The sequence below is a fragment of the Herbaspirillum sp. 3R11 genome (genome assembly GCF_004563925.1).
In the GTDB taxonomy this organism is placed as follows: Bacteria; Pseudomonadota; Gammaproteobacteria; order Burkholderiales; family Burkholderiaceae_D; genus Herbaspirillum.
Genome location: NZ_SPNJ01000002.1, coordinates 401,669 through 632,354, shown reverse-complemented (window position 1 = coordinate 632,354; position 230,686 = coordinate 401,669). Strand labels below are relative to the sequence as shown.

213 protein-coding genes, 1 tRNA gene and 2 pseudogenes (2 of these 216 cut by a window edge) are annotated in these 230,686 nt (G+C 58.6%); 87 read left to right on the top strand and 129 right to left on the bottom strand.

Annotated features, from left to right (window positions below; all coding sequences use genetic code 11):
* A protein-coding gene (locus E4P32_RS11135; protein WP_116434140.1) for a LysR family transcriptional regulator crosses the window boundary here: on the bottom strand, positions 1-230 show its beginning. 622 nt of this gene lie to the left of the window's left edge; 230 of the gene's 852 nt are visible here — the first part of the coding sequence; the start codon lies at positions 228-230; the stop codon falls past the left edge of the window.
* 139 nt (positions 231-369) lie between these two features.
* Here E4P32_RS11135 and E4P32_RS11130 point away from each other — a divergent pair, with 139 nt between their 5' ends.
* From E4P32_RS11130 to E4P32_RS11110, 5 genes are all read left to right on the top strand, one after another.
* On the top strand, positions 370-1,374 hold the full coding sequence (locus tag E4P32_RS11130; protein ID WP_116434141.1) for a bile acid:sodium symporter family protein: 1,005 nt from the start codon (positions 370-372) through the stop codon (positions 1,372-1,374).
* Positions 1,375-1,494: 120 nt separating this feature from the next.
* Positions 1,495-1,866: a VOC family protein gene (locus E4P32_RS11125; protein ID WP_116434142.1), complete on the top strand. Its 372-nt coding sequence runs from the start codon at positions 1,495-1,497 to the stop codon at positions 1,864-1,866.
* 110 nt (positions 1,867-1,976) lie between these two features.
* The gene (locus tag E4P32_RS11120; RefSeq protein ID WP_116434143.1) at positions 1,977-2,675 is read left to right on the top strand and encodes a YafY family protein; all 699 of its coding nucleotides are present in this window, start codon (positions 1,977-1,979) and stop codon (positions 2,673-2,675) included.
* A gap of 78 nt (positions 2,676-2,753) precedes the next feature.
* Positions 2,754-3,194 (top strand): DUF2325 domain-containing protein, encoded by a 441-nt coding sequence (locus E4P32_RS11115; RefSeq protein WP_116434144.1) that lies wholly within the window; start codon positions 2,754-2,756, stop codon positions 3,192-3,194.
* 136 nt (positions 3,195-3,330) lie between these two features.
* Entirely contained in the window at positions 3,331-3,825 is a 495-nt protein-coding gene (locus tag E4P32_RS11110; protein ID WP_116434145.1) for a hypothetical protein, read from the top strand.
* 79 nt (positions 3,826-3,904) lie between these two features.
* Here E4P32_RS11110 and E4P32_RS11105 read toward each other — a convergent pair whose 3' ends face one another.
* Positions 3,905-4,441: a carboxymuconolactone decarboxylase family protein gene (locus E4P32_RS11105; RefSeq protein WP_116434146.1), complete on the bottom strand. Its 537-nt coding sequence runs from the start codon at positions 4,439-4,441 to the stop codon at positions 3,905-3,907.
* Positions 4,442-4,626: 185 nt separating this feature from the next.
* Here E4P32_RS11105 and E4P32_RS11100 point away from each other — a divergent pair, with 185 nt between their 5' ends.
* The 5 genes from E4P32_RS11100 (at position 4,627) to E4P32_RS11080 (ending at position 15,366) form a co-directional block, all read left to right on the top strand.
* Complete coding sequence (locus E4P32_RS11100) at positions 4,627-5,565, top strand: AraC family transcriptional regulator (protein WP_116434147.1); 939 nt, start codon at positions 4,627-4,629, stop codon at positions 5,563-5,565.
* A gap of 279 nt (positions 5,566-5,844) precedes the next feature.
* Positions 5,845-6,891, top strand: coding sequence for an alpha/beta fold hydrolase (locus E4P32_RS11095; RefSeq protein WP_116434148.1), 1,047 nt, complete (start codon positions 5,845-5,847; stop codon positions 6,889-6,891).
* A gap of 123 nt (positions 6,892-7,014) precedes the next feature.
* Positions 7,015-10,074: a ShlB/FhaC/HecB family hemolysin secretion/activation protein gene (locus tag E4P32_RS11090; protein WP_116434149.1), complete on the top strand. Its 3,060-nt coding sequence runs from the start codon at positions 7,015-7,017 to the stop codon at positions 10,072-10,074.
* Positions 10,075-10,082: 8 nt separating this feature from the next.
* Complete coding sequence (locus E4P32_RS11085; RefSeq protein WP_116434150.1) at positions 10,083-13,859, top strand: filamentous hemagglutinin N-terminal domain-containing protein; 3,777 nt, start codon at positions 10,083-10,085, stop codon at positions 13,857-13,859.
* The gene (locus E4P32_RS11080) at positions 13,849-15,366 is read left to right on the top strand and encodes an argininosuccinate lyase (protein ID WP_167735776.1); all 1,518 of its coding nucleotides are present in this window, start codon (positions 13,849-13,851) and stop codon (positions 15,364-15,366) included. Before E4P32_RS11085 ends, E4P32_RS11080 begins: the two co-directional genes overlap by 11 nt.
* A gap of 94 nt (positions 15,367-15,460) precedes the next feature.
* On the opposite strand, the gene dctA is transcribed toward E4P32_RS11080, so the two are convergent.
* The gene (gene dctA / locus E4P32_RS11075) at positions 15,461-16,702 is read right to left on the bottom strand and encodes a C4-dicarboxylate transporter DctA (RefSeq protein WP_116434152.1); all 1,242 of its coding nucleotides are present in this window, start codon (positions 16,700-16,702) and stop codon (positions 15,461-15,463) included.
* A 311-nt stretch (positions 16,703-17,013) separates the two neighbouring features.
* Here dctA and E4P32_RS11065 point away from each other — a divergent pair, with 311 nt between their 5' ends.
* The gene (locus E4P32_RS11065; protein ID WP_135008737.1) at positions 17,014-17,265 is read left to right on the top strand and encodes a hypothetical protein; all 252 of its coding nucleotides are present in this window, start codon (positions 17,014-17,016) and stop codon (positions 17,263-17,265) included.
* Here the strand turns inward: E4P32_RS11065 and E4P32_RS11060 are convergent.
* Positions 17,260-17,574, bottom strand: coding sequence for a hypothetical protein (locus E4P32_RS11060; protein ID WP_116434154.1), 315 nt, complete (start codon positions 17,572-17,574; stop codon positions 17,260-17,262). The two genes, E4P32_RS11065 and E4P32_RS11060, sit on opposite strands and share 6 nt — an antisense overlap.
* On the opposite strand from E4P32_RS11060, the gene E4P32_RS11055 reads away from it, so the two are divergent.
* The gene (locus E4P32_RS11055) at positions 17,574-18,500 is read left to right on the top strand and encodes a LysR family transcriptional regulator (RefSeq protein WP_116434155.1); all 927 of its coding nucleotides are present in this window, start codon (positions 17,574-17,576) and stop codon (positions 18,498-18,500) included. The two genes, E4P32_RS11060 and E4P32_RS11055, sit on opposite strands and share 1 nt — an antisense overlap.
* A gap of 13 nt (positions 18,501-18,513) precedes the next feature.
* Here the strand turns inward: E4P32_RS11055 and E4P32_RS11050 are convergent, their stop codons facing one another.
* The 6 genes from E4P32_RS11050 to E4P32_RS11025 all read right to left on the bottom strand — a co-directional run bounded on the left by E4P32_RS11050 (position 18,514) and on the right by E4P32_RS11025 (position 26,567).
* On the bottom strand, positions 18,514-20,187 hold the full coding sequence (locus E4P32_RS11050) for a GGDEF domain-containing protein (RefSeq protein WP_116434156.1): 1,674 nt from the start codon (positions 20,185-20,187) through the stop codon (positions 18,514-18,516).
* 139 nt (positions 20,188-20,326) lie between these two features.
* Positions 20,327-21,874 carry a class I SAM-dependent methyltransferase gene (locus tag E4P32_RS11045; RefSeq protein ID WP_116434157.1) on the bottom strand — a complete coding sequence of 516 codons (1,548 nt, stop codon included), beginning with the start codon at positions 21,872-21,874 and terminating at the stop codon, positions 20,327-20,329.
* 79 nt (positions 21,875-21,953) lie between these two features.
* The gene (locus E4P32_RS11040) at positions 21,954-22,796 is read right to left on the bottom strand and encodes an isocitrate lyase/PEP mutase family protein (protein ID WP_116434158.1); all 843 of its coding nucleotides are present in this window, start codon (positions 22,794-22,796) and stop codon (positions 21,954-21,956) included.
* A gap of 72 nt (positions 22,797-22,868) precedes the next feature.
* The gene (locus E4P32_RS11035; RefSeq protein WP_116434159.1) at positions 22,869-24,194 is read right to left on the bottom strand and encodes an MFS transporter; all 1,326 of its coding nucleotides are present in this window, start codon (positions 24,192-24,194) and stop codon (positions 22,869-22,871) included.
* 375 nt (positions 24,195-24,569) lie between these two features.
* Positions 24,570-25,868: an ATP-binding protein gene (locus tag E4P32_RS11030; RefSeq protein WP_116434160.1), complete on the bottom strand. Its 1,299-nt coding sequence runs from the start codon at positions 25,866-25,868 to the stop codon at positions 24,570-24,572.
* Complete coding sequence (locus E4P32_RS11025) at positions 25,869-26,567, bottom strand: response regulator (protein WP_116434161.1); 699 nt, start codon at positions 26,565-26,567, stop codon at positions 25,869-25,871.
* A 189-nt stretch (positions 26,568-26,756) separates the two neighbouring features.
* On the opposite strand from E4P32_RS11025, the gene E4P32_RS11020 reads away from it, so the two are divergent.
* Positions 26,757-27,575, top strand: coding sequence for a MipA/OmpV family protein (locus E4P32_RS11020; RefSeq protein WP_158559719.1), 819 nt, complete (start codon positions 26,757-26,759; stop codon positions 27,573-27,575).
* Between the two features lie 96 nt (positions 27,576-27,671).
* Here E4P32_RS11020 and E4P32_RS11015 read toward each other — a convergent pair whose 3' ends face one another.
* Positions 27,672-28,826, bottom strand: a complete 1,155-nt coding sequence (locus E4P32_RS11015) for a branched-chain amino acid ABC transporter substrate-binding protein (RefSeq protein WP_158559720.1) — start codon at positions 28,824-28,826, stop codon at positions 27,672-27,674.
* A gap of 152 nt (positions 28,827-28,978) precedes the next feature.
* On the opposite strand from E4P32_RS11015, the gene E4P32_RS11010 reads away from it, so the two are divergent.
* The 8 genes from E4P32_RS11010 (at position 28,979) to E4P32_RS10975 (ending at position 36,473) form a co-directional block, all read left to right on the top strand.
* Complete coding sequence (locus E4P32_RS11010; protein WP_116434164.1) at positions 28,979-29,338, top strand: nucleotide pyrophosphohydrolase; 360 nt, start codon at positions 28,979-28,981, stop codon at positions 29,336-29,338.
* A gap of 67 nt (positions 29,339-29,405) precedes the next feature.
* The gene (locus E4P32_RS11005) at positions 29,406-30,437 is read left to right on the top strand and encodes a sel1 repeat family protein (protein ID WP_116434165.1); all 1,032 of its coding nucleotides are present in this window, start codon (positions 29,406-29,408) and stop codon (positions 30,435-30,437) included.
* An 84-nt stretch (positions 30,438-30,521) separates the two neighbouring features.
* On the top strand, positions 30,522-31,175 hold the full coding sequence (locus E4P32_RS11000; RefSeq protein WP_116434166.1) for a GntR family transcriptional regulator: 654 nt from the start codon (positions 30,522-30,524) through the stop codon (positions 31,173-31,175).
* 242 nt (positions 31,176-31,417) lie between these two features.
* Positions 31,418-32,509 carry a BMP family ABC transporter substrate-binding protein gene (locus E4P32_RS10995; protein ID WP_116434167.1) on the top strand — a complete coding sequence of 364 codons (1,092 nt, stop codon included), beginning with the start codon at positions 31,418-31,420 and terminating at the stop codon, positions 32,507-32,509.
* Positions 32,506-33,135, top strand: a complete 630-nt coding sequence (locus E4P32_RS10990; RefSeq protein ID WP_116434168.1) for a flavin reductase family protein — start codon at positions 32,506-32,508, stop codon at positions 33,133-33,135. The genes E4P32_RS10995 and E4P32_RS10990 overlap by 4 nt, the downstream gene beginning before the upstream one ends.
* A gap of 10 nt (positions 33,136-33,145) precedes the next feature.
* Positions 33,146-33,622 (top strand): nucleoside deaminase, encoded by a 477-nt coding sequence (locus E4P32_RS10985; RefSeq protein WP_233526630.1) that lies wholly within the window; start codon positions 33,146-33,148, stop codon positions 33,620-33,622.
* Between the two features lie 216 nt (positions 33,623-33,838).
* Positions 33,839-34,834, top strand: a complete 996-nt coding sequence (locus tag E4P32_RS10980; RefSeq protein ID WP_116434169.1) for a sensor domain-containing diguanylate cyclase — start codon at positions 33,839-33,841, stop codon at positions 34,832-34,834.
* A gap of 79 nt (positions 34,835-34,913) precedes the next feature.
* Positions 34,914-36,473 (top strand): GGDEF domain-containing protein, encoded by a 1,560-nt coding sequence (locus E4P32_RS10975; RefSeq protein ID WP_116434170.1) that lies wholly within the window; start codon positions 34,914-34,916, stop codon positions 36,471-36,473.
* Positions 36,474-36,572: 99 nt separating this feature from the next.
* On the opposite strand, the gene ilvD is transcribed toward E4P32_RS10975, so the two are convergent.
* Positions 36,573-38,435, bottom strand: coding sequence for a dihydroxy-acid dehydratase (gene ilvD, locus E4P32_RS10970; RefSeq protein ID WP_116434171.1), 1,863 nt, complete (start codon positions 38,433-38,435; stop codon positions 36,573-36,575).
* A 239-nt stretch (positions 38,436-38,674) separates the two neighbouring features.
* Positions 38,675-40,354 (bottom strand): methyl-accepting chemotaxis protein, encoded by a 1,680-nt coding sequence (locus tag E4P32_RS10965; RefSeq protein ID WP_233526631.1) that lies wholly within the window; start codon positions 40,352-40,354, stop codon positions 38,675-38,677.
* A 312-nt stretch (positions 40,355-40,666) separates the two neighbouring features.
* Between E4P32_RS10965 and E4P32_RS10960 the strand changes: the two genes are divergently transcribed.
* A complete protein-coding gene (locus E4P32_RS10960) occupies positions 40,667-41,260 on the top strand; it encodes an aldehyde dehydrogenase (protein ID WP_116434172.1) in 594 nt (197 codons plus the stop codon).
* 8 nt (positions 41,261-41,268) lie between these two features.
* Here the strand turns inward: E4P32_RS10960 and E4P32_RS10955 are convergent, their stop codons facing one another.
* The 4 genes from E4P32_RS10955 to E4P32_RS10940 form a co-directional block, all read right to left on the bottom strand.
* On the bottom strand, positions 41,269-42,147 hold the full coding sequence (locus E4P32_RS10955; RefSeq protein ID WP_116434173.1) for a PhzF family phenazine biosynthesis protein: 879 nt from the start codon (positions 42,145-42,147) through the stop codon (positions 41,269-41,271).
* Between the two features lie 104 nt (positions 42,148-42,251).
* On the bottom strand, positions 42,252-43,751 hold the full coding sequence (locus E4P32_RS10950; protein ID WP_116434631.1) for a M20/M25/M40 family metallo-hydrolase: 1,500 nt from the start codon (positions 43,749-43,751) through the stop codon (positions 42,252-42,254).
* Between the two features lie 196 nt (positions 43,752-43,947).
* The gene (locus tag E4P32_RS10945; RefSeq protein ID WP_116434174.1) at positions 43,948-44,160 is read right to left on the bottom strand and encodes a protamine P1 domain containing protein; all 213 of its coding nucleotides are present in this window, start codon (positions 44,158-44,160) and stop codon (positions 43,948-43,950) included.
* A gap of 132 nt (positions 44,161-44,292) precedes the next feature.
* Entirely contained in the window at positions 44,293-45,582 is a 1,290-nt protein-coding gene (locus tag E4P32_RS10940) for a homoserine O-acetyltransferase (protein WP_116434632.1), read from the bottom strand.
* A gap of 138 nt (positions 45,583-45,720) precedes the next feature.
* On the opposite strand from E4P32_RS10940, the gene E4P32_RS10935 reads away from it, so the two are divergent.
* Positions 45,721-46,575: a D-hexose-6-phosphate mutarotase gene (locus tag E4P32_RS10935; RefSeq protein ID WP_158559721.1), complete on the top strand. Its 855-nt coding sequence runs from the start codon at positions 45,721-45,723 to the stop codon at positions 46,573-46,575.
* Between the two features lie 15 nt (positions 46,576-46,590).
* Here the strand turns inward: E4P32_RS10935 and E4P32_RS10930 are convergent, their stop codons facing one another.
* Complete coding sequence (locus E4P32_RS10930; protein ID WP_158559722.1) at positions 46,591-47,721, bottom strand: branched-chain amino acid ABC transporter substrate-binding protein; 1,131 nt, start codon at positions 47,719-47,721, stop codon at positions 46,591-46,593.
* A gap of 178 nt (positions 47,722-47,899) precedes the next feature.
* On the bottom strand, positions 47,900-48,892 hold the full coding sequence (locus E4P32_RS10925; RefSeq protein WP_116434177.1) for a quinone oxidoreductase: 993 nt from the start codon (positions 48,890-48,892) through the stop codon (positions 47,900-47,902).
* 90 nt (positions 48,893-48,982) lie between these two features.
* On the opposite strand from E4P32_RS10925, the gene E4P32_RS10920 reads away from it, so the two are divergent.
* The 3 genes from E4P32_RS10920 (at position 48,983) to E4P32_RS10910 (ending at position 51,624) form a co-directional block, all read left to right on the top strand.
* A complete protein-coding gene (locus tag E4P32_RS10920) occupies positions 48,983-49,879 on the top strand; it encodes a LysR family transcriptional regulator (RefSeq protein ID WP_233526632.1) in 897 nt (298 codons plus the stop codon).
* A gap of 71 nt (positions 49,880-49,950) precedes the next feature.
* The gene (locus E4P32_RS10915; RefSeq protein WP_116434179.1) at positions 49,951-50,577 is read left to right on the top strand and encodes a trimeric intracellular cation channel family protein; all 627 of its coding nucleotides are present in this window, start codon (positions 49,951-49,953) and stop codon (positions 50,575-50,577) included.
* A 219-nt stretch (positions 50,578-50,796) separates the two neighbouring features.
* Entirely contained in the window at positions 50,797-51,624 is an 828-nt protein-coding gene (locus E4P32_RS10910; RefSeq protein ID WP_116434180.1) for a fumarylacetoacetate hydrolase family protein, read from the top strand.
* 74 nt (positions 51,625-51,698) lie between these two features.
* Here E4P32_RS10910 and E4P32_RS10905 read toward each other — a convergent pair whose 3' ends face one another.
* Positions 51,699-52,886: a GGDEF domain-containing protein gene (locus E4P32_RS10905; protein WP_158559723.1), complete on the bottom strand. Its 1,188-nt coding sequence runs from the start codon at positions 52,884-52,886 to the stop codon at positions 51,699-51,701.
* 305 nt (positions 52,887-53,191) lie between these two features.
* On the opposite strand from E4P32_RS10905, the gene E4P32_RS10900 reads away from it, so the two are divergent.
* Positions 53,192-54,580, top strand: a complete 1,389-nt coding sequence (locus E4P32_RS10900; protein WP_158559724.1) for a WG repeat-containing protein — start codon at positions 53,192-53,194, stop codon at positions 54,578-54,580.
* Between the two features lie 536 nt (positions 54,581-55,116).
* On the opposite strand, the gene E4P32_RS10895 is transcribed toward E4P32_RS10900, so the two are convergent.
* Positions 55,117-56,730, bottom strand: coding sequence for a TIGR04141 family sporadically distributed protein (locus tag E4P32_RS10895; protein WP_116434183.1), 1,614 nt, complete (start codon positions 56,728-56,730; stop codon positions 55,117-55,119).
* Positions 56,731-57,357: 627 nt separating this feature from the next.
* Between E4P32_RS10895 and E4P32_RS10890 the strand changes: the two genes are divergently transcribed.
* The 6 genes from E4P32_RS10890 (at position 57,358) to E4P32_RS10865 (ending at position 65,729) form a co-directional block, all read left to right on the top strand.
* The gene (locus E4P32_RS10890; protein WP_116434184.1) at positions 57,358-57,966 is read left to right on the top strand and encodes a hypothetical protein; all 609 of its coding nucleotides are present in this window, start codon (positions 57,358-57,360) and stop codon (positions 57,964-57,966) included.
* Between the two features lie 169 nt (positions 57,967-58,135).
* Positions 58,136-58,840 carry a hypothetical protein gene (locus E4P32_RS10885; RefSeq protein WP_135008736.1) on the top strand — a complete coding sequence of 235 codons (705 nt, stop codon included), beginning with the start codon at positions 58,136-58,138 and terminating at the stop codon, positions 58,838-58,840.
* A 90-nt stretch (positions 58,841-58,930) separates the two neighbouring features.
* Positions 58,931-59,812 (top strand): restriction endonuclease, encoded by an 882-nt coding sequence (locus tag E4P32_RS10880; RefSeq protein WP_199525623.1) that lies wholly within the window; start codon positions 58,931-58,933, stop codon positions 59,810-59,812.
* A gap of 484 nt (positions 59,813-60,296) precedes the next feature.
* A complete protein-coding gene (locus tag E4P32_RS10875) occupies positions 60,297-61,703 on the top strand; it encodes a tyrosine-type recombinase/integrase (protein WP_116434186.1) in 1,407 nt (468 codons plus the stop codon).
* Positions 61,696-65,055: a hypothetical protein gene (locus E4P32_RS10870; protein ID WP_116434187.1), complete on the top strand. Its 3,360-nt coding sequence runs from the start codon at positions 61,696-61,698 to the stop codon at positions 65,053-65,055. The genes E4P32_RS10875 and E4P32_RS10870 overlap by 8 nt, the downstream gene beginning before the upstream one ends.
* Positions 65,052-65,729 (top strand): hypothetical protein, encoded by a 678-nt coding sequence (locus E4P32_RS10865; RefSeq protein WP_116434188.1) that lies wholly within the window; start codon positions 65,052-65,054, stop codon positions 65,727-65,729. The genes E4P32_RS10870 and E4P32_RS10865 overlap by 4 nt, the downstream gene beginning before the upstream one ends.
* Before the next feature lie 150 nt (positions 65,730-65,879).
* Here the strand turns inward: E4P32_RS10865 and E4P32_RS10860 are convergent, their stop codons facing one another.
* From E4P32_RS10860 to E4P32_RS10845, 4 genes are all read right to left on the bottom strand, one after another.
* Positions 65,880-67,316, bottom strand: a complete 1,437-nt coding sequence (locus tag E4P32_RS10860) for a UvrD-helicase domain-containing protein (protein ID WP_116434189.1) — start codon at positions 67,314-67,316, stop codon at positions 65,880-65,882.
* Positions 67,309-68,058, bottom strand: a complete 750-nt coding sequence (locus tag E4P32_RS10855; RefSeq protein WP_199525624.1) for a TOPRIM nucleotidyl transferase/hydrolase domain-containing protein — start codon at positions 68,056-68,058, stop codon at positions 67,309-67,311. Before E4P32_RS10855 ends, E4P32_RS10860 begins: the two co-directional genes overlap by 8 nt.
* Positions 68,055-69,014, bottom strand: coding sequence for an AAA family ATPase (locus tag E4P32_RS10850; RefSeq protein WP_116434191.1), 960 nt, complete (start codon positions 69,012-69,014; stop codon positions 68,055-68,057). Before E4P32_RS10850 ends, E4P32_RS10855 begins: the two co-directional genes overlap by 4 nt.
* A gap of 171 nt (positions 69,015-69,185) precedes the next feature.
* Positions 69,186-69,464: a helix-turn-helix transcriptional regulator gene (locus tag E4P32_RS10845; RefSeq protein WP_116434192.1), complete on the bottom strand. Its 279-nt coding sequence runs from the start codon at positions 69,462-69,464 to the stop codon at positions 69,186-69,188.
* Positions 69,465-69,557: 93 nt separating this feature from the next.
* Between E4P32_RS10845 and E4P32_RS10840 the strand changes: the two genes are divergently transcribed.
* From E4P32_RS10840 to E4P32_RS10820, 5 genes are all read left to right on the top strand, one after another.
* Entirely contained in the window at positions 69,558-69,803 is a 246-nt protein-coding gene (locus E4P32_RS10840) for a hypothetical protein (RefSeq protein ID WP_116434193.1), read from the top strand.
* Between the two features lie 48 nt (positions 69,804-69,851).
* On the top strand, positions 69,852-70,178 hold the full coding sequence (locus E4P32_RS10835) for a hypothetical protein (RefSeq protein WP_135008735.1): 327 nt from the start codon (positions 69,852-69,854) through the stop codon (positions 70,176-70,178).
* Between the two features lie 147 nt (positions 70,179-70,325).
* A complete protein-coding gene (locus E4P32_RS10830; protein WP_135008734.1) occupies positions 70,326-70,940 on the top strand; it encodes a hypothetical protein in 615 nt (204 codons plus the stop codon).
* A gap of 107 nt (positions 70,941-71,047) precedes the next feature.
* Entirely contained in the window at positions 71,048-71,497 is a 450-nt protein-coding gene (locus E4P32_RS10825; protein ID WP_116434196.1) for a hypothetical protein, read from the top strand.
* A 64-nt stretch (positions 71,498-71,561) separates the two neighbouring features.
* Positions 71,562-71,813, top strand: coding sequence for a hypothetical protein (locus E4P32_RS10820; RefSeq protein ID WP_135008733.1), 252 nt, complete (start codon positions 71,562-71,564; stop codon positions 71,811-71,813).
* A gap of 833 nt (positions 71,814-72,646) precedes the next feature.
* Here the strand turns inward: E4P32_RS10820 and E4P32_RS10815 are convergent.
* Positions 72,647-73,132, bottom strand: a complete 486-nt coding sequence (locus tag E4P32_RS10815; protein ID WP_116434198.1) for a DUF2165 family protein — start codon at positions 73,130-73,132, stop codon at positions 72,647-72,649.
* Between the two features lie 172 nt (positions 73,133-73,304).
* Between E4P32_RS10815 and soxR the strand changes: the two genes are divergently transcribed.
* Both soxR and E4P32_RS10805 read left to right on the top strand, forming a co-directional pair.
* Complete coding sequence (soxR, locus tag E4P32_RS10810) at positions 73,305-73,769, top strand: redox-sensitive transcriptional activator SoxR (protein ID WP_116434199.1); 465 nt, start codon at positions 73,305-73,307, stop codon at positions 73,767-73,769.
* Between the two features lie 1,045 nt (positions 73,770-74,814).
* Positions 74,815-76,524, top strand: coding sequence for a methyl-accepting chemotaxis protein (locus E4P32_RS10805; protein ID WP_116434201.1), 1,710 nt, complete (start codon positions 74,815-74,817; stop codon positions 76,522-76,524).
* A gap of 204 nt (positions 76,525-76,728) precedes the next feature.
* Here the strand turns inward: E4P32_RS10805 and E4P32_RS10800 are convergent, their stop codons facing one another.
* The gene (locus E4P32_RS10800; protein ID WP_116434202.1) at positions 76,729-79,413 is read right to left on the bottom strand and encodes an autotransporter outer membrane beta-barrel domain-containing protein; all 2,685 of its coding nucleotides are present in this window, start codon (positions 79,411-79,413) and stop codon (positions 76,729-76,731) included.
* A gap of 477 nt (positions 79,414-79,890) precedes the next feature.
* Positions 79,891-80,754, bottom strand: a complete 864-nt coding sequence (locus E4P32_RS10795) for a LysR family transcriptional regulator (protein WP_348533505.1) — start codon at positions 80,752-80,754, stop codon at positions 79,891-79,893.
* 190 nt (positions 80,755-80,944) lie between these two features.
* Between E4P32_RS10795 and E4P32_RS10790 the strand changes: the two genes are divergently transcribed.
* Entirely contained in the window at positions 80,945-81,955 is a 1,011-nt protein-coding gene (locus tag E4P32_RS10790; protein ID WP_116434203.1) for an aldo/keto reductase, read from the top strand.
* Positions 81,956-83,869: 1,914 nt separating this feature from the next.
* Here the strand turns inward: E4P32_RS10790 and E4P32_RS10785 are convergent.
* The 14 genes from E4P32_RS10785 to E4P32_RS10720 all read right to left on the bottom strand — a co-directional run bounded on the left by E4P32_RS10785 (position 83,870) and on the right by E4P32_RS10720 (position 100,100).
* Positions 83,870-84,667 (bottom strand): SDR family NAD(P)-dependent oxidoreductase, encoded by a 798-nt coding sequence (locus tag E4P32_RS10785; RefSeq protein ID WP_116434204.1) that lies wholly within the window; start codon positions 84,665-84,667, stop codon positions 83,870-83,872.
* A gap of 23 nt (positions 84,668-84,690) precedes the next feature.
* Positions 84,691-85,461, bottom strand: a complete 771-nt coding sequence (locus E4P32_RS10780; RefSeq protein WP_116434205.1) for a 3-oxoacyl-ACP reductase family protein — start codon at positions 85,459-85,461, stop codon at positions 84,691-84,693.
* Between the two features lie 115 nt (positions 85,462-85,576).
* Positions 85,577-87,457 (bottom strand): TRAP transporter large permease subunit, encoded by a 1,881-nt coding sequence (locus E4P32_RS10775; protein ID WP_116434206.1) that lies wholly within the window; start codon positions 87,455-87,457, stop codon positions 85,577-85,579.
* Between the two features lie 23 nt (positions 87,458-87,480).
* Positions 87,481-88,515, bottom strand: coding sequence for a TRAP transporter substrate-binding protein (locus E4P32_RS10770; protein ID WP_116434207.1), 1,035 nt, complete (start codon positions 88,513-88,515; stop codon positions 87,481-87,483).
* A 145-nt stretch (positions 88,516-88,660) separates the two neighbouring features.
* Entirely contained in the window at positions 88,661-89,023 is a 363-nt protein-coding gene (locus tag E4P32_RS10765) for a PPC domain-containing DNA-binding protein (protein WP_116434633.1), read from the bottom strand.
* A gap of 89 nt (positions 89,024-89,112) precedes the next feature.
* Entirely contained in the window at positions 89,113-89,676 is a 564-nt protein-coding gene (locus E4P32_RS10760) for a DUF296 domain-containing protein (RefSeq protein ID WP_116434208.1), read from the bottom strand.
* Complete coding sequence (locus E4P32_RS10755; protein ID WP_255419423.1) at positions 89,673-91,322, bottom strand: acyl-CoA synthetase; 1,650 nt, start codon at positions 91,320-91,322, stop codon at positions 89,673-89,675. Before E4P32_RS10755 ends, E4P32_RS10760 begins: the two co-directional genes overlap by 4 nt.
* Positions 91,323-91,406: 84 nt before the next feature.
* Positions 91,407-92,588 (bottom strand): acetyl-CoA acetyltransferase, encoded by a 1,182-nt coding sequence (locus E4P32_RS10750; protein ID WP_116434210.1) that lies wholly within the window; start codon positions 92,586-92,588, stop codon positions 91,407-91,409.
* 205 nt (positions 92,589-92,793) lie between these two features.
* Entirely contained in the window at positions 92,794-93,678 is an 885-nt protein-coding gene (locus E4P32_RS10745; protein ID WP_116434211.1) for an alpha/beta hydrolase, read from the bottom strand.
* 121 nt (positions 93,679-93,799) lie between these two features.
* Positions 93,800-94,813, bottom strand: coding sequence for a TRAP transporter substrate-binding protein (locus tag E4P32_RS10740; protein ID WP_116434212.1), 1,014 nt, complete (start codon positions 94,811-94,813; stop codon positions 93,800-93,802).
* A gap of 24 nt (positions 94,814-94,837) precedes the next feature.
* On the bottom strand, positions 94,838-95,686 hold the full coding sequence (locus E4P32_RS10735) for an alpha/beta fold hydrolase (protein WP_116434213.1): 849 nt from the start codon (positions 95,684-95,686) through the stop codon (positions 94,838-94,840).
* 888 nt (positions 95,687-96,574) lie between these two features.
* Entirely contained in the window at positions 96,575-97,510 is a 936-nt protein-coding gene (locus E4P32_RS10730; protein ID WP_116434215.1) for a nucleoside recognition domain-containing protein, read from the bottom strand.
* A gap of 251 nt (positions 97,511-97,761) precedes the next feature.
* Positions 97,762-98,655 carry a CoA ester lyase gene (locus tag E4P32_RS10725; RefSeq protein WP_116434216.1) on the bottom strand — a complete coding sequence of 298 codons (894 nt, stop codon included), beginning with the start codon at positions 98,653-98,655 and terminating at the stop codon, positions 97,762-97,764.
* 59 nt (positions 98,656-98,714) lie between these two features.
* Positions 98,715-100,100 (bottom strand): MFS transporter, encoded by a 1,386-nt coding sequence (locus tag E4P32_RS10720; protein WP_116434217.1) that lies wholly within the window; start codon positions 100,098-100,100, stop codon positions 98,715-98,717.
* 402 nt (positions 100,101-100,502) lie between these two features.
* On the opposite strand from E4P32_RS10720, the gene E4P32_RS10715 reads away from it, so the two are divergent.
* On the top strand, positions 100,503-101,429 hold the full coding sequence (locus E4P32_RS10715) for a LysR family transcriptional regulator (RefSeq protein ID WP_116434634.1): 927 nt from the start codon (positions 100,503-100,505) through the stop codon (positions 101,427-101,429).
* 226 nt (positions 101,430-101,655) lie between these two features.
* Here the strand turns inward: E4P32_RS10715 and E4P32_RS10710 are convergent, their stop codons facing one another.
* The 6 genes from E4P32_RS10710 to E4P32_RS10685 form a co-directional block, all read right to left on the bottom strand.
* Entirely contained in the window at positions 101,656-102,399 is a 744-nt protein-coding gene (locus E4P32_RS10710; RefSeq protein ID WP_116434218.1) for an SDR family oxidoreductase, read from the bottom strand.
* Between the two features lie 256 nt (positions 102,400-102,655).
* On the bottom strand, positions 102,656-103,432 hold the full coding sequence (locus E4P32_RS10705; RefSeq protein WP_116434219.1) for an enoyl-CoA hydratase: 777 nt from the start codon (positions 103,430-103,432) through the stop codon (positions 102,656-102,658).
* Between the two features lie 8 nt (positions 103,433-103,440).
* Entirely contained in the window at positions 103,441-104,634 is a 1,194-nt protein-coding gene (locus E4P32_RS10700; protein ID WP_116434220.1) for an acetyl-CoA C-acyltransferase, read from the bottom strand.
* 59 nt (positions 104,635-104,693) lie between these two features.
* Positions 104,694-105,458: an SDR family NAD(P)-dependent oxidoreductase gene (locus E4P32_RS10695; protein ID WP_116434221.1), complete on the bottom strand. Its 765-nt coding sequence runs from the start codon at positions 105,456-105,458 to the stop codon at positions 104,694-104,696.
* Positions 105,459-105,479: 21 nt separating this feature from the next.
* The gene (locus E4P32_RS10690) at positions 105,480-106,826 is read right to left on the bottom strand and encodes an MFS transporter (protein ID WP_116434222.1); all 1,347 of its coding nucleotides are present in this window, start codon (positions 106,824-106,826) and stop codon (positions 105,480-105,482) included.
* A 26-nt stretch (positions 106,827-106,852) separates the two neighbouring features.
* Positions 106,853-107,578 (bottom strand): nitroreductase, encoded by a 726-nt coding sequence (locus E4P32_RS10685; RefSeq protein WP_116434223.1) that lies wholly within the window; start codon positions 107,576-107,578, stop codon positions 106,853-106,855.
* Between the two features lie 279 nt (positions 107,579-107,857).
* On the opposite strand from E4P32_RS10685, the gene E4P32_RS10680 reads away from it, so the two are divergent.
* Entirely contained in the window at positions 107,858-109,513 is a 1,656-nt protein-coding gene (locus E4P32_RS10680) for an acyl-CoA synthetase (RefSeq protein WP_116434224.1), read from the top strand.
* 72 nt (positions 109,514-109,585) lie between these two features.
* On the opposite strand, the gene E4P32_RS10675 is transcribed toward E4P32_RS10680, so the two are convergent.
* On the bottom strand, positions 109,586-110,206 hold the full coding sequence (locus E4P32_RS10675; RefSeq protein WP_245192087.1) for a Crp/Fnr family transcriptional regulator: 621 nt from the start codon (positions 110,204-110,206) through the stop codon (positions 109,586-109,588).
* Between the two features lie 273 nt (positions 110,207-110,479).
* Between E4P32_RS10675 and E4P32_RS10670 the strand changes: the two are divergent.
* The 8 genes and pseudogenes from E4P32_RS10670 to E4P32_RS10635 form a co-directional block, all read left to right on the top strand.
* Positions 110,480-111,275 (top strand): annotated as a pseudogene (locus E4P32_RS10670) (methyl-accepting chemotaxis protein); the annotation flags it as partial.
* A gap of 992 nt (positions 111,276-112,267) precedes the next feature.
* Positions 112,268-113,434, top strand: coding sequence for a UDP-N-acetylglucosamine 2-epimerase (non-hydrolyzing) (gene wecB / locus E4P32_RS10665; RefSeq protein ID WP_116434226.1), 1,167 nt, complete (start codon positions 112,268-112,270; stop codon positions 113,432-113,434).
* Between the two features lies 1 nt (position 113,435).
* On the top strand, positions 113,436-114,920 hold the full coding sequence (locus tag E4P32_RS10660) for a glycosyltransferase (protein WP_116434227.1): 1,485 nt from the start codon (positions 113,436-113,438) through the stop codon (positions 114,918-114,920).
* Positions 114,917-115,999 (top strand): polymer-forming cytoskeletal protein, encoded by a 1,083-nt coding sequence (locus E4P32_RS10655; protein WP_116434228.1) that lies wholly within the window; start codon positions 114,917-114,919, stop codon positions 115,997-115,999. The genes E4P32_RS10660 and E4P32_RS10655 overlap by 4 nt, the downstream gene beginning before the upstream one ends.
* Positions 115,989-117,008 carry a hypothetical protein gene (locus E4P32_RS10650; protein ID WP_199525626.1) on the top strand — a complete coding sequence of 340 codons (1,020 nt, stop codon included), beginning with the start codon at positions 115,989-115,991 and terminating at the stop codon, positions 117,006-117,008. The genes E4P32_RS10655 and E4P32_RS10650 overlap by 11 nt, the downstream gene beginning before the upstream one ends.
* Positions 117,009-117,105: 97 nt before the next feature.
* Positions 117,106-117,933, top strand: coding sequence for a YaiO family outer membrane beta-barrel protein (locus E4P32_RS10645; RefSeq protein ID WP_233526633.1), 828 nt, complete (start codon positions 117,106-117,108; stop codon positions 117,931-117,933).
* 51 nt (positions 117,934-117,984) lie between these two features.
* On the top strand, positions 117,985-118,848 hold the full coding sequence (locus E4P32_RS10640) for a hypothetical protein (RefSeq protein WP_233526634.1): 864 nt from the start codon (positions 117,985-117,987) through the stop codon (positions 118,846-118,848).
* Positions 118,849-118,899: 51 nt separating this feature from the next.
* Positions 118,900-119,280: a hypothetical protein gene (locus E4P32_RS10635; RefSeq protein ID WP_116434229.1), complete on the top strand. Its 381-nt coding sequence runs from the start codon at positions 118,900-118,902 to the stop codon at positions 119,278-119,280.
* 242 nt (positions 119,281-119,522) lie between these two features.
* Here E4P32_RS10635 and E4P32_RS10630 read toward each other — a convergent pair whose 3' ends face one another.
* On the bottom strand, positions 119,523-120,452 hold the full coding sequence (locus E4P32_RS10630; RefSeq protein ID WP_116434230.1) for a LysR family transcriptional regulator: 930 nt from the start codon (positions 120,450-120,452) through the stop codon (positions 119,523-119,525).
* 115 nt (positions 120,453-120,567) lie between these two features.
* Here E4P32_RS10630 and E4P32_RS10625 point away from each other — a divergent pair, with 115 nt between their 5' ends.
* Positions 120,568-121,311 (top strand): SDR family oxidoreductase, encoded by a 744-nt coding sequence (locus E4P32_RS10625; RefSeq protein WP_116434231.1) that lies wholly within the window; start codon positions 120,568-120,570, stop codon positions 121,309-121,311.
* A gap of 140 nt (positions 121,312-121,451) precedes the next feature.
* Entirely contained in the window at positions 121,452-121,691 is a 240-nt protein-coding gene (locus tag E4P32_RS10620) for a MetQ/NlpA family ABC transporter substrate-binding protein (protein WP_233526635.1), read from the top strand.
* Between the two features lie 51 nt (positions 121,692-121,742).
* Here the strand turns inward: E4P32_RS10620 and E4P32_RS10615 are convergent, their stop codons facing one another.
* From E4P32_RS10615 to E4P32_RS10595, 5 genes are all read right to left on the bottom strand, one after another.
* Entirely contained in the window at positions 121,743-122,552 is an 810-nt protein-coding gene (locus E4P32_RS10615) for an IclR family transcriptional regulator (protein ID WP_135008732.1), read from the bottom strand.
* Positions 122,553-122,694: 142 nt separating this feature from the next.
* Positions 122,695-123,288 (bottom strand): cysteine hydrolase, encoded by a 594-nt coding sequence (locus tag E4P32_RS10610; RefSeq protein ID WP_116434233.1) that lies wholly within the window; start codon positions 123,286-123,288, stop codon positions 122,695-122,697.
* Between the two features lie 36 nt (positions 123,289-123,324).
* Positions 123,325-124,107 carry an SDR family oxidoreductase gene (locus tag E4P32_RS10605; RefSeq protein WP_116434234.1) on the bottom strand — a complete coding sequence of 261 codons (783 nt, stop codon included), beginning with the start codon at positions 124,105-124,107 and terminating at the stop codon, positions 123,325-123,327.
* On the bottom strand, positions 124,104-125,576 hold the full coding sequence (locus E4P32_RS10600) for an FAD-dependent oxidoreductase (protein ID WP_116434235.1): 1,473 nt from the start codon (positions 125,574-125,576) through the stop codon (positions 124,104-124,106). Before E4P32_RS10600 ends, E4P32_RS10605 begins: the two co-directional genes overlap by 4 nt.
* Before the next feature lie 59 nt (positions 125,577-125,635).
* Positions 125,636-126,919 (bottom strand): MFS transporter, encoded by a 1,284-nt coding sequence (locus E4P32_RS10595; RefSeq protein ID WP_116434236.1) that lies wholly within the window; start codon positions 126,917-126,919, stop codon positions 125,636-125,638.
* Positions 126,920-127,137: 218 nt separating this feature from the next.
* Between E4P32_RS10595 and E4P32_RS10590 the strand changes: the two are divergent.
* Positions 127,138-127,374 (top strand): annotated as a pseudogene (locus E4P32_RS10590) (IS21 family transposase); the annotation flags it as partial.
* 437 nt (positions 127,375-127,811) lie between these two features.
* A complete protein-coding gene (gene trmB / locus E4P32_RS10585) occupies positions 127,812-128,531 on the top strand; it encodes a tRNA (guanosine(46)-N7)-methyltransferase TrmB (RefSeq protein WP_116434237.1) in 720 nt (239 codons plus the stop codon).
* A gap of 29 nt (positions 128,532-128,560) precedes the next feature.
* On the opposite strand, the gene E4P32_RS10580 is transcribed toward trmB, so the two are convergent.
* From E4P32_RS10580 to mdeB, 4 genes are all read right to left on the bottom strand, one after another.
* Positions 128,561-130,138 carry a methyl-accepting chemotaxis protein gene (locus E4P32_RS10580; protein ID WP_116434238.1) on the bottom strand — a complete coding sequence of 526 codons (1,578 nt, stop codon included), beginning with the start codon at positions 130,136-130,138 and terminating at the stop codon, positions 128,561-128,563.
* Positions 130,139-130,264: 126 nt separating this feature from the next.
* Positions 130,265-132,100, bottom strand: a complete 1,836-nt coding sequence (gene recQ, locus E4P32_RS10575; RefSeq protein WP_116434239.1) for a DNA helicase RecQ — start codon at positions 132,098-132,100, stop codon at positions 130,265-130,267.
* 212 nt (positions 132,101-132,312) lie between these two features.
* Positions 132,313-133,167 carry an undecaprenyl-diphosphate phosphatase gene (locus E4P32_RS10570; RefSeq protein ID WP_116434240.1) on the bottom strand — a complete coding sequence of 285 codons (855 nt, stop codon included), beginning with the start codon at positions 133,165-133,167 and terminating at the stop codon, positions 132,313-132,315.
* Positions 133,168-133,442: 275 nt separating this feature from the next.
* Positions 133,443-136,145, bottom strand: coding sequence for an alpha-ketoglutarate dehydrogenase (gene mdeB, locus E4P32_RS10565; protein WP_116434241.1), 2,703 nt, complete (start codon positions 136,143-136,145; stop codon positions 133,443-133,445).
* Positions 136,146-136,281: 136 nt separating this feature from the next.
* Between mdeB and E4P32_RS10560 the strand changes: the two genes are divergently transcribed.
* Positions 136,282-136,755, top strand: coding sequence for an Lrp/AsnC family transcriptional regulator (locus E4P32_RS10560; RefSeq protein ID WP_116434242.1), 474 nt, complete (start codon positions 136,282-136,284; stop codon positions 136,753-136,755).
* A 217-nt stretch (positions 136,756-136,972) separates the two neighbouring features.
* Here E4P32_RS10560 and E4P32_RS10555 read toward each other — a convergent pair whose 3' ends face one another.
* Entirely contained in the window at positions 136,973-138,682 is a 1,710-nt protein-coding gene (locus tag E4P32_RS10555) for a methyl-accepting chemotaxis protein (RefSeq protein ID WP_116434243.1), read from the bottom strand.
* Between the two features lie 300 nt (positions 138,683-138,982).
* Here E4P32_RS10555 and E4P32_RS10550 point away from each other — a divergent pair, with 300 nt between their 5' ends.
* Positions 138,983-140,734 carry a sensor domain-containing phosphodiesterase gene (locus E4P32_RS10550; RefSeq protein WP_116434244.1) on the top strand — a complete coding sequence of 584 codons (1,752 nt, stop codon included), beginning with the start codon at positions 138,983-138,985 and terminating at the stop codon, positions 140,732-140,734.
* Between the two features lie 24 nt (positions 140,735-140,758).
* Here the strand turns inward: E4P32_RS10550 and E4P32_RS10545 are convergent, their stop codons facing one another.
* Genes E4P32_RS10545 through E4P32_RS10530 form a run of 4 tightly spaced genes read right to left on the bottom strand, consistent with a single transcriptional unit; the run spans position 140,759 to position 145,482 of the window.
* The gene (locus E4P32_RS10545; protein ID WP_255419421.1) at positions 140,759-142,069 is read right to left on the bottom strand and encodes an FAD-dependent oxidoreductase; all 1,311 of its coding nucleotides are present in this window, start codon (positions 142,067-142,069) and stop codon (positions 140,759-140,761) included.
* 28 nt (positions 142,070-142,097) lie between these two features.
* Positions 142,098-142,823, bottom strand: a complete 726-nt coding sequence (locus E4P32_RS10540) for an ABC transporter ATP-binding protein (protein WP_116434245.1) — start codon at positions 142,821-142,823, stop codon at positions 142,098-142,100.
* Positions 142,820-143,596: an ABC transporter ATP-binding protein gene (locus E4P32_RS10535; protein WP_116434246.1), complete on the bottom strand. Its 777-nt coding sequence runs from the start codon at positions 143,594-143,596 to the stop codon at positions 142,820-142,822. The genes E4P32_RS10540 and E4P32_RS10535 overlap by 4 nt, the downstream gene beginning before the upstream one ends.
* Entirely contained in the window at positions 143,593-145,482 is a 1,890-nt protein-coding gene (locus tag E4P32_RS10530) for an ABC transporter permease (protein ID WP_116434247.1), read from the bottom strand. The genes E4P32_RS10535 and E4P32_RS10530 overlap by 4 nt, the downstream gene beginning before the upstream one ends.
* 126 nt (positions 145,483-145,608) lie before the next feature.
* On the opposite strand from E4P32_RS10530, the gene E4P32_RS10525 reads away from it, so the two are divergent.
* Positions 145,609-146,235, top strand: coding sequence for a flavin reductase family protein (locus tag E4P32_RS10525; protein ID WP_116434248.1), 627 nt, complete (start codon positions 145,609-145,611; stop codon positions 146,233-146,235).
* 111 nt (positions 146,236-146,346) lie between these two features.
* Positions 146,347-147,312, top strand: a complete 966-nt coding sequence (locus tag E4P32_RS10520; protein WP_116434249.1) for a GlxA family transcriptional regulator — start codon at positions 146,347-146,349, stop codon at positions 147,310-147,312.
* Positions 147,313-147,324: 12 nt separating this feature from the next.
* On the opposite strand, the gene E4P32_RS10515 is transcribed toward E4P32_RS10520, so the two are convergent.
* From E4P32_RS10515 to petA, 7 genes are all read right to left on the bottom strand, one after another.
* Positions 147,325-148,317, bottom strand: coding sequence for an SLAC1 anion channel family protein (locus E4P32_RS10515; RefSeq protein ID WP_116434250.1), 993 nt, complete (start codon positions 148,315-148,317; stop codon positions 147,325-147,327).
* Between the two features lie 291 nt (positions 148,318-148,608).
* A tRNA-Thr gene (locus E4P32_RS10510) sits at positions 148,609-148,684 on the bottom strand.
* Positions 148,685-148,708: 24 nt separating this feature from the next.
* Positions 148,709-149,200 carry a ClpXP protease specificity-enhancing factor gene (locus E4P32_RS10505; RefSeq protein WP_116434251.1) on the bottom strand — a complete coding sequence of 164 codons (492 nt, stop codon included), beginning with the start codon at positions 149,198-149,200 and terminating at the stop codon, positions 148,709-148,711.
* A gap of 141 nt (positions 149,201-149,341) precedes the next feature.
* A complete protein-coding gene (locus E4P32_RS10500; RefSeq protein WP_016834673.1) occupies positions 149,342-149,953 on the bottom strand; it encodes a glutathione S-transferase N-terminal domain-containing protein in 612 nt (203 codons plus the stop codon).
* A 93-nt stretch (positions 149,954-150,046) separates the two neighbouring features.
* Positions 150,047-150,811, bottom strand: a complete 765-nt coding sequence (locus E4P32_RS10495) for a cytochrome c1 (RefSeq protein ID WP_116434252.1) — start codon at positions 150,809-150,811, stop codon at positions 150,047-150,049.
* A gap of 22 nt (positions 150,812-150,833) precedes the next feature.
* Positions 150,834-152,240, bottom strand: a complete 1,407-nt coding sequence (locus E4P32_RS10490) for a cytochrome bc complex cytochrome b subunit (RefSeq protein WP_116434253.1) — start codon at positions 152,238-152,240, stop codon at positions 150,834-150,836.
* Between the two features lie 2 nt (positions 152,241-152,242).
* Complete coding sequence (gene petA / locus E4P32_RS10485; protein ID WP_116434254.1) at positions 152,243-152,851, bottom strand: ubiquinol-cytochrome c reductase iron-sulfur subunit; 609 nt, start codon at positions 152,849-152,851, stop codon at positions 152,243-152,245.
* Positions 152,852-153,120: 269 nt separating this feature from the next.
* Between petA and mscL the strand changes: the two genes are divergently transcribed.
* Positions 153,121-153,552: a large conductance mechanosensitive channel protein MscL gene (gene mscL / locus E4P32_RS10480; protein ID WP_116434255.1), complete on the top strand. Its 432-nt coding sequence runs from the start codon at positions 153,121-153,123 to the stop codon at positions 153,550-153,552.
* 74 nt (positions 153,553-153,626) lie between these two features.
* Here mscL and E4P32_RS10475 read toward each other — a convergent pair whose 3' ends face one another.
* Positions 153,627-154,397, bottom strand: coding sequence for a Nif3-like dinuclear metal center hexameric protein (locus E4P32_RS10475; RefSeq protein ID WP_116434256.1), 771 nt, complete (start codon positions 154,395-154,397; stop codon positions 153,627-153,629).
* A 25-nt stretch (positions 154,398-154,422) separates the two neighbouring features.
* Between E4P32_RS10475 and E4P32_RS10470 the strand changes: the two genes are divergently transcribed.
* Together E4P32_RS10470 and E4P32_RS10465 are read left to right on the top strand one after the other, a co-directional pair.
* Positions 154,423-155,595 (top strand): Do family serine endopeptidase, encoded by a 1,173-nt coding sequence (locus tag E4P32_RS10470; RefSeq protein WP_116434257.1) that lies wholly within the window; start codon positions 154,423-154,425, stop codon positions 155,593-155,595.
* A gap of 14 nt (positions 155,596-155,609) precedes the next feature.
* Complete coding sequence (locus tag E4P32_RS10465; RefSeq protein ID WP_016834680.1) at positions 155,610-156,296, top strand: DUF2461 domain-containing protein; 687 nt, start codon at positions 155,610-155,612, stop codon at positions 156,294-156,296.
* 70 nt (positions 156,297-156,366) lie between these two features.
* Here E4P32_RS10465 and tatC read toward each other — a convergent pair whose 3' ends face one another.
* The 24 genes from tatC to E4P32_RS10345 form a co-directional block, all read right to left on the bottom strand.
* Entirely contained in the window at positions 156,367-157,140 is a 774-nt protein-coding gene (tatC, locus tag E4P32_RS10460; RefSeq protein WP_116434258.1) for a twin-arginine translocase subunit TatC, read from the bottom strand.
* A 42-nt stretch (positions 157,141-157,182) separates the two neighbouring features.
* On the bottom strand, positions 157,183-157,683 hold the full coding sequence (gene tatB / locus E4P32_RS10455; protein WP_116434259.1) for a Sec-independent protein translocase protein TatB: 501 nt from the start codon (positions 157,681-157,683) through the stop codon (positions 157,183-157,185).
* A gap of 140 nt (positions 157,684-157,823) precedes the next feature.
* Complete coding sequence (tatA, locus tag E4P32_RS10450; RefSeq protein WP_016834683.1) at positions 157,824-158,045, bottom strand: Sec-independent protein translocase subunit TatA; 222 nt, start codon at positions 158,043-158,045, stop codon at positions 157,824-157,826.
* Positions 158,046-158,128: 83 nt separating this feature from the next.
* Complete coding sequence (locus E4P32_RS10445) at positions 158,129-158,512, bottom strand: histidine triad nucleotide-binding protein (protein ID WP_116434260.1); 384 nt, start codon at positions 158,510-158,512, stop codon at positions 158,129-158,131.
* Positions 158,513-158,594: 82 nt separating this feature from the next.
* Positions 158,595-158,939 (bottom strand): phosphoribosyl-ATP diphosphatase, encoded by a 345-nt coding sequence (locus E4P32_RS10440; protein ID WP_116434261.1) that lies wholly within the window; start codon positions 158,937-158,939, stop codon positions 158,595-158,597.
* The gene (hisI, locus tag E4P32_RS10435) at positions 158,936-159,388 is read right to left on the bottom strand and encodes a phosphoribosyl-AMP cyclohydrolase (RefSeq protein ID WP_116434262.1); all 453 of its coding nucleotides are present in this window, start codon (positions 159,386-159,388) and stop codon (positions 158,936-158,938) included. Before hisI ends, E4P32_RS10440 begins: the two co-directional genes overlap by 4 nt.
* The gene (hisF, locus tag E4P32_RS10430; protein ID WP_053195368.1) at positions 159,385-160,149 is read right to left on the bottom strand and encodes an imidazole glycerol phosphate synthase subunit HisF; all 765 of its coding nucleotides are present in this window, start codon (positions 160,147-160,149) and stop codon (positions 159,385-159,387) included. The genes hisI and hisF overlap by 4 nt, the downstream gene beginning before the upstream one ends.
* Positions 160,146-160,937, bottom strand: coding sequence for a 1-(5-phosphoribosyl)-5-[(5-phosphoribosylamino)methylideneamino]imidazole-4-carboxamide isomerase (hisA, locus tag E4P32_RS10425; protein WP_116434263.1), 792 nt, complete (start codon positions 160,935-160,937; stop codon positions 160,146-160,148). The genes hisF and hisA overlap by 4 nt, the downstream gene beginning before the upstream one ends.
* A 107-nt stretch (positions 160,938-161,044) precedes the next feature.
* Entirely contained in the window at positions 161,045-161,683 is a 639-nt protein-coding gene (gene hisH / locus E4P32_RS10420) for an imidazole glycerol phosphate synthase subunit HisH (RefSeq protein ID WP_116434264.1), read from the bottom strand.
* Between the two features lie 63 nt (positions 161,684-161,746).
* Complete coding sequence (hisB, locus tag E4P32_RS10415; RefSeq protein WP_116434265.1) at positions 161,747-162,343, bottom strand: imidazoleglycerol-phosphate dehydratase HisB; 597 nt, start codon at positions 162,341-162,343, stop codon at positions 161,747-161,749.
* A gap of 43 nt (positions 162,344-162,386) precedes the next feature.
* The gene (gene hisC / locus E4P32_RS10410; RefSeq protein WP_116434266.1) at positions 162,387-163,475 is read right to left on the bottom strand and encodes a histidinol-phosphate transaminase; all 1,089 of its coding nucleotides are present in this window, start codon (positions 163,473-163,475) and stop codon (positions 162,387-162,389) included.
* On the bottom strand, positions 163,456-164,247 hold the full coding sequence (locus tag E4P32_RS10405) for a site-specific DNA-methyltransferase (protein ID WP_116434267.1): 792 nt from the start codon (positions 164,245-164,247) through the stop codon (positions 163,456-163,458). The genes hisC and E4P32_RS10405 overlap by 20 nt, the downstream gene beginning before the upstream one ends.
* A gap of 58 nt (positions 164,248-164,305) precedes the next feature.
* Positions 164,306-165,619: a histidinol dehydrogenase gene (hisD, locus tag E4P32_RS10400; protein WP_116434268.1), complete on the bottom strand. Its 1,314-nt coding sequence runs from the start codon at positions 165,617-165,619 to the stop codon at positions 164,306-164,308.
* 65 nt (positions 165,620-165,684) lie between these two features.
* On the bottom strand, positions 165,685-166,338 hold the full coding sequence (gene hisG / locus E4P32_RS10395; RefSeq protein ID WP_116434269.1) for an ATP phosphoribosyltransferase: 654 nt from the start codon (positions 166,336-166,338) through the stop codon (positions 165,685-165,687).
* Positions 166,339-166,351: 13 nt separating this feature from the next.
* Positions 166,352-167,602, bottom strand: a complete 1,251-nt coding sequence (gene murA, locus E4P32_RS10390) for a UDP-N-acetylglucosamine 1-carboxyvinyltransferase (protein ID WP_116434270.1) — start codon at positions 167,600-167,602, stop codon at positions 166,352-166,354.
* Between the two features lie 14 nt (positions 167,603-167,616).
* A complete protein-coding gene (locus E4P32_RS10385) occupies positions 167,617-167,853 on the bottom strand; it encodes a BolA family protein (protein ID WP_029363541.1) in 237 nt (78 codons plus the stop codon).
* Between the two features lie 74 nt (positions 167,854-167,927).
* Complete coding sequence (locus E4P32_RS10380; RefSeq protein ID WP_116434271.1) at positions 167,928-168,692, bottom strand: ABC transporter permease; 765 nt, start codon at positions 168,690-168,692, stop codon at positions 167,928-167,930.
* Entirely contained in the window at positions 168,689-169,600 is a 912-nt protein-coding gene (locus tag E4P32_RS10375) for an ABC transporter ATP-binding protein (protein ID WP_116434272.1), read from the bottom strand. The genes E4P32_RS10380 and E4P32_RS10375 overlap by 4 nt, the downstream gene beginning before the upstream one ends.
* Positions 169,601-169,775: 175 nt before the next feature.
* Positions 169,776-170,060 (bottom strand): STAS domain-containing protein, encoded by a 285-nt coding sequence (locus E4P32_RS10370; RefSeq protein WP_116434273.1) that lies wholly within the window; start codon positions 170,058-170,060, stop codon positions 169,776-169,778.
* Positions 170,061-170,083: 23 nt separating this feature from the next.
* A complete protein-coding gene (locus E4P32_RS10365; protein ID WP_116434274.1) occupies positions 170,084-170,716 on the bottom strand; it encodes an ABC transporter substrate-binding protein in 633 nt (210 codons plus the stop codon).
* Positions 170,717-170,959: 243 nt separating this feature from the next.
* Positions 170,960-171,670, bottom strand: coding sequence for a VacJ family lipoprotein (locus E4P32_RS10360; protein ID WP_116434275.1), 711 nt, complete (start codon positions 171,668-171,670; stop codon positions 170,960-170,962).
* Positions 171,667-172,143, bottom strand: coding sequence for an outer membrane lipid asymmetry maintenance protein MlaD (mlaD, locus tag E4P32_RS10355; protein WP_116434276.1), 477 nt, complete (start codon positions 172,141-172,143; stop codon positions 171,667-171,669). The genes E4P32_RS10360 and mlaD overlap by 4 nt, the downstream gene beginning before the upstream one ends.
* Positions 172,144-172,248: 105 nt before the next feature.
* Positions 172,249-173,028: a lipid asymmetry maintenance ABC transporter permease subunit MlaE gene (mlaE, locus tag E4P32_RS10350; RefSeq protein WP_116434277.1), complete on the bottom strand. Its 780-nt coding sequence runs from the start codon at positions 173,026-173,028 to the stop codon at positions 172,249-172,251.
* Positions 173,025-173,828 carry an ABC transporter ATP-binding protein gene (locus E4P32_RS10345; protein ID WP_199525627.1) on the bottom strand — a complete coding sequence of 268 codons (804 nt, stop codon included), beginning with the start codon at positions 173,826-173,828 and terminating at the stop codon, positions 173,025-173,027. The genes mlaE and E4P32_RS10345 overlap by 4 nt, the downstream gene beginning before the upstream one ends.
* Before the next feature lie 290 nt (positions 173,829-174,118).
* Between E4P32_RS10345 and ychF the strand changes: the two genes are divergently transcribed.
* From ychF to E4P32_RS10330, 3 genes are all read left to right on the top strand, one after another.
* The gene (gene ychF, locus E4P32_RS10340; RefSeq protein WP_116434278.1) at positions 174,119-175,210 is read left to right on the top strand and encodes a redox-regulated ATPase YchF; all 1,092 of its coding nucleotides are present in this window, start codon (positions 174,119-174,121) and stop codon (positions 175,208-175,210) included.
* 15 nt (positions 175,211-175,225) lie between these two features.
* Entirely contained in the window at positions 175,226-176,125 is a 900-nt protein-coding gene (locus E4P32_RS10335) for an SAM-dependent methyltransferase (RefSeq protein WP_116434279.1), read from the top strand.
* A 130-nt stretch (positions 176,126-176,255) separates the two neighbouring features.
* Entirely contained in the window at positions 176,256-177,350 is a 1,095-nt protein-coding gene (locus tag E4P32_RS10330; RefSeq protein ID WP_116434280.1) for a sensor domain-containing diguanylate cyclase, read from the top strand.
* Here E4P32_RS10330 and E4P32_RS10325 read toward each other — a convergent pair.
* The 9 genes from E4P32_RS10325 to E4P32_RS10285 form a co-directional block, all read right to left on the bottom strand.
* A complete protein-coding gene (locus E4P32_RS10325) occupies positions 177,347-178,234 on the bottom strand; it encodes a DMT family transporter (RefSeq protein WP_167735705.1) in 888 nt (295 codons plus the stop codon). The two genes, E4P32_RS10330 and E4P32_RS10325, sit on opposite strands and share 4 nt — an antisense overlap.
* Before the next feature lie 78 nt (positions 178,235-178,312).
* Positions 178,313-179,929, bottom strand: coding sequence for a rhodanese-related sulfurtransferase (locus E4P32_RS10320; RefSeq protein WP_116434282.1), 1,617 nt, complete (start codon positions 179,927-179,929; stop codon positions 178,313-178,315).
* Positions 179,926-180,555 carry a cysteine dioxygenase gene (locus E4P32_RS10315; protein ID WP_116434283.1) on the bottom strand — a complete coding sequence of 210 codons (630 nt, stop codon included), beginning with the start codon at positions 180,553-180,555 and terminating at the stop codon, positions 179,926-179,928. Before E4P32_RS10315 ends, E4P32_RS10320 begins: the two co-directional genes overlap by 4 nt.
* Positions 180,556-180,740: 185 nt before the next feature.
* On the bottom strand, positions 180,741-180,998 hold the full coding sequence (locus E4P32_RS10310) for a YfhL family 4Fe-4S dicluster ferredoxin (protein WP_116434284.1): 258 nt from the start codon (positions 180,996-180,998) through the stop codon (positions 180,741-180,743).
* A gap of 72 nt (positions 180,999-181,070) precedes the next feature.
* Positions 181,071-181,559, bottom strand: coding sequence for a pantetheine-phosphate adenylyltransferase (coaD, locus tag E4P32_RS10305; RefSeq protein ID WP_029363547.1), 489 nt, complete (start codon positions 181,557-181,559; stop codon positions 181,071-181,073).
* 39 nt (positions 181,560-181,598) lie between these two features.
* Positions 181,599-182,270 (bottom strand): 16S rRNA (guanine(966)-N(2))-methyltransferase RsmD, encoded by a 672-nt coding sequence (gene rsmD, locus E4P32_RS10300; protein ID WP_116434285.1) that lies wholly within the window; start codon positions 182,268-182,270, stop codon positions 181,599-181,601.
* Between the two features lie 4 nt (positions 182,271-182,274).
* Positions 182,275-183,591, bottom strand: coding sequence for a pitrilysin family protein (locus E4P32_RS10295; protein ID WP_116434639.1), 1,317 nt, complete (start codon positions 183,589-183,591; stop codon positions 182,275-182,277).
* A 54-nt stretch (positions 183,592-183,645) separates the two neighbouring features.
* Positions 183,646-184,323, bottom strand: a complete 678-nt coding sequence (locus E4P32_RS10290; RefSeq protein WP_116434286.1) for a ParA family protein — start codon at positions 184,321-184,323, stop codon at positions 183,646-183,648.
* A 69-nt stretch (positions 184,324-184,392) separates the two neighbouring features.
* Complete coding sequence (locus E4P32_RS10285; protein WP_116434287.1) at positions 184,393-185,817, bottom strand: pitrilysin family protein; 1,425 nt, start codon at positions 185,815-185,817, stop codon at positions 184,393-184,395.
* Positions 185,818-185,990: 173 nt separating this feature from the next.
* Between E4P32_RS10285 and ftsY the strand changes: the two genes are divergently transcribed.
* The 4 genes from ftsY (at position 185,991) to rpoH (ending at position 189,942) form a co-directional block, all read left to right on the top strand.
* Positions 185,991-187,046 carry a signal recognition particle-docking protein FtsY gene (gene ftsY, locus E4P32_RS10280; protein WP_116434288.1) on the top strand — a complete coding sequence of 352 codons (1,056 nt, stop codon included), beginning with the start codon at positions 185,991-185,993 and terminating at the stop codon, positions 187,044-187,046.
* Between the two features lie 57 nt (positions 187,047-187,103).
* Positions 187,104-187,796: an ATP-binding cassette domain-containing protein gene (locus E4P32_RS10275; RefSeq protein WP_116434289.1), complete on the top strand. Its 693-nt coding sequence runs from the start codon at positions 187,104-187,106 to the stop codon at positions 187,794-187,796.
* Positions 187,793-188,716 (top strand): permease-like cell division protein FtsX, encoded by a 924-nt coding sequence (ftsX, locus tag E4P32_RS10270; RefSeq protein WP_116434290.1) that lies wholly within the window; start codon positions 187,793-187,795, stop codon positions 188,714-188,716. The genes E4P32_RS10275 and ftsX overlap by 4 nt, the downstream gene beginning before the upstream one ends.
* Before the next feature lie 335 nt (positions 188,717-189,051).
* Complete coding sequence (gene rpoH / locus E4P32_RS10265; RefSeq protein WP_116434291.1) at positions 189,052-189,942, top strand: RNA polymerase sigma factor RpoH; 891 nt, start codon at positions 189,052-189,054, stop codon at positions 189,940-189,942.
* A gap of 85 nt (positions 189,943-190,027) precedes the next feature.
* Here the strand turns inward: rpoH and E4P32_RS10260 are convergent, their stop codons facing one another.
* The 5 genes from E4P32_RS10260 to E4P32_RS10240 form a co-directional block, all read right to left on the bottom strand.
* Complete coding sequence (locus E4P32_RS10260; RefSeq protein ID WP_116434292.1) at positions 190,028-190,624, bottom strand: SCO family protein; 597 nt, start codon at positions 190,622-190,624, stop codon at positions 190,028-190,030.
* On the bottom strand, positions 190,624-191,517 hold the full coding sequence (gene cyoE, locus E4P32_RS10255) for a heme o synthase (protein ID WP_116434293.1): 894 nt from the start codon (positions 191,515-191,517) through the stop codon (positions 190,624-190,626). The genes E4P32_RS10260 and cyoE overlap by 1 nt, the downstream gene beginning before the upstream one ends.
* A 4-nt stretch (positions 191,518-191,521) precedes the next feature.
* The gene (locus E4P32_RS10250; RefSeq protein WP_116434294.1) at positions 191,522-192,628 is read right to left on the bottom strand and encodes a COX15/CtaA family protein; all 1,107 of its coding nucleotides are present in this window, start codon (positions 192,626-192,628) and stop codon (positions 191,522-191,524) included.
* Positions 192,629-192,635: 7 nt separating this feature from the next.
* Positions 192,636-193,154 (bottom strand): cytochrome C oxidase subunit I, encoded by a 519-nt coding sequence (locus tag E4P32_RS10245; protein WP_233526655.1) that lies wholly within the window; start codon positions 193,152-193,154, stop codon positions 192,636-192,638.
* A 76-nt stretch (positions 193,155-193,230) separates the two neighbouring features.
* Positions 193,231-193,962 carry an SURF1 family protein gene (locus tag E4P32_RS10240; protein ID WP_116434296.1) on the bottom strand — a complete coding sequence of 244 codons (732 nt, stop codon included), beginning with the start codon at positions 193,960-193,962 and terminating at the stop codon, positions 193,231-193,233.
* A gap of 69 nt (positions 193,963-194,031) precedes the next feature.
* On the opposite strand from E4P32_RS10240, the gene E4P32_RS10235 reads away from it, so the two are divergent.
* Positions 194,032-194,232 carry a twin transmembrane helix small protein gene (locus tag E4P32_RS10235; protein ID WP_016834729.1) on the top strand — a complete coding sequence of 67 codons (201 nt, stop codon included), beginning with the start codon at positions 194,032-194,034 and terminating at the stop codon, positions 194,230-194,232.
* 142 nt (positions 194,233-194,374) lie between these two features.
* Here E4P32_RS10235 and E4P32_RS10230 read toward each other — a convergent pair whose 3' ends face one another.
* The 8 genes from E4P32_RS10230 to E4P32_RS10200 all read right to left on the bottom strand — a co-directional run bounded on the left by E4P32_RS10230 (position 194,375) and on the right by E4P32_RS10200 (position 200,873).
* Positions 194,375-195,235 (bottom strand): cytochrome c oxidase subunit 3, encoded by an 861-nt coding sequence (locus tag E4P32_RS10230; protein WP_116434297.1) that lies wholly within the window; start codon positions 195,233-195,235, stop codon positions 194,375-194,377.
* Between the two features lie 97 nt (positions 195,236-195,332).
* Positions 195,333-195,560 (bottom strand): DUF2970 domain-containing protein, encoded by a 228-nt coding sequence (locus tag E4P32_RS10225; protein ID WP_116434298.1) that lies wholly within the window; start codon positions 195,558-195,560, stop codon positions 195,333-195,335.
* Between the two features lie 58 nt (positions 195,561-195,618).
* Positions 195,619-196,188, bottom strand: a complete 570-nt coding sequence (locus E4P32_RS10220; RefSeq protein ID WP_116434299.1) for a cytochrome c oxidase assembly protein — start codon at positions 196,186-196,188, stop codon at positions 195,619-195,621.
* A complete protein-coding gene (locus E4P32_RS24210) occupies positions 196,188-196,295 on the bottom strand; it encodes a cytochrome oxidase small assembly protein (RefSeq protein WP_016834733.1) in 108 nt (35 codons plus the stop codon). The genes E4P32_RS10220 and E4P32_RS24210 overlap by 1 nt, the downstream gene beginning before the upstream one ends.
* 34 nt (positions 196,296-196,329) lie before the next feature.
* Complete coding sequence (gene ctaD / locus E4P32_RS10215; protein WP_116434300.1) at positions 196,330-197,958, bottom strand: cytochrome c oxidase subunit I; 1,629 nt, start codon at positions 197,956-197,958, stop codon at positions 196,330-196,332.
* A gap of 64 nt (positions 197,959-198,022) precedes the next feature.
* Positions 198,023-199,195, bottom strand: coding sequence for a cytochrome c oxidase subunit II (coxB, locus tag E4P32_RS10210; RefSeq protein ID WP_116434301.1), 1,173 nt, complete (start codon positions 199,193-199,195; stop codon positions 198,023-198,025).
* A gap of 42 nt (positions 199,196-199,237) precedes the next feature.
* Complete coding sequence (locus E4P32_RS10205) at positions 199,238-199,696, bottom strand: DUF2244 domain-containing protein (protein ID WP_116434302.1); 459 nt, start codon at positions 199,694-199,696, stop codon at positions 199,238-199,240.
* Positions 199,697-199,937: 241 nt separating this feature from the next.
* Positions 199,938-200,873, bottom strand: a complete 936-nt coding sequence (locus E4P32_RS10200; protein WP_116434303.1) for a methyltransferase domain-containing protein — start codon at positions 200,871-200,873, stop codon at positions 199,938-199,940.
* A gap of 147 nt (positions 200,874-201,020) precedes the next feature.
* On the opposite strand from E4P32_RS10200, the gene E4P32_RS10195 reads away from it, so the two are divergent.
* Both E4P32_RS10195 and trmL read left to right on the top strand, forming a co-directional pair.
* Complete coding sequence (locus E4P32_RS10195; protein WP_116434304.1) at positions 201,021-201,764, top strand: ComF family protein; 744 nt, start codon at positions 201,021-201,023, stop codon at positions 201,762-201,764.
* Positions 201,765-201,790: 26 nt separating this feature from the next.
* Entirely contained in the window at positions 201,791-202,273 is a 483-nt protein-coding gene (trmL, locus tag E4P32_RS10190) for a tRNA (uridine(34)/cytosine(34)/5-carboxymethylaminomethyluridine(34)-2'-O)-methyltransferase TrmL (protein WP_116434305.1), read from the top strand.
* Between the two features lie 62 nt (positions 202,274-202,335).
* Here the strand turns inward: trmL and E4P32_RS10185 are convergent, their stop codons facing one another.
* The 4 genes from E4P32_RS10185 to E4P32_RS10170 all read right to left on the bottom strand — a co-directional run bounded on the left by E4P32_RS10185 (position 202,336) and on the right by E4P32_RS10170 (position 206,186).
* Complete coding sequence (locus E4P32_RS10185; protein ID WP_116434306.1) at positions 202,336-203,130, bottom strand: ABC transporter ATP-binding protein; 795 nt, start codon at positions 203,128-203,130, stop codon at positions 202,336-202,338.
* Between the two features lies 1 nt (position 203,131).
* The gene (locus E4P32_RS10180) at positions 203,132-204,025 is read right to left on the bottom strand and encodes an ABC transporter permease (protein WP_116434307.1); all 894 of its coding nucleotides are present in this window, start codon (positions 204,023-204,025) and stop codon (positions 203,132-203,134) included.
* Positions 204,026-204,162: 137 nt separating this feature from the next.
* Positions 204,163-205,137: an ABC transporter substrate-binding protein gene (locus E4P32_RS10175; RefSeq protein WP_116434308.1), complete on the bottom strand. Its 975-nt coding sequence runs from the start codon at positions 205,135-205,137 to the stop codon at positions 204,163-204,165.
* 71 nt (positions 205,138-205,208) lie between these two features.
* Positions 205,209-206,186 (bottom strand): ABC transporter substrate-binding protein, encoded by a 978-nt coding sequence (locus tag E4P32_RS10170; protein ID WP_116434309.1) that lies wholly within the window; start codon positions 206,184-206,186, stop codon positions 205,209-205,211.
* A 278-nt stretch (positions 206,187-206,464) separates the two neighbouring features.
* Between E4P32_RS10170 and E4P32_RS24090 the strand changes: the two genes are divergently transcribed.
* Together E4P32_RS24090 and E4P32_RS10160 are read left to right on the top strand one after the other, a co-directional pair.
* A complete protein-coding gene (locus E4P32_RS24090; protein WP_158559725.1) occupies positions 206,465-206,815 on the top strand; it encodes a DUF2946 family protein in 351 nt (116 codons plus the stop codon).
* A 52-nt stretch (positions 206,816-206,867) separates the two neighbouring features.
* Positions 206,868-207,374 (top strand): copper chaperone PCu(A)C, encoded by a 507-nt coding sequence (locus tag E4P32_RS10160; protein ID WP_116434311.1) that lies wholly within the window; start codon positions 206,868-206,870, stop codon positions 207,372-207,374.
* A gap of 87 nt (positions 207,375-207,461) precedes the next feature.
* Here the strand turns inward: E4P32_RS10160 and rfaE2 are convergent, their stop codons facing one another.
* From rfaE2 to E4P32_RS10145, 3 genes are all read right to left on the bottom strand, one after another.
* The gene (gene rfaE2 / locus E4P32_RS10155; protein WP_116434312.1) at positions 207,462-207,935 is read right to left on the bottom strand and encodes a D-glycero-beta-D-manno-heptose 1-phosphate adenylyltransferase; all 474 of its coding nucleotides are present in this window, start codon (positions 207,933-207,935) and stop codon (positions 207,462-207,464) included.
* A gap of 120 nt (positions 207,936-208,055) precedes the next feature.
* Positions 208,056-208,913 carry a ferritin-like domain-containing protein gene (locus E4P32_RS10150; RefSeq protein WP_116434313.1) on the bottom strand — a complete coding sequence of 286 codons (858 nt, stop codon included), beginning with the start codon at positions 208,911-208,913 and terminating at the stop codon, positions 208,056-208,058.
* Positions 208,914-209,053: 140 nt separating this feature from the next.
* Positions 209,054-209,782 carry a PhaM family polyhydroxyalkanoate granule multifunctional regulatory protein gene (locus E4P32_RS10145; protein ID WP_116434314.1) on the bottom strand — a complete coding sequence of 243 codons (729 nt, stop codon included), beginning with the start codon at positions 209,780-209,782 and terminating at the stop codon, positions 209,054-209,056.
* A gap of 116 nt (positions 209,783-209,898) precedes the next feature.
* Here E4P32_RS10145 and E4P32_RS10140 point away from each other — a divergent pair, with 116 nt between their 5' ends.
* The 3 genes from E4P32_RS10140 (at position 209,899) to queC (ending at position 212,713) form a co-directional block, all read left to right on the top strand.
* Positions 209,899-210,984: a DUF3108 domain-containing protein gene (locus tag E4P32_RS10140; protein ID WP_116434315.1), complete on the top strand. Its 1,086-nt coding sequence runs from the start codon at positions 209,899-209,901 to the stop codon at positions 210,982-210,984.
* Positions 210,985-211,145: 161 nt separating this feature from the next.
* On the top strand, positions 211,146-211,931 hold the full coding sequence (locus E4P32_RS10135; RefSeq protein ID WP_116434316.1) for a DUF3108 domain-containing protein: 786 nt from the start codon (positions 211,146-211,148) through the stop codon (positions 211,929-211,931).
* 53 nt (positions 211,932-211,984) lie between these two features.
* The gene (gene queC, locus E4P32_RS10130) at positions 211,985-212,713 is read left to right on the top strand and encodes a 7-cyano-7-deazaguanine synthase QueC (protein ID WP_116434317.1); all 729 of its coding nucleotides are present in this window, start codon (positions 211,985-211,987) and stop codon (positions 212,711-212,713) included.
* Positions 212,714-212,806: 93 nt separating this feature from the next.
* On the opposite strand, the gene E4P32_RS10125 is transcribed toward queC, so the two are convergent.
* Positions 212,807-215,062 carry a penicillin-binding protein 1A gene (locus tag E4P32_RS10125; RefSeq protein ID WP_233526656.1) on the bottom strand — a complete coding sequence of 752 codons (2,256 nt, stop codon included), beginning with the start codon at positions 215,060-215,062 and terminating at the stop codon, positions 212,807-212,809.
* 596 nt (positions 215,063-215,658) lie between these two features.
* On the opposite strand from E4P32_RS10125, the gene pilM reads away from it, so the two are divergent.
* From pilM to E4P32_RS10080, 9 genes are all read left to right on the top strand, one after another.
* The gene (gene pilM, locus E4P32_RS10120) at positions 215,659-216,726 is read left to right on the top strand and encodes a type IV pilus assembly protein PilM (protein WP_135008730.1); all 1,068 of its coding nucleotides are present in this window, start codon (positions 215,659-215,661) and stop codon (positions 216,724-216,726) included.
* Positions 216,723-217,304: a PilN domain-containing protein gene (locus tag E4P32_RS10115; RefSeq protein WP_158559726.1), complete on the top strand. Its 582-nt coding sequence runs from the start codon at positions 216,723-216,725 to the stop codon at positions 217,302-217,304. Before pilM ends, E4P32_RS10115 begins: the two co-directional genes overlap by 4 nt.
* Positions 217,301-217,906: a type 4a pilus biogenesis protein PilO gene (gene pilO / locus E4P32_RS10110; protein WP_116434320.1), complete on the top strand. Its 606-nt coding sequence runs from the start codon at positions 217,301-217,303 to the stop codon at positions 217,904-217,906. The genes E4P32_RS10115 and pilO overlap by 4 nt, the downstream gene beginning before the upstream one ends.
* Positions 217,903-218,454 (top strand): pilus assembly protein PilP, encoded by a 552-nt coding sequence (locus tag E4P32_RS10105; protein ID WP_116434321.1) that lies wholly within the window; start codon positions 217,903-217,905, stop codon positions 218,452-218,454. Before pilO ends, E4P32_RS10105 begins: the two co-directional genes overlap by 4 nt.
* Positions 218,451-220,538 (top strand): type IV pilus secretin PilQ, encoded by a 2,088-nt coding sequence (gene pilQ / locus E4P32_RS10100; protein WP_116434322.1) that lies wholly within the window; start codon positions 218,451-218,453, stop codon positions 220,536-220,538. Before E4P32_RS10105 ends, pilQ begins: the two co-directional genes overlap by 4 nt.
* A 161-nt stretch (positions 220,539-220,699) precedes the next feature.
* Positions 220,700-222,409, top strand: coding sequence for a bifunctional shikimate kinase/3-dehydroquinate synthase AroKB (gene aroKB, locus E4P32_RS10095; protein WP_116434323.1), 1,710 nt, complete (start codon positions 220,700-220,702; stop codon positions 222,407-222,409).
* An 81-nt stretch (positions 222,410-222,490) separates the two neighbouring features.
* Positions 222,491-223,642 (top strand): deoxyguanosinetriphosphate triphosphohydrolase, encoded by a 1,152-nt coding sequence (locus tag E4P32_RS10090; RefSeq protein ID WP_116434324.1) that lies wholly within the window; start codon positions 222,491-222,493, stop codon positions 223,640-223,642.
* 163 nt (positions 223,643-223,805) lie between these two features.
* A complete protein-coding gene (locus E4P32_RS10085; protein WP_233526636.1) occupies positions 223,806-224,957 on the top strand; it encodes an ABC transporter substrate-binding protein in 1,152 nt (383 codons plus the stop codon).
* Positions 224,958-225,221: 264 nt separating this feature from the next.
* Positions 225,222-225,950 carry a DUF5610 domain-containing protein gene (locus tag E4P32_RS10080; RefSeq protein WP_116434326.1) on the top strand — a complete coding sequence of 243 codons (729 nt, stop codon included), beginning with the start codon at positions 225,222-225,224 and terminating at the stop codon, positions 225,948-225,950.
* Between the two features lie 126 nt (positions 225,951-226,076).
* Here E4P32_RS10080 and E4P32_RS10075 read toward each other — a convergent pair whose 3' ends face one another.
* Positions 226,077-228,428, bottom strand: a complete 2,352-nt coding sequence (locus tag E4P32_RS10075) for a Tex family protein (RefSeq protein ID WP_116434327.1) — start codon at positions 228,426-228,428, stop codon at positions 226,077-226,079.
* A 215-nt stretch (positions 228,429-228,643) separates the two neighbouring features.
* Between E4P32_RS10075 and pth the strand changes: the two genes are divergently transcribed.
* Positions 228,644-229,225, top strand: a complete 582-nt coding sequence (gene pth / locus E4P32_RS10070) for an aminoacyl-tRNA hydrolase (protein WP_116434328.1) — start codon at positions 228,644-228,646, stop codon at positions 229,223-229,225.
* A 51-nt stretch (positions 229,226-229,276) separates the two neighbouring features.
* Here the strand turns inward: pth and E4P32_RS10065 are convergent, their stop codons facing one another.
* Both E4P32_RS10065 and E4P32_RS10060 read right to left on the bottom strand, forming a co-directional pair.
* Complete coding sequence (locus E4P32_RS10065) at positions 229,277-230,014, bottom strand: DsbC family protein (protein ID WP_116434329.1); 738 nt, start codon at positions 230,012-230,014, stop codon at positions 229,277-229,279.
* Positions 230,015-230,108: 94 nt separating this feature from the next.
* Positions 230,109-230,686 carry the 3' portion of an FAD-dependent oxidoreductase gene (locus E4P32_RS10060; RefSeq protein ID WP_116434330.1) on the bottom strand. Its footprint extends 685 nt past the window's final position, so only the last 578 of its 1,263 coding nucleotides appear in the window; its start codon lies off the right edge, out of view — the gene reads right to left on this strand; the stop codon is at positions 230,109-230,111.

Here is a 230,686-nt window from a genome sequence, read left to right as displayed (position 1 = left end):
GCGTGCGCTTCGAGGATCAGGCGCGCATGCACCAGCAGGCTTTCGCCGTCTGCAGTCAGCGCCAGCGAATGCGTGTCGCGCACGAATAGTCGCCGGCCACTGCCTTCCTCGAGGCGGCGAATGTGGTCGCTGACGCTCGACTGCGTCAAACCGAGCCGGCGCCCGGCCTCGCTGAAGCTGCTGGAAGCGGCCACGGTGGTGAAGGTCTTGAGCCAGACGGGATTGAACATGGGTGCTCCTGACGAAGCTGCATACCTGCTTATCGGAATATCCGATCACAGTTCGCACGATTAAAGGGGTTCCCGATGATAGAGCTTTTTCCTATCATATGGCAAAGGCTGCTTCGGTCTTTCTTTCCTATTTGCCATCATGAAACGCTACCTGCCCGATACCTTCACCTGGATGCTGCTCAGCACTGTCCTGCTCGCCACACTACTGCCCGCTACCGGCCGCTTCGAGCAGGTCATGCACCTGGCCAGCAACACCGCCATCGCGCTGCTGTTCTTCCTGCACGGCGCGCGGTTGTCGCGCGAAGCGGCGCTGTCCGGCTTCAAGCAGCCGCGCCTGCACCTGCTGACGCTGGCCTGCACCTTCGTACTGTTTCCGCTGCTCGGGCTGGCGCTGCAGGCCTTGTTCCCCGGCTTGCTGACGCCGGAACTGTGGCTGGGCGTACTGTTTGTCTGCACGCTGTCGTCGACCGTGCAATCCTCGATCGCCTTCACCTCGATTGCGCGCGGCAACGTGCCGGCGGCGATCTGCGGCGCCACCGCCTCGAACCTGCTGGGCATCGTCTTCACGCCCATCCTGGTGACGCTGCTGCTGCATCGCCACCAGGACGGCGGCGGCCTGCAACAAGTCGGCGGCATCCTGCTGCAACTGCTGCTGCCGTTCGTACTGGGCAATGTGTTGCGTCCGTGGATCGGCGACTGGGTGCTGCGCAAGAAAAGCCTGCTGGCAGTGGTCGATCGCGGCGGCATCCTGCTGGCTGTCTACGCCGCGTTCAGCGTGGCGGTGGCGCAGGGCGTATGGCATCTGTTCCCGCCGCAACAACTGGCGCTGCTGGTACTGGTCAACGCCATCCTGCTGGGCGGCGTGCTGACGCTGACCACGTTCGGCAGCCGCGCCCTGGGCTTTGCGCGCGCCGATGAAATCGTGCTGGTGTTCTGCGGCTCGAAAAAATCGCTGGCCTCGGGCATCCCGATGGCGTCGGTGCTGTTCAGCAGCAGCGGCGTAGGCATCGTGCTGCTGCCGATCATGGTGTTCCACCAGATGCAGCTGATGCTGTGCGCGATACTGGCGCGGCGCTATGCGGAACGTCAGGATGCCGATGATTTGTTGCAGGCCGCCGCCGAAGGCAAAGCGCAAACCGCCTGATTGCTTACCGCCTCCAAAGCCCGCCCCAAAGCCTACTGACAGGATGGTGTCAGTAGGGGGTCGTCATGATGTCTTCCATGCCCTCCGGCATATCTCTCAACCAAGAAAAAGGAAGACATCATGACAACGCAAATCAACTGGTTCGAAATCCCCGTCACCAACCTCTCGCGTGCGACCAAATTCTACGAAGCCGTGTTCAATGCCAAGCTGCACGTCGAAACCGATTTCGACTCGGCGCCGATGGCGATCTTCTACAACGCCGCCAAGGAAAGCTGCGGCTGCCTGACCGAAACCCAGGCCTTCAAGGCCAGCACCGACGGCGTGCTGGTCTACCTCGACGCCGGCGCGTCAATCCAGCAAGCGATCGACCGCGTCGCGCCGGCCGGCGGCAAGATCGTGCTCGACAAGCTGGAACTGCCGAAGCAGCTCGGCTACATTGCCCACTTCATCGACACCGAAGGTAATCGCGTCGCCCTGCACGCGATGCAATAAAAGAATCAACAAGCGAAAGAAGCAGATGCCCGCCACTCTCCAAAGATCGTGGTGGGCGGCGCCCGTGTCTCATGCCAGAATGGCAGCCATTTCCACCGTTGCCACAATCCATGCGCCGAGCCGACCGCCTGTTCCAGATCACCCAGTACCTGCGCGGACGCCGCCTCACCACGGCGCGCCAGCTGGCCGAATGGCTGTCGGTGTCGGAGCGCACCGTGTATCGCGACATCCGCGACCTGTCGCTGTCGGGCGTGCCGGTGCAGGGCGAGGCGGGCGTCGGCTATCGCATCAACAAGACCGGTTTCGATCTCCCTCCGCTCATGTTTTCGCCTGACGAAATCGACGCGCTGGTGATCGGTATGCGCATGGTGCAGGCCTGGGGCGGTCCGCAACTGGCCGCATCGGCGGCAGCCTCGCTGGCCAAGATCGTGCTGGCGCTGCCCAAGGACAAACGCGACTTCGTCGAAAACACCGCCTTGTTCGCGCCCAGCTTCCACATCGACCAGGCGCATGGCGAACGGCTGGAAGAAATCCGCCAGGCCATCGGCAAACGCTGCACGCTGCAACTCGATTACGTCGACGCGCGCGGGCAGGCCACGCAACGCATCATATGGCCGCTGGCGCTGTACTTCTGGGGCGGCGGCTGGTCGATCGCCGCGTGGTGCGAAACGCGCAGCGACTTCCGCTCGTTCCGGCTTGATCGCGTGCGTGCGATGACGCCGGCGCACACCTATCCGGATGAGAGCGGCAAGCGCCTGGCCGACTTCGTGCGCGCCGTGCGTAAATCGCAGTATCAGGATTCCGCATAACCAGATGCTGATTTCTTCGTTCGCATCGGCGCGGCTTCGGTTTAGTCTGCAAGTCACGACAACCAGGCCGAGGTCTCCATGCACCGCGCGACGAACAAGAACAACTCTGCTTCTACTCCCGCTTCTGCTTCTTCTGCTATTGCAGCCGCAACCGGCTTCAGCCTGGCCGACCGCTGTGTCTTGTGCGTCGGCGGACTGACCGGCGCGCGCAATCATTACCGCCACGCCATCGAGGAACGCCAAGGGAAATTCATTCACCACGACGGCGGCCGCGAAGACAGCCTGCATCGCCTGCAACCGATGCTGAACGGCGCCGACATGGTGCTGTGCGCATCGGGCAACATCAGCCACAACGCCTATCATCTGGTCAAACAGCTGTGCAAGAAAATGGGCAAGCCCTGCGTCATGGTCAAGGGCACCGGCATTGCCTCCTTCATCGACGGGCTCGGCAGCCTGAGCGGCAAGTTGTCGTCTTCGCAACGCGGCGAGACGGTGCTCAAGTCGGGCCGCCACGCCTGATCCTGCCCGCCGCCTGCCGGGCGGTTAGCAAAAAACCCAAAAGCCCCCTACAATCTGCGCAACGCATCATTACCGTTTCGATCATTCGATGGCGTCGGAGCATCACTATCGACGCCACGCGCACCAGGGAGTCTGTTTGAAAATCATCCATCGCATCGCGCTTGCCTGCGCGCTGCTGGCGCCGGGCCTTGCAGGCATGAACGGCGTCGCCAACGCCGCGCCCGCCGCGACCTTCGGCATTGAAGTCGGCAACGCGCTGCTGTGCCTCAACCAGCTCAACAGCAAATATTTCTACGACTACCTCTTCGAAGCTTTCGGCAAGCCGTACAAGAACGAAGGCGGCGCCTACTGGTTCAAGGCCGCCGGCAGCAATCTATGGGGCATGGAAGTCACCGATATCCTGGTCAACGACAGCAGCAGCCCGGCCGACTTCATCGGCGCCAACATCAATGGCACGCCGCAGGCGCTGGGCGACGCCATCAGCAAGAGCGTCGGCATCCGCTTCACACTGGATGACGCCACCAAGTATTCGCTGCGCCAGTCGCAGGCCGGCAGCGTGATCGCCTATGCCGACACCAAGGCCAAGATCTACTGCGCCAAATCCAAATACCTGGTGCCGGGCAAGCAATAACTCTTCCGCAAGTAGAATGCAAAAACGGCCTCGCTTTCATGCGAGGCCGTTTTCTTTTCTGCAGTACTGATTCATCCGATCAATCTGCTGCCGGGAAATCCACCACCGTGTCATTGACGCGGTTGAACAGATTGGTAAAGGTGATCGAGGTCACCGCCAGCAAGGTGTCGACGATCTGCGCGTCGCTGTAGCCGGCCGCCTTGACCGCTGCGACCGACGCCGCCGGCACGGTGCCGCGGGTGGTCACCAGTTCACGGACAAATACGGTCAGCGCATCCAGTTGCGCGTCGCCGGATGCTTCAGCGCGGCGCAGGCCGATCACGGCTTCGGCAGAGAAGCCGAGCTTCTTGGCCATCAGCGAGTGCGCAGCGAGACAGTAGTCGCACTCGGCCGCTTCACTGACCGCCAGCTTGATGGCTTCGACCTGCTTGCCCTTGAGCGAGCTCTTGCGCAGCGCGGCGTCCAGGTTGAGCGCGGCTTCCAGCGCGACCGGGCTGTTGGCGCCGACGTCGGCGTAGGCATTCGGCACCTTGCCGACCGCGCCCTTGATGGCGGTGAACAGTTGTGCAGCCGGACCGGTGGCGGTGGAGATGTCCTGGGTATGGAGACGGGGCATGATGCTTCCTTTCAGTAAGATTAAATGAGAGTGTGTTCACAACCGCCGCCGTTGCCGTTTCAGTTGCCGTTGCAATCGAGCGCGGTATGGAATGAAGTATAGAGAGCCGAAATGGATTTTTTAATGGCAAAATACGCCAATAAATTGACCAATCGTACCAATCACATTTTCCGGGTCTTTTCGCCATGAACGACGCCACCGATACCCTGAGCCGCCTGCTCCAGCTCTACCCTGTGCGCACTACGCTCGACATCCGCTGCCATTTCGGCGCGCCGTGGCAGCTGCCGGAACCGACGTCGGCGCCCGGCACGGTGCGCTATCACATGATCGTGTCAGGCGACGCGCTCATGGAAGCCAACGGCGAACGCGGCGTGGTGTTGCAGGCCGGCGACATCGTGGTGTTTCCGCATGGCAGTGCGCACACGTTGCATGCCGGGCGCGGCAAGGTGGTCCCGTCGCAGGTCGCCACCGGTAGCGATGACATGCTGATACGCGTGGAAAACGGCGGCGCCGGCGCGGCCACCGACATCCTGTGCGGCCAGTTCCATTTCGATCCCGCCGCTTCGGCTGCGCTGCTGCCTTCGTTGCCGGAAACACTGCTGGTGCGCACCGCCGGACGCGCCGATTTCGCCGGGTTGCAAGCGCTCATGCGAATGCTGCAGGTCGAGACAGACACCGCTCGCCCCGGCGCGCATGCGGTGGTCACGCAATTGTCCTCGGCGCTGTTTGCGCTGCTGATGCGCGCCTGGCTGGAGCAACAGGACGCGGCAGCAACGCCGGGGCTGTTCACGCTGCTGGCCTCGCCGCGCCTGCAACGTGCGCTGCACTGCATGCTGGCCGAACCGGGCCGGTCCTGGTCGCTGGACCAACTGGCTGACGCCTGCCATCTGTCGCGCACCACCTTCGCACGGCTGTTCCGCGCGGCGGCCGGCGCTACCCCGGGTGAAATCCTCACACGCACCCGCATGGCGCAGGCGGCGCAATTGCTGGCCGATCGCCAGCAGACCGTGGCCGTCGTCGCCGAAGCGGTCGGCTACCAATCCGAAGCCTCGTTCAACCGCATCTTCAAACGCCATTTCGGCATCGGCCCCGGCCAGCACAGGCGACAGGCGCGTCCGGAATAAATCCAGATTGCCACCTCCATACTTATTTAGTATCGAGATATATAAATCAAGATATTTTACATAGCCAAATACCACTCCTATAATCGGGCCACAAGAAGAACAAGCATGCTCAGGGATGGATAAAGCGCCGATCAACGGCGGCATGAGCAGGAGACCGCAACCGCGCAACGTCCGGCCACAAGGCGTGCGCCCTCAAGCCTCCCGCTCCTGCCGCAGCCAGCCACTCGTCACTCTCCCTCCCTGCCGTTCTCATCCGCACAGATGCAAGGAAAGTCGATCATGGCCGTTGCCGCAAAAATCTGGAATACCGCATTGCTGGCAGCCGCCATGTCGTCGGCGCTGTCGCCTGCGGCGCATGCAAAAAAATCCACAGAGGAAGCCGGTCCGCCGCAAGTCGTCACGCTCGGCGCCGGCGCACAGCAATACGCTTTCGCGATCTACGCCAACAATTCGCTAGCCCAGGACAACAGTTCCATCACACGCGCCGTCATCCTCGAACACGGCGTCAAACGTGACGGCGACCATTACTTTGAAACCGGCCTCGCATTCCTGCGCAAGGCCAGGCTCGATCCGGCGCAGACGCTGCTGCTCACGCCCAACTTCCTGACCGAGGGCGATGCCCTGTCCGACAACAAGATGGCCCTGTGGCGCGGCGACAACTGGATGCAGGGACAAGATTCGACGCACGGCAAGACCGGTATCAGCTCGTTCCGTGTCTTCGACGACATCGCCGCCTTCCTGAGCTCGGGACGCTTTCCGGCGCTGAAAGAAATCGTCTTCATCGGTCACTCCGCCGGCGGCCAGCTGATGCAACGCTACGCCGTGCTCAACAACAGCGATGAGAAACTGAAACAGGCCGGCATCAAGGTGCGCTACGTGATTTCCAGTCCCTCTTCCTATCTCTACTTCGACAACAACCGTCCCGGCGACAACGGCTTCGCGCCGGCCGGCGGCATCCTCTGCCCCGGTTACGACAACTACCGTTACGGTCTCGGCGAAATGATCCCTTACGGCCTCGGCGCCGACGGCAAGATCAGCGGCGAGCAACTGTTCAAACGCTACGCCGCCCGTGACGTCACCTACATGGTCGGCAGCAAGGACAACAACCCCAACCACCGCTTCCTCGACAAGGCCTGCGGCGCTCGCCTGCAAGGCGCCACGCGTGTCGAGCGGCACGACAACTACCTGCGCTACGAACAATTCCTGGCGCAGAAGTGGAAGACGCCGGTGCACCACCCCGACTTCGAAGTACCGGGCGTCGGTCATGAGGCGGCGGGACTGTTCAACTCGGATATCGCCGTGGAAAAAATCTTCCCGACCAAGTAAGGCATCAGGAAAAACGCAGCAACCAAAAAATCAGCAACAGACATGAAGCGGTGAACACGGCACAACAACAATAAAGCCGGTTCGACAAACCGCCACAAAGATAAAAATCAGGAGACAGGGAAAATGAACAAACCACGTTTTGCCGCGCAACGCCGGCAAATGCTGGCGCTACAGGTCATGACCATGCTGGCCGCCGCGCCGCTGGCAGCCATCGCACAGACGGCACCACCAAGCTCCGGCAGCATCTTCGACGCCAATCGCCAGCAACTCACGCCGACCGACCGCGAACGCCTGCAAACGCAGGAACAGCCGCGTGGCCGCGTGCAGATTGAAAAGGAAACCCAGGACGCCGACGACGCCTCCACGCCTGCGCCGACACCGGAACAGCAGGCCGTCAGCATCAAGGTGAGCGGCTTCACGCTCAGCGGCAACACCGTGATCGACGACACTCGCCTGCAAGCCGAGCTGCAGGAATTCATCGGCCAGGAGCTGGATTTCAACGGCCTGCGCCGCGCCGCCTCCAAGGTCACCAACCTGTATCGCGAACGCGGCTACATCGTCGCGCGCGCCTATCTGCCGGCGCAGGAAATCCGCGACGGCAAGATCGCCATCGCGGTGCGTGAAGGCGTGATCGGCCAGGTCAGCGCCGACACCGACAACAACGTGCGCCTGAACCAGGCGGTGCTGCAGCGCTACCTCGACGAGCTCCAGCCCGGCACGGTGATCCGCGAGAGCGAACTGGAAGGCACCCTGCTGCGCCTGTCCGATCTGGCCGGCGTCTCGGTGCGCGCAGTGCTGCGTCCATCGTCGCAAGCCGGCGCGACCGACATCGTGATCCGCGTCAGCGAGATGACCGCGATCACCTCGCGCGTCTCCATCGACAACTACGGCAACTATTACACCGGCGCCAATCGCCTCTCGGCCAACATCAATCTCAACGATGCATTGGGCCTGGGCGAAAGCTTCGGCATCAATACCCAGAACTCCTTTGAAGGCCTGCGCATTGCCGGCCTCAGTTTCGCCATGCCGATCGGCGCCAGCGGCGTATCGGTCGGCGCCAGCGTGGCCGAACTGCAATACAACGTCGGCAAGAACCTCAAGGATGCGCAGGCCAGCGGCTCAGCCAAAGTCTCCAGCTTCTTCATCAACGATGCCCTGTACCGCAGCCGCAAGGCCAACATCAACCTGTCGCTGGCGGCCGAGTTCCGTCACTTCCAGGACATCACCTCGGCCACCATGGTCAACAAGTCGGCACGCTTCTGGAGCGCCACGCTGTACGGCGACTGGCGCGACAACCTGCTCGGCGCGCAAGGCAACAACCAATGGAGCCTGCGCTACGGGCGCGGCCAGCTCGACAAGGAAACCGCCAACGACGCCGCGCTCGACGCCATCACGTCCAAAGCGGCCGGCAACTACAGCAAGAGCAATGTTTCGTTCAGCCGCCTGCAACAACTGGGCGGCGGCTATTCGCTGCTGGCCGCGGTCAATGCGCAGTTCGCCAACAAGAACCTCGACGCTTCCGAAAAAATGAGCCTGGGCGGTCCCAACGGTGTACGCGCCTATCCGGTCGGTGAAGCTGCGGGCGACGAAGGTATATTGGGCCGCATCGAGTTGCGCAAGCTGATCGGCGTGTATGGCAACTCGGTGGTCGAAGCCGCCCTGTTCGCCGATGCCGGCCGCGTCACCGTCAACAAGAACCCCTGGGACGCCAGCGAAAACCATCAGTCGCGTTCCGGCTATGGCGTCGGCGTCAACATCTACAACAAGGACCTGGTCTTCAACGCGGCAGCGGCGTATTCGCCCGGCGTCAATCCGACCACCGAGCAACGCAATGCGCGCCGCCTGTGGGTGTCGGTTTCAGGTTCCCCGCAGGCCTTCTCGGCGTTCGGTTCCGACACCACCGGCAAGGGCGAGGATTTCGAAGAACCGGAAACCGCCTTCGTCATCTACGGCTCGCTCGGCCTGGTGCCGGAATACGTGAATCGTGACGGCGCCACCCCGGCAGCGGCCGCCGACCAGAGCAAACTGGCCACGCCCAACGGCCGCAACATGCCGGGTTTCTGGCGTGTGCGCGACAACGTCTCCTACATCGGCGCACACAGCGGCATCCAGCTGTACGACCAATGGAAGTTCCTGTGGCAGCTCGAAATGGGCCTGTCGCTGAACTACACCAATCGCAGCGCAGAAGCCGTTCCGGACTGGACCCACTCGCAAGACCTGCGCAACACCGGTGTCGCTTTCAACCACCCCTCGGCAGGTACGCTGATGTACGGCCGCTGGGATACGCCGATGAAGGAGAGCACCACCTCCTTCGATCCGTTCCAGGGCCTCACCAGCGCGGCGCATTACAACATCATCGGTTCGCCCGGCTTCGTCACCAGCATCACCAAGAACTCCGGTCCGGCCGGCGACGCCATCAATTCCAACAACGACGACGCCGCCTTCAACCGTCGCCAGGACGGCCTGATCGGCTACTGGTCGCCGAAACTGTACGGCTTCCAGCTCAAGCTGGCGTACTCCAACAACAGCATGAAGGCAGCCTCGGACGTCGCCACCGGCTACCTCTACGGCGGCAGCCTGGCGTATGAGAACGGCGGCTTCTCGGCGGTGGTCGCAGCGGAACAACACATCAATTACTTCGGCATCGCCAGCCTCGGCCGCGACGCACGCGGCGTCGGCAGCAGCACGCACGTGACTGCCGGCACCTCGTCGAGCGACTTCAGTTTCCGCTACGGCGTCGCCTACGATTTCGGCAAGACCAAGATCTCGCTGATCGCCGACGACCTGTCGTATTCGGAATCCGGTGTGGTCAACACCAGCACCACCTCGACCGACACGTCCAACTATCGCCGCCGCGCCTACATGGTCGGCATCTCGCATCAGATCGGCGCGCTGGAATTGCGCGCCAGTGCAGCCAAGGCGCTGGCCGGCGACTGCAGCATGATTTCAGGAAACAACGTCAAATGCTCGACCGACGGCATGGGTGCGACCTCTCAAGCGGTCGGCTTCTCGTACAAGTACAGCAAGCAGACGCGCTTCTTCGGCCAGTACGTGATCCTGCGCAATGAAGCGCTGGCGAACTACAACTACGCCGTCTCCGGCGTGCTCGGCGCCACCGGCCTGTCGGCCGGCGTGGGCACCACCATCCGCGCCCTCGGCGTGGGCTTCAACTACACGTTCTGAGGTGCGCGATGACCAACGTTTCCCTACGCAATCGCAATAAGAAGATCCACCCGGCGCTGAAGCCGGCCTGCGTCGCCGTGCTCACCGCCTGGTGCGGTCTGACGGTGTTGCCGGCGCACGCACTCGATGCCGGCGCGCTGCCGACCAATGGCAAGATCGGCGCCGGCGACGGCAGCATCAGCCAGAGCGGCAACAACATGACGATCACGCAAATCACCGATCGCATGGCCATTGACTGGAAAACGTTCAATATCGGCAGCGGCGCAACCGTCACCTTCTCGCAGCCGACCCCCTCCTCGGTGGCGCTCAATCGCGTGGCCTCGGGCGACGCCTCGCAGATCCTCGGCAAGCTCAACGCCAACGGCCAGGTCTACCTGATCAACCCGTCCGGCATCCTGTTCGGCGCCGGCTCATCGGTCAACGTCGGCGGCCTGGTGGCGTCGACGCTGAATATTTCCGACGCCAACTTCATGGCCGGCAAGAACATCTTCGATCTGGAAGGCGCGACCGGGTCAGTCATCAATCAAGGCAACATCACTGCAGCCGACGGCGGCTACGTCGCCTTGCTCGGCGCGCAGGTGCGCAACGAAGGCAACATCATCGCGCGGCTCGGCAGCGTGGTGCTGGCGGCCGGCGAAAAAATGACGCTCGACTTCAACGGCGACGGCCTCATCAACGTCGAAGTCAACAACGCCACGCTCAACGCCAACGTGCTCAACAGCGGCTTGCTGCAGGCCGACGGCGGCGCGGTGATCATGACCGCACGCGCTACCGATGCGATGCTGTCCAATGTGGTCAACAACAACGGCGTGATCGAAGCGCGCAGCCTGCAGAACCGCAACGGCAGCATCCTGCTCGACGGTGGGGATTCCGGCGTAGTCGCCAACAGCGGTACGCTGAATGTGTCGGGCCTTAACAGCGGCGAGACCGGCGGCAGCGCCAAAGTCCTCGGCCAATACGTAGGCCTGTACGACGGCACCCGCATCGACGCATCCGGCGACGCCGGCGGCGGCACCGTGCTGGTCGGCGGCAATTATCAAGGCAGCGGCACGGAGCATCAGTCCGACGCCGTCTTCATGGGCGGCGACGCCACCATCAAGGCTGACGCCGTCAACAGCGGCAAAGGCGGCACGGTGGTGTTGTGGTCGACCGGCAGCACGCGCTTCTATGGCGACATCAGTGCGCAGGCAGGAGGCGCGACAGGACGCGGCGGCAAGGTGGAAACCTCGGGCCACGATCTTCAAGCCAGCGGCCTGGTCCACGTCGGCGCGGCGTCCGGACAGGGCGGCGACTGGCTCATCGATCCGTACAATCTCAACATCACCAGCGCCGCCAGCGTCAACATGACGTCGTCCTCGCCCTTCACTTCGAGCGGCGCGGCCAACTCCACGCTGAGTTCGGCGACGCTCAACGCCTCCTTGTCGGAAGGCGCCAACGTGGTTGTCCTCACCGCTGCCGGCAGCCCGACCAACGGCGGCGACATCAACGTGCTCGACGACGTCAAGGCGGTCGGCAATTCGTCGCTGACCTTACAGGCGCATCGCAGCATCAACATGACCAATCATGTGATCAGCAATGCCACCGGCAAGTCGCTCAACGTTTCCCTGATCGCCAACTTCGGCAATACCGGCAACGGTTCGATCGCACTGTCCGGCAGCACCATCTCCACCAACGGCGGCAACCTCACGACCAGCAGCAACACGATCAACGTTTCCGGATCGACCATCGACGCCGGCGGCGGCAACATCAACATGGTCGCCAACCAGGCCAACGTCTCCGTTGCCACCGATGCGTTCGTGGTAACCGGCGGCAGCCGCATCGTCACCAACGGCAGCGGCTCGATCGTGGTGGACGGCACCACGCTGGGCAGCGGCAACGGCACGCGTATCTTCAGCACCAACAACACCATCGCCGCCACTGGTTCCGGCAACCTGACCGTCAGCGGCAACGCCAGCTCGGGCTTCGGCGTGCTGGTCTGCTCGACTGCGGCGACGTCGTCGCAGACGCTCACCGTCGGCAGCGGCAACCTGACGGTCAAGGCCAACAGCGGCGGCTTCGCAGGCGCAAGCCGTGGCGTCTACCTGGCCGCCAGCGGCACCGGTTCGGTCACGCTCAACGCCACTGCGGGCGGCGCCATCAACGTCAACGGCAGCAGCACCGGCAGCTACGGCACGGTGCTCAACTCCACCGGCGCCAGCTCGGTGATCAGCATAGCGACCACCGGCGACATCAACATCACCGGCAATACCTCGGGCGGCACCACGCCGGCGCTGGCGCTGATCGCGTCCGGCAATGGCACCAGCTCGGCGGCCGGTTCGCAGGTCAACGTCACCAGCACCGCCGGCAACGTCACGCTGACCGGCAACAACACCGTGATCAACAATTCGAGCGGCTCGTTCAAGGCCTTGTCGATCGACGTCGGTGGTCAGTATGCGGCCGTCAACATCAAGACCACCACCGGCAACATCAGCCTCAACGGCACCAGCGCCTCGGGCCGCGGCGTCGACATCGCGCCGTCCGCGCTGAACGCCATCGTCAACGTCGGCGCCACCAGTGGCAACATCGCCATCAACGGCAACAGCACCAACAGCTTCGGCGGCTACGGCATCTTCTTCAATTCAAGCGGCAGCGCCATCGGCGTCAACGTCACCACGGTCAACGGCGACATCACGCTGCGCGGCGACTCAGTCGGTACCTCGGATGCGATCGCGCTGGGCGGCAACGGCACCGCCTCGGTCAACAACATCTCGTCGCAGGGCGGCAACATCACGCTCAACGGCAACTTCCATTCGCCCAACGTGCCCGAGCTGGATCACGGCATCGCAATCCTCGGCGTGACCAACAAGATCCAGACCACCGGATCCGGCAACGTCACGCTGATCGGCAATGCCGCCGACCAGGGCGACGGCGTCAGCTTCTACAGCAGCGGCAACGCGCTGGTGAGCGTGGAAAACGGCGCCCTGAGTGTGACCGGTTCCAGCGTCTACGGCGACGGCGTGAGCATCCTCACCGGCACCAACGCGCTGCGCGCCACCGGCAGCGGCTCGGTCACGGTGACCGGCACGTCGACCAACGCCGGCGGCATCACTATCTATCCGTCGACCAATGCCAGCAGCACAATCATCTCGACCAATACCGGCAAGCTGACGCTGGACGGCACCAGCGGCAGCGCGTCGGGCAGCGCCGGCATGACGATCCGCAGTCCGAGTTCGGGCGCGGCAGCCGGCGTGAATATCTCGTCGAACAGCGGCGCGATTGTATTGAACGGCACCGCCAAAGGCAGCGGCGACGGCATCGCCTTCGTCGGCAGCAGCACCAACGGCTTCAACACCATCAGCACCGGCGGCAGCGCCGGCATGACGCTCAACGTCAGCAGCAATGGCGCTGCCGGAATACGCTTTACCGGCGGTACCAATTCCCTGAAGGTGGTCGACGGCGTCTTGCTGGTCAACGTCAATGCACCCAACGGGGCGCCGATCGTGCAAAGCGGTGACGCCACCACCTTTGCCGCCAGCGGCAATGGCGTGGTGATCTACAACTTCGGCCGCGGCATCAGCAACCTGCTGACCAATGTCGCCACGGCGCCGACCACTGCAGCACTGCAGACCGACCAGACCGCCAACGCCTGGAACCGACCGAGCGGCAACAGCAACGTGTTCTCGCCGTTCAACGAAAGCGCGCGCCGCCTGACCATCGACGTCGCCACAGCCGGTCAGGCCGGCGAACCGACCGGCAATTCATCCTCATCCAACTCCAGCACTCAAGGTAACGACAATGCTCAATAAACCTCTCTCCCTTCGCATCGCCACACTGGCGTTGGCGGCCATGACGTTGGCCAATGCCGCCTATGCCGCACCGGCCGGCAAGAAGTCGCCGTACCACGATTACTTCTACTTCCTCGGCGAGATGAACAAGGCCTCCACGGTGATGGTGATCGAGAACAAGATCGTGCCGCCCGAGCTCGGCAAGAAGATCGTCTCGGCAGTGGACCAGGTCATCAAGAACGGCGACCTGCCCGGCGCCAAGCGTCCGTCCGATTACCTGCAATACGAACCGCTGATCCTGGCCATCGCCGGCCCCGACGGTTCGCGCATGCACTCCGGCCGCAGCCGCCAGGACATCCTGTCGACCAACCGCCGCCTGATGCAGCGCGAGCGCACGCTGGATCTGATGGAAGCGATGAACAAGTCGAAGGCGGAAGTGCTGGAGCTGGCCGAGAAGAACCTCGACACCATCGTGCCGGCCTACACCAACGGCGTGCAGGCGCAGCCGACCACGTTCGCCCACTATCTGCTGGCGTTCTCCTCGGCATTCGGCCGCGACAGCGCCCGTCTGCAGGAATCCTATGCACGCCTGAACCTGAGCCCGCTCGGCGCCGGCGCGCTGGGCACCTCAAGCTTCCCGGTCGACCGCAAGCGTCTGGCGGAACTGCTCGGCTTCGATGGTCCGATTGAAAATTCCTACGACGCCGCGCAACTCGGCGCGCTCGACCAGGGCATGGAGCTGGTGAGCCTGTGCAGCAATGCCGCGCTGACCATCGGCATCCTGATGCAGGACTTCCACACCCAATATCACCAGCCCTATCCGTGGATCATGATTCAGGAAGGCCGCCTCACCGGCACCAGCAGCATCATGCCGCAGAAACGCAACCCCTACGGCCTGAACGTGCTGCGTCTGCAGGCCAGCGACATCGTCGGCGGCGCCATGACCTTCCAGCTGGAAGCGCACAACGTCTCCCCCGGCATGCCCGACTACAAGCGCGACCAGGTGGAGAAGACACTGGAGCTGACCTCCAACGCCTTCGTCAAGCTGGCCGACCTGCTCGACAACCTGGTCATCGACAAGGCGCGCGCGTTGCAGGAAGTCGATGCCGACTATTCGACCACCACCGAGCTGGCCGACATCCTGCAACGCGACTCCGACGTGCCGTTCCGCGTCGGCCACCATTTCGCCTCCGACCTGGTGACCTACGGCCGCACCAACAAGATGAAACCGGCCGATATCCCGTTCGACGTGGTGCAGCAGATCTATACCGAAGCGGTCAAGAAATTCGACTTTGAGCGTAACCAATTCCCGCTGACGCAGGAACAGTACAAGAAGTCGCTGACGGCGCAGAACATGCTGGATTCGAGCAAGGGTCTGGGCGGCCCGCAACGCGCCGAAGTCGAGCGCATGCTCGGCGTGGAAAAGAACAAGCTGGCCAAGGATGTCGCCTGGCTCGATCAGCAGCGTAAAAAGCTGGCGGCGGCATCGGCCAGACTGGATCAGACGTTCTACAAGCTGGGTAAATAAATCAGCCAGCGAGCAGAACAGGAAAGACTTTCGAGAGAAAGAAGTGGAGTAGTAGCAGAAGTAGGTTTTCAGTCCCGGCCAGTCCGGGACTTTTTTATGCGCGCAAGGCCTGCGTCAGGCGTTCACGATCGAGCGCCTTGTCCCACGCGCAGATCACCACGCAGGCCAGACAATTGCCGATGACATTGCTCAGCGAGCGGCATTTCATCAGCCGTTCCACGCCGAGCAGCAGGACGATGCCGCCCACCGGCACGATCTGCAGCGTGCTCAGGGTCGCCGCCAGCGCGATGAAGCCGGAGCCGGTCACGCTGGTGGCGCCCTTGGACGTCAGCATGCAGATCGCCAGCAGCGACAGTTGCTGCCACAGGCTCACCTCGATGCCGCCGGCCTGCGCCAGGAACAGCGCCGCCATGGTGAGATAGATGTTGGTGCCGTTGAGGTTGAAGGTATAGCCGGTCGGCAGCACCAGCCGCACCACCGCGCGCGAGCAGCCGAGGCGTTCCATCTTTTCGGTCAGTCCGGGCAGCGCCGCCATGGATGAGGTGGTGAAAAACACCAGCAGCAGTTCTTCCTTGATGAAAGCGATCAGGCGGAAGATGTTGACGCCCGCCACGCGCGCGATCAGTCCCATCACCAGGCAGATGAAGGCAATGCTGGCGAGATAGATCGCGCCGACGAAATGCAGCAGCGGCAGCACCGACCCCACGCCGTAGCGTCCGATGGTATAGGCCATGGCGCCGAACGCGGCCAGCGGCGCGACCTTGAGGATGATGTTGATCATCCCGAACAGGATGCGCAGATTGGCTTCGATGAAATTGAGCAGGCTGCGGCCGCGCTCGCCCATGCGCGACAGCGCAACGCCGAACAGCACTGCCAGCAACAGGATCTGCAGGCTGCTGTTGCGCGTGAACGCTTCGAAGAAGCTGTTGGGAATGATGTTGAGCAGGAAGTCCGCCACGCCCGAAGTCGACAGTTTCGCCGCGTAGTGCGCGCCGTCGGCGACATGCGACAGGTCGAGATGGGAGCCGACGCCAGGTTGCAGCAGGTCGGCGGCGAGCATGCCGAAACCGAGCGAGACGAAGGTCATGATTTCAAAATAGACGATGGCCTTGCCGCCGACCTTGGCGGCATGCATCTTGTCCTGCATGCCGGCGATGCCCGACACCACCAGCGCAAACATCACCACGCCGATCAGCATGCCAATCAGGCGCACGAAGCCATCGCTGAGCGGCTTCATCTGCACCGCCAGCTGCGGATCGGCGTGGCCGAGCGCGATGCCGATGGCGATGGCGACGACCATTTGCAGGAAGGCGTTTTTGTAGAGGGGTTGCTTCATTGGTTGCCTGGCTGGTTAGGCGTCAGGCGGTCTCCGGGTTGTATTTTGTTAGTTTATTGATTGGGTGAAATTTTATACGTTTGGGGGAAGGTGCGGGGGATGGAGGGGATGAGGGGTATCCGCAATTGTGGGTTCTTGTTTTGTTCCGACTTTGATTCGTCGGTAGTTTGAATTGTTCTTTCTTCGATCGACCCTTCGCCGGGGGTAGCCCGGCAGCTACTCACTTTCTTTGTCTCGCCAAAGAAAGTAAGCAAAGAAAGGCGACCGCGGGATCCAGGTCCTTCGGACTTCCCGGTGCTGCGAAGCAAAAAATGGGAGGGGAAACAAACTCGCTGCGCTCAGACAAGTTTCCCCTCTTTTTCCATTTTTCGCATCGCATCACCGGCTGGCTCCAAGCGGAACGGCCAAACTGGCTCGCTGCGCATCGCCAGGGCGACGGAAGTGGAGCGACGGTCGAAGTTCTTCGCCATCACTCAAAAAAAAGAAAAAATGAGAATCACGATGCCGAAGGCGAGCCACCCAAGGCAATGCGAAGCGAGCCGAAAAAAGAATTCCGCTTATGAGTCGCCGTTGGTGACGTGCTCAAATCGGATAAAGAAGGGAAACTTGTCTGAGCGCAGCGAGTTTGTTTCCCTTCCCGATTTGAGTACGGCGCCAACGGGAACCCCAAAGGGGCGGCGAATCGCGGTCGCCTTTCTTTGCTTACTTTCTTTGGCGAAGCAAAGAAAGTGAGCGGCTGCCGGGCCGCCCCCGGCAACCACGGTCGTCCGAAGAACACCAAGCATCAACATCTCAGAAGAAAGTTGAAACAAAAGACCAGATGTAAAATGTATCCACATCCAGAATCCCAAACCCAAAATAGATAACAACAATGGAACTCCGCCACCTCCGCTACTTCCTCGTAGTCGCCGAAGAACAGCACTTCACCCGCGCCGCGGAACGGCTGGAGATGCAGCAACCCCCGCTGAGCCACCAGATCAGGATGCTGGAAAAGGAGCTCGGCTTCGACCTGTTCCGCCGCCACCCGAAAGGCGCCGAACTGACCGCCGGCGGCGCCGCGTTCCTGCAGGAAGCCAAAGCCATCCTGCGCAGCGTCGAACTGGCGTCCGCCAAGGCCGCACGCGCGGCGCAAGGTTTTGAAGGCACCATCGTGATCGGCTTCACCAGCTCGGCCGCCGCGCATCCGCTGATCCCCGGCATCATCCGCGCGTATCGCGACGCCTACCCCGGCGTGCACCTCGACCTGCGCGAAGGCAACGCGGCAGAGCTGACGGAAGAGATCGAACAAGGCAAGGTCAATCTCGGCTTCCTGCGCGCACCGGTCAGCCAGCCGCGCGGCATCGGCTTCCTGCAATTGCTGGACGAAGAAATGCTGCTGATCCTGCCGATGGGACATGCACTGCTGGAGAAGCAGCAGAAAGGCGACATGCCGACCGTGTCGCTGCGCGCGCTGGCCGACGAACAATTTATCCTGGTGCGGCGACACGGTGCGCCGGGCATGTATTCAAACCTGATCGAGGCGTGCGAAAACGCCGGATTCACGCCGCACATCGCCTCCGAAGTCGAACGCATGCTGACCAACATCAGCCTGGTCGCGGCAGGCGGCGGCATCTCGGTGGTGCCGGCGTCGATGAAGGATTTCCATCGCGACAGCGTGGTGTACTGCCGTATCCGCGACGCCAAGCCGGCGCTGGTGGCGCCGATCACACTGGTCAGCCGCACCGCCAGCATCTCGCCGGCGGAAAAGAATTTCCTCGACCTGGCGAAGAAGATCACGCGCCAATACAAGAAAAATTAAAAGAGATGGAAGTTCAGGACGACGCCGGCAAATCGCTGCTGCTGCGGATGCAGTCGCGGCCTTGCGCCTTGGCAAGGTAGAGCGCCTTGTCGGCGGCGCGCATGAGCTTGTCGGCAGCGTCGACATCGCGGATCGGCACGAACGCGCTGACGCCGGCGCTGATGGTGACGATGCCGGCCTCGTTGCCTTCATGCAGCAGGCCCAGCTGGCGCACCGCCATGCGGATCCGTTCGGCCACCGCCATCGCGCCGGCTTCGTCGGTGCCAGGCAGCAGGATGCCCACTTCTTCGCCGCCGTAACGCGCCATCAGATCGCCCGGACGCGCCTGCTGCGCCTTGATCACGCGACCGACCTTGCGCAGGCACTGGTCGCCGGCGAGGTGGCCGTAGATGTCGTTGTATTGTTTGAAATGATCGACGTCGATCATCACCAGCGCCAGCGAAACGCCATTACGCATGGCGCGGCTGAATTCTTCCTGCAGGCTGAGATCGAACTGGCGACGATTGGCGAGACCGGTGAGATCGTCTTCCAGCGCCAGCCGTTCCAGCGCCTTGTTCATGCTTTCCAGATTGACGCGCGCCTGGTCCAGCTCCATTTCCGTGTCCTTGCGTTCGCGCATGAGCGAATTGAAGGCGCTGCCGAGGTCGCCGATTTCATCTTCCCGATACGACAGCGGCACTTCGTCATACGTCTTGGAGGCGCGGATTTTCTGGATGTGGCCGTGCAGCCGGTGCAGAGGATCGATCAGGGCCGACATGATCAGCCAGGCCAGCCAGCCGGCCAGCGCCGCCAGCGACAGCGACACCAGCAAGGCCTTTTCCTGCATGTCGCGAATCGGCTGGAAAGCATCCTCCTGCAGATAGATCGAACCGATGATCCAGTCCGTCGTCTTCATGCGCTTGAACGAAAACATCGCCGCCTGGCCGCTTCGGTTGGTGCCTTCCATGCTGCCCTCAAAGCCGGCCAGCGCCTGTTCCGTACCGCCGCTCTTGCCGCCGGCGCTGTCGGCATGCTGCAGGATGCGCGCCTTGTCGATGTGGTCGACGATGACGCCCTTGGCGGTGATGATGTAGATGAAGCCGGTCTTGCCGACCTTGGTGCCGGTGAACTGGCCGAGAAAATTGGCTTGCTGCAGGTCGATGGCGGCAACGAACACCATCTCGATGTTGCCGCTGTCGTCGAACAGCGGCTCGGTCATCAGCACGATGGCGCGCTTGGAAATCTGGCTGCGCAGCGGCTCGGAAATCACGCCGTGCTTCAACTCCAGCGTGCGGCGCATGTATTCGCGGTCGGCCACGTTGAAACGGCCGATGGCGCTGGTATCGTTGAAGTTGGCGAGCAACTGACCGTCGGCGCCGAACACCGAGAAATTGAAGAACGCCTCGGTCAGGCTGGTGTGGCTGGCGAGGTAGACCTGCAGCAGGTGCGGGTCACGCCGCGCTTCCGGCGGCAGGCCTTGCAACAAGGCGCGCAGGGTGACGCGGCGCGTGTGGAAGCTCTCGTCCAGCGCGGTGGCAACCATCTTGATCGTGGTGTACTGCTGCACGCCGATCAGCGCCTTGATGTCGCGCTTCATGACAGTCAGCGAGACTGCCACGATCACCGCGGTCGTCACGAGGACGGCAGCGACCACGACCATGATGACCTTGGCCTTGAGCGTCCATTTGACTCGCAACAGATTGTTCAAAATGTTTTTCTTCTCGGAAATACCGATGGATTCTGTCCAGAAACCGGCTCAATGGTACCCGAGTTTGCACACGGCAATCCCCGGAAGACCTTGCAAAAAATTCATGAATTTATGGATTTCCACAAGGAAACAAACCGTATCAGATCACCTGCAAAGCCTGCAGCAAAGGCAGCCGCTCGACGAAGAAACGCTGCGCCTGCAAACTCAGTTCATCGATGTTGGCCTGCTCGTCCTCAAGCCGCACGCCGTCGCGCACGATCTTCTTGCCGCCGGCAGAGATGTGCCGCCAGACGAAGCCGACGATGGCGTCCGGCGTCTCCTGCCCTTCCAGCACCGCCAGCATGAACAGTTGCTGGATGCGGTCGGCCGGCACGCCGCCGCCGGTGACCGGGCTGGCCAGGTGTTCGATGTCGCCGTCGGCGTAGCCGTGCACTGCCTGCGCGATCAGGTGGCGGTTCAGCGCTGCGCTGCCGTCGCGGCCGTGCAGGATGTCGGAATCCGCCTGCACCGGCGCGGCATGGCCGTTGCCGATCAGCATCATGACTGTGTCGAGCACTTGCTGCAGGCCGAGGTTGCGGCTGCCGACGATGCCGGCGATCTCGCCCAGCGAATGCGGCAGGCCGTCGGCCAGCACGGCGATGACCGGGCCGTAGATATGCTGGTTCAGCGTGATCTCGGAGGACACCGTCTTGAGCGTCATCGGAATTTGGTCGGGGATGGTCAGCAAGGTCACCCGTTGTTGCGCCAGCAAGGCCTGATGGCTGGAGGCGTCCAGCGCCTGCGCGCCGCGCACCCAGTAATCGCGGCGGAATTGCTGGTTCACCATGAAGTCGCGCACGCTCTGGCGCAGGTGGCGATCATCGACGGCGTCGCAGAATTCGCGCTGCGCCGGCGTCAGGTTGGCCATGTCGAGATGGTCGCGGAAATCCGCCGAGCAGGCGAACTCCAGCCCGGCGCCGGACCAGATCGCCGCCATGTCGGCGAAGGATTCGACATGCCAGTCGCGGTTGAAATATTCATGCGCCAGGTAATGCCGGCTCTGTTTCTTGAGAATCGCGATGCGTTCCTGCATGAAGGGGTTGGCGCGCGCATAGACCGGATCGGCGGCGAACATGCGCTCGGCGAAATCAAGCGCCGCATCGATGCGTTCGGCGCTGCCCTTGCCGGCGTTGGATGGCATGTCGACATGGCGCAGCAGCAGGTCGCGCAAGGGCATGAAAGCCGCCCAGCCGGGCTGGGTGTTGTAGCTGACGTAAAGCACGCCGCCGAGCTTGAGGCGGCGTTCGACGAAGTCGCGGATGAGCGCGCGGTTGTCGGCCGAGACCCAGCTCCAGATGCCGTGCATGGCGATGAAATCGAATTGCGGCAGATCGTCGCGCGTGCAGAAGCCGGCGAAGCTGGCCTGCTCCAGCTGCGCGCCGTTGCGGGCCGCCTGCGCCAGCGTCTGCGCATGCGCGGCCTGAGCGGCGTTGAAGTCGTTGCCGTACCAGGTCACCGGCGATGCGGCGGCGTGGATGTTGATGCTCAGGCCCTGGCCGAAGCCGAGTTCGCAGGCGGTGCGCACCAGCGGGCTGTCGAGGCCGGCGGCGGCGAACGCCAGCTGCAGCCGCGCCGGATTGAGTTGCGGATAGTAGCCGTGGGTATAGCCGATGTCGGTGACGTAGCCGTCGGTCCAGTTGCCGTTCATGGGGTCTGTTTTTTTCTGATGGCGGAATTCGCAGTGTCGCAGAATCGCGGCGCTGCGTCTTTCCTTACTCTTCTTACTCTTACTGGTAGCCGGCGATGCCCAGCACGCTTTCGTACTCGGCGATCGTCACCGCGCCCGACGGTGCGCCGAAGGCGCTGCCGGTGCTGCGGATGTGCTGCGCAAAATTGCGCATCATGTGCGTGTACGCCAGCGTCGCCGAGATCGGAAAACTCAGCACGCGGAAACCCAGCGCCTCGAACTGCGACGCGGTCAGCGGCGGCGTCTTGCCATCGACGGCGTTGAACATCAGCGGCGTATCGATGGCGGCGATGGCCTGGCGCATCTCTTCTTCCGACTGCAGCATCTCCAGCAGCACCAAATCGGCGCCGGCGGCGGCGTAGGCCTGGCCGCGTGCGATGGCCTCGTCGAGGCCGAGCGGAATGCGCGCGTCGGATCGGCCGATGATCAGGAAGTCGCGGCTCTTGCGCGTAGCGACGGCGGCGCGAATCTTGTCGGCGTGTTCTTCCTTTGAAATCAGCGCCAGGCCTTTCATGGCGCCGCATTTCTTGGGCGTGACCTGGTCTTCCAGGTGGATCGCCTGGACGCCGGCGGCTTCGTAGTCGCGCACCGTGCGCACGACGTTGTTGAGGTTGCCGTAGCCGGTGTCGGCATCGGCGATCACCGGCACCTGTACGGCGGTCGCGAAGGCGCGGCCGCGCTCGACCATTTCGCTCATGCCGAGCAGGCCGATGTCGGGCGCGCCCAGCAGGCTGGCCGAGAGGCCGTTGCCGGTCATGTAGACGGCTTCGAAACCGGCCTGTTCATAGATGCGCGCACCGAGCGCGTCGTGGCAGCCGGGCGCCACCACGATGCCCGGTTGGCGCAGGCGCTGCGCCAGTGTGATCGTCACTTTCTGTGTCATGTCGTTTCCTGCAAAAAAATTGCGCCGCCAGTGACGGCGGCGCGGTGTTCATGTAATCAGACTTGCATGGTCTTATTCAGGCGCGCGGTCGTTCCTGATCTTGAGCGTCGAACACAGCACGAAGCCGATCATCGGACTGACCGCCAGCACCAGCAAAGCCATCGAAAAACTGTGCGTGGTTTCGCGGATCCAGCCTACCAGATACGGGCCGATGAAGCCGCCGATCTGCGCGAAGCCGTTGATCATGGCGATGCCGCCGGCCGCTGCGGCGCCGCTCAGGAATTGCGTTGGCAGCGTCCAGAACACGCCCAGCGTGGCCCACAAACCCATTGCGGCGATGCAGATCAGCACCAGGCCCAGCACCGGCGACGGCACCAGCGCACTGGCTGCCAGGAACACGCCGCCGAACAGGCCGGCGCAGGCGGTGTGCATCTTGCGCTCGCCGGTGCGGTCGGAACTGCGCGCCACCAGCACCAGGCCGACGGCGGCGCAGATGAACGGAATCGCCGAGACGATGCCGGTCTGGAAGTTGTTGAGGCCGCCCAGGCTCTTGACGATCTGCGGCAGCCACAGCACCACGCCGTAAATCGCCACGGCGTTGAACATGTAGATCAGCGTCAGGATCCACATGCGCTTGTCGCGGAAGATTGCGCGGAATTCATGCTGCGCGTGCACGGCGTTCTTTTCCTGTTCGGCGGCCAGGGTGGTGGTCAGCCAGTGACGCTCCTCCTGGTTGAGCCAGTTGCCTTGTTCCGGACGGTCGACCAGGTAAAAGAAGGTCACCACGCCCATGATGATGGCCGGCACGCCTTCCAGGATGAACATCCATTGCCAGCCCGCGAGACCGAACCAGCCGTGGGTCGAGCTGAGCAGGTAACCCGACAGCGGCGCGCCGACCACCGACGACAACACGGTCGCCAGCATGAAACCGGCAACGGCTTTGCCGCGCTCCTTCTTCGGGAACCAGTAAGTCAGGTACAGCAGCACGCCCGGTGCGAACCCTGCTTCGGCCAGGCCCAGCAGGAAGCGCAATGCATAGAAGCTCCACTCGCCCTGGATCGACGCCATGGCGCAGCCGACGATGCCCCAGGTGACCATGATGCGGGCGATCCAGATGCGCGGACCGACCTTGTGCAGGATCATGTTGCTGGGGATTTCAAATGCGATGTAACCGAGGAAGAAAATCCCCGCGCCGAGACCATAGACCTTGGCGCTGAGGCCGAGGTCGGCGTTCATCGTCAGCGCGGCGAAACCGACGTTGACGCGATCGAGGTAGTTGATCATGAACAGGAAGAAGCAGTACCAGACGATCTTGCGATGCAGCTTGCCGATGACGCGCTTGCCGATTTCGGTCCCGGCGTCCAGCGCGCCGGCCGATGCTACGTTGGCGTGAGCCATGTTGTCTCCTTGAATGAGGTTTGTTGTCAGAGCGGCATGTCGAGACGCCGCCTGCCCCCGCGTTGTGCTTGCGCTGGTACTTTTGCTTGCGGGGAAGCCAAATTATAGCGAGATACCGATTGGAAGGTAGAAAGGTCTGACCAATTTGAATGAAACGGACGCAGTAATGCCTTGGCCGGCACAAATTTAAACATTTAGCCCACAGATAGACATACCTGCGCAGCCGTTACCAGCCTAGAATGCCGGGCACCCACAACAAGAAAACGCCCGCCATGCCGAGCAACAAGATTCTGCTTGCCGCCACGATTGCCATGCTGATCTGGCTGGCCGCCTACCTCCGTCCGGAATTCGGCTTCTGATTCTGCGCCGGCCCGTTCAGGGCGGCAGTTGCCGCACCGGGAAACGCATGACGAACATGGCCCCGCCCAGTTCGCTGCTGCCGACACGGATGCTGCCGCCGTGGCGCGCGACGATTTTTTTCACGATCGACAAACCCAGACCGTAGCCGCCGGTGGCGCGATCGCGGCTCTGGTCGAGCCGGTAAAAAGATTCGAACACGCGCTCGCGCTCGGCCTCCGGAATGCCGGCGCCGTCATCTTCCACCACCAGCGTCCATGCATCCGGCGCCGCCAGTTCGGCGCGCACGCGGATGACCGAGCTTGCGTGTTGCGCAGCGTTGCGCACCAGGTTGGAATAAGCGCGCGCCAGGGTGCGCGCTTCAGTGACCACTGTCGTGAGTTGCGGATCGACGCTACAGCGCAATTCCAGTTTGCCCAACGCCAGCGCTTCCGTGGTGACGCCGCAGGTATCGCGCAGGAATTCCGGCAAGGCCACGGTCTCGGTGAAGACACCCTGACGGTCGTGTTCCAGCATACCCAAGGTGAGCAATTCGGCGACCAGCGCCTCGAGTTCTTCGACGTCCTTGCGCAGGCCGAGGATGCGGTTTTCGGTGGCCGTATCCTGCGCATGGTGCTGCAGGATGTCGAGGCCGAATTCGAGTCGCGACAGCGGCGTGCGCAACTCGTGCGAGACCGCATTGACCATGTCGCGCTGCGCATGGATCAGCTTGCCGATGCGGTCGGCCATGCGATCAAAGTGACTGCTCAGTTGGCGGATCGACGAGCGTCCCGACAGGCCGACGCGGGCGTCCAACCTGCCGCCGCCGAAACGCGCGGCCGCCAGGCGCAGCTTTTCCAGGTCGCGCCAGTGCGGGATCAGCCAGATGCAGACCGCAGCCAGGATGGTGCTGAAGATCAGCGCGTAGGCCACCACCTCCACCATCGGCAATTCTTCCAGCGACTGCACCCGCACCAGTCCGCCGTCGTCGAGCTTGACGTAGACCACGCAGCATTTACTGCCGGTGATTTCCCAGCCGACGCGATATTGCGCCAACTGTTCCTGCACCAGCGGCGGCAATTGCTCCAGCGTCTGTACGGGGCGGCTGTAACGCTGCGGCGCGGCTGCGCGCAACTGCGTCAGCAAGGCCTCCTGTTCGGCCTGGCCGCGCCCGGACAACAGGCGATTGAGCATGAAGCTCTCGCCGTTGAAACCGGCGCGCACGGCCTTGGCAAACTGGCCGGCGAACAGATGCGGGAAGCCATAGTTGACGACGAGGATGGAGGCGATCACGAGCGCCGCAATGACGAGGTACAGGCGCACCAGATTACGGAGCATTCAATCCTCCCATGCGATCGGACTGAACAGATAACCGCGGCCCCACACCGTCTTGATCTTGCGCGGCTCCTGGGCATCGTCGTTGAAGCGTTTGCGCAGGCGCGAGATGCTGACGTCGACGGTGCGGTCCATGCCATCGAAGTCGATGCCGCGCCAGCGCCGCAGCAACTCGTCGCGGCTGAGCACCTTGCCGGCAGCCTGCACCAGGATCACGAACAGGTTGTAGTCGGACGTCTTGAGATCGATCTCTTCGCCCTTCCAGCACACCTGGCGCGCGGCGAGGTCGATCTGCAGTTCGCCGAATTGCAGCTGGCGCACTTCGGCGACTTCGGGCTGGCCTTCATGGCGGCGCAGGATGGCGCGCAGATGCGCCAGCAGCAGACGCGGCTGCACCGGTTTGAGCATGTAGTCGTCGGCGCCGATTTCGAGGCCGGCGACCTGATCGAAAATATCGGCGCGCGCAGTCAGCATCATCACCGGCAGCGACGAATCCCTGCGCAGCTGGCGGCAGATGTCCATGCCGTCCATGCCGGGCAGCATAAGGTCGAGGATCACCACGTCAGGTTTTTCGCGTGCGATTGCGGCCAAGGCCTGATCACCGCGCAGCACCACCGCTACTTCAAAATCATAGCGGCACAGATATTCCGATATCAATTCGGCAAGACGGACATCGTCTTCGATCAACAGTATTTTTTTCATCCCTGATTGCTTTCCAATGAGCTTGGCGCTCGCTTCCCGTGCGCATGATAGCCGCGTCGCAAGACCGTGTGCGGGCGCATTACAAACAAACACATGTTGACACATGGCCGCACATTTTCCCCACCAAACTCCCACAGACCTCGCCGCCGCAGATGCCGACAATGGCGCTCATTCATCACAGGAGAAACCATGACGCATCCACATCGCCGCATCGCCATCGTAGCGAATGCAGCCGCAGCGGCCGCCCTCACAGCGGCCGTTGCCATTCCGGCATCGGCGCAGCAAACCGCCGCCGCAAACAGCGACACCAAAATCACACTGGGCCTGGGCGCGGCCTACATGCCGCGTTATGCCGGCAGCGACGAATACAAGGCCGCCGCGCTGCCCGTCATCAGCGTAGTCACACCCTGGGGCGGCTTCATCGACGCCGGCGAAGGCATCGGCTATCGCCATACTTTCGGCGACAAGTTCATCGCCTCGGCGGCGCTCGGCTACGACGCCGGCCGCAAGGATTCCAACCAGAACTTCAAACCAGGTTCCGACAAATTGAAGGGCATGGGCGAGGTCAAGGGCGCGGCGCTGCTCAACCTCAGCCTCGGCTATCGCCTCACGCAGAACCTGACGCTCAGCGCCGGTGCCTCGCAGCCGCTCAGCAACCGCGATCGCGGCCGCAACTATTACGCCAAGGTCGATGCCACGGTGATGACCATGCCCAGGGACAAACTCGCCGTGGCGGGTAGCGCACTGTTCGGCAGCGACGATTACAACCAGAGTTATTTCGGCGTCACCGCCAATCAGAGCGCAACCAGCGGCTTCAAGAAATATACGCCGGGTTCCGGGCTGTATGCGGTCAAGGCCGCCATTACCTGGACCCATCGTTTCGACGACAACTGGTCGCTGCTGGCCGCTACCGAAGCGACCCGCTACATGACGAAAGCCGGCGACAGCCCGATCGTGAAGGCGCGCACCAACTACGGCACCATGGCGGCCGTGAACTACACCTTTTGACGTGCAGGAATCCGCCGGCGGGAAGCGCGGCGCCTGAGATGCATGCGTGATCGAAACTCAGTTCAATTCAGTTCATGAAGGGGCGTGCACTACGTCCTATCTCCTGATGAGTTCGATCGGGGTCCAGGCGCCTTCCCTGATCTGATACACCGTATAGCTCGGATTGATCAGGTTGCCTTTTTCATCGAACGAGATAAGCCCGGTCACACCCGCATAGCGGATGCCGCGCAAGGCCGATTCGATTTTTTTCGGTTCCAGGGAATTGGCCTGCCGCAGCGCCTCCGCCAGCACATGGACGGCGTCATAGGATGCCGGAGTGTAGGGAGTGATACGCGATTGGAACTGGCTGGAAAAACTCTTCTGGAAAGCCTTCCAGCGCGGCAGTTTATCGAGCGGGATCCCCGGCGAAACAGCGAACACATCAATGCCGCCGAGCGCCGCCTCCTTCATCGTTCCCGGGTCGACGGTGACTTCGGCGAGCATTATCTTTTTCGGGAAACCCAGCCTGCGCAAACCGGCGAGCAGACTCTCGCTATGGTTCAAGCCGCCGGAATACAAGCGACCCGCATGGAAGATGAGATCGGGCCTGGTCTGCCTGACCATCTCCAGCGCCGGGGCATAATCGGAGGTCTTGTTGCTGATGGTGGCGCGGCCGACAATGCGGCCGGAATTTTCACGGGCATACACGCCGAACTGATCCGCCATCGCGCTACCGAACACCGTGCCGTCGTCGATGACCATGATGCGTTGCGCCCGCAAGGTTGTTATGGCATAAGCGCCGATATGACCTGACCGTATGCCGTCGTGCCCGACCATGCGGAAGGTATTCGACAAGCCTTGCTGGGTAAACTGGCTGCCGGTCGACGACGGGCTGATCTGCACGATTCCCGCATCGCTGTATATGTTGGAGACTGCGATACTGGTTGCGGTGTTCCAATGCCCGATCACGGCGACGACTTTGGAAGCGACGAAATACCGGGCAGTCAGGACGGCGATGTTGACGTCCGCTTTGTCGTCATGATCGAGCAATTTCAAGATGACTTTTTGCCCGGCGATCTGGAGAGGGCGCGCATTGATTTCGCTGATGGCGAGCAATGCCGCGTCGCGCGCACTTTGGGCCGGGCCTTCCACCAGCGGACCGGCAAAACCGATCGCTACGGTTTTGATATCGTCGCCGGCGACAACTTTGCTTGCCGGCATGCAACAGAGGACCGCTACTAACGCGCTCAGCACAAAAAACTGGGATTTCATGAAATGAATCCTCATTGCAATGCGATAAAAACCATCATAAACGAATTGAAAGAATTACAAATTTTTTCTGGAATCCGTCGCTCGCAGCAGACAATGAGGCAATCGGCGCTATAGTGTGGCGCTTGTCCAACCATCCTTGACTGAGGACGACCATGACCACGCCCTCCTCCCACCTTGTCGCCCTGCGCGACATCGTCCGCCAGTTCGCCGAAGAACGCGACTGGCAGCAATTCCACACCCCCAAGAACCTGGCCATGGCCTTGTCGGTCGAAGTGGCCGAACTGGTCGAACACTTCCAGTGGCTCAAGACCGGTGAACAGGATGAACTCGACGATGCGAGTCGCACCGGCGTGCGCCACGAACTGGCCGATTCGCTGGTCTACCTGATCCGCCTGGCCGATCGCCTCGACGTCGATCTGTACGACGCCGTGATCGAGAAGATGCAGCTCAACCGCGAGAAATATCCGGCCGACAAGGTCCGGGGGCAATCGCGCAAGTACGATCAGTATTGAAGCCTGTATCGAAGCCGAATCGTCGAGCCGGATTAGAATAGACGGCTTCGCCCCACCGGAAATCACCATGAAGCAGTCCCTCGTCCGCGCCGCCTTGCCTTGCTTGTTGGGCGGCTTGCTGTCCGTCGCCGCGTTGCCGGCGCATGCCGACATCAACGGCGCCATCAACGCCTACAGCGAACAAAAGTATGACGCCGCCTACCGCGAGTTTTCGCAACTGGCCACACAGGGCGACAACCGCGCCAAGTCCTTCCTCGCGCTGATGACCTTGCGCGGCCTCGGCACCGCACGCGACGTCAAGCAAGGCGCGAAGCTGGCGCGCGAATGCGCCGAAGGCGGCGAGCCAACCTGCGCCGCGATATACGGCGACCTCAACCTGCCGGGCAAGGGCTTGCCGGTCAACTTCCCCGAAGCGCGCGCATGGACGCGCAAGGCAATCGCCGGCGGCGACCAGCGCGCCGGCTTCGGCCTGTGGCAGGCCTATACGCTCGATCCCGACAACCAGTTCATGGTCAACGGCAAGGGCGACGACCGCAAGTACAACGACATCGCCCGTCGCAGCATCGCCGAGCGCGGCGACCAGATCGAAGCCATCGACGGCCTAGCCGGCGCCGCTGCCGCCGGCTACCTGCCGGCGCGACTGATGCTGGCGAACTTGCTGCTGGAGCAAAGCGGCGCCGGCACCACCAAGCAGATCCGCACGCTGCTCGACGGCATCCCCGACCTGTCGCCGAATTATCAGAAATACCTGGCGCTGGCGCAGCAGGTGGACACGCTGGGGCCGTCTCGTGCAGCGCCCAAACTGATCGCCGACGCCATCCCCACCGTCATGACCGCAGCCGGGCTGGCGGCGGAACGCAGCGGCACGCCCAACTCGACGCAGTGCAAGGATTTTCGCCTGATGTCGATCAAGGACGTGAGCGCCGTGGGCGACGCCATCTGGCTGCCCCTTAAGCAACCGCTGGTGGCCGGCACCTATCCGGTCCAAGGCCGCTGGACTGAAAACTGGCACGTTTACTTCTGTGGCGCCGAACGCGTCTTGCGCATGCAGTTCACCGTCGACGGCATGGGTGGCGCGTTTTACGAGGCCAAGTCCTGAGCCGGAGCCGGAGCCAATCTTGCACGATGATTCAGGCTATGATGGCGACCACTCAACCACGCACCGATACCTTACTCAGCTTCCATGAAAGCATCGCGCCCCGCCGAACCGTCTGAAACGCTCGACCAGGGCGTCTACGAAGCCATCTTCAACGGCGTCATGCACGGTCGTCTGAAGCCCGGCACGCGCCTGCAGGAAGCCAGCCTGTGCGAGCAGTTTGGCGTCAGCCGCACAGTGGTGCGCCAGGCACTGCGGCGCTTGTCGGAAGTGCAGATCGTCGACATCGTCGCCAACAAGGGCGCCGCCGTCGCCACGCCCAGCCCCAAGGAAACCCGCGACGTCTTCGCCGCGCGCCGCGCCATCGAAGGCGCCATCGTGCGCGAAGCGGCGCGCCGCATTGAACATGGCGACGTCGAGCGCCTCAAGCAGCGCCTGCGCGCCGAACACGACGCGCTGCATGAGCAGGACCACCCGCGCTGGGTGGCGCTGGCCGGCGGCTTCCATCTGGCGCTGGCGGAGTTGTCCGGCAATGCAGTGCTGCAACGCATGCTGACCGAACTGATGACGCGCTGCTCGCTGATCGTGGCCTTGTACGAAGCGCCCGGCGAAGCCAGTTGCGAACACGACGAGCATGCGCGCCTGGTGGAACTGCTGTCGCTGCGCGACGGCAACGCCGCCGCCGATGAAATGGAGCGCCATCTGCTGGCGCTGGAAGCGCGGCTGCAATTGCCGGCCTGACTCTTTCCCTTACCCATTCATTCCTTCATTCCCTTTGCTCCTTTTTGCGCGCCCGCGCTTGGTGCAAACACGTCTTTTGCACCAAAATCAACAAATGTATACAATTTAATATATACAAATAACTATATATAAATCAATTAGTTAAATACTTATAATGGCTGGCACTTAATTTGCATGTATACAATTCAAGGGCGCCCCCCCCCGCCCCGACCATTGTCCATCCATGCAAGGAGCCTTCCGCCATGAAACGTCGTCAATTTCTGCTCGCCTCGGGCGCAACCGCGCTGTCCGCCCTGTCAACCTTGTCCGCACCGGTCATGGCCGCCACCAGCGCGCCGCGCCTCAAGATCGGTTTTATTTATCCGGGCCCGGTCGCCGACATCGGCTGGTCGTTCCAGCACGATCTGGGTCGCCGTATGCTCGAGCGCGAATTCGGTGCGCGTATTGAAACCGTGTTTGTCGAACGCGTGCCGGAAAGCCCCGAAGCCGAACGCGTGATGCGCCAGCTGATCGACGACGGCTGCAAGATGATCTTCGCCACCTCGTTCGGTTTCATGAATCCGGTCATCAAGGTGGCGGCGGAATATCCCGACGTCATTTTCGAACACTGCTCCGGCTACAAGAGCGCGCGCAATGTCGGCATTTACCAGACGCGCTTCTACGAAGGCGCCTACCTGCTCGGCACCATCGCCGGCCGCATGACCAAAACCAATACGCTCGGCTACGTCGCGCCGATCCCGATTCCCGAAGTGATCCGCAACCTCGACGCCTTCGTGCTCGGGGCGCGCAGCGTCAATCCAAAAGTGACGGCCAAAGTAGTCTGGATCAACTCCTGGTACGACCCCGGCCTGGAACGCGACGCCGCGCAGACGCTGGTGGCGCAGGGCGTCGATACGCTGTACCAGAACACTGACTCGCCGGCGCCGGTGCAGGTGGCGCAAAGCCGCAAGCTGTACGCCTTCGGCCAGGACTCGGACATGACGCGTTTCGGCCCCGACGCGCACCTCACCGGCAACGTCCTGAATTGGGGCGTGTACTACGTCCACAAGGTGCGCCAGGTGCTGGAAGGAAAGTGGAAATCGGAGGATACGAAATGGGGTATGAAGGAAGGCATCGTGCAGCTGGCGCCGTTGAATCCCGCGCTGCCCAAGGACGTCGTCGCGCTGGTCGAACAACGCCGCAAGGCCATCATCGCCGGCACGCTGCAACCGTTCGCCGGCCCCATCAACAACCAGGCCGGGCAGCTGCAGGTGGCCGCCGGCAAGGCCGTGCCCGAGTCCGAGCTGTGGACCATGAAGTGGTACGTGGAAGGCATACAAGGAAAACAACCATGACGGAAATCGATTTCTCGGCGCTGGGCGTCTACCAGCGCTACAAACTGATGGCCAGCCTGATCGTGCCGCGGCCGATCGCGCTGATCACCACGCTGGGCGAAGACGGCACCATCAACGCCGCGCCGTTCAGCATGTTCAACATGCTCGGCGAGGATCCGCCGATCGTGATGGTCAGCATCAATCGCCTTCACGACGGCCGCCTCAAGGACACCGCCGCCAACATCCTGCGCACCGGCGAATTCGTGGTGCACCTGACCGACGAGGCGATGTGCGAACAGATGCATGCCTGCGGCGACGCGCTGCCGTCGAGCGTGAGCGAACTAGCGCATGCAGGCCTGCATGCGGTGCCGTCGCAAAGCGTCGCGCCGCCGCGCATCGCCGAAGCGCCGGTGGCCTTCGAATGCGTGCTGCACGAGAAGCTGGAGACCGCCAGCCGCTACATTTTCATCGGCCGGGTAAAATGGCTGGCGGCGCGCGACGGCTTGGTGGACACCGAACTGTGGCGCGTGCGTTTGCAGGACTACCACCCGGTCGGCCGTTTCGGCGCCAGTTTTTACGTCAAGACCAGCGAGCGGTTTTCGCTGGAGAAGGCGCAGGCCAGTTCCACTCCCATCGACGAAATGTAAGAACAATAAAATGAACATGACATTCAACGACAGCGACAACAAGGCCATGCGACTGGCCATCGAAGCATCAAGGGAAGCGCTGGCCGACGGCGACATGCCCTTCGGCGCGACGCTGGTATCGGCCCAGGGCGAGATCCTGCTGATCTCCGCCAACAACCAGAACAGTGCCGCCGATTGCACCGGCCACGCCGAAATGGTGCTGGTGCGCACCGCGCAAAAACAGCTGGGCCTCGGCGCCCTGCGCGGCAGCACCGTCTACGCCAGCGGCGAACCCTGCGCCATGTGCTGCGGCGCGATGTTCTGGGGCGGCGTGAAGCGTGTCGTGTATGCCGCCTCGACCGCGCAGATCGCCGAAGCATTGGGCGGCCCGCTGCTGCCGTTGCGCAGCGCCGAGGTGCTGGCCTCGGCCACGCCGGCAATGATGGTGGACGGGCCGTTGATGGGCGATGAAGCGTTTGCTGTGCTGCAGCGTTTTGTGCCGGATTGACTGCTTCATACTTTCGTTTCACGAGGAAAAATAATTTCTTATTGAAAATATTTCCGTAAAAACATGCCATCGCTACAAGTGTAAATTTCATCCGTCTCGCTTCAGAAAACGGCAAGCCTGTCGTTACCGGGAATACCTTCTGCTCAGAATGTTGCTAAACAGGCTGCGCAGAAGACCAGTTTGATTAGCCCGTTGCCATGAATCGAGTCCACGCCCATGAAGATGCCTGATATGTCGCCGCATGATTTTTATCAAGTGAACGCATCACATGCATTCGGCCTGCTCGCTTCGTCGGCGGAACTGCGCTTCGAGCGCCTGACACGTCTGGCCAAGCGGCTGTTCAACGTGCCGGTTGCCTTCGTGAGCCTGGTGGAGGCGCATCGTCCATGGCCGTTGCAAAAACACGATGACGGCCGCCATGCCTTCGCCGCCGCCGATATGCTGGTGGTGCAGGACACCGTGCTGGACCAGCGCTTCCAGGGCAATCCGCTGCGTATGGGCGAATCCCGCGTGCGCTTTTACGCCGGCTGCCCGATCCGGGTCGGCAACGGCGATCAGCTCGGTACGCTGTGCCTGATCGACGACCAGCCGCGCGCCTTCGATGACGACGACCAGGCGCTGCTGCGCGATCTGGCAAAAATGGCCGAGCAGGAATTGTTCGCCATGGAACTGGCGACCGTCGATGAACTCACCCGCATTCCCAACCGGCGCGGCTTCGAAGCCATGTCGGAGCAGGCGCTGAGCCTGTGCAAACGACTCGACAAGCCGGTCTCGCTGTTCTATTTCGACCTCGACCTGTTCAAGCAGATCAATGATCGTTTCGGCCATGCCGAAGGCGATCGCGCGCTGCAGGATTTCAGCGCGATCCTGTCACGCAGTTTCCGCCAGTCCGACATCGTCGGCCGCCTCGGTGGCGATGAGTTTGCGGCGCTGCTGCCGAACACCGGCAAGCAACAGGCCGAAGTTGCGCTGCGCTTCCTGGAAAAAGCAGTGAAGCAGCATAACCGCAGCGCCAAACGCCCCTACAAGCTGTGTTACAGCGTCGGCCACGTCGACAGCGACGCCGCCACCTCGATCGCTGAATTGATGCAACGCGCCGATGCGCGCATGTACGAAGACAAGAAGCAGCATGGCCATCACCGCAGCGGCAGCGGCGCCTTCGCCGCGCTGCTCGACATGTTGTTGCCGCTGCAGCGCAAATACCGCCACTGAGCGGATCCTCTCTCCGTTTCCCCATGCGGCCACAGCCGTTCTTGTATCATGTGCCATCTTCACTACCGGGGAGAGCTGCATGAATCTGGGCGTCACTGAGCCGCAGCCGGAACCCGGCGCGCGCAAACCCGCCGCCGTCGCCAATCTGGCGATCGCTTTCATTCTGCTGGTGTGCGCCTTGTTCATCATCGTCGACCTGGTCCAGCTCGGCGCCGCACGCCGCGAGCAACTGGCCGACAGCAGCGTCGCACTGACCAATGTGGCGCGCGCCATACGCCGCCACGCCGATGACACTTTCAAATCGGCAGACGTATCGCTGATCAGCATGGTGAAGCTGGTCGAGAATCAGGGCTACACTCCCGCGAGCCGCGAGCAGCTGGCCTCGCTGATGGGCCAGAGCGCCACCACGCTGGGCCAGATCCATGCCTATTTTGCCTGCGACGAACGCGGCCGCCTGGTGATCGATTCGACCCCGCTGTATGCGGAGCTGGACGTCTCCGAGCGCGACTATTTTCGTTATCATCGCGACCACCCCACACGCGATGCGTATGTCGGTGCGCTCATCAAGAGTAGCACCACCAACACCTGGATCATCACCGTCTCGCGTCGCGTCAACCACGCCGACGGCAGCTTCGCGGGCGTCATCATGGCGGCGCTGGACCTGGAATATTTCCGCATGTTCTACGACACCTTCGACATCGGCAAGAAGGGTGTGATCTTCCTCGGCACCAACCCGGGCACGACGCTGGTGCGACGGCCGCTGTACGAAAAATACGTCGGCCGCAGCATGGTCGACCTGCCGATCTATCGCGACCATATCGCCCAGAACACTTCCGGCCTGCTGACCATGAAATCGGCGGTGGACGGCGAAGTGCGCCTGACCGCCTACGAACATCTGCAACATTACCCGCTGTTCATTTTCGCTGCGCTGTCGCGCGATGAAGTGCTGGCCGGCTGGGTCAGCGATACCGTGATGCATGCCTGCGGCATCGGCATCCTGGTGCTGACGCTGGCCTTTCTCGGCTGGCGGCTGGTGCGCCAGATCCGCCTGCGCGCGAAGACGGAAATCTCGCTGCGCCAGGCGCGCGATTCACTCAATGAACTCAACGCCACCTTGCAACGGCTGGCGCTGGAAGACGGCTTGACCGGACTGGCCAATCGCCGCCATTTCGATCTGGCCTTGCAGGAAGAATTGAGCCGCGCCACCCGCAACGCCAGTTCGCTGGCGCTGATCCTGATCGACGTCGATCGCTTCAAGCAGTACAACGATTTGTATGGTCACGCCGCCGGGGATGAATGCCTGCGCCAGATCGGCCGGGCGGTGAAAGCGGTGCCGCGCCGCAGCGGCGATCTGGCCGCGCGTTACGGCGGCGAAGAACTGGCGGTGCTGTTGCCCGGCGCCGACGTCGCCACGGCATTGCAGATCGCCGAAGAGTTGCGCGGCAAGATCGCCGCGCTCAATATCACGCACGCCGGCAATCCGATCGGCAACGTCACCGTCAGCGCCGGCATCGACGCGCTCACGCCGGTGCGCGCCGGCGACGTGCCGGAGACGCTGATCCGGCAAGCCGACCTGGCCTTGTACCAGGCCAAGAACCAAGGACGCAACCGGGTCTGCGTCGCGCCTGAGCCCGTCTGAAAATAAAAATTGGGATTGACTGCACTGCCCGCATCCGCGCCATGAAATGTCGTGGCTGGATGCGGGTCAGTTACTCATTGCTGCTCAGTGCTGAATGGCTCAGCGCTTGAGTTGCGACAGGTCGCGCACGGCGCCGCGATCGGCGGATGTGGTCAGCGCAGCGTAGGCTTGCAAGGCCTGCGACACCACGCGTTCGCGGCCCAGCGGCTGCCATGCATCATGGCCGAGTGCTTCCATTTTGGCGCGGCGTTGCGCCAGGTCGTCGGCAGTCACGCGCAGGTTGATGGTGCGCGCCGGGATATCGATGTCGATCATGTCACCCTCTTCCACCAGACCGATGGCGCCGCCTTCGGCCGCTTCCGGCGAAGCGTGGCCGATCACCAGGCCGGACGAACCGCCCGAGAAACGACCGTCGGTGAACAGCGCGCACGCCTTGCCCAGACCCTTGGACTTGATGTACGAGGTCGGGTACAGCATTTCCTGCATGCCCGGGCCGCCCTTGGGACCTTCGTAACGAATGATGACGACGTCGCCGGCATGCACGGTGTCGCCGAGGATGGCTTCGACTGCCGCGTCCTGGCTCTCGAACACGCGCGCCTTGCCGGAGAATTTGAGGATGCTTTCATCCACGCCGGCGGTCTTCACGATGCAACCCTTTTCAGCGATGTTGCCGTACAGGACCGCCAGGCCGCCGTCCTTCGAATAGGCGTGCTCGATATCGCGGATGCAACCGGCGCTGCGGTCGAGGTCGCCGTGCTCGTAACGCTCGGCCTGCGAGAACGCGGTCTGCGACGGCACGCCGCCCGGCGCTGCGCGGAACAGCTTGTGGACGGCCGCATCGCTGCTGATGCGGATATCGTATTTTTCGATCGCTTCGCCCATGGTCTTGCTGTGCACGGTCGGCAGCGAGGTGTCGAGCAAACCGGCGCGCGCCAGTTCGCCCAGGATCGCGACGATGCCGCCGGCGCGGTGCACGTCTTCGATATGGTACTTGTCGGTCATCGGTGCGACCTTGCACAGGCACGGCACCTTGCGCGAGATGCGGTCGATGTCGGCCATGGTGAATTCGACCTGTGCTTCATGTGCGGCGGCCAGCAAGTGCAGCACGGTGTTGGTGGAGCCGCCCATCGAGACGTCCAGCGCCATGGCGTTTTCGAACGCGGCCTTGTTGGCGATGCTGCGCGGCAGGACCGAGTAGTCGTCCTGTTCGTAATGGCGCTTGGCTAGTTCGACGATCAGGCGACCGGCGCCCAGGAACAGTTCCTTGCGGTCGGCGTGGGTGGCGACGATGGTGCCGTTGCCCGGCAGCGCCAGACCCAGCGCTTCGGCCAGGCAGTTCATCGAGTTGGCGGTGAACATGCCCGAGCACGAACCGCAGGTAGGACAGGCGGAGCGTTCGATTTCAGCCACGTCGGCGTCCGACACGGTGCTGTCGCCGGCCTTGATCATGGCGTCGATCAGGTCCAGCTTGATCACCTTGCGGTCGTTGTTGACGACCTTGACCACCTTGCCGGCTTCCATCGGACCGCCGGAAACGAACACCACAGGAATGTTCAGGCGCATGGCCGCCATCAGCATGCCGGGCGTGATCTTGTCGCAGTTGGAGATGCACACCATGGCGTCGGCGCAGTGGGCGTTGACCATGTATTCGACCGAGTCGGCGATCAGGTCGCGCGACGGCAGCGAGTACAGCATGCCGCCGTGGCCCATGGCGATGCCGTCGTCGACGGCGATGGTGTTGAATTCCTTGGCGACGCCGCCGGATGCTTCGATCTCGCGCGCCACCAGCTGGCCCAGGTCCTTCAGATGCACGTGACCGGGGACGAACTGCGTGAACGAGTTGACCACCGCGACGATCGGTTTCTCGAAGTCGCCGTCCTTCATGCCGGTGGCGCGCCACAATGCGCGGGCGCCGGCCATGTTGCGGCCTTGGGTGGTGGTGCGGGAACGATAGACGGGCATGGTGGGTGTCTCCTCAGAATGCAGGGTGGAAATTAATCGGAAAGCAGATCAAGAATCGGCGGATTGACGAATCAAGTGCGCAAGAGTGCCGTGTGGGGAACAAGTTGTCCAATATATGATTCGATAGCCTGTAATTCGTATTGGATATCAAAGAATATGCCGCGGTTGCGGTCCGCGCGCCATAAAAAAGCCGCAACGGTCACAAAGACGGTTGCGGCTTTTTGCTGCGGCGGAGGCAATCAGCGAGACAGGCGCCTGACCTTGCCCGCAACGACGCCATCGTGTGCGATGGCCAGGCGGCCACCTTCCAGGCGCGGCATGTCGACGGCGTTGAGCACCCGGCCGTTGATCTCGCCCACGATCACACCGCCATGCGCCAGCTTGAACAGGCTGACCGCGCGCGTTAGCGCCTCGGCCTGTTCCTGCAGCGAGCGCGCAGCGCTGGCGGCCTGCTCGACCAATGCGGCGTTGTGCTGGGTCACTTCATCCATCTGCGTGATGGCGCCGTTGACCTGCACGATGCCGTGGCGCTGTTCCTGGCTGGCGACGCTGATTTCCTCGACGATGCCGGTCACGCGCTTGACGCTGGCGACCACCTCGCCCATGGTGCTGCCGGCCAGCTCGACCAGCTCGGTGCCGCTTTCGACCTTGTGCACGGAGTCGTCGATCAGCACCTTGATTTCCTTGGCGGCGGCGGCCGAGCGTTGCGCCAGGCTGCGCACTTCGGAGGCGACCACGGCGAAGCCGCGGCCTTGCTCGCCAGCGCGCGCCGCTTCGACGGCGGCGTTCAACGCCAGGATATTGGTCTGGAAAGCGATGCCGTCGATGACGCTGATGATGTCGAAAATCTTGCGCGACGACGCGTTGATGGAACCCATGGTCTCGACCACCTGGCCGACCACGCTGCCGCCCTTTTCGGCAACCGTCGACGCGGTCGCACCGAGTTCATTGGCCTGGTGCGCACTGTCGGCGTTGCGCTGCACGGTGGCGGTCAGCTCCTCCATGGCGGAAGCGGTTTCTTCGAGCGAGCCGGCCTGCTCTTCGGTGCGCGCCGAGAGATCGGCGTTGCCCGAGGCGATCTGACCGGAGGCGGCGGCGATGGTGTGCGCACCTTCGCGGATCTCGCCGACGATGTGGGCCAGGTTGTCGCGCATTTCCTTCATCGAGGCCAGCAGGCTGGACTGGTCGCCGTCCTTGGTGCGGATCTCGATGGCGAGGTCGCCCTTGGCGATATGGTCGGCGATCTCGGCGGCGTAGTCAGGCTCGCCGCCGAGCTGGCGCAGCAGGCCGCGCGTGATCAGCACCGCCACCGCGACGCCGATCAGCAGCGCGGCGATGGTCATGCCCGCAATCCATGCGATGGAACGATCGAACAGACGGTCCGAATTCTTGCTGGCCTCGGCCACGGCTTGCTCGGTGGTCTTGATGAGGGCGCCCATGTCCTGCACGATCTGGCGGCGCAGCGGGCTGCATTCCTTGACCAGGAATTCTCCGAACTCCTGCATCTGGCCAGCCTCGCGATACTTGCGCGGGCGATTCAGTTCTTCCGCCATCTTGAGCAGGCCGCCGCTGACCTTGTCGAAACCGGTATCGCCCTTGAACGCGGGCGTCATCGTTTTGAGTGCGGCCAGGTAGATCGCCTTTTGCTCATCGAGGATCGCCAGTTCCTTCGCAGCATCGCCGTTGTCGGTGAAGATGAACGCGTTGCGCGCCGCCAGTCCGGTCTGCGCCAGCGCTTCGCGCGCGACGTACAGCGGCTGTAATTTCTCCGCCTGGACCTGGTCGCCATACTTGACGGTGTCGAGGATAGCCTCAAGCCGCAGCAGCGAAAAAACGGCCATGGCCGACAACATGAACGCCAGCAGCCCGAATCCCAGGCCGAGGCGTACCCCTATTTTTTGTTTATGCAAAGCGCGCACGCTGATTCCCCATCGACAAACGATTTGATTGAATTTAGTTGAGTCCAAGATCGAGCACGTTCCATGCCACGCGGAAAAGCGTGTTTATTCTCAGCAACAGAATCCGGAATTTTTGAGTATGCTTGAGTTGGAGCCGAAATAGTCCGGCTTGCGCATGGCACGTTACCGGGCGGAAAGTCTTTGCCGGCGCGGCACACGCGGGCATGACGATATCACAGGCCTACGCTCGTGCTTTGATTTATCGCAGCGACGCCGTGGCAAAGCGGAGACATAATGACGGCAGGAAAGAAGAATATTCGACGAGGGGAAATCATGAAGAACAATATCATCCACCGCAGCACCACAGTACTGCTGACCTTAGTGCTGCCACTGGCCTTGCTGAGCGCCTGCGACCGTTCGGTCGACGAGAAGCTGAGCGCCCAGGCCGGCGCCGAAAAATCGCTGGAGATTTCACCGACGCTGTTCGCCACCAAATTCAACCGCAGCGTGCGCGACGTGCTGGAAGATCGCAAGGATGAGAACGCCGCGCGCATGGCGCCGCTGTATGCGATTGACGTCACGCAACTGCACAAGGGCGGTGAAAAGCACAGCTTCCAGACTCAGGTGGGACCGGCGCAAACCTCGCTGATCGGCAGCCTGGCCAAGGATGGCGACCTCAAGACCATCGGCGTCCTGCTGGCCAGCCGCACCGAAGGCGCACGCGATGAATTCTTCCTGTGTGCCGAAACGGCGGCGCGCATCCTCACCGACGGCGACAAGGCCACGCTGCCCGACCAGATCAAGCGCCTGGTCAACAACGCCATCAACAATCCCGGTCAGCGCATGACGATCGCCATCGGCCAGCGCTTATTGTCGGCGGAGATCATCAAGCAGGGATTGATGTTCGAGATCGAGCAGAGCAAATAAGAAGATTTTTATACGTCCAGCCTGATCAGGCGCGTCGCCTTAGCGGTGCCGCCTGCCATCAGCTGCGTGATGCGGCCATCGGCCACGGTCAGCTTGACCTTGATCACGCTCGGCGAGGGCGGCTGCATCAGGTAGCCCTGCTCGATGATGATTTCGCAATCCTTCACGCCGCCGTGGTCGTGCAGGTAGCACGCCAGCGGTCCGGCTGCGGTGCCGGTGGCCGACTCTTCCGGAATGCCGAAGCGCGGTGAAAACATGCGCACGCCGGCATGGCGTCCGCTCACCGTGGTCATGTCCGAGTACACGTAATAACCAATCACGTCGAGTTCATTGCTGAGCGCCTCAATCAGCGACGCGTCAGGGCGCGCGACCGAGACCGTCTGCTCATCCGGCAGGGGTACGATCAGGAAGGCGTTGCCGGTGTTCACCACGGTCGGCGCCAGGTCGGCGTGAAGCTGCCCGGGTGCGAGCCCAAGCGAAGCGGCAATACGTTCAACCAGTCCGGAGCCGGCATCAAGCGTGCGGTATTGGGGTGCTCGCTGCTCCATGAACACCATCTCGCCGGCGATCAGGATATCGAGGTTGCCGTCGATCGACTCTTTGGAAAAATTGCCTTCGCCGATGACGCCGAGCTTGTGCAGCAGCGAGAAGGTGGCGATGGTGGCGTGGCCGCAATGCGGGATTTGCCGCGTCGGCGTGAAGAATTCGAGCTTGACGGTGGCGCTCTGCGAGGACGACACGAAAGCGGTCTCGGACAAGCCGAGCTGGCGGGCGATGTGGAGTTTTTGTTCGGTAGTGAGTGCATCGGCGTCGAGAACAACGCCGGCAGGATTGCCACCGGCTGCGCCATCGATGAAGGCGTTAACGATCTGTGCGTCGACCTGCAAAATGAATCCCCCGAAGTATGTGAACCTCAGGGGATTCTAGCGCAACCACAAAATACTGCATGGCGACGATGTTCTGTTTCGCCAAATATCGGTTCCTGCGCGTGCTATTTTGCCGGGAACGGTTCGGTCAGGATGCCGGTCAGGCTTTGCACGCCGTCGATGTAGTTGCCCAGACGCATGTTTTCATTGGCGCTGTGCTGGTTGTTGTCGGCGTTCACCAGCGGCACGATCACGAACGGAATCTTCAGCGCGCCCACCATGGCGCCGGTCGGCACGGTGCCGCCCATCATGCGGATCTGCACCGGCTCCTTGCCATAGGTCTTGACGAAGGCGCTGCGCAGCCATTTGCCGATCGGCGAGGCGAGATCGGTGCGCACTGCCATGCTGGACGCCGACACGCGGGCGTAATCGAACGAGGCCAGTTTCGGATAACGCGCACGCTCATCGTCGGTGGGCTGACCATTCACGAGGTGGAAGCCCTGCTTCTCGATGTGCGCCTTGACCAGGCCGAGCAGCACTTGCGGATCGGTCTCGGGCACGGTGCGCAGATCGAGCTCGGCGATCGCTTCACCCGGCACGATGGTGCGCGCCTTGGCGCCGACGTCAGCGGCCTGCATGCCGCGCACGTTCAGCGTCGGGTATTGCATCGCCTCCTGATAGTTCTGTCCGACCTTCTCGGCCTGGGCGATGCCGAGCCGCTTGCGCAGCGCGACTTCATCGTCGGGCACCGCGCGCATGACGCGGCGCGATTCGTCGTCGAGTTTGACTGCATCGTAGTAACCGGCGACCGTCACGCGGCCGTCGTCATCCTTCATCGACGCCAGCAGGCGCGCCATGGTCTGCGCCGGGTTGGCGGCGTAGTTGCCGTAGTGGCCGCTGTGGCTATCCTGGCGCGGGCCGAACACCTTCAGCGTGGCCTGCGCCACGCCGCGATTGCCGAACACGAGCGTGGGCAGATTGCTGGCATGCATCGGGCCGTCCAGCACCACCAGCAGGTCGGCCTTGAGCAGTGCCTGGTTCTGGTCGATCACCTTGCCCAGCGAGGGCGAACCTTTTTCTTCTTCCGCATCGAGGATGATCTTGACGTTGACCGACGGCGTCACGCCGCTCGCCTTCAGCGCGTCGAAGGCGGCCAGCATCATCAGGATCGGCGCCTTGTCGTCAGCCGCTGCGCGACCGAACAAGCGCCATTCCGGATTTGGATTGGCGCCGTAGAGTTGCTCGATCGGCAGCGCTTCCCACTGACCGGCGGCGTTGCGTTGCTTGAGCGTCGGCTTCCACGGGCTTTCCTGTTGCCACTCGGACGGCGTCACTGCCTGGCCGTCAAGGTGGGCATAAAACAGCACGGTAGTGGCGCCGGCCTTGTTACCCGGCAGTTCGGCGAACAGCATCGGCTTGCCGTCGTTGGCCAGCTGGCGCGTGCGGAAACCGCGACGCTGGAACGCTTGCTCGAACCAGGCGGTGTTGCGCTGGATGTCGGCGGCGACGATGGAATCGTTGGGGATGGCAATCGCTTCGACCCATTCCTTGAACGTGCCCTTGGCGGCGGCAGCGGTTTGCGCGGCACTGACTTCAGCGGCCTGCAGCGGTGCCGAACACAGCATCGCTGCGGCGATACAGGCAGCGGACAAAGAGAACGAGAAAGAAGCGGACAGCGAACGGCGGGACAGATTTTTCACGGGATTTCCTCTTGGCAATGGATGCCACATCATACAGAAATCGCCGCTCCCGCCGCATTGAAAATAATTCACGGATGCGCATCGACTGCTATCGCTGCGCATCCTCTTTTTAAGCCGAATTTTAAGCTGATGTATCGATGATGCTGCCGATCGCCTTGAAGCCGTCCGACACTTCATCGGCCACGGTGTGCGCCGCAGACTTGACGGCGTCGACTGCGGTGTCGACGGTGTCGCTGATTTCATCGCCGACTTTCGCAACGGCGTTTTTGACAGGCGCAACGACGTTGTCGTAAATGGCGTTGCTGTAGGACGAGGTGACGGATGAAATGCTCATGGCTGACTCCCTGCAGGTTGTTGATAATTCTTCTGCGTTCAGCATAGCCATTCGCTGCGCGGACCGAAACCCGCGCAGGCGTCATTTCAGGTAAAACGATTTAAAGATTTGTAAACCCGAAGCTCGTCAGGATCAAGGCGTGTTGATGAAGCGTTCGATCATGCCGGCGGCCTTGTCGATGTTGAGCACGCCTTCCAGATGCCCGCCCGGACCTTGCAGCAAATACAAGGTGCCCCGCCCGCCGAGTTTCTTGAAACGCTGCAGCGCCTCCGACGACAGCTTGAGCGGGAACACCAGGTCGGTCGAACTCGGGATGAACAGGATCTTGGCCTTGATGCCTTTGACCTCGTCGTCGCTGAGGTGGTACAGCTGGTTCGCCTTCGACATGTAGATGATGCTGTTGCCGTCGGCCACCTTGGCGCGGGCGCGGGCGCCGGCATCCAGCGTCGCTTCGATCTTGAACTGGTTGCCCATGGCGGCGCCGGGCGGCTTGCCGGCATCAGCCGGGGCATAGCCGAACGTCGCCTGCGCCCAGTCCCAGTGGCGCGTCTGCACCGTCACCACCTTGAGCGCGGCGGCCACACCGTCATCCGGATCGCCAGTGCCGTAGTAATCGCCCTGCCGCCATTTCGGATCGAGCCGCACCGGCAGCGACCAGACGTCAAGCAGGCTGATCACGTAAGGACTGATGTCGAATCCGGGACCGATGACATGCACCACGCGCTTGACGAAATCGGGATACAGCGCCGCCCACTCCATCGCCTGGATGGAGCCGCCGGAGGCGCCCACCGCCGCCACCAGCTGGCGCACGCCGAGCTTGTCGAGCAGTTGCTTGTGCACGCGCACCGAATCGCGCATCGACACCACCGGGAAGCTCATGCCATACGGTTTGCCGGTGGCGGCGTTGATCGAGGCCGGACCGGTGGTGGTCACCATCGGATCCTTGGTGTTGATGTTGACCAGCGTGTCGGCGCTGATGACGAAATACTTGTCGGTGTCGATCGCCTTGCCGGGACCGATCAGGCTGTCCCAGTAGCCGGGCGCGGCGTCGCTGTCCTTGTATTTGCCGGCGGCGTGCGAGGTGCCCGAATAGAAGTGTGCGACGAAGATGGCGTTGTCGCCGGTGTCATTGAGCTTGCCGTAGGTTTCATAGCCGACGCGCACGTTGCGGATTTCCTGGCCGCCGACGGTGGTGTAGGACGGCAGCGTGAAAACCTGTTTGATCACCAGCGGCAACGGCGCCGCACTGTGCTGCGCCGATTGTGCCGGTTGCGCTTGCTGCTGCGACGATTGCGGTGGTTGTGACAGCGGCGGCTGCGGTTGCCGCGCCTGCAATTGCTGCGTGGAAAACGCGGTGCCGGACACGGCCGACAGTGCAGCAAAAAAAGTCCATGAGCAGAACGCGCGGCGAACAAGGGTCATGAAATCGTCTCCGGATTGTTTGATGATGCAGGCGCGGAAAATGCGGAGCAGCCACTTTACGACAAGCTCCGGCACGCCACAACCACCCATGTGTAAAAATACGGGCTTGCATTCATGCTTTCATTACGGAGACTTCCCTTGCCTATCGCCAAACTTCCCGACGTCGCCGGTCTTCTGCAACTGCACAACGCGCATGGCGACAGCACCGTCATCAGCCTGTACGGCGCCCAATTGCTGTCATGGCAAACCGCCGACGGCCGCGAGCATCTGTATTGCACACCCGAGCCTTCGCTCAAAACCGGCGCTTCCATCCGCGGCGGCGTGCCGGTCTGCTTCCCGCAATTTTCCGGACGCGGCGCCTTGCCCAAGCACGGCCTGGTGCGCAATCTGGTCTGGCAGGTCGATGGCGATGTATTGAGCGGCGCCGACCAGGACGTCGCTTATGCACGCCTGTCGCTGTCGGATTCCGACGCCACGCGCGCCTTGTGGCCGCACAGCTTCGACTTGCAGTTGCAGGTCGAGCTCGGCGCCGGCTGGGTCAGCGTCGCGCTCAACGTCACCAACACCGGCGACAGCGCCTTCGATTTCACCACCGCGCTGCACACCTACCTGGCCACGCCCGACGTGCGCAATGCCGGCGTCGCACAACTCGGCCACGCGCGCTTCACCGACACCACCGTTGGTAACGACGAGGCAATTCATGACGGCAGCGTGCTGCGCATCGCCGACGAAACCGACAACATCTATTGGGCGCCGCCGGCCGCGCTGGTGCTGCAGCAGGACGGCAAGCCGTTCCTGCAGATCGAGCAGCAAGGTTTCGCCGACAGCGTGATCTGGAATCCGGGTCCGGCCAAGGCGGCCCAGCTCGGCGACATGCCGGCGCAGGACTGGACAAGCATGCTGTGCATCGAAGCGGCGCAGATCGAGCACCCGGTGCGCCTGTCGCCGCAGGCGACGTGGCGCGGTTTGCAGCGCCTCACGCGCGCAGGTTGAGTTTGGTCCGGCGGGTTATTTTTCGAGCAGCACTTTTTCCACCGACCATTTGCCCTGCTCCAGGCGGTAGATCGTGTAAGCCGGATTGATCAGCGCGCCGTTCGCATCGAAGGAGACGATGCCGGTCAATCCGGGATAGCGGATCTCGTGCAAGGCGGTGGTGACGGCTTTCGGGTCGAGCGAGCCGGCTTTCTGGATGGCGGCGATGAGCACATTGGCCGCATCGTAGGCGAACAGGGCGTAGTGCGAAATCTCGCCCTTGAAATGCACGCGCATCTTGTCGTTGAACTCGCGCCATCCCGGCAGGCGCTCGCGCGGCGCGCCGGTTTCCAATGCCCACACATTGCGCTCGACGCCTTCGGCCAGTTGCAGGAACAGGCCGGTCGCAGTGCCGCCGGTGGCCACCAATCGTACGCTCATATCCCGCCGCAACATGCTGCGCGCCAGCAAGGCGCTTTGTGTGACGACGCCGCCGAACACGATGACGTCGGCATTGGCCTTTTGCACGTTGGTCAATGCAGGATTGAAGTCGGACGTCTTGCTGCTGATGGCCTCGCGACTGACGACATTGCCGCCTGCGCGCCTGACGCCGGAGACGAAGGAATCGGCGAAGTCTGTGCCGTAAGCGGTACCGTCTTCGATCACCGCAATCCGTGCGGCCTGCAGATTGCGTACGACGAATTCCGCCAGGCGCGCAGTGCCTATGCCGTCGTGCCCCTGGATCTGGAAAGTGGTGCGCAAGCCATCGCGCGTAAAGCGACTGCTGGTGGTGGCGATCGGGATCTGCGGGATGCCGGCAGCGCTGTAGAGCTCCGCCACGGCGATGCTGGGGCCGCTGTTCCAATGAGCGATCACGCCCACGACCTTGGAGCGGATGAAATATTGCGCGATGGGTGCAGCGAACAGGGCGTCGCCCTTGTCATCCTCCACCAGCAAGCGGAACACCAGTTGCTTGCCGCCGATGCGGATGGCACGGCGGTTGGCGTCGTCGAAGGCCAGCCGGACGGCGGCGATGCCGCTCTCCGTACGCGGCGATGTCAGCGGCGCAGCGACACCGACCAGCACCAGCTGTTCGTTCGCGCCGGTGGGTTGGGCATGCGCTGCAACAGCCAGGCAGAGCGCCGGCAACAAGATGCTCAGTTTCATCGGATCCCCCCGCTCCCACGCCTCAAAGGCGACGGCGTCATTGATGACCGATCGATTGTGCGCGCGCGCCTCCATTGTCTTTACGACAATGAGCGTGGTATTGCTCCTCCTGTTCCGCCACTACATCGCCGCACAGCGTGGCGCGGCGGCCACAACTGCGTGGTCGTATCCGCGCCGGTCAGTTCATCTCCAGCAACAACGCGCCCTGCGCCGCGCCTGCCTCCAGCAAACGATGCGCCTCGGCAACCTGCGCCAGCGGCAGACGGCCGGCGACGTCGATGACCAATCCGGCCTCCAGGCGCGTCATGGCGGCGGCAGTCGCGAGGCGATATTGAGCGAGGTCCTTGATGAAGGACAGGATGCTCGGGCGCTCCATCAACACGCCGCGCAACTGCGCCGCCGCCAATGCTTCGGCCGGTGCGCCTTCGCCCGAAATCGAGCCGATGGTGACGGCCATGCCGCCGCTGCGCGTGGCTTCGATGCTGCGCAGGAAATGTGCACCGCCGATGCCGTCCACGACGATGTCGGCGCCGCGGCCCCCGGTGTACTCGCGCGCCGCAGCGACAAAATCCTGCTCGCGATAGTTGATCGCCTGGTCGAGTCCGCGCGAGTGCGCCAGCGCTGCCTTCTCGTCGCTGCTGACGGTGCCGATCACGCGCGCGCCCATCGCCTTGGCCCATTGCGTGAGCACCAGGCCAAGCCCGCCGGCAGCAGCATGCACCAGCACCGTCTGGCCGGGCTGCAAGCGGCCATAGTGATTCAGCAGCAGGTAGGCGGTCATGCTGCGCAACAGGCCGGCGCCGCCCTGCTCGAACGAGACCTTGTCAGGCAACGCAACGGCGCGTTCGGCGGCAATGTCGACCAGTTGCGCGTAGCTGCCGTTGGTGGCCGACCACGCCACGCGCTGGCCGACGCGTGACGCGTCCACGCCCGCACCGACCGCCGTGATCACGCCGCTGCCTTCGACACCGAGCACCGCCGGCAAAGGCAAGGGATAACGCCCGATGCGCTGATAGACGTCGACGTAATTGACGCCGGCGACATGCTGGCGCACGCGCACCGCCCCCGCAGCCAACGGCGGCAAGGTGCGCGCAACGAGTTTGAAATTTGCGGCGTCACCATAGGCGGTCAGTTCGATAAGCTCGGTGGTAGTTGCGGTGGCTGCGGTCATATCTGTGCTCCTGTGAAGAATGAGGAAGGTGGACGCTCAGAATAACTTCGTGCAAAATCGAACGGAATTCCCTATTTAGGCGCAAGTCCTGTGCAAAAATCATCGAAACCAGCCATATCGCCCGAGCAGTTGTCGTGGGACGACGTGCGCTATTTCCTCAGCCTTGCGCGCGGCGGCAGCCTGTCGGCGGCGGCGCGCGAACTTGCGGTGGAACACTCGACCGTGTCGCGCCGCATCGGCGCGCTGGAAGGCGCGATCCAGCTGCGCCTGTTCGACCGCCTGCCGCGCGGCTGGCAACTGACCGACGAAGGCAAGACCCTGCTCGACGCCGCCGAACGTATCGAGCTCGAAGCCCACGCCTTCGGCCGCGCCGTGCAAGGCATGACGGCGATGCAGGGCACGGTGCGGCTGTCGGCGCCGCCGGCCCTGACCAGCCATTTCCTGATGCCATTGATGGCGCAGCAACACAAGCGCTGGGAAGGCATCCAACTCGACATGGTCGGTGAAATCCGCGCCGCCAACCTGCACCGGCGCGATGCCGACCTGGCGTTGCGGCTGTCGCGTCCGGACGATCCCGGCCTGATGGCGCGCCGTCTCGGCAACGCCGGCTACGGCCTGTACGGCCACGCGCGCTGGAAGCGCACGGCGCGCAGCAAACGTGAATTCATCGGCTACGGCGAAGCGCTGCAAGGCGGTCCGCACCAGGCCTGGCTGGCGCAGTACGCCGACGGTGCGCCGTATGTCATGACGGCCAATGATTTTTCGCTGCTGCACCAGGCCTGCCGCGCCGGCCTCGGCCTGACCATCCTGCCGCACTTCATCGCGCGCGGCGACGCCGAACTGACGGAGTTCGACAGCGGCCAGCCGCCGTGGCAGCGCGAGTTGTGGCTCACCGTACATCCCGACCTGCGCCGCTCGCCACGCGTGCAACGCATCGCCGAATTGGTGGCGGAGATCGTGCAGGAGCGGCAGGATTTGCTGGCGTGAATTCGAACTAAAGAGATACAGAATCGGCATCTCCGGTATTCTTTGACAATGACAAAACGAGGCCGACGCCGATGCTGCTATACACCATCTACCTGATCGCCATCTCCGCCGAAGCCATGTCCGGCGCCATCATGGGCATTCGCCGCGAGATGGACCTGTTCGGCATCTGCCTGATCGGTACCGTCGCCGCATTGGGCGGCGGCACCGTGCGCGACATATTGATCGGCTACTATCCGCTGGGATGGGTGGCGCATCCTGAATATCTCGCCTTCACCATCTGCGCCGCCGTCGTCACCGCCGTGGCGGCGCGCAAGATGCATCATTTCAAATCGGCCTTCCTGATCGTCGACGCGCTCGGCCTGGTCGCCTTCACCATCATCGGCTGCGACATCGCACGCGGCTTCGCGCATTTCAATCCTTTTGTGGTGGTGATATTCGGCATGATCACCGGCGTCTTCGGCGGCCTGTTGCGCGACGTGCTGTGCAACGAAATCCCGCTGGTGCTGCAACGCGAAGTCTATGCCAGCGTCTCGCTGGTCACGGGGGCGCTGTATGTCGGCCTGCTGTGGCTGGAAGTCGATGCGTCGGTGGCGACGCTGAGCGCGCTGGGCGTGGGATTTCTATTCCGGCTGCTGGCGATTCGTTATCACTGGACGCTGCCGAAATTCAACGACAAGGACATTCGCGGTTTCGAATAAGGTCATTCTCCGGAGCACCCGCCTGCGCGGCGCACTGTAGTTTTTTTCATGCAAAGGCGACGCGCTGTTCATCTGTTGAAACAAACACCGCGCATAGCCGCCTTCCGCTGAATTCTTCTCTCTTGTTGCCGCTGTGCCTGCGCGCGCAGAATGGTCGCTCCAAGTTCGTCCGCCATACAACAACCTGACAATCAATAGTCCACCATCGGAGCCGGCCGCATGACAACTGATAACGTTCCCGACAAGCACGCCATCGCCGCGCAACTGCTGCAAGCGCAAGACCATGCGCGCCAGATCGCGCCCATCACCACGCAGGCGCCCGGCTTCGACGTCACTGCCGCCTACCAAGTCGCCGACCTGATCCACCAGCAAAGGCTGGCGCAAGGCGCCCTCGCTGCCGGCCGCAAGATCGGCTTCACCAACGCTGCGATGTGGGCGAAGTACGGCGTGGAGGAACCGGTATGGGGACACATGTACGACCGCACTATCGTACATGTCGCCGGATCGCAGGGAACATGCAGCGTCGCGCAGCTGGCCGAGCCGAAGATCGAACCCGAGATCGCCCTGCACTTCCACAAGGCGCCGCCGGAAGATGCTGGCATCGCCGCGCTGATCGATTGCATAGACTGGATCGCGCCGGCGTTTGAAATCGTGCAGTCGCACTATCCAGGCTGGCAGTTCAAAGCCCCTGACACCATTGCCGATGGCGGATTGCATGGAAGATTGTTTGTGGGAGAACGCACCTCGCTGGCCGGCTTGGGCAGCGATGCGTTGACGCAGCTGGCGTCATGCTCCGTGGATCTGCTCTGTGATGGCGCCTTGCGCGAAACCGGCAAAGGCGCAAACGCACTCGGCAGCCCGCTCGCCGCGACGGCGCATCTGATCGCCGTGCTAGCGAAACAAGAAATCCGCCGCCCGATTCAGGCCGGAGAAATCATCACGACCGGCACGCTGACTGCGGCGTTCCCGGTGAGTGCCGGGGAAACCTGGAATATGGAATTCGGTGGGATTGCACTGCGGGGAATGACGTTGAAGTTTACTGCCTGACATCAAATCAACCGGATGGCCGACAGCAGCAGCTACGTCGGACCATCCCTCAACACTTCGCTACACCGTCTGACTCAGGAATCTTGAGGAACGGCATCGCTGGGCGTTGGCTTTTCCGTCATCGGCCTGTTCAGGCAGGAAATCCGATTCTGTCCCTCTGACTTGGCCATCTGCAAGGCGCTGTCGGCACGCTGCAAGAGAGCGTCCATGTTCTTGTCGCCATGCTCACTGACGGCGACGCCTACGCAGATGGTGAAAGGCGGCAGATTGTCGCTGCGATCGTCGGCGATGCCGCGACGCAGTTTTTCGGCGATGATCATCGCGCCGTGCAGATTCATGACGGGCAGCGCCAAGGCAAATTCTTCACCGCCGACGCGGCTGATGATGTCCGTGTCACGCAAAATGCGCGACGCCAGTTCGCCGAAGCGGCGCAGCACGGCATCACCGACGGCGCGTCCATGCTTGTCATTGATCTGCTGGAACTGATCGATATCGCAGACTGCCATCGACAAGGGCTTCGCCGTACGACGCGCCAGCCGGAATTCGCGGTTGGAATATTCATCGAATTGGCGCCGATTGGCGAGTCCGGTGAGCGGGTCGAGGGTAGCCATCTCGTAGAGGTGCGCATTGTAGAGGCGGATTTTCGTGATCAGGGGACGGAAGATCAGCAACGCCTCCAACGCCAGCACAATCAGCAGCAGCACCAGCAAAACCTGTTGCGCCAGGCGTGCCTGTTCAATGCGGGCATCGGCTTGCCCGGCGAACAACGCCGCCGCGCGATCCAGCGCAGGCAACAGCAACTCGCGGGAATGGTGTTGCAGCGCCTTGTAGGCCGCGTCGCCGGCGCTCATCGTGGTCGCCGTCATGAAGCGGCGCGTGTCGTCCAGGAAGCTGCGGACCTCGGCATCGAGCGGCGCGTTGCCTCCAAAATACAGTTCATGTTCAGCCGCAGTCAGCTGGCGGGCAGCGGGGTCGGCTTTACCGCTGAGCGTATCTTGCAAGCGCTCCATCTGGCTGACGGCATTCTGCAAGGCCTCGCTGGTGGAGGTATCGCCAACGTACAGGTCAGTGCTCAGCAGTGCGATGCGTTGCGACAGCGCGCGCTGTTGTTCGACGACATGAACGCGCTGTGCGGCGCTGCGTTGTTCGATGATGATGTTGTCGAGCAGAAAGTACGCCGCCAGGAACAACAGCGCCGTCACTGCCACGCCAACGACATAGGCGATGATCATCCGGGTGGCGCTGATCTTTCTGTCGGGCAAGCTGACCCATGTTGTTTTGGTTGGCTTGGTTTCTTGGGCCGCACGTGTCATCGAGGTGCTTTCTGTGGTTGTGACGGGGAATGCGCGATGCATGTCTGAGGGTCGATATTATGACATCAGTGGTGCGTGAACACTGAGGCAGAAGACTCAGTCAGATGCGGATGCTGAGGTTGGCCGTTAGCGGCTTAGTTTCTCGATCAGCCTTGGTCCGGCCCAAGGGCTTAACTCCACTCGGCTCGCCTTTTCTTGAGACCGCTGACTCGATTCGGTATCATCCGGACTGCCTGTCACCCCTATTCCTAAATATGTCCATCTCCAGATTGTTTAACAGCAGCGTGGCCTTTTTCGTCATCGCGATATGCATCGCTCCCGATGGCGCCATTGCGAGCGAGTCGCAGAAGGATTATCACTCTTTTTGCGGCGGCGGGAAGATGGGCATTTTCAGTGAGAGCGGAAAAGTCCTTGTTGAGCCGAAATATGAAAGAACCGATATCCGGCTGGAATATGGCGTCATACGCGTGCGTGACCAAGGGAAAGTCGGTACCGTCGATTTGCGAGGGAACGCGTTGCTCCCGATCAAATTTGATCTGATCACCCCCCTTACGGAAGGTCTGAGGCCTGTGCAACTCAACGGCGTGGCATTTTACCTGGATGAGAAAAATCGGCCGGCCAATGGCGCAATTGGGATATTTCCTTCGGATTATCGACACGGCTTTACCGTGATGCAGACTGCGGATAATCGCGAGGTTTTGATGGATAAGGCAGGAAAGGCGTTGTTCGACGTGGCGTCTTTCGGAGGAGGCTTTCTGCGCGTGGAGTCCCCCAGCGTCGCCATTTATATGGAGAACGACAAGAGCGGATGGATTGATCTGCGTACGCGTAAGATTTATTCGGTCAACGCCCCTTTCTTGGTGCTGGAAAATGGCGTAGTCGTCGCGCACGGACAGGACAGGACCTTCTTGCTTGATCTCAATGGCATGGAAACCCGTAGCATCGAAGGCTTCATCGCTATAACAGTGGACAAAAAAATTCTTGTTCAACGAGGCATGGACTTCCAGCTTCTTGACCTCTGGCCTCAAGAAATCACTGATCCGGCACATATCACGAAGATCGACGGACAGCGCAACGCCGCATATGATTTTCGATATCAAGGAAAACACGGACTGGTGAACGACAAGGGGCGCGTCATTCTGGCTCCAGAATACGACTCGGAGATCTCTATCTGGAGCGATGGAGTAACCATGATCCGCAGAGACTTCCGAGTGGGTCTGGTTGACGATCTGGGAAAGATAGTTGTCCCGCCGGTCTATGAAGGCATGGAATGGCGCGCTGAAGATCGTATTTCTTTCAAGACCAACGGCCAATGGGGATTTCTCGACGGCGACGGAAAGATCGTCATTGCCGCGCAATACGAGCAAGTACATCGTTTCGACGAAGGCATTGCTGAGGTAAAGAAAAATGGCCGATGGCTAAAAATCAATTCAAAGGGGGATTTTTTTCTACCATTGAATTACGCGCAGGACCTGGCCTTTTTCGAGAATGGTCTGTTGTCTGTCCGCAAGCTAAATGGCAATTGCATGGATTACTTCGACCGTACAGGAAATGCTCTTTTCAAATCGGTGACGGATGAAGATGGGACAGAGCGGTTTGTTGATATTCGTAAGAATAAGACCATTTGGTCTTCCAAAGAATAACGAAAAACGACCGCAGCAGTAATGCCCCCAGCAATTTTCCAACGCCAGAAATAACCACCCGTAACCCGGTATAGTCCGCACCTAACGCGGGTGTAGCTCAATGGTAGAGCAGAAGCTTCCCAAGCCCCCCAGCATCAAAAACACCCACTGTTCATCCGGGTTCCCGCGCTGTCTTCTACACTAACTATCAAAAGACTACCCTAATCAACGAGTTAGCAGCCACCCCAGTTTCGCCCCCACCGTGGTCACCGAGAGCTTCTCATATGCAGTGTGATAGGTCGCTGTTATCGCGCCTGTTCTCAATCCCGCAATTCGCTGCGATTTTCTTCGCGGTCAAATCACTTTTCGCTTCCGCGTCGACTATCTTCTATATTTTTTAGATCGCATAGTGGCTTTCCCTAATGCAGATTAACTTTGATTCAAGTTTGCAAATTGGGACGGAAATCTTGAGGTAACGCTATGAAAATAAAATCGGCCGCAGGCCTCTAATCGTTAAATATTTTATTTTCTAGATGGGTCAGTGCATGCGAATTGACCTAGTTCGGCTTGAATTTTTTCCTGAGATATAAGTCCGAATTAATGTCGATCTTAGCTATTTCTACTTGAAAAGCGAGAGCTCGGAGAGTCTTTAAGGAGTTCTTCAATGTTACCTTTGAAAAAAAAGGAAGATCTTTCGGAAGATTCTTATCTGTAGCAATCGCAAATACAATTCGGTAATCCTGCGGATCTGGACGACTGATTGGATTGGAAAGCATCATTTTTTTTGGCAGTCGTTTATTCAATCGACTTCTAAAATCTACATCACTAATAAACGCTTCTGATGCCACGCAGCCCTGTGCAAAGAGATGGCTCAGAGTGCTAGAACTTCGATAATATTTCACATGAATAAGATCTGTCCTGTCTTTAATCAGATCGCAAAATTCAACTTTATCGTATGGCCCTCCAATTGGAATATTTTTTTTATCCATTAACTCAATTGAGCTATCACTAGCAGAAGCGTCTATGTTGTAGTCAGATTCGCAATCATGAAAATATGTTGGTAAGGAATGCTCATAGATTTTTACGTCGGCTAAATAAGCATCAATCTTGGCGACAAAATCTTGGTTGATAAAATACCAGATACCGTTACGTAGAATGTAGCGCTCCTCACCGACTGATATCTCGGCATAAATGCAGCGATATGCAGACCAAGATTTAATAGAGTGATAGTCCGCATCATTTACGTGAACGTCTATATTTTTTAGAGCGTTAACTGTTAACTCAAGATTATGTTCGGATAGATAGTCTTTTAAGTGACTCAATTTCAAAACCGGATGGCGGCCAGATCTCTTATTTTTCTCAAATGAATAGCCCGCATGCCCCTCCCAATCCACTATCTCCGGTTCGCCAATCCATATAGTGGATGGCCTGGATGGATTCGATAAATTATCATCTAACTCCAGCTCTAGAATTGCGATTGTCTCGTCATTCTTCACCTTGTTGATGTTATCTACCCAATCAAACTGCAATGGCAATTTCGCTTCGTACTTTCTTAGAGCCTGCTCCAAGATCTCAGGCAAATCATCTAGCACCATTTCCGGCGTGATCGTTAACGCGTCCCTTCCTGTAATTGTCTCCCCAAATAGCGAGATCGTTGATGTGCCTGTCACGGCGTAAAGCAAGTCCATCTCGGAGTCGATGTGGAGTTCATATACATCTGCGTCCTTTGTGCTTTGTGTTCTGGAATTGAGCGGATTACTATCATAAGAGGCTTTGTCTAAGCTACGAAGCTTGTCAGGATCCACAGAATTCAAAGTGACGCGCAAGCCAAAATCTCGCTCTATTCCGTCTCCCCTCAATAGGTGGTAGCCGGTTCCGAAACTCAGCAGAAATACACGCCCGTGGACGCGCACAATCAGCGCAGCTCCTACGCTACTCTTTTTCCCGAATAGACCATCTGGAATGTCTTGATTAGCTGTTAGCAGCTGGCTCCATTCCGGCACTTTGCTAGGCACGTCAAGCTTCACGTACAAAGTTGCAGAACCCTCTTTTATTTGAAGCGCAACTGGATTCTTAGCATTTTCTAGTTTTATTAATTTCTCATCAGAAGAGGAAGATGACTTAGCGAGATATATGGATAGCTTTTCTTTGCGCCTAAGGACTTCTTGCATTCGCCCTCCCCTGAGGTGAATCCGTCAGTGACATTGATTCATTTGTTTTGTATCAAATAAAAAATACGGCGTAATAAATTCCATATAAAAAATATACCGGGACGTACGCTGTCCACTTCGGCAAAAACAATACTTACAATCGCCAATAACTAAGCCAGAACAATGCTCCCAACACTAACCCAAAGATATTCCTCCCTTTCCGCTCCAAGAAATACTGTTTATATTTGCATCGTGGCTTATCTTGCATTCAAAATTTGTGGCTCTTATTCGCAACTTTCTTTGCCGAAGACGACGCGATTATCCAATACCAGTCCGCCCCTCTTAAATCCTTATTCAGTGCAGCTTGACGCCTGACGAAGTGGGTCAGTTGCATGCAATTCAACATACTGGGGAATATTATCTGCATGTGGATATAACGCCGAACAGCTAGCTCAAGGATTTTCGATATCAGAGACCGGTTTAACGTTACAGGAATAATAACCAAAGGTATTTATGCTGGGAAAAATCAGCAGCCGAAATGTACTCAACCGATGAACTGAGTCCATTATGGTTATCGACCAATTTCGACAGAAAGTAATGCGCGATTCACGATTTTAAAAAATTATTTAACTCAACCAACGTATAAAAATGAAAACAACAGAATTTCTCGAGGCCCGACTTGATCTCCATACTAAGATGGCACAGGCATATCAAAAATTTTTGGAATTCATATATATTCAAAATAAAAATGAGCCAGAGCTTCAAAGCAGTATGAACGAAGCCCGCATCAAATTCTTAAGCATATATTTCGCAGTGCATGCCCCAGTCTCTCCCATTTTTCATCATCGCCCTAAATTGACAGGACGTAAATCTGGAGACCGTCGCTATCTCGTAGCTGACTACTATAGTAAAGATGCTTTAGAAGCACTCCGGGATTTTCCTAAAAAAGGGTTACAGCTGGCGTTTGAGCACATCATCCCTAAGGATTTGATGCGGCAAGAATGCGAAAAACAGGCCGCCGCAGGAGAAGTTCCAGCAATTGATGAGATCAAGAAAATGCTCAATCAATCGTGGCACATTGCGGTTGTTAAAAGAGACGAAGATCGCCTGCTTAAGCCAGCGAAGAAAATGCCTGACAATTGGAAGTTAGGAGGGGATGTATTGGCGCGTTATCGTAAAGAAGATGCGTCTATGCGCTTTACCTTGTTTCGCGCCAGCGAAGATGCCGACGCGTGCGCCGCCATTCTAAAAATTTAGCGCATCAATGAGCTAGTCTCTATGAGACTTTCCGATTGTACAAATTGAACCTCAATATCGGACATGTGCTACACCTGGTTTCGAATGGTTCATTGCGAAAATCGAGGAAATAAAATCGATTGTTAATTTTTTAAAACTGGATATTTCGAAACAACTCTAGGTCAAAAAAATGACGATAACGGAAAAAACGGTCGAGTTGAATGTAACGAGAACAATCATCGAGAAGATGAGACGAACCAATCAAATGAATGCATATGCAGTAGGAGCGTCGCAAGGCCAGGAGAAAGAGTTTGGATTTGATGTTCTCGCAACCGATGGAACTTGGCTTGGTGAATTCATTCAATATAAGCGTCTATACGTCAATGGAGCAAAGCATCGATGGAATCTTAATCGCACCACGTATCGTGATCAGCACACTATGCTGTGTGCACTTGAAGCACTAGGGTTTCCTGTTTACTACGGCTTTCCGAAATTCGACTCTGAAACAACGTTACGGCAGTGGACACCCCCATCGCTTTGGAGACAAGTATGGTGGGTTAGACCATCTGTAATACCCGTACCAGCGCCTATCGATGAGCATCATCATGTGATCTACGACACCGCTACAGGTGTATGGACTGTCCATTCAGAAGATCGTCTTGAATTTGATCCAGGCGACACAGACTTTTCATCCGTCGAGAAACGCCTTTTAGATATGAATACTGAAACGCACTCTCTGAAACGATTTAAAGATGAATATCGCAAATTAATGACCAAACGTTGGGACGCTATTTCGAGCGTTCCGGATAGGACCCGACGCACCAACATTCATAGCCTACAAAGTTACATGCGAAATGCCGCCAAGGGCCGGGGGATTATCGTGTTCCAGCCATAAGATGAATTTTTGTCCTTATACTGCTCAGCTCTATGATATCAACGGATTAATTCCAAGAGCGAGTCAGTTTCGATAATAAAAGGTGGGGCAGTGTTCAGCGCAATTTCCCCCGACACACATGGCCACGGTATGCAAAAAAATAAGCGATGGTATGTTTTTCAAGAACTGATTGCCGAGCACTTCCGCAGTTTAGGGGCATCCGCCAGCACTAATATTTCGCTTGATGGCGTTAGAACCAAACACGATATAGACGTCTTCGTAGTCACGAAATTTTTAGGAACAGATATCAAATGGGTCATTGAGGCCAAGTACTGGAAGACAAACGTTCCCAAAGACAAAGTTCTGACTTTGCGATCTGTCGTTGATGAAGTAGGTGCAGATAAAGGTTTTTTAATTTCCGAAAAAGGTTTTCAGAGTGGAGCTATTGAAGCGGCATCTAAAACAAATGTTCAATTGGTCACGTTTGAAGCTTTGAAAGAACGCACCAAGAATATAGTGCAAGGAGAACTACTCAACGCATACGAGTCTCGAGCGGATTTGCTGGTGAAACGCTATTTTTCGCACGGAAAAGCGGTGCGTATTAAATATGGTCTTAGAGACGATCCCTATGAATTTAATCTAAGGTTTAGCGGACAACTTTTTATTGCAATGATTTTTGCAGCAATTGAAAGAGCCAAGGAAAACAGGTATCCAATGTGCGTCAAGTCGCTACTTGAAGTCCACGTAGGCGAAGATATCGTTGATAGCTATGCGGAATTCAGCAATTGGTTAAATATCAATCTCAATATGTTTGACGAAATGTTATTGCGAGCAGAGCATGCAATGATAATAGGTGGTGACTTCAAGCCAAGTGTGGAAGATGAAAGAGATCTTCAAGCAGTTGAACACAACCGAAAACACCAAGAACGTATGCGAAAGTCGTACATTTTGATGGGCCAAGCGTTATTAGCTGAAGCAAGTCAAAAATCCTGATTAGACATATTTTCCATGGGGCCAAGTGCGTCCGATACAGGCAATTGCCTGCGGCGACGTGTAATTCTTGGCTTTGAACTTACCCAACCGCGATAACAGCTTGAAGTAATCGGCCACCACAGAATCCATCACACTGAACAACCTTCAAATTCACAAAACACCCCAAATCCCGCGTAAAATGCGGGTTCCGCGGGTGTAGCTCAATGGTAGAGCAGAAGCTTCCCAAGCTTACGACGAGGGTTCTTATTGCAGGCTAGTAGAGATGCACCTTACAGCGTCCTTCAAGTAGGCATCCGGTGCGGATGTGTTTCAATAGTAGAACGGAAGCTTCCCTAGCTTCATACGAGGGTCCAATTCCCTTCATCCTTTTATTCCGTAAGACATTCAAAGATGTACAGCATGCGCCAATGCGCATCATAGTTGTACATTTAGACAATATCGGCTACGCTGCGTCCCCCCAGATGCACATTAAGTAAAGTGACCGATGCTCAAGAATGTTTCCTTAATTAAAATAAAATTGAACGGAAAGCAGTCTTGGAGATTATTGGGTCCTGATGGGCGTCGCGTACGTGCTTTCGAAGTTTTTGCCAAAACGCTCGAACGACGCTCAATCAACACCCGAGCCAATTACTGCAGATGGCTTGCCCAATTCATTGACTACCTGTTCGAAGTCGCGGTATGGACTCCGATAGACTCGGGCGGCAATGTGAATTCAGATACCTTGGTGGACGTGATTGAAGCGTACGACGACTACTTGGTTCTCGGATCAAATTCTGGGAAAGAGATTGCGCGCCGAGTTAACGAGACCTTGCCGTCGCCACGAATGTCACAAAGCTCGTCTTCAATTCAACACACCGCCATCCGAAGTTTTCTGAAGCTTTCTGAACGTATTCGCGTGCAGATGCTCGAGGTAACTGAGCTTGGTATCGGCGTCGCCCACATAGACGATCAAAAGCTTTTGGTCGGTGTCGGGAATAGGCACGATATTCTTAGCTTCCAGCGGCGCGCCATGATTGCAAATTCAATGCTGGCCGGAGTCATTTCCGGTGGACCGAAATTGATTGAAGAGAGCATATTGCCGACCAGCATGCCGGATGTCACTTATGAGCATGAACGAGCATTTCCCTTCGACAAACTGGTTGGCGCTTTAGGGTTTCTCAAAACTTACCGCGACAAAGCCCTTTATGCACTCTGCGGAGCATGCGGTTGCAGGATAAGCGAAGCCTTACAACTGCTCTGGGAAGACGTCCACACCAAGTTACAAACCGTACAGCTGGTGGATTTTAAGAGCCGGCCAAATTGTCAGGCCTATTTGGCGCTACTCCCAGAACAGCGGGACCGCTTAGTTTGGAAAGGCAGATCGACGTCGACAACCTTGCTCATTGAACCTTTTGCAACGATGTTCTTCGAGGCACTAGCTCTATACCTTCGCCACGAGTACATTCCTCACGGACGACACAATTTCGTTTTCCAATACACTCGAGACGGAGAGCAAGGAATGCCTTATTTCCTAGCTGCAGCCTCATCTCGCAACGGAGTTCTAAGAAGAGCTACCAAACTTGCGAAGATCGAAGACATCGAAGGACCGCATTCGTTGCGACACATGTATGGCAGCTACCTGCTTAACTATTTTCCTCGACCAGATGGAACCTACGGCCTACCTCTAGGCCTCGTCCAGAAGCTCATGGGCCATCGTCAGGCCAAGGACACAGCAAAGTACGCTCGTTATGACAGGGATCTCTTGAAAGCCGAATTGCAGTACGCGAACATGATGGTATTCAAAAATGGAAAGGTTCGTTCGATTGCGCAGCTCAAACACGCAGCGTTATTGTCTCGACTCGCCGAAGTCGAGGCAGACATAGAACAGGAAAAAGGAAGAGGGAATGATTAACGCCACTAAGGGCGAAGTAGTCATTATTCAGTCTGGAAAGGACCTCCAGAGAAGCGTAGTGGCCGCCCTCCAAGAAGCCAGCAGTTGGATACTACAATCTTACGGCCTTCAGGACATAGCTCTGAATACAGTTTCAACCAAGACTCACTTTAATGCAGCTCTCCCTGCCTTCGCGCAGCAATTTATATTGAAGCAGGATATTGGTGACTTGAACGAGCGGTATGTGAAAGATGTTTTTGATTTCATAAGTATTGAAACAGGTCACTGTTCCCCCACCCTGTACGCGGCTGTAACTCGAATCCCGGCCGATGACGGCGGCATTAAGGGGTACCGTAAGACTTACCTTCCTCCGTTACGCAGAGGATTTTCTGCTTTCCTCATTTCCTTGCACATTCGTCGAGCAATAATTCTTCCATTTTCGTTTAAGTGGCCGTTGAGTTTTGATCTCGGATATAAAGGTGCAATTCTGGCGAAGCGCGAGGTATGCCCTTTAGAGCATTTGCCAGAACTTTTTCGATTCATCCGATCGTTGAATTGCCTCGAAGATGGCGAACAGTCTGAGAAAGTTTTCGAAGCTTATACGACAAAGCAACGAGAACGCCTTGTTTGGATGGGGCAGCGACTCATTGTTGCCGGAGGCTGGCTTGAACTAACCGATGTCAATTATGGGGACATGTTATCGCTGAAAGCTGCAAATGACGAAACTGGTTTCTCTGGGAACTCAGACCTCGGTTTGTTAATGCTCGCGGACCTGTTTGAGCGCAAGTACGGCAGTGCGTCGCCCGTCACTGCTGCTGGATGGCGAGCCGCCCTAGATAAGGCGAGGCCCCAAAGGAACTTTATTGGCCTTGAGGGCTTGATTGGTGGTCGCCGCAATCTTCTCGAAGAAACTGCAAAGCTCAACCCTGCAGATATGGCCCCTAATGCATTGGAATATCTGACCTCCCTTCCCGGACTGGAATTCGACTTGAAAGCGAATTCCGAGACTTGGATTCGCATTCAGCACACATTCTTGCGAAAGATTCGACTTGAGAGCAAAAAACAGCGCATTGCGGCTCTAGGCTACCTAAACATCTACCTCTTCGGCTATTTGCCTTATTGGTACGCCGAAAATCCTGGCGTCACGTTCGAGTTCCCCTCGGCACCCGATAAACTGCTATCGGCTGTTTTCATTTCGGACTTAGGCTTAATGGAAGGACAATTGCGGCCGTTACCTATAGTCGAGTTCTTCGACAAAATGGCCCCAATCAGGAAATGGGAGGTAACTACTCACTATGCCGTGCTGAAACAAATAGAAAAGCTCTTTGAATTCATTGAGCGGCATAACGAAGCGTTACCAAACTCCAAAGGATTTCGTCAGCCGCTGTTTGCATACGACTATCCAGCTCAGTCGAGATCCACCGGAACGACGAAGCGGCCTATTCCGCGTCGTATCTTCAAGTTCTACGTTTCATACGTGGAAGCGCTAGCGACCCTCTCAAGTGTTTTGACGCAACGGGTAGTCTCCGGAGTGGTTAGCAACGACGGCCTGAAAGGCTTCGGCACATCTCAGACCACAATCGACTGCCTGGAACGACAGGACGTTTTGGGATTTGTACCAATAGTCTTTTATCAAGGAAAAATGTATCCCTTGAGGCACATTCCCAATATCTTCAATATTGACTCAAAAAGGCTGAAAAACGGTCACGTTAGCAAAGTACCGCATCCACACGCCATTCATCAGATTCTTGTCTCTCTGTACACCGGCCTCCGCCACAATCATATCCAATGGCTGGATAACGCTACGTTTGACCAGCTAGTCGACGACGAGCACGGCAGTCGCGAGTTTGCCGAGCTCCACGTAAATACTGATAAGACGAAGACAAAACCTTGGACGCCATATGTCAACTTCAAAGTGATTGAAGTATTGAGGCAACAACGAGATTGGCGTGCGCTGATTGATGAGCGTGGCTTCGAAAGTCGTATCTATTACAACAATAACCCCGAAAGCAAATGGGGAGACATTCTTCCACTGTTTTCGCACCATCTCGACGGGCGGCCGCATTCCGACGAAATGTACCAGACTTGCTGGATGCGCCTCCTGAACGGCCTGCAAGGCGAATTAGGTACAGTAGGAGAACACGGGTTCAAGTTGACTAGGCTACTACCCAAAGGAGTGGCCTATAACGACCCTGACATGGATAAGAAACTCCACACTTACGGGAGCATCCAAACACGTATTTGCGATTTGAGCATCAAGTCAGACATCACTCCGCACAGTGCTCGCGTCAGCGTCATCTCTCATTCTATTGGGATACTTCCAGCAGACCTCATAGGTCGGCATTGGACCGGGCAAACGGAAGCAACCGTCTATCACTACGTGGTACCTGATAAGGAAGAAATCTTTGCGGAGCAGCGTCGACAGCAGCTGGCAATACGGCAGATGGGGTACGAGAAAGGCTACGAAGCGATGCTGCGGGCTTCGCCTGGCCGTAGTGATGCGCACATTAAGGCAGATGACATCAACTCGAATCTATCTAAGGGGTTGAGAACCAATGTTGATGAGACGCTATCAGCATTCGGATGCATTAGTCTGAGTTTTACGGAAGGTGGCAAGACGGGAATGGATGTCCTAAAGGACACCAGAGGGGTCGGGGCAATCGAAAATAAGACCGAAATTTGCCCATATGCCAATCAATGCCCGCCGAATGTAGTTACCGAGCTTAAGGGATGGCGACGCTGCGGTCCATGTTCCTTTGCAGTCCGGTCTGTTGACCATCTTCCAGCGATCACGGCGAAGATACGCCAAGTTCTTGAAGGCTTAGTCGAGATTGAGTCGAGGATTATGGCTGTAGACGGAGAAGAGGATCTTACTGCTGACGAGCTTGACTCTCTCGAGCAGACACGCGATACCCTCGCGGAAGACTTAGCCGCTTGGCAAATGGCTGCTGAAGTACTCGAAGTCATGCGCCAACGCATTGCGACTGGCGAAAGCACGAAGTCATGGCACGTTCAAAAGCCAGAGATCATTGAGAAAGACCTACGTCGAGCACTATTCCCGACAGACTCGACCGAGTATGTATTGGCTCGACTCCAAGAGAGCGAAACGTTCCCAATTCTTGAAAGCCCCCAGATACGGGCCCGATTTGACTTGCTGCGACGCCAGTTGCTGGTGAACACGGGGAATGTCCGAGCGGCACTAAGGTTCGAGCCTTCTACGAATCCTGGCGCAGAGTGCTTAGGCCTATTGCGGTCAATCATTGCAGCCCATCGTCTGACGTTGGCGGACCTGAAAATTATGCTGGAATCCGACTCTTATCTTGAGTCGATTCCCATTCGACCGCTAAAGTTAGTAACGAAAGGTATAGCATGACAACGCGCAAGTTGCCTGCGGAGTTGAAACCTAAACGTCGCCTCGCGAATCCATTTAAAGGCTACCAAGACAAGGGAATGTCTGAGCGCGAAGAGGTAATCATCCGTTACCTCGCTTCTCTCAAGAAGACTCGTGCGAAGTTTGAATATGTCACCGACCTAGCGAAGGCAGTTGCAGAACAAATCCAAATGGTGGAACGTAAGCCATGCAGCTTTACTACTCTGCTTCGGAACAGCCGCTACAAGGCGCAACTACTGAACTTCATGGCAATGCGAGCTGGGACGAATGCGGTTCAAGTATCCGAACCCGCGGCCCTGGCGCTGATCCATACAGTTGAACTTGAACTAAGCAATGTAAAACGCGATAACGAGCGACTACGCACCTACATTGCAGACCTTGAGGCACAAGTAGCTCCATCTCCGGTATTGACTGCATCACCCACGCTCGCCTCCGATAACGCAGCAGAATTGTCACGACTATCGAATGATAAGGCAATGGCCTGTAAAGCCTTGTGGCTAACTTTGGAGCATTTCAAAGAACTGATCCGCATCGACCTGGATCGGGGTTGCATCGTTGATCTCGCGACCCTGCGGGGCAACAATGTCATCGTTGAGCCAGAAATAGCCAAGGCGTTCCTAGATTGGCTTAGGGTCAATGACAGAGTCGGCATATAGACACATTGGTTTTCGATCAAACCGCCCGCCTGTTGATTTGTGCGAGGAATTGCCATCTACCATTAATCGACCTCACAGTACCGTCCATAGACAGAGACTCGATCGTATACTCCTCCGCGCCTCAGCTTCCGCGAAATAGTGGCGACACGCTTATGCTGGTACGCTTTGGGCTACAGTCACGAGTGTGACGGATTTAGATCCGCGAGTAATTGCCACGTAAAGATCTTTTATGCTCATTGTGTCGGCTTCCAAAACGATAGCGTGATCGTACTCAAGTCCCTTCACCAGCAACGTGGTGGCAATAAGCCGATTGTGTCGTATCGGTCTACCTGAATGCCGGAATTGCTGTTGATATCTAGTGGCAGCCTCAGCGAGAGTCGGCGCATCGTGTTCCGCATATGTTCGAAACACATTCATTAATCGGTAAAGAAGATCACGTCGATATACAGTTACTTCGTGCCTATTCTGCACAAGGTGAAGAAATTGCGCCAAGTCTTGATATGAGTCGGACGCTAAAAATGCGTTGGCGGCGATAAGGATCTCAGGACATCTTGTTGATCGAGTGACTTTACCTACTTCTCCCTTCTTAATTGATGCCGTGAGTACTTCATTGATAGCGGTGCAGCATTTTTTTAAAAGTCCGACACTCAAGAGTAATGTGGCGGCTGAGGTATTCGCCGCATCTATTTTTTTTACAATACTGTGAAGATCCTTTCCTTCAACTTCCTCTAAGCTAGAGAAATCCCCACTCAGACTTCTCGCGAGGCTGTGCGCCTTATTCTTAGATTTGACGTCCCCCGAATAGATTGCGATAACCGAATCCATGTTGCCTTTATGTTTATAAAAGCAATTAAGCCGTCCACGGGCAGCGTAGTCATTGATATCTATTGAATGAAGATTGACGCCTGCTGGCAATTTTCCTGTTAGAGGAATTTGAGCATTTTTTTCAAGAAGTGCGCGGGCCTCTTTCAACCATTTAGCTAATTCGTCCGCGCCAGCGCGTTTCCATCTCCAAGGCTCACTCAGTTTTCCGAGAAGTTGATAATGAGGATAGATTTCCGTTTCCCAATCGATTGGCTTTTCTTGGCCGGAAAAATCGAAAATCGCCTGCATAGGGTCACCCAGAATGCGAGATGGCACCAGATTACTTAGAGCTTCGATTAACGCGTGTTGACATTTATTGCAATCCTGGTACTCGTCAACATACAGACCACCATATGAACTCAGTATGATGCGACGCATAAACGGACGATCTAATAGCCCTGAACAGACTCCATAGAGCTTGTTCCAATCATTTTTTGACGGAGCCTCCTTTTTCCACCCGGATGTTTTGGGGTAACTTAGACATTGGCGCAGCGACCAACTGGCAATAGTATCAACGTGATATAAGGACGACGGGATTTTCAATAACTGCATTTTCTTTCTGATTGCATTAACGCCAGCATAGGTATGCGTTAGTACCAACTGCCGTTTCGAGGCTTTCCGAACAGACTCCGCAATCAAATGTGTTTTGCCAAATCCAGCAGGTGCAATTACATAGCCCTTTCCGACGCTCTTGGCAAGCGTTTCGGGAAGGTCGTCAATCATTGTCAATCCAATCGCGTAGTTGCTGCAGCTTGGTCGCTAAATCCGTTTTTTGAAAGGCAGGGATAGCTAATGCCGAGAAGACGATTTCTCCCCAGAGCTCGCCGTGAGTAATGTCCTTAAACCAGCTACATCCTTTAGCCGCAGCACCGATCGCAGCACGTAGCGCTGGAGAGTCCTCCCAAGTGCTAAAGTCCGGTGGCAGCGCTTGTTGTAATTTAGAGGCAACCTGAGCAACTACCGGAAATTCACGCTCCGCGGCCAAAGTAAGACTCGCCTGCACTTGCATCCAAGGTAAGTCGCTCATAGCACACTGCTCGATCGATAGATTATTCGCCCACATCGTAACCGAGGCCCCGATTTTTCGCAGATCTGCCGCGTTTTGATCTGAGAATTGATCCTGCGCATCGCCGTCTGCCAGGACAATCACATCGTAATGTAGTCTGCGAAATCCGGTGGCCAGTCCCGAGATCTTGCTAGCGCCGCCGGCGTTCAGTAAAACTATGCCCATATATGAAAATGGCTCCTTAGTCTGCGGGGGCTTCGACCAGAGATGGTCCATGCCGCGCATAAAACCCACCTCGGTCTGTCCTTCACAGATAATGACCTTTTTGGATAGAAACGCTTCAGCACTCGAACGCACATGACCTTGAATATTCAGACCCTGCAGATCATCTCCGGCGGCATGCACGACCTGAACACCGTCGGCATCTCTGTGGACGATATGGAGATGTTCGACAGTCAATTCTCGTAAAACGGTTGGGGAATGGGTGGTAAGGAAATATTGCCCTTTCTGGTCATCCTTGATGTGCTAACTAGTCTGGCGATTCTATGGGGCTCTAAACCATATTCCAACTCATCAAAGAGGGTGATATGTTGCTCCTGTAAGCTTTCCTGCTGTATTCCACAGAGCAACATGCGTCTAGATCCCAACCCCAGTTGACGCAATGGAATTTCTCCGTCGTGCAGAGTCAATCCACCGATGCGGATATTTATCGAACTCAGATCCAAATGGGCTTTGTATTCATAAGCGACTGGTACCCCCAGATTTGTCGCGACGGCCTGTGATTTTGCTGCTGCGGCATCGAACTTTTCAAGTGCGTTCCTCTGGCCATCTAGAGAACTTCGCGCTGCGCGAGTCGCATCCACCAGGGAGCTGTTTAGATTGTCAGATTCGGTGATTTGAGCCAGAACGGTTCCTGTAGCCCAACTGAGCTGTTTCTCGTTTAAATTACCAATCATGCCGACACCTACTTTTGCACGATCGGCAGTCTTGAAGTCGACACCATCAGGATTGCGGTCAGTAACGACCTTCCATTTAGGCTCCAAATCCTTTTCAACTCTCAGCCGCACGCTTAAAACTTCTTCATCATCATCGGCAGGCTCGTCATTCAATTTTTTCTTATTTTTGTTCCAGCCCCGTAAATGATCGGAATATTTTTTGTCCGAACAGAACTCATCGGTCAACTCGCCTAGTACGATTTCAATCTTGATAGGATTTGTGGTGTCGCACGCATGAAAATCGGAGTCAAAAAAAGGTAAATTCCAGGCGGAACTAAAAACGCACCGAATTGCCTCCAGCACAGTCGTCTTAGCCGAATCTCCTTTCCCGATAAGACAGTAGATACCTTCATTTGGAAGCGTCCATTCGAGATTTTTGATTCCCTTAAAATTTACTATTGAGAGCCGTCTTATTTTCATTGATTCCTCAATGCAGTTTTATTGTGGCCAGCTTGCGAACACTCGTTGATCTTAGTTGCGCGTAATGTCGAAGCAAAAGATTATGTTCTGACGGAATAGATCTGTAATCATAAGGTAGATGAGATTCTCGAAATATCCTCATTCTTCAGGATCACACTCCAAACATACTCGTTAGTTTGAAAATTTAGCCGTTTCTGACAGTATTTTGTTGCAGAAGGTCTTGGCGTCCACGTTCTCTATCTTGCAGTACGCCATAATCAAAAGAGTAACGGGATGAACACCTATTACTGAAGCAATTTCTTCAAGCTTGTCCAATGTAGGTGATTTCATGCCTCGTTCAAGCGTACTCAGATAAGTACGGCTCGAAACGTCCGAAAAATCCTCTTGGGTCAATTCCTGTTGTTTCCGAGTCTCTCGGAGCGCGGCAGCAAATCCTTCTCGCAACTTCATATAACAGTCTCCTAAAGAGACTGATGTACTCATTTTGAACACTTTAGAGCTACAATCTATAGTGTTCATTTAATCGTTTTCAGGAATACACCCATGAAGAAAGGCGAGATTCGGCCATTTTCCATCTACATCGGACATGGCGGTGTCATTAGAAAAGTGAAATCCATCAGCATGGCGGTGGACGGGAGTCTATTCGTCCAATGGCGCCTGATTCGGTCCCGCGGACAGTCTGAAGAGCCAGCCGAATCCATACAACCTATCGATGAATTCGCAAGATGGGCGAAGGCATTGAAGCAGACGCTATCAAAAGATTTGGAACATCACCTGAGCAAGCAATAGATACGCCTCCACACACTCTCATAGGTCCTAAGAAAGTAACCAAGAAAAATGGATAAGACCCAATGCCCGCATTGTGAGAAGAATTGCGCCCCCAAACTGTGGCGCTACCGGCCAGCCTTTGGTGCCCTCCGATACATGGCGACACAGCATCTATGCCCGTTTTGTGGGGGTGTCATGTATCAGTCTGGCGGGCAATTGACGATCTTCGGCTGGTTGGTGGTTATCGTGGCCGGCTTAATCTTCGGCCTAGGTTTTATCGCCCAGCTGTTTAAAAGCCAGGACATCACGGAGGTGTTCATTGGCCTAGGCTCCTTGGCCTTCTGGGGATTTATCGCCTACCAGCTGTACAAGCGATTTTCGGGACGTCGACGGTAGAGAGTGAGACCACTGAGACTGGAAATTACCCCCGACTGTGAACGGATTCAGTCAGCGACCACTCCGCCAACAACCGATGAACTAATAACTCACTGCCAGAACATGATAAAAAACACGATATGTCGCGCACTAATGTGCGCTATCTGCTTGCTTACGGTCACCGCTTGCAAAAAAGATGGAAAACCATCCGACGATACGGCAAAGCTGACGTTGGATCAGTACTACGCAAAACGAGGCGATCTTTGTCTCTATGTCGGCAAGTTCCCAGTCGATATCAGCCCTCGAGACCTGAATCCTTCCATTATGGAGATCATGAACGACGGCCTACCTGCGCAACTAAGTGCCTTGGAAAATGTGGGTTTAGTGGGGCGTAATTCGACGAGCGTCAGCGCCGGCGGGAATTTTGGCGCCCAAATGTCGGTAGTGCGCTTCACGGTCACTGATCTCGGCAGCAAGTTCTTCGGTACGAAACCTCGTGAAGCTTATGCGATGGGTGCATGGATTGACGTGAATCGCCCTGAGTTCTGTTACGGTAAATTCGTCCTGGATAAGGTCGAATCAATCACAGAAATTGAGGGCGGGGACGGCAAGAGAACGGCCGAGGTCAAGTACGTCGTTCGTACTGATAACGTGGCCGGCTGGGCATCCAATAAGAAAATCCAGGATGCCTTTCCTGAAGTCAAAAGCGTATTGAAGGGCGCCACAGTTGAAGTTACTAAGACGCTTACTCCAGTCGATGGCAACTGGAAAGTCGAAAATTAATCCGTGGTCAGTTCATTAACTCAAGATCCGCTCTCATCCAAATATTTTATGTATATCGGGGCCTTGAGTCGGCGCCTGGCATGGGCGTTTATTAGCGTGGTCTTCTTATGAACATTCCATATGTCGCGCCAGAGGTGCGCACCACGCTTCCTGTTTCAAGATGGGCTGTGAGTGAGTTGATTCTGCGTATGCAGAATCACGGAAGTAATGCCGAAGTCCTAGGCGCGCTCGAAGCCCATTGCTTATATGGGATACAAAAGCGTGGCGCGAATGCCATCTCCGACTTCCCTGCATGGCAATTTATTTGGCCTGCGCCTTATTTGATCAAAAAAATCTTGCCTCATCTTTCTGAAAAGCCAGGATCTGAGATACACATATTCTGGACCGTTCAACGCGATGAACTCAATGAACTGTCGCCGGCGGAGGTTCTCGCCGGCATGCCATATGAAACGCGAGAGTTTGTCGCTGAATGTCAAAGAAAGTACATGGTGCAAACGAGCCAAGAGCGCATAAAACGCCTACTTTCCGTGGTTAAGAACTTAGACGTATATTTATAGAAAGGAGGCTGCATGGGGCACTTCCAGCTTGAAGATAGCTGCCGTCAATCCAATCGAGGACACAATGGATATTGATTTGGACATCGCTTTTAAGAAGTTGCGCCAACTGGAACTACAAGACGGCGACCTCTGTGCCGTCTACTGGCATGAGGTAGCAATGTTGTTACGAGATGCCAATCAGCATCGCGAGCGAGCGCTTGCAGCGGAAGAGCAAGTCAGGAGGATGCGTAGCCGGAAAACCAAACCTGCACTCAGTTCTCGCTTTGACCCGCCCCTAGGATCCGAACGCTATTTGCTTAAGCGATTTTCACCGTAAAACGAGGATTGTCAGCCATATGCACTCTGTGGATTTGTTATTTTATTGACGACTACAACAAGAGTTCGACCGCATCCGGGGCGTATTTCAGTGATTGGACACGCAGATCGGCGTCGTGGACACTTCAGTTGATCTTTCTAGCTATCTGAATGTATCAAATAAATTAGCCCGCATATGCGGGCTAATTTATTTGTTCAAACGTCAGTTTCTGGTCGATTGCAGACTCTCACATCTACGGCAATTCCTCTAAGTAGAAATCAGCTCATAACGGAACCATCCGGCTTCCGCTACATCATTGTAGTTAGCACGAACTACACTCCTGGCCGAAAAGTCAAAGTGTGTGTTGACATCGATATTTTCAGGTGTCTGCCATGCGGATTCACATTCTTCACATAGAAGAAAGAGCCCTTAAATATCTTGTACTACCGTGACAAATAGACGCCCTTGCTCACAGACAGGGCACACACTATGCCAATAGGCCATTTCAAATTCCTGGTTATTCAGGGAACACTCAAATTTAATGCCAATATTGCTCAATCAAACCAGCGTGTTCAAGTCTGCTTCTGGCCGAGGCTGTGTAAAAACGCTGACTCCGTCAAGGGCGCCGAGATTCACGTCATTTTAACGCGACATCGTTGTTGATCGAGAGCCCTGCAAACACGGTGGCTATTTACCTTAACCGGGGAAATAGCCGACTCCAAATACATCTCCTGGCGCTAAAAGCGCCTATCCATGGTGTCTTTGAAATTACCTTCCCCGTAAACAGAAGCGATGAGGATGACGGCGCCCACTGCGAGGACGAATAAATTTTCAGATGTGGAAGCCCTTTTGGTTCATGCCCAATGGCCGTTGAACAAGAAGAAGGCAGCTAGTGTCCAGATCAGGAGCGCTAAATGTCCGCGTTGAAGGTCGTCCTCGCGAATCCAATAGGCGAACCAAAGGCCAGCAAGATGCATGGCAAACAGGAGCGTAGTGAATGCGCTCAACGCGATATTGAGCCAAGGGAGGGCGTGATTCAAACCAGCACCGATGAGCAACTCGTAACAACCGGTCCAGCAGGTGATAGCTGCTACGAGCTTCAGTGTCAGCAGCAAGAGCACTGCCAGGCGATGCCAGTGGACTGATGTCACAGCGCGCTCTGATAGGATCGAATGGATCACGGGAGATCGCTTTAGAGGCGCCATGGACATCGTGATGCCCACCACATGGACTAGCTCCCGGAACCCTCTCAGGTTATCGATAACAGCGATCGTTAGCCATGTGGCCAATCCAACCGCGTAGACGGACTGGAAAAGCCACAGCGAACTGTGCAAACTCATATATGGGCCTTTATTAAATAGGAAAGCTATGGCCAGTTAGCGCTAATGGCCGGTGCATCAGACAAAACCCATACGTCGCCCCCCCCGCCCGACAAGACGGCGCTGCCAAAAGGATTTGCCAAACGTAGCGAGATACACTCTAATACCTCAAGTCAACTTTAGGTCAAGAGGTATGAAGGAAGAACCAAGGTCGGTCGGATCCGACAGGACATTGACTGTCGGTGAGGTGGCCAAGCGCAGCGGAGTAGCGGTCTCCACCTTGCACTTCTACGAATCCAAAGGGCTAATCATGTGCTCGCGCAGCGAAGGTAATCAGCGGCGATATCCTGCGATCACGTTGCGCTATATCGCCATCATCAAGGTGGCGCAGCGCACCGGCATTTCTCTAGAATCAATTCGTACGGCATTCAGCCGATACCCTGCGACTAGCAAGCTGACCACTGCGCAGTGGAAGGAGATGTCGTCGCAATGGAAGGAAGATCTCGATAACCGTATACAGCGGCTGACGCGCTTGCGCAACGAGTTGGACGGCTGCATAGGCTGCGGATGTCTTTCCCTCAAGGATTGCCCGTTGCGCAATCCAGCTGACGTGCTCGGGGAAACTGGGCCAGGTCCGCAGATTCTCGAGCGACCTTAGCTAACAACCGGAAGGGGCGCTCACCAGAGCTCAATCTTCCACGACTCTTTCGGTGGCGCATACGGTGCCTTGCCATCAACATAAAACCGCAATCAGGTGGCTTTGCTCACCTGATTGCCCAACGCGTCACCCAGCTTGCTGTGTTGACTCGCTCAGTACGGATTCCACTACGGGCGGTACCGTCCCTACTTATGTCCTGACACCACCGTTACTTCGAGCTTGCGCTCGAATATTCCAGACGCACTCGAATGCCCTCGCACATAGTCACCAAGTTCTGCCTCGATTGTCGCTCGGAGGGCTACTTGCACTTCCTCCCACAAGCGCATGGAGCGCGCGTGCGCAATGGCCTGCTCTGCAGATAGTTGCTCTAATGTGGGAAGCACGGTGCATTCAATTACTTGAAAACCATTGAACCTCAGAATCTCGGCTGGTCGATACTTTGCTTTAGGGTGTGCCAGGTGTAGAGCTACATGGCGCCCAACGATCTTGACGATGGCATTCCGAAAGTCACCCGCGTCATTCTTGTTGACTATGACGAAGGCGGCCCCTGGCCGCAGTACGCGCAGAATACTTTGCACTGATGAGTCATCAGAGAACCAATGGAATGCCCCAAAAGCAGTGGCCCCGGCAAAGCTGGCTTCTGAAAAATCAAGGCCGTCGGCTGGCCTTGGTCCAGCCCGAGGGGTTCATTCCAAGGTAGGGTCAATTCGGCGAGCAAAGGAACAGTGACCGCTCTTAGCGACCGATTCACCTGTGGCTGCAACAGATTGCTAGCACCGTTCGGTTGGTGTTTTGTAGTCTAAAGTTCTCGACCGTACATTGACCCGCCGAGCAACAGCAAGGAATTCCCTGATAGGAAAACGCAGGATCTCCCTATATAGTCTTCGCATCCTACCCAAAATTATTGTCTTTATTTCCTGACAGAATCTCGTTGTATTTCGAGGACGTGATTGACGTATATCTTTGAGATTATTGTTTTTTATGCAATATTCATTGAGGCGGCCCATCCATGTTGCACCATGTAGTTTCTAGGGGGAGTAATGTCATGAATCTATCCAGCATGAAAGTATCCAACCGGCTTCACCTCGGTTTCGGACTGATCCTCGTATTTCTGCTTGGGATTGCTCTTTTTAGCTACACTCGCTTGTCCGCCCTGAACGATAACGTCAATTTCTTGGTCAGCGACAGATACGCCAAAACCGTGTTGGTCGACTCCATATCCAACAACGTCAATTTGATAGCTCGCGCGGTGAGGAACGTTGCCTTGTCCACCGACGAGACCATCACATCGCCAGAGCTGGCTCGAATAAAGAAGGCGCGGGAGGAAAACACTGCGACCTTGCAAAAGCTCAGTGATGTCATCACCAGTGAAAAAGGCAAGGGATTGATGGCCGCGCTGAAACAGTCGAGCTCGGAATATTATGTTGAACAGGAGAATCTGCTCACGCTACTTGCAAAGGGAAATGCCGACGACGCTAAAAAACTGATTTTCGGCGCCATGCGCAACAAACAATCCGCGATGTTTGGGGCGCTGAAACAGCTCTCGGACTATCAGCGTACCTTGATGAACGAAACTGTCGCTGAAAGCCAAGAAACCTATCATCATGCTTGTGTGTTGTTGATCATCGTTAGCACAGCAGCTTTTGGATTAAGTCTGATCGCGGCACTACTGATTACCCGGAGCATCATTCGTCAACTCGGTGGTGAGCCTGACTATGCAATGTCAATTGCCAGCGACATCGCAAGTGGCAACCTGGCGCGTTCAATCACCATTCGTCAGGGCGATCAAACCAGTCTCATTGCGTCCATTAGAGTCATGCGCAATCGTCTTGCCGAGATAGTCGGCCAAGTGCGTGCAGGTACTGATACGATTGCTACGGCCTCCAGTCAAATTGCCAGTGGCAATTTGGACTTGTCCTCTCGCACTGAACAACAAGCTAGTTCGCTGGAAGAAACCGCATCGGCAATGGAAGAGCTCACCTCTACCGTTAAACAGAATGCAGACAATGCACGTCAAGCGAATCAATTGGCAGTCTCTGCCTCCGAGGTTGCCATCGCTGGCGGTAATGTAGTCAGCCAGGTAGTAGAAACCATGGGATCAATTAACGCCTCATCCAAAAAAATCGTAGACATCATTAGTGTGATTGATGGCATCGCTTTCCAGACGAATATTCTGGCCTTAAATGCTGCCGTGGAAGCCGCGCGTGCCGGTGAGCAGGGTCGCGGCTTTGCGGTGGTTGCAACGGAAGTACGTAATCTTGCACAACGCTCCGCTACCGCCGCCAAAGAGATCAAATCTTTGATTGACAGTTCTGTCACCCAAGTTGACACCGGTAGCAAGCTTGTGGCGCAGGCAGGCTCGACGATGGATGAAGTGGTCCACAGCGTCAAACGTGTAACGGATATCGTCGGGGAGATCACCTCTGCGAGCCAGGAACAAAGCGACGGTATTGAGCAAATCAACCTTGCCATTACGCAGATGGACGAGGCGACTCAGCAAAACGCGGCGTTGGTCGAAGAAGCTGCTGCGGCGGCTCAATCCATGCAGGAACAAGCAAGCAAACTGTCCGACGTGGTTGGCATCTTTAAGCTTGCTCCGAAAAAGGCAGGCGTTCAAGTCCAAGGATTGTCCGAAAATCCCCGAATCCATGATATCTCACCGATGTCGCCTAAATTGAAAACGAAAACATCTGCAAAGAAGCCTGTTCTTTCTGAAGCTCAAGGCGATGACAGCAATTCATGGGAGCAATTCTAGTCCTCGCTTGAAATATGTCATGGAAAGTTCAGGCGCTACATCTTGTAAATATGTAGAAAGATCGTTGGAACCAGTCGAGCTGTCTGAAACGTAAGAGGTTACAAGTATGATGGTGCCTGCTTCTGGCCAATTGCGGCCATTTGGGAAGTAGCACCGAAGAGATTCATTTTTCTCCGACTGGTGCCAAGCATTCCTTCAACCTGTCTAGAACCGCATTTTGAAACCAGCCGTGGCGGACACGCTATAGCTGCCCTTAAGATCGCTGTCGGCGGCCACTTCTCCGTAGACTGAGCAGCGTTCGCCACAGGCGTAGTCTCCGCCCACTCCCACGCCGGCCCAGGTGCGCCCCTGACGCGTGTCAAATGGCGCCCCTGACACAGTTACTCGGGTACCGTCGAGAAGTTCACGTTTAAGATTGATTAGACTATACAAGTTGAGCCGGCGCGTCTGTCCGGTTGCGTCCGGCGAGTTGGTTTGGTAGTCGAACGCAAGGCCGAGCCGTCCTTGCAAACTCTCACCCTTGTTACTGTCGACTTGCGCAGCAAACCGATCCTTGAAGCCGAAACTGCTCGATACATAGCTCAACTGCGCTTGCGGAATGATAGAGAATCCCGCTGTGACCGGCAACGCCACACCGCCTTCGACGCTCATTGCATAGCTGTGGCCGACTTGACCACGGACGAGAATGCCGGCGAGTCTGGAACTCAGATCGCTGCTGAACCAAGTTGCTTGGGCCTGAGCGTCGACATAAGCGCCGTGCTGCCCGTACCATGTCAGGGTTGTTCCCACGCCATAGGCCTTGGTATCGATATTGCCGTCACCATAGATCGAAGCCACCTGCGTATCTGCCGTGCCGTAGCGAGCAGTCAATCCGCCAACCACGCGCGCGCCGTCTTTCTCGCCGGATAAGACGCGATCCACTCCGAACTGAGCCTGCCAGCTGTCGATATCCTGACGGATGGCGCTCGTGGACACCGGCGGTCTTAGGTGGCTTGTCTTACCTTCCACACGTGCCCATACACCATCATGGGCGCGGTCCGCTGCATCGTAGTACCGATTGCCGACCCGTTGGCGCAGGGTGGGAACGTTGCTCAATGCGAGCAACGTATTGGCGTAAGCCTCATAGACAGGGACGCCAGGTTGATATAGCGGGCCGTTACCTCCGCCAGAAATCCCGGCCGCCAGCAGTGACGAACGCAGATACCAATCACCGTCGGCCAGGTCTTTCTGGAGAACGTAACCATATGCGCCGGCTATCAAGGCGGACTGGCCGCCTATGACGTAGTTTCCATTGGCCAGATTGAATTGCCCGTTTGATGCACCGTTCACTTGCACAATCTGAATGCCTTGCTGCGTTGGTGCGCCGAGGCCACCGACATTCACTATGGTGACCGGCGTAGCGCCCGCAGTGGTCCCCGTGACCACAAGACGATCAGTGGGAGAGCTGTCGTTTCCAAGTTGGGTTTTGATTTCAAGGCCGCCGCCCAGAGGGATGTAGTTTCCGGCGATGGTCAGTGTCCCAAAGCTGCCGGTGTGACCAGGAGCGATCATGCCTAGATTGGTTGTAGTCCCGACTTGACCCGTACCTGTCAGTCGGCCTGCCGATGACACGTTGGTGGTGCCACCGAGCACCCCGTCAACTTGCAATGTTCCCGCCTGAACAACGGTGTTGCCCGTAAAGGTCGCACTGTTTCCCGTCAGCGTCAGCGTCCCAAGGCCCAATTTGTTAAAGCTGGAGGTCCCGGTGAATACGGTACTAATATTGATGCTAAATGTATTGCTATCGAACCAGGCGCCTTCGGTACCCACGGTCAGTACCCCGAAACCGTTCAGGAAATTGGTTTCATTTCGTGTCGCACGCAGAATGCCGCCGTTAAGATTGAGAGTCGCGACAACGCCACTTCCCTTAATCACCGAACCGGTCTCGAGTACGCCACGTCCGCTGGCGTCTCCTAGCAAATTCAGCGTTCCGCTGGACGTGCTCGCCCTAGCGACAACGACATTGGAGCCGACATGTATCAGACCACCTTTGTCGATGTTTACTGTGCCAGTACCGGCCTCGCCAACGGAAAGGAAGTCGCGGATAGTCCAGGTCGAGACATCGCCGGTTCCGCTTGAAATGTTCACCGTACCCGTACTGCCAGCTAGGTAGCCGACATAGCCAGCTGCATTGCCACCACCAGGCAGACTGGTCGTTACCACGCCGCCATCTAAAATGTTCAACGTGCCGGTATTCGAGAAACCTACATAGATATTATTTCCGGCAGCCCACGTAGAGGCTCTCCCGCTGACATCACGCCCTGAGACAGTAACAGTACCGATACCTGGTCCGGTGCCGCCATCATTGCCAATAAGGCCTTGGTCACTGCGCACGAGGCCACCGCCATTGATGAGCACGATACCCGTGCCGGAATTACCGACTAAAATCGGAGAGGAACTGGTCCACGTCGAAGGATTTCCAAGGGTATCGCCGCCGGAAACAGTAACCGTACCAGTGCCACCGTCATTCCCGATAATGCCGAATTCATTGCTCACCGTACCGCCGCCAGTCAACGTCAACGTGCCGTTGGCGCTATCACCGACCGTGAGATCTCCACCAACCACCCAGACAGGTGTCGAAGCGGGACCCGGAGTCAGAGCGCCGGTGCTGGCCACCGATTGCGCATTCGCAGGCCGGATATCATAAGTCGCGTAGACAATGCCGAAAATTGCCGTCGGTAGAAACCAGAAACGGCGAAATCGAACAAGACGACGGTTGTTGTATTTCGAGGTCTGATTTTCACGAGTGGGAGCACATTGTGTCTCCTGGGGCCGCAGGTGAACGCATTCACTGATGCTGGTGACGACGCTTGAGCCGCCTACCGCATCATTATTTTCGTTGTCATTCATGCCTCAAGTCTCCAATTGAGTCGCACAATGGCTTGCACTAAACCTACAGTCCGGCCTTTTAACCTGATAAGCAAAATCTCAGGCAAGGGGCGTATATAGCTCTTCACACTTTATTTTTGATGCCACGCCGGACGGGCTCGGCAGAGTGAGTTTTTTATTTCAATCGTTGATTGACGAAGCTCGCTATGCTTGAACTGTTGAGTTGCAGGGACACTATTCAAATACATTGTAAGTTTATCGTCAGAAACAAACACGACTTTAGGGATGAGTAGAAAAAAAACGAACTCGCCAAGATGCTGCGAAGTATCTCGTTATTTTTATGGAAGGGAATGAAGAAGCCGCGCGAATAGATAGTGCAACGAAGCTTAAGATTTTGACTGGCGGTTTCTGGCCGGAAGCAGACGCTGCCAAAACAATGCATGCAGATGCAACTCAAGACAGTAGGTCGCATCTTTTCAATTCAGGTACGGATAAAGTCTACAAATGCCCGCAACGGCGGCGGGAGATGACGTCGTCCTGAATAGTATAAAAAAAGCGGGAAGCAGGGGCATTCCAGGCAGGTAGAGCCGCGACCAGATCGCCGCGGGCCAGTTCATCGCCCGCCATGGTTGCGTAGACATAGGCTATTCCCAGCCCATCGCGCGCCGCCTGGATCATAAGGACATCATCGTCAAGCACCAGCGCTCCATTGACCGACAATGTCAGCGGTCGGCCCTTATCCGATAATTCCCACGCATATCGTGTGCCGCTTGGAAAGCGCCTCCCGATGCAAGCGTGCGAAAGCAAGTCGGCCGGCTTTTGCGGTGCGCCATGCTGCGCGAGGTAGGACGGCGAGGCCACCATGACGAAAGCCTGTGGCGGGCCAATGGGCAGCGCAATCATGTCTCCTGCCAGACGTTCTCCGAAACGAATGCCGGCGTCGAATCCTGCGCTGACAATATCGCTCAAGCCATCATCGGTCACAATTTCTATCTGGACGCGCGGATGTGCTGAGATAAAGCGGGCCAGTATCGGACCCACGGCTAATCTGGCTGCCGGCCGGGGCATGTTCAGCCGCAGCGTGCCGGACGTTTGCTCTTGCATAGCGGCGAGGTCGGTCAAGGCTTCGGCCACCTCCTGCAATGCAGGGGACAGACGCCGTAGCAACATTTCACCGGCCTCGGTCAACGTCACGCTGCGGGTTGTCCTGTTCAGCAATCGCGCGCCCAGTCGGTCTTCGAGGGTGCGCATCGCATGGCTCATGGCGGAAGCCGTGATGCCGCGTTCGGCGGCGGCCTTACGAAAGCTGCGGTGACGGGCTACCGCAGCAAAGGCGTCAAGTTCGTACAGATCTGGCGTCATAGCTGAATTTCTTTCATCAATTCATCAAGCATAACCGGTCTTATCGTTTTCCTTCTCAGCAGACACACTGACGCCTTGTCATTTGCTTACTCCGATCGTGCGGCGTATCCGGAATTGTTTTAAGCGTTGCGCCATGACTGCCGGGCGCTAGCGACGCGGTCGGCTTCATCATCATCACCAGGAAACGAACATGCAACAAAGACGGCTTGGAAAGGCTAACTTCTCCATCTCTCCCATTGGATTGGGTACGTGGACTATTGCCGGCCCGGGGTGGGAATTCGGCTGGGGCGCTCAAGACGACGAAGAAAGTCTGTCAGCGCTGGAGTATGCGGTTGAACGCGGCGTCAACTGGATCGACACGGCGGCCGTCTACGGTTTGGGACACGCAGAGGAAATTGTCGGTCGCTTGCTGCGGCGCGTGCCCGCCTCGCGTCGTCCGTTGGTGTTTACCAAAGGAAGTCTGGTGTGGGATCCGGCGACAAAAAATATCACACACACATTGGCGCCTGATTCTTTGATGAGAGAGATAGAAGACAGTTTGCGGCGCCTGCAAGTGGAGACAATCGACCTGTATCAAATTCACTGGCCTGCTTTTCCTGCGGATGGTCCGGATGATGGGATCGAAGCGGCGTTGAGCACCTTGGCCAAGGCGCAAGCGCAGGGCAAGATCCGGGAGATTGGCGTTTCCAACTTCAGCGTGCCGCAGCTCCGACGTGCGCAATCGGTGGCCGGGATTGCTTGCCTGCAGCCACCTTATTCTGCGCTGATGCGCGACGTCGAGGAAGAGATCCTGCCATTTTGCGAACAGGCGGGCATCGGCGTGATCGCCTATTCCACGCTGCAATCGGGTCTGCTGACAGGGGCAATGACGCGTGCGCGCATTGCACAGCTTCCCGATGATGACTGGCGTAAGACGCGAAGCGCAGATTATCAGGAGCCGCGCCTGAGCCGCAATCTGGAGTTGGTTGAAGTCATGCGCGGTATCGGCCAGCGCCATGGATTGACACCGGCTGCCGTCGCAATTTCTTGGGTGCTGCGGCAGCCGGCTGTCACGGGAGCCATCGTCGGAGTCCGCCGCCCGACACAAGTCGACGGCCTCGTGGCGGCGGCCGGGTTTCAGTTAATCGCTGATAAATTGGCCGAGATCGCCCCATTGCTACCAGATGGGATGGGTGTAAATGTGCCGGCGGCACGTTCCTGATTTTGCTGAAGGAGGACGTCGCCCTGTAGTTCGGCGTTCGCTCCTGACCGATTGCTGACCTTGAATAATACCCAAGCGCAATCCTTGTCTGTGGCCGTTAACTAGTGGGAATGCGCCCTTGTCAATACTATATTTTTTCTGTAGCGTGGTCTTATCGAATAGACAAAAACTATCATGACGCCGTCGGATCAGATTCTTCCGAACAAACTAGAATGGATGGTACCTATCTGGTGCTGGATTAAATTCTGAAAGAGTCTTGATGCAATCCAATAGCCCCCATGACTTCAGAAGTACCATTCGGCATCGTAGTACACGGGTAAGCTGGCTCGCCTCTGATCGAGATGGTCAGTTCGGCGTGATCGAACACCAGACACAGTTGGTTCCCATCCATCGTAGAAGATGGAGCAGCCGTTCATCCAACCGCGAAAAATCTGGTGCCAACGCGATGATCAGCACCATGATTGCTACACATGTAAGACACCATCCCATGCGAGACATACCGTTACGATAAAAGCCCCAATAATCACGCTTTTGAGACTTTTCTATTTTTGTCGCCATCATGCATCTTTCTTTGTTCTTTACCTGAATCTGATGATAGGCGGCCGCTTCCCCAGCGAATGGCGATTGATGTACCGTGAAAGAAGTCTGTTTGCAGAGCACCGCGGACGGTGAGTGCAGCTTGATGTTCCTCGGATATACTTCATTGACTCAATTCGCATGCATTGGCGTGCTTTGTGCAAATATAGTGGTTCTGAATTGGTGGACTTAACCGTCCGTAACACTTCTAAAGAAATTTAAGGCGATGCAATTGATGAGTGTCGATTATTCATTGAAGAAGAACGATACACATTGTGAAACCCAGAGATGGAATCGAGTTGGAGTGCCCGATCATTCCGCGCTTGCCTCTGGTATCGTTCATAGCCATTTCGATGTACGGGATGAAATACCGCAACGCCAATTGTCAGCTTAGCGGGATAGGGTCGGCCATATCATCGACGTGCTACCCTCGCGTGAGAAGATAAAAAATCCGTTTAGTGCCTCTATCGACCGCTATGCAGTCGGCGAATTTGCTTTCACAGAATGTCGTTCCGATGCCTTGCTATTGGAACGCTCAATAGCGCGGATCTCCACAGATAACATCCGTGACTACGTTTTTCACCTATTTTGGGAGGGCGGTATCGCCTCAGTGAATGGGCGTGATACGCCTCAAAAAACGATAGGCCCGATAGCCAGTATTCTGGCGCTCGATATGAATCAACCGATACGCATGCAACGCAATGCCTGTCACATGCTGACCTTCTTCGTACCGCGAGCAGTGGTGGAAGCCGACTTCCAGAAGCCGAGACGATTCATGGCCACGTCTTTGAACATACGACGCCACTGGCGCGCTTGTTGATTGATCATGTTGCGTCATTGAATCGCGATCTGCCCGGCATGAGCGCAATTGAGGCCAGCAGCGCGCTAGCAACAGGAACGCAACTCCTGATCGCTCGTTGTCAAGAATATGAACTTAGCACACGCGATATTTCGCTATATCTTAATTTCATTACCGTCGCTGTCATGTTCGGTTGGCTGACTTCGTCCCCTTTTTTTTAGTATGTGATTGCGTGAATCGTACTGGCCCCCTTATGGATCAAGCGGAAGCCTTGCTACTCTCTTCGCCCTGGCAGTCCAACGGCCCCAGACGCATCTCGATACCGACATGCGTCCACTTGTGGGACAGTTCTATGGCTTCTGCATCGCAGCTTCAGCCCCTAGTGGCTCGCGTGCCGGACGATTCATTTTCTTCGGAACAAACGACAATGGCAAACGATGCGGCCGACGCCAGCATCGGCCATTTCGTAGGCGTTCGATTTTCCTTATCCACGCCGCGCCCCCGCCAGCGTGGAAGTGCCGACGCTTAGAACGATCAAATCAGGCGACCTTAAGTGACAAACCGCCATCGACTATAAGATCCATCCCAGTAATATAACGTGCGTTGTCCGATGCCAGGAACAGTGATGCATGCGCCACATCCCATGCATCTCCCATGAATCCCATTGGACATTGAGCATCGCGCTTGGCACGCATTTCTTCAACATTACCGCCATATGATGCTTTCAGTGGTTCGCGAATCATGGGTGTATCCATCAAACCTGGCAAAACGCAATTGGCGCGAATTCCCATTGGTGCGTATTGCATTGCCACGTTCTTGGTGAAGGCCAGGATAGCGGCCTTCGTGGTGGTATATCCGAGATACGGAAAACCAATCCAACGAATGGCGGCCAGTGAGGAGATGTTGACAATTGCCCCATTCTTTTGCCTTTCCATGATGGGTAGAACATATTTGTGAGTCAGGAACAGGCTTGTCTGGTTGACCGCCACCAAGCGGTTCCAGCTCTCTTCACTGGTTTCCACTGGACCGCCTGTCTCGGCGATACCGACGTTGTTATGTAGCACGTCGACGCGGCCGAAGTGATCCATTGCAGCGTCTGCGATCGCCTGCACATCGGCGCTCTTGGATACGTCGGCGGCGATCACTTCACAGATGCCACCCTCGCTCCGAATAATCTCCTGAGTTTGCCTAGCGGCATCGATGCTGCGGTCCACAGCGAGAATCTTGCCGCCTTCGCGCGCATAAAGGGCCGCCGCAGCCTTGCCATTACCCCACCCTTCTCCCACCGAGCCCGCGCCGGTGACGATGATGACCTTATCTGCCATTGATTTATGCATGTTTTCTCCGTAAGTAAGTGGTATCAGATATCTAGCACGCCGGCTGCAACGAATCCGCCATCGACGGGGATGACGTGGCCGGTGATGTAGGAAGCCTCGTCGGACGTCAGGAAGGTCACGGCGGCAGCGATTTCGTTGGTGCTTCCATAGCGACGCATCGGCACCAGGCGGTGGTAACTCTGTCGCGTTTCTTCGCTGTGCGCGACCTCGGTCATCGGCGTATCGACCGGTCCTGGCGCCACGCTGTTGACTGTGATGCCATGCACAGCCAGTTCAATCGACATCTGACGCGTCAGCCCAATCACGGCAGACTTCGAGGCGCCATAGGCGGTGCGGCCGGCCCCGGCGCGAATGCCTGAGATCGAGGAAATATTGACGATGCGACCCCATTTATTTTTTAGCATCAGCCGCGCGGCGCATTGCCCTGCCACGAGCACTCCTGTAACGTTGATGCTCATGGTCTGCAGCCAGTTCTCAAGCGGGAAATCCAGGAATGGAGCCATCTTGGCGATGCCAGCGTTGTTGACAAGGACGTCACAGCGGCCGTAGTCCTTCTCGACGGCGGCGAAGGCTTGCCTGATGGATTCCGGATTGCCAAGATCGACCTGTACCGGTGCCGCCTGGTGGCCGGATGCGACCAATGCATCGGCAGTCTTGGCTGCCGCCTCTAGGTTGATATCAGCCACCAACACGGTATATCCCTTGGCAGCCAGCTGCTGGCAGATGCTGGCGCCGATACCCATGGCTCCGCCCGTTACGAACGCTACATGGGCGCTGTTATCGCTTTGATTCATGTTGTCTCCGTGAATTAGGGTAGCCTAAGAAAGAAAAAATAGGCGACCGTTTTGAGTCAGTACCGTGTCAACAATGTGATGTGAGTGCTCTGCATTAGATGACGTGTTGAGAAGGTCAGAGGAAGCCGATGGAAATCCATGGTACGAACGCCACAACCAGCAACGCTACTACCAGTGCCGCCAGATAACCCCATACGAGGTTGAACACGCCGTCCGGTGACACCTTGCCGATCGCACAAGCGGCATAGAAGCCAACGCCGAACGGCGGTGCGAATAGACCAATACCCATGGCCAGAATCACTACCATCGCGTAATGCACGTCATGGATACCCAGCGAACGTGCCACTGGAAACAGTAGCGGGCCGAACAGGACAATCGCGGGGATGCCCTCCAATAGGCTACCCAGCACGATGAAAATGACGATGGTAATCAGCAGAAAGCCCATGCCTCCTCCTGGCACGCCTTGCATCAGCGACACCAGCTTGGCGGAGAAGCCTGACTGGGTGAGTGCCCAAGCCATAGAGGTGGCCATACCAATAATGAGCAGGATGGCTCCGGACAGCGCTGCCGCTTCGATCAGCATGGGATACAGACGTTTGAAGTCCAAATGCTTCATGAAGAGGTGCATAATCAGGCCAACCACGATGGTATAGGCCACGCCGATGGTAGCCACCTCGGTAGCGGTGGCTACGCCTTCAATAACGGCCACGCGGATCAGCATTGGTAGCGCTAGCGCAGGGATGGCCGCGATCATGGTCTTCATGATCAGTGTCATCGGCGCTCGTTTTACTTCAGGAATCGGCTCGCGGCGGGCACGCAACCAACAGATGATGGCGATGGCGAAGGTGGCGAAGGTGGCAGGCATCAGGCCGCCGATGAATAGCGCCGTGATTGACACGCTGCAGACCGCCCCGATAGTAATCAGCACCAAGCTCGGAGGAATCGTTTCTGTCATCGCGCCGGAGGACGACAACAGTGCCACAAGTTCTTCCGGCTTGGAGCCGCGCCTCTTCATCTCGGGGAACAGCGCCGGGGCGATGGCCGCCATATCGGCTGCCTTGGAGCCGGAGATGCCCGACACCAAGAACATCGCACCCAGCAAAACATATTGCAGGCCACCGCGCACGTGGCCCAGCAACGAGGCCATAAAATCGATCAGGGTCTTGGCCAGGCCCGACATTTCAAGTAGCGAACCGAGTAAGACGAACAGCGGCACCGACAGGAGGATCAAGCTAGACATTCCCTCATCCATGCGGCTGACTACAATCATTAGCGGTGCACTGGTCGCGAGGGAAAGATACGCCATAGTCGCAGTGCCGAAAGCAAAGGCGATGGGTATACCGCCGGCTACGCACAGGCCAATCAGCACGACGAAGAAGACGATCAGATTGTAATTCCCCATCGCCAGAAGCGCCGGCTTGCACAGCCACAAGCCACCGCCGACGATCACCATTACAGCCAGAGCAGAAAGCAGCAGACGGAAGCTGCTCATCGCGGCCATGCGCGATACCGCCGCCAGCAGCATCAGGATTGCGCCTACCGGGAGGGCCGCAGCGCGCAATCCATCGGGAATTTCCAAAGCTGGAGTAGTGATCGCCATCTGCTCTAACGAGTGATCCACTGCGGGGTGGATTACCATTAGTACAAAAATGCAGACCACAAGGGCCGCGACTGTTTCCAGCCAGATGCGGCCCTTTTCGGAGCATTTGTTGACAATGGCGGTCAGTCGCATGTGCTCGCCGCGATCCAGAGCCAGCACAGCACCCAGCATGGACAGCCAAATAAACAGGATCGAGGCCAACTCATCTGACCACACCAATGGATCGTGCAGCCCGTAACGATAAATGACGCCGGTCAACAGCACCACCGTCTCGGCCACGACTAGCAGGGCGGCGAGGGCACCGACTCCGTGCATCACTAGGCGGTTCAATGCCACTAGCGCACGCGCGGTCGGGTTCATGCGCACAGGCTCACGATAGGTAATTGCAGCTTCCATTGTTAATATCCTGGACGTTCAGGTCAGGCGAGCTTGCCGGTGTATTTTTCCAAGAGCGCCCAAGGCTCATCGCCAAACTTCTTCTTCCATTCAGCGTAGAACCCGGCGGCGCGCAGTTTGGTACGGAATGATTGAGTATCGGTATCGTTGATGGCCATGCCCTTTCCCTTCATCTCGCCAGCCAACGATGCATTGAGTTTCCTGACATCGACACGCTGATTCAGACCAGCCTCGTTGACTGCCTTGGTGACGATTTCCTGTAAATCTTTCGGCAGCTTCTCGAAGGCCTTCTTGTTGCCTAGGAACCAGAAGCCATCCCACATGTGATTGGTGATGGAGCAATATTTCTGGACTTCATAGAGCTTGGCCGTGGAGATCACTGCCAACGGGTTCTCCTGACCTTCGACAATCTTGGTCTGCAGCGCCGAATAGACCTCGGCGAAGTTGATTGAGGTTGGTGCCGATTCAACTGCACGGAACATCGAAGTCCACAGCGGACTTGGTGGAACGCGCAGTTTCATGCCCTTTAGGTCTTCGGCAGTCTTGATAGGACGACTGCTATTGGTAATCTGACGATAGCCGCTGTCCCAGATTTTTTCAAAAGCGAAGAGGCTCGACTTAGCCTCAATCTGCTTGCGTACGTGAATACCCAAACCACCATCCATGGCGGACCAGACCTGGTCGTAGTCCTTGAAGGCGAATCCGATGCCGGAAATCTGTGCGGCCGGTACCAGAGTACCCAGAATCAGAGGAGACAGAGTAAAAAAGTCGATCGCGCCAGCACGCACCTGCGACAACATATCAGTGTCGGTTCCCAGTTGACCATTAGGGAAAACCTGGAGCTCGACGCGCCCATTAGACTCTTTAGATATCTGGTCAGACATTTCCTTTGCACGCACATTCATAGGATGTGACATCGGCAGATTGTTGGCGTATTTGAAGGTGAATTCCGCCGCGTTAGCTGAAGCTCCACACAAGCCGGTGGTAGCCGCGGCTGAGGCGATTGATACAGTTTTGAGAAATGAGCGCCGTGTGATCTTACCAATGAAATTTTCCATCTACTTGCCTCCTTTTATATTTATGAAATTACTGTAAGCGAGGTTGTCCCTCGTTCACAAAACGGCTCCGGCAAAGATCCGATATTGATTTGCACCTTTCTTTCCAGCTAAAGTGCCGAAACCTTGGCGTAAATAACCTCTCAAATCAGTTGGCTTCAGATTCTGTTGTAGAGATCCACTCCTGCAGTGTGATCTCAATAGTGATAAAGGACAGATTGGCACCTCGTTTGAAGCGACCGGCGAATATCTTGCCGGCCGTGTCGGCAACCACTCCCTGTAGCGGATTAGGATTAGTGGCGGAAAAACCGATTTCACCGAACACGTTGAGGATCTCGACACCAGGTCCCTCGACTTTCAGCTCGTTCAACCCATCAGGAGTCTTGTACTGAAGATGCGCGTCAATTAAGCTGCCAATGGCGCCGCGAACGATGGCTGTCGTCATTCCGTGCTGGCGGCAAAGCGCTTCTACGCTTTCTGTCAAATCCTGATTCGGTTTCAAGCGAGCCATGATCAACTTGCCTAGAGTGCCTCGCTCTATTTGAATGGCGTTGTCGTTCTTGGTTGTGGTTGTTGTGGTTGGTTTTACTAAGTTCGTCATCATGGTTCCATGGGTGTTGGGTGCAATAGACTGAAGTGCGTCTCTTCATCGCTGTTGACAACGAAGGCGCTTCGGGAGAATAAGCAAAGGCGGATAACGAGCGGATCGTCGCCCACTTCCACAGTGTCGAGAAGAAGGTGTCCACCATGAACGATGCCCCCGCCGTCGATAAAGCCTGAGTGACAATGCAATAGCACCTTCCCGTCCTGATTCTGGCCCACCGTGATGGCGCCGGTCACGAAGGTGATCGTGCCCGCCAGCACGTCTGGTGGGCCGTAGTCATACGGACGGTAATTGTCTCCAGTGGTAACCATACGGTGGTAATGCAGTTTGCGAGCGGTACCACTACACATGCGTCCGACACCTCCACGCTGGCCATAGCGCGACAGTACTTTACGCAGGGCTTCGCCTACGATTTCGCCTGCATGTAGCGTGATACGCAGTTCTTCGGCTGGATCAGCCACCAGATCCAGCGTGCGCGGGAAGCTATGTGGGCCAGCATGAAGGAACTTTCGCACCTCAACCAACCCCATACCATTCGGATGTTTTTCTGAGAGTTTCATAGACGATAATCTCCTTTTTCTTCTAGCAATGCCTTGATCTGTTTCTTTACGATCTTGCCGTAGCCCGACTTGGGCATGGTTTCCCAGAAGACGAACCGGCGCGGCCACTTGTATTTTCCGATACGATCTTTCAGGTGGGTCAATAACGCATCGCCATCAGCCGCCTGTCCTTGCTTGCAGACAATCACCGCCAGGCCGCTTTCCCCCCATTTGGGATCGGGCACCCCAAGAACGGCCACTTCCGACACTGCCGCATGAGTCAGCAGCGCTTCTTCAATTTCGCGTGGATATACGTTAGAGCCGCCAGAGATATACATGTCCGACGAACGGCCTGTGATGAACAAAAATCCGTCTTTATCTACGTGGCCAAGGTCACCGGTATGGAACCAATCATGCTTAAACGCTTTCGTGTTTGCCTCGGGATTGTTGTGATAGCCAATGAACACAGCCGGGCCACGCACACAGATTTCACCGGTTTCGTAAGGCAGCAGCTTTTTGCCATCATCGTCCAGGATCGCAATCTCCATCCCGGTACGAGGCATGCCGCAACTGCCCACACGGGCTTGCGGGTGAGTGTCTTCTTCGAAGTGCAGATAGGGGGGAAGGAAGGTGATGTTGCCAGTCACTTCGCCCAGACCGTAATACTGCACCAGGACCTTGCCCAGTTTCTTCAAAGCATAGATCTGATCGGCGCGATACATTGGAGCACCGGCATAAATTACGTGCTTTAACGAAGAATGGTCGTAGCTATCGACAGATTCGTCTTCCACCAGAATTTTGACAATAGTTGGTACGGTGAACATGTTGTCGACCTTGTATTTCTCGACGAGCTGCCAGGCTTCTTCCACCACCAAACGCTCGCTTGATAACAGAATACTAGCCGCGCCGCGGGCGGTATTAACCACGGCATGGATACCGGCACCGTGCGATAGCGGCGCCACCACTAGTGAACGCGATACATGGCTTAGGCCAGGCATCAGATCGGCAAGATGATTGGTGACAACGAAGGCCATCTGGCCGTGCGAGAGAATGCCGGCCTTGGGATGCCCGGTGGTTCCGGACGTATAAAAGAACCACAGCGGATCTTCGTGGTCGACTTCAACTTCCTCGAACGAGCGCTTGCCGGCGTCGGACGCCAAGACTTCGTAATCGAGTTCGCCGGGGCGGGGATCTGTTACCGCAATAATGTGTTTCAGCGCTGGTGAAGCCGCCTTGACGGCATCGACGTAGTTGGTGAAGCCGTAGTCATAGATCATTACGGAGGCGCCACTCGACTGACCAAGATAGGCGGCCTCGGAAGGCGTGATTCGATAGTTGGTTGGGACCCAGACGACACCCAGCTTGAATGCAATCCAGGCACTCTCGAAAATCTGTTGGTTGTTACGCGAATGGACCAGCATCTTGTCGCCTTTCTTGATGCCGCGCTGGGTAAGCGCGAGCGCCAAGGCGTCGACACGGTCATTGATCTGTTTCCAAGTGATTATTTGGTCATCGTCGTTGGCATTACCTTGGCTGAGGATCAGGCCAGGTTCGTCCGGAAAACGGCGTGCGACATCGGATAGAAGTCGGCCGAGATTCATTACTTTCTTTAACATCGTCTCACTCTTGCTATCTGGTTTGAAATTGACGTGTCTGCGGGCGCTTATGACGCTCGCGGCTACATCGTTACCGCGTTGTACTCCCGTAGCCCTAGCGTCTTTTGACGAAAGAGGGCACAATCGCGCTCCTACTTAATTGACGCGCTCTAAGATGCTCACGTAGTTGGCTACGGCCGCCCCGCCCATATTGAAGACACCAGCCAAGCGAGCGTTCGGAACCTGTATGTCGCCCGCATTATTGACCACCTGCATGGCGGCCATCACGTGCATTGACACGCCAGTGGCACCCACAGGGTGACCCTTAGACTTTAGGCCGCCAGACGGATTGATTGGCAACTTACCATCCTTGGCGGAGATGCCCTCCTTGATCACGCGCGCACCTTGACCAGGAGCGGCCAGGCCCATTGCTTCATACTCTATAAGTTCGGCGATGGTGAAGCAGTCGTGAGTTTCGACTAGCGACAAGTCATTCAGCGTCAGGCGTGCGTCGCCCAATGCTTTCGTCCAGCCTAGCTCGGCAGCCTCAAAGCGTGTCACGTCCCGGCGCGATAGCGGGAGGTAATCATTCACATGCACTGCGGCACGGAACTGTACGGCGCGTGGCATGCTCTTGGCCTCGTCGGCTGTGCTGATAACCATAGCTACCGCACCATCAGAAATTAGCGAGCAGTCGCTACGCTTCAGCGGGCCGGCCACAAAAGGATTTTTGTCGGAAACGTTGCGGCAGAATTCATAGCCGAGATCACGACGCATGTGCGCATATGGATTGGCGGTGCCATTTTTGTGGTTTTTGGCTGCGATCATTGCCAAGGCGTCAGACTGGTCGCCATAGCGGTCGAAATAGGTTTGGGCAATCTTCCCAAATACCCCGGCGAAACCTCCTGGTACATTCGCCTCCTCCCTGACGTAGCAAGCCTTGAGCAGTACTTCACCCACCTGTGGCGTGGCCAGTTCAGTCATTTTCTCGAAGGCGATCACCAGAACGTGTTTGGATTCGCCCGCCTTGATCGATTGCAACCCTGAATGAATGGCGGCCGACCCTGTAGCGCAGGCATTTTCCACGCGCACCGCCGGCTTGAAGCGCAGCTGTGGCAGGCTGTTAAACACCAAAGAAGATGGAAAGTCCTGATACAGAAAGCCGGCGTTGAAGGTGCCGATGTGAATCGAATCGATATCTTCAGGCTGGAGGCCTGCATGCAGGATAGCGGCCTTGGCCACTTGGCCGATTAGCACCTCTGGATCGATGCCGTCGAGTTTGCCGAATTTTGAATGATGCCAGCCGGTGATGCAAGGTGCTGATATGGATGCAGCCATGACAATAATTCTCCTTATATAACTATTTAACTGAGCACATCACCTGGATAAGTGCTACGGCATTGTCCCGATGTGTATGGGGACGTCCAAAATTTGCTCTAAATACGAGCGTATTTCCCATGAGGGAGGGCGACCTTCCTATCCCCTTAAATTCGACCTGGCCTTGGTCTAGTACCATCCAGTGGGCGACTCAACGTGGATATGCTCAGGCATGCTTGCCTAAAAAATCCATGAGTATCTCCGCGGTCTCCTTAGGGAACTGGTCGATGAAAAAGTGACCGCCCGGCAGCGTTGCAAGTTCGGTATCGCTGCAGCGTTTCGCCCACTCGGCAGGAAGATTGAAAAGCTTGCCCGCAGTGCCGTTGGAACCGTAAAAAACTAACGTCACGCAATCCACTTTTTTGCCAAGGTTTTCTGTGTCGTGCTCCAAGTCGATTGTGGCGCCTGCTCTATAGTCGGAGCAGGATCCATGAATCATCTCTGGATTGCGCCAAGATTCGCGATAAGAAGCCAGCATGTCCTGATCAAAATCAGATACGCTTGTCGCACCCCAACTAAGGAGACAGGTCTCGTAGAAGAAATCTGGATCGTTGGCGATCATGCGCTCGGGGAATGGTGCCGGAAGTTGAAGGAAATACCAGTGCCAGTACGCGGCAGACGACAAGCGGTTTGTATCCATGAACATGGAGTAGGTGGGCACAATGTCCATCACGGTCAAAGTCTGTACTGCTTCTGGATGATCTAGTGCGAGTCGGTATGCGGTGCGAGCTCCGCGATCATGACCGACGAGGTGGAAGCGCTCGAAGCCTAGCTTGCGCATCAACGTCATCTGATCTTGAGCAAGCGCACGGAAAGAATAATTTGAGTTGTCAGGTAAGCACCGAGGTTTCCCGGAGTCTCCGTATCCACGCAGATCGGCGCAAACTACTGTGTAGCGCTGGGCCAAGATCGGCGCTACGTGGGTCCACTCGGCACGGTTTTGCGGAAAACCGTGGAGGAGCAAAACAGGAGGGCCATTCCCACCGATAGAGTAGGCGATACTGACATCCCCGACATTGGCTTCCTCGTTCGTGAATCCTGCGACCTGCATTTTGTATCTCCTCTGTTGAACTACCTACGCCAGCCTCTTTTCTGCAACGCCTATATCTGGCGCCAGAGTGCTGAACATTCTCGTCGTCCTCTGGCGCCTTTTGGTCAGTACTATTTTCAGGTCACGTAAGCTTGCCAGCGGTCCCCTCAAGCAAAGACCAAGCTTCTTCGCCCATACGGCGTTTCCATTCGCCATAGAATCCAGATTGGCGAAGCTTTTCCTGGAACGGCGCACGATCGACATTCGTGAACTGAACGCCCTTTGCCGCCAAAGTGCTGGCCAACTCGCCGTTCAACTTGGCGACGTCGACGCGCTGCCTCACAGCTGCCTCATTGAACTCCCTGACGACGATATCGCGTGCTGATGCCGGTAGTGCTTCCATCGATTTTTTGTTGGCGACGGTCCAGAATCCATCCCACATGTGATTGGTATAAGAGAGATTTTTGGAGACCTCGTACATTTTTGAGAAATAGATAGTTGCCAGCGCATTCTCGATGCCGTCAGCCATCTTTGTCTGAAGTGCCGAGTACGTATCTCCCCAGGGAATAGAAACTGGCGCGGCTCCCAAAGACTTGAACAATGCGGTCCAAAGTGGACTTGGAGGAACGCGGATCTTGAAGCCCTTCAGGTCATCAGGAGTGCGAATGGGCTTTGAGGTGGTCAAGGTCGATCGGAATCCGTTGTCCCACATTTTGTCGAAGGCAATCAGATTGGACTTCAAGAATGCTTCCTGAATGTGTTTTCCCAGCGGACCATCCATCGCTTGCCATACCTTCGAATAGTCGGAGAAGGCAAATCCGATGCCATTAATCCCGGCCACAGGAACCAGAGTGCCCAGAATCAAGCCCGATTGTACAAAGATGTCGATCGCACCTGCCCGGACTTGGGACAGCATATCCGCGTCAGTCCCTAGCTGATTTGACGGGAAGATGGTGATGTCGACCTGACCGTTCGTCTTTTCTTTGATCTTGGCGCTAGCTTCGACCAAACGCACGTTAAGCGGGTGATCAGCCTGGACAATGTTTGCACATTTCATTTTGAACTGTGCCTGCCCCCAGACCAGCGAAGGAAATGCGATGGAAGCACCAGCAACACTAGCGCCGGTAATAATAAGTTTGCGGCGATTAGTAATCATGTTTGTCTCCTCGATTTATTTTGCTTAGTTTTCGCCGAAAAACCTCAAGAGTTCTTCTGCGATGAACTCCGGTTGTTCCTCAGTCACCCAATGACCACAATCGGGAATAAGCCCTCCCTGGACATTTACTGCGACTCGCTTGAGAGATTCGAGCGTTTCGTATCCACGACCGAATCCTTTTTCTCCGCCAAGTGCGAGCACTGGCATTTGCAACTTTCCTTCTGCATCAAGCATCGCTTGGTTGTCTAAGGCGTCCTGAGGTAATGCACGATAGAAGGAATACATCGCTCGCATAGAACCTGGCTTTACATAGGTACGCAGATACTCTTTGCGGTCTTCTTCGTTGATGCAGTTAGAGCGATATCCGTAGTTTTCGAACAGCCAATTGATAACCAGATGCTCTCGGTCTTGGAACAAAGCCTCAGGAAGATCCAAAGTGCGGAAGAGTGCATGGTGCCAACGCCGTCCCCCTTGGGAGAAATCAGCGCCGTCTCCCGGGATCGCCACATCCAGAATTGCTAGCTTTTCGACTGCTTCGCGATGCTGCGCGGCCAGCGAAAATGCGGTCGGTCCTCCCCAATCATGTCCGACCAAATAGAAGCTCTCGATACCAAGCGATTCGAGCAGATTCCAAACATCCTGCGAAACAGTTTTTTTGTCGTAACCGTTAGCTGGTCTAGATGAGTCGCCTAGGCCACGGAGGTCAGGTGCGATCACGCGATACTTTTTGGCGAGGTGAGGGATCACGTATCTCCACTCATGGGACGTCTGCGGAATCCCATGTAGCAAAACCACAGGGAATCCGCTACCTGCCGTTACGTAATGAAGAGTGACGTCCGTGAGATCGGCGAAGTGATGGGTAAGATATGTCAAGGAATCTCCAGAAATTCGTGCGAAACAATCAGGCCGGCACCTGTGTTTCCGCAAATTCGGAATACAGCCGACCCCGCCAGCAGCTTGCAGCCGTTAGCGTCGTGAATGGGATGGAGCGGAATATATTTTCTTGCTGGACGTCAGAGAAACACTCTTTAGAAACAGCAATTTCTACGTACTGTTTTAATACCCAATAACGTAAGCGAAGTTGCGCTTTTAACTTCGGCAGAACGTGATAACGCACGAATAGTCGAGTTGCGTGTTGTCTAACATCACTCCGCCTATTTCCTCTTTGGGCGAAATCGAATTCTTCTTGCTGCCATCTATAATCACAAGCGTCTCCAAGTGAAATGTCGCTTTCAGCTTCTGATTGTTTTTTTTGCTTTTTCGCGAATTAACAATCATCTTAATTAGAAAAATTGGCATTTGCTAGAGACTAAAATGAAAGTGCAATATGCAAATATGCATAGCAATCATTTGCGGACGGGCGAGCCTATTAAAGATATGTCAATAAGACGTTCCTCCTGCGCCAACTTTCGCGTTAAGGAGGATCACTCTCGTCACACGGGGGCAAACTTATCAGATGCTGATTTACCGTAATTGTCCAGAAACTCCGACGAATTTCCCAAAGAGGCTTCGCCCATCTTTTTTAAACCCGCTCGAACCGCGCTTGCCGATGGATGGCTGTTTAGCTGACGAGTAAGACTTCAAAAAATGGAAGTTACCGGGGCCACATAGAAATGTGATAGCACGGGCATGTAAGGTTAGACCGAACAAGGCTATTCACGAGGTCTTCGTAAATGCGCTGCAGAAGCATCAGATTGTACAGAGACTCTTAGCGTGCGATACGCACCCAGACCTCTCCGCCTTGGTAAGACACTGGCAGTGTCAGGCTAACGCTACCTGCAGAACGGTGCGCACAACTATGCCGGCTGCTCCACCGATCACTGCTTGTTTCCATACCGCGGCTAGCCGAGGACCCGAGGACATCATGATTGCTACGCCCGAGAGGTCCAAGGTGTGGATCAACCATCCGGATGAGGCATTCAAGAAGTGTGAATCAATTTGACCACTGCCGTGCATCTCAAGCAACAGGCCAAGTAGAGCCGTTCCTCCTGCCACAAATTTGGTTAAGGTAGGAACAACAATATCCGTGCTAACGTTCAAAGCATGAAGCAGTGGAGCCAATCCCATTTCCACGAGAGCGAAGCCTCCAACGTTCTTGATGACGGCAATGCAGAGCAAGGCAAGCGCGAGCATAGGAATGACACCGACGGCGAGTTTGAATGCCTCGCCGCCAGCGGCGTTGATGACCGCCAGTATTCCCGTCGAGGAATCCAACGAACGATAAGAGATATCCTCCTCAGGTCTAATGTCGTTTGCCGGCAGCCCTCGGCACAACAAGTAATAGGTCGCGATCGACGCGATGAGCCCTCCGAAAAGAGATATCAGCAGAAACCATCCAATATCGAGACCTAGCGGCACTAGCGGAAAAGATGCATTGGCTTGCCCCATTGCTAGCACCATTGCGAAGGTGCTAGCAAGGTGACGCTGCGACACGCCTCGTTTATCCATGATCGCCAATGTTGCGACAGGTGCCGCAAAACTGACGAAACTAACCTGAAGCAGGGCAAAGACACTCAAGCCAGTCAGTCCCATTGGACGCAACAGTGGAACAAGCTTTGCAACTAACCAGTTCATTAAACCGACTTTCTCCAGAATACTCATCAGCACCATAGAGATCACCATAATAGGGAGCACCACGAATAGTGCAATGTCGACCGCTGATTTTCCTGCGGACAAGATAATATTTATAAATTCCATTTTTTGGTCACTACTTAGAACCTATGTCGGATGGCGGTAGTTGCGCTAGACCAACGCTGCAACTTTGACACTCTTCTGCAAAAAAAGCCCTCGACCGCTAGATCGAGGGCAACTCAATCCCAGAGGACTAAGAGCAGGAGCTTGGTGTCAAAAACTTCATAAAATCTAAATTCATCTTCACTCGCGGATACTTCAGAAGCACAAACGCAATCTATCGAACTTACTCTTCGACCGTGCGGTTAGATTCACGTCTAAGCATCCGGAAATTGGGACGCACGCGCCAACAAACGCTTCGCTGCGGTATACGTTGGAACCTCCAACAAATGCCCGTCCATTTCCACTCGTGTGCGCCCTTCCTTTTGAGCATTGTCAAAGAGATTCGTGACGCGGATCGCGAGTGCCACTTCAGCGGGAGATGGTGTAAATAATTTGTTGATCACGGCCGCCTGTGCAGGCTCTACTAAGGACTTGGCTTTGTATCCAATTGAAGATGCAAACTGCAGATCTTGCTCAGCCCCGGTTGGATCTGCAAATGTATACGGGCAATCAATTGCAAACACTTTGGCCGCAGCACATTCGAAGAAAAATCGGGACCTGGCATAGGCCAACTCCGTTCCATTGCGAGTTCGGGTGACATCCATATCTGTAGCCATGTCCTCGCTGGCCATCAACATCGCTGTCACCCGTGAACTCGATCTAGCGAGCGAAGAGATTTGAAGTACGGCTGCGGCGGACTCGATAGCAGGAACGATCTCGATGTGCCCGATAGGCAAACCATGCGTTCGTTCAAGACGCGTGAGCTCGCGATCCAGTGCCCCAATTTGGGCGACATCCGATGCCTTCGCAAGCATAATAACGTCGACATTCGCTGCAACGGCAGCGCTGAGATCATCGTAGCCACCGTGCTCAAGGGGATTGATACGCACCGCCGACACAAGGCCCGACTCTTTCCACATGCGTATACTGTTCTTACTGAGTATTCGTCCATGAGCCTTGAGCGTTTGCGGAGTGAAGTCTTCCAGGTCTTGAATTAGTACATCGGCTCCAGACGCGATCCCGGCACACAATGCGGATTCATCTGCTCCGGCGATAAAGAGCCAACTGCGGCGGGTATGCACAGGACGTCTCAACTGACTACTAATCATGTTATCTGCTTCTCCATGTTGGAGCTCCAGTCATCTGCGTACCTGGAGCTCTATTTTCACTAATTTGACACTTCTTCAAGCGAGCGTCCCTTTGTTTCCACTCCGAGCACTAACACTACGAGCGCTGCGATCAGGAAAGACACAGCACCAAGAGCAAATACTCCGCCCTGGCCAACCGCAGGTAGAATCACGCCGATAACGGACGGTCCGATCAGAGATCCAACCCGACCTACTGCTGATGCGAGACCTGCACCAGTCGCCCTGATCTGAGTAGGGAACAATTCCGGGGTATAGGCATAAAGAACAGACCACATTCCGAAGAAGAAGAATTGCATTGACAAGCCCGCGGCAATTAGCTGTGCAACAGGAGCCTGAACCGAAGCCGTTTGACCGTAGATGTACGCGCAGCTTGCACTACCTAAAAGCATAAGAATGCATGTCGGCTTCCGTCCCCATACCTCCACTAGCCACGCCGCCACCATGAATCCTGGGATGCCAGCGAAAGAAATGATGATCGTGTAAAAGACCGACTTGGTTACCTCATAGCCGGCATTCTGAAGCAAAGCGCCCAGCCACGTAGTGAGGCCGTAGTACCCCAATAAGGCAAAAAACCAGAGGCATAACGTCATGAAGGTACGTTTGGCATAGCCGTTTTCCCAGAGGGCCGAAATCTTCGATTTGGAACTGGTTGATTTAGAAGCGGCGAATACAGGATCTACAGGAGGAAGCTCCTGGCCGTTAAGGCATTCTTTGACCTTTTCTTCAATATGAGAGACGACTTGGTCGGCTTCTACTATCCGCCCTCGGCTTTCAAGCCATCTTGCAGACTCCGGGACCATCTGACGAAAGATGAACACGAAGACGGAGGGCACTGCCAGCAAAAGGAAGATTCCTCTCCAGCCTACGATGGGAAGGAACAGGTATGCTGCAGTGCCAGCGAGGATAAAACCGATGGGCCAGAACCCCTCCAAAATGGCAATGTATTTTCCCCGACCTTTCGTTGGCAGAAATTCAGAGAGAATGGAAAGTCCGACGGGAAATTCCATACCCATGCCGATTCCCAAGAGAACACGGAATAGCATAAGATAATTTACGTCTGGCGCAAACGCGCAGGCAAGGCTGCCGGCCCCCCACAAAATCATGCTGACCTGGAATACAGGCTTTCTTCCGATGCGATCAGCTGCAATACCGGCAATCAAGGCACCGACCAGCATGCCTAAAAAACTTGAGCTTGCAAGCAGACCCGCTTGCGCCGCCGTCAAGCCAAGGTCCGTTTTGATCGACCCGAGCATAAAGGTCATGATGGCTAAGTCGATTGAGTCAAATAGCCATGCGGTAGCGATAACCATAAAGATCAGTCGCTGATACTTTGTTAAAGGCAATCTCTCGATTCGAGCTGCCACACTAATCCTGCCCGCCACTTGATTTGATGGGTTCATTTGCATTGTCTCCTCCTTTTTTGGTTTGAATAGTGAACGCGGCCTTGAAGCTCTTGTTGTTTTTGCCGCATGAAGATCAACTTTCGATCTTCGAATATCGCCGATGTGGCGCCTCTGCGCTATCTCAAATCACGTACTCCAGATGACTAGCATTCGGAGCTAACCACCTGCGAGATTATTCAAAAACTGTGCGATGTTTGTGTTGCAACTGCAGTGTGAAGAGGATGTTCGAGGTGGTGCCATCAATCATGAAATGTGTCTCCTTACAAGGTCTGAGGTGTAGGAATATTTTTGCCTCATATCACTTTTATTGTTGAAATTTTATTCATCATAAATCACAGTTTTTGCATTTACCATGATCTAAAATGAAACATGGCAATGCAAATATGAATAACAACGGAGATGATGATGAGTAACCTCGATTGGGATAATTTCAGGGTTTTTCTGGCTACAGCTCGCACACGATCTGGATTAGAGGCATCGTACTTGCTCAAAATGAGCCAACCCACGATCTCGAGACGAATACAGAAATTAGAGCAGGAGGTGGGTTCAAAATTGTTTAATCGCAGCTCTCAAGGTCTGCAACTGACCGCCGAAGGATATGAGTTGCTCGAGCATGTCGAGAAGTTAGAAAGCACGTTGTCTGAGATTAAGATAAACAACAATAATGGCGACCGAATTGAACTGAGCGGCGAGATTCGAATTGGCTCGACGGAAGCTTTTGGGACTTTTTTTTTGACGCCACATATGGCCAATTTCTGTGAGCGTCACCAAGCGATTACTGTAGATATTCTTCCTCTTTCGAGATCGTTGAATCTCTCCAAGCGCGAAGCAGATACCTCCGTCGCGATAGACCGTCCTAGCACAAGCAGTTTTGTCACTCGCCGGCTCACAGAATATCGTTTGCTTCCATATGCGACCCCCGAGTACCTAGATAGCCATTCCTCTATAAAACAAGTTGAGGATTTTCAGGCTCACCGATGGATTGATTTCGTCGATGATCTCGTTTTTTCGCCTGAGCAGTTTCATCTGCACAAATGGGGAGCATCTCTCAAACGCTGTTTTCGCAGCACAAGCGTAATGGCGCAAGCGCAGGCAGCAAAAGCGGGCCTCGGCATTGCCGTTTTACCGTGTTTCTTGGGAAGCGTGACCGAAAACCTGGTTCCAGTTCTTCCCGATAAAGTCGACATTCAACGGACTTTCTGGCTAGTGGCCCCTCCAGAGCGGCGCGAGTTGGCGCGCGTCAGGGCTCTCTGGGAGTATCTAAGTGAAATTGTGGAATTGAATGCAGATCTTCTTGACGGCCGGACCACAGAAATAAAATGGATCGTCTAGCCAGATCTAGGCCGTCGGCATGGCCTGCACCAGGTACTGAGGCATCGTGAAATATGCGTAACTAGGTCGTCGATGGCGTCGGAGAAGGAGGAGATTGTCCTTGGAACTTGTGCAAATCCTGATGCGCCTGTTCAAACGCCCCACTAGACCAACAGTTGTCGGTCGAGTTGGAGCGGCAAGAGGAGTTCACTCCACTAAGTGTGTCCATGTTCGATAAAAATCAACACTAGGTAAGATTTAATCCGCCGTCTGCCATAATAATTTCTCCAGTTAGATAGGGGTTGTCGACTAAGGATATTACGACGTTTGCGATATCTGCCGGCGTTGCAGCCCGCCTCATGGGAGACCTATTGCGCCAGAGTTCTTGTGCGTTCACCCACTCAGCAGTAAGCGGTGTATCCACCAATCCAGGTGCGACGGCGTTGACACGAATTTTCGGCGCCAGAGACAACGCCAGTAGCTTGGTTACATGATTCAAAGCTGCCTTCGTGGCGGCATATGGGATAGACGCTCCCTTAGGACGAACGCCGGCGTGAGAGCTGATATTGACAACGCATCCAGCATTACCGGCCTCCCCAGACTTGCGTAACGCGGCCTCCGCCAAAGCAACTAGATGGAAAGGTGCAATAAGATTGACCGCGTTCAATTCGTTCCACACCGACGAGGTCACAGCCAGCAAATCTTCATGCGGAATGACACGGCTGATGCCAGCGTTGTTGACTAATACATCTAGCCGGCCATAGCGATGAAGAACTTGTTCAATTAATCTTTGGCGATCAGTTTCAACAGACAAATCGGCTTGGATGTAAATCGCCAAAGGGAGATCCTCGGCGATACGCATCCCCGTTTCGGAGGAAAAGCGAGAATTGACGACAACAGCATAGCGCTTCTCAGCAAGTTTTCGCGCGATTTCCAGGCCAATACCTGACGTGGAACCAGTGACGAGTGCCACAGGGAATTCTGAAGTCATGAGGGGACCAGTTGTGTTGGCAATTCAAATAAAGTAACACCAGTTTCTTTGATCAGTCCAGTGCACTGAATCTGGTCACGAAGATGCCAGCGTCGAATAATGCCTCGTAATGCCACGTCGATCACTCCGATCTCTTGCTATGGTCATAAGCAGAATTGTGTTCACTCAAAACGTAGATCAATTTTCGATGCAAATCTACAAACTTTCGCACTACAGCTTACTTCCGCTTTCGGCTAAGTTTTAATTAATGCCTTACTCAGCAATCTTTGAATGTTGGATGGCGCTTTGTCAGAAATGCATCGATTCCCTCACTACTGTCGGCAGTAGCAAAGACAGAATGGAAAACGTGTCTCTCAAAAAGTATTCCTTCGCGGAGGCTGCTTTCAAAAGCACGATTAACGGATTCTTTAATCATCATTGCGACAGGCTGCGAGAATGATGCTATCTCTGTAGCTACCTTGAGGGTCTCTTCAATCAATTCTTCTGCAGGGAAAATTCTCGCCACGAGCCCATTTTTCTCTGCCTCCGCCGCAGTCATCGTTCGCCCAGTAAGGCACATGTCCATTGCTTTGGCTTTCCCGATTGCTCGTGGCAGGCGCTGAGTTCCTCCTGCTCCAGGTAACAGACCAAGTTTGACCTCAGGTTGTGAAAATTTCGCGGAGTCTGATGCAAAAATCATGTCGCACATCATGGCGAGTTCGCAGCCTCCTCCAACCGCGAATCCACTGACCGCTGCGATGACCGGCTTTCTACAAGACGTAACGCGTTCCCAATTGCGAGTGATAAGCTCCTGTTTGTAGGCGCTCATGTAGCTCATTGTGGCCATCGCAGAAATGTCCGCGCCCGCAGCAAAGGCCTTTTGAGAACCGGTGATGACAATACATCCAATTTCGTTGTCCGCCTCAAATATGTCGAGAACCTGAGTTAGCTCATCAAGCAGCTCATCGTTCAACGCGTTTAGCTGCGCGGAGCGGTTCAACCTGATGAGGCCAACTTTTCCGTGGATTTCGCTTGTAATACACACGTAGTTCATCGGTTGGCTCACAGCATCTCTACGGCCAACGCCGTAGCCTCGCCGCCGCCAATACAAAGGCTGGCGATACCTTTCTTCCCGCCGGTTTTCTTGAGCGCACCCAGAAGCGTGACGAGAATGCGCGCGCCGGAAGCGCCAATTGGATGGCCTAAAGCGCAGGCACCACCATGGATGTTGACCTTCTCCAAATCTAGTCCCAAGTCATGGGCAGCAGCCATAGGGACAACGGCAAACGCCTCGTTGATTTCAAAGAGGTCGATTTCATCAGCCGAGAGCTGCGTCTTTTCAAAAAGCACTCGGATGGCACCGACGGGGGCGGAAGGAAATTTCTCGGGTAGGCCAGCGTAAGCTACATGACCCAAGATGCGTGCAATCGGTGTTAGTCCCAATTTCGCCGCCGTCGATTCTCGCGTTAGAACTAGCGCGGCGGCGCCATCGGAGATTGAGGAAGAGTTGGCTGCCGTGACCGTTCCACCCGCCTTAAAGGCTGGTTTCAATGTCGGGACACGTTCCAGATTCACAGAGAACGGCCCCTCATCCTTATCGACGACAGTCGCGCCCTTTCTTCCCTGTACTGTGACGGGTACCATTTCCCAATCAAAGCTGCCATTCAAACTGGCATTTTTTGCGCGGAGGGTAGAGCGTATTGCATAGGCGTCCTGGTCTTCTCGCGTGAATCGATAGTATTTGGCACATTCCTCGGCAAAAGTACCCATGAGTCGGCCACGATTCTCATCAGAATATGAGTCCTCCAGGCCATCAAGGAACATATGGTCCAGAAGCTTCTCGTGACCAAGTCGATATCCTCGACGGGCTTTTTGAAGTAGATAGGGCGCGTTAGTCATCGACTCCATACCACCAGCAACGACAACCGATGCTGAGCCCGCCAGAATGCTGTCGTGACCAAGAATCACGGCCATCATTGCTGAGCCGCAGACCTTATGGATGGTCGCACAGGTGACGCTATTGGGAAGTCCGGAACGTAGGGCTGCTTGACGTGCCGGTGCCTGACCTAGGCCAGCCTGCAGCACACAACCCATCAGAACTTGCTCAACGTATTCGGGTTGGATTTTGGCACGCGCGACAGCTGCTTTGATTGCGTAACCGCCAAGCTGCGGACCGGTCAGGTCCGCAAACGCTCCTTGCAGGCCGCCTATGGGCGTCCTGACTGCGGAAACAATAACTACCGGGTCATAAGACATTCTTCTCTCCTGTTTGATGGAACCGCTGTGAGATTGGGAAGTTTGGGGCGGCCGGAATACTACTTCGCGCCCATACGCAGCGCGCCGTCCATACGGATGACTTCGCCATTCAAATATCGGTTTTCCAGGATATGTTCCACGAGAGCGGCGAACTCTGATGGCTTGCCCAGACGTGGTGGAAATGGAACCATTTTCCCAAGAGAGGAAAGAACTTCAGTCGGCATGTCGAGCATCATGGGCGTTTCAATGATGCCGGGTGCGATGGTCATCACGCGGATGCCGTATCGTGAGAGCTCCCTGGCCAGCGGTAGTGTCATAGCGACCACTCCGCCTTTAGAGGCGGCATAGGCAGCTTGACCCACTTGGCCATCGAACGCTGCGATAGAGGCGGTATTGATGATGACGCCGCGTTCACCGTTCTCAGACGGTTCATTTTCACTCATGGCTTCAACTGCAAGCCTTGCCATATTGAAGGTGCCAATCAGGTTGATGTTCACCGCGCGGATAAAGCTTTCCAGCCGGTGAACACCTTCCTTACCAAATACTTTCTCAGCTGGTGCGATGCCAGCGCAGTTGATTAGACCCACTACACTTCCCATGGACTTGGCAACTGCAAAAGCCTCTACGGCGCTACTCTCGTTCGTGACGTCGGCTTGAACGAACTTAGCATGGCCGCTGAATGCGGCTTCCGCTTTGGCACCCGCAACCGGATTTACATCTGCCAGAACTACTAAGCCACCGGCTGCGACAATTGCTCGCGCCGTGGCAGAGCCGAGTCCTGATGCTCCACCGGTTACGACATATACACCAGCCTTGATACCCATCTTTAATCCTTAAGTTTCAAATTAAACGGTTTGTGTTTGAGAAGTCGCTCTTGTAGCTAACCTAGCTCCGGAAAGGTTGTGGTTGATGAGCATCACAGCAACGGCGCCAATCAGACCTGCCACGGCGATGCCTAGGAAGTTCTGTTCCAGGGGAAGCTTCAATGTGACTAATGCACCAATCAGAACTGGGGCAATGATTGCGCCAAGGCGCCCGACGCCCGATGCGAAACCGACGCCGGTGGAGCGGATAGCCACTGGGTAGAACTCGCCTGCGTATGCATATGCCAGAAGTTGTGTGCCAAGGGTGGATGCGCCAACTACGAAGACGACTACAAACAACAACCAAGTCTCCTTGGTGAACCCCATCAAGGTTAGTGAGATAGCGCCCACTACGTAGAACGCGACGAGCACGTGCTTGATGTTGAACTTGTCGCCAAGCCAGCCGCCACCGACGGCACCTACCATAGCTCCGAAGTTGAACACCAAGACAAAGTTAAGTGCCGAGCCCAAGCTATAGCCAGCCATCGCCATCAGTTTGGTCAGCCAGGAGCTCAAGGAATAGACCATGAACAGACCTGTGAAATAAGCAACCCAAATCATCAAAGTGCTAAAGCCACGACCATTTGCGAAGAGCATTTTCACAGGGGCGTTGGCAACACGTTCGGCGACTGGAAGGATGAATTCCTCATTGCCGCTCAAACGAAGTTCTGGATTGATTTTTAGCGCAACTTCCGCCAGCTTTGCTTGACGCCCCTTGCGATGCAACGTGGCCATAGACTCAGGCATTGTTTTCAAAATAAAGGGGATGAGCAGAACAGGGAGGCCGGCGACGAAGAAGACAGATTGCCAGCCATACGACTCAATGAGCTGCTTGCCAGTCAATGCGACCAAGACTCCACCGACTGAATATCCTGCAAAGACAAGGGTTACGAGACGAGCACGAACCTTTACGGGAGAAAATTCGCCCATTTGTGCCGTGACCACCGGCAACACCCCACCAATGCCCAAGCCAGCCAAGAAGCGAAGAGCGCTGAAGCTGATAGGGTCGTGTGCGAGGCCTGCCGCCGCAGTGAAGACACTGAATGTTCCAACGCCAACGGCCAACATCAGTGGGCGACCAATCTTGTCCGCCAGTGTGCCGAAAAACATAGCGCCGAACATCATGCCGAACAGGGCCGAGCTAGCCATGAAGCCAGCCTTCGCGGCATCGACTCCCATCTCTTTCATGATAGACGGGAGTGCCGCTCCGACGACGGCAAGGTCATAGCCGTCCAGGATGAGAATCAGCACGCCCCAGAATAGAATCAAGCGATGGAACTTGTTGAATTTGGCTTCGTTGGCCAATTTGATAACGTCAATTTGTTGCATGTCGTCCTCCAGTTTTATTGTGGGTGCTACGTGTTATGAAACTTCGTGAATGAAGCAACTCCTTCTCGTTTGGTTACTAAGGTATTTTCTATTTTCGCTGGCGCGGCCTGGCCCAAACTCATGCCGCAAACCAGCATTTCGTCTGCGGAAAATTCCAGTTCGTTGGAGATAATTTTGTGATATTTCATGAACGCTGCTTGTGGGCAGGTGCTCAGACCGTGTGTCCTCGCAGCGACCATAATGTTTTGCATGAACATGCCGCAGTCGAGCAGGCTTCCTTGGCGCATTATTCGATTGACTGTAAAAATCAATCCGACAGGCGCATCGAAGAATGAGTAGTTGCGGCCGTGCTGAGCATGCATGCGTTCCTTATCTCCCTTCTGGATTCCCAAAAGTCCATAAAGATTCCAGCCAACGTCGCGCCGCCTGTCGATGTATGGGGATATCCACTCTGTTGGGTAGTAGTCCCATTCGTCTTGATGTTGGGCTGCCAAAACAGGATTGTTGTCAACTTCATGAATGGCGGAGCAAAGCCTCTCCTTTGCGTCGCCGGTCAGAACATGAACGCGCCACGGTTGCAAATTCACTCCCGTAGCGGCGAATCTAGCGATGTCGAGGATTTCCTCAATTTGCTCTCTTGGCACCGCGGTGGGAAGAAAAGCGCGAATACTGCGTCGCGATGTGATTGCCCACTCGACGGCTTTGCGCAGCATGTCTTCGCTAATGGCAGGGGGAAGTCCCGCACGGTCCATCATCGTCTCCTGATTATTTTAGGTAGCCGAGCAATGCCAGCATATGAGCGGAGATTAGTGGTGATGATGAATACGTGTTGTCTTGTTCAAGACATTGTCTTGTTCGAGACATTGATGGCGAACTAACCGGCAAATTGAGGGCAATGTCTTGTTTGAGACAGTCTCAGTTTGCATTCCGCGCCTACATTCGCTACTCAGGACGAGAAGCTATGATTCGCCCCCAGAACATGAGCGATAACAATCGCCGCAAAGAATTTCAATAAATCTAGGAGACATGAGATGCAACAATCCATCTATGGGAATGGACTTTCCCGTACGCCGGCAAACTACGTTCCTCTGACACCGCTGCATTTCCTTGACCGTAGTGCGGAGCAATACCCGGACCGGATTGCAATCATCCATGGGAGCTTTCAACAGACTTGGAGTGAAACACGTCATCGTTGTCGAAGACTAGCCAGCGCGCTGGTTAAGCGGGGAGTGCAGCCAGGAGATACCGTCTCAATTCTGGCGCCGAATACACCAGCTATGCTTGAGGCACATTTTGGAATTCCCCTCAGCGGTGCAGTGCTAAACAGCATTAACTGCCGCCTGGATGCGGATGGAGTCCGCTTTATTCTCCAACATGGGGAGTGCAAGATTCTGCTGGTCGACCGGGAATTTTCCGAACTGGTGTCAAGGGCAACTGCCGATATGCCCAATAAACCATTGATTATCGATATCAATGATATTGAAGCACCTCTCGGGAAAGCGATTGGTGAACTCGACTACGAGCGCTTGCTTCAAGAAGGAACGCAGGATTTTGAAGGAGTATGGCCGTCTGATGAGTGGAATGCGATTGCATTGAACTACACCTCAGGCACAACCTCCGACCCGAAGGGAGTCGTGCCGAGTCATCGTGGAACGTACGTGATGAGTATGCTGCAGCTCACCGATTGGGGGATGCCTCGGAACCCGACCTATCTGTGGACCCTTCCAATGTTTCACGCAAATGGATGGTGTTTCACTTGGGCTATCACAGCCGCCGCAGGTACTCATGTGTGCATGCGCAAAGTAACGGCCAAGAATATTTTCGATGCTATCGCCGACCATGGCGTCGACCATTTCTGCGCAGCCCCAATAGTGCTGTCCTCCATCGCCAGCGCACCTGAATCAGAAAAACGGCCACTACCCCATAGCGTACGCGTTCGGACTGCGGGCTCTCCGCCTCCGGCTGCGGTTCTCAAGGCGGTGCTGGCTCTAGGATTTGAAGTTGAACATGTATATGGAATTACAGAGGCCTCTGGTACCCCAGTGAGTTGCTACATTAATCCGGCTTGGTCGCAGCTCGACAAAGACGAACAGTCTCGCCTGATGGCGCGCCAAGGTAATCGGTCAGCTGGACTTGAGGGGTTGATGGTTGCAGACCCGGATACTTTAGAGCCTGTTCCGTTCGACGGAAAAACCCAGGGTGAGCTTCTTCTCAAGGGAAATATTGTGATGAAGGGGTATTTAAAGAATGAAGAAGCTACCGAAAATGCTTTTGCTGGCGGTTGGTTTCATACCGGTGATGTTGCAGTCGTTCATGCTGACGGATATGTGCAAATTACAGACCGTTCGAAAGACGTCATTATTTCGGGAGGGGAGAATATCTCTTCTGTCGAAGTTGAAGATGTTCTTCACTGCCATCCGGCCATTCTTATTGCTGCGGTGGTATCCCAGCCGGATGCTAAATGGGGGGAAACTCCATGTGCGTTTATTGAACTGAAGGCGGGAGTTGAGCAGCCCAGTGAAGCAGAAATCATCGCATTTTGCCGCGCGCGGTTGGCGCATTTCAAATGCCCCAAGAAGGTCATGTTTTGTGAGCTTCCTAAAACCGGCACAGGGAAAATACAAAAATTCCGTCTCCGGGAATTAGCTGGAAGCCGGGCTGCAATTACGGAGCTTGCAAAAGCTTAGATGCTAAAACGGCGCTCAGAAGAGCGCCGTTTTATATTGGACTTCTAAAACTTACATGCATCTTAATCGCCGTCACTCATCATGGTGAGCGTATTCTCGTAGCCGAGGTAAATCGAGAATGATTACGGAACCATACTCGACAGAGAGTAATTTCATATCCGCCAGTTCACGCAAAGCGCGGTTCGTATTTTGTCTGGAAAGCCCGGACAGCCTCCCAATTTCCTCTTGAGACAAAGGTAATGCTTGCTCTGTGGATGGATATAGCTGTGGATTAAATAATTCCGATAAGCAGAATGCAACTCTTGCAGGGGCTTCGCGTAAGCGGCGATTTTCGATTAATGCGACGTAATAGCCACATCGCCAATTCAACTGGTCGATGACATAGCGACTGAATGAAGTGCTCTGGGATAACAGCCATTCAAAGGTTTGTTTTGGTACAAACGCTAGTTTGCTGTCACGAATAGCCACAATGGAATATGGCCGTGGTTCGTTCTTTAAAACGGCGCCTTCACCAAACCATGCGCCACCCGGAACTCCAGCGAAGGTTGTTGACCGCCCATCTTGCGACACCGTATCGACTTTTATCATACCGTCAATAAGGCCAAACCAATGGTCTGCTGGAGTACCTCTGGGATAAATAATTGTTCCACTGGAAAACGACTTTTCGAAAATGTTCTGCCGCAGACGTTCCATTTGGTCTTCCGTTAATTCGGTAGGCCAACGCGATTTCCCGAGAAAAGCGATAAGTTCAGGTGACAGTGACATGTAGCGATTCATACGATTGAATAAATTTTGATACTGAACAATATACGTGAATATGTAAACCGTCGAGGTAACCGAAGAAAGTTATTTCTTTCGATACGTCATTTTTTCATGGTGCGCCGCAATGCTGCGTGTGGGTTGTTGATTTGCATCGAAAATTGATAATCATCTAGCCACTTATGAAGTGAACGCCCGTTAGAGCGCGCCTCCTCAGAAATTGCTTCGGGAAACCTCGATCTTTCGGCCAGAACCGAGCAGCAGGCAGGTTCGCTGGAAGAGACCGCTTCAGCAATGGAGCAGATCACATCAACTGTCAAGCAAAACGCCGACAACGCAAGGCAAGCGAGTCAGCTGGCAGTATCTGCGTCCGATGTAGCTATCCAGGGCCGCGAAGTGGTGGGGCCAGGTCGTCACAACGATGGTTGGGATCAATGACTCGTCACGCAAGATCGTCGACATCATCAGTGTCATCGACGGCATCGCGTTTCAGACCAACATCCTGGCGCTCAATGCAGCGGTCGAAGCCGCCCGCGCCGGCGAACAATGCCGCGGCTTTGCGGTCGTGGCATCTGAAGTGCGCCGCCTGGCGCAGCGTAGCGCCGCTGCGGCAAAAGAGATCACCGTGTTGATCAACGATTCGGTGTCAAAGGTCGAACGCGACAGCCAATTGGTCGAGCAGGCAAGCCAGACGATGGTGGAGGTCGTGACAAGCGTCAAACTCGTCACAGACGTTGTTGCTGAAATTTCCGCCACGAGTCAGGACAAAAGCCATGGTGTCGCACAGGTGAATCTCGCCATCATCCAGATGGACGAAGCTACTCAGCAAAACTCCGCGCTAGTGGAAAAAACGGCCGCGGCTGCCAATGCGATGATGGAACAGGCGACGGCACTGACCGGGATCGTGTCGACTTTCAAGTTGAGCGATGGTTTAGTTGCGCTGACTGCTGGAGATTCGCGCACAAGAACACCGCATGGAGTGGCGCGGCTGCAGATAGTTTAGAAACCAAGAGCTCGCTTGCGGGCTCTCGGTTTTCGGACGTCTGCTTCTGGCCGTAAGCCGACGTAAGCCGTCACCGCGTCTGCTCCATTTCATTGGCAACATTTAGGTGAATGTCAAAACGGAATGCGAGAGAGCACCTTTCGCGAGAAAAGATAGAAAATCATCCTCACACTCGCATCTGAATTATCGGTAAAAGCAATGTTTCTCTTCAGCAAATTTCCCACGTAAGCGAAACGGCGCCCCCGCTATGGAGATACATGCGTGTGTATCAAACATAGAGTTTTTTACGCCTTCCCGCCTACACGGAATAGAGGCGTTCGCTGATCACGGATTTATTCCAATTACGGGATACTGCGGATGCGTACCCAAATCCACTTGCCACCAAAAAGGTAAACCGAACAGTGCGAGTGAACCCCTTGGTCCCCCACCAAGGTCCTATTGCAAAGATGCAAGAAATAGAGAAACGCATACTACGGTCTTCAAGCTGCTGTCACCTCCGGAATTTAAGTTTGCGTTCAATCTGAATAAATTTAGATAAGCATTTTTGATAACACTCAAGCTCCTGGCTTCTCAAAAGCATGTCTTTATATGTCGTCAAGGAATATCCGATGCACGCATCCGGACATCGCTATCTCAAGGCGCAGCAAGACCTGAGTGACCACGGTTTAACAACTCTTCAAGCACATGTCTCCGGCAACGAAAGAGATCTCGTTCTGTGCTTCTCACAATAATTTTCACTTTCATTTTACGTTTCTGACTGCACAAATTTCCGTGTAGGTTTCGTACCGTCAGATTTCTGGCCGACGCATCGGAGAGCCGCTGCACGTGATTTGTGCAAGCGTCGCAAATTCCGGAGCCGCTCGCTTTCTGTCTTGAAGACAGGAGAGCGGAGCACATGGTGTGGCCGTTCGCCAGGCGCATCAGTTCAACGCATCAGGTTTCACAAGATACCTCCCTTTAAGCAAAGAGAACAAGTCACTACAAAGGAAGCAATGAAAATTCTATCCATATTTGGAACCCGTCCCGAAGCCATCAAGATGGCGCCCCTCGTCAAACGACTGGCGCTCGAAAGCGGCGTCACCTCGCTGATATGCGTGACCGGGCAACATCGGACCATGTTGCAGCAAGTGATGGACGTGTTCGACATTACTGCCGATTACGATCTGGACATCATGGCCCCGAACCAGACGCTCAACAGCATCGGATCACGCATCTTTACTGCATTGGATCCGATACTTGAGCAGGTCAATCCGGATCGCGTGCTCGTACATGGCGATACAACCACAGCCACCATTTCGGGCCTGGCGGCCTTCCATCGACGTATTCCTGTGGCCCACGTCGAGGCGGGCCTGCGTACCGGCGATCTATCGCAGCCTTGGCCGGAAGAGATGAACCGCCGCGTACTTGATGTGATCTCGGATGTGTTGCTGGTGCCGACCGTCGGTGCCCGCAACCATCTGAAGCTGGAGAACCTCCATGGTCGCGTCGTGGTCACCGGCAATACCGTGATAGATGCGCTGGAAATGACCACCAGGCGCCTCAATGAAAATCCGCAACTTGCTGCCAGCGTCGATGCCCGCCTGCCGACATTGGACCCCGATCGCAAGCTGCTGCTGGTGACCGGCCATCGCCGTGAGAATTTCGGTGAAGGTTTCCTCGGCATCTGCAATGCATTGGCAGCGCTGGCGCGACGCAGCGACATGGAAATCGTCTACCCGGTTCACCTGAATCCGAACGTGCAGGAACCTGTCAACCGTATCCTGTCAGGACTGAAGAACGTGCATCTGATCGACCCCCTGGATTATTTGTCGTTCGTTCGCCTGATGCAGCGCGCCTACGTCATCCTTACTGATTCCGGCGGGGTGCAGGAAGAAGCGCCATCGCTTGGCAAGCCGGTGCTGGTCATGCGCGATGTGACGGAGCGCCCGGAGGCGGTTGCGGCCGGCACCGTGCAACTGGTCGGGACGACTGCGGAACGCATCATTGCGGCTGTAGCGCGTCTCTATGACCGGCGAGCCGATTATATGCGTGCTTCGCAGACCAACAATCCTTACGGCGACGGACTTGCCTGCAAACGTATCGTCGATACGCTCATGGGCCGAGAGATCAGTGAATTCAATCCGTACAGCGAAAGAGAATTTCTGGTGCGGGCCGCATAAGATGAGAGTACATTTCCCTGCCCGAAATGCAATCATCGCCGGCCTGTCGGCGATCGTCTTTCCTGTATTGGCATCCGCACAGGCACTGGTGATCGAAGCGCCGCCGCCGGCCGAACATCCCTTGCTGCTACGCACGCTGACAGTCATGTTGGCAATGATCGTGGTGATGTTGATCGTGTTTACGACGCGCCATTACGTATTTACCTTTGCGCGGCTGTTCGGCCGGCAGCGCCAGCCTTATCTCGACATCGAAGCGGGAAACTGGCCCACCGTTGTCGTCTTCATTGCAGCCCATAATGAAGAACTGGTCATCGCCGATTCGCTCACGGCGTTACTGAATGTCGACTATCCAAGCGATCGCCTGATTCTGATGCCCGTCAATGATCGCTCGACCGACGACACGCGCATGATCATCGACCGTATCGCCGCGGCCAATCCTGGCCGCTTCACGCCATTTCATCGCACCGAAGGGCGACCGGGAAAGGCCGCCGCTTTGAAAGACGCTACCGCGCTCGTAAATGCGGAAGTCATCGTCATTTTCGATGCGGACTACTTGCCGGCGCGCGGCCTGATCAAGCAATTGGTGGCGCCTTTGTTCGATCCGGAAGTGGCCGCCGTCATGGGACGCGTGGTGCCGCTCAACGTCGGTCACAACCTGTTGACACGTTTGCTGGATTTGGAACGGGCGGGGGGCTATCAGGTCGACCAGGCGGCCCGCATGAACCTCGGACTGGTGCCGCAATACGGCGGAACGGTCGGCGCAGTGCGCCGCCGGGCGCTGGAAGAAATCGGCGGCTGGGACGTCGACATGCTGGCAGAAGATACAGACATCACCTTCCGATTTTTACAGAACGGCTGGAAGACGGTGTATCAAAACCGCTCCGAATGCTACGAAGAAGTGCCGGAGACCTGGCGGGTGCGCATCGGCCAGATCAGCCGTTGGTCGAGTGGACACAATCAGGTGATGAACAAGAACATCATCAAGTTGATCTTCAACTCCAGACTGCGTACCCGTGAGCGCGTGGACGGCGCGATTTTGCTGGGTGTCTTCATGATGTCGCCGATTCTGGTGGTGGGATGGATACTGGCGACCGTGTTGTTCTTCATATCGCCGCACCACTGGGTGCTTGGGTGGCTGGCATTCTTTGCGCTGGTCGCGCATAGCTCGCTCGGAAACAATGCCGCGTTCTTTGAAATCGCCGCCGCGACCTATCTTGATGGAAATCGCAATCGGATCCGTCTGCTGCCGCTGTCGATGCTGGGCTTTCTCATCAGTATGGTGAGCATTTCGAAGGCCGCCGTGAAGCAGCTGTTTGATTATTTTCGTCGCGAGGAACTGATGTGGCACAAGACCGAACGTTTCCGCCGCATGACCATCGCCACCAGCGCTGCCTATGTCGACACGGTGGCGCTGATGCCGGTCACCGAGGCACTGGCGCCAGCTCCGCCATCCCTGCCACCGATATCTGAGAGCGTGACGACATGAATCATTTTTCACAACTGGGCTTGTTCTTCACGGCCATGACGATGATGGTGCTGCCGTTCGTACCGACGCTGCGCGAGTGGCTGGCGCCGACGGATGACGCACCGCTTCCCATCGACCAGAACGCCACCCATGAGTTGCGCCACTTTGCGGACTCCTTGCGCACGCTGATCGGGAAATTGCTGGGGCCGGCGCCGACAACCGACGAGTTGCACCGCATCGGCAAGAGCCTGTTCCACAACGGCACGCAGGTCACCATCTTGCACGATGACGATGGCCTGGATGTATTGGCGACCGGGGCGGAGCTGCAGGCCGCAGGCAAGCTTGCCCATATCGCGATCTTCGCCGACCGGGCGCAGATCGCCGCCGGATGCGAAACGCTCGCTGATATTTTCGCGTTGAAGGACATCAAGGTCGGTTCTAGTGCTCAACTGCGCTCATGCTGCGCCAAGCAGCACATGCAGCTGGCGCAGAACGTATTGATTCATCGTTGGGTCGACGCCGATACCATCACGGCCGACCGCGACCTGACGGTCCATGGACGCATCACCGCGCTGAGCAGCATCCGATTCTCCGACAACAGCCAGTTCATCCGCGCCGGCGCGCCGGTAATGTATTTCGGCGAAAGAGACGATGCACATGTCGTCGCCACCGAGGTCGATGCCTTACTGCTTCCCAACAGCAAACGCTATCTGTTCGACAGCGATACCACCATCTCGGACGAGATTCCTTGCGACGGTGATTTCGTGGTCAGGGGCTCTGCCCAGATCGCCGCCGGCAGCACCATTTCCGGCAGCATCAAAGCGCATGACTATCTGCGTTTGCAAGAGAGCGTCAGCGTCGCCGGCAGCGTGATCTCCGGCAAAGGCATCGTCATCGGCGCCGGCTGCGCCATCGTCGGACCGTTGATCAGCGAAGACGACATCATCATCGGCCCCAATTCCATCATCGGCAGCGCCGCCATTCCCACCACGATCATTTGCCGCAAGCTGGTCGTGGCCCAAGGCGTCGTGATTCACGGCGTCGTGACCACACAGGACAGCGCTTACGTTGTCTTCGAGGAGATTCCACTTGGTATTTAAATTTTTCGGCTGTTTGCTTTCGGTCGCTTTATGGGCCGGCAACGTGCAGGCCGCACCTCCCGCACCTTCCGTATCTTCCGCCGCTGCAGCGGCGCCATTCTCTGATTTTACGATGGCCGACGGCGCGCTGACAGTATTTGCGCAGGGCGACTACGTCGAGCCCTATTCTGCGATCAAGGCCTTGCTGGTGGCACATCGCCTCGGCGTTGACGTGCATAGCCAGGCAGAGAAATTCGCCACGTGGATGCTGCCGTTTCAGCAAGCCAACGGACCGTTTCCGCGCATTTGCCGCAGCGGAGGAAGCCGCTGGCTGGCCTGCGGGCCGAGCGATGCAGATGATTCCCTTGCCGTTCTATGGTGCGCACTAGGCAGCGAAATCCTTCCCACCCATCGCGAACTCGATGCGAGCTGCCACAAGGCTCTGGATAACCTGGCGACGCTATGGGAGCCGCAGCGACAAAGCTTCCGCGCCATCTTCGGTCAGCCGGCTGCTTATTTTGCGGACAACGTCGAGGTGATGGCATTTCTGCAAAGCCTGCGCGCCGATGAGAACGTATTCAGGCGTCATGTCGACGTACTGGCAAAATTGCCGGGACCGGAAGTCATGCTGAGCGCCTTGCAGCGCAACTATGGGTACATGCCTGATCAGAAACTGGAGCCGACGGCCGCAAGCATCCCATCTACTCCCTATGCCTTTTATCCCTATGCGGTAGCGCCTATCTATCCGTTGATCTACGACGTGCGCACGGGCAAGGCGCGCGAACACGATTGGCAGAGCTGGCGCAGCAAGTACGGAAAGTCATGGCTGGAAGGGAAGGTGGATCATTTCCCTTGGGGCCTGATTGCCTGGGCCGCCTACAAATCCGGTGACAGGAAGAGTGCACAAGCCTGGCTGCACAATTCAGCGCAATGGAAACAGGAGGGGCGCTGGAACATCATGGAAGAGGGCGTGCGGCTTGGTCTGAGCAACACGCTGACGCCGACGGCTTCTACACAAGCAGCTAAATAACCCGGGTAACCACGCCGATTTCATGAAAAATAATACGACCTTAACCATGTCCCATGTTTCGAACGTGTCACGCGCTTTAAGCGCTTTACGATGCCGTTTGCCATCCCGTCTGAATTGCATGCTGTTCGGCACCGGGCTGGCGTTTGCCGCCTCGGTAGCCGCTCAGGACATTCCAGCCGGGGTCCCCGTGAGCGATCGTTCACCGGTTGTGGCGCCAACCGAAAAATCCGCAATCGAAGCCATGGCCGGCTTCGGCAACTACGACGCCGGCTACGGCAATGCGAAATCCTATTCTCTGCGCGGCATGCAGGTGATGGACTTCGGCGTGCTACAGGCGGAGGTGATCCGGCAAAGCCGTTTCGGGTTTTCCGGCAGCTATGGCTCCCTGAATCTGACGCATGACCTGTCGCCCGACTACTACACCACGGTCGGGCTCGGCAGCGGCAGCAGCCTGCTGTTTCCCGACTGGCGCATGGATCTTGCGGGTTACCGCAAATTCGGCGGGCAACGCCAGTACGTCGCCGGCCTGGCCGTCTACTATGCCAAGGGAAATCAGGAGGGGCGCTCGGACAAAGGTGTGATCCTCAACGGCATTTACTACGGCAAGGACCTGGTGCTGGAAGCCGGCTTGCGCGGCAACGTCGCCAATCCCGGCGCAGCCTTCGGCCCCAGCCAATACGTAGCGGTAACTTTTGGCAGCGACGAACGGCGTGCTGTCATCGTGCGTGCCGAGCGTGCCAAGGAAACCTATCAGGTGCTCACCACCGGCACCGAAAAAGTCGACTTCATGAGTCACAGCATCGGCGTGCAATGGCGCGAACGGATGACGCGCGACGGCTTGCTGATCCTGGGCCTGGGCTATTACAAGAATCCCAGCTATGCCCGCACCTCCATCGATGTCGGCTGGCGCTGGAGTTTTCGATGAGCCGCACCGTGCCGTTTCAGTCCATTTTCAGTCATCCAGGCGGAGTCAGCCATGTCCAATAGTCAAAGAACCTCACCGAAAAATCTCAGTGCCGCGGTCGCAGCAGCCGCCGCGCAACGATCATCGGCGCTACGCGCTACGGCGCACACCGACCCGCGTTTGCTCAACATCCGTGGCGGCCTGATCCGCACGCATCGCGCCTTGCTCAGGATTGATTTCACCACCTGGCGGCTGCTGTCCATGCTGCTGATTCCGGCTTTGCTGAGCTCAGCCGTCTATCTGGCGTGGCCGTTTATCGACATGCTTTGGACCGCCATCATCAACTTCTGGGTCGGACTGCTGGGGCCTGATATCTCCTTGGCGCGTCATGAAGTGGAGATGGGCGGAATGTTTCATATTCCTTATCCTCTGGTGCAGGCGGCGTTGCCCACTGCTACCCAATGGTGGTCGGGACTGGCGTTGGCCGGTGTGTTGTTGATCGGTCCGACGTTCATGCCGCCGAAGATGCTGCCGCTGGTGTACATGCTCCGATTCATCGGGGCGTTGCAGGTCGCGATTCAGATCTATTTCTATTTCTGGGGCATGCATTTTCCTCATACGGCAGGAGGATCGGTGGCATCAATGATGCAATCTTCTTTTGCATTGATGCTGATCGCGCCCTGGCTCTACGGATTGACTTACAACATCTTCGACTTCAGCCTGTCGCGCAAGTTTGCCCTGCCGCTAATGGCCTTGGGCTATCTCGCGGTGCTCACACCGGTGCAATTCATCCTGGCGGCGGTCTTGATGCAGCAATTCTCGCTGTTGTGGCATCCGCTGCTTTACCTTCTTGGCACCACCTTGTTGCAGTTCACCATGCTGTTGGCGCTCTATGCATGGGCCATGAGCTGGAATCGCGCCGACAACGCGGCATAAACAGACATCATCAAGTTTCAATCACCAACGACTACCTAGAAGGAGACTGGCATGATTCAGACACCATACAGACGCTACCAAGCTTCAATGAAGCCGCTGCATTTGCAACTCGGCGTGATCGCAGATCAGGAAAGAATGGCTGCAGAAGGTTTGCTGGGGCCGATCACACAGGTGCGGTGGGATGCCTGGAACGAGCAGCGTACCCAAATACACAAGCACATAGGCGCATCGGCGATCGCTTTGGATGTTGAACTTCAAAACATAGAGAAACTGACCCGATCTCTGGTAAAAAAGCATGCACTCGGGCAGGAGGAGAGTGATCGCATTTGCTATTTTCTGGAGTCCGGGTGGAGCGAGGACGAGGTGCGCGCGGAAATCTTAAAAATACAGAAAATTACTATTGACGGGAGTTCCGAGGGCCACGAAAAATGAATTCAATCATATTTTATGCAGACGTTTTATTGGGGCGTAATAGAGCTTATTTGTTGATAACGCCGTCGCAGAGTGAAAAAATGCAGAGTCACCCTATCGAATAGAGCTCCTGCGCGAACGTCCCTTCCTGGCCGGTTGAGGACTACGCAGTCAGCCTCAGCGAAGCGTTTTATCTCAGATGATGGAGAAGCGAAGAAATCGAAGGTCGCGATAGATACGGTAAAATCACCCTGCATTCCCGATCACTCCTGCTGGAACCGCGCAGCATTCCCGCTGGCCCGGAATTCTTCAACAATATAGTCCACAAATACCCTCACCTTGGCGGGGACAAGTTTGCGGCTGGTGTAGTAAATCGAAAGCGGCAACGCGTCGGCATGCCATTCGGGGAGCACACGCACCAGATCTCCGCGCTTGAGCAGAGTCAATACATGCGGCAACGGCAGCATCGCAATGCCCATGTGATTGGTGGCGGCTTGCGCAATCGCCTCCGGGTCATCCAATACCATTGTCGGACGCACGCTCGCGATCACTTCTTCTCCGGCGTTGTTCTTCAGTACCCATGGCGACAGCCGCCCGGAACTCAGCATACGGCGGAGAAGTCCGCGATGACGTGTCAGTTCCTGTGGATGCTTCGGCGCAGGATGCATTTTCAGATAGTCCGGTGACGCTACCAGCACGACTCGCAAGCCCGACAATTCACGCGCGATCAACGCGTCGGTCAATTCAATGCCGCCGCCAATGGCGACGTCATATCCTTCCGCGATCAGCTCGACTTGCCGGTTCTCGAAATGAAGATCGGGCACCACGTCCGGATATCGTTGCACGAAGCCCGTCATCATCGGCACAAAATATTCTCGTCCGATCATGTGCGCCAGAGAGACTTTCAAGGTACCGGCTGGCTTGCCCGCTCCTTGCCGCAGATCGGTCAAGGCATCACCGATCTCGCTCCATGGCAATCGAACCTGACCGTACAGACGCTCGCCATCGGTGGTCAGCGCCAGGCTGCGGGTGCTGCGCTGGAACAGGCGTACTCCCAACCGAGTCTCCAACTGTGCCACGCTTTTGCTGACGGCCGCCGGGGTAAGTCCCAGGCGACGCGCGGCCGCAGAAAAGCTGCCATCGTCGGCGGCAGCAATGAACGCATCCAGATAACTGCTTAGCTCGGTAAACATCGTCAAATTTTAAACCAATGGTTGAAACTGAGCGCGACATTTAGCCACTACTACGATCAGATTGCTGCACGCATACTTCTTTTCACCAATCACTCCACACCGAAAGGAAGACATCATGACCATACAACTCGACAGTAAAGTCGCATTCATCACCGGCGGTTCTCGCGGCATTGGCGCCGCAACCGCACGTCGTCTGGCACGCGACGGAGCCATCGTCGCCATCGGTTATCAGGCTTCGAATGTTGCGGCAGAAGCATTGGTTGCCGAGATCGAAGCCGCCGGGGGTACTGCCATAGCAATTCAAGTCGACGTAACGGACGCGGCTGCCGTCACAGGCGCCATCGATAGCGTAGCGCGGCGTTTCGGTCGTCTTGACATCTTGGTGAACAGCGCCGGTGTGTTGATCTTTGCGCCGATCGAACAGTTCACGCTGGCTGACTTCGACAAGACCGTGGCGGTCAACGTGCGCGGAGTCTTCGTCGCAATCCAGGCCGCTGCCGCTCATATGAAGAAAGGTGGGCGCATCATCAATCTCGGCAGCACTGTTGCGCATCGCATGCCGCTTGCCGGCGGCGCCATCTACTCGATGAGCAAATCGGCATTGACTGGCCTGGTAAAGGGACTGGCCCGTGACTTGGGGCCGAAAGGAATTACCGTCAACAACGTCGCCCCTGGCCCCATCGACACCGACATGAATCCTGTCGATGGTGACTTTGCCCCGGTTCAACACAACGTGATGGCCTTGAAGCGCCATGGTCACGCCGATGAAGTCGCCGCCATGATCGCTTACTTGGCGAGTTCGGACGCGGCTTTCGTCACCGGCACCGACCTGTTGATCGACGGTGGCTTTGCCGCGTAGTCCACCACCCCGCCCACTACATGTCTATCAGTCTTTGCGATTGGCAGCGCTAAGCGAGAAAAAAAGCCCGCAATACGGCGTGCTTTTCTGCTTGTCCAGATGTCCGCTTCTGGCCGATTGCAGGCGTCGGTCACTTCATCTTGAGCAAACCCACCTTGACCTCAGCGGCGGTTTTATACCGTGCTTTGCTTGCCAGCCTGAATCCGACGGACGCATTACTGCTGGAATACAAGACCTCGCAATGGGCCATCATCTGGGTCACTCGCGCCGACCGCAAGGATGACCCGCGTATCGCCCGCTTCATCAAGATCTTCGAGTCCGATCAGATCAAGCAATTCATCATCAAGAAATTCAACGGGACGGTGATACCGGCCTGGTGAATTGAGGTGCTGAAAACTGTATAAAAAAGTAGCCGTATGGCTCCTTTTTTATTAGCGCGGCGGATATTCGCCGGTGTAAGCAAGTATGCGGGAAATATCGTGTCCAGCTTCACGCACCAGCATGTCAAAGCGATCCATATGCCCCTTGACCTGCGCCTCCGGGGCCGAAATCGACACCCCCGCGCAGACACGGCCGCTAGCGTCGACAATCGGCGCCGCAATGGAAAACACCCCTTCGTGCGTGCCGTTGATGCTGATCGCGATACCGTTGCTTCGAATCCTGGCCAGTTCGGTTTCAAGCGCCGGCACCGTCATGATGCTGCCCGAAGCATATTTGGCAAACTTGACCTCGGTGCAGAATTTTTGCAATTCCGGCGCAGGCATGTAGGCAAGAATGGTCTGCCCATTGGCCGAGCACTGCAGCGGCTTGGCTGCGCCGGCCGTTATGCTGAAGCGCAGCGGATGAGTCCCCTCGATAACAGATGCGTAAATGACGTCCAGTCCGTTCGGCGCGACAGTCCCCAGGATCACGGTTTCTCCACACTGCGAGGCCAGCTTCTGCAATATATACCGGGCACGGCCTGCGAAGTCGTGATTGAGCATGATCGCCGTGCCGAGTTCACGTGTAGCGGGCCCGATCTGATACTGCCCGTTCACCACTTGCACATAGTCGCCCAGCTCCAATGAGTTCAGCAGGCGGAAGAGACTGGTTTTGGGCAACTGCAGGTGCGCCGCCAGCGCGGCCAGGCTCATGCCTCGCGGCCTCAGTGCAAGTTCATGCAACACTTGCACGGTGCGCACCGGCGAGCGCGTGGCATTGCCCGCATCGCTTTCTCGAACTACTGATTCGGTCGTATTCACGTTTGAGTCTCTGTAAAGCGTTGAGCATCGGTGCGGGCGACAGGCCCGCAACCTCGAAAGCCGTATTATCCAAGATTCTCAAACCCGGAGGCAATCGGCTGCGACGCTCCGGGAAAGCCTCCCCGAACGCCACAGGTGCAACTCAACCGAATACGCTGCTCACGCTGCTGACGCCGGCGAACATCGGCAAGATATTCTCGACGGAGAATTTGTGCCATTGTTCGTTGGGTGCGGCACAGCAATCTTCCAGTACAATCGTCGCGAGGCCGGCATCGTCGGCGGCCCGGGCGGTGCTTTCAACGACCAGGTTGGTGACAACGCCGCCGATGACGATCGTCTTGACGCCGCGATGCGATAGCCAGGCAAACAGTCCTGTGTTGAAAAACGGATTGACGCATTGCTTGGTGACGACCAGTTCTTGGGCGTGCGGAGCAAGCGCCTCAGGGAATTCGGTTCCCCAAGTTCCTACGATCGCGGCACGATGCTCTTTGAGCCGAGCGATGCGAGGAGCTACGCTCAGCGCATCTTCATAATCGTCGCGAAATCCCAGACGCACGTGCACCACCACCATGCCTGCGCTACGCGCAGCCTGCAGGGCGCGGGCGGCGTTGCCGATGACATTGCGCTCGGCCACGACCTTCGCCAGTCCTCCTGAACCGATCTTTCCATTCGGATCGATCATCTCGTTCTGAAGGTCGAGCAAAAGCAGTGCGGTGGTTTTTACATCAATTGCCATGATATTGGTCCTTGGTTGAGACGATAAAAAAATAAATCAATCGGCCCACATGCCGCCGTTGATATCCATGATTTCGCCGGTAATGAAAGCAGCTGCCGCGCTGGCAAAGAAAAGCACGCCTGCGGCAACATCGGCGGCCGCTCCCATACGTCCCAGAGGGATCGCCGCTTTCAGCGCGTCAGGAAAATTGGTGGTCATGTCCGATGCGATTGGCCCCGGCGCAACGCCGTTGACCGTGATGCGGGAAGCTGCCAGCTCACGCGCGAGATAGGCGGTCATGGCGTGGACTCCTGCTTTCGAGGCGCCGTATGCGACGTTCGCCGACACCTGCTGCTCGTCGGGAAACAACCAAGGGCGCGCATTACCGCCGTTCTTCGCCAGCACCGAACCGATGGTGATGATCCTGCCGCCACCGCGTTTTCGCATGGGTTCAATTACGCTTTGACAAGCCAGAAAGGTGCCTTTGAGGTTGATGGAGAGAATCCGGTCCCATTCCCGCTCGTCAAGCGTGGCTGCACTGCCGAAACCGGTGACGCCAGCGGTCGTGACAAGAATGTCGACACCGCCGAATTCCGCTTCCGCTTGCGCCGTCATGGCACGGATTTCTTCAGCCCGCGTGACGTCGACGTACGATCCGATGGCGACGCCTCCCGTTGCGCCGATTGCGTCGATGGTGTCGCGTGGAGAGACGCTGTCGGCGACGCATATACTCGCGCCGGCGCGGGCCAGCGCGAGCGCGACGCTGCGACCGATTCCTCCCGCGCCGCCGGTCACGATGGCGCAACGACCGGCCAGCTCCATGTGCGTTTCTGCGCTCATGGAGTGACCGCGATGTTGATGTGCGAAACAGCATCTCTACCGGCAAGCCGTCCGAAGACCAAACCGCGCAACACCGATGTACCGCCGGCATAATTGCCGTAGTACATGCCGGTCATTTCACCTGCCGCATACAGTCCCGGAATGGGGTATCCATCCTGATCGAGAACGCGACCAAGTGCGTCCGTCTTGACTCCACCGAAGGTGAACACATTGGCGGAGATGATCGGGTACGCATGGAAGGGTGCGGCATCGATCGGCAAAGCCCAGTTAGACTTGGGCGGATCGAGCTCAGTGGTTGCAACACCGTCGGTTTCGAACGGACGATAACGGCTTTGACCATCGGCAGGACACGCACGATTGAACGCTTCGACTGTCTGTTGCAACGCCGAGGCGGGGATATCAAGCTTTTTCGCCAGCACCGGCAGCGTCGCCCCCACGACCGGCGGCTGATCGGTACGCAAGCCCGAACGGAAGTTTGGAATGTCGGCATGGCGGGCATCAAGAATCAGATAGGCGATGCCCTCGTCCTGCTGGCAGATCTTGCGCGTGACACGTTCATAGTAGGCATCCACGGGGCCGGGCGCCTCATCGGTGAAACGCTTTCCGGCCTTGTTGACCAGGATGCCGTAAGGGAACACGAAAATGGCGGGTTCCGAAATGCCGGAGCGGGGATCCATCGGCTCGGCATGATAACTGCCGAAGTCTCCGCTGGTCGCCGCCCCCACGTCGAGCGCCATTGTGATGCCGTCCCCCCGGTTGTAGTAACCGCCGCGGCAGATGGGCCGCAGATGCAGCGCCCGGGGGCCGAGATAACGCGTCAACATTTCCTGATTTCCTTCAAAACCGCCGCATGCAAGGATGACTTGCCCCGTCAATGCAAGCGCAGGAGCGCCTTGCGGTTTGACAACGATGCCGGTCACCGTGTTACCGTCGTCGCGCAGCAGACGCAGCGCCGAGGTGGAATAGTAGAACCTAGCCGACAGGTTTTCCGCTTTGGCAGCCAGAGTTTCAACCAACGCTTCTCCGCCGCCCACCGGCAAGAGTCGCGGCTGTGTCTTGGTAAGAAATCCTGTCGGCAAAAAATCGAAACGGACGCCGAGCTCTTTCAACCAGGAGATGGTTGGCGCCGCGCCGGAAGCCAGGGCATCAATCACTTCCGGATCGGCTATGCTCAGAGCGTTGACCAGAGCGTCGCGCTGGGGAGTCGGCTGGGCCGATTCTTCAATCAGGTTGGGATCGATGCGGCCGGAACCGTTTTCAGCGAGGAACGACTCGAAGTCGTCGGTCACTTCCGTCTCGCTCTTCATCCGCAAATACGCTTCGGTATAGCGGCTTTGTCCTCCGCGCGATTCAATCGGGGCGCGTTCAATGATGGCCACGCGCGCACCGCCTTCGGCGGCGCTGACGGCGGCAGCCAGACCGGCCACGCCACATCCCACGACGATGACGTCATATGTCTCGTTCAACATGTTTTTTCCTTTACCTTTACGATGGCCGGCGAACGATCGCCGCTTTTGAAATGGACGGCTTATTCATCCCGTGCCGAGCCGACTGCTTCACCATGCCGCGTTTCCTTGAACAACCAGGCGACCAGGGCCAGTACACCAAACAGGGCGGCGCTGAAAAACACAATCGGCCGATAACCGAACGCCGGCAACAGCGCGGCAGCGATCAAGGGCGGGAAAAAGGACATGCCCCGGCCGACCTGCAACGCCGACGAAACAGCGGTCGCCCGAATACTCACAGGGAAAGACTCACTAAACAGCACGCCGAATACTGCGGCGCCGTTGGAGCCCGCGAACAGGATGAAGAAGGGTACCCAGACGTTCCATCCTCCCGAAAGCAGACTGTCCCAATTCCAGGCCAGCCACATGCCGCCGACGAAGGCCATCGAGGCCAGCAGCGACAAAGTGAAACGGCGTCCGGCGCGATCGCTCAGCACCGCACCAATGGAGCACCCCACTCCGCCGGCAATCGCAGTGAAAATCAGCCACGACGACGCGCTCGCGAGGGATGCGCCTTTACTAACCAGGTAGGTGGGCAGGAAACTGGCCACGCCGTAGTAGGCGAAAAACTGGAGGCCGGCGGCGAAAGTACAGAGCAGCCAGGTCTTGAGCAGGCGTCCCGACCGCAAGGATTCCGTCGGCTGCTTCGCTTGCGGCGCGGCCTGGCGTTCCAGCCAGCTCTCCGATTCCGGCGTATGCCGACGCACCCAGAGCGCGAACAGAACCGGCAAGCCGGATAAAAAGAACGTCCAGCGCCAGCCGATGTGAGGAGCAAGATAGCCGCCTACCAGCGCGCCGAGGACGATGCCGACATAGATGCCGCCATACAGGAACGCACTATAGAAACCGCGATGCCGCTTGTCGATCGTCTCGGTCACGAGCGTTTGCCCCACGCCGTATTCGCCGCCAATGCCAAAGCCGGAAATCGCCGTCAGGATCAACAAGACTTCATAGTTGGGCGCAACGCTGCGCGCCATGGTGCCCAGCGAAAACAGCAGGATCGTGTACATCAGCACACGCTTGCGTCCGATTTTGTCCGCCAGCCAGCCGAAATAAACGCCGCCGATGGCCATGAACAGCAGCTGGATCGAGAACAGCAAACCTACCTGCGGCGTACTCAGATGGAATTCCGCTTTGATGGCGACGACCAGCATCGTCATCAGGAAGACTTCGTAGTAATCGAAAATCCAGCCGATCAGGGCACCGAGAAAAGCCCCCCGTTGCGCCGTACTGAGCTTTCTGGTGTGCCTCGCGGCGGGAAGATTGGTCGCGCGCCCTCCAGGCGAGGCATCAATATTTTGTTGCATCTTTGATCTCCTTTGTTCCGATATCGGATTATTGTTTCTATAGTGGTTTTATACTACAAGCTATTTCTTTGAACGGCAAGCCACGGCAAGGTCACGCGACTCATCTGCACTCGACGTGCTCTTTCTCCCTTACCCCGGAATTTCCGTGTCGGCTGCGCGAGCGGCAGAGATGGTTTTGCGAGGGATCAACGGAGATGGAAGTGACTTCAGAAAAACAGTCACGCAACACCGTCAGGCGGTATATCCGTGCTGAAACCATCGAGCCTGCCTATGCAGATAGGCGTCCCCGGAGCTCTCTAGACAAATACACACTCAAACTTTCAGCGTGGTTAAAGACTGAGGCGGTCAAATCACGCAAGCAGCGCCGTACCTTAAAGCAGCTGCACTTAGAGCTGCAATCATTGGGCTATGAGGGGGCGTACGATCGCGCCGCAGCCTTCGCAAGGCGCTGGAAGGTGGATCAATTGGAGAGGGTCAATTCCGCGAGCAAATCAACAACTTTGCCTCAAGGCGGCGCAACAGATTTACGAAAATAGTGAATGAAACGTCACTGGCATGGCGGACATTTAACCAATTCGAATGGCCACACACCCCGCAAGCAACTTAGTGCTTCGATCAATCTTGGTCCAACCCAAAAGGAAAAGCCTGAAACCATGCATACTAATGCGCATCTGGATGCATATATGGAAAAGGCCGCCATGCGACACTCCGCGCTATAATTCGACGCTTTGCGTGTGATAGGCCTTACGGCAACCTAATATAAGGGTTCGATCCCCTTCACCCGCTCCAGGGTGCAAGAGGATCAGGCGCTTTCCTTCGCTGCTCTACTTACATACCTTTTGCACGCCGCATAACAATTCCATCCTCCGATCTTTCGCTTCACGAGTCATTCATGTCAGAAAACAAATCCGGCAAACCGCTTTTTTACGATCCGACCGAACATCGCATCCGCAGCTTCGTCACGCGCGCGGGTCGCTTGTCCGGTGCGCAGGCGCGCGCCATTGAGGAGCTCGGTCCGCAGTTCCTGTTGCCGTATGCGAAGGAGACGCTGGATATCGATGCCGCTTTCGGACGCGCTGCGCCGACGGTGTTCGAGATCGGTTTCGGCATGGGCGACACCAGCGCGAAGATTGCAGCGGATATGCCGGAGAAGAATTTCATCGGCGTGGAAGTGCATACGCCGGGCGTGGGCAGTCTGCTGAAGCAGATCGGCGAACAGAGCCTGTCCAACATGCGTCTGATCCAGCACGATGCGGTGGAGGTGTTGACCAACATGATTGCGCCGGGATCGCTGGCGGGCGTGCATGTGTTCTTCCCCGATCCGTGGCATAAGGCGCGTCACAACAAGCGTCGCCTGATCCAGGGGCCGCTGGTGAGTCTGCTGGCGTCGCGTCTGGCGCCGGGCGGTTATCTGCATTGCGCGACCGACTGGGAAGAGTATGCGATCCAGATGCTGGAAGTGCTGGGCGCGGAACCGGAGTTGAAGAACAGCACCGATGCCGCCGAAGGCTATGCGCCGCGTCCCGATTACCGTCCCGTCACCAAGTTTGAAAACCGCGGCCTGCGTTTAGGCCACGGTGTCTGGGATCTGGTGTTCATCAAGCAGGGCTGATCAGGCCCTGACCTGCATTCTCTTTCGTTTCATGCGCTGCGCAGTTTGAAGACGCTTACTGTGCGCGCAAGACCGGCCGCCTGATCCTGCAGGCTTTCTGCAGCGGCGGCGGCTTGTTCCACCAGCGCGGCGTTCTGCTGCGTGACCATATCCATTTGCACTACTGCACGATTGACTTCGTCGATGCCGGCGCTTTGCTCGCGGTTGGCGCGCGTGATCTCGTCCATGATGCTGGCGACCTGGGCGACGGCGCCGACAATTTCCTGCATGGTCTGGCCGGCGTTGCCGACCAGGCTGGTGCCGGTGCTGATCTTGGTGACGGAGTCGCCGATGAGTTCCTTGATTTCCTTGGCGGCGGTTGCACTGCGTTGGGCCAGCGTGCGCACTTCTGAAGCGACCACGGCGAAGCCCCTGCCCTGTTCGCCGGCGCGTGCGGCTTCCACTGCGGCGTTGAGCGCGAGGATGTTGGTCTGGAACGCGATGCCGTCGATGACGCCAATGATGTCGACGATCTTGTGTGAACTTTGCTCGATGGCGTTCATGGTGTCGACCACCGCAGCGACCATCTCGCCGCCCTTGACGGCGACGCCCGAGGCGTCAGCGGCGAGCTTGTTGGCCTGCTGCGTGTTCTCGGCGTTCTTTTGCACGGTGGAGGTGATCTCTTCCATCGAGGCGGCGGTTTCTTCCAGTGAGCCGGCTTGCTGTTCGGTGCGCGAGGACAAGTCCTGGTTGCCGGTGGCGATCTCGGTGGAGGCGGTGGCGATGGTGTCGGTGCCGCTGCGCACTTCGCTGACGATGCGGACCAGGTTGTCGTTCATGTCCTTGAGCGCCTGCAGCAGTTGCGCAGTCTCGTCCTTGCCGCTGACGATGACTTCGGAGCGCAGATCGCCTGCGGCCACGGTCTGCGCGATCAGCACGGCGGTGTTGAGCGGACGCGTGATGCTGGTCACCAGCCAGACCGTGACGATGCTGCCGAGGACCAGCGCCAGCACGATGGAGACCACCAGCGTCATGCGCGCTTCGCGATAATCGGCCTGCGCGTCGAGGGCGATCTCGTCGCGGAATTTGTCGGCGGACTTGCGCACTTCGGCGACGATGTCGTCGATCATTTGCGTGGGCAAACGGTCTGCGCCTTTGACGGCTTCATCGACGCGGCCGACGCTGTCGCGGTCTTCCGGTTTGTATTCTTTCTGGAGTGCGGCGAGGTAATGGACGCCGAGATCGGTGTGCGCCTGCTGCGCCTGCTTGAGCTTGTCGATACTCATGCCGAGCGCCGGCAGCAAGGTGGTGAGCTTGGCGAGATTGACCTGGGTGGCTTTGCCTTCGTCGATGAAGGCCTGGCGGTATTTGTTGAAGGTGGCCTCATCCTTGCCGCGCAGCAAGGTGTTCTTCCACTCCTGCACCTGGATCTTGAATTGCACCTGGGCGCTGCGGGCGGAGTCGATGGCTTTTTCGATGGTGCCGGCTTTTTGCATCGCCTGCGTGTTCTGTTCGAAGCTCTCGTTGAGCGTCATCCAGCCTCTCACCCCGACGAAGATGGTCGCCAGCAGCAGCAATGCCGCCAGCAAACCGAGACGCGTGCCTATCCTGAAATTGGTCAGTTTCATACCCCCCCCCAAATGCTTGTCAGCGCGGAAATATGGCGACGAACGGAAACCGTCGGCTGCGCATGGCCGACGGTTAGTTATCAGAATATAGGATTTAACGGCAGGACGAGCGCGCCGCTGAAGGCTCTAGCCTGAAATTTCCTGAATCAGGGAAATGATTTCAGCACCGTAAGTTTCCAGTTTCTTTTCCCCCACACCTGTGACGCCGCGCAGGTCGTCCAGCGAGGACGGCTTGGCTTTGGCGATTTCGCGCATGGTGGCGTCGTGGAAGATGACGTAGGCCGGCACGTTGTGCTTGCGCGCGGTCTCGACGCGCCACCAGCGCAGCTTGTCGAAGATGGTCTGTTCTTCGCTGGAGAGGTCGGTCTCGACGTAGTTGGATTTGGAAGAGGAAGTGCGCTTGGGCTTGACCGGTTTCTGGTACTGGCGCAGCTGGATTTTTTGTTCGCCGCGCAGCACCGGTTTGGCCTCTTCGGTCAGTTTGAGCGAGCTGTAATTCTCATGGTCGACGGTCAGCAAACCCAGCGCGATGACCTGGCGCAGCACGGCACGCCATTCAGCTTCGCCATACTCGCTGCCAATGCCGAACACCGACAACTGGTCGTGGCGCCATTGCTTGACCCGTTCGCCGTCGATGCCGCGCAAGACCTCCAGCACGTGGCCGGCGGCAAAACGCTGCTCGACACGATAGACGGTCGACAAGAGTTTTTGCGCCATCAGCGTGCCGTCGAAGGAGACCGGCGGCGTCAGGCAGATGTCGCAGTTGCCGCAGGCTTGCTGGCCGTGCTGGCCAAAATAGTCGAGCAGGCGTACACGGCGGCAATGCAGGGTTTCGCACAGGCCGAGCATGGCGTCGAGCTTGACGCCGAGCACGCGCTTGAAGGTCTCGTCGGCTTCGGATTCGGAGATCATGCGGCGCTGCTGCACCACGTCTTGCAGGCCGTAGGCCATCCAGGCGTTGGCGGGCAAGCCGTCGCGGCCGGCGCGACCGGTTTCCTGGTAATAGCCTTCGATGCTCTTGGGCAGATCCAGGTGGGCGACGAAGCGCACGTCGGGCTTGTCGATGCCCATGCCGAAGGCGATGGTGGCGACCATCACGATCTTGTCTTCACGCAGGAAGCGCGACTGGTTTGCGGTGCGCTTGGCGTAGTCCATGCCGGCGTGATACGGCAGCGCGTTGATGCCGCTCTGCTTGAGGAATTCGGCGGTCTCTTCGACCTTTTTGCGCGACAGGCAATACACCACGCCGGCGTCCTCGGCATGCTCGCTCTCGATGAAGTCGAGCAGCTGTTTGCGGCCGTTGGCTTTTTCGACGATCTGGTAGCGGATGTTGGGGCGGTCGAAGGACGACACGAACTGGCGCGCGTCTTCGAGCTGCAGGCGATGGATGATTTCTTCGCGGGTCTGCTGGTCGGCGGTCGCGGTCAGCGCGATGCGCGGCACGTTGGGGAAGCGCTCGTGCAGCACCGACAGCTTGATGTATTCAGGACGGAAATCGTGGCCCCACTGCGACACGCAATGCGCCTCGTCGATGGCGAACAGCGCGATGTGCGCGGCTTCCAGCAGCTCAAGGCAGCGTGGCGTCATCAGACGCTCGGGCGCGACGTACAGCAGGTCGATATCGCCGCTGCGCACGCGCCGCTCGATCTGCATCGCTTCGTCAAAGGTCTGGGTGGAATTGAGGAAGGCGGCGCGCACGCCGACTTCAGCGAGCGCATCGACCTGGTCTTGCATCAGCGCGATCAGCGGCGACACCACCACGCCCACACCGTCGCGCACCAATGCCGGTACCTGGTAGCACAGCGACTTGCCGCCGCCGGTCGGCATCAGCACCAGCGCATCGCCGCCTTGCACCACGTGCTGGACGATCTCGTCCTGCTGCCCGCGGAACGACGAGTAGCCGAATACGGTTTCGAGTATGTGCAGCGCTTTGCTCTGCTGCTCCTGAACGAGTTCTGACATGTGATGCACTATCCCTTGCTGACCACAACCGACTATTGATACCAGAGAAACGCCCTCCCCTTCAAGGGGAGGGTTGGGGTGAGGATGGGTTCAAGACATGCCGGCTCGCCCGAACAACCGCATCCATCTTGCTCAATGCTTCCTCGTTATTTCAGACAGGCATTACCCCATCCCCACCCCGGCCCTCCCCTTGAAGGGGAGGGAGTGGTTCGTTATTCGACCCAGGCGACCATGCCGGTGTAGGCAGTGCCGAGAATCACCAGGCCGAACACGATGCGGTACCACGCGAACGCAGTGAAATCATGCGAGCTGATGTAACGCAGCAACCAGCGCACGCACAGGAAGGCCGAGACGAAGGCGGCCACGGTGCCGATCGTGAACAGCGGCACGTCGGCGGCGCTCAGCAGCGCGCGTTCCTTGTACAGCGAATAGATGGTGGCGGCGAACAGCGTCGGAATCGCCAGGAAGAACGAGAACTCGGTCGCCGCCTTGCGCGACAGGCCGAACATCATGCCGCCGATGATCGTGGCGCCGGAACGGCTGGTGCCCGGAATCAGCGCGAAGGCCTGCGCACAGCCGACCTTGAGCGCGTCCAGCGGCGTCATGTCATCGACCGAGTCGATACGCGACGAGGAGTAGCCCATGCGGCCCTTGTTGCGACGCTCAACCCACAGGATGACCAGGCCGCCGACGATGAAGGCGATCGCCACCGGCACCGGTGCGAACAGTACGGCCTTGATCTTCTTGCTGAACAACAGACCGAGAATCGCCGCCGGCAGGAAGGCGATGATCAGGTTGATTACCAGGCGCTGCGCCTTGCGATCGGAAAACAGGCCGATCAGCACCGAGACGATGCGCACGCGGTATTCCCAGCACACGGCCAGGATGGCGCCGGCCTGGATGACGATTTCGAAAACGTCGACTTTTTCCTTCGAGAAGCCCGGACCGGCGAAATTGAGCAGACTGCCGGCGAGGATCAAATGGCCGGTGGAAGAAATCGGCAGAAATTCGGTCAGGCCTTCTACGATGCCCATGATGAGCGCTTTGAGCGCGAGGAGAGTATCCATGCTGAGGGGGGTAAGGGAAAGTAAGTGGGTGGAAATCAGTGTTTGCCGGCGGCAAGGCCGGGCGAAGTCAGCATTTTACTGGCTTGGCGCGGAAGGTGGGGGTTTTGCGCCAAAGTCCGCTTCCTTGGCGGGATTTTCTCGAATTACGTCCGACTGACGTCAGACCCACGTCAGGCCGGCGTCAGCAAAGAAAAACGCCACCTGCGCTCGTGGCGGCAGGTGGCGTTCACTTCGCCGCTTGGGTAAGCGGCGAATCCGGTTGCAGCTAAAAACGTTCAGACCGAGGTCGACAAAGGCTTGTCCAGATCGACACCCAGCTTGGCGGCGGCGTCCTTGAGTTTGCCCGCGTCGGCTCCAAAGACTTCGGTCAGCGCGGTGTAGGCGATCCAGCGTGCATCGACTTCGAAGAAGTCGCGCAGGTTGGCGCGCGTGTCGCTGCGGCCGAAGCCGTCGGTGCCCAGCGTGACGTAACGCGCCGGCACGTAGGCGCGGATGCTCTCGGACAAGGTGCGCACGTAGTCGCTGACGGCGATGACGGGCGCCTTGCCGGATTGCAGTTGCTGGGTGACATATGGCAGCGCGCTCTTCGCGCCCGGCTGCAGGCGCGCCTGGCGTTCGGCAGCGATGCCGTCACGGGACAGCTCGGTGAAACTAGTGACGCTCCACACTTCGGCCGTGACGCCGAACTGCTCCTGCAGCGTGCGTGCAGCCGACAGCGCTTCCTTGAGCATCGGGCCGGCGGCCAGCAGGCGCACCTGCGCGTCGGCTTTCGGTGCGAGGCAGTACATGCCGCGCAAGATGCCGTCCTTGACGTCGCGGTCTTGCGGCAAGCTCGGCTGCTCTTCGTTTTCGTTGGTGACGGTGACGTAATAGAACACGTCTTCGTTGCGCTCGAGCATGCGGCGCATGCCGTCATCGACGATGACCGCCATTTCGTAGGCGTAGGCCGGATCGTAGGACACGCAATTCGGAATGCCGGCGGCGGTCACGTGGCTGCTGCCGTCCTGGTGTTGCAGGCCTTCACCGCCGAGCGTGGTGCGGCCCGAGGTGGCGCCGATCAGGAAGCCGCGGGCACGTTGGTCGGCCGCGGCCCAGATCAGGTCGCCGATGCGCTGGAAGCCGAACATCGAGTAGTAGATGTAGAACGGCAGCATCGGCAGGCCATGCACCGAATAACTGGTCGCCGCCGCCGTCCACGACGAGATCGCGCCGGCTTCGGTGATGCCTTCTTCGAGGATCTGGCCGTCCTTTGCTTCGCGGTAGGACAGGATGGAGCCGATGTCTTCCGGCTCGTACAACTGGCCTTGCGAAGAATAGATGCCGACCTGGCGGAACAGGTTGGCCATGCCGAAGGTGCGCGCTTCATCGGCGACGATGGGCACCACGTAACGGCCGAGGTCGGCGTCCTTGAGCATGCTGCCGAGCATGCGCACCAGCGCCATGGTGCTCGACATTTCCTTGCCTTCAGCCTCAAGCGCGAATTTGGCGTGGGTCTCGATAGGCGGCACGCGCAGCTGGGCCTTGGCATCGGCGTTGGCGACGCGACGCGGCATGCGTCCGCCCAGCGAGGCGCGACGCGCCAGCAGATGCTTCATCTCGGCGCTGTCGGCGGCCGGTTTGTAGAACGCCAGGCTCTTGCATTCCTCATCACTGATCGGCAGCTTGAAGCGATTGCGGAAGGCGATCAGCACTTCTTCGTCGAGCTTCTTTTGCTGGTGCGTGGTCATCTTGCCCTCGCCTGCCGCACCCATGCCGTAGCCCTTCTTGGTCTGCGCCAGGATCACGGTCGGCTGGCCGCGATGGTTGGCGGCTGCGGCGTAGGCGGCATGGATCTTCTTCATGTCGTGGCCGCCGCGGCGCAGGCGATTGATTTCTTCGTCGGTGAGCGTCTCGGCGATGCGACGCGTGCCGGCAGTCTGTCCGAAGAAGTGCTCGCGGTTGAAGGCGCCGTCGTTGGCGGCGAAGGTCTGCAGCTGGCCGTCGACGGTGCGGTTGAGCGCATCGATCAGTTCGCCGTCCTTGTCGCGTGCGAACAGGCTGTCCCAGTCCGATCCCCACAGCAATTTGACGACGTTCCAGCCGGCGCCGGCGAAGATGGTTTCGAGTTCGTCGACGATGTGGCCGTTGCCGCGCACCGGACCGTCCAGGCGCTGCAGGTTGCAGTTGACCACGAAGATCAGGTTGTCGAGTTTTTCACGCGAGGCCAGGCTCAGGGCGGCCAGCGATTCCGGCTCGTCCATTTCGCCGTCGCCGAACACACCCCACACCTTGCGGCCCTGGTCTTGCAACAGGCCGCGATGTTCGAGGTAGCGCAGGAAACGCGCCTGGTAAATTGCATTGATCGGACCGATGCCCATCGAGCCGGTCGGGAACTGCCAGAAGTTCGGCATCAGCCACGGATGTGGATACGACGACAGGCCTTGCTTGCCGTGCTTCTTGGCTTCGATTTCGCGGCGATAGAAACCGAGGTCGTCTTCCGTCAGCGCGCCTTCGAGGAAAGCGCGTGCATAAATGCCGGGCGCCGAGTGCGGCTGGAAGTAGACCAGGTCGCCGGCGAACTGCTCTTCGCGCGCGCGGAAGAAATGGTTGAAGCCGACTTCGAACAGGTCGGCGGCGGAAGCGTAACTGGCGATGTGACCACCCAGTTCGCCGTAAGCGCGGTTGGCGCGCACCACCATCGCCAGCGCGTTCCAGCGCATGACCGAGGCCAGGTGTTCTTCAATCGCCTGGGCGTCGGAGCCGCCCGGGAAGGGGGGTTCCTGTTCCGGGCGAATGGTGTTGATGTAAGGGGTGTTGCGGGCGTCGCGCCAGTTGATGCCCCATTGCTGGGCTGCGGCCGACATGCGCGACAGCAGGAAGCGCGCGCGGTCGGGGCCGACTTCCTGCAATACGCCTTGCAACGCCTGCAGCCATTCCTGGGTTTCTTGTGCGTCGATATCGATGTCTTTGGCGATGCCGCTTGCTGATGACAGATCCACTTTTTTGGTCTCCTCCGGGTGAATTGACGACTCTACGCCTGACAACGCCGCATGAGTCACTGAAATCGACGCTTTGACATACAATAAACAGCACAATATGCCGCCCACACAAAATTCACGGAGATAAATTCTGCATATGGAACTCGACGCCATCGATTTACGTATTCTGAGCATGCTGCAGCAAAACAGCGCGCTGAGTAATCTCGAACTGTCTTCCAAGATTAACCTTTCTCCGTCGCCGACGCTGGCACGCGTCAAGCGGCTGGAGAACGAAGGCATCATCTCGCGCTACGTTGCGCTGGGCAATCCGCATTTGCTCGGACTCAAGGTCAATGTCTTCATCAAGATCAGCCTGGAGAAACAGGAGTCGGGCACGCTGGCGCAGTTCGAAGAAGCGGTGAGCGCCTTCGACGAAGTCATGGAGGTTTACCTGATGACCGGCGACGAAGATTATCTGTTGCGCCTGGTGGTGCCGGACCTGCAGGCGCTTGAGCATTTCGTGCTGGACCATCTGACCAAGATTCCCGGCATCAAGAACATCCGCTCCAGCTTCGCGCTCAAGCAGGTCAAGTACAAGACCGCGCTGCCGCTGGGCAACCTGCCGCGCTGATCCTGCGCTTTCGTCGACACCAATAAAAAAAGGCGGATCGCATCGCTGCGAACCGCCTGCACACCGATGTTCATCACATCGGTTCATGAGGCCTTGCTTGCGCATGCTGCACCTCATTCCCTCACCCCACTACAAGACTACTTGCTGCTTACAGCTACTACCCCCACTACAAATTCATTGACCTGCTTTCAGCGTCTTCCGCATTCCGTATTCCGAATTATGCGGCGTAGCTCAGGTTGTCCATCGACAAGGCCGGTGCGCTGACTGGCTTCGGCAGGTGATGCACCTGGGCCGCTTTGGACGACACGGCGTTGCGGCTTGTCTTCAAGGCCAGGGCCGGCGCTGCTTGTTCTGTTGCGTACTGCACGTGCTGATCGTCGAGCTTGAACACGCTGACCAGTTCGGCCAGGCTGCTGGTTTGGCTTTGCATCGATGCAGCAGCAGCGGCGGCTTCTTCCACCAGCGCGGCGTTTTGTTGCGTTACCTGATCCATCTGGGCGATGGCGTGGTTAATCTGTTCGATGCCGCGGGTCTGTTCATCGCTGGCCGAGCTGATGTCGCCCATGATGCCGGTGACGCGCTGAATGCTGTCGAGGATCTCGCCCATGGTGGCGCCGGCTTCATCAACCAGCGCTGCGCCGGCGTCGACCTTGGCCACCGAAGTGCCGATCAGTTGCTTGATTTCCTTGGCTGCCGAAGCCGAACGCTGCGCCAGGCTGCGCACTTCCGAAGCGACCACCGCAAAACCGCGGCCTTGTTCACCGGCACGTGCTGCTTCCACTGCGGCGTTGAGCGCCAGGATGTTGGTCTGGAAAGCGATGCCGTCGATGACGCCGATGATGTCGACCACCTTCTTCGACGACTCGTTGATCGAGGCCATGGTTTCCACCACACGGGCCACCACTGCGCCACCCTTGACGGCGATGTCGGAGGCGGTTGTCGCCAGCTTGTTGGCTTGTTGTGCGTTCTCGGCGTTTTGCTTGACGGTGGCGGTCAGTTCTTCCATCGCCGAAGCGGTTTCCTGCAGTGAGCCGGCTTGTTGTTCAGTGCGGGACGACAGGTCCAGGTTGCCGGTGGCGATTTCGCTGGAAGCGGTAGCGATGGTATCGGTGCCGTGGCGGACATCGCCGACGATGCGCAACAGGTTGTCGTTCATTTCCTTGAGAGCCAGTTTCAGTTGACCCAGTTCATCCTTGCTGTCGACCGTGATGGTGCTGGTCAGATCACCGGCGCTGACGTTCTGTGCAATCGTCACGGCTTCCTTCAGAGGACGCGAGATCGAGCGGGTCAGCCACCAGGCGATCAGCGAGCCGAGCAGCAGCGAGACTGCGCTCAGGGCCAACATGGTCCACTTCGACACTTCGTAGGCTTCTTGCGCTGCGGTAACGCTCTCGGTGGCGCTGGTACGCATCACGACGTTGAATTCGTGGATATGGGCGATCACCTGTTTCAACAGCGGCATGCAGTCAGCGACCAGCGAAGCCTTGGCTGCTTCGGTTTGTTGCGTTGTGGCCAGTGCGCCGATCTTGGTGGCGATTGGCAGGTATTTGGCTTCCAGTGCGCGCAGCTGTTCGAGCATCTCGCGCTCCTTGGCAGTGGCGTCAGCCGGGTTCTTCATCAACGCGGTCAACTCTTGCATGCCGCTGTCGATGTCTTTCTGTGCTTTGGTGACCAGTTCGATGTCGCCTTTTTGCTGCACCGGATCAGTCACCAGCACCAGGTTGCGGGCGGCAATGGCGCGCAGGCCGACGGCGAACTGGACCTTGCTCAGAGCCAACAATTTTCCTTCGTCGACCGATGTGATGAATTCGACACGCTCGTTCAGTTTGGCGACCTGACGCAGACCGAATGTTGCTCCAGTGACCAGCAGTGCCAGGACGATGCCGAAACCGATAGTGAGGCGTACGCCGATTTTCAGGTTTTTCATGTTCTTCTCCCTTGGGATTGTGTGAGGGGACTGCTTGGGGACTGCCGGAAACTGCTGGGTGTTTCTAGTGGGTGAACAGATTTTCAGATAAATCGGTGCGGGCGAATATCGGGCTTTTCCTGAGTGGATGAAAGCACATGCTTTCTTCAGAGGAATTACATGCGCCCGTGCTTGTTTTTTCGGCAACCGCTATCATGTGCAGTCGGCACGGTTGCGAGGGGGTTGCAGCCGGCGCAGGCTGGTATGCATACCAATGCATAGCTATGCACCCATCATAAAAATTACCTACAGGCAGCAGTAATGGATACCCGAGAAACAGAGCGCATTCTGGCCTTGCGACAACTTGATGCGCTGGCCGTGCTCGACAGCAAGGTGGCGGACGGACTGGAACACATCACCCACCTGGCGGCGCGCCATTTCAAGGTGCCGATGGCCTTCATCTCGCTGATTGACGGCGAGCGCCAGTGGATCAAGCGCAGCGTCGGCATGACCATGCGCGAGACGCCGCGCAAGGAATCGTTCTGCGACTACACCATCCGCACTGCCGAAACGATGGTGATCGAAGACACCCACCTCGATCCGCGTTTCCGCGATTTCCCTCTGGTGACCGGTCCGAGCGCGGTGCGCTTCTATGCCGGCGCGCCGCTGCTGACCGCCGACGGCCACGCCATCGGCAGCTTCTGCATCGCCGACAAGGTGCCGCGCACGCTGAGTGAAGACGACCGCGCCCAGTTGCAACGCATGGCCGCGCTGGTGATGTCGCACCTGTCGCTGCGCCGCGCGGTCGACCGCCTCGATCCGATTTCCGGCATGGCCAATTCACATCAGCTGGCCGATGAACTCGACCTGCTGGCGGCCATGGGCGTGACCGAAAAACGTGCACTGGTTTATCTCGACATGCCCGACGCCGCTGCGGCGCACGATATCGCCAGCGCGCTCGGCGCAGCGGCCTACGATGAACTGGTGCGCAATACCGGGCGACGCCTGCAGTCGCTGATGCATGAACATGCGACGGTGTTCCACATCGTCGGCACGCGTTTCGCGCTGCTGTCGCATGCGCATGACGTGGAGAGTTTTCACGCGGTGCTAGGCGGCATGGATGACGCCTTCGACGCGCCGCTACATATCCAGAACATTCCGCTGAACCTGGTGCTGAACGCCGGCATGGTGAGCTTCCACACCGACCGCGAGGGCGTGCTCGATGCGCCGCGCAAGGCGCTGGCGGCGATCAAGCAGGCCCAGAGCGAACAACGCCGCTGGTCAATCTACAACGAGCAGGAAGACGACACCCACCGGCGCGCCTTCCGCTTGCTGAACGATATTCCACAAGTGCTGCACGCCGACGAATTCCGTCTGGTGTTCCAGCCCAAGCTGGATCTCGCCAGCAATACCTGCCACAGCGCCGAAGCGCTGCTGCGCTGGACGCACGCCGAGCTCGGCGCGATTTCGCCGGCTGAATTCATTCCGCTGGTGGAAAAGACGGCGCTGGTCAAACCCGTGACCGACTGGGTGCTGGAAAGCGCGTTCCGCCAGATGCGCGCATGGGCCGCGATCGGCAAGCGTCCGAAGATCGCGCTCAACGTCTCGGCGCGCAATCTGGAAGAACCCAACATCTGCGCCCGCCTGGCCGAACTGTGCAATCGCTACGACATTTCGCCGTCCCAGATCGAGATCGAGTGCACCGAAGGCTTGTGGATGAACAGCGAGAAGGTGCTGCAAACCTTGCACGATATCCGCAGCCTGGGCATGAGCATTGCGCTCGACGACTTCGGCACCGGCTACAGCAATTTCTCCTACCTGCAATATGTGCCGGCGACAACGGTCAAGCTGGATCAATCGCTGATCCGCAATGTCCACGCCAACCAGCGCGACCAGCGCATCGTGCGCTCCATCATCGCGCTGGCCAAAGACCTCGACTACCGCATCGTCGCCGAGGGCGTCGAGACGGAAGAGATCATGGGCCTGGTGAAGGAATGGGGCTGCGATGAAGTGCAGGGATATTTCTTCGCGCGGCCGGTGGCGGCGGAAGAATTTTTGACTTACCTGAATTGAAACCAGCCCGGCAGAGCTACCAGATCAGAAGCGTTGCGCACTGAACGGCGCCAGGTCGATCTCGGGCAATTGCCCGGCCAGCAACTGGCCCACCAGGCGACCGGTACGCGCCGATGATCCCAGGCCGATGTGGCCGTGGCCGAAGGCGTGGATGATGTCGGCGCTGCGCGACGACGGCCCGATGCACGGCAAGCCGTCCGGCATGCTGGGACGACGGCCCAGCCAGTAGCGCACGCGATTCGCAGGCAGGTCGCGCGGCAGCGCCGGGAATAATTTCAATGCGAGGTCGCGCATGATCTCGGCGCGCCGCCAGTCCGGCGCCGCATCGAAAGAGGCAATCTCGACCTGCCCCGCCACGCGCAATCCCTCTTCGGTCTGTGTGGCGATGACCTTGCGGTCCATGATCATCATCGGCGTACGCGGCCGGCCCTCGGGGGCGAGCACCATGGCGTGGTAGCCACGCTCGGTTTCCAGCGGCACCTTGTCGCCGGCTTGCGCGGCCAATGCTTTCGACTGCGCACCGGCGGCGATGACGGCGGCGTCGCAAACGATGTCATCGGCGTCGGTCTGCACCGCCGCCAGCTTCTTCCCTTCAAAACGAAAACCTGTCGCAGTCGCCGTCGTCAGACGCGCGCCGCGTGCGCAGGCATGCGCCGCCAGTGCGGCGATATAGGCTCCGGGATTGCGGCAATGCCCGGCTTCCGGAATCAGCACGGCGAAACCGTAGGCCGGATCGAGGTCCGGTTCGCGTGCGTGCAGTTCCTGCGCAGACAATTCCTGCCAGCCGATGCCAAGCTTGCGGCGAATGCCCCAGCCCCGCGCGTCGGTTTCGAAGTGCTCGCGCGAACGATAGATGTGCAGCAGACCGCCAAGGTCGATCAGGTCGCCGACGCCGGCGCGGTCCGCGATTTCTTTATGCAGCGGCGCCGCGCCCTGCAGCAGCGGCCGCAATGCCGCCGCAGTCGAGCTGATACGCGCTGTCGTCGAACCGGCCACCAGATAGCGCAACAGCCACGGCAAGGTGCGCGGCAGGTAGCGCCAGCGCACCGATAGCGGCCCCAGCGGATCAGCCAGGAAACCCGGCACCTTCTTCCACACGCCCGGCTCGGACGGCGGCAGCACCGAATGCGAAGACAGCCAGCCGGCGTTGCCGTAGCTTGAGGCATGCTCACCGCCCGGCTGCCCCGGATCGACGATGGTCACCTGCAAACCCTGGTCGAGCGCATGCAGCGCGCTCATCAACCCCACCGCACCGGCGCCGATGACGACGACGCGGCGCTGGGTGGAGGTGGCGGAAATTTCCGTGGGAGAAGCGGAGGAAGTGGGCGTAGTCATGGGCACAAGTATACGCAGTTTGGCGTCACTACACTGCCAGGTAAGCGCGGCGCACGGCGTCATCGCGCGCCAGTTCCTGCATCGTGCCCTGGTAGCGGATGTGGCCGTTCTCCAGGATGTAGGCGCGGTCGCTGACAAGTCCGGCGAAATGCAGGTTCTGCTCGGACAGCAGGATCGCCATGCCGGCCTGCTTCAGGCGCAGGATCATGTCGGCCATCTGTTCGACGATCACCGGCGCCACGCCTTCGGACGGTTCGTCCAGCAGCACCAGGTAGGGATTGCCCATCAGCGTGCGCGCGACGGTCAGCATCTGCTGCTCGCCGCCGCTCATGTGGCCGCCGGCGCGCTGCGGCATTTCACCGAGATTGGGGAACAGTTCGAACAGTTGCTGCGGCGTCCACGCGAAGGCGTCGGGCCGCGGCGGCTGGCGGCCGACTTCGAGGTTCTCGAGCACGCTCAGTTCGGAAAAGATGCGCCGGTCTTCCGGCACGTAACCCATGCCCATGCGCGCGATCTTGTGCGGCTGCGCGCGGCTGATATCCTGGCCGCGAAACACGACCTTGCCGTCGGCGCGATCGAGCAATCCCATGACGGCTTTCATCGTGGTCGACTTGCCGGCGCCGTTGCGGCCCATCAGCGCCACCACTTCGCCGCGCCGGACTTCCAGGCCGACATCGAACAGGATGTGGGCCTGGCCGTACCAGGCGTTGAGATTCTCGACACGCAACAGGCTGTCTGTCTGCACGCCGCTCATCGCGCTTCCTTTTCGAATGTCTTGCCGGTGCCCAGATACACCTCCTGCACCTGCGGATGATTGCGGATGGTCTCGCCGTCGCCCTGCGCGATGATGCGGCCGCGCGCCAGCACGATCATGCGATCGGCGAAGGCGAACACCACGTCCATGCTGTGCTCGGTAAACAGCACCGAGAGCTTGCGTGCGACCACCAGTTCTTTGGTCAGCGCCATCAGTTCGTTGCGCTCGCCCGGCGCCATGCCGGCGGTGGGTTCGTCCATCAGCAGCAGGCGCGGACGATTGGCCAGCGCGATCGCCAACTCGACGCGCTTGACGTCGCCGTAAGCCAATACGGCGCAGGGACGCTGCGCCTGCGCGGCCATGCCGACCGTGGCCAGCAATTCCATCGCTTCATCGCGATACCTGCTGGCCGCCGGACGCCACAGGCTGAACACCTTGCGCTCGCGCGAGATCAGCGCCATCTGGATGTTTTCGACGACGGTCAAGGAATTGAAGGCGGCGGAGATCTGGAAGGTGCGGCCGACGCCCAGACGCCAGACGTCGCGCGGCTGCATGCTGCTGCGCGCATTGCTGATCTCGCGGCCGTCGAAGTGCACCGTGCCGGCGTCGGGCCTGTACTGGCCGTTGAGGATGTTGAAACAGGTCGACTTGCCGGCGCCGTTCGGCCCCAGCAGGGCGAGCAACTGTCCTTCAGGCAGGTCAAACGACACGCCGTCGAGCGCCTTGACGCCGCCGAAACTCTTGCCGAGGTCGCGTACTTGCAGCAGACTCATGCGACCTCCCCTGCATTCTTGCGCCATCTGTTCGAGACGCCGGCGATACCTGCGGGGAACAACAGCACCAGCGCCAAAATGACCGCTCCCAACAGGGCGCGCCAGTAATCCGTCTCGCGCGCGATCACGTCCTGCAGCCAGGTGAACACGGCCGCACCGGCGACCGGTCCGAACAGCGTCTGGATGCCGCCCAGCATGACCATCACGAGGCCGTCGACCGAGCGGCTCACGCTGATCGCTTCCGGTGAAATGCTGCCCTTGGAAAACGCGAACAAGGCGCCGGCCATGCCGCAGAACAGGCCGGCGACGATGAAGGCCATCCATTGCACGCGCTTGGCGTTGATGCCGATGGCTTCCGCGCGCAGAGGCGAATCGCGGCCGGCGCGCATGGCGTAGCCGAACGGCGCAAACAGCACGCGCCGCAGCAACAACACGCCCGCCACGCTGAACGCCAGCGCCAGATAGTAGAAAGCTGTCGGCGATGCTGCCCAGGCCGAAGGCCAGATGCCGACCAGGCCGTTGCTGCCGCCGGTGACCTCGTCCCATTGGAACACGATGGCCCAGACGATCTGCGCGAACGCCAGCGTCAGCATCGCCAGGTAGACGCCCGACAGCCGCACGCAGAACCAGCCGAACAGCAGCGCGCCGACTGCGCCCGCCAACGGGCCGGCGATGAGCGCCACTTCCATCGGCAGGTGCAGGCCGGTCAACACCAGCGCTGCCGCATAGGCGCCCAACCCGAAATACGCGGCATGGCCGAAGGAATGCATGCCGCCCGGCCCCATGATGAAATGCAGGCTTGCGGCGAACAGCACGGCGATGAATATTTCCACCAGCAAGACGCTCAGGTAAGGGAAGCTGCCGGCAAGCAGCGGCGCTGCCAGCAGCAGGACGAGGCCGGCCAGGCCGAGACGGCGTTGCATGGCGTTTGCCGGGCGCAGCGGCGCCTCGGGCGGACCGGCGACACGATTGGCGACCTGCGGCTTGCCGAGCAGGCCCCAGGGTCGTAACACCAGGATCAGCGCCATGACGAGGAACTCCGCCACCAGCGTCAACTTCGACAGCGAGACCACCACGCCGACAATCGAGACCTGGCCGAAAGCGACGCACAGCGCCTTGATTTCGGCGATCAGCAAGGCCGCCAGGAAAGCGCCGCCGATGGAACCCATGCCGCCGACCACCACCACCACGAAGGCGTTGCCGATGGTTTCCAGATCCAGCGCCAGAGTGGCCGGGATGCGCGGCCCCTGCAGCGCGCCGCCGAGGCCGGCCAGGAAGCAGCCGAGCGCGAAGACGCCGGTGAACAGCCACGACTGGTTGATGCCGAGCGCGCCGGCCATTTCGCGATCCTGGGTCGCCGCGCGGATCAGCGTACCCCAGCGCGTGCGATTGAGCAGCAGCCACAACAGGCCGAGCACGACCGGACCGATGACGATCAGCACCAGGTCGTATTGCGGCAGGCGACGGCCGAGGAACTCCACCGATCCGGCCAGGCCGGGCGCACGCGGACCGAACAGGTCTTCCGGTCCCCACAGGTAGAGGGCGGCGTCTTTCAACACCAGCACCAGCGCAAATGTCGCCAGCAACTGGAACAGCTCGGGCGCGCGATAAATGCGGCGCAGGATGGTGATCTCGACCAGTGCGCCGAGCAGCGCCACCGCGCAGGCGGACAACAGCACCGCACTCCAGAAGCCGACGCCGCTGGCGCCGATCAGGCTGACCAGCGTATAGGCGATGAACACGCCGAGCATGTAGAACGAGCCGTGGGCGAAGTTGACGATGCGCGTGACGCCGAAAATCAGCGACAGGCCGGCCGCCACCAGGAACATGGCGGAAGCGTCGGCGAGGCCGTTGATCAGTTGTACTGCGAGGCTGGAAAAGGTCATTGCATGTATTTGCCGGAGGACGGCGCTGCGGCTTGCGCGCACGCCATCGGGGAATATTGGGCTAGAGTATACGATGCCGCGCCGCCAAACGTCCTGTGCGCCCACCTTGCCAACAATGGAGTCTGCATGTTTCTCGATTTTTCCCAGGTTGATCCGCGCCAGGCGTATAGCTGGCTGGCCTCGGCCGTGATCCCGCGCCCGGTGGCCTGGGTGTCCACCGTGTCGGCTGCCGGCGTGAGCAACCTGGCGCCGTTCAGCTTCTTCCAGATGATCACAGGCAAACCGCCGACGGTGATGGTTTCGCCGCTGGTGCAGCGCGACGGCGGCATCAAGGACACCGTGCGCAATGTGCAGGAAACCGGCCAGCTGGTGGTCAACCTGGTCGGCTTCGACATGGCCGACGCCATGAACGAAACCTCATTTTCGTACGACGCCGACGTCAGCGAATTCGAACGCTGCGGCATTGCCACAGCTCCCTCGACGCTGGTGCGGCCGGCGCGCGTCGCGGCGGCGCCGGTCAGCCTCGAATGCGAACTGGTCAGCTGCACGCCCTATCCCGCTGACGCGCCGTCTTGCCACATCCTGCTGGGCCGCGTGCTGGCCGCGCATTTCGACGCGAACATCCTCAACGACAAGCAGCTGCCGGATCCGGTCAAACTCAATCTGCTGGCGCGCATGGGCGGCGACTGGTACGGCCGCACCCGCAGCGACGCCAACTTTGAATTGTCGCGTCCACGCGGCTGGGAGAAATGAAGGGAAGCGAGATAAAAACGCCGGGATTTCCTGATAAAGTTGGACCCCGGCCGCATGCGCGCGCCGAACCAACAATAAAAACCCGGCATGCAAAGCCGCAAGGAACGATGTATGAAGAAGCTGACCCTGGTTGTCTTTGACGGCGTGCAAGCGCTGGACGTAGCCGGTCCCCTGGATGTGTTCTCGGAGGCCAACCTGTTGCTGCCGGCCAAGGATCACTACAAGATCACGTTGGTGGGCGAACGTCCCGACAGCGTCATGTGCTCCAGCGGAATGGAGTTCCGGGTGCATGTCGACTATCCGAATTTCCATGCCGACAGCGACTTGCTGCTGGTGGCCGGCGGACCGCGCGTGCCGGAATACCGGCCTGACCCGGCTTTCATGGATTGGCTGAACGAACGGGCGCGCGGCGCGGCGAAATTCGGCGCGGTCTGCAACGGCGTCTTCCTGCTGGGGCACGCCGGACTCCTGGCCGGCCGCGAAGTGACGACACATTGGGATCATGCCGAGCGTCTCGCCAAACAGTTCCCCGAACTGAACGTCCGGCCCGACAAGATCTTTGTGCGCGACGGCAATCTGTTCACCTGCGGCGGCGTCACCGCCGGCATCGATCTGTGCCTGGCGCTGGTGGCCGAAGACTGGGGCCACGAGCTCGCCATCAAGGTGGCCAAGCGCCTGATCGTCTACATCCGCCGCGAGGGTGGTCAGTCGCAATACAGCCCTTATCTCGCGGTCGGACCAAATGAGGATTCGCTGGTTGCCAAGGTGCTGAAATACGTCACCGACCACATCAGCGACGCTCTGACCATTGAAGAAATCGCTGATGCGGTCGGCGTCAGCCGCCGCACCTTTTCGCGCGCCTTCGCCAAGCATGCGAACGTGACGCCGTCGGTGTTCGTCGAACAGGTCCGCATCGACTTCGCGCGCAAGCTGCTGGAAGAAACCGACGTGCCGCTGAAGACCGTGGCCTTCCGCTGCGGCTTCAGCAACGCGACGCAGATGCGCATGATTTTTTCGCGTCAGCTGAACACCACGCCGAAGACTTACAGAGACGGTTTTCGCGCGGATCGCACTTGAGACTGGACCGAACTAAGCGCTCAGCAAACGTCCGGTAAGCAAGGCGTGCAGCGTACGGAATGACAATACGATGATCGAGGTCGTGAGCACGAACAGCAGAAACGCCGCGATGAGTCCCAATCCCTTTCCTCCCACCGCACCGGCGTAGATGAACGCCGCATTGGTCATGGCCGCCATCGGGAAGCCGATGCCCCACCATGTCGACGAGAACGGCGCCGGCTTCACCAGCAGGCGATACAGGATGATCGCAAACAGGAACAGCCCGAAGTAGAAAAGCAGCGCGGCGAACATGTCCACCTTCTGCGCCAGGTTGACGTAGGCGATGAAGCCGACCGCGAACGGCGCCATCAGGATCATCTTCGACGGACGCATGGCGGCGCTGAGCGGATCGTGATGAATCAGCCGCGAAAAAATCAGGATGAAGAAAACAATCGCGCTGACGCTGCCGATGGCGGCCCCCAGCAGATTCACCTCATGCGTCCAGCTCGTCGTGAAGCTGCCGCCCGTCACCACGATGTCGAGACTGCCGACGCCGCCGATCAGCCATGCCGGCACCGCGCTCGCCGGCGCGGCGTTGCCGTTCAACAGACGCGAGATCATGAGCACACTCAGGGCCAGCGTGATGACGGTGCCGATGCACCAGACCACCAGCTGCGCCGAACTGCTGTAGCTGCCGATCACGCTAGAGAGCAGCATGATGCTGATGCCGACGGTGCCGAAGAAGCTGCCGCTGACAGGATGTGCGAACTCCGCCTTCACGATTTCCGGATGCAGGACCAGCTTGCCGAGGTAGGACAGCACCAGCACTGCGAATAGCGCCAGTGCGACGACGCCGATGGTGTCGGACACGGCAATGGTGACGCCATAGGCCTTGCTGGCCAGACGCCAGGCCAGCGCAAGGCCGGCGATACTCATGACGGAGCCGAACAGACCGATCGGCATATGACGGACAGATTGCGTGCGCGCGGCCGGAATGGCAGCGCGGCTGGTTGAGGCAGTTTCCATACAGACTCCATGTGGGATGCGGTGTGTCACCGTATGTCTGGATTCTGCATGAGCGCTGCGCGCTTGATTCGCCGCCGGCGGCGTTTGTCCCCAAAGCGTGATTGCTTGTCCCGAAAACGATCAGGGGCTGTGACGGGACGCCACAGTGCTTGCCTGGGAGAATGGAGTTGAAGGATTGATTCGCCGGCATGAAGCCGAGGCAAGCTTGCGCAAAAGCGCTCCCATGTTTCACGATGACGAACTGAAGACAAAAAAAGGCCCACCAAACGGTGGGCCTTTTCTTTTGAAACTTGGTGCTGGCTGCAGGACTTGAACCCGCCACCCCCTGATTACAAGTCAGGTGCTCTACCAGATGAGCTAAGCCAGCAAAAACTGAGACGGCGATTATAACCTATTTAATTCTGGTTAGTACAGGCCTTCCACCTTTTTTTGGTGGTTCCGGCTCATCGTCGGGTGCGGGCTTGTTATTAGCGTTGGTTTTGTCTGCGGTCGGGACCGATGCCAGGCCAGGTGGCGGCAGGGATCCCGGTGCGGATTCAGGGGCATCTTCGGTCTCGCCGGCGGCCAGTACGGCCGGCGCTTCGAAGGCCATGCCCTGGCCGTTTTCGCGGGCGTAAATCGCGATGACGTTCTCGACCGGGACCGAGATGTCGCGCGATACGCCGCCGAAACGGGCGCTGAAATTGATGAAGTCGTTGTCCATCTTGAGGCCGCTGGTGGCTTCAAAACTGATGTTCAGGACGATCTCGCCGTTCTTGACGAATTGCATGGGGACGCGCGTGCTGGCGTCCACGACGACCGCAATATGCGGCGTATAGCCGTTGTCCGTGCACCATTCGTAAATGGCGCGCAGGAGATAGGGTTTGGTAGACACTTCTGGCATGACGTAAACCGATCCGGAAAGACTGACTGCGCTGGCTTGCGCTAAGCGGCGGTCTTAAATGCGTTCGCCGATTGTCCCTTGTGTGGATCAACCGGCGAGGCGCGATGATGCTTGATGCTGCGTGCTGCTGAGCTTTGTCGATTAACGACGCATGACCTTTTCGGAAGGCGTCAGCGCTTCGATGTAGGCAGGACGCGAGAAGATGCGTTCGGCGTACTTCATCAGCGGCGCTGCGGTCTTCGACAGTTCAATGCCGTAGTGGTCGAGACGCCAGAGCAACGGCGCCAGCGCGACGTCGAGCATGGAGAATTCGTCGCCGAGCATGTACTTGTTCTTCAGGAACAGCGGAGCCAGCGTGGTCAGGCGATCGCGGATTTCCGAGCGGGCCTTTTCGTGGGCTTTTTCTGCGCCCTTGGTCTTTTCGTTTTCCAGCGTGTGGACGTGGATGAACAATTCCTTTTCGAAATTGAACAGCATCAGGCGTGCACGCGCGCGCATCAGCGGATCGGCCGGCATCAGTTGCGGATGCGGGAAACGTTCGTCGATGTATTCGTTGATGATGTTGGATTCGTACAGCACCAGATCGCGTTCGACCAGGATCGGCACCTGGCCGTATGGGTTCATGACCGAGATGTCTTCCGGCTTGTTGAACAGGTCGACGTCGCGAATTTCAAAGTCCATGCCCTTTTCGAACAGGACAAGGCGGCAACGTTGCGAGAATGGGCAGGTTGTGCCCGAGTAGAGAACCATCATTTTTGTAGTGCCTTAGAAACAAAGGGGCGAGACGCCGTACGCCTCACCCCGATACGTACACCCGCAGACTGCGCGGGCACGAAAAACTCTGCTTTACTTGACTTCTTTCCAGAAGGAGGCGTTCAGACGCCATGCCAACACCAGGAACAAGCCCAGGAACAGCAAAACCCAGACGCCGAGGCGCTTACGCGTATTTTGCGCGGGTTCGCCCATCCATTGCAAGTAGCCGACCAGATCAGCCACCGCATTGTCGTATTCGAGCGCGGATAACTTGCCCGGTTTCAACTGTTCAAAACCCACAAATTTGTGGATGGTCTTGCCTTCTTCATGTGGATCTTTCTCTTCTGCAAACTTCGGCGCGCGAATGCCTTGCAGTTCCCACAGGACGTGCGGCATGCCGACGTTCGGGAAAACCATGTTGTTCCAACCGGTCGGACGGCTGTCGTCCTTGTAGTAGGTACGCAGGTAAGTGTAGATCCAGTCCGGACCGGAACCGGCTTCGGAGGCCTTGGCGCGGGCGATCACGGACAAGTCCGGAGGCACTGCGCCGAACCATGCCTTGGCGTCTTGCGGCAGCATGGTGGTCTTCATCAGGTCGCCGACTTTTTCACCGGTGAAGAGCAGGTTGTTCTTGATCTGGTCTTCGGTCAGGCCGATGTCGCGCAGGCGGTTGTAACGCATGGCTGACGCCGAGTGGCAGTTCAGGCAATAGTTGACGAACAGCTTGGCGCCGTTTTGCAGCGACGATACATCGGTGGTGCGATTCGGCGCCTTGTCCAGCGGGTAGCCGCCTTCGTTGGCGTAAGCCAGCGCCGGCAGCAGCACGAGAGTCGCGATCAGTCTTTTCAGCAATGTCATTTTTATCCTCTTGGCGGCTGGCTTAGTGCGGATGATAGGTAACGCGGTCAGGAACCGGCTTGAACCGGCCCAATGCGCTCCACCATGGCATCAACAGGAAGAAGCCGAAATAGATGAAGGTGCCGATCTGGGCGATCGTGGTGCCGACGGCGGTCGGCGGTTGCACGCCGAGGTAACCGAGGGCCACGAAAGCGACGCCGAAGACCAGGTAGACATATTTGTGCCAACTTGGACGATAGCGGATCGACTTGACTTGCGAATGATCGAGCCACGGCAGGCCGCCGAGGATCATGACGGACACGCCCATCAGCACCACGCCCCAGAACTTGGCGTCGAAGATGGCCATGCCGGCGATCACGGCCACACCGATCACGATGGCGGCGATCTTGAAGATGCCGCTGCGCTGGGAGCGGAACACCAGCAGCGCAACGTAGGCGGCGACACCGGCCATCAGATAGGCCATGAAGTCGGATGTCGTGGCGCGCAGGATCGAGTAGAACGGCGTGAAGTACCAGACCGGTGCGATGTGCGGAGGCGTCTTCAGCGAATCGGCCGGGACGAAGTTGTTGTATTCGAGGAAGTAGCCACCCATTTCCGGCGCGAAGAACACGACGGCGGTGAACACGATCAGGAACACGGCAACCGCCATGATGTCATGCACGGAGTAGTAAGGATGGAACGGCACGCCGTCCAGCGGGATGCCGTTGGCGTCCAGCTTTTCCTTGATTTCAACGCCGTCAGGGTTGTTCGAACCGACTTCGTGCAGCGCGATGATGTGCGCCACGACCAGGCCGATCAGCACCAGCGGAATCGCGATCACGTGGAACGAGAAGAAGCGGTTCAGCGTGGCGTCGGAGACGACGTAGTCACCGCGGATCCACAGCGACAGGTCAGGACCGATGAAAGGAATCGCGCCGAACAGGTTGACGATCACCTGTGCGCCCCAGTACGACATCTGGCCCCATGGCAGCAGGTAGCCCATGAAGGCTTCGCCCATCAGGCACAGGAAGATGGCGACGCCGAACAGCCAGACCAGTTCGCGTGGTTTGCGATAGGAGCCGTACAGCAGGCCGCGCACCATGTGCAGGTAGACCACGATGAAGAACGCCGAGGCGCCGGTGGAGTGCATGTAACGCACCAGCCAGCCCCATGGGACGTCGCGCATGATGTATTCGACCGAAGCGAACGCCAGCGTGGCGTCGGGCTTGTAGTGCATCACCAGGAAAATCCCGGTCACGATCTGAATGACCAGCACCAGCAGCGCCAGCGAACCGAAGGCGTACCAGAAGTTGAAATTCTTGGGAGCGTAGTACTCGGAAAGGTGTGCTTTCCAAGTGGAAGTCAGAGGGAAGCGGGCGTCAACCCAGTTCAATGCTTTGGCGGATACCGGTGCGTCTTTTGGCAATTGTTTTTCGTGGAATGCAGCCATGGTTACGCCTCGCCTTTCTCATCTTTGCCGATGACCAGCTTGGTGTCACCTTCGAACATATACCGTGGAACCTGGAGGTTGTCTGGGGACGGTTTGTTTTTGTATACCCGGCCCGCCAGGTCAAACGTCGAACCGTGGCAAGGACACAGGAAACCGCCCTGCCAGTCGTCCGGCAGCGACGGTTGCGCGCCGGTCTGGAATTTGGAGCTGGGCGAGCAGCCGAGGTGCGGGCAGATGCCGACCACGACCAGCAGGTCCTTCTTGATCGAACGCCATTCGTTGAGGGCGTATTCAGGCGTGGTCGAGAATTCCGTGCGCTTGGATTCCGGGTCGGCCACCTGGGCGTCGACTTTCTTGAGCGTCTCGAGCATTTCCGGCGTGCGCTTGAGGATCCACACCGGCTTACCGCGCCACTCTACGGTGCGCATCTCGCCCGGGACCAGCGTGGAAATGTCTACTTCAACCGGTGCACCGGCGGCTTTGGCGCGCTCGGATGGTTGAAAGGTAGAAACAAACGCCCCCGCTGTAGCCAATCCAGCCACACCACCCGCCGCGCACGTGGCGACGAGCAATCCGCGTCGACTGGAGTCGACCTGTTTTTCGTTACTCATACCAACCCCAATTAGTGAAAATACGAAAACTGCACGGAACTTCCAGCAACCCTAGATTATAACTAACCTGGCATGCCTTTTAAAGCGAATAAGATTCGGGAAATGCAATTTATGGAACTTTTTTAATATTTCAAGTCTTCCATAGAGCCTTAAAAGGCCCTGAATGTCTCGTGCTTTGTATTGTGCAATAAATTGCCAGCAATTTACTTTTTAATCGAAGCACGATATAACCGACTGCATTGTTTTGCAACAATTTCTAGGAGAAAAAGATGGGCATGATGCAAGAATTCCGCACTTTCGCGCTAAAGGGAAACGTCGTCGACCTGGCAGTGGGCGTGATTATCGGCGGTGCGTTCGGCAAGATCGTCGAATCGCTGGTACAGGACATCATCATGCCGGTCGTGGGCCGCATCTTCGGCGGGCTGGATTTCGCCAACTATTACCTGCCGCTCAACGGCCAGGGCACGCAGCTGACGCTGATTGAAGCGAAGAAAGCCGGCGCGGTGTTCGCTTACGGCAATTTCCTGACTATTTTGATCAACTTTCTGATCTTGGCCTTCATCATTTTCCAGATGGTGCGCATGATCAACAAGGCGCGCGACCTGGCCATCCATGAAAAAGCGACGGAGCCGGCTGCTCCTGCCGCACCGCCGGAAGACATCGTGCTGCTGCGCGAAATCCGCGATTCGCTGAAGAAGTAAGCGAACTCCGACCCTCTTCCAACGAAAAAGCCCGCGATGCGGGCTTTTTTCATGCAGAGGCGGAATACAGGAAATCAGACCGGATTGTCGATGTCAACGAACTGATGCCGGATGCCGAAGTGGTCCGCGAGATGCGCGCCCAGCGCCTGCACGCCGTAGCGCTCGGTCGCATGATGGCCGGCGGCGATGTAGGCGACGCCGGTTTCGCGCGCCAGGTGCACGGTCGGTTCGGAGATTTCGCCGCTGATGTAGACCGAAGCACCGGCGGCAATGGCGTCGCCCAGGAAACCCTGCGCGGCGCCGGTGCACCAGGCGATCTTGCCGAGCACTTGGTCGGCATCGCCGATCAGCAGCGGCGCGCGGCCGAGGCGGCGCTCGATCAGGCGCGCCAGGTCGCCGACGGTGGCGATGTTGGCGTCGGCTTCGGGTACGCCCAGCCAGCCCAGCTTGTCTTCACCGAAACGGTCGCTGCCGACCAGGCTAAGTTGGCGCGCCAGTTGCGCGTTGTTGCCGAGTTCCGCATGGCCGTCCAGCGGCAGGTGATACGCGAACAGATTGACGTCGTTGGCCAGCAGCGCCCTGAGGCGCTTGTGCTTGGTGCCGATTACGCGTGCGTCCTCGCCACGCCAGAAATAACCGTGGTGCACCAGGATGGCGTCGGCCTTGAGATCAAGCGCCGCTTCGATCAGCGCCTGGTTGGCGGTGACGCCGCTGACGACCAGGCCGATTTCCCCGCGCCCTTCCACCTGTAGCCCATTTGGGCAATAATCGCGGTATTGTGCGATATTCAGCGTTTGCGCCAGGTAGTTGGCAAGCTCTTCCCTATTTGCTGTGCGCAGGGTCATCTTTCATCCTCATCTTTATTTCAATATGCGACGTTTTTGGCTGTTGTTTGCGCAAACCGTGACTGTCGGTTTGGCGGTCTGGTTCATTGTAGCTACCTTGAAGCCCGATTGGGCGAGCGGTACGCTCGGTTCCCGGGTCCGTTCCGCCTCCTCCACGGTGCAAATGCAGGAAGCCGCACCGGGCGCCCCCACCCCGAACTCCTATCGCGACGCCGCCCGCCAGGCCATGCCTTCGGTGGTCAACATCTTCACCACGACGGAAGCGCGGCCGCAAAAAAATCCATTCATGGATGACCCGTTCTTCAAGAAGTTCTTCGGCGATCAGTTCGAGGACCAGCAGCAGGACGACAAGCAATCCAGCCTCGGCTCGGGCGTGATCGTCAGCCCGCAAGGTTACATCCTGACCAACAACCACGTGGTCGAAGCCGCCGATGAAATCGAGGTAGCCCTGGCCGACGGCCGCAAGGCGTCCGCCAAGGTGGTCGGCACCGATCCCGAGACCGATCTGGCCGTCATCAAGATCGACCTGCCGAACCTGCCTGCGATCACGCTGGCGCACGTCGAGCAGGCCACCGTCGGCGACATCGTGCTGGCCATCGGCAATCCCTTCGGCGTCGGGCAGACCGTCACCATGGGCATCATCTCGGCGCTGGGCCGCAATCACCTCGGCATCAACACCTTCGAGAATTTCATCCAGACCGATGCAGCCATCAATCCGGGCAATTCGGGCGGCGCGCTGGTCGACACCAACGGCAACCTGCTGGGTGTCAACACCGCGATCTATTCGCGCACCGGCGGCAACCTCGGCATCGGCTTTGCGATTCCCGTGTCGACTGCAAAAACCGTGATGGAAGCCATCATCAACCACGGTCAGGTGGTGCGCGGCTGGATCGGCGTCGAGCCGCAGGACATCACACCTGAGCTGGCGGAGAGCTTCGGCCTGACCAAGAAGACCGGCGCCATCATCGCCGGCGTGCTCAAGAACGGCCCCGCCGACAAGGCCGGCATGAAGCCGGGCGACATCCTCATCAGCGTGGAAGAAAAACCGGTCACCGACACCACCGAAATGCTGAACCTGATCGCCCAGCTGATCCCGGGGCAGAAGGCGAAGATGACGGTGCTGCGCAAGGCGCAGGAGACCACGCTGGAAATCGTCGTCGGCAAACGTCCGCCGCCGAAACGTGAAGAACGAGAGTAAGGAAAGAACGCAACATGCATATCCGTGACCTGACGCAATTCCTCGCCGAACTGTCGGAGAACAACAATCGCGCCTGGTTCGTCATGAACAAGCCGCGCTACGACATCCTGCGCGCGGAGTTCCTCGAACTGGTGACGCAGCTGATCGCCGACATCAGCAAGTTCGATCCCATCATGGCTAGCTGCAATCCGAAGAAGGCGCTGTTCCGCATCAACCGCGACATGCGCTTCTCGCATGACAAGAGCCCGTACAAGACACACTTCTCTGCGTCCCTGACCGCCAGCGGCCTGAAGAAGCCGAGCTCGGGCGGCGGCCCGGCTTACTACTTCCATATTGACGCCGACGGTCAGCTGCTGATCGCGGGCGGCGAATACATGCCGCCGTCGGACCGTCTGCGCGCGATTCGCCAGCGCGTGATCGAAGACGCCGCCGGCTTCAGCAAGGTGCTCAGGAACAAGGCCATCAAGGACAACTACGGCGGCTTGCAGGAAGAAGGCAAGCTGACGCGTCCGCCCAAGGGCTTCGACGCCGACAGCCCGCATCTCGAATACATCAAGCTGAAGAACTTCATCGTCTGGAAGGAATCGAGCATCAAGAAAAAGATCCCGGCCGATATCGGCAAGGAAGTGCTGGCCGGATTCAAGGATGCCTATCCGCTGGTGAGCTGGTTGCGCCAGGTGCCGCTGATCATTGCGGAGTGAAGTCAATTTCGCCGCAAACAAAAAAGCCACTGCATGCAGTGGCCTTTTTAATGCCTGAGGTTTGCGCCGGTCAGCTGCCGACGACGTCCTCACGCTCTTCCGGCGCGCGCGTGGCTTTCTCGAAGATCGGCGCCACCAGCAGGCCGACTTCATACAGCAGGCACAGCGGCACTGCCAGCAACAGCTGACTCATGATGTCCGGCGGTGTCACCACGGCGGCGATGACGAAAGCGCCGACCACCACGTAGGGACGGATCTGCTTGAGCTTGGCCAGCGGCACCAGGCCCATGCGCACCAGCACGATCACGATGATCGGCACTTCGAAGGTGATGCCGAACGCCAGGAACATGGTCAGCACGAAGTCGACATAGCTGTCGATATCCGGCGCCACCGAGACCGACTTCGGCGCAAAGTTGTTGATGAACGGGAACACCACCCCGAACACGAAGAAGTAGCAGAACGCCACGCCCGTGATGAACAGCAGCGAAGATGAAATCACCAGCGGCGCAACCAGGCGCTTCTCGTGCGAATACAAACCCGGCGCGACGAAGGCCCACATCTGGTAAAGCACCCACGGCAGCGCGATCATGAAGGCCATCAGCATGGTGACCTTGACCGGGATCAGGAACGGCGTGATGACGCCGGTGGCGATCATTTTGCTGCCGACCGGCAGCGCACTGATCATCGGCGCCGCCAGCAAGTCGAAGATATGCGCGGACCACGGCATCATGCACAGGAAAATGATGAGCACCGCTGCCGACGCTTTCACCACGCGGCTGCGCAATTCGATCAGATGCGAAATGAAGGTATCTTCGCTACCTGACGTTTTCTGTTCTTCGGCCATGGAATTACTGCAGGAGTGGGATGGAAAACAAGTCCATCGGGATTAGAAAAAACCGGCCGATTTGCCGGCGCCGATAGGACGATATTTGGCCACGCGCGCCGCTGCGGAAATCACGCGGGTGCGGCGGCCACTCTGATTCTTGTACCAGGAAGGAACGCCCGAAGTACGGGCCAGTTTCTTCTTGCGGAAATTCTTGGCCTTGATGACCAGCGCTTCCGGACTTGGCGTGGTGCTCCAGCTGGTGCTACTGCCGGAACTACTGTCGTTCCAGGCGTCGTGGATGGAATTCCCGGCGTCGGTGACGGTCTTGGAAATGCTGTCGTGGACGTCGCCGGCGGCGTCCTGCACGTCCTTTTGCATCTTGCGCAGTTCTTCCAGCTCTATCTCGCGGCTGACTTCCGTCTTGACCTCGTTGATGTAGCGTTGCGCGCGGCCGAACAGCGAACCGGCCATGCGCGCCACCTTGGGCAGACGCTCGGGACCGATGACGACCAGCGCGACAACGCCGATGAGAGCCAGCTTGGTAAGACCGATATCAATCATTGCGAGGGTAACAATCGAAAGTGAATGCCGGGAAAATCAGCGTGCGCGAGGCCGGGCTGGCGGGGCATCAGGAACAACGATAGCCCGCGCAGCCTGGCCAAACCACAAATGGCAAAGCGGTGCGGGCGTCAACGGAAGACTCAGCTGCCGGATTTTTCTTTGTCTTTGGCTTGCACGTCGATAATGGTCTGATCCTTGGCGACAGGCTTGTCTTTGTCTTCTTCTTCGCCCTTGACGCCATCCTTGAAACCCTTGACGGCCTTGCCCAGGTCGGAACCCATATTGCCCAGCTTCTTCGTGCCGAACACCACCATGACGATTACCAGAACAATCAACCAATGCCAGATACTGAACGAACCCATTTTTCTCTCCTAAGCGGACACGCGTGCCCTGTATTCAAATAAATCTTTGATGCAATATTCCTGCCAGGCCGGATGCGTTGTCCTTATCCCTGCAGCACGGACTTGGTGCGCCACGGATGGGCGCCGCCAATGACATGCATGTGGAGATGGTACACCTCTTGGCCGCCGTCCGGGCCTGTATTGAAAAGCGTCTTGAAACCGCCGGTCTTGTTGCCGGTCGCGTCAAGCTGGTAGCCGCATCCCTGTTCCTGCGCCAGTTTTGGCGCAAGCAGGGCCATTTTACCCAATAGCGCCGCATGTTTCTCGCCGCAATCGGCCAGCGTGGCGACGTGCAGTTTCGGAATAATCAGGAAATGCACAGGCGCGGCCGGGTTGATGTCGTGGAACGCCAGCACGTCGTCGTCTTCGTAGACCTTCTTCGACGGGATCTCACCGGCGGCGATCTTGCAAAAAATACAGTTATCCAAAGCTGCTCCTCCTGATGGTGTCTCGATCAATCGCCGTTTTTACGGTCGTGAATTTTTATGCGTTGATTCTGCTGATGCGTTGTCATGCATTGTCCGGACGAGCGGCCTTCTCTTCGAGGCCGGACAAGCCTTCGCGACGCGCCAGTTCGTTGAGCACGTCCTGCGGCTTGAGGTCGAAATGCGCCAGCATGACCATCGAGTGGAACCACAGGTCGGCGCATTCGTAGAGCACCTTAGAGGCGTCGCCGCTGACGCGCGCGTCCTTGGCGGCCATGATAGTTTCCGCGGCTTCTTCGCCGATCTTTTTCAGGATGGCGTCGTCGCCCTTGGAAAACAGCTTGGCGACATACGATGTGGCGGGGTCACCGCCATTGGCCAGCTTGCGCGACTCGATCACGTCGGCAAGGCGGCGCAGTGTTTCACTCATGGCGTTACCTTCGGAGCTGTCTTGCGCACACGCTTCGGCTTTTCCTTGGCCGGCGCGGCTTCGTCGTCTTTCAGCACCGGCTCGACGGTCTGCCATTCGCCGGTGTCGGCATTGCCTTCGAACTTCTGGAAGAAGCAGGAATGACGGCCGGTGTGGCAGGCGATGCCGGCCACTTGCTCAACCTTGAGCAAGACCACGTCTTCGTCGCAGTCGAGGCGGATTTCGTGCACCTTCTGAAAATGGCCGGATTCCTCACCCTTGTGCCACAGCTTCTTGCGCGAGCGGCTCCAGTACACCGCTTCGCCGGTCTGCACGGTGCGAGCCAGCGCTTCGCGGTTCATCCAGGCGAACATCAGCACGTCGTTGGAGCCGACTTCCTGGGCGATCACCGGCACCAGGCCGACTTCATCCCATTTCACCTTGTTCAGCCATTTTGCACTGATGCTCATGCCAGCCTCATCGGAATATTTTGATCCGCCATAAAACGTTTCGCTTCCTGCACGGTGTGTTGACCATAGTGGAAAATGCTCGCCGCCAGCACGGCATCGGCCTTGCCCTGCTTGATGCCGTCGGCCAGATCCTGCAGGCCGCCGACGCCGCCCGAGGCGATCACGGGAATCGCCACCGCATCCGACACCGCGCGCGTGAGCGCCAGGTCGAAGCCGCTGCGCGTGCCGTCTCGGTCCATGCTGGTCAGCAGAATTTCACCGGCGCCGAGTTGCGCCATCTTGCGCGCCCACTCGACCGCGTCCAGCCCGGTAGCGTTGCGGCCGCCGTGCGTGAAGACTTCCCACTTGCCTTCGCCGGTACGCTTGGCGTCGATCGCCACCACGATGCATTGCGAACCGTATTTGCCCGCCGCGTCTTCCACCAGTTGCGGATTGGTCACCGCTGATGTGTTGATGCCGACCTTGTCGGCGCCGGCGTTGAGCAGGCGTCGTACATCGTCAACTGCGCGCACGCCGCCGCCGACGGTCAGCGGAATGAAGACTTGCGAGGCCACCGCTTCGATGATGTCGAGGAGCAGACCGCGGCCGTCCGAGGACGCGGTGATGTCGAGGAAGGTAATTTCGTCCGCGCCCTGCTCGTCGTAGCGGCGCGCGATTTCAACCGGGTCGCCGGCATCGCGCAACTCGAGGAAATTGACGCCTTTGACGACGCGACCGGCCGTCACGTCGAGACAGGGGATGATGCGTTTTGCGAGTGTCATGATGGTTCGCTGTCGGACCCTTCGGACTCCGTCAATTCGTCGGCGCGATCCTGCGCCGAACTCAGGTCCAGCGTGCCTTCGTAGATCGAGCGGCCGCAGATGACCGCTTCGATGCCTTCGTCCTGCACGCCGCACAGGGCTTCGACGTCCTTGATGTTGTGCACGCCGCCGGAGGCGATGATCGGGATCGAGACCGCCTGCGCCAGGCGCACGGTGGCTTCGATGTTGACGCCGCCCATCATGCCGTCGCGGCCGATGTCGGTGTAGACGATGGCTTCGCAGCCGTAGCCTTCAAATTTCTTGGCCAGGTCGATCACTTCATGGCCGGACAGCTTGCTCCAGCCGTCGGTGGCGACCTTGCCGTCCTTGGCGTCGAGGCCGACGATGATCTGGCCCGGGAACGCGCTGCAGGCATCGTGCAGGAAGCCCGGATTCTTCACCGCGGCGGTGCCGATGATGATGTAGGACAGGCCGTCATCAAGATAGCGCTCGATGGTGTCGAGGTCGCGGATGCCGCCGCCCAGTTGCACGGGGATTTCCTCGACGTCGTTCTCGGTGGCGAAATCACGCACCGCCTTGAGGATGGCCTTGACGGCCGATTCGTTCTTCGGCTTGCCGGCGAAGGCGCCGTTGAGGTCGACCAGATGCAGGCGACGCGCGCCTTGCAGCAGCCAGTGCCGCGCCATTTCGGCGGGGTCCTGGGAGAATACGGTGGCTTGGTCCATATCGCCTTGCTTCAGGCGAACGCAATGACCGTCTTTCAGGTCGATGGCAGGTATCAGCAGCATGGCTACGGTAATGACGTTGAGTAAGTGAAGGACAGGTCAGCGCACGGTGTTCGATATGCGCATGGCTTGCCGGTTGGAAAAAGAACTGAGTGAAAATTAAGCAAAAATCAAGGTTTCCAGTGTACGAAATTCCGGTACAGCTGCAAACCCGCAGCGGCACTTTTTTCCGGATGGAATTGTGTTGCAAAAATATTATCGCGAGCCACGGCGCAAGCGAACGGCGCGCCGTAGACAGTCTCGCCGACAGTATGGGCGCTGTCGGCCGGTTGCGCGTAGTAGCTGTGCACGAAATAGAAGTAAGCCTGCTCGTCGACGCCCTGCCACAGCGGATGCACGACCTTCTGATGCACGCGGTTCCAGCCCATTTGCGGGACCTTGAAACGCGAACCGTCTTCCTGGATCTGACCGTCGAGCTGAAAGCGCACCACCTTGCCGGGCAACAAGCCGAGGCCGGGCGTATCGCCTTCTTCGCTCCAGTCGAACAGCATCTGCTCGCCGACGCACACGCCGAACAGCGGCTTGCTGCGCGAGGCCGCGATCACCGCGTCCTGCACGCCGGACTCGCGCAGGCTGCGCATGCAGTCCGGCATCGCACCCTGACCCGGCAGCACCACACGGTCGGCCGCTTCGATGTCGGCGACTTCGCCGGAGATGCGCACGTCGGCTTCAGGCGCGACATGGCGCAGGGCTTGCGCGACCGAGCGCAGGTTGCCCATTCCGTAATCCACTACAACAATTTTATTCATATCGAAAAATGCAAACGCACGGAAAGTGTCAATGGCGGAACGGAGTGTCCCGCCCGGCTCACATTACAGGCTGCCTTTGGTGGAAGGAATCGTTCCCGCCGAACGCGGATCGAGTTCGATCGCCATGCGCAGGGCGCGGCCAAAAGCCTTGAATACGGTTTCGCATTGATGGTGCGCGTTGATGCCGCGCAGATTGTCCACATGCAGCGTGACTTGTGCATGATTGACAAAACCATGGAAGAACTCGCTGGTCAGGTCGACGTCGAAGCCGCCGATCATGGAGCGGGTAAAGGGGATGTGATATTCCAGGCCGGCACGGCCGGAGAAGTCGATCACCACGCGCGACAGCGCTTCGTCCAGCGGCACGTAGGCATGGCCGTAACGGCGGATGCCCTTCTTGTCGCCGATGGCCTTGGCGAAGGCCTGGCCGAGCGTGATGCCGACGTCTTCCACGGTGTGGTGCGCATCGATGTGCAGGTCGCCCTTGGCCTGGATGTCGAGGTCGATCAAACCGTGGCGCGCGATCTGGTCCAGCATGTGATCGAGGAAAGGCACGCCGGTGTCCAGCTTTTGCTGGCCGGTGCCATCCAGGTTGATCGCGACGCGGATTTGCGTCTCGTTGGTGTTGCGGACGACTTCTGCAGTTCGTGGAGTTGACATGATCAGGGTAAAACAGACATTACAAAAGTGACAAAGGTGATTCCTAGATGCGCTCTTGAAGCGTTTCTTTCAAGGCGATCAGGAACAGGGAATTCTCTTTGGGTGTACTGACATTGACTCTGAGGCAATTTTGCAGCGATGGATGCATTTTACCGGCATTTTTGACTAATACCTTACGTTGCAGCAGCCCGGCGAATACTTTATCCGCATTTGCCAGCCGGATCAGCAGGAAATTGGCGGCGGACGGGAACACTTCCACGCCGTCGAGCCCTGCCAGCGCCGCCGCCAGACCGGTGCGCGCATTGCGCAATGCCGCCGCCTGACGGTCCAGTTCGGCGGTGTGGTCGAGCACGAACTCGGCCGCCGCCTGCGTCAGCACGTTGATGTTATAGGGCGGCCGCACCTTGTCGAATTCCTGCAACAAGGCCGCGCTCGCAGCCATGTAACCAAGGCGGATGCCGGCCAGGCCGAGCTTGGAGACGGTGCGCATGACCACCAGATTGTTGAATTCCGGCAAGCGCGGCATGAAGCTTTCCTGCGCAAACGGCTGGTAGGCTTCATCGACCACCACGATGCCGTCGTCACCGACGGCGCGGATCACCGCTTCGATGTCGGCCACGTCATACAGCGTGCCGGTCGGGTTGTTGGGATACGCCAGGTAAGTAATCGCCGGCCGGTGCGCGGCGATCGCCGCCAGCATGGCGTCGCGATCGAGCGTGAAGTCGGCCTTGAGCGGCACGCCGATGTACTCGAGCCCGGCGAATTTCGCCGACACGCCGTACATCACGAAGCCAGGTTCGGGCGCCAGCACTTTGGCGCCGGCCTGGGCGCATGCTACCGAGACGATGGAAATCAGTTCATCCGAACCATTGCCCAGCAGCACGTCGAAGCCGGTCGGCACGCCCATGTGGCGGCACAGTTTTTCCTTGAGCAGCGTGTAGGACGGCACCGGATAACGGTTCAGCGCCACCTCGGCCAGGCGTTGCCCGAGCTCGTCGCGCAGGGCCTGCGGCAGCGTGTACGGATTTTCCATGGCGTCGAGTTTGACGAAGCCGGCAGCGTCCGGCACCGGATAGGCGGACAACGCGCGCACGTCGGCGCGGATGATGCGTTCAACCAGGGACTTGCTCATCGGAGGTCTGTGTCGAAGTGGGATCAAGATCGGCCACGCGCTGATCGATCAGCGCGCAATAGGCCGGGTTCAGTTCAAAGCCGACAAACTGGCGGCCGCAGCGTCGCGCCGCCACCGCCGTAGTGCCGCTGCCCATGAAGGGATCCAGCACCACGCCGCCGGGCGGGCACGAGGCCTTGATCATGCGCTCGACGATTTCGAGCGGCTTCTGGGTCGGATGGTCGGCGCGTTCCTTGTGCTCGCGATGCAGGCGCGACACGCTCCAGACGTCTTTCGGGTTGTAGCCCATTTCCAGCCACTTGGCGCCGACGAAGATCGAGCGCGAGCGCGCCTTCTTGGTCTGGGCGTCGTAAGGAATGCGGATGGCGTCGAGGTCAAAATAGTAATCTTTTGCGCGCGCGAAGAAACCGATGGTGTCGTGCACCGACGAATACTTGCGCGTGCTGCCGCCCATGGACGGCACGCGGCGGTCCCAGACGATTTCGTTGAGCATGGTCATGCGCCGCTTGAGCATGACGAAAATTTCCGGCGAGTAACGCCAGGTCAGGAAAATGTAAAGACTGCCGTTCGGCTTGAGCTTGGGAAGCGCGACATCGATCCACTGCTCGGTCCAGGCCAGGTAGGCGTCGTTGTCGAGCTTGTCGGAGTCGTTGCCGTAATCCTTGCCGAGACCGTAAGGCGGATCGGCGATCAGCAGGTCAATCTCGCCGTCGGGGATGCGCGCCAGACCGTCCAGCGCATCTTCGCAAAAAACGCGGTCGCGCCAGCTCATCGCCGACCTGGCCGGACTGACTGACCTGGCTGAACGCGCAGTGTCGTCCGCATTGTCGTCACTTGAGGCGCAACTCGGCGGAACGGGCGTGTGCCTGCAAACCTTCGCCGTAAGCCAGTTCGGCGGCAACCTTGCCCAGTGTCTGGGCGCCGGCTTCGCTGACCTGAATGATGCTGGAGCGCTTCTGGAAATCGTAGACGCCGAGCGGCGACGAGAAACGCGCGGTGCGCGACGTCGGCAACACGTGGTTGGGACCGGCGCAGTAATCGCCCAGCGCTTCGGAAGAAAAACGGCCGAGGAACATGGCGCCGGCGTGACGGATCTTGTCGGCCCATTGCTGCGGCTGTTCGGTGGAAATTTCCAGATGCTCGGCGGCGATCGCGTTGGCGATCTCGCAGGCTTCGTCCATGTCGCGCACTTTGACCAGCGCGCCGCGATCGGTCAGCGACGTGCGGATCACATCCTTGCGCGGCATGGCGTCGAGCTGCTTGTTGATGCTGGCCTCGACCTTGGCGATGTAATCGGCATCCGGGCACAGCAAAATGGATTGCGCCAGCTCGTCATGCTCGGCTTGCGAGAACAGGTCCATGGCGATCCAGTCCGGATCGGTGCTGCCGTCGCAGATCACCAGGATCTCGGACGGGCCGGCGATCATGTCGATGCCGACCGTACCGAACACGCGACGCTTGGCGGCGGCCACGTAGGCGTTGCCGGGACCGACGATCTTGTCGACTTGCGGAATCGTGTCGGTGCCGTAGGCCAGCGCGCCGACGGCTTGCGCGCCGCCGATGGTGAACACGCGGTCGACGCCGGCAATCGCCGCAGCGGCCAGTACCAGTTCATTCTTCACGCCGTCCGGGGTCGGCACCACCATGATGACTTCCTGCACGCCGGCGACCTTGGCCGGGATGGCGTTCATCAAGACCGACGACGGATAGGCGGCCTTGCCGCCCGGCACGTAAATGCCGACGCGATCCAGCGGCGTGACCTTCTGGCCCAGCACGGTGCCGTCGGCCTCGGTGTAGAGGAAACCGTCGGAGCCGCATTCCTTCTTCTGGCGTTCATGGTAGGCGCGCACGCGATCGGCGGCAGTCTGCAAGGCGGCGCGACGCGCGGCGGGCAAACCGTCCAATGCTTTTTTCAACTCATCCTGACCGATTTCCAGCGCGGAAACGGCGGTAGCCGACAGGCGATCAAAACGGTTGGTGTATTCCAGCACGGCGGCGTCGCCGCGCGCCTTGACGTCGGCCAGGATGCCGGCGGCAGCGCGATCGATAGCCTCGTCTTCGCCGGCTTCAAAGGCCAGCACGGACGACAGGGTCTGCCTGAAACCGGCGTCGGTGGAGTCGAGTTTTCGGATTGCTATGCCCATGATGTCGCCTTCGGTGCTTTCAGTACGTTCGATGCTTGCGCTGTGATGTTCAGCGTATGCGTCTGTTATGCGTTGGCCTGCGACGCTCTTTCGAATGCCTCCAGGATCGGTTGCAGACGTTCGCGTTTCAGTTTCAGCGCGGCCTGGTTCACCACCAGGCGCGATGAAATTTCCATGATGTGCTCGACTTCGACCAGCTTATTGGCGCGCAAGGTGCCGCCGGTGCTGACGAGGTCGACGATGGCGTCGGACAGACCGACCAGCGGGCCAAGCTCCATCGAACCGTACAGCTTGATCAGGTCGACGTGCACGCCCTTGGACGCGAAATGTTCACGCGCGGTCTTGACGTACTTGGTGACCACACGCAGGCGCGCGCCCTGGCGCACCGCGCTGGCGTAATCGAAACCTTCCTGCACCGCGACCGACAGGCGGCACTTGGCGATGTTCAGGTCGATCGGCTGGTACAGGCCTTCGCCGCCATGCTCGAGCAATACGTCCTTGCCGGCCACGCCGAAATCGGCGGCGCCGTATTGCACGTAGGTCGGCACGTCGGAAGCGCGCACGATAATCACGCGCACGGCCGGATCATTGGTCGGCAGGATCAGTTTGCGCGAGGTCTCGGGATCTTCGGTGACTTCGATGCCGGCGGCCTTGAGCAGCGGCAGCGTTTCTTCGAAGATGCGGCCCTTGGACAGAGCGAGAGTGAGTTGCTGGGTCATTGTTTGCTAGCGATTATTTAACGCGTTCGATCTGGGCGCCGATCGACGACAGTTTGTTTTCCATGCGATCGTAGCCGCGGTCGAGGTGATAGATGCGCTCGATCAGCGTCTCGCCTTGCGCGGCCAGGCCGGCGATGACCAACGACGCCGAGGCGCGCAGGTCGGTCGCCATTACCGGCGCGCCGATGAATTTTTCCACGCCCTTGACGATGGCGGTGTTGCCTTCAATGTCGATGGCGGCGCCGAGGCGGTTCATTTCCTGCACGTGCATGAAGCGGTTTTCGAAAATCGTTTCAGTGACGTGGCTGGTGCCTTCGGCGATGCAGTTCAGCGCCATGAATTGCGCCTGCATGTCGGTCGGGAAGCCTGGATATTCGGTGGTGCGGAAGCTGACTGCCTTGGGACGACGCGCCATCTGCACGCGGATCCAGTCGTCGCCTGTCGTCAGGATGACGCCGGCTTCACGCAGCTTGTCGAGCGCAGCGTCGAGCAGGCTGCTGCGGGTATTCTTCAGTGTGACGTCGCCGCCTACGGCCGCCACGGCGCACAGGAAGGTACCGGTTTCGATGCGGTCGGCAATGACGGTGTGCGACGCGCCGTGCAGCTTGTCGACGCCCTGGATCACCAGGCGGTCGGTGCCGATGCCTTCGATCTTCGCGCCCATCGCGACCAGCAGGTGCGCCAGGTCGCTGACTTCAGGTTCACGCGCGGCGTTTTCCAGCACGGTCTCGCCTTCGGCCAGCACCGCCGCCATCAGCAGGTTTTCGGTGCCGGTGACGGTGATCATGTCGGTCACGATGCGGGTGCCCTTGAGGCGCTTGGCCTTGGCGTAGATGTAACCTGCGTCGATGGTGATTTCCGCGCCCATCGCCTGCAAACCCTTGATGTGCTGGTCGACCGGACGCGAACCGATGGCGCAGCCGCCCGGCAGCGACACCTTGGCTTCGCCGAAGCGCGCCAGCAGCGGACCGAGCACCAGGATCGAGGCGCGCATGGTCTTCACCAGTTCATAAGGCGCTTCGAGCTTGGTGATGTCATTGCCGTTGAGGGTGACGCTGTGATCGTTCTGCTCTGCGCGCAAACCCATCTGGCGCATCAGTTTAAGAATCGTGCTCACGTCCTGCAGGTTCGGCACGTTCGACAAATTCAACGTATCGGCGGTCAGCAGGCCGGCGCACAGAATAGGCAGCGCAGCATTCTTGGCGCCGGAGATGACGACTTCGCCGGAGAGGCGATTACCGCCGCGGATTAAAAGCTTGTCCATGAAAAAGCTAGGCCTTATTTCTGAAATTCTTCGGGAGTGAGGGTCTTCATCGACAGGGCGTGAATTTCCTCGCGCATGCGATCGCCGAGCGCCGCGTAGACCAGCTGGTGACGCTGGATCAGACGCTTGCCGGCGAAGGAGTCGGACACGATGACGGCGGTAAAGTGCTGGCCGTCGCCCTCGACTTCGAGGTGCGAGCAGGCCAGGCCGGCAGCGATGTAGTTCTTAACGAGTTCAGGTGTGGGTAGCATGATGCGGCTCTTCACTAGGTAATCAAGGTAACTGGCGAACGTCGGACGTCGCCATCAATATGCGTCGATGTGCGTCAATGTGCGCCCGCGCGCAGTTTGTAGCCGCTCTTCAGCATCCGTACCGCCAGCGTCGACAGCGCGATGAAGAACACCACGACAATCGCCAGGCTGATCAGGGGATTGATGTCGGACTGCCCGAAAAAGCCGTAGCGGAAACCGTCAATCATATAAAAGAACGGGTTGAAATGCGAGACCGTTTGCCAGAATGGCGGCAGCGAGTGGATCGAATAGAACACGCCGGCCAGGAAGGTCAGCGGCACGATCAGGAAATTCTGGAACGCCGCCAACTGGTCGAACTTCTCCGCCCAGATCCCGGCGACCAATCCCATGGTGCCGAGAATGGCAGCGCCCAGCAAGGCGAAGATCACGATCCACCACGGCGCCACGAAGCTCAGGTGACCGAACCACGCCGTCACCACGAACACACCGGCGCCGACGATCAGGCCGCGCACGACTGCTGCCAGCACGTAGCCGCCGAACATTTCCCAATGCGACAACGGAGTCAGCAGCACGAATACTAGGTTGCCGGTGATCTTGGACTGGATCAGCGAGGACGAGCTGTTGGCGAAGGCGTTCTGCAACACGCTCATCATGACCAGCCCGGGCACCAGAAAGCCGGTGTATTGCACGCCCGGATACACCTGCACGCGGTCTTGCAACACGTGGCCGAAGATCATCAGGTACAGCATGGCGGTCATGATCGGCGCCGTCACGGTTTGCGTGGCGACCTTCCAGAAACGCAGCACTTCCTTGTAAAACAGTGTTTGAAAACCGGTCATTTGACACCTCCCATGATCTGGATGAAGACATCTTCCAGATCAGCCTGTTGCAGCTGCATGTCGTCGATCACCGCGCCGCCTTCGCGCAGCGCCGCCAGGATAGGCTCGACGTCGTTGTAGTCGTTCACGCGCAGCGTGTATTTCAGGCCGGACAACAATTCTTCGGGATGCGTCACCAGCGGACGCAGGCTGTCGGGCAAGCCGCCCGACTTCAGGCGCAGCACCAGTTGCGAACCGGAAATGCGCTTGATCAGCGCATCCGTCGAATCCAGCGCCACCACCTTGCCGAACTTCAGCATGGCGATGCGGTTGCACAGCGCCTGCGCTTCTTCCAGATAGTGCGTGGTCAGCACGATGGTGTGACCTTCGCGATTGAGGCGACCGATGAATTTCCACAAGGTCTGGCGCAACTCGACGTCGACGCCTGCGGTCGGCTCGTCGAGCACGATCACCGGCGGCTTGTGCACCAGCGCCTGGGCCACCAGCACACGCCGTTTCATGCCGCCGGACAGCGCGCGCATGTTGGTGTCGGCCTTGTTGGTGAGGTCCAGGTTGTCCATCACCTCGTCGATCCAGCGATCGTTGTTCTTCAAGCCGAAATAGCCGGATTGCATGCGCAGCGTTTCGCGCACGGTAAAGAACGGGTCGAACACCAGTTCCTGCGGCACCACGCCGAGCTTGGTGCGCGCCGCACGGTAATCGGTGACGACGTCGTGACCGTGGATGGTGACCGAGCCGGAATCGGCGCGATTCAAGCCGGCCACGATCGAGATGAGCGTGGTTTTGCCGGCGCCGTTGGGGCCGAGCAGGCCGAAAAATTCACCCTCTTCTATCGAGAGTGAAACTCCGCCCAGGGCCTGTAGCGACTGATAGCGTTTTTCGACGTTGTTGATCTGTAGAGCTGCCATTTTTTGGTCCGTATTCGGGACGCGTCAGAGTAAGCAAAAGGGAACGAATCAGGCTGCCGGCCTTTTGCATCAAGGCAACAAGCGGTACAGCGAAACGTTGGATTATAGGGGATTTCCGCTCTTGCAGCCGGAATGGGGGAAGCGGCTGCCGGCATTGCCGGCGGCCTTCAGGAGATCAGTGGTGTCGGTCGGATGCGGAAGTCGGCGCGCCCAGCAGCGACGCGGCGCCGTACAAGTCAACCAGGCTTTGCAGGTTGGCCGGCAGCACGCCGAATTGCAGCACCAGCCCCTTTTGCCGGGCGGCGCGTTGCCACGCCAGCAAGGTGGCGACGGCGGAAGAATCCACGGTCGCAACGCCGCTCAGGTCGATCGCCGACTGGCCGCCGGCAATTGCCTGCAGACCGGCCGCCAGCGTGGCGCTGGCGTTGTCGGCGGTAAGGGTGGCGGCGGGTTTGAACATGTCAGGTTTCCTGTCGGTCCCGATTACTTCTTGCCCGAACGCGCAGCCAGCTGCTTGTTCTTGTCGGACAGGCTCTTGATCAGGCCGTCGATGCCGCCCTTGGTGATTTCGCTGTTGAAGGTGCCTTTATAAGCCTCCACCAACCACGCGCCCATCACGTTGACGTCGTACATCTTCCAGCCCGACGACAGCTTTTCAAGACGATAGCTCAGTTGGATCGGCTCGCCGCGCGACTGGATCACTTGCGAACGCACTTCCACTTCAGTGTCGGCCGGATCGGCGCGCAGCGGCTTGTATTCGATCTTCTGGTCGCGGATTTGCGACAGCGCGCCGGAGTACGTATAGATCAGCAGGCTGCGGAATTCGGTGATCAGCTGCTTCTGCTGTTCAGGCGTCGCCTGACGCCAGTAGCGGCCGGCCGCCAGCGAGGTCATGCGCTCGGAATCGACGTAAGGCAAGATTTTTTCTTCCACCAGGGCAACGATGCGATTGATGTTGCCGGCCTGGATTTCCTTGTCGCTCTTGGCGGTGTTGATGACGTCGTCGCTGATGCGCTTGACCAGCGCGTCGGGCGCTTCCTGCGCCGAGGCAGCAGAAGCGAACGTCAGCGCGGAAGCCGACAGGGCAATCGCCAGGAATTTGGTAAGCATGTTCATAATCTACGATCCATTCATAAATAGGGCGCCGTTTCTCGCGACCACTACCGCTCAAACCGCGCCGGACATCATCCGGTGCACTGTTGTCGGTCCACTTTGCCATAAAAATGCGGCGAGTGTCCGGCAGGTATCCAAACGGATACCGGATATACAAAGTGGTTGCATTCTCCGGATTTTCAAGTGAGGCCGGGCGCGATGATCGCGCCCGGCCGTTTTCCACCTGTAATGCAGGTCACGCGCCGGTTAAGGCTTGACGACTTCTTCCTTGCCGCGGTGATCGTCCTTGTTGCCGTCGATCTGCGACTGACGGCTTTGCAGGTAGGTGTCACGCACGAAGTCATACTTGTCGAGCGCGGCGTCTTCCAGCAGGTTCGAGGCGTCCAGCAACTGCGCACGCTTGTCGATCACGCGCACCACCGAACCGACGTTGCGCCAGCGCACCGGCTTCTTGTAGCTCCACAGGTCGCCGTAAAAATCGGCCGGCAGCGCTGCCGTGTCGCGAATCGTCGATGGTCCCAGCAACGGCAGCACGACGTACGGGCCGGAGCCTACGCCCCATTTGCCCAAGGTCTGGCCGAAGTCGGACTTCTGCTTCGGCAAACGCGCTTCGGTACTGACGTCGAGCACGCCGACCAGACCGAAGGTGGTATTGACCGCCACGCGCATGAAGCTGGTGACGCCGGTTTCAATACGGCCTTGCAGTACCTGGTTCACCGCCGACCAGAGGTCGCCGATGTTGCCGAAGAAGTTGCCGATGCCGGTCTGCACGAAATTCGGCAAGACGAACTGATAGGCCTGCGCGGCCGGTTTCAGCGCCACCTTGTCGACGGTGTCGTTGAAGCTGAACATCGCGCGGTTGAAGCCTTCAAGCGGGTCGTTCGGGTTTTGCGACGTGGCGCAACCACTGAGCGCGGCAACCATGGCCAACGCCCCAATGCGAGCTGTTATTTTCATTTTGAATTATCCTTTCCCTCTGCTGCCTTGCTATATAAGAACTGGCTGATCAGGTTCTCCAGCACGATCGCCGATTGCGTCATCTTGATCGTGTCGCCTGCCGCCAGATTTTTTACATCACCCCCCGGTTCGATACCGATGTATTGCTCACCAAGCAGACCTGAAGTCAGGATCTTGGCCGAACTATCCTTTGGAAACTGGTAGCGCTCGTCCATATTGAGCGTCACCGATGCCTGGAATGTCTTGTCGTCGAAGCGGATCGCGTCAACCCGGCCGACCACCACGCCGGCGCTCTTGACTGCGGCGCGCGGCTTCAGGCCGCCGATGTTGTCGAACTTGCTCGTGATCGAATAGGTCCTCTGATTGAACGAGAACGAGCTCATGTTGCCCGCCTTGAGCGCGAGGAAAACCAGCGCGGCCGCTCCCAGCAAGACAAACAAGCCCACCCACACGTCTAATGTTTTACGTTGCATACACTGCCATCCTAAAAATCAATCCGAAGCCCGCGATGAAGTTCGTTACGGACTTGCCCTCATTATTTCCGACGCTATTTCTGACGCTATTTCCGACTACGCTGCTCAGCTGAACATCAGCGCCGTCAGCAGGAAATCCAATCCCAACACCATCAGCGAAGCGATCACGACCGTGCGCGTGGTGGCGCGCGAAACGCCTTCCGGGGTCGGCTTGGCTTCATAGCCCTGATACAGGGCAACGAAGGTTACCGCAATACCGAAAACGATGCTCTTGAGCACGCCGTTGGCGATGTCATTCCAGACATCGACGCCGCCTTGCATCTGCGACCAGAACGCGCCTTCGTCGACGCCGATCATCAGTACACCCACAATATAACCACCCATCACACCGACGGCACTAAAAATCGCGGCCAGCACGGGCATGGCAACAACACCGGCCCAGAAGCGCGGCGCGACCACGCGCTGCAGCGGATCGACGGCCATCATTTCCATGGCCGACAATTGCTCGCCGGCTTTCATCAGGCCGATTTCGGCGGTCAGCGACGTCCCCGCGCGACCGGCGAACAGCAAGGCGGTCACGACCGGTCCCAGTTCGCGCGTCAGCGACAAGGCCACCAGCAGGCCCAACGCCTGTTCGGAGCCGTATTTGTTGAGCGTGTAATAACCTTGCAGGCCGAGCACGAAGCCAACGAACAGGCCCGACACGGCGATGATGACCAGCGAATAGTTGCCGATGAAGTGAATCTGATCGGTGATCAGGCGCGGACGGCGCCACAAACCGCCCGACGAGCGGATCACGGTCCAGAACATGCGCGCGGCGAAACCGAGGCCGAGCACGAATTCGCGCAGGGAGCGGCCGATGCCGCCCAGGAAACCAGCGATCATTGATGCCCTCCCAGGCCGACGTCCTCTGCCAGCGAGCGGCCCGGATAATGGAACGGCACCGGGCCGTCGGCCTCGGCGTGCACGAATTGCTTCACGTAAGGGTCCTGCGAGGCGCGCATTTCATCCGGCGTGCCTTGCGCGACGATCTTGCCTGCCGACAGGAAATAGACGTAGTCGGCGATACCGAACGACTCGTTGACGTCATGCGAGACCAGGATCGAGGTCGAACCGAGCGCGTCGTTGAGCTTGCGGATCAGGTTGGCGGTGACGCCCATGGAAATCGGATCGAGACCGGCGAACGGCTCGTCATACATGATCAGCGCGGGATCCAGCGCGATTGCGCGCGCCAGCGCCACACGGCGCGCCATGCCGCCGGAAATCTCGGCCGGCTTGAGCGACGCGGCATTGCGCAGGCCGACCGCGTTGAGCTTGAGCAGCACCAGATCGCGGATCAGTTCTTCCGGCAAGTCGGTGTGTTCATGCAGCGGGAAGGCGACGTTGTCGAACACCGTCATGTCGGTAAACAGTGCGCCGTTCTGGAACAGCATGCCCATCTTGCGGCGCAGGCGATACAGATCGCGCGTGGCTAGCGACGGCACGTTCTCGCCGTCGACCGTCAGCGTACCCGATTGCGGACGCAACTGGCCGCCGATCAGGCGCAGGATGGTGGTCTTGCCGGAGCCGGAGCCGCCCATGACGGCAATCACTTTTCCACGTGGGAAGTCCATGCGAAGGCCCGACAAAATCGGGCGGTCCCCATAGCCAAAGTGCAAGTCGCGGATTTCTACGATGTTAGGCAAGACGTATACCAAGAATTCTCCAAAGGCGACATTGTAGAGCAAAAACAGCAATTGCTTCCGGCAGGGCAATAGGCAGTGTAAATACAATCCAACATCAAACCGGGCAATTAACGTCTTGAAACAAACCGATAACACTTCAACTGACCAATCTCGGCGACTTGGGATGCTTTTCTTATGTTTCCGCGTCGCAGCACAAACCTTGCCGGGGATGCCGCACCAGCCACAGCAAAGCTGCGGATCGGCCGCCCGACTTGATACAATACCGCTTTTGATTAAGAAAGAATTTTGTCATGAGCCTCAAATGCGGCATCGTCGGCCTGCCCAACGTCGGTAAATCGACCCTGTTCAATGCCTTGACCAAGGCGGGCATTCCCGCTGAAAACTATCCGTTCTGCACCATCGAACCGAACGTCGGCATGGTCGAAGTGCCCGATCCGCGCCTGCAGGCGCTGGCAGAGATCGTCAAGCCGGAACGCATCCTGTCGGCCACCGTGGAATTCGTCGACATCGCCGGCCTGGTGGCCGGCGCCTCCAAGGGTGAAGGCCTGGGCAACCAGTTCCTGTCCCACATCCGCGAAACCGACGCCATCGTCAACGTGGTGCGCTGCTTTGAAGACCCGAACGTGATCCACGTGGCCGGAAAGGTCAGCCCGCTGGACGACATCGCCGTGATCCAGACCGAACTGGCGCTGGCCGACATGAGCACCGTCGAAAAAGCGATCCACCGCGAACAGAAAAAAGCGCGCTCGGGCGACAAGGACGCCGCCAAGCTGGTGGCGCTGCTGGAACGCATCATGCCGGCGCTGGACGATGCCCAGCCGGTGCGCGCACTCGGCCTCGACGCGGAAGAAATGCTGTTGATCAAGCCGCTGTGCCTGATCACCGCCAAGCCGGCCATGTACGTGGCCAACGTGTCCGACACCGGCTTCACCGACAATCCGCTGCTGGACCTGCTGACCAAATACGCAGCGGAACAAGGCGCACCGATCGTCGCCATCTGCGCCTCCATCGAATCGGAAATCGCCGACCTCGAGGACGCCGACAAGACTGAATTCCTGAACGACATGGGCATGGAAGAGCCGGGTCTGGATCGCCTGATCCGCGCCGCCTTCAAGCTGCTCGGCCTGCAGACCTACTTCACCGCCGGCGTCAAGGAAGTGCGCGCCTGGACCGTACCGGTCGGCGCCACCGGCCCGCAGGCGGCCGGCGTGATCCACACCGACTTTGAACGCGGCTTCATTCGTGCGCAGACCATCGCCTACGAAGACTACATTGCCTACAAGGGCGAAAACGGCGCCAAGGAAGCAGGCAAGATGCGCGCCGAAGGCAAGGAATACGTGGTCAAGGACGGCGACGTGATGAACTTCCTGTTCAACGTCTAAGCCATTGCCATCCCTATGAGCAGCAAGAAGCACAACAAACCTGCGGCGGCCAGTGCCGTTGCAGGTTCCAGCGGCGCCACCCCTGCCGCGACAATTCCGGAAATCCGCCCGGGTCAGTCGATCGAACTGCTCAAGGAGTTGCACATCCTGACGCGCGACGGCAAGCTCAACCAAGACAGCCGCCGCAAGCTCAAGCAGGTCTATCACCTGTACCAGTTCATCGAACCGCTGCTGCAGGAGATCCGCAACGCGCATCCCGATGTCAGCGTGGTCGATCATGGCGCCGGCAAGTCTTATCTCGGCTTCATCCTGTACGACCTGTTCTTCAAGGCGCTGGAAGGCGATTCGCGCATCTACGGCATCGAGACGCGCGAAGAGCTGGTGCAGAAATCGACCGAGCTGGCAAAACGCCTGGGCTTCCCCGGCATGTCCTTCCTCAACCTGTCGGTGGCCGACTCGATAGGCTCGACCGCGCTGCCCGAACAGATCGACGTCGTCACCGCCCTGCACGCCTGCGACACAGCCACCGACGACGCCATCCACTTCGCGCTGAAAAAACACGCGCAGTTCATCGTGCTGGTGCCGTGCTGCCAGGCCGAAGTCGCCTCGGTGCTCAATCGCAACAAGGGCGCCTCGCTGGGTCGCACCTCGCTGACCGAACTGTGGCGCCATCCGCTGCACACGCGCGAGTTCGGCAGCCAGGTCACCAACGTGCTGCGCTGCCTGCAACTGGAAGCCCACGGTTATCAGGTCAGCGTCACCGAACTGGTCGGCTGGGAACACTCGATGAAGAACGAACTGATCATCGCCCGCTACAAGGACCTGCCGCGCAAGCGGCCGACCGAACGCCTGCAGGACGTGTTGCAGTCGCTCGGCCTGGAAGAAATGGGCGAGCGTTTTTTCAGCACGCTGTAAGCCAATCGCGGCGCGCTGGTGGTAAGCTTGTGCGTCCGCAGCAAATGCTGCCGGGCAAGGGGAACGCGGCTCCGGCCAGCGTTGAGGGTATCCAGGGAAACAAGCAAAAACGGCACAAGACCGGACCACGATGAATAGCGCTGTCGACACCCAAGCATTGCTGGTGGAAAACCAGCAGTTGCACGCCGAGTTGCAGGACCTGCTGGAGCAGGCCCGCATCAACCAGCAGATCATGCAGCGCCACCAGGATTTCGACCTGCGCCTGATCGGCTCAAGCGAATTCCGCGACCTGATCGAAACGGTGTCGCTCTTGATGCCCAACACCTTCAGCCTGGAAATCGTCACGCTGACGCTGGTCGACTACGCCTTCGACGTGCGCCGCATCCTGCACGACCTGCAAATCGGTCTCGACGAATATCCCAACCTGCTGTTCCTGCCGGAAGACGGCCCCGTCCTGCCGCTGGAGAAACCCACGCTCGGCCCCTACCAGCACGAATTGCATCAGTCGCTGTTTCCGTTTTACCAGCCCGCCAGCGTGGCGATCCTGCCGCTGACGCGCCATCAGAAACTGATCGGCTACCTGGCCCTGGGCAGCGCCCATGAAGGCCGCTTCACCGGCAACCTGGCGACCGACTTCATCGAGCGGCTGGCCTCGGTGGTGGCGATCTGCCTCGAAAACGTCATCAACAACGAGCGCCTCAAGCACATCGGCCTGACCGATCCGCTTACCGGCGTCAACAACCGCCGCTACATCGAACAGCGCATGCAGGAAGAAATCGGCCGCGCCCAACGCGACCGTTCGGCGCTGTCCTGCCTGTTCATCGACATCGACCACTTCAAACGCGTCAACGACAAGTTCGGCCACCAGAGCGGTGACGACGTGTTGCGCGAAGTGGCGACGCGTATCAAGAAGGAATTGCGCCTGAGCGATTCGCTGGGACGTTACGGCGGCGAAGAATTCATCGTGCTGCTGACCCAGGCGACCATGCAAGACGCCGAGCGCATCGCCGAACGCATTCGCGCCAGCGTGGCCCAGCAAGTCATTGAGATTGTCGGCGCCGACGAAGCATTGCAGATCACCGTCTCCATCGGCGCCGCCTCGCAGACGCCGCCCGACCGCAGCATGCCGGCCGACCAGGCCCGCCAGAAACTGATCGCCAGCGCCGATGAAGCGCTTTACCGCGCGAAAGAAGGCGGCCGTAACCGCGTGATGCTGGCGGTTTAGAGCAGCTGCGCCGCTACCCGGCGGTCACGCACCAGCCACGGCGTGGCGATGATCAAGGCGCCGCCGATCAGATCCTGGACGCGCAATTCCGCCGCGCCGAACAGCCACGCCGACACGGCGGCGATGATGATTTCCACCAGCATGACCACCGCCGTGATGTTCGCCGGCAGCCGCGACACGCCGTATTGCAGGCTCAGGTTGGACACCATGAACAGCACCGACCACAAGGCCAACGTCGGCACCGACGGCGCGCCGATGGCGCCGGGCCAGGCGATCAGTCCGGATACCGCCAGCGCTGCGCCCAAGATAATCGAGAGCAACGCGCCGCCGCTGAGCATGGCGATCGCGCGGGCGCCGTCGGCGACGTCGTGCAGGCGACGCAACATGACGTTGTTGACCGCAAAGAAGAAACCACCGGCCAGCGCCACCCAATCGGCCAGGTCGTGCGGCAGCGGCACGCCGATTGCCGGCTGGTACAGCACGATGACGGCGCCGGTAAGACCCAGCGCAATGCGTAACAAGGCGCGCTGCGTGATCGGCTCGTGCAGCACCAGTCGCGCCAGGATCACGGCCCAGATCGGCATCAGGTAAAACAGCAGCACCACGCGCACCACATCGCCGAACGCCACCGCGCCGTTGAAGGCGGTGTTGGTCAGGCCGGAGGCAATCGCGACATAAATCAACTCGGGATGCTTGCCGATCTCGCGCAGCGATTTGCGCTTGAGCAGCAGCATCCACAGCGTGCAGCAGGAAAAGATGATCGCGGTCGCCCACAGCGGATGGATGCCCTGCTGCTGCAGGGATTTGAAGGCGATCCAGGACAAGCCCCAGATGGTGGTGTTGACGAGCAGTGCGCCGACTGCGCGCGGCGGGATGTGTTGCATGAGTACCGTTTCAAAAGAAAACGCGACCGTCATTGTAATCGGGTCGCGCGTTTTCTTTGCCTGTCGTTCAGCAATACCTCATATGACCTGGAACCCATGAGTGCCGTCGCGGCCGAGCTGCTCGACCAGGCCGAACTCCCAGTCCAGATAGGCCTGCATGGCGGAGGTGGGATTGTCGGTGCCTTCGTACGGACGGCGGTAGCGGTCGATGCGCGGAGAGGCCAGCGACGTCGCGCCGGTCTCGATCGGCAGGCCGGCAGCCTTCCAGCCGCTGTTGCCGCCTTCCAGCAGGAATACGGGCTTGTCGGTCAGCGCCGCCAGGTCGCCGATGACGAACGCCGCCAACAGGCTGCTGCCGCAGGTGACCACGTAACGCTCGGCTGCAGGCACATTCTGCAAGGCTTGCGCCAGTTGCGAGCGCAAGGCAAACCAGGCGCCGGGAACGTGCTGTTTGACGTAGTTCGCACTGGTAGAGAAATCCAGCACCACGGTGCCCTTGCCCGCTTTACCTTGCGCTTTGTCTTGCTCCTGCCAGCCGGCCAAGGTCTGCGGCGTAATTTTTTCAGAGGATGGCGTCGGCGGCAGTTCGCGCGACGCCGGACCTTGCTCGCTGAGCTGCGGCGCGGTCACGCCGTCAAGCACGTAGACTTCCCACGCCATTTGCGCCAGCCACGACGCCGTCATGTTGGCGCGCACCCCATCATCGTCAACCAGCACGATGCGGGCGCCACGCACGGCGGCGTTGGATTCGGTTTCCTGCACCAGCTGGCCGCCCGGCGCATTAAGGAAACCGGGCAGATGACCGGCTTCATATTCCTGCGGCGTGCGCACGTCGAAACGATACGTGGTGCGCGCGGTGTCGTCGCGCAACGCCTGCAAACCCTGTGCATCCAGCCGCTTGACGCCGGCGCGTTCCGCCACGGCGAGAGCGTCGGCCGCCGCCTGTGCGCGCGTCGCCGCCGTCAGCTCAACCGGGAACTGGCGGCTGTTGCCGTGTTCGAGCTGCTGCCCGGCCAGCGTCCAACCGATGGTGCCGTTGCGCAGCGCGTGGACCTGGTTGGGAATGCCGGCGTTGACCAGCGATTGCGTCCCGATGATGCTGCGCGTACGGCCGGCGCAGTTGACGATCACACGTGTATTGGGATCCGGCGCCAGTTCGCGCACGCGCAAGACCAGTTCGGCGCCGGGCACGCTGATCGAGGTCGGGATGTTCATGTTCTGGTATTCGTCGAAGCGGCGCGCATCGAGCACCACCACGTTTTCTTTCGCATCGAGCAGGGCCTTGACCTCGGGCGCCGACAAGGACGGCGTGTGACGCTTGCTTTCCACCAGTTCGCCGAAGGACTTGCTGGGCACGTTGACGTCCTGGAACAGCTCGCCGCCGGCGGCCTTCCATCCCGTCACACCGCCGTCGAGCACGCTGACGTTGCTGTAACCGAGCGCGACGAAACGCTCGGCAGCCTTCTGTGCCAAGCCTTCGCCATCGTCGAGCACGACGATGGCGGTATCACGGCGGGGAATGCGCGCATACGCCAATAACTCCAGGTGCGAGAACGACAGGTTGGCGGCGAACAGCGGATGCGCTTCGGCGTGCGGCGCTTCTTCGCGCACGTCGAGCAGCGCGATTTCACGGCGCGCCAGGAGGTCGTCGCGGACTTGTTGAAAGCTTCGTGTGCCGATGCGGATGCTGCTCATGTCGTCTTGCTCTCCTTGGATAAATCCCAGATGTTGGGCAGCGTGGTGTTCGAATATCCCGAAATGAAGGCCTTGCGCGTACCGTCCGGCTGATACACCGAACGATGCACCGCGCCGATGTTGGCGCCGTAGACGTGCACACTGATCGACACCCGGTCCGCATGCGCATTGTGCACGCGATGGATGTCGTCGAGGCCTTCGAGGTTGGGCGAAATCGGCTCCACCATGCCGGGCGTCAATTGTATCGGTTCTCCGTGCGGCGCGAGCGCGCCCTTGCCGTTACCGTTGTCGTTGCCGCCCTGCCAACGATAGGACTGTGAATATTCCGAGCCGCGCAGCATGCCGATCAGGCCCCACACGGTATGGTCGTGCACCGGCGTTTGCTGGCCCGGCCCCCAGACGAAGCTGACCACCGAAAAGCGCTGCGCCGAATCGACGTGCAGCAGGTATTGGCGGTAGCGTTCCGGATCCGGTTGGGCATAGGCTTCCGGCAGCCAGTCGTCGACTGCGACCAGGTCGCGCAGGAGCTCGGCGCCGTCGCGCAGGATGGCCGCTTCGGCGCTTTCACGCCCGAGCAAGTCGGAGAAGGAAGTGATGAAATGACGCAGGCGCTGATGGTTGGGCATGGCTGTTTTCCCGGCGAGGCGGCCGCTGGAATCCATCGGCGCGCACATGAAACTGCGAAAAAAATGGCGAGCGACGATGATACCGCGCGAGCGGCGCCCAGCAGAAATACCAACTGCCTATATGCAAGCAGGTTTTTCTTATGAGGCGGAAAGAATAAAGAAGAGAGGAAGTGCGGGAAGAACGATCAGCTCTTGGCCGCGGCCTGCAGCGTTTCGTACTTGACCATCAGTTGCTCCTTGGATTCGCGCCAGGCGGGATCAAAGGGAATGCAGGCGACCGGGCAGACTTGCTGGCATTGCGGCTCATCGAAATGGCCGACGCATTCGGTGCACTTGTTGTGGTCGATTTCATAGATCTGCGGGCCCATGTAAATCGCCTCGTTCGGGCACTCGGGCTCGCAGACGTCGCAGTTAATGCAATCATCGGTGATCATCAGTGCCATACAAACGCTTCCTTTACATGCAGCATGTCGCTGGATTGCCGGCCGGGTTCGTTCCGGCAGGCAATGCGGACATTACAAATCCATCTTGGCCATCTTTTCCTTCAGCCATTTTTCGACCGAGGGGAATACGAACTTCGATACGTCGCCGCCCAGCAGGGCGATTTCGCGCACGATGGTGCCCGATATGAATTGATATTGGTCCGACGGCGTCAGAAACAAGGTTTCCACGTCGGGCAGCAGATAACGATTCATGCCGGCCATCTGGAATTCGTATTCGAAATCCGATACCGCGCGCAGGCCGCGCACGATCACGCGGGCATTGTTTTGCCGCACGAAATCCTTGAGCAGACCGGAAAAACTTTCCACCTGGACATTCGGGTAGTGTCCGAGTATTTCATTTGCTATCGACAGGCGCTCCTCGAGGGAGAAAAACGGCTTCTTGTTTTTGCTGTCCGCTACGCCTACGACCAACTTGTCAAACAATCCCGAGGCGCGTCTGACCAGATCTTCATGGCCACGTGTCAACGGATCGAATGTTCCCGGATAAACAGCTGTCACCATCAGGGTCTCTCCTCACCAGCTAAGCAATCAGAACGCGCATTATGCCTGAGAGCCGATGTTTTTGCGCCGCAATAAATGATAAAACACCATGCCCGCCTTGTCGGCCCTGACAACCTCCCAGGGCGCCATCCAGGCGGGCAACTCTTCGCCTTCCAGCGCATGCTCCGATTCGACATACACCAAGCCATCGTCGGCCAGCACTTGCTCGCATACGGGCATGATCTTCGCGAGCCAGTCCTGATGATACGGCGGATCGGCGAAGATGAGGTTGAATCCTGTGCTTGAGTTTGTCGGCGTCAGGCTTGGCGCCTTGTATCCCTGCAGCAGCGCCAGCGCATCGCCGCGTCGCACTTCGACCTGTGCGGCTTTCAGTTTGTCCTTGCTGGCGTCGAGCTGGCGGGCGGCCGGGCCGTGACTCTCCACCATGACCACGCGCTGCGCGCCGCGGCTGGCGGCTTCGAAACCGAGCGCGCCGGTGCCGGCGAACAGGTCGAGGCAACGCACGCCTTGCCAGTCGGCGTCGATCAGGTGCGTGATCCAGTTGAACACCGTCTCGCGCACGCGATCCGGCGTCGGGCGCAGACCTTCGACGTCGAGTACCGGCAACGGCGTGCGCTTCCACTGTCCGCCGATGATGCGCACCTGATGCGAAGGGCGATTGCCGTGGTGGCCGCCGGCGGCCACGCCATGTTTTCTTGCTGTCTTGCTCATGTTTTTATTTTGCCTCGCCGACCACGACCGTACTGAGTTGATCGAGGGCGATTTTACGTTTGAAAGCGGCGCGGATTTGCGCCACGGTGACTTTGCCGATATTGGCGGTCCAGGTGTCCAGATAATCCAACGGCAGGCTGTAATAGCCGATCACCGCGAGGTTGTCGAGGATCTTGCGATTGTTGTCGATGCGCAGCGCAAAGCCGCCGACCAGGTTGTCCTTGGCCGCCTTGAGCTCGCCCGCAGTCGGGCCGTCGCGCAGATAGTCTGCCAGCGTGCGGCGCACCACCTCGAGCGCTTCGGCGGTTTGTTCCTGCTTGGTCTGCAAGCCGATCTGGAACGGTCCCTTCTGCGCCAGCGGCGAAAAGTAGCTGTAGACGCTGTACGTCAACGCGCGCTTTTCGCGCACTTCATTGGTCAGGCGCGAGACGAAGCCGCCACCGCCGAGAATGTAGTTGCCGACCGTCAGCGCGAAGAAATCCGGATCGCCGCGCACCAGCGCCGGCATGCCGATCAGGATATGCGATTGCGAAGCGGGATGGCTGATGCGCTGGTCCTTTGGCGCAGTGAGTGCGATGGAAGGCAAGGCCGGCAATGGCGCGCCTTGTGGCAATTGCTGCGTCAGCCTTTGTGCGATCTGATCGGCCTGCGCACGCGTGACGTCGCCGATCATGGCGACAACGGCGCGGTTGGCGACATAGTGCGTGCGATGGAAGGCGACCAGGTCATCGCGCGTGATGGCGGCGACACTGTCTTCGCTTTCCTGACGCGCGTAGGGATGGGTTCCATATAGTGCGGCCCAGAATGCCTTGGCGGCGATGTCTTCGGCCTTGGTCTGCGACTCGCGCACGTCGGCGATGGTGCGCGCCTTGTCGCGAGCGAACAGTGCCTCAGGGAAGCTGGGCTGCGCCAGCGTGCGCGCCAGCAAGCCGATCGCAGCGTCGCGTTCGGCAGCGCTCGACAGCATGCGCAAGGTCACCCCGGCGCGATCCATGCTGGCGCCGCCGCCGCGCTGGGCAGCCACGTCGGCGAGGCCGTCGAGGATCTGCGCTTCGGTCAATGCGGGCGCGTCGCCTGACGCTGCTACGCCGCGTGTGAGCTGGGCGTTGGTCAGCGAGGCCAGTCCGGATTTGCCGTCGGGATCACGGCGCGCACCGGCGTCGAATTCCACGCTCAGATCGAGCATCGGGATTGCGTGGTTTTCCACGAACAGCACGCGCGCGCCATTGGGCAGCGACCACGACTGGATCTGCAGGGCCGCCCGCGCCTGCACTGCAAAACCGCCGAGGACTAGGGCACACAACAACAAGTATTTTTTCATCTTGATACCGGACAAATCAAATCAAAGCAAAACAGAAGCTACCTGTATTCATTCTTATCCAGCCTGCCCGGCCGGATCAGCCACGACTGCAGCAGGGGCGGCGGCAGTCTTGCCATCCACCCAGTCAATGACCGGCTGCCATTGCTCGATATCGCGCTGCACGCGCGAGGGCGCAATGTCCCACAGGGTCAGGCCGTGCGCCGCCAGTTGCACGTAATTCTGGGTGTCGCGCAGATAGCTCAGCACCGGCAGGTTGAGGCCTTCGATGAAGCGATGCAGCTGGTCGGCCGAGCGCGTGCGCGCATCGACGCGCATGCCGACGATGCCGACGTCGATGTCGCCCTGGCGCACGGCTTTTTCTTCCGCCAGCCGGCGCAGGAAATCCTGTGTCGCCAGGATGTCGAAAATCGACGGCTGCAAAGGCACGATCACCTTGTCCGCCATTTTGAGGACGTCGTTCAGGCGCCAGCCGTGCAAGCCTGCGGGCGTGTCCAGCACCACGTGGGTGGTGCCTTTGGGCGGCTTGGCGATGTAGTCTTCGCTGATTTCCCAGGTAGCGATCGGCGGCGCTGCCGGCGGCCGGATGTTGAGCCACGCGCGCGCCGACTGCTGGCGATCGGTGTCGCCCAGCAGCACGCCGTGGCCGCGGCTGGCAAAGTAGCCGGCGAGGTTGGTCGAGAGAGTGCTTTTACCTACGCCGCCTTTGGGGTTCGCAACGACGATCACTGGCATGCTATTCCTCCGTGAGAGTACAACTGAAGATCAATCGGCAAATCAGGTGCTTCGTGTGTTGCAGTTCAATTAGCGCAACGGACCCGGCGGCGGACCGGTCTTCTTGCCGGACAGCGGCAAGGGTTCCAACGTCGCCACGGTCAGCTTGTCGTCGCTGAAATACTTCTGCGCCACCGCCTGCACCTGCTGCGGCGTCACCGACTTGAGCCGCTCGACGATGCGGTCGATGTTCTTGTGCGACAGGCCGGACATTTCCATCACGCCGATTTCCATGGCCTGGCCGAAAATGGAGTCGCGCTTGTAGACCTGCGATGCGATCAATTGCGTTTTGACGCGCTGCAATTCTTGCTCCGACACGCCGTCGCGGGCGACGCGTTCAACTTCGGCGCGCAGCAGGGTTTCCAGTTGCGCGGTCGTGGTGCCGGCTGCCGGGCTGCCTTCCAGCGTGAACAGGGTCGGACCGCGGGTGATGTCGTCGTAGCTGGCGCCGACGCTGTTGGCGACCTTGTCGGTGCGCACCAGCTTGTCGTTCAGGCGCGCGTTGTCGTAGCCGTCGAGCACCGCCGACAGCACGTCGAGCGCATAGACGTCCTGGTCTTTTTCGACTTCACGCAGCGTGGGCACCTTGAATGCCAGGATGACGTAGGGATTTTCCGCCGGCGCCTTGACGGTCACGCGGCGCAGGCCGTTTTGTTCGGGTTCGTTCTGCGGCTTGCCGCGCACGATGGCTTTGGACGGAATCGGGCCGAAGTATTTCTCCGCCAGCGCCGCCACCTTCTGCGCGCTGACGTCGCCGCTGACCACCAGCGTGGCGTTGTTGGGCGCGTACCAGCGGCGATACCAGTCTTCGATGTCGCGGATAGTCATGTGCTGCAAGTCATCCATCCAGCCGACCACCGGATGGTGATAGGGATGCGCCACGAAGGCCGCGGCATGCAGCGCTTCGTTCATCAGGCCTTGCGGCTGGTCGTCGGTGCGCCAGCGGCGCTCTTCCATGACGACGCGGATTTCTTTGGCGAATTCGTTCTGGTCGAACTGCAGGTTGCGCATGCGGTCGGCTTCCAGCGCCATGACTGCTTCCAGGCGATTGTGCTCGACCTGCTGGAAGTAAGCAGTGTAATCGCGGTTGGTGAAGGCATTTTCACGGCCGCCGAGTTCGGCGACCAGGCGGCTGAACTCGCCGACCTTGTGCTTTCTGGTGCCCTTGAACATCATGTGTTCCAGCGCGTGGGCAATGCCGGTAGTGCCGTTGGTCTCGTCAATCGAACCGACCTTGTACCAGACCATCTGGACCGCGGTGGGCGCGCGATGGTCTTCCTTGACGATGACTTTCATGCCGTTTTTGAGCGTGAATTCACTTGCCTGCGGGGTTGCCAGCGCCGTTCCCAGGACGACTGCCGGACCGGAAGACTGGGCCCGGACCGCCGGGCCGTAGCCCGCCAGAGACGCAAACACCAAACCGGTCGACAGGATTGCTCTGATCTTCAATTTCATGCGCTGTGCTCTGATAGAATGCGGGGGCTGGCCAAGGACCGCCCGGACGGTAGTATCCGGGCATGAGGCTGGCCAATTGTACCTTGTTCATTGCGATTTCCCGCCTGGAAACGGCCGGAAACGCCCTCCATCAGACACCGCAGCCACTTTCGACAGAGCCAGCCCAGCATCCGATGTTTAGTTTCTTCAAGAAAAAACCCCAGCCTGAACCCGCCGTTGCCAAAGAAGCAGCTCCTGAGGCCGCGCTCGCCCCGGCTGCGCCTGCCGCAATCCCTGCAATTCCTCCTGTCGCCGAAGAGATCGTCGAAGCTGCGCCGCCGTCGGTCGAGGCCAAGCGTTCCTGGCTGGCCCGCCTCAAGAGCGGCCTGTCCAAGACCTCCAGCAACCTGACCACGCTGTTCGTCGGCGCCAAGATCGGCGACGAACTGTACGAAGAACTGGAATCGGCCTTGCTGGTGTCCGACGCCGGCGTCGATGCCACTCAGTTCCTGCTCGATGCGCTCAAGAAGAAGGTCAAGGACGAGAAGCTGACCGAAGCCGACCAGGTGCGCCAGGCCTTGCGCACGCTGCTCATCGACATGCTGCGCCCCTTGCAGAAACCACTCGTGCTGGGTCGCCACCAACCGCTGGTGATGATGATCGCGGGCGTCAACGGCGCCGGCAAGACCACCACCATCGGCAAGCTGGCCAAGCATTTGCAGGCGCATGACCAGTCAGTGCTGCTGGCCGCGGGCGATACCTTCCGCGCCGCTGCGCGCGAGCAATTGACGATCTGGGGCGAGCGCAACAACATCACCGTGATCTCGCAGGAGTCCGGTGATCCAGCGGCGGTGGCCTACGATGCGGTGCATTCAGCGACCGCGCGCGGCACCAATGTTGTCATGGTGGATACGGCGGGACGCTTGCCGACCCAGTTGCACCTGATGGACGAGCTCAAGAAGATCAAGCGCGTCATCGGCAAAAGCATGGACACCGCACCGCATGAAGTACTGCTGGTCATCGACGGCAATACCGGCCAAAATGCGCTGGCGCAAGTCAAGGCCTTCGACGACGCGCTGGGCCTGACCGGCCTGGTCGTGACCAAGCTGGACGGCACTGCCAAGGGCGGCATCCTGGCGGCGATCGCCAGGACCCGTCCGATACCGCTGTATTTCATCGGCGTGGGCGAGTCGATCGACGATCTGCAGGCGTTCGACGCCGAAGAGTTCGTGGATGCCTTGCTAAGCTGAAACTGAGCTGAAAACAAATTTGAACCGCGCCCAAGAAAAACAAATCCATCACCGACGATGATCGAATTCGCCAAGGTCTCCAAACAATATTCACGCGATGTCTTTGCGTTGCGCGACATCACGCTCTCGGTCCAGAAGGGCGAGCTGCTGTTCCTGGCCGGCCCGTCCGGTGCCGGCAAGTCGACCCTGCTCAAGATGATCGCCGCAATGGAACGCCCCAGCGCCGGCACGCTCAGCGTCAACGGCCAGAGCATCAACACCATCAAGCCTTCGGGCATGCCTTACCTGCGCCGCAACCTCGGCCTGATTTTCCAGCAACAACGCCTGCTGCAGGACCGCAGCATCCTGGCCAACGTGATGCTGCCGCTGATCGTCACCGGCGCACCGCGTTCGGATGCCGAGAAACGCGCCCGCGCCGCGCTGGACAAGGTCGACCTGCTCGACAAGGCAACCTCCGGCCCGCAGGAACTGTCCGGCGGCGAACAGCAGCGCGTGGCGATCGCGCGCGCCATCGTCAACCGCCCGCAGATCATCCTGGCCGACGAGCCGACCGCCAACCTCGACCGCGACAACGCCAACAAGGTGCTGGCGGCGCTCAAGTCCTTCCACGGCGTCGGCGTGACCTGCCTGATCTCGACCCATGACGAGCAATACCTGACCGGCGCGGATCGCATCATCTATCTTGACCGCGGCCGCATCGTCGACGGCTGGCACAACGGCGTCAGCAACCCGGTGGAGATTTCGCAATGAACTGGCTTCGCCAACATTTCTTCGCGTTCGCCGACGCCTTCCAGCACCTGCTGCGCTCGCCCGGCAACTTCATCCTCAACGTGCTGGTGGTGTCGATCGCGCTGGCGCTGCCTTTCGCCGGCCTGACCGTGCTTGAAAACGTGCGCCCGGTCTCGGAACAGCTCGCGGTCGAGCCCGAGATCAGCATCTTCCTGAAAATGGACCTCTCGCGCGACAAGGCCACCGCGCTGGCCGGCAACATCCGCGCCGTGCTGGCCGACAGCGGCAGCGCCGCGCGTGTCGATTTCACGCCGCGGGAGAAGGCCTTCGACTCGCTCAAGAGCAAGACCGGCCTCAATGACGTGCTGGCCACGCTGGGCGCCAATCCCCTGCCTGACAGCTATGTGCTGAAGCTGTCCGGCTTCCAGGACGCCATGGACGCCACCCGCGTCGACGACATCGCGCAAAAGCTCAAGGCCATGCCGGGCGTCGACACGGTGCAGATCGATTCAGCCTGGGTCAAACGGCTGGCGGCACTGCTGCGCATCTTGCGGCTGGTGCTGCTGTTCCTCGGCATCACGCTGGGCGCGGTGGTGGTGGCGGTAGTGTTCAACACCATCCGCCTGCAGGTCATGACGCAGTACGAGGAAATCGAAGTTTCGCGCCTGCTCGGCGCCACCAACGCCTTCATCCACCGGCCGTTTTATTACACCGGCGCCCTGCTCGGCGTGTGCGCAGGCGGATTGGCGCTGGGCCTGGTGGTGCTGGCGCTGCAGCCGCTGAACCTGGCGATTACCGACTTCGCCCGTCTGTACGCTTCCGAATTCCGCCTGGCGCCGCCGAGTATTGCGGCCATCGGCTTCCTGCTCGGCGTCAGCGCCCTGCTCGGCCTGATCGGCGCGATGCTGTCGGTCAAACGGCATTTGTCGCGGCTGGCCTGAGCCCTCTCCCTTCAATCTCTTCTTAAAATGGCAACAACTCCTTGGGCGGAATTGTTGCCATTTTTCAATGTTGCTCTGCAAAATTTGTTACAGGTTTATGCTTGAAACAAGCAACTTTGGCCCCCAGATCTCCTCTAATTCTTGCGATGAAAAAGCCAATTGCCTAAAAAGCAGTCATAGAGAATACCTATTTCTTCCTTCCAGATTCGTTATTAGCACTCTCAAATGAGGAGTGCTAGAATAGTTGATAGAAATAGTGCGGCTTTAAGGTAACTGCCACATTTGGCAACTGCCACATTTACGCATCGCTTCCTCACAGGAACCAAGGAGAATCAATGAAATCAGCTACTGCACTCATGCCCGTCGAGACCAATGCGCTTGCGCTCGGCTTCTCCGGCAGCCTGGGCAACATTGACGCCTATATTTCGGCCGTCAATCGTCTGCCGATGCTGACGCAAGCTGAAGAAATTTCGCTGGCCCGCGCCTTGCGCGACCAGAATGACCTCGGCGCCGCCCAAAAGATGGTGCTGTCCCATTTGCGCCTGGTGGTGTCGATCGCCCGCGGTTATCTCGGCTACGGCCTGCCGCACGCCGACCTGATCCAGGAAGGCAATATCGGCCTGATGAAGGCGGTCAAGCGCTTCGACCCGGATCAAAACGTTCGTCTCGTTTCGTACGCGATGCACTGGATCAAGGCCGAGATGCACGAGTACATCCTGAAGAACTGGCGTTTGGTCAAGGTCGCAACGACCAAGGCGCAGCGCAAGCTGTTCTTCAACCTGCGCAGCCACAAAACCGGCCTGGACGCCATGACGCCGGCGCAAGTCGACGCCTTGGCCAAGACGCTGGACGTCAAGCGCGAAGAAGTCATCGAGATGGAAACCCGCTTGTCCGGCCGCGATGTTGCGCTGGAAGCGCCGACCGACGACGATGACGACAAGTTTGCACCGATCGCCTATCTGTCTTCGGACAACAGCGAACCGACCCGCGTGATGGAAGCCAAGCAATACGACCGGCTGCAATCGGAAGGTCTGGAAGCTGCGCTGAGCAAGCTTGACGACCGTTCGCGCCGTATCGTGGAAGCACGCTGGTTGGCCAACGACGACGGCAGCGGCGCGACATTGCACGAACTGGCTGACGAATTCGGCGTGTCCGCCGAGCGTATCCGCCAGATCGAAGCGGTGGCGTTGAAGAAGATGAAGGGTTCGCTGCAGGCTTTTGCCTAAGAATCAGGCAAAACCATCAGGCAAACCCCGCAGCAATGAAAAAGGCGCTCAACTGAGCGCCTTTTCTTTTGTCCGCAGAGTCCGTTCAGGACAGCAGCAATTTCAGGTCATGCACGATGGGCTCGGCGCCCTGGCCGTGCCGCACGAACAGGCGGATATGCCCCTGCGGATCGAACACGTAACTGCCGGCGGTGTGATCCATCGTATAGCTGCCCGCAGTCTTGCCCGGCACCTTTTGGTAGAACACCTTGAATTCCTTGGCCACCTTGGCGGTCGCGGCTTCGTCGCCGTACAGGCCGAGGAAGCGCTTGTCGAAGGCAGGCACATACTGCGACAGGATCTGCGGGGTATCGCGCGCCGGATCGACCGTCACGAACAGCACCTGCACCTTGTCGGCTTGCGGGCCGAGTTCCTTCATCACGTTCGCCATCTCGGCCATGGTGGTCGGGCAGACGTCCGGGCATTGTGTATAGCCGAAGAACATCACCACCGCCTTGCCCTTGAAATCGGCCAGCGTGCGCGGTTTGCCGTTGTGGTCGGTGAGCGCGAAGTCCTTGGCGTACTCAAGTCCGGTAACATCGGTGTTGACGAATTTCTCGGCAGGGCTCTGCTGGCAGGCGGCCAGCGACAGTACGCCGAGGGCCAGCAGCGCGGCCGGCAAGAAAGACAGCAAACGTTTCATCAGAAAGTCCTGAACAGCAGGTAATGATCGACCAGCAGCGCAGCGAACAGGATCGACAGGTAAATGATCGAGAATGTGAAAGCCTTGCGCGCAATCAGATCGGTGTAGTGGCGATAGATCTGCCATGCGTAATGGAAGAAAATCAATCCCAGCACGATCGCCGTACCCAGGTAGATCAGGCCGCTCATGCCGACCGCGAACGGCAGCATGGTGGTGGCGATCAGCGCGATCGTGTAGAGCAGGATATGGAATTGCGTGAGCTTCATGCCGTGCGTGATCGGCAGCATCGGCAGGCCGGATTTGGCGTAGTCGTCGCGGCGGTACATCGCCAGCGCCCAGAAGTGCGGAGGCGTCCAGATGAAGATGATCAGGACCAGGATCCAGGCCTGCATCGGCACGTCATTGGCGATCGCGGCCCAGCCCAGCGCCGGCGGCATCGCGCCCGACAGGCCGCCGATGACGATGTTCTGCGGCGTCGATGGTTTGAGGATGATGGTGTAGATGATGGCGTAGCCGACGAAGGTCGCCAGCGTCAGCCACATGGTCAGCGGATTGACCAGCGCGTACAGCACCCACATGCCCATGCCGCCGATCACGCCGGAAAACATCAGCGTCTGCGGCACGGTGATTTCGCCGCGCGCCATCGGACGGCGTGCGGTGCGCGCCATGCGCGAATCGATTTCGCGTTCCACCAGGCAGTTGATGGCGAAAGCGGCGCCGGCCAGCAGCCAGATGCCGATGGTGGCGAACACGACCTTGCGCCAGTCGGGCAATTCCGGCGTCGCCAGGAACATGCCGATGACGGCGCAGAATACCGCCAGCTGCGTCACGCGCGGCTTGGTCAAGGCCCAGTACTGGGCGATGCGATTGGGTTGTGCGGTCAATGTGGTCATGTCTTCAAAACGGTGCGGGAACGGCGCGTGCGGCCTCGACGGCAGGGGCGTGTCTGGTCTTGTAGTTTAACATGACCAGCAAAAGCAGCAGCAGCGCTGCACCGCCGTTGTGCACGACGGCGATGGCCAGCGGCCAGTTCAGATAAATCGTCGCCAGGCCGGTGACCAGCTGCAGCGCGATCACGATCAGCAAGCCGCGCCCGGTCTTGAGCAGGCCGCCGTCCTTGAGCGCCTTGTGCGCCAGCCAGGCGATGTAGCCGATCACCACGAAGGCGAAGGTGCGGTGCACCCAATGAATTGCGGTCAGCGCCGGGAACGGCAGGTATTCGCCGTCGGCAGTCTTGCCCAGGTGGCGCCACAGCGTGAAGCCGTTGTCGAAATCCATCTGCGGAATCAGCGCGCCATGGCACAGCGGGAAATCGTTGCACGCCAGCGCCGCATAGTTGGTGCTGACCCAGCCGCCCAGCGCAACCTGCACGGTCAGCAGCAACAGGCCGATCAGCGCCGGCAACGCCAGCGCGCGACCGGGCAATGACACCGGCGCATGCACATTCTGGCGCGCGCCCAGCCAGGTCAGCATGGCCAACAGGGTCAGGCCGAGCAGCAGATGGATCGTGACGATCACGGGTTGCAGCTTCATCGTCACCGTCCAGGCGCCGAACGCGCCCTGCAGGCAGACGAACAAGAACAACAGGGTCGGAAACCACGGCCGGAACTTGAGCTCGGTGCGTCCCGACTTGATCCAGCGCCGCCATGCAATCACCATCAGCGTAATGATCAGCACGCCGACCGCCATCGCCAGGTAGCGATGGATCATTTCTATCCAGGCCTTGGCGACCGTCACCGGTCCGGTCGGCATGGCTTCCTGCGCGGCGGTGATATGTTCATGCGCCAGCAGCGGATTCGAATGGCCGTAGCAACCCGGCCAGTCGGGACAGCCCAGGCCGGAATCGGTCAGCCGCGTGAAAGCGCCGAACATGATCAGGTCGAAGGTCAGGAACAGCGTGATCCAGACCAGCTTGCGGTATTTGTCGGCGTCATTGGACACCCAGGTCAGCGTCAGCGGAATCAGCGCGACCAGCAGGCCCATGATGGCAAGTTGAATCAGCATGACGGTTTTATCCTATGCTCGACGCGCGCAGCAGTTTGCTGATGTCCTTCTTGACCTTGTTGGGGTCGGCGTCCTTGGGGAAGCGCATCATCAGGTTGCCGCGCGGATCGATCATGTAGAGGTGATCTTCCACGCTGGTGCCGGCCTCGGTCGGCAACCAGGCCTTGAGCAGCTTCGGATCGACGCGCAGCATGTCGGTGCCGTCGTATTCGCGCATGAGCATGGTGTCGAGCGGCTTGGCGTCGGTGATCAGCCAGACCCGTTCGATGCGTTCCATTTCCTTGCCCTGCATCAGGCGCAGCTGGCGCATGGCGAACAGGCGCGTCTTGCAAGACTGATCGCAATCGCCGCCGGCCACTTGCAGCAGGACCCACTTGCCCTTGTAGTCCTCAAGCTTTGCCGGTTTACCGTCGAGTTCAGTGCTGCCCAGCGGCGGAATCGGGTAGTCGCGCGGGTCGAGCAGCGTGCCGTAATTGGTGCGGCCCTCCGGCTTGATCACGTAGTAAGTCAAATACGACGCGATCATCGGCGCGGCGCATACCGCCACCACCAGCAACAGTTTCCAGCGACCGCGCTTGCGTTGTTGGCCCTGCGGTTGGTTCTTACCCTGCTCTTTGTTTTTTTCCACTTCGGAATCCTGTGACAACAAAAAAAATCACGGCCATCAAGGCCAGCGCATACCATTGCACGGCGTAGCCGCGATGACGGTCTATTCCCAGCGACGGCGCCGGCCAGTCGCGCACCAGACCATCCTTGATTTCGCCCGACTGTTCCACCACAAACGGCGCCAGCGGCAATTGACTGGCGCGTGCGTAAGCGGCGATGTCGAGGTTCTGCATGATCGCGCCGGGACGCGGCGCCTCGGCCGCGCCGAGCTGCAGCAAATGGCCGGCGTCGCTGCGTATCACGCCTTCAATTTCAATTTCATCCGCCGGCGTCGGCACCACCGGCACACGCGTGCGGTCATTTGCATCACGCGGCGCCCAGCCGCGTTCGATCAGGATTGCCGACGCTGCGGAGCCGGTTATTTTAAACGGCATCAGCACGTAGAATCCGGGCACGCCATTGTAGGGGCGATTTTCCAAGTAGGTCGTCCACTCGGGCACGAAGCGGCCGCGCAGTTTGACGTGACGGAATTCAGCCTCGGCGACGTCAATCCCGGCGGCGTTTTCCAGCGTCATGGCCGGGGCCGACTGGCGCGCCGCCATCTTCGCCTGGATCGCTTGCTTCTCGTCGCCGCGCCGCGTCTGCCACTGCCCCAGCGACACGCCGATGGCCGCCACGATCACGGTGGCCAGCAGCGGAATCCATCGAATACGGAATCTGATTGGCATTACAATGTCACTTTATTCAAGCCGCCCCGCACGCTGCGGCACCTTCCTTTTACCCCACCTGCACCCGCCATGAAAATCATCGTCGCCATCGCTTTCGTGCTCATCATCGGCAGCCTTGCATCCGCCCTGCTGTTCATGATGCGCGACAAGGGCAAGAGCAATCGCACGGTGTATGCGCTGACGATGCGCGTGGGATTCTCGGTGCTGCTGTTCATCCTGCTGCTGATCGCCTATCGCCTGGGCTGGATACAACCGACCGGCATTCGCTGACCGGCCCGATCCGGCAGCACGAGCCGCCACAGCTTACACGATGCAGCCCGGGCTTTCCTGATTTTTCGACGCAGCGACGAATGTTTGGCCCGTAAAAAAGCCGCACCGAAGTGCGGCTTTTTGTTGCCGGAGCGGGTAGTCGTTACAGCCAGTAGACCACGACGTACAGACCCAGCCAGACCACGTCCACAAAGTGCCAGTACCAGGCGGCGCCTTCGAAGGCGAAGTGGTGTTCCGGCGTGAAGTGGCCGCGCAGCACGCGGTACAGCACCACCGACAGCATGATCGCGCCCATGGTCACGTGGAAGCCGTGGAAGCCGGTCAGCATGAAGAAGGTCGAACCGTAGATGCCGGAAGTGAGCTTGAGGTTCAGCTCGCTGTAGGCGTGCATGTATTCGTAAGCCTGGAAGCCCATGAAGATCGCGCCCAGCAGTACGGTGGCGAACAGCCAGATCGCGGTTTGCGTCCGGTGACCGGCGCGCAGCGCATGGTGCGAAATCGTCAGCGTCACGCCCGAAGTCAGCAGCAGTGCCGTGTTGATGGTCGGGATCGGGAACGGGCCCATGGTCTGGAACGATTCGATCGTACGGGCCGGACCGATGTTGCCCCAGTGCGCAGCGAAGTCGGGCCAGATCACCTTGTGATCCAGATCGGCCAGCCACGGCATGGTGATGCTGCGGGCATAGAACAACGCACCGAAGAACGCCGCGAAGAACATCACTTCGGAGAAGATGAACCAGCCCATGCTCCAGCGGAACGAGGCATCGATACGGGCGTTGTACTGACCGGATTCGGACTCGCCGATGGCCTGGCCGAACCACTTGTACAGCACCACCAGCACGGCGACGATGCCGATCAGGTTGAGCGGCATGCCCCAGGAATAGCCGTTGACCCAGGCCGATGCGCCGGCCATGGTGACCAGCATTGCAATACCCGCCAGCACCGGCCACTGCGAGGGACCAGGTACAAAATAGTACGGCGCTTTAGCGTGTTGAGAACTCATCTCCATCTCCCAATACAAAATTCGGATCTTTTATAAATGACTGCTTCTGACCTGCACTGCCACATCCGTTATGTCTTGCTGCCGGACTGCGGCTGCTTCACGAAGAAACCGCCGAGCCCACTACCATTTTCACGATCAATACCAATACCGTCACAAAAATCGCCGCGCCGATGACGCCGGCGATGATGACGTGCAACGGATTCAGCTTGGCTGCATCGCTTTCGTAATCGCTGCGCTTGCGCACACCGAAGAACGACCAGAACACCGCCTTCATCGTTGCTGCAAATGAAGCCTTGCGCTGGGTTGCATCCTTCAAGTCGCTCATGTGCCGCTTCCTTCCTGTTGCCTACGACCGATCTCAACTTACTTTCTTCGACTTCTCTTCAGCTGGCCTTCTTGGCCTGCCCGCCGATCTCGAAGAACGTATAGGACAGCGTGATCGTCGTTACATCCTTGGGCAGCGCCGGATCGATGTAGAACACCACCGGCATTTGCTTGGCCTGGTTCGGGCCCAGCGTCTGCTGCGTGAAACAGAAACATTCCACCTTCTTGAAGAAGGCTGCCGACTGTTGCGGCGCATAACTCGGGATCGCCTGGGCGTCGACGCTGCGCGCCTGGGTATTGACCACCTCGTACACCACCTGCGTCATCTCGCCCGGATGGACCTTCATGCTGGCCACGGTCGGGCGGAAACGCCACGGTCCCTGCGAATTGCCGTCGAACTCGATCGTCACGGTGCGGCTCTTGTCGATCTGGCTGTTGCTCGGCGCTTCGACCGTCACATCTTTGGGCGTCAGGAAATTGACACCGGTCACTTCGCAAATCTTTTTATACACCGGGATCAGCGCATAGCCGAAACCGAACATCAACACTGCAATCACCAGCAGCTTGCCGAGCATCCGGCGGTTCAGGCTGCGTTCCGGCGACGCGTCGTTCTTGTCGGCGTCGCTCATCAGCGGAACCAGATGCGGTTGATGAAGATACCGGCAAAGAACACAAATGCCACCAGCGCCAGCAACAAACCCGTGCGCAGATTATTCGGCTTTTTACGATCTGTCATACAAAGTGGGCGGGACCAGCCCGCCGCTCCTTTTTTACTTAACTGTCGGTGGCGTTTCGAATGTGTGGAACGGCGCCGGGCTCGGCACAGTCCACTCCAGACCTTCAGCGCCTTCCCATGGCTTGTCTGCTGCCTTGACGCCGCCCTTGATCGACGGGATCACCACGAAGAACAGGAAGTACACCTGCGACAGACCGAAACCGAACGCGCCGATGGTCGCGAGCATGTTGAAGTCGGTGAACTGCGCCGGATAGTCGGCGTAGCGTCGCGGCATGCCGGCCAGACCCAGGAAGTGCATCGGGAAGAAGGTCACGTTGAACCAGACCAGCGAGTTCCAGAAGTGGATCTTGCCGCGGGTTTCGTTGTACATGAAGCCTGTCCACTTCGGACCCCAGTAGTAGAAACCGGCGAACAAGGCGAACAGCGAACCGGCCACCAACACGTAGTGGAAGTGCGCCACCACGTAGTAGGTATCCTGCATCTGGATGTCGATCGGGGTCACGGCCAGGATCAGGCCGGTGAAGCCGCCCATGGTGAACACGAAGATGAAGCCGACCGAGAACAGCATCGGTGTTTCAAACGTCATCGAACCACGCCACATGGTGGCGATCCAGTTGAAGATCTTCACGCCGGTCGGCACGGCGATCAGCATCGTGGCGTACATGAAGAACAGCTGTGCAGTCACCGGCATGCCGGTGGTGAACATGTGGTGGGCCCAGACGATGAACGACAGGATCGCGATCGATGCAGTCGCGTAAACCATCGATGCATAGCCGAACAGTTGCTTGCGAGCGAAGGCCGGGATGATCTGCGACACGATGCCGAACGCCGGCAGAATCATGATGTAGACCTCGGGGTGGCCGAAGAACCAGAAGATGTGTTGATACATCACCGGGTCGCCGCCGCCGGCTGCGTTGAAGAAGGAGGTACCGAAATGACGGTCAGTCAGCGTCATGGTGATCGCGCCTGCCAGCACCGGCATCACGGCGATCAGCAGGTAGGCGGTGATCAGCCAGGTCCAGCAGAACATCGGCATCTTCATCAGCGTCATGCCGGGAGCGCGCATGTTGAGGATGGTGACGATGATGTTGATCGAGCCCATGATCGACGATGCGCCCATGATGTGCATCGCGAAAATACCCATGTCCATGCCCGGGCCCATTTGCGTCGACAGCGGCGCATACAGGGTCCAGCCGGCGGCAGTCGCACCGCCCGGCACCAGGAAGGAACCGGCCAGCAGCAGCGCCGCAGGCGGCAGCAGCCAGAACGAGAAGTTGTTCATGCGGGCGAACGCCATGTCGGAGGCGCCGATCTGCAGCGGGATCATCCAGTTGGCGAAGCCGACGAAGGCCGGCATGATCGCGCCGAACACCATCACCAGGCCGTGCATCGTGGTCAGCTGGTTGAAGAATTCAGGGCGGAAGAATTGCAGGCCGGGCTGGAACAGTTCAGCGCGGATCAGCAGCGCCAGCACACCGCCGGACAGCAGCATGGTGAACGAGAACCACAGGTACAGGGTACCGATGTCCTTGTGGTTGGTTGCAAAGACCCAGCGGCGCCAGCCGTGCGGATGATCGTGATGTCCGTGATCATCATGGCCATGTGCGGCATGATCATGTGCATGCGAATGATCGTGGCCGTGATCGACTACTGTTGTGCTCATTTCAGTCTCCCAATTCTTCGATACATGCGCACCTTCCCGGCGCGCAGGTTCTCACTTAATTCAGTTACTTGCGCGCAGCCAGGACCTCGGCCGGTTGGACGATGTTTTCTTGTGCTTTATTGGACCAGCTGTTGCGTGTGTAGGTAATCACGGCGGCGATCTCGGTGTCGTTCAGCACCGACTTCCAGGCCGGCATCGCGTTCTTGCCGTTCAGCACGACCGCGATCTGCGCGGCCTTCGGACCGTTCACGACCGGATCGCCGTCCAGCGCAGGGAACGCGCCCGGCACGCCCTTGCCGTTGGCCTGGTGGCAGACCACGCAATTGGAGGTATAGACTTTTTCGCCGCGTTGCTTGAGTTCGTCGATGGTCCAGACCTTGGTCGGATCATCAGCCTTGGCGGCCATTTCCTTCTTCTTGCCGTCAACCCAGGTCTTGTAGTCGGCGTCGCTGACGACGTTGACCACGATAGGCATGAAGGCGTGATCCTTGCCGCACAGCTCAACGCACTGACCGCGGTAGGTGCCGATTTTTTCAGCCTTGAACCAGGTGTCGCGCACGAAACCGGGAATCGCATCCTGCTTCACGCCGAAGGCCGGAATGGTCCACGAGTGGATCACGTCGTTGGCGGTGGTGATGATGCGGACTTTCTTGTTGACCGGCACGACGACAGGGTTGTCGACTTCGAGCAGGTAATTGTCGTTTTTCTTCAGCGAAGGATCGGTGATCTGTTCGCGCGGCGTGGCCAGGTTGGACAGGAAGGAAATACCTTCGCCTTCGCCCTTGAGGTAGTCGTAGCCCCACTTCCACTGCATGCCGGTGGCCTTGATGGTCAGGTCGGCGTTGGAGGTGTCTTTCATCGCGACCACGGTCTTGGTGGCGGGCAGCGCCATGCCGATCACGATCAGGAACGGAATAATGGTCCAGGCGATTTCAACGGTGGTGCTTTCGTGGAAACTGGCCGACTTGTGGCCGAGGGACTTGCGGTGCTTGAGGATGGAGTAAAACATGACGCCGAACACGGCGACGAAAATCACCAGACAGATAATCAGCATCAGATGATGCAAATCGTAGATCTGTTCGGCGATCTGCGTGACCGGCGGCTGGAAATTGGTCTGCAACACGGCCGGACCACCCTGGCTGTCGACGACTTTATCACCCCATGCCCATGACGGCACGGAAGCCGCCAGGAGCGATGCACCAAGTAGCAAAGAGTGAAGGCGCTTCGCAATTATCATGATTTCCTCAAAAGCCCAAAATAATTATAAGAATTGTGCCGACTACCTGACGTTACTGCTTGCTGATAACTCGCGCTCCAGCTCCAGTGCGAATTCGCGTCTCTTCCATTCCGTCAGGTGCCGACCTACATCGACTCGTATTCCAGAGGACTCAAGCCTCACCAGTTTCCCAGCTGAGTGAGGCCCCGCCGGACCAATGCGTACATGCTGCAGATCGAGCCTGTAACGACTCGTTTTTCCTGCCTGTACGAATTCGACCAGCAAACAATCTTCGACCAGCGCGATATATTCGCGATCAGTCGCATGACGTGCATAAATCAGAAAAGCAAAACCGACTGCGGACAACTCAAGTACAGAAAAAACCAATATGTACCAGGCTCCACGCAAAGTGAAAACCAACGCTACTGTCAGTGAAACCGCGCATAGGATCGCGAAAACCTGCCCCAATTGGCGCGGCGCAATCGAACAGTTGCGCTTCAACAGCCACTCCCGCTTTACCATCGGACATTCTCCAGGCCGTTGGGCCGAGCACGTCCGCACAAGCTAAAACCCTCGGAGTATAAGGGGTAACCATAAATGTTATCAAGCGGAATAAAGTCGCTTTTTCGCTCTTGACACAATGCCTTTTCAGGCCCTGAAACAACCACTTCCGCGTCTGAAAATCCGCCTTTGACGCGCCTTGCGACGACTCGGCAGTTCGGCTTCGCGGCATTCATCGACTGCTCCCTCGGCGACGGTCCGGCTACTTTCTGGGCAAATCGAAGCGGATGATGGCCTCGCCGCCCGCCGTGGTCTTGGGCACGGGGCGGAAGGCATGGCCGTAAATCACCTCGAAACTCAGCGGTATCTTGCCATCGGCGCCGCGCTGCCGGTCGAGCGCCTGCAACAGGCGGGCGTGGGCCTCACGGCCGAGCAGGCCGCGCCGCCGGCTTTCCAGCGGATTGCCGCCCCAGGCGCGCACGTCGGCCAGCAGACGTTGTGGCGTGTCATAAGTAACGGTAATGGCTTCCATGTCCATGACCGGCGTCGAAAAGCCGGCATTGACCAGCATGTCGCCGAAATCGTGCATGTCCACGAAAGGCAGGCTGTGCGGATCGGCGTCGACCGCCTCGAAGGCGGTGCGCAGCTCCTTGAAGGTATCCGGCCCGAAGCACGAAAACATCAGCAAACCCTCGACCCGCAAGACCCGGCGCCACTCAGCGAAGACCCGGTCCGGCTGCGGATGCCAGTGCAGCGCCAGGTTGGACCAGACCATGTCGAGCGCGTTGGGCGCAAACGGCAGCTGCGCGAAATCGGCGCAGGCCAGGCTGGCGCCGCCACCCGGATTGGCTGCGGGCAGCCATTTATTGAGCAAGCGATTGACGGCGGACTGCGCGGCGAGCTGGTGTTCGCGCGCCAGGGCCACCATATTGAAGGCGCCGTCGAGACCGACGATCTGGGCGTCCGTAAAGCGCTTTTGCAGCGCGGCGATGTCGGCGCCCTCGCCGCAGCCCGCGTCCAGCACGCGCTGCGGATCGATCTTGATCAGCAGCAAGCGCTCCAGCATGCGCGCCGACACCTCGCGCCGCAGGAAATCGGATTCCGCCACGCGCGCCGGCGCCGAGAACAGACGGCGCACCAGGGGCAAATCGATGGGCGCGCTCAATTTGGCGCTGGCGTTGGGCAGGGGCAAAGACATGAAAAATTCAGGCGGACAAGATGAGATAATCGGCGCTAGTTTAGTCCAATTCCTCTTTTCGGGTGCGCCGCCGCTGCGACGCGGCCTCAAATCCGGACCGGCTCCTCGTACCTACGCGCACCTACGCACCCACGCTATCAACAACCCATGCTCTCGCGCCTGCTGACAGTCTCTCGCCGCTTGCTCCCCTTCGGGCGCCTGCTGCCGTCGTCTTGCGTGCTGTGCGGACAGACCGACCGTGAAGCGCTGTGCCAGTCGTGCCGGACGCGCTATTTTTCGATCGAGCCGCGGCGCTGCCTGCAGTGTGCGATGCCGATCCCGACCGCTGCCAGGGAAGTTCGCTGCGGCGACTGCCTCAAGCACAAGCCCGCCTTCGACGCCACCGTGGTCGCCGGCGACTACGCTGCGCCCGCCGACCAGTTGGTGCTGGCGCTGAAATTCGGCGCCACGCTGCCGCTGGCGCCGCTGCTGGCCGACATGCTGCGCGAGGCGCTCGGTCGTTACGCCGAACGCGGCCTGCCGCTGCCGACCTTGATGGCGGCCGTGCCACTCGGCCCGGGGCGCCTGCAAGAACGAGGCTTCAACCAGTCGCTGGAGATCGCCCGGCCGCTGGCCCGCGCATTAGACATCCGCCTGGAGCCGCAATTGCTGGTGCGCCTGCGCGACACCCAGGCGCAGGCGACGCTGCCCAACGACGAGCGCAAACGCAACATGCGGCGCGCCTTCGTGGTGCCCACCACGGCGATGAACCACGTGCGCGGCGCGCACATCGGCGTGGTCGACGACGTCATCACCACCGGCGAGACGCTCAACGAAATCGCCGAAACCCTCAAGCGCTTCGGTGCGCGGCGCGTGACCAATATCGTCTTCGCCCGCACCGTGGCCAGGTAATCACATCATTCATCAAGGAGAATCATTTGTTCCACGTCGTCCTGGTCGAGCCGGAAATCCCGCCCAACACCGGCAACATCATCCGCCTGTGCGCCAATACCGGCGCCCAATTGCATCTGATCGAACCACTCGGCTTTCCGCTCGACGACGCCAAGATGCGGCGCGCCGGACTGGATTACCACGACTATGCCAGCATGCAGGTGCATCCAGACTGGGATGCCTTCATCGCCAAGCGCCGCGCGGATCCAGAATTCAATGAGGCACGCATGTTTGCACTCACCACGCACGGCTCGACCCCATTCGCAAGCGTGACGTTCCAGCCCGGCGACGTGTTCGTGTTCGGCGCCGAAACCCGTGGCCTGGCGCCGGAACTGCGCGAATCCTTCCCGACCACGCAACGCATCCGCCTGCCGATGCGGCCCGACAACCGCAGCCTCAACCTGTCCAATACGGTGGCTGTGGTGGTCTATGAAGCATGGCGGCAGAACGGTTTTGCCGGCGGCGCATAGAATGTGACGCTCCATGGAAAAAGGCCGCGATTGCGGCCTTTTTCATTATGCAGAGACCCGGCTCAGCCGAGCAGCAATGCGTCGTCGGACAAGACTTCGCCGCGCGTACGCTCGAACATCTTCAGCAAGTCAGGCACGTCGAGACCGGCGCGCTCTTCACCTGAAACGTCCAACACTACCTGCCCTTGATGCAGCATCACGGTGCGGTCGCCGTAATCGAGCGCCTGGCGCATGCTGTGGGTCACCATCATGGTGGTCAGCTTGCTTTCGGAAACGATCTTGGCGGTCAGCTCCAGCACAAACGCGGCAGTCTTCGGATCGAGTGCGGCGGTGTGCTCATCCAGCAGCAGGATGCGCGACGGCTGCAGCGAGGCCATCAGCAGGCTGACGGCCTGACGCTGGCCGCCGGACAAGAGACCGATGCGGTCGGTCAGGCGCTTTTCCAGACCGAGGTTCAGGATGGACAGCTTCTCGCGGAACAGCTCGCGCATGTTGCGCTTGATCGCAAAACCGAAGCCGCGGCGCTTGCCGCGCGCCATCGCCAGCGCCATGTTTTCTTCGATGGTCAGCGCTTCGCAGGTGCCGGCCATCGGGTCCTGGAACACGCGCGCCACCATGCCGGCGCGATCCCAGGCTTGCTTTTTCGTGACGTCGACGCCGTCGATTTCAATGCTGCCGGAGTCCACCAGCAGGTCACCGGAAATCGCATTGAGGAAGGTCGACTTGCCGGCGCCGTTGGAGCCGATCACGGCAACGAACTGGCCGGTCGGGATTTCCAGGTTGAGGCCGCGCAAGGCGGGGTTTTCAATCGGGGTATCCGGATTGAAGGTGATCTTGAGTTCTTTGGCCTTTAACATGTCAGGCTCCCTTGCGCAGCAGTTTCAGCTTGCGCTTGCCCATCGGCAGCACCAGCGCCAGCATGACCAGCACGGCGGTGACCAGGTTCAGATCTTGCGCCTGCAGGCCGATGAAATCGCTGTTCAACGCCAGCGCGATGAAGAAGCGGTACAGGATCGCACCGAGGATCACAGCCAGCGTGGTCAGCACCAGGCGACGCGCCGGCAGGATGTTTTCACCGATGATGACGGCCGCCAGGCCGATCACGATGGTGCCGATACCCATGGAAATATCAGCGCCGCCCTGAGTCTGCGCAAACAGCGCACCGCCCAATGCGACCAGCGCGTTGGCCAGCGCCATGCCGGCCAGCGTGGCGCGGCCGGTGGCGATGCCCTGGGCGCGCGCCATGCGGGCGTTGGCGCCGGTGGCGCGCAAGGCCAGGCCGATTTCGGAAGAGAAGAACCAGTCCAGCAGCAGCTTGGCGGCAATCACCACGACCAGCAGCACCAGCGGACGTTCGACATAGTCTGGCATCCAGTCCGGCAGCAGAATGCTGAAAATGGTCGGCTCATTGATCAGCGGCACGTTCGGCTTGCCCATCACGCGCAGGTTGATGGAATACAGCGCAATCATCATCAGGATACTGGCCAGCAGATCCATGATCTTCAGGCGCACATTCAGCCACGCGGTGGTGAAACCGGCCAGTGCGCCGGCCAGGATGGCTACGCCGGTCGCCAGGAACGGGTTGTAACCGGCGGCAATCATGGTCGCGGCAACAGCGCCGCCGAGCGGAAAGCTGCCGTCGACGGTCAGATCGGGGAAGGTGAGGATGCGGAAAGAAATCAGCACCCCGAGGGCGACCAGGCTGAAAATCAGGCCGATTTCCAGTGCGCCCAACAACGTATACAGCGACATAAAAAGGTCTTTCTAAAAAAACACATTCGGCATCGGCTGCTGGCCGATGCCGAATGTCCTCTGAAAATCACGGCATGCGCCGTCGGTAACGCCGCATGCCGTGCTTCAAGATTACTGCGCCGAGCGGATTGCTCCGATCAGTTGATGACCTTGGTTGCCGACTTGAGGAACTCAGGCGACAGCGTCACGCCTTGTTTCTGTGCGGCGGTGGTGTTGATGTACAGCTCCAGGTTCTTGCTGGTCGACGATGGAATGTCGCCCGGCTTTTCACCCTTGAGGATGCGCGCCACGATTTTACCGGTCTGGCGGCCCAGGTCGTAGAAATTCACGCCCAGTGCAGCCACGGCGCCGCGCTTGACGCTGCCGGTATCGGAAGCCAGCAGCGGGATCTTGGCGTCGTTGCAGACCTTGGCCAGCGACTCGAAGGTCGACACGACCACGTTGTCGGTGGTGGTGTACATCAGGTCGATCTTGCCGATCAGGCTCTTGGCTGCAGGAGCAACGTCAACCGAGCGCGGTGCGGCGGCTTCCACCAGCGTCATGCCCTGCTTCTCCAGCACGGCCTTGATCGCGTTCAAGGCCGACACCGAATTGGATTCGCCCGGATTGTAGACGATACCGATGCGCTTGGCGCTCGGCAGGACCTTCTTGATGATCTCCACTTGCTTGACCGGATCGAGCATGTGCGACAGGCCGGTCACGTTGGTGCCGGACGGGCCCCAGTCCTTGACCAGTTGCGCGGCGATCGGGTCGGCGATGCCGGAATAGACGATCGGAATGGTCTTGGTCGACGCCACCAGCGGTTGTGCCGACGGAGTGCCGATGGCGACGATCACGTCAGGGTTGTCGCCGACAAACTTCTTGGCGATCTGACCGGCGGTGCCGGCATTGCCCTGGGCGCTCTGGAATTCGAATTTGAAGCCCTTGCCGGCCTCATAGCCTTCGGCCTTGAGCTCGTCGCGGGTGCCGTCGCGCACGGCGTCCAGCGCCGGATGCTCGACGATCGACGTGACCATGACGCTCTTGTCCGCGGCCAGGGCCGGCGCAGTGCAAACAGCCGCCAGCGCGAGTGCGCCGGTGACGGCGCGCAACGTTTTACTCAATGTGAACATATCCTCTCCTCTGTGATGCTGTGTATGAAAAAGCGCCTCTAGGCGGGCGCTTGCTTTTCGTTGATGACTGATTATTTGATGACTGTCTTGGCCGACTTGATCAGGTCAGCCGACAAGGTCACACCTTGTTTTTGCGCAGCAGTCGTGTTGACGAACAGTTCCAGCTTGCTGCTGGTGGCCGAAGCGATGTCGCCCGGCTTTTCGCCCTTCAGGATGCGTGCGACGACCTTGCCGGTCTGGCGGCCCAGGTCATAGTAGTTCACGCCCAGCGCAGCAATCGCGCCGCGCTTGACGCTGTCGGTGTCGGAAGCGACCAGCGGGATCTTGGCGTCGTTGCCGACCTTGACCAGCGCTTCATAGGCGGACACGACGTTGTTGTCGGTGTTGGTGTAGATCACGTCGACCTTGCCGATCAGGCTCTTGGCGGCCGAACCGACGTCCACCGTACGTGGCGCGGCGGCTTCAACCAGCGTGATGCCGGACTTGCCGAGCAATTCCTTCATCGCCTTGACGACCACGGCGGAATTGGCCTCGCCCGGGTTATAGACCATGCCGACACGCTTGACGTTAGGCACGACGCGCTTGATCAGGTCGACTTGCTTTTCCAGTTCCAGCAGGTCGGACACGCCGGTGACATTGGTGCCGGAAGGCTTCCAGTCCTTGACCAGTTGTGCTGCGACCGGATCGGTCACGCCGGAGTAGACGACCGGAATGGTCTTGGTGGCGCTGACCAGAGCCTGGGCCGACGGTGTAGCGATGGCGACGATGGCGTCAGGCTTGTCGCCGACAAATTTGCGGGCGATCTGTGCCGCAGTGCCGGTATTGCCCTGGGCGCTTTGGTATTCCCACTTGAGGTTCTTGCCGGCTTCGAAGCCTTCATCTTTCAGTTCGTCCTTGACGCCGTCGCGGACGGCGTCGAGAGCAGGATGCTCGACGATCGCGGTAACCAGAACTGTCTTGTCCGCAGCCAGCGCCGGCGCGGAACAGACGGCAGCCAAGGCGAGGGTGCTTACGAGCGTGCGCAACGACAGTTTTTTCATGCTGGACATGTGTGTCTCCTCAAAATTATTAGATGGAACCGGCAAAAGACGGTAAGTCTAGCCTAGCGCCTGCCAACAATCAATTTGCGTCGGCGATTTCGGCGCTGCGGCAAAATCGCATGAAATCCTCCAAAAGCGGGCCGATTCGCTCAAAAGACCTCATCCGATGCGATCTTCCGCACATCCGTTCGTATTTCACTGAAATTCAGCCTGGCCGGGCATTATCCACGGTAAAACGCCTTGCTGCAGCCGTGCAAGAAAAACCCGCTTGCTATAATCTGCGCCCTATGCCGAGCCTCCTCCGCCCTGTCGCCACCTGGATCGCCATCGCCTGCCTGGCGATCGGCAGCCTGTTGCCGCTGGCATCGCAGGCGGCGACCAAGTCATCGCCTGAGAGGGCCATGGCGATCTGCTCGACCTCCGCATCGTGGCAAAGCCCGACCGGGGCGCCGGGCCAGATGGCGCATGCGCATTGCCTGTACTGCAGCGGCGGCCAGCCGTTTCACCTGGATTTTCCGGACAGCAATGTCGACGCCTTCCGCGCCGCATTGGTCTACGTCACGACGCCTGCCCCGCAACGCGTATCGCAACTGCAGCGACTGCGCGAGGACAGCTGGGCGCGCGCGCCTCCGGCCTGATGGATGTTCCGTAAGACAGCACCCCCTCTTTCATTTTTTCCCAAGGATATCCATGTCCCACCGTCATTTATTTTCCCGCCTGGCCCTGATCGCCGGCATCGCGCTGAGCGGCGCCGCTTCCGCCCATGAATACAAAGCCGGCGACTTGCAGGTCGGCCACCCGTGGGCGCGCCCGACCGTGCCCGGCCAGCCGTCCGGCGGCGCTTACCTGAGCATCGAGAACAAGGGCAAGACCGGGGACAAGCTGCTGTCGGTCAGCTCGCCGGTTGCCAAATCCTCCGAAATCCACACCATGTCCATGGACGGCAATGTCATGAAGATGCGCGAAGTCGGCAGCATCGACATCAAGCCGTCCGAGAAGATCGCTATGCAGCCAGGCAACGGCTATCACATCATGCTGATCGGCCTGAGCCAGCCGCTCAAGCTGGGCGACAAGATCCCGCTGACGCTGACGTTTGAAAAAGCCGGCAAGCTGGAAGTGTCGATCTACGTCGAAGACAAGACCGCCGGCAAGGATGCGAAGGACGCCAAAGGCGGGATGGAACACATGCATCACTGATGTGTCTCGCCCACCGAAGGTGAGCAGAAAAAAAGCGGCCCGCGGGCCGCTTTTTTCATCTGCGCTCCCGGCGCCGAGGCTGACGGCCTACTTGCGCACCTTGGCCAGCAGCTTGGTCGTCGAACGGTCGTGTTCGAACGCAATCGCCACGGACTTTCCGCCATAGGCCGCCACGGCCTGCCCTTCGGGAATCGCCGCCATGTCGTAGTCGCCGCCCTTGACGTAAATCTGCGGACGCGCCTCCTGCACCACTTCCAGTGCAGTGTCTTCATCGAAGGGCACCACCAGCGACACCGACTCCAGCGCGGCCAGCACGGCCATGCGGTCTTCGCAGGTGTTGATCGGACGATCATCGCCCTTGCCGAGGCGCTTGACCGAAGCATCGGTATTGGCCGCGACCACCAGCGATGCGCCTTCGGCGCGTGCTTGCGCCAGGTAGGTCACGTGACCGCGATGCAGGATGTCGAACACGCCGTTGGTCAGTACTACCGGCTGCGGCAAGGCGGCGACGCGCGCTTGCAGGTCGGCGCGGCTGCAGATTTTTTTCTCGAAATCACTCATGGACAATTCCAGATAACAGTTGCGTTGTACGGTAACTTAATGCGGTTGCGTTGCAAGCTTGCATACACATGTAAAAAAGCCGCACCTGAGTGCGGCTTTGCCGATTCGGAAGCGACCCGGTCAGGCGGCGGCGGGATGTGCCGGCGGCGCCATGCGCGTGACGACTTCCTTGCGGTAGCGGTTGAGCTCCTGCACGGTCTCGAACGTGCGCTCGAACAGCAGCGACATGTTGTGCAGGATGCGGTCGACGACCTTCTTTTCCCACTCGCTGTCGAACTTGATCTGCGTGTCGAGCCAGTGCTCGAGCCACTCCGGATCCGGCAAACGGCTTTGCACGGTGTCGTTCGGGAACAGCGCCTGGTTGACGTGCAGGTTGGTCGGATGCAGCGGCTTTTCGGTGCGACGGGCCGAAGCCATCAGCACGCCGATCTTGGCGAAAGCGGCGCGCGCAGTATCGCCGACTTCGACCAGGGCTTTTTTCATGTAGCGCAGGTAAGCGCCGCCGTGGCGTGCTTCGTCCTGGCTGATGATCTTGTAGATTTGCTTGATGACCGGTTCGGTGTGCCAGTCGGAGGCGCAACGGTACCAGTGGTTCAGGCGGATTTCGCCGCAGAAGTGCATCATCAGCGTTTCCAGCGGCGGCGCCGGATCGAATTCAAAGCGCACGTTGTGCAGTTCTTCTTCGGTCGGGGCGAACTCCGGCTTGAAGCGGCGCAGGTATTCCATCAGCACCAGCGAGTGTTTTTGCTCTTCGAAGAACCACACCGACATGAAGGCGGAAAAGTCGCTGTCGCCGCGGTTGTCGCGCAGGAACATTTCCGTCGCAGGCAGCGCGGACCATTCAGTGATCGCATTCATGCGAATGGTCTGGGCTTGCTCGTCGGAGAGCAGAGAAGCGTCGAATTTGTCCCAAGGAATATCTTTATCCATGTTCCAGCGGACTTGCTCGAGCGATTTAAACAGTTCTGGGTACAGCATTCTGACCTTGCCTATGATTTAACTTGTTGATTTTACCAAGAATTTTCCCCGTCCCCATACTAAAACGGCTTCATTTCAGAATGATGACAAGCGGCAAAGTCTCGCAAATTATGCGGACAAATGTTGTTGTTTTGCGCCGATCAAGGGGATTTGGGCTTGCGGGAGGCTGGCTTGGGTTTGCCAGATTGTACAACAGTCGATTTGGCGCGTGTTCGCGGTTTGGCCGCAGGTTTGGCTTTTGTTGTTTTTTTCTGAGCCGCGGGAGATGGTGTTTTGATATCTTTTCCGGCCGGCGGCTGATCCGCCAGCACGTTGCCGACCGCCTGCTGGAATTGTTCCTGCAGCAAGTTCCACCATGCCGTCGGATTCGCCATCGAGGCTTGGAAGTCAGGCGCGGCGGGGTCAGGCTTGTCGCCGGAAGCGGACGGTGCAGCGGCTTGAGGCTGCGCGGTCTCTTCCGGTTCAACTTCAGGCTCAGGTTCCGGCTCAGGTTCCGGCGCACGCGCGGGTGCGGATTCCGCCGCCGGCTTGCCTTGCGGCGGCCATGTCGGGAAGCCGAACGGCGATCCCGCCTTCGCGGCCGCTGCCCCCTCGCCTTCGCGCGTCGACAGGATCGCGCCCATCGCCTGCAGCGTCGTCAGCGTGGCGCTTTGCACTTCCAGCGTCTGTATGGTGGCACGCAACATGTTCATGTTGAGTTCGAGCCAGGAGGCGACCGTCTTGAGGTCCGAGATCTTCTTGTTGATTTCTTCCACCGACAGCGACGGAATGCCGATCGCCGGCGTGCCCATGCTGCCCCACATCTTGCGCATGAATTCCATGGTGTCGGAAATCGATCCGGCGCCGGGCATGTTGTTTTGGTTGAGCATTGCAGTCTCCAATCGGCAAAATGATCACGTAGGGCTTGCGACGATTGTACGTGGTTTGCGTATGTGAGCAACGCATTCCTCGCCTCCCGATGGCGAGGGCGCGATACACTTGCGCCATGACAGAAGCAACAACTTTTCCACCCACCAGGCGTCGGCGCATTGCCGCGCTGATTCTGCTCACCATCGTGCTGCACGTACTGGTCATCCACTGGGGCAAGGACTATTTCAACGCGGCGAATGCCGATGAACGCGCGACCTCCAGCGTGAGCGTGACGCTGCGTCAGCTGGACTTGCCCAGCCAGCCGGTGTCGCTGCCGGTGGCTGCCGCGCCCAAATCACCGACGTTGCCGAAGTTGCTGAAACCTGCCAGACCGCGTTCGCCTGCACCACCGGCGTCGCCATCGTCTGATGCGGTCGCAGCCGTTGACGCCACTCCGGCAACAGTCAGCCCGCCGGCCCCGGAACCGCCTCAAACCGTCGTCGCTGCCGAATCCGCTGCCCCCAAAGATGACGGCCTGCCGCCCGTCCAGGGCACGCAATATCACATCGATCCGCCGCCCTCCGCCGCACTCGAATACGACGTGCTGGCGTTCTCCGACAACCTTACCTGGCACGGCACCAGCACGCTGGACTGGAAAACCGACGGCAATCGCTACACGGTCGACGGCGAAGTCTATACGCGCCTGTTCGCCAAGATCGCCTTCCTCAACTTCACCAGCAGCGGCGACATCGGCACGTTCGGCGTCGAGCCCGAGCTGTACACCGAGAAAAAACGCAACCGCCCCGCCACCAACACGCACTTCAATCGCGAACGTAACGTCGTCAGTTTTTCCGCCTCGACTACCACCTATCCGCGCGCCGGCGGCGAGCAGGACCGCGCCAGCCTGATCTGGCAACTGGCCGCCATCGGCCGTGGTGACAGCGCCAAATTCACGCCCGGCGCAGTCATCGACCTGTTCGTGGCCGGCGTGCGCGACGGCGAAGTGTGGCGCATGCAAGTGGTCGGCCACGAAGAAATCCGCCTCGTTACCGGCGTAGCCCAGGTCTGGCACGTGGTGCGCCAGCCACGCCCGGGGTCCTACGAACAGCGCCTCGACATCTGGCTGGAACCGGGCCGTCAATGGTATCCGGCGCGACTGCGCTTTACCGAAACCAACGGGGACTATCTGGAGCTGTCTCTGTCCAGACTCAAGACGCCATGACAAAGAACACCGGGATAAAAACTCTGCAATAAAAACTCTATAAACTAGCGCCATCGAGCGCGGTCGAACAAACTCGCAACGCTCCGAAAAACCGTAGGCATGCTTCGTCCCGGCATACGCAGGACCCGCCAGACAGTTGCCGAATTTTCAAGTGATTCCACATGCATAGTCAAACTATCAACATTTCTTCACGACGCGGCCTTTCGCGCCTGCTCGGCGTCTTGCTGCTGAGCGCCGCCACCGTTCCCCTGGCCCTGGCAGCCGATCCGGCCGAACATCCGGCGCTCAAGCGCAAAGTCAGCCTGCCGCCGTCGGCCGACCTCCACTACAACATCGAAGCCAAGCAAAGCGGCCTGCAAGTCACCGGCGAATCCACGGTCAAGTGGAGCAACGCCAACGGCAAATACAGCGTCAACGCCGAAACGCGCGCCATGCTGGTCGGTAAGATTCTCGAGGCCACCAGCGAAGGCGACATTGACGAGTACGGACTGGCGCCGGCGCGCTTCGTGGAAAAACGCTTCCGCCGCGAAGCGTCCACCACGACGTTCAACCGCGAAACGCACGCCATCAACTTCACGCAATCAAGCGAGACCTATCCGCTCAAGGGCGGCGAACAGGATCGCACCAGCATCATCTGGCAACTGATCTCGGTGGCGCGCGGCGCGCCGGACAAGTTCACCAACGGTTCCGAATGGCTGTTCTTCGTGGCCGGTCCGCGCGACGCCGAACAATGGAGCTTCAAGGTGGTCGGCCGCGAAAAGATCAAGACAAAACAGGGCGAGGTCAACGCCGTGCACATCTTCCGTGCGCCGCCGCCGGACGACAAGAGCCAGAAGCTCGACATCTGGCTGGCGCCGTCGTCGGACTGGTATCCGGTGCGCCTGCGTTTTACCGATCCCGATGGCGACTTCATCGAGCAAACCCTCGACAACGTCAGCAAGAAATAGAAACAGCGGTAGCAACAACAAGCCTCACGACCCATCAATAAGAAGACAGAAACATGAACATCGCAACAACGCCACGTCCCTCCTTGCCGCACCGCGCACTGGTCCTGTTCAGCGGCGGCCAGGATTCCACCACCTGCCTCGCATGGGCGCTGTCGCGCTATGACAAAGTCGAAACCATCGGCTTCGATTATGGCCAGCGCCACGCCATCGAACTGAAAGTGCGCCCGGCCCTGCTGGAAAAAATGCGCGGCTTTTCTGACGAGTGGAACAACAAGCTCGGCGAAGACCACATGGTCGATCTGTCCCTGATCAGCAAGATTTCCGACACCGCGCTGACACGCGACGTCGCCATCTCGATGCAGGAAAACGGCTTGCCCAATACCTTCGTACCGGGTCGCAATCTGCTGTTCATGACGGTGGCGGCGACGGTGGCCTATCGGCGCGGGCTGGATGTGCTGGTGGGCGGCATGTGCGAGACTGATTTTTCGGGTTATCCGGATTGCCGCGACGACACCATGAAGGCCTTGCAGGTCGCCCTCAACCTGGGCATGGCGACACATCTCAAAGTCGAAACGCCGCTCATGTGGATCGACAAGGCCGCTACCTGGCGCCTGTCGGAAGAACTCGGCGGCAAGGCGCTGGTCGACCTGATCCGATCGGACACCCACACCTGCTATCTGGGCGAACGCGGCGCCTTGCATGACTGGGGTTACGGCTGCGGCAAGTGCCCGGCCTGCGACCTGCGGGCACGCGGTTATCAGCAATATGCGCAGGCCGCATAGAGACAAAGCGGACATATTTCAGGCGTAAAAAAACGGCAGGGTTTGATCCCCTGCCGTTTTTTTTGCACCTTCAGATGACCAATGTTCTAGCCGTCAGAACAATTCGTTCTTCATCTGGTTCTTGGCTTTTTCTTCTTCCGGCGACGCCGCAGCGCCGTGTTCGCCCAGGCCCAGATCACGCACGCTGGCGCTCGGCGGATATTCCGAATAGTAGTACTCGCCACCCGATTCGATCAGGCCGGTCGGCACCGTGCGGTCGACCATCGGCACGTCCTTGAGCGCCTTCTGCATGTAGCTGATCCAGACCGGCAACGCCAGGCCGCCACCGGTTTCACGGTCGCCCAGGCTTTTCGGCTGGTCGTAACCCATCCAGGCGATGCCGACCAGATTCGGCTGGTAGCCGGCGAACCAGGCGTCCATCGAATCGTTGGTGGTGCCGGTCTTGCCGGCCAGATCGGTACGCTTGAGCGAGAGCGCCTTGACCGCAGTGCCGTGGCGCACGACGTCGCGCAGCATGCTGTCCATCACGAAGGCGTTGCGCGCATCGATCACGCGGTTGGCTTCATCGCCGGAACGGGCCGGATGCGCTTCGGACAGCGTGTTGCCGTTGTTGTCGGTGATCTTCGAGATCAGGTAGGGATTGATCTTGTAGCCGCCGTTGGCGAACACCGAATACGCTCCCACCATCTGCAGCGGCGTTACCGCGCCGGCGCCCAGCGCCAGCGTCAGGTAAGGCGGATTCTTGTCGGCGTCGAAGCCGAAGCGCGTGATGTATTCCTGCGCATACTTGACGCCGACGCGTTCGAGGATGCGGATCGACACCAGGTTGATCGACTTCTGCAACGCGCGGCGCATCGAAATCGGACCTTCGAACTTGCCGCCGTAGTTCTTCGGCTGCCACACCTGGCCGCCGGTCTGGGTGAATGTCAGCGGCGCATCGTTGATGATGGTGGCCGGCGACAAACCTTTTTCCAGCGACGACGAATAGATGAAGGGCTTAAACGACGAGCCCGGCTGGCGCCACGCCTGGATCACGTGGTTGAACTTGTTGCGGTTGAAGTCGAAGCCGCCCACCAGCGAGCGGATCGAACCGTCGTTCGGATCAAGCGAGATGAACGCCGATTCGACTTCCGGCATTTGCGTGACGATCCAGTTCTTGCCGTCCTGGAACACGCGGATGATGGCGCCGCGCTTGATCTTCTTTTGCGGCGGCGCTTTTTCGCTGAGCAGGTTGCCGGCGAAGCCGAGGCCGCTGCCGGAAATCTTGATCTCGTCGCCGGTCGCCAGCACGGCGGTGATTTCCTTGGTGGTGGCTTCCAGCACGACGGCGGCGATCAGGTCGTCGCTGTCGGGGTGGTCGGCCAATTCGGATTCGATGGCGTCGTCGGCTTCTTCCTTCGATGCGGTCGGAATCTCCATGTAGCCTTCCGGACCGCGATAGCCGTGACGGCGTTCGTAGTCGATGATGCCGCGACGCAGGGCCAGGTAAGCGGCGTCCTGGTCAGCCTTGGTGATCGTCGTGAAGACATTCAGGCCGCGCGTGTAGGTGTCGTCCTTGAACTGCGCGTAGACCAGCTGACGCGCCATTTCCGAGACGTATTCCGCATGCACGCCGAAGGCGGTGCTGTCACTCTTGACCTGCAGCTCTTCATCCTTGGCCTGGGTGTATTGCGCTTCGGTGATGTAGCCGAGCTGGCGCATGCGCAGCAAGATGTATTGCTGGCGCGCGTGGGCGCGTTTCGGATTGACCACCGGGTTGTAGGCCGACGGCGCCTTCGGCAAGCCGGCCAGCATGGCGGATTCGGCAATCGTCAACTCCTTGAGCTGCTTGCCGAAGTAGATCTGCGCCGCCGAAGAGAAACCATAGGCGCGCTGCCCCAGATAAATCTGGTTCATGTAGACCTCAAGGATCTGGTCCTTGGTCAGGTTGCGTTCGATTTTCCAGGCCAGCGGAATTTCGTAGAGGAATTTGCGCGACGCCTTTTGCAGGAAAGTCGGCTCATTGCTGGTCAGAAAGAAATTACGCGCCACCTGCTGCGTGATGGTGCTGGCGCCGCCGCTGCCGCCGGACAGATTGGCGACCGATGCGCGGACGATGCCCTGATAGTCGACGCCGCCGTGCTCATAGAAACGATCATCTTCAATCGCCAGCACAGCCTTTTTCATGATGTCGGGGATGTCCTTGATGTGCACCAGGTTGCGGCGCTCCTCGCCGAACTCGCCGATCAGCACGCCGTCCGCGGAGAACACGCGCAGCGGAATCTTGGGGCGATAGTCGGTCAGCGTGTCGAGATCCGGCAGCTTGGGATACGCCAGCGTGACGACAAACCCGAGCACCAGCACTGCCATCAGCACCAGCGCCGCCAACAAGCCAATGCCGCCCAGCAGCACGCGCAGGATCGGATGCAGGCGCTTTTTGACTTTCTTGACGGGGCCGGAGCCGGCGGCGGGAGTAGCTGCCGGTGCGGGTGCACTTGCAGGATTCGGTGTTGCGTCAGCGGGTTGCGAAGCTGGCGCTTTGCCGTTGTTTTCTGGGGTGGTCATGCGTGTGAGACTGGTGAGAAAGACAATCCCCGCATTATAACGACTTGCGGGAAGGTGAAATCCGGCAATTCTCCGGAAACCGGCTGAGCTGCCGCGCCGGTAGTCATATGAGGTACTACCCGGCGCGGCGGAATCGTTGCTCAGAAACCGTTTGCGCCGGGAAGTTTCGTACGGCGCCTTCTACGTCCGATTTGATGCCGCCCGGAAAATTGCTTTACAGACAATAAATGTTGTTGCTAGGATGCCGCATGTTGTCTTAACGACAATCATTCTCAGTTGCCCGGTCGAGTGGTTCGCGACTGCGCCATGCGAACACCTGTTTCCGGAATGCAATTTTGCCCCAGCTCGCCCAATTCTTTTCTCGTGCTTTATCTTCCAACCTCCGCAGCCTATCCCGTGCCTTGTCCCCCGCCCTGCCGCCGATGGCCGGCCTGGACATCGGCCGATCCGAAGTCCGGATAGTCGAACTATCCGGAAACCGCGCGCACACCGCGCAACTGGAGTGCTGCGCACGTGAAGCGTTGCCCGACGGCGCCATCAGCGATGAAGGCATCGGCAATCTGCGCCAGGTCATGGAAGCCGTCTCGCGCCTGTGGGAAAAGAGCGGATCGCAGGCCAGGCACGTCGCCATTGCCATTCCCTCCACCAGCGCGATGACCCACATACTTTCTGTCCCCCTCGGCAGCAGCCAGGCGCAACGTGCGCTCCTGGCCGGACGACATGCTGAAAGCCTGCTGCCCTATCCGACGGCGCAGGCCTTGCTTGATTTTCGCATTATCGGACCGACGCGCAATGCACCCGGCCGGCTCGACATGCTGATTGCCGCCGCACGTCGGGACGACGTCGAAGATCGCATCGCTGTCGCTGAGTCGCTGGGATTGCAGGCGGTGGTCGCCGACATCGACAGCCACGCCGCGATGACGGCGCTGACCCGAATGCAGTCCATGTCACAAGCGTCTTCCTCCTTCGCTCTGGCGAACCTCGAAACGCACGGAGCATTGCTGTCGCTGTTCTGCGACGGCCACATCGCCGGCGAACAGCAACTGGCTATCGGCTACCGGCAACTGCAACGCGATATGCAGCATGATTCGCGACACGATTCGCGACACGATTCGCGACACGATGCGCGACACGATGCGCGACATGACGTGCAGCAATACGACGCCGACCATTCCGATGTCCTGGCGACTTATCTGGCTCACGCAGCCGCTCATATTGCGCGGGCGGTGCAGACGCTGCGACAACAGACATCACACATGCCGGCACATATCGTGTTGGCGGGGCCGGGAGCGGGCATTCCCGGCATGGTGGAAGCCGTGCGCAAACACACCACGATTCCCATCGCCGTGGCGGCACCCTTCGACGGCATGGCACTGGCGCCGGCTATCGATGCGGCGCAACTGACGGCGGACAACCCTGCTTCTTATGTAACCGCATGCGGCCTGGCCCTGCGGCGCTTCGACCGATGAGCGGGATCAATTTTCTGGCGCAGCGCAATCAGGCATCGGGCGCTCATCGACGCTTTTACCTGTTGCTGGCCGCGACGACGGCCGGCGCGTCCGCCGTGGTCCTGGCCTGGTCAACACACATTGCCGCTCAGGCCGCTCAGCAACAACAATTGTTCAATCTGCTGCGCGCCGAACACACCCGAATGGATGCAGCAATCAATGTCGGCAAGCAACAAGAAGCGCGGATCGCTGAGCTCGAACGCAAACGACGCTATCTTGAAGCGCTGCAACAGCAACGCAACGACGCGCCACGATTGCTGGACGAACTGGCGCGGCGCATGCCGCCACAAGTCTTCCTCACTGCACTGGTCCAGCAAGGACGCAACTTGACGCTCAGCGGATCGGCGCCGTCGCATCGGCATGTGATGCAACTGCTGGAAGCATTGCGCGACGCCGACGGCACTTTCACGCAGGTTCAATTGCAGGAGGCGCGCAGCGCATCCGAGGTTGGCCCGGCTGCCACTGCGGCTGCGAGCGCTCCAGGCCGGCGGCACGATTTCGTGATCACCGCCCGCCATCGCGCCGCGGCGACGCAATGAACGGCGCGACGCTCATCCTGCAATGGCGCGAACTCAACGGCCGCCATCCCTCGACCTGGCCGCACGGATGGCGCAACGCCTTGCTGTTGACACTGTTCGTGGCAATACTGCTGGCGGGATGGCAGCTTCACCTGATACCTGAAATCGACGCGCTGGAACGCAGTGAACATGACTACGCTGCGCTGAAATCCTCCTATCCGGAAAAGCATCGCAGGGCCATGGCGTTCGCCCACTCCGCGCAGCACATCCAGAATCTGGAACAACATGTTGCGACGCTCGAAGAGCAACTGCAACCGTTCATCGACATTGATCTGGCATTGGACGGCATCGGCGACGCCGCGCTGAAAAATCGTCTGCAATTCGAGTTCGCCAGGCCCGGACGCCCCGAGACGAAACACGGTTACGTCGAAGCGCCGATCGCCATCCGCCTGAGCGGCAACTACCACGACGTCGGCCGCTTTAGCGCCGACATGGCGGCATTCCCCCGCCTCGTCATTCTGGACGACATGCGCATGAACAACGCCGACCGTCCCGGCCAGGTAACGCTGGAAGCCGTCGTCCTGACCTATCGCCGCAGTCCCGGCAAAGAGGAAAAATCATGAATCGCATCCCGGCGCAGAGACGGTTATCCGCCATCCTGCTGATACTCCTTGCACCGCTGGCGCCGCTGCTGGCAAGTTGCACCGAGCGCGAAACGCCGGATCAGCTGCGTGGGCAACTTGAAACGTTCCATCGCGGCATGCCCGCGACAACGCCATTCATCCAGCTCACAAACGATTTCGCTCCGTATGCGTACACCGTCGCGAATGACGATAACGCAGCGACGCCATTCGGCCATCCCGGCACCTCCATCATCGACGACGAGCCCAACGAACGTCCCCGGCAGCGCGGCGCCAAACAACCGCTCGAAGACATTCCGCTGGAATCGATACGCATGGTCGGCACGCTGTCGCGCGACGGCCGCACAGACGCCTTGCTGCAGGTCGACAAGATTGTTTATCCATCGCGCAGCGGCGATTATCTGGGTCGGAATTTCGGCGTCATCCGCCACATCGCGGACGGTCGCGTCGAACTGGAAGAACTGATCCGCAACAACGGTGACTGGGAAAAACGCATGACAACATTGGAACTGCAAGGACGCGGAAAATGAAACATTCGATCTGCCGGCTGGCGCTGTCGACCATGTTCTGGTTGCTGGTATGCAGCGGCGTTCAGGCGCAAGTGCAACGCAATGCCATCCTGGCTATCGATGTGGCGCAGCCTGACAGTCGCATCGAAGTCCGCATCAAATTGCGCATGCCTCCCGCAACATCGCCGGTTCATTTTTCAACGACCTCGCCGGCCCGCATCGTCATCGATTTTTCCGACACCGACAACACCGTCGATGCCAGACCTCCAAGCGCCGAAACAGGGGTGTTGCGCGGCGTCACGGTCGCTACCTCGGCAGGTCGCAGCCGCATCGTGCTCAACCTGAAGCACATGCCGCCCTACGCCGTGCGCACCGAAGCCGATACCGTCATTGTCGCCATCGCCGGCAACGAAGCACTGCCGGTCAGCAGCAGCGGCAGCAACAGCAACAGCAGACCATTGATCGGCAGCATCGACTTCCGGCGCGGGGCACAAGGTGAAGGCCGCATTCTCATCGACCTTCCCGGACCGGAAACGGCGCTCGACATCCGTCGGCAAGGACTGCAGATCGTCGCAGACATCCTCAACGCCGGCTTGCCAACGCACTCGCCGCGACGCCTCGACGTCAGCGATTTCGGCACGCCGGTCAAGACCATCGCCGGCAGCAGCCGCGGTGCGGACGTGCGGCTGCTGATCGACACCGAAGCGCAGGCGGAATATCACGCCTATCAAAAGGATGCGCAATTGGTGATCGAAGTGCGCACGCCTGCAGACACCGGGAAAGGGCCGGCCCAACGTCACCAGCTCTACCGCGGCGACAAGCTGTCGCTGCAATTCCAGAACATCGACGTGCGCGCCATCCTGCAGGTGCTGGCCGACTTCACCGGCATCAACATCATCGCCAGCGACGGCGTGGGCGGTGCATTGACGCTGCGCCTGAAAGAAGTGCCGTGGGACCAGGCGCTGGACATCGTGCTGCAGGCGCGCGGGCTGGACATGCGCCGCAACGGCAATGTCATGTGGGTGGCGCCGCGCGAAGAATTGCTGATGCGCGAACGGCTTGAACTGGAACAGCGCGCCCAGATCGCCGAGCTGGAACCCTTGCGCGCCGAGGTGTTCCAGCTCAACTATCAGAAGGCCGACGCCTTCCGCAAGGTGTTCGGCGAGGATGCAACAGCCGGCATCAGCCCGAACAGCGAGCGCCGACCCACGCTGCTGTCGCGCCGCGGCAGTGCCGTGGTGGACCAGCGCACCAACCAGCTATTCGTCACCGACACACCCTCGGTGCTCGACAATATCCGCAAGCTGCTGGAGAAGATCGACGTCGCCGCGCGCCAGGTGCTGATCGAAGCACGCATCGTCGAAGCCGACGACAGCTTCAGCCGCAACCTCGGCGCGCGCCTGGGATTTTCCGCCAGGACCAATGGCGTCGCTGCCGGCAGCACCTACAACCAGGCCGGCGAAGTAGCAGGACTGACCAAGGCTGCCGCCAATTCCTACACGGCCAACCACGCCGTCAACCTGCCGGCGCAAGGAATCGGCGGCGCCGCTGCAGGCAGTTTTGCGCTGAGCCTGTTCAACGCCGCCGCCAACCGCTTTCTTACACTAGAGCTGTCGGCGCTGGAAGCCGACGGCAAAGGCAAGATCGTTTCCAGCCCGCGCGTGGTCACGGCCGACCAGCAACCGGCACTGATCGAACAGGGCGAAGAAATTCCCTACCAGCAAGCCACCAGCAGCGGCGCCACCTCGACCGCATTCAAGAAAGCCAACCTCAAGCTCGAAGTCACGCCCCAGATCACGCCTGACGGCAACGTCATCCTCAATGTCGACATCAACAAGGACAGCCGCGGCACCGCCACGCCGGGCGGCCTGGCGATCAACACCAAGCACGTCAGGACGCTGGTGCAGGTGGAAAACGGCGGCACCGTGGTCATCGGCGGCATCTACACGCAGACCGAATCAAACACTGTTTCCAAGGTGCCGTTGCTGGGCGACATCCCGATACTGGGCAATCTCTTCAAACATAGCGCCCGCATCGACCACAAGACGGAATTGCTGATCTTCCTCACGCCTAAAATCGTCGCAGACCGCAATTTCCTGCGTTAGCAGGCCCCAAAAGCCATGTTTTTCCCGATATTTCCCCGACAACGGCACAACAGACGGTAAAATCGCCCGTTGCAGCTGGTTGCACAAGGCGGGCCGAAAAACCAACAACAGCGGCCTCCAGCGACCAGCTATCCGGACAATCCCGCAGCGAAAAATCGTATATGAACGGAAGCATTTTTCTTGTCGGCCTGATGGGCGCCGGCAAGACAACGATAGGGCGCGCCCTGGCGAAAAAACTGAACAAGCGCTTCGTCGACTCCGATCACGAGATCGAGTCGCGCACCGGCACAACCATCCCCGTGATTTTTGAAATCGAAGGCGAGGAAAGTTTTCGCAAGCGCGAAGCCGATGTCATCCGTGAACTGAGCGCCCAGCAGGACATCGTCCTGGCCACCGGCGGCGGCGCCATCTTGCGCGCCGAGACACGCGCCTATCTGAAACAGCGCGGCACCGTGATTTATCTGCGCGCCGGCATCAACCAGATCCTGCAACGCACCGGCCGCGACAAGAACCGTCCGCTGCTGCAAACCGCCGATCCTCGTCGCAAGCTCGAAGAACTGTCGCGCCAGCGCGATCCGTATTACCGCGAAGTGGCCGATTTCGTCATCGAGACCGGCCGCCCCAACGTGCAGTTCCTGGTGCAGGCCATCCTGAGCCAGCTCGAACTGACGCCAAAACCAACTGCCGATGCGACTGCCAGTACGACCGCAACGTCGGCAACAACCCACGCACAACCGGCCGCATCTGCTGCCGAATCCAACATGACCGACTCCACTTTTTCTCCCGTCTCCCTGCAGGTCGAGCTGGGAGAGCGTAGCTATCCGATCACCATCGGCCACGGCCTGCTGTCGAATCCCGAATTGCTGACGCGCCACGTCGCCGGCAAGCGGGTCGCGCTCATCACCAACGACAAGGTCGGTCCGCTGTACCTGCCGCAGGTGCGCAAGCTGCTCGAAGACGCCGGCAAGCAAGTCACCGAAATCGTGCTGCCCGACGGTGAAGAACAAAAGACCTGGGCCAGCCTGATGAAAGTGTTCGACGTCCTGCTCGCCGAAAAATGCGATCGCAAGACCACGCTGGTCGCGCTCGGCGGCGGCGTCATCGGCGACCTGACCGGCTTCGCAGCGGCGTCGTACATGCGCGGCGTGCCGTTCGTGCAGATCCCGACCACGCTGCTGTCGCAGGTCGATTCCTCCGTAGGCGGCAAGACCGGCATCAACCATCCGCTGGGCAAGAACATGATCGGCGCGTTCTACCAGCCGCAAGCCGTGATCGCCGACACCGCCACGCTGCACACGCTGCCGCCGCGTGAACTGGCGGCCGGCCTGGCCGAAGTGATCAAGCACGGCGCCATCATCGACGCGCCCTTCTTCGACTGGATCGAAGCCAACATCGGCAAGCTGGTCGCCAAGGACAACGCCGCGCTGGCCTACTCGATCCAGCGCTCCTGCGAAATCAAGGCCGACGTGGTGCGTCAGGATGAGCGCGAAGGCGGCCTGCGCGCCATCCTCAACTTCGGCCACACCTTCGGCCACGCGATCGAAAACGGCCTCGGCTACGGCCAGTGGCTGCACGGCGAAGCGGTCGGCTGCGGCATGGTGATGGCCGCCGATCTGTCGCATCGCCTGGGCTACATCGATGCCGTCTCCAAGGACCGCCTGACTGCATTGGTAAAAGCCGCCGGCCTGCCTGTGACGGCGCCCGATCTCGGTACGCAACGCTGGCTGGAACTGATGGAAGTCGACAAGAAGAACGAAGGCGGCGCGATCAAGTTCATCCTGATCAAACCGCTGGGCCAACCGCTGATCACCAACGTGCCGCATGAACTCCTGCTGCAGACGCTGGCGGCCTGCGTACAAACCCCGAGCTGAGGACGACGGTTGCAGAAGTCATTGCATTGCGTCGCCGTCGATTGAAGAAGCTGCATTGAAGCACCTGAATGAGTTCCTGACATGACCCAAGACGCGCCGCTGCACCTCGCACCTTATGCCGCACACGCGGCAACATCGACCGGGAGGCGTTATGCCGAACCTGCGCCCGGCTCGCGCACCGAGTTCCAGCGCGACCGTGATCGCATCGTTCATTCCACTGCGTTCCGTCGCCTCGAATACAAGACCCAGGTCTTCGTCAATCATGAAGGCGACCTGTTTCGCACACGCCTGACCCACAGCATCGAAGTCGCCCAGATCGCGCGCTCCTGCGCACGCAACCTGCGTCTCAACGAAGACCTGGTGGAGGCCATCTCGCTGGCGCACGACCTCGGCCACACCCCCTTCGGTCATGCCGGCCAGGACGAGCTGAATACGTGCATGAAGGACTTCGGCGGCTTTGAACATAACCTGCAAAGCCTGCGCGTGGTGGACGACCTCGAACAGCACTACGGCGCTTTCGATGGCCTCAACCTGATGTTCGAAACACGCGAAGGCATCCTCAAGCATTGCTCGCTGACCAATGCGCGCCAGCTCGGCGCCATCGGCCAGCGCTTCATCGACAAGAAGCAACCGAGCCTGGAAGCGCAGCTGGCCAACCTGGCCGACGAGATTGCCTACAACAACCACGACATCGACGACGGCCTGCGCTCCGGCCTGCTGACGATTGCGCAACTGAGCGAGGTGGATTTCTTCGCGCGCCACCAGCGCGAAGCGGAACTGACCTATCCCGGCATCACCGGCCGCCGCGCCATCAACGAAACCGTGCGTCGCATGATCAATACCCTGATCGTCGACCTCATCCGCACCTCGCAGGAAAACATCGCCGCCGTTTCGCCGCGCAGCATCGAGGACGTGCGCAACGCCGCGCCGCTGATCGCCTTCTCCGAACCGATGCAAGAGGAAGCCGCCGTGCTCAAGCGCTTCCTGCGCCAGAACTTGTATCGCCACTACCAGGTCAATCGCATGACCGCCAAGGCGCGCCGCATCATCGCCGAATTGTTCCAGGCCTTCCTGTCGCAGCCGACGCTATTGCCGCCCGACTACGTGATCGCAGAACAGGACGACGAAGGCCGGCGCCGCCAGGCGCGCCAGGTATCGGACTACATTGCCGGCATGACCGACCGTTACGCCATGCGTGAACACCGACGTCTGTTCATGGTGGAAGAACTGTAGAAAAAGATTCTGACGCGATTCGTACATCGTCAAGATTCATCTGGTTTGTGCCCCCGATTGCACCGGATCTGCACAAACACATTGCCTCTGCGTTTATCGTTGCTACCCTGATAGCACGACAAAACCATCTCTGCAGCCAACAACTGGTGGAGGTGTCGAGACCATGCGAATACCATTCTTTCCCGTGCGGCGCATCGCTGCGCTGACCCTGTTTTTTTTGTGTTGCCATGCCCATGGACAACTCAATCCCGCCGAACCTGCCGGCAACAACGACATCGTCGTCGGCCAGTCTGCCGATCTGAGCGGCCCCTACGCCAAGATCACACGCCAGTTCATCACCGGAGCCAACGTCTACTTCGCCCAGCTCAACAGCCGCGGCGGCATAGCGGGTCGCCGGGTCAGGTTGATGACGCTGGATGACCAGAACGATCCCACCCTGGCGCTCAAGAACACGCAGGAACTGCTCGACGAGCACAAGGCCATCGCACTGTTCGGCTATATCGGCGCACAAACCACCGCCGCCGTATTGCCGCTGATCAACGAACGCAAGGTGCCGTATTTCGCCCCCGTGACGGGCTCCTGGATTGTGTACGCCGCGTTCAACCGGCATGTCTTCACGATACGCGCCAGCTATGCCAACGAATACGACTATCTGTTTTCGCGCTTCACGCAGATGGGACTGAAACGGCTGGCGATCTTCAATGACGCTACGGGACTGCCGCACAACGTCATGATGAAAGCCAAGATCAGCAATGCAAACGCGCAGCTGGTCGCCTCGGAAAGCATCATGGGACAAAACGTCGACAAGATCGCCGACAAACTGTTGGAAAGCCGACCCGACGTGGTGCTGATCATGAGCATTTCACAAAACGTCAACAGCGCCTTGATACGCAACCTGCGCGCCAAGGGCTATCTCGGTTATTTCTATTGCGCCTCGCTGGTGTGCAGCCCGCTGCTGACCAGCGACCTGGAAGAAGCCGCAAGCGGCCTGATCATTTCGCAAGTCGTGCCGCATCCGTGGAAAGCGCGCACGCCCATCGTGCATGAATACCAAAAAGCGATGCGCGTCGCCAGGATCGGACAATTCAGCTATCTCGGACTCGAAGGTTATATCGCCGCAAAAGTGCTGGCCGAAGGCCTCAGCCGCGCCAGCCACCGGCTGACGCACGAGAAATTGATTGTCGCGCTGGAAACAGTCAACGACAAAACCTACGACCACGCCGGCTATCAAATCAATTTTTCACCGTCCAGTCATCAGGGCTCGACCTATGTTGACGTGACGACAGTGGACAAGAGCGGCGTCATCCAACCTTAGATAATTTCGCCGTAAGCGATTTGAGAGACAGGATCATCGCTCTCATGGGGTGAGACGCACGATAGCTGCAAAAGGGCCTTTCCGAAAAACAATAATTACCCCAATTTCAGTGAAAACGATACGTATTGTCTCGAATCTGTTCATAAATTCTTACAAACGAAGTTGACATTGTGACCTTCAGATTTTGGTCAGCATGCCGTAAGTTGAGGATGGACTGCCATTCCCCCTCCTTCTTGCGTGCGGTCCTTGTACAGGAGACCTGCCATGTCGATCAGCACCAACACACTTAATACCACCACCACGCCGGCCACCAGCCTGCCCGCAACGACTGATGCCGCCAACGACACCACCAAGGCGGATAGCGCGCAGGACGTCAAGCTGACCCCGGCCATCGCCAAGCAGCAACTGAATGCCGCCATCCTGCAATCGTCGCTGGAAGTCTCGCTGTCGTCGCAGAACGATCCGCTCTCGCTGGTCTACAAATCGGCGATCGAAAACCTCAACGACATCCTGAAACCGGAGCTCGGCGACAACGCCATTCAGAACGCCGCCTCGCAGGACAACAGCCCTGAAGCCACCGCCGGCCGCATCCTGTCGTTCATCAAGAGCGCTTTCGGCTTGTTCAGCCAGAACAGCAAGACCGGCGACAGCACGGATGGTGCGGACAGCGCTGACGGAGCCGATAGCACCGACAACACCAAGCGCGATGCCAACATCGACAAGTTCATGAGCCTGATCCAGAAGGGTGTCGATCAGGGCTTTGATGAAGCGCGCGGCATCCTGTCCAGCCTCAAGGTCCTTAACGGCGACATCGCCAGCAACATCGACAAGACCTATGAAATCCTGAAGAAAGGCATCGCCGATTTCGTGGCGTCGCTGAAGAACCCGACGGCTGACGACGGCTCCACACCGGCTGATGGCAGCTCGACCACCACCAGCGTGTCGGTGTCGGTCTCGGTCACTGCAAGCCGCACCACCATCACCAACTCCTGATTGCGCGACCGCTATCGGAGCGAGGGTACTGCAGCAATGCTGCAGGCATAAAAAAAGACGCGGCACGCCGCGTCTTTTTTTGTCCATCCATTTCTTGCAAACCTTATTCCAAATCGCTTCTCTGCATCAGCCCTTGAGCTTGGCGAACGCTGCCGCCATGGCGTTGTTTGCCGGCGCCGGCTGACGCGATTGCTGGCCCTGATGCTGGGACAGGCGACGCGCATCATTGCGATCGCCGCGTTGCTCCGGCTTGCTGCCGGCAACCGGTGCGCTGTCGGACAGGCGCATGGTCAGTGCAATGCGCTTGCGCTTCTCGTCGACTTCCAGCACCTTGACCTTGACCACCTGACCGGCTTTGACGACGGTGTGCGGATCCTTGACGAAGGTGTTCGACAGGGCCGAGATATGCACCAGTCCATCCTGATGCACGCCGATGTCGACGAAGGCGCCGAAGGCGGCGACGTTGGTCACCACGCCTTCGAGAATCATGTCGGGACGCAGGTCCTTGATTTCTTCGACGCCGTCCTTGAAGGTTGCGGTGGTGAATTCAGGACGCGGGTCGCGGCCCGGCTTTTCCAGCTCCTTGAGAATGTCGGTGACGGTCGGCACGCCGAATTTTTCATCGGCGTATTTGGCCGGGCTCAACGATTTCAGCAAGGCGGTTTCGCCCAGCACGCCCTTCAGGTCCTTCTTGATGTCGGCCAGAATCTTGTTCACCAGCGGATACGACTCCGGGTGGACCGTCGAGGCGTCGAGAGGATTCTCACCGTTCATCACGCGCAGGAAGCCGGCTGCCTGTTCAAAGGTCTTGTCGCCCAGGCGCGGCACTTCGCGCAAACCGGCGCGCGAGGTGAACATGCCCTTCATGTCGCGATACGACACGATGCTTTGCGCGACGCTGGCGTTGAGGCCGGACACGCGCGCCAGCAACGGCGCGGAAGCGGTGTTGACGTCGACGCCGACGGCATTCACGCAATCCTCAACCACGGCGTCGAGCGAACGCGCCAGTTGCGACTGGCCGACGTCATGCTGGTACTGGCCGACGCCGATCGACTTCGGATCGATCTTCACCAGCTCGGCCAGCGGATCTTGCAGACGACGTGCAATCGACACCGCGCCACGGATCGACACGTCCAGATCAGGCAATTCTTTCGAGGCGAATTCGGATGCCGAGTACACCGACGCGCCGGCTTCCGACACGACGATCTTGGTCAGCTTCAATTCCGGACGCATCTTGATCAGGTCTTGCGCCAGCTTGTCGGTTTCACGCGAAGCGGTGCCGTTGCCGATCGAGATCAGCGAGACGTTGTGCTTCTCGGCCAACTTGGCCAGCGTGTGCAGCGAACCTTCCCAATCGTTGCGCGGCTGGTGCGGGAAGATGGCGGTCGTGTCGACCACCTTGCCGGTGGCGTCAACAACAGCCACCTTGACGCCGGTGCGCAGTCCCGGATCCAGGCCCATGGTGGCGCGCGGACCGGCCGGCGCGGCCAGCAACAGGTCTTTCAGATTACGGGCGAAGACGTTGATCGCCTCGGCTTCGCTGCGCTCGCGCAGGCCGGTCATCAGTTCGGTTTCGAGGTGCATGAACACCTTCACGCGCCATGCCCAGCGCACGGTGTCGGCCAGCCACTTGTCGGCGGGACGGCCCTTGCTGCTGACGCCGAAGCGCGCGGCGATACGGTTTTCGCACGGGTTGTGCGGCGCATCCCACTTCGGTTTTTCTTCTTCGGTGTCGAGGCGCAGGACCACGGTCAGCATTTCTTCGCGACGGCCACGGAACAAGGCCAACGCGCGGTGCGACGGGATGGTGCCGATGGTTTCGGAGTAGTCGAAATAATCGGCGAATTTTTCACCGGCATCCTGCTTGCCTTCGATCACCTTGGATTCCACCACGCCGTGTTCAATAATGTATTCGCGCAGCGCCTGCAGCAGTTGCGCGTCTTCCGCGAAGCGCTCCATCAGGATCTGGCGAGCGCCGTCCAATGCCGCCTTGGTATCGGCCACGCCGGGATTGTCGCCACTGTCGGTGGTGAAAGCGGGCTTGAGGTATTTCGCGGCTTCTTCTTCCGGATTGAGCATCGGGTCGTTCAGCAGCGCGTCGGCCAGTTCGGTCAGGCCGGCTTCGGCGGCGATCTGGGCCTTGGTGCGGCGCTTGAGCTTGTACGGCAGGTACAGGTCTTCCAGGCGCGTCTTGTCTTCGGCGTGGACGATGGCATCCAGCAGGACCGGCGTCATCTTGCCCTGTTCTTCGATGGAGGAGATGATCGCGGCGCGACGATCTTCCAGCTCACGCAGGTAACGCAGGCGCTCTTCCAGCAGGCGCAGTTGCGTATCGTCCAGGCCACCGGTGGCTTCCTTGCGGTAACGTGCGATGAAAGGCACGGTCGCGCCTTCGTCGAGTAAGGCGATCGCGGCGGCAACCTGCACCGGCTTGGCGACGAGTTCGAGGGCTAAACGTTGTTCGATGGAAGGCAGCATGACAATGAAATCCGGGAATTGAAAAACAAGCGTTGGATGATACGCAATTCAGGGAGACGCGCCAATCTTGACAGCCCCCAAATGCACGAAATAAATGGATTTGCAGCAATAAACACGGCAAGCCACGAGGGGAATACGGCGTAAATGCGGCGGAATTGGACGGCGCTATTCGTTATCCGCGATAATCGGCGTTTTCTTGATAACTTTTCGTCAGCATGTCCATACGCCTCATCGTCGGCCTCGGCAATCCCGGCCCGGAATACGAGCAGACCCGGCACAACGCCGGCTTCTGGCTGGTCGACAACCTCGCCGGCAGCATTCGTCTTGCGCGCGAAACGCGCTTCAATGCGCTGGCCGCCAAGACCTCCGTCGCCGGTCAGGAAGTCTGGCTGCTGGAGCCGCAGACCTTCATGAACCGCTCCGGCCAGTCGGTCGGCGCACTCGCGCGCTTCTACAAGATTGCACCCGATGAAGTGCTGGTGGTGCACGACGAACTGGACCTGCCGCCCGGCAGCGCCAAGATCAAGAAAGGCGGCTCGTCAGGCGGTCACAACGGCTTGAAGGACATCACCGCCGCGCTCGGCACGCAAGACTACTGGCGCCTGCGCATCGGCATCGGCCATCCGCGCACCATGGGCCTGCAGCAGCCGGTGGCCGACTTCGTGCTGCATCGTCCGCGCAAGGAAGAACAGGCGCTCATCAACGACGCCATCGAGAAGAGTCTCGATGCGATTCCGTTGTTGTGCGAGGGGAAATTTGAAGCGGGAATGATGCAATTGCATACGGCCGCCAAGTAAATCTCAATCTGACGGCCGCAGCAACAATACTGACGGCGAGTGACCTTGCCGTTACTTCAGCGTAGCGAACTTCTGCTCCAGGCCCTTGGTATCGATGGCGCCCGGAATACGCGAGCCGTCCGCAAAAATGATGGTCGGCGTGCCAGTGATCTTCATCTTCTGGCCCAGCGCCAATACCTGATCATGCGGCGCGTTGCAGGATGCCGGCGCAGCCGAGGCTTCCTTGCCGTTCAGCATCCAGTCGCTCCAAGCCTTGCCCGGATTGGACGAGCACCAGATGTTGCGCGACTTTTCGATCGAATCCTGCGCCAGGATGTTGTACTGGAAGGTGTACACGGTCACGTTATCGACGTCCAGCAAGGTCTTCTGGAAACGCTTGCAGTAGCCACAGTTCGGATCTTCGAACACGGCGATGGTGCGCTTGCCGTTGCCCTTGACGGTCTTGATCGCCAGGTCCAGCGGCAGGTCGGAGAACTTGACCTTGTTGATGGCCTGGATTTTTTCCTTGGTGAAATCGCGGTAAGTCTGCGAATCGACCACGCGACCGATGAACAGATATTGCGCCTTGGCGTCGGTGTAGATCACGTCGCCATCGACCTGCACTTCATACAATCCCGCATACGGCGTCTTGCTCACCGATTCAACCTTGGCGCCTTCGCCCAGGCGCGGTTCGATCGCCTTCTTGATGGCGGCTTCAGTGGCGTCGGCCGCGCAGGCGGAGCCGCCCACGCACGCCAGCAGCAGGCCGGCTGCAGCGAGGAAGGCTGGAAGTGCAAAAATCTTTTTCATGTTCTATTCCAATAAGAAGTCGATATCTGGAGCGTCTTGTGACGCTGTATGTCAGATCAGCGGCGCAAAGTCGTCACACTATAAATTAATTCGTCTAAATCCGTTTGCCGAGCGCATGCGCCAATAAACGCCGCTTTAAGACCGGCAGGTGGTTCACCAAGTTCAACCCGATATTGCGCACCATGCGCAGCGGCTCGAGGCCGGTGCCGAACAGGCGCGCCAGGCCGTCGGTGGCCAGTTGCATCAGCAGAACTTCTTCCTTACGCGCACGGGCATAGCGGCTCAGCACACGGGCGTCGCCGCAATCGCGTTGTTGCTCGCGCTCATTGATGACCTTCAGCAAGGCGACCACATCGGCGAAGCCGAGATTCATGCCGTGACCGGCCAGCGGATGGATCACGTGGGCGGCATCGCCGATCAGCGCCACACGCGGCGCCGTCATGGCGTGCGGCTTGACCAGCGTCAGCGGAAAATCACGCACCACTTCCGGCTCCAGCGGCGTCAACGCACCCAGCGCAGCGGCAGCGTATTTACCCAGATGCTGCGCCAGTTGCGCAGCCGGCTGGCGCATCAGCGTCTCGGCCAGCGCATCCGGCGCCGACCACACCAGCGACACGCGCTGCCCCGGCAGCGGCAACAGTGCGACGATGCCTTCAGTCGCGGTGAACCATT

Coding starts and splice junctions, on each gene's coding strand:
- E4P32_RS10405 (WP_116434267.1), bottom strand. CDS start 164,247: ATGAGCTGGCGCGACCGCGTTTTTTGCGAAGATGCGCTGGACGGTCTG.
- E4P32_RS10490 (WP_116434253.1), bottom strand. CDS start 152,240: ATGGCTGCATTCCACGAAAAACAATTGCCAAAAGACGCACCGGTATCC.
- cyoE (WP_116434293.1), bottom strand. CDS start 191,517: ATGACCACATTGACCGCACAACCCAATCGCATCGCCCAGTACTGGGCC.
- E4P32_RS10745 (WP_116434211.1), bottom strand. CDS start 93,678: ATGCAGGTCGCAGGATTCACGAACGAGGAAGCCAATGTCGGGGATGTC.
- E4P32_RS10995 (WP_116434167.1), top strand. CDS start 31,418: ATGAAACGTCGTCAATTTCTGCTCGCCTCGGGCGCAACCGCGCTGTCC.
- ctaD (WP_116434300.1), bottom strand. CDS start 197,958: ATGAGCACAACAGTAGTCGATCACGGCCACGATCATTCGCATGCACAT.
- dctA (WP_116434152.1), bottom strand. CDS start 16,702: ATGAAGCAACCCCTCTACAAAAACGCCTTCCTGCAAATGGTCGTCGCC.
- pilQ (WP_116434322.1), top strand. CDS start 218,451: ATGAAACATTCGATCTGCCGGCTGGCGCTGTCGACCATGTTCTGGTTG.
- E4P32_RS10660 (WP_116434227.1), top strand. CDS start 113,436: ATGAGAGTACATTTCCCTGCCCGAAATGCAATCATCGCCGGCCTGTCG.
- coxB (WP_116434301.1), bottom strand. CDS start 199,195: ATGATAATTGCGAAGCGCCTTCACTCTTTGCTACTTGGTGCATCGCTC.
- E4P32_RS10945 (WP_116434174.1), bottom strand. CDS start 44,160: ATGAGCATTTCATCCGTCACCTCGTCCTACAGCAACGCCATTTACGAC.
- E4P32_RS10530 (WP_116434247.1), bottom strand. CDS start 145,482: ATGACCTTTTCCAGCCTCGCAGTACAACTGATCAACGGCCTCGCCGAC.
- E4P32_RS10910 (WP_116434180.1), top strand. CDS start 50,797: ATGACAACTGATAACGTTCCCGACAAGCACGCCATCGCCGCGCAACTG.
- E4P32_RS10605 (WP_116434234.1), bottom strand. CDS start 124,107: ATGAGCGCAGAAACGCACATGGAGCTGGCCGGTCGTTGCGCCATCGTG.
- E4P32_RS10175 (WP_116434308.1), bottom strand. CDS start 205,137: ATGTTCACATTGAGTAAAACGTTGCGCGCCGTCACCGGCGCACTCGCG.
- E4P32_RS10075 (WP_116434327.1), bottom strand. CDS start 228,428: ATGCTGCCTTCCATCGAACAACGTTTAGCCCTCGAACTCGTCGCCAAG.
- ychF (WP_116434278.1), top strand. CDS start 174,119: ATGAGCCTCAAATGCGGCATCGTCGGCCTGCCCAACGTCGGTAAATCG.
- E4P32_RS10600 (WP_116434235.1), bottom strand. CDS start 125,576: ATGTTGAACGAGACATATGACGTCATCGTCGTGGGATGTGGCGTGGCC.
- E4P32_RS10925 (WP_116434177.1), bottom strand. CDS start 48,892: ATGACCGCAGCCACCGCAACTACCACCGAGCTTATCGAACTGACCGCC.
- E4P32_RS10125 (WP_233526656.1), bottom strand. CDS start 215,062: ATGGCAGTGCTGGTGCTCGGGTTTGTCGTCACGCTGGCGTATCCCAAG.
- E4P32_RS10225 (WP_116434298.1), bottom strand. CDS start 195,560: ATGAGCGACTTGAAGGATGCAACCCAGCGCAAGGCTTCATTTGCAGCA.
- E4P32_RS10730 (WP_116434215.1), bottom strand. CDS start 97,510: ATGGAATTTATAAATATTATCTTGTCCGCAGGAAAATCAGCGGTCGAC.
- E4P32_RS10320 (WP_116434282.1), bottom strand. CDS start 179,929: ATGAGCAGCATCCGCATCGGCACACGAAGCTTTCAACAAGTCCGCGAC.
- E4P32_RS10385 (WP_029363541.1), bottom strand. CDS start 167,853: ATGCTACCCACACCTGAACTCGTTAAGAACTACATCGCTGCCGGCCTG.
- wecB (WP_116434226.1), top strand. CDS start 112,268: ATGAAAATTCTATCCATATTTGGAACCCGTCCCGAAGCCATCAAGATG.
- E4P32_RS10940 (WP_116434632.1), bottom strand. CDS start 45,582: ATGACCCTTGTTCGCCGCGCGTTCTGCTCATGGACTTTTTTTGCTGCA.
- E4P32_RS10860 (WP_116434189.1), bottom strand. CDS start 67,316: ATGATTGACGACCTTCCCGAAACGCTTGCCAAGAGCGTCGGAAAGGGC.
- rpoH (WP_116434291.1), top strand. CDS start 189,052: ATGAAATCAGCTACTGCACTCATGCCCGTCGAGACCAATGCGCTTGCG.
- E4P32_RS10795 (WP_348533505.1), bottom strand. CDS start 80,754: ATGACGCCAGATCTGTACGAACTTGACGCCTTTGCTGCGGTAGCCCGT.
- E4P32_RS11095 (WP_116434148.1), top strand. CDS start 5,845: ATGGCCGTTGCCGCAAAAATCTGGAATACCGCATTGCTGGCAGCCGCC.
- E4P32_RS10285 (WP_116434287.1), bottom strand. CDS start 185,817: ATGAAATTGAAGATCAGAGCAATCCTGTCGACCGGTTTGGTGTTTGCG.
- E4P32_RS10500 (WP_016834673.1), bottom strand. CDS start 149,953: ATGATGGTTCTCTACTCGGGCACAACCTGCCCATTCTCGCAACGTTGC.
- E4P32_RS10700 (WP_116434220.1), bottom strand. CDS start 104,634: ATGTCTTATGACCCGGTAGTTATTGTTTCCGCAGTCAGGACGCCCATA.
- E4P32_RS10835 (WP_135008735.1), top strand. CDS start 69,852: ATGGATAAGACCCAATGCCCGCATTGTGAGAAGAATTGCGCCCCCAAA.
- E4P32_RS10555 (WP_116434243.1), bottom strand. CDS start 138,682: ATGAAAAACCTGAAAATCGGCGTACGCCTCACTATCGGTTTCGGCATC.
- E4P32_RS10885 (WP_135008736.1), top strand. CDS start 58,136: ATGACGATAACGGAAAAAACGGTCGAGTTGAATGTAACGAGAACAATC.
- E4P32_RS10505 (WP_116434251.1), bottom strand. CDS start 149,200: ATGCCAGAAGTGTCTACCAAACCCTATCTCCTGCGCGCCATTTACGAA.
- tatA (WP_016834683.1), bottom strand. CDS start 158,045: ATGGGTTCGTTCAGTATCTGGCATTGGTTGATTGTTCTGGTAATCGTC.
- E4P32_RS10790 (WP_116434203.1), top strand. CDS start 80,945: ATGCAACAAAGACGGCTTGGAAAGGCTAACTTCTCCATCTCTCCCATT.
- E4P32_RS10545 (WP_255419421.1), bottom strand. CDS start 142,069: ATGACTACGCCCACTTCCTCCGCTTCTCCCACGGAAATTTCCGCCACC.
- E4P32_RS11085 (WP_116434150.1), top strand. CDS start 10,083: ATGACCAACGTTTCCCTACGCAATCGCAATAAGAAGATCCACCCGGCG.
- E4P32_RS10335 (WP_116434279.1), top strand. CDS start 175,226: ATGAGCAGCAAGAAGCACAACAAACCTGCGGCGGCCAGTGCCGTTGCA.
- E4P32_RS10325 (WP_167735705.1), bottom strand. CDS start 178,234: ATGCAACACATCCCGCCGCGCGCAGTCGGCGCACTGCTCGTCAACACC.
- hisF (WP_053195368.1), bottom strand. CDS start 160,149: ATGACACTCGCAAAACGCATCATCCCCTGTCTCGACGTGACGGCCGGT.
- E4P32_RS10680 (WP_116434224.1), top strand. CDS start 107,858: ATGCAACAATCCATCTATGGGAATGGACTTTCCCGTACGCCGGCAAAC.
- E4P32_RS10275 (WP_116434289.1), top strand. CDS start 187,104: ATGATCGAATTCGCCAAGGTCTCCAAACAATATTCACGCGATGTCTTT.
- E4P32_RS10690 (WP_116434222.1), bottom strand. CDS start 106,826: ATGCAACAAATTGACGTTATCAAATTGGCCAACGAAGCCAAATTCAAC.
- rfaE2 (WP_116434312.1), bottom strand. CDS start 207,935: ATGAGTGATTTCGAGAAAAAAATCTGCAGCCGCGCCGACCTGCAAGCG.
- pth (WP_116434328.1), top strand. CDS start 228,644: ATGTCCATACGCCTCATCGTCGGCCTCGGCAATCCCGGCCCGGAATAC.
- E4P32_RS10200 (WP_116434303.1), bottom strand. CDS start 200,873: ATGTCTTTGCCCCTGCCCAACGCCAGCGCCAAATTGAGCGCGCCCATC.
- E4P32_RS10250 (WP_116434294.1), bottom strand. CDS start 192,628: ATGCTGATTCAACTTGCCATCATGGGCCTGCTGGTCGCGCTGATTCCG.
- E4P32_RS10890 (WP_116434184.1), top strand. CDS start 57,358: ATGAAAACAACAGAATTTCTCGAGGCCCGACTTGATCTCCATACTAAG.
- E4P32_RS10310 (WP_116434284.1), bottom strand. CDS start 180,998: ATGGCACTGATGATCACCGATGATTGCATTAACTGCGACGTCTGCGAG.
- E4P32_RS11020 (WP_158559719.1), top strand. CDS start 26,757: ATGACGCATCCACATCGCCGCATCGCCATCGTAGCGAATGCAGCCGCA.
- E4P32_RS10760 (WP_116434208.1), bottom strand. CDS start 89,676: ATGAAACTCTCAGAAAAACATCCGAATGGTATGGGGTTGGTTGAGGTG.
- queC (WP_116434317.1), top strand. CDS start 211,985: ATGAACATCGCAACAACGCCACGTCCCTCCTTGCCGCACCGCGCACTG.
- tatC (WP_116434258.1), bottom strand. CDS start 157,140: ATGGCCGAAGAACAGAAAACGTCAGGTAGCGAAGATACCTTCATTTCG.
- ftsY (WP_116434288.1), top strand. CDS start 185,991: ATGTTTAGTTTCTTCAAGAAAAAACCCCAGCCTGAACCCGCCGTTGCC.
- E4P32_RS10550 (WP_116434244.1), top strand. CDS start 138,983: ATGGATACCCGAGAAACAGAGCGCATTCTGGCCTTGCGACAACTTGAT.
- E4P32_RS10220 (WP_116434299.1), bottom strand. CDS start 196,188: ATGAGCGACGCCGACAAGAACGACGCGTCGCCGGAACGCAGCCTGAAC.
- hisI (WP_116434262.1), bottom strand. CDS start 159,388: ATGAGCATCAGTGCAAAATGGCTGAACAAGGTGAAATGGGATGAAGTC.
- E4P32_RS10365 (WP_116434274.1), bottom strand. CDS start 170,716: ATGAACATGCTTACCAAATTCCTGGCGATTGCCCTGTCGGCTTCCGCG.
- E4P32_RS10115 (WP_158559726.1), top strand. CDS start 216,723: ATGAGCGGGATCAATTTTCTGGCGCAGCGCAATCAGGCATCGGGCGCT.
- E4P32_RS10495 (WP_116434252.1), bottom strand. CDS start 150,811: ATGACATTGCTGAAAAGACTGATCGCGACTCTCGTGCTGCTGCCGGCG.
- E4P32_RS11045 (WP_116434157.1), bottom strand. CDS start 21,874: ATGAACGGCAACTGGACCGACGGCTACGTCACCGACATCGGCTATACC.
- recQ (WP_116434239.1), bottom strand. CDS start 132,100: ATGTCAGAACTCGTTCAGGAGCAGCAGAGCAAAGCGCTGCACATACTC.
- E4P32_RS10800 (WP_116434202.1), bottom strand. CDS start 79,413: ATGAATGACAACGAAAATAATGATGCGGTAGGCGGCTCAAGCGTCGTC.
- ftsX (WP_116434290.1), top strand. CDS start 187,793: ATGAACTGGCTTCGCCAACATTTCTTCGCGTTCGCCGACGCCTTCCAG.
- E4P32_RS11130 (WP_116434141.1), top strand. CDS start 370: ATGAAACGCTACCTGCCCGATACCTTCACCTGGATGCTGCTCAGCACT.
- E4P32_RS11125 (WP_116434142.1), top strand. CDS start 1,495: ATGACAACGCAAATCAACTGGTTCGAAATCCCCGTCACCAACCTCTCG.
- rsmD (WP_116434285.1), bottom strand. CDS start 182,270: ATGAGCAAGACAGCAAGAAAACATGGCGTGGCCGCCGGCGGCCACCAC.
- E4P32_RS11015 (WP_158559720.1), bottom strand. CDS start 28,826: ATGAAATCCCAGTTTTTTGTGCTGAGCGCGTTAGTAGCGGTCCTCTGT.
- E4P32_RS10785 (WP_116434204.1), bottom strand. CDS start 84,667: ATGCATAAATCAATGGCAGATAAGGTCATCATCGTCACCGGCGCGGGC.
- E4P32_RS11090 (WP_116434149.1), top strand. CDS start 7,015: ATGAACAAACCACGTTTTGCCGCGCAACGCCGGCAAATGCTGGCGCTA.
- E4P32_RS11115 (WP_116434144.1), top strand. CDS start 2,754: ATGCACCGCGCGACGAACAAGAACAACTCTGCTTCTACTCCCGCTTCT.
- E4P32_RS10610 (WP_116434233.1), bottom strand. CDS start 123,288: ATGGCAATTGATGTAAAAACCACCGCACTGCTTTTGCTCGACCTTCAG.
- trmB (WP_116434237.1), top strand. CDS start 127,812: ATGTCAGAAAACAAATCCGGCAAACCGCTTTTTTACGATCCGACCGAA.
- E4P32_RS10560 (WP_116434242.1), top strand. CDS start 136,282: ATGGAACTCGACGCCATCGATTTACGTATTCTGAGCATGCTGCAGCAA.
- E4P32_RS10525 (WP_116434248.1), top strand. CDS start 145,609: ATGTTTCTCGATTTTTCCCAGGTTGATCCGCGCCAGGCGTATAGCTGG.
- E4P32_RS10295 (WP_116434639.1), bottom strand. CDS start 183,591: ATGAAAAAATACTTGTTGTTGTGTGCCCTAGTCCTCGGCGGTTTTGCA.
- mscL (WP_116434255.1), top strand. CDS start 153,121: ATGGGCATGATGCAAGAATTCCGCACTTTCGCGCTAAAGGGAAACGTC.
- E4P32_RS10770 (WP_116434207.1), bottom strand. CDS start 88,515: ATGGAAAATTTCATTGGTAAGATCACACGGCGCTCATTTCTCAAAACT.
- E4P32_RS10765 (WP_116434633.1), bottom strand. CDS start 89,023: ATGGCTCGCTTGAAACCGAATCAGGATTTGACAGAAAGCGTAGAAGCG.
- E4P32_RS10535 (WP_116434246.1), bottom strand. CDS start 143,596: ATGAGTCTGCTGCAAGTACGCGACCTCGGCAAGAGTTTCGGCGGCGTC.
- E4P32_RS10845 (WP_116434192.1), bottom strand. CDS start 69,464: ATGAAGTTGCGAGAAGGATTTGCTGCCGCGCTCCGAGAGACTCGGAAA.
- E4P32_RS24090 (WP_158559725.1), top strand. CDS start 206,465: ATGCCGAGCCTCCTCCGCCCTGTCGCCACCTGGATCGCCATCGCCTGC.
- mlaD (WP_116434276.1), bottom strand. CDS start 172,143: ATGCAACGTAAAACATTAGACGTGTGGGTGGGCTTGTTTGTCTTGCTG.
- E4P32_RS11105 (WP_116434146.1), bottom strand. CDS start 4,441: ATGCCCCGTCTCCATACCCAGGACATCTCCACCGCCACCGGTCCGGCT.
- E4P32_RS10930 (WP_158559722.1), bottom strand. CDS start 47,721: ATGAAACTGAGCATCTTGTTGCCGGCGCTCTGCCTGGCTGTTGCAGCG.
- hisB (WP_116434265.1), bottom strand. CDS start 162,343: ATGTCAACTCCACGAACTGCAGAAGTCGTCCGCAACACCAACGAGACG.
- E4P32_RS10170 (WP_116434309.1), bottom strand. CDS start 206,186: ATGTCCAGCATGAAAAAACTGTCGTTGCGCACGCTCGTAAGCACCCTC.
- E4P32_RS10805 (WP_116434201.1), top strand. CDS start 74,815: ATGAATCTATCCAGCATGAAAGTATCCAACCGGCTTCACCTCGGTTTC.
- E4P32_RS10090 (WP_116434324.1), top strand. CDS start 222,491: ATGACCCAAGACGCGCCGCTGCACCTCGCACCTTATGCCGCACACGCG.
- E4P32_RS10085 (WP_233526636.1), top strand. CDS start 223,806: ATGCGAATACCATTCTTTCCCGTGCGGCGCATCGCTGCGCTGACCCTG.
- E4P32_RS10230 (WP_116434297.1), bottom strand. CDS start 195,235: ATGAGTTCTCAACACGCTAAAGCGCCGTACTATTTTGTACCTGGTCCC.
- E4P32_RS10080 (WP_116434326.1), top strand. CDS start 225,222: ATGTCGATCAGCACCAACACACTTAATACCACCACCACGCCGGCCACC.
- E4P32_RS10465 (WP_016834680.1), top strand. CDS start 155,610: ATGCATATCCGTGACCTGACGCAATTCCTCGCCGAACTGTCGGAGAAC.
- E4P32_RS10915 (WP_116434179.1), top strand. CDS start 49,951: ATGCTGCTATACACCATCTACCTGATCGCCATCTCCGCCGAAGCCATG.
- E4P32_RS10065 (WP_116434329.1), bottom strand. CDS start 230,014: ATGAAAAAGATTTTTGCACTTCCAGCCTTCCTCGCTGCAGCCGGCCTG.
- E4P32_RS10685 (WP_116434223.1), bottom strand. CDS start 107,578: ATGGACCGTGCGGGACTTCCCCCTGCCATTAGCGAAGACATGCTGCGC.
- E4P32_RS10360 (WP_116434275.1), bottom strand. CDS start 171,670: ATGAAAATAACAGCTCGCATTGGGGCGTTGGCCATGGTTGCCGCGCTC.
- E4P32_RS10475 (WP_116434256.1), bottom strand. CDS start 154,397: ATGACCCTGCGCACAGCAAATAGGGAAGAGCTTGCCAACTACCTGGCG.
- E4P32_RS11010 (WP_116434164.1), top strand. CDS start 28,979: ATGACCACGCCCTCCTCCCACCTTGTCGCCCTGCGCGACATCGTCCGC.
- E4P32_RS10695 (WP_116434221.1), bottom strand. CDS start 105,458: ATGGGTATCAAGGCTGGTGTATATGTCGTAACCGGTGGAGCATCAGGA.
- E4P32_RS10865 (WP_116434188.1), top strand. CDS start 65,052: ATGACAACGCGCAAGTTGCCTGCGGAGTTGAAACCTAAACGTCGCCTC.
- E4P32_RS11040 (WP_116434158.1), bottom strand. CDS start 22,796: ATGACACAGAAAGTGACGATCACACTGGCGCAGCGCCTGCGCCAACCG.
- E4P32_RS10895 (WP_116434183.1), bottom strand. CDS start 56,730: ATGCAAGAAGTCCTTAGGCGCAAAGAAAAGCTATCCATATATCTCGCT.
- E4P32_RS10135 (WP_116434316.1), top strand. CDS start 211,146: ATGCATAGTCAAACTATCAACATTTCTTCACGACGCGGCCTTTCGCGC.
- E4P32_RS10150 (WP_116434313.1), bottom strand. CDS start 208,913: ATGCTGTACCCAGAACTGTTTAAATCGCTCGAGCAAGTCCGCTGGAAC.
- E4P32_RS10980 (WP_116434169.1), top strand. CDS start 33,839: ATGAAGATGCCTGATATGTCGCCGCATGATTTTTATCAAGTGAACGCA.
- E4P32_RS10520 (WP_116434249.1), top strand. CDS start 146,347: ATGAAGAAGCTGACCCTGGTTGTCTTTGACGGCGTGCAAGCGCTGGAC.
- E4P32_RS10720 (WP_116434217.1), bottom strand. CDS start 100,100: ATGCAAATGAACCCATCAAATCAAGTGGCGGGCAGGATTAGTGTGGCA.
- E4P32_RS10260 (WP_116434292.1), bottom strand. CDS start 190,624: ATGAAACGTTTGCTGTCTTTCTTGCCGGCCGCGCTGCTGGCCCTCGGC.
- E4P32_RS11065 (WP_135008737.1), top strand. CDS start 17,014: ATGGGAGGGGAAACAAACTCGCTGCGCTCAGACAAGTTTCCCCTCTTT.
- E4P32_RS10470 (WP_116434257.1), top strand. CDS start 154,423: ATGCGACGTTTTTGGCTGTTGTTTGCGCAAACCGTGACTGTCGGTTTG.
- E4P32_RS10710 (WP_116434218.1), bottom strand. CDS start 102,399: ATGACTTCAGAATTCCCTGTGGCACTCGTCACTGGTTCCACGTCAGGT.
- E4P32_RS10825 (WP_116434196.1), top strand. CDS start 71,048: ATGAACATTCCATATGTCGCGCCAGAGGTGCGCACCACGCTTCCTGTT.
- E4P32_RS10630 (WP_116434230.1), bottom strand. CDS start 120,452: ATGTTTACCGAGCTAAGCAGTTATCTGGATGCGTTCATTGCTGCCGCC.
- E4P32_RS10515 (WP_116434250.1), bottom strand. CDS start 148,317: ATGGAAACTGCCTCAACCAGCCGCGCTGCCATTCCGGCCGCGCGCACG.
- E4P32_RS10160 (WP_116434311.1), top strand. CDS start 206,868: ATGTCCCACCGTCATTTATTTTCCCGCCTGGCCCTGATCGCCGGCATC.
- E4P32_RS10780 (WP_116434205.1), bottom strand. CDS start 85,461: ATGAATCAAAGCGATAACAGCGCCCATGTAGCGTTCGTAACGGGCGGA.
- E4P32_RS10850 (WP_116434191.1), bottom strand. CDS start 69,014: ATGAAAATAAGACGGCTCTCAATAGTAAATTTTAAGGGAATCAAAAAT.
- E4P32_RS10640 (WP_233526634.1), top strand. CDS start 117,985: ATGTCCAATAGTCAAAGAACCTCACCGAAAAATCTCAGTGCCGCGGTC.
- E4P32_RS10580 (WP_116434238.1), bottom strand. CDS start 130,138: ATGAAACTGACCAATTTCAGGATAGGCACGCGTCTCGGTTTGCTGGCG.
- E4P32_RS10370 (WP_116434273.1), bottom strand. CDS start 170,060: ATGTTCAAACCCGCCGCCACCCTTACCGCCGACAACGCCAGCGCCACG.
- E4P32_RS10235 (WP_016834729.1), top strand. CDS start 194,032: ATGAAAATCATCGTCGCCATCGCTTTCGTGCTCATCATCGGCAGCCTT.
- E4P32_RS10840 (WP_116434193.1), top strand. CDS start 69,558: ATGAAGAAAGGCGAGATTCGGCCATTTTCCATCTACATCGGACATGGC.
- hisC (WP_116434266.1), bottom strand. CDS start 163,475: ATGAGCAAGTCCCTGGTTGAACGCATCATCCGCGCCGACGTGCGCGCG.
- E4P32_RS10315 (WP_116434283.1), bottom strand. CDS start 180,555: ATGCCCAACCATCAGCGCCTGCGTCATTTCATCACTTCCTTCTCCGAC.
- E4P32_RS10950 (WP_116434631.1), bottom strand. CDS start 43,751: ATGCTGTGTTCGGCACCGCTGCAGGCCGCTGAAGTCAGTGCCGCGCAA.
- E4P32_RS10245 (WP_233526655.1), bottom strand. CDS start 193,154: ATGATCGCGTCGTATTTGACTTACTACGTGATCAAGCCGGAGGGCCGC.
- E4P32_RS10595 (WP_116434236.1), bottom strand. CDS start 126,919: ATGCAACAAAATATTGATGCCTCGCCTGGAGGGCGCGCGACCAATCTT.
- E4P32_RS10570 (WP_116434240.1), bottom strand. CDS start 133,167: ATGGATACTCTCCTCGCGCTCAAAGCGCTCATCATGGGCATCGTAGAA.
- coaD (WP_029363547.1), bottom strand. CDS start 181,559: ATGGTGACAGCTGTTTATCCGGGAACATTCGATCCGTTGACACGTGGC.
- hisH (WP_116434264.1), bottom strand. CDS start 161,683: ATGAATAAAATTGTTGTAGTGGATTACGGAATGGGCAACCTGCGCTCG.
- E4P32_RS10290 (WP_116434286.1), bottom strand. CDS start 184,323: ATGCCAGTGATCGTCGTTGCGAACCCCAAAGGCGGCGTAGGTAAAAGC.
- E4P32_RS10330 (WP_116434280.1), top strand. CDS start 176,256: ATGAATAGCGCTGTCGACACCCAAGCATTGCTGGTGGAAAACCAGCAG.
- E4P32_RS10975 (WP_116434170.1), top strand. CDS start 34,914: ATGAATCTGGGCGTCACTGAGCCGCAGCCGGAACCCGGCGCGCGCAAA.
- E4P32_RS10750 (WP_116434210.1), bottom strand. CDS start 92,588: ATGGCTGCATCCATATCAGCACCTTGCATCACCGGCTGGCATCATTCA.
- E4P32_RS10900 (WP_158559724.1), top strand. CDS start 53,192: ATGTCCATCTCCAGATTGTTTAACAGCAGCGTGGCCTTTTTCGTCATC.
- E4P32_RS10715 (WP_116434634.1), top strand. CDS start 100,503: ATGAGTAACCTCGATTGGGATAATTTCAGGGTTTTTCTGGCTACAGCT.
- E4P32_RS10740 (WP_116434212.1), bottom strand. CDS start 94,813: ATGATTACTAATCGCCGCAAACTTATTATTACCGGCGCTAGTGTTGCT.
- tatB (WP_116434259.1), bottom strand. CDS start 157,683: ATGATTGATATCGGTCTTACCAAGCTGGCTCTCATCGGCGTTGTCGCG.
- E4P32_RS10185 (WP_116434306.1), bottom strand. CDS start 203,130: ATGTTAAAGGCCAAAGAACTCAAGATCACCTTCAATCCGGATACCCCG.
- E4P32_RS24210 (WP_016834733.1), bottom strand. CDS start 196,295: ATGACAGATCGTAAAAAGCCGAATAATCTGCGCACGGGTTTGTTGCTG.
- E4P32_RS10820 (WP_135008733.1), top strand. CDS start 71,562: ATGGATATTGATTTGGACATCGCTTTTAAGAAGTTGCGCCAACTGGAA.
- E4P32_RS10775 (WP_116434206.1), bottom strand. CDS start 87,457: ATGGAAGCTGCAATTACCTATCGTGAGCCTGTGCGCATGAACCCGACC.
- pilO (WP_116434320.1), top strand. CDS start 217,301: ATGAACGGCGCGACGCTCATCCTGCAATGGCGCGAACTCAACGGCCGC.
- E4P32_RS10870 (WP_116434187.1), top strand. CDS start 61,696: ATGATTAACGCCACTAAGGGCGAAGTAGTCATTATTCAGTCTGGAAAG.
- E4P32_RS11030 (WP_116434160.1), bottom strand. CDS start 25,868: ATGCTCCGTAATCTGGTGCGCCTGTACCTCGTCATTGCGGCGCTCGTG.
- E4P32_RS11025 (WP_116434161.1), bottom strand. CDS start 26,567: ATGAAAAAAATACTGTTGATCGAAGACGATGTCCGTCTTGCCGAATTG.
- hisA (WP_116434263.1), bottom strand. CDS start 160,937: ATGCTGCTGATACCTGCCATCGACCTGAAAGACGGTCATTGCGTTCGC.
- soxR (WP_116434199.1), top strand. CDS start 73,305: ATGAAGGAAGAACCAAGGTCGGTCGGATCCGACAGGACATTGACTGTC.
- E4P32_RS11120 (WP_116434143.1), top strand. CDS start 1,977: ATGCGCCGAGCCGACCGCCTGTTCCAGATCACCCAGTACCTGCGCGGA.
- E4P32_RS10375 (WP_116434272.1), bottom strand. CDS start 169,600: ATGGCAGCTCTACAGATCAACAACGTCGAAAAACGCTATCAGTCGCTA.
- hisD (WP_116434268.1), bottom strand. CDS start 165,619: ATGGGCATAGCAATCCGAAAACTCGACTCCACCGACGCCGGTTTCAGG.
- E4P32_RS10705 (WP_116434219.1), bottom strand. CDS start 103,432: ATGAACTACGTGTGTATTACAAGCGAAATCCACGGAAAAGTTGGCCTC.
- E4P32_RS10195 (WP_116434304.1), top strand. CDS start 201,021: ATGCTCTCGCGCCTGCTGACAGTCTCTCGCCGCTTGCTCCCCTTCGGG.
- E4P32_RS10380 (WP_116434271.1), bottom strand. CDS start 168,692: ATGACCGGTTTTCAAACACTGTTTTACAAGGAAGTGCTGCGTTTCTGG.
- E4P32_RS10440 (WP_116434261.1), bottom strand. CDS start 158,939: ATGAGTGAAACACTGCGCCGCCTTGCCGACGTGATCGAGTCGCGCAAG.
- E4P32_RS11080 (WP_167735776.1), top strand. CDS start 13,849: ATGCTCAATAAACCTCTCTCCCTTCGCATCGCCACACTGGCGTTGGCG.
- ilvD (WP_116434171.1), bottom strand. CDS start 38,435: ATGCCCGTCTATCGTTCCCGCACCACCACCCAAGGCCGCAACATGGCC.
- E4P32_RS10655 (WP_116434228.1), top strand. CDS start 114,917: ATGAATCATTTTTCACAACTGGGCTTGTTCTTCACGGCCATGACGATG.
- E4P32_RS10635 (WP_116434229.1), top strand. CDS start 118,900: ATGATTCAGACACCATACAGACGCTACCAAGCTTCAATGAAGCCGCTG.
- E4P32_RS11100 (WP_116434147.1), top strand. CDS start 4,627: ATGAACGACGCCACCGATACCCTGAGCCGCCTGCTCCAGCTCTACCCT.
- aroKB (WP_116434323.1), top strand. CDS start 220,700: ATGAACGGAAGCATTTTTCTTGTCGGCCTGATGGGCGCCGGCAAGACA.
- mlaE (WP_116434277.1), bottom strand. CDS start 173,028: ATGATCGCTGGTTTCCTGGGCGGCATCGGCCGCTCCCTGCGCGAATTC.
- E4P32_RS10875 (WP_116434186.1), top strand. CDS start 60,297: ATGCTCAAGAATGTTTCCTTAATTAAAATAAAATTGAACGGAAAGCAG.
- E4P32_RS10675 (WP_245192087.1), bottom strand. CDS start 110,206: ATGGAACGTCTGCGGCAGAACATTTTCGAAAAGTCGTTTTCCAGTGGA.
- E4P32_RS10180 (WP_116434307.1), bottom strand. CDS start 204,025: ATGTCGCTGTATACGTTGTTGGGCGCACTGGAAATCGGCCTGATTTTC.
- E4P32_RS10540 (WP_116434245.1), bottom strand. CDS start 142,823: ATGAGCGGCGTGCAGACAGACAGCCTGTTGCGTGTCGAGAATCTCAAC.
- E4P32_RS10205 (WP_116434302.1), bottom strand. CDS start 199,696: ATGGTAAAGCGGGAGTGGCTGTTGAAGCGCAACTGTTCGATTGCGCCG.
- E4P32_RS10145 (WP_116434314.1), bottom strand. CDS start 209,782: ATGCTCAACCAAAACAACATGCCCGGCGCCGGATCGATTTCCGACACC.
- petA (WP_116434254.1), bottom strand. CDS start 152,851: ATGAGTAACGAAAAACAGGTCGACTCCAGTCGACGCGGATTGCTCGTC.
- E4P32_RS11055 (WP_116434155.1), top strand. CDS start 17,574: ATGGAACTCCGCCACCTCCGCTACTTCCTCGTAGTCGCCGAAGAACAG.
- E4P32_RS10985 (WP_233526630.1), top strand. CDS start 33,146: ATGAACATGACATTCAACGACAGCGACAACAAGGCCATGCGACTGGCC.
- murA (WP_116434270.1), bottom strand. CDS start 167,602: ATGGACAAGCTTTTAATCCGCGGCGGTAATCGCCTCTCCGGCGAAGTC.
- E4P32_RS10960 (WP_116434172.1), top strand. CDS start 40,667: ATGAAGAACAATATCATCCACCGCAGCACCACAGTACTGCTGACCTTA.
- E4P32_RS11000 (WP_116434166.1), top strand. CDS start 30,522: ATGAAAGCATCGCGCCCCGCCGAACCGTCTGAAACGCTCGACCAGGGC.
- E4P32_RS11005 (WP_116434165.1), top strand. CDS start 29,406: ATGAAGCAGTCCCTCGTCCGCGCCGCCTTGCCTTGCTTGTTGGGCGGC.
- E4P32_RS10240 (WP_116434296.1), bottom strand. CDS start 193,962: ATGCCAATCAGATTCCGTATTCGATGGATTCCGCTGCTGGCCACCGTG.
- E4P32_RS10625 (WP_116434231.1), top strand. CDS start 120,568: ATGACCATACAACTCGACAGTAAAGTCGCATTCATCACCGGCGGTTCT.
- hisG (WP_116434269.1), bottom strand. CDS start 166,338: ATGACCCAGCAACTCACTCTCGCTCTGTCCAAGGGCCGCATCTTCGAA.
- E4P32_RS10990 (WP_116434168.1), top strand. CDS start 32,506: ATGACGGAAATCGATTTCTCGGCGCTGGGCGTCTACCAGCGCTACAAA.
- E4P32_RS10815 (WP_116434198.1), bottom strand. CDS start 73,132: ATGAGTTTGCACAGTTCGCTGTGGCTTTTCCAGTCCGTCTACGCGGTT.
- E4P32_RS10140 (WP_116434315.1), top strand. CDS start 209,899: ATGACAGAAGCAACAACTTTTCCACCCACCAGGCGTCGGCGCATTGCC.
- E4P32_RS11035 (WP_116434159.1), bottom strand. CDS start 24,194: ATGGCTCACGCCAACGTAGCATCGGCCGGCGCGCTGGACGCCGGGACC.
- E4P32_RS10725 (WP_116434216.1), bottom strand. CDS start 98,655: ATGATTAGTAGTCAGTTGAGACGTCCTGTGCATACCCGCCGCAGTTGG.
- E4P32_RS10105 (WP_116434321.1), top strand. CDS start 217,903: ATGAATCGCATCCCGGCGCAGAGACGGTTATCCGCCATCCTGCTGATA.